Raw genomic sequence first — 186,544 nt, forward strand, 5'->3', positions numbered from 1 at the left:
GGCATCGGCGCCGGTGACCTGGTCGCCACGATGGTCGCGGGCAGCAACTACGGCTACGCGCTGCTGTGGGCGGTGATCCTCGGCGTCGTCGTGAAGATCGCGCTGGTCGAGGGCGCCGGCCGCTGGACGCTCGCGACCGGCCGCACCATCTTCGACGGCTGGAAGTCGCTCGGCCTGTGGGCCGTCGTCTACTTCGGCATCTATGTGGTCGTCTGGGGCTTCAGCTACGGCGCGGCGGCGATGTCCGGCGTCGGCCTCGCGCTGAACGGGCTGTTCCCCGGGGTCGAGGTGCGGTACTGGGCGATGCTCGCGGGCGTCGCCGGCCTGCTGCTGGTCTGGTTCGGCAAGTACAAGCCGTTCGAGAACGTCATGGCCGTGCTCATCGGTGTCATGTTCGTGACCGTGGTGGGGTCGGCGGCGCTGACGACGCCCAACCTCGGCGAGATCGTGGCCGGACTGGTGCCGATCATCCCCGAGGGTGCGGTGCTCAACACGCTCGGCCTGGCGGGTGGTGTGGGCGGCACCATCACCCTGGCGGCCTACGGGTACTGGCTCACCGAGAAGGGCTGGGACACGCCCCGCTGGATGCGCGTCATGCGGCTCGACAACGCGTGGGCGTACCTCATGTCCGGCGTCTTCGTGATCGCCATGCTGATCGTGGGCTCCGAGCTCCTGTACTCGGCGGGCCTGGCCGTGGCGGACGGCGAGCAGGGGCTGGTCGACGTCGCCGACGTGCTCGCCCAGCGGTACGGGGCGTTCATGGCGCCGCTGTTCCTGGTCGGCTTCTTCGCCGCGACGTTCTCGTCGGTGATCGGCGTCTGGCACGGCGTGTCGCTCATGTTCGCCGACTTCGTGGCCACGATGCGCAACCTGCCCGCCGACGACCGCCGTCGCGGCGCCGGCGGCACCTACTATCGGTGGTACATCCTCTGGCTGACGTTCCCGCCGATGGCGCTGCTGTTCCTCGACAAGCCGATCCTGCTCGTCGTGGTCTACGGCGCGCTGGGCTCGCTGTTCATGCCGTTCCTCGCGCTGACGCTGCTGTTCCTGATGAACTCGAGGGCGGTGCCGCAGCGGTGGCGCAACCGCTGGTGGGTCAACGTGATCCTGGTGCTGGTGGCCGCGATGTTCCTCGTGCTCGGCGGCAACGAGCTGGTCAAGGCGGTGGCGCCGGTCTTCGGCGGCTAGCCCCGCACTCGTACGTGTCAGACCCTCAGGTCCCCCGGGGGGCCTGAGGGTCTGACACGCGCGGGGAGCTGGCGGGTCAGGCCGCCGCCGTGGCCCCGTGCATGGCGTGGACCTTCTCGTAGATCTCCGCGAACGCGTCGAGGGTGCCGTCCACGGCGTGCGCCGCGACGAGCTCGCGGCTCGCGGCGCCCATCCGGTGCCGCAGGCCGGCGTCCGCCAGGAGGTCGCCCAGCCGGTTGGCCAGCTCGCGCACGTCGCCCGGCGTGTAGAGCCAGCCGTTGACGCCGGGGCGCACCAGGTGGGGCAGCGCCATCGCGTCGGCGGCGACCACCGGCAGGCCCGAGGCCATCGCCTCCAGCGTGACCAGGCTCTGCAGCTCGGCCACCCCGGGCATGCAGAACAGGTCGGCCTCGGAGTAGGCGGTGAGCAGCTCGTCGTCGGGCACGTACCCGCGGAACCGGACGCGCCCCGCGACGCCGGACTCGGCGGCGAGCGCGGCCCAGTCGTCGGCCTTCGCGCCGGTGCCGACGATCTCCAGGCGGCCCGGGAGACCCTCGGGGAGCAGGGCGAAGGCGCGGATGATCTCGTCGACGCGCTTCTCCTGGTCCAGGCGGCCCACGAACAGGACCGTCGGCTCGGTGCGGCCGTCGCGGACCGTGGTGGTGTACCGGTCGGTGTCGATGCCGTTGGAGACGGGGATCGCGTGGCTGAGCCCGGCGTGCTGCGCGAGCAGGTCCACGGCGCGCGGCGTGGGGGCGGTGACCACGTCGGCCTTCGCGTAGACGCGGCCGATGTCCTGCCACAGCCAGCGCCCGACCCTGCGGTGCATCGAGCCGGGCACCAGCAGGTAGCCGACGAGGTTCTCCGGCATCAGGTGGTTGGTCGCCACGATGGGCAGGTCCCGCCGGTCCGCGGCGTCGACCAGGGCGCGGCCGACGATGAAGCTGCCGTTGGTGTGCACGACGTCGGGCCGGACCTCGTCCAGGATGTCCGCGACCGCCCGGCGGGTCTCCCAGGGCAGGGAGATCTGCAGGTTGTGGTGCGTGGGGTACCGGCTGGAACGCAGCCCGTGCAGGACGACGCCGTCGCGCACCTCGCGCACGGGGCGGCCCGTCGGCGACGGGGCGACGACGTGCACCTCGTACCCGCGGCCGGCCAGGCCGGTGGCCAGGCTGCCGGCGAACCGGGCGGCGCCGTTCACGGCGGGCGGGTAGGTATCGGCGCCGATCAAGATCGTGCGGGGAGTACCAGGCAGGTTCACTGTGCTGTACCTCTCGATGGTCCGGGAAGTCTCGAAGGGGCGGTACGCGCCGCGCGGGCCGCGACGGCGTCGGGGTGGAGCCGGGCAAGGACGAGGACCCCGGCGGACGCGGCGAGCGCCGCGCCACCGAGGAGGAACCAGGTGGCGACGGGCGTGTCGGCGCCCTCGCCGAGGAGCACCGCGCCCAGCAGCACGGCCACGATCGGGTCCACGACCGTGAGGCACGCGACCACGACCTCGGGCGGGCCGGACGGGTAGGCCTGCTGCACGAGCCAGCCGCCCAGCACCAGCGCGGCGATCGCGGCCGTGCCGGTGCCGAGCACCTGCGGCTCGTGCCAGGGGGTGCCGACGGCGAGCTCCTGGAAGATCACGCGCATGAGCGCGGAGAGCAGGCCGAACGCGGTGGCGCCGGCCGTGGCGCAGGCGACGCAGCGCAGCCAGCCGCCGGCCGCCAGGCCGGCGACGCCCAGGCCCACCACGACACCCCCGACGATCAGGATGGTCGGCAGCGTGGACCCGGGCGGCGGCGGGTTGCCCGAGGTGGCGCTCACGGACGCGGCGACGAAGACCGCCACCCCGGCCATGGTCAGGCCGACGCCGAGCAGCACGTTCCGGCCCGGCGCCCGCCGCAGCAGCAGCGAGGAGAGCAGCACCGCCACGGGCACGGCGAGCACGCCGATCGGCTGGACCAGGCGGAGCGGCGCGAGCGCCAGCGCTACCGCGTGCACGATCGTGCCGCCCGCCGCGAGCCCGAACCCGGCCAGCCAGCCGGGCCGTCGGACGATCCGGCCGAGGCGGCGCAGGGACAGGACACGTTCGCGGGGGAAGGGCTGCCCGTAGAGGTCGGCCACCTCGCGGTGCTGCAGGACCGCGGCGCCGGCGAACAGGGCGGCGCCGAGGACGGCGAGGGCGACCGCTATGGCTTGCATGGGACAACGGTGACGTAAGGACGCCCTTCTCCGCCACCAGGTTTCCCCCCGTAATGAGATGGGGGTTTTCCCCCATCTTTCTCCGACCACTCCCGTGACCGTCCCTCGAGTGCTTAGGGTCAGCGCGATGAACACCGACACGCGCTCGCGCGATCTCCAGGCACCGTACGCGGGACTCGTCGCGGCCACACCCGCGCGTGACGAGGACCTTCGCCTCCGCGGCGTCCGCGCGCACGTCCGGGTGTACGGGGACGCCGCGGCGCCGCACCGGATCGTGTTCCTGCACGGGCTGCGCGGCGACCACCACGGGCTGGAGCCGATCGTGGCCAGCCTCGTCACGCAACGCCCTGACCTGCAGGTATGGGTTCCTGACCTGCCCGGTTTCGGCGCGTCGGAACCGCTGACGGACGGGGTGCACGACGTCGCCGGCTACGCCGGGTGGACCGCCGAGCTGCTGGCCGCCGTCGCCCCCGGAGGTGACGCGGTGCTGGCCGGGCACTCCTTCGGCTCGATCGTCGCGGCCGCGACGGTGGCCGGGCCGGCCGGCAGACCGGTGTCGGACGCGGCGCCCGTGCGCGCCCTGGTGCTGGTCAACCCGATCGCGACGGCGGCGCTGGACGGCCCGCGCCGGGCGATGAGCGCCGTCACCGTGGGGGTGCACCGGCTGGCCGCGGCGCTGCCGGAGCGGGCCGGGACCGGCCTGCTGCGTCACCCGCTGTTCACCCGCGTCGCGAGCCTCGCGATGGTCACCTCCGACGACCCTGACCTGCGGCGCTGGATCCACGCGGAGCACGACCGGTACTTCTCCGGCTTCGCCGACCGGCGCACCCTGCTGGAGGCCTTCCATGCGTCGGTCGGCACCGACGTCTCCGCCTACGCGGGGCGCATCACCGTGCCGACGCTGCTGGTTGCGTCCGAGAACGACGACGTCGCCCCGCTGCCGTCCCAGCGGGTCCTCGCGGCGGCGCTCGCCGACGCCCGGCTGGCCGTGGTCCCGCGGATCGGCCACCTGGCCCACTACGAGGCGCCGGACGTCGTGGCCCGGGAGACGGCCGGATTCCTGGCCGGTCTCCAGGCCACCGGCGACCGGGATGAACAGTGAGGGAAGATCCGATGAAGATCGTCGTCGACTGCCGCTACCTGCGGGTCGGCCGGCACGACGGGATCAGCCGGTACACGGCGGGCATCGTCACGGCGCTGGCCCGGCTGCACCCCGTCGAGGTGCTGGTGGACGACGAGCGCCAGCTCGCCCACCTGCCGCCGGGGCTGCCGTGGCACCGGGTGAGCGCCCCGACGAGCTGGCGCGAGCCCTTCGTGGCGCGGCAGGTGCGCCGCACGGGCGCCGACGTCGTGTTCAGCCCGATGCAGACCATGGGTACCTGGGGGCGGGACTACCGGGTGGTCCTGACCCTGCACGACCTCATCTACTACCGGCACCCCACGCCCCCGCGGAACCTGCCCGCCCCCGTGCGGCTGCTGTGGCGGGCGTTCCACCTGGCGTGGTGGCCGCAGCGGCTGCTGCTGAACCGGGCCGACGCCGTCGTCACGGTCTCGGAGACCACGCGCGACCTGATCGCCCGGCACCGGCTGACCCGGCGTCCGGTCACCGTGGTGCCGAACGCGCCCGACCCCGTGCCGGACCTGCCCCGCGCGCCCCGCACCCGGTCGCTCGTCTACATGGGCTCCTTCATGCCGTACAAGAACGTGGAGCTGCCGGCCCGCGCCATGACCCGCCTGCCGGGGTGGGAGCTGCACCTCATGAGCCCGGTCACGGCCGAGCAGCGCTCGCGGCTGACCGAGCTGGCCGGCGAGGGCACGCTCGTGTTCCACGACGGCGCGTCCGACGAGGCCTACCGCGACGTGCTGCGCGGCGCGACGGCGCTCGTCTCCGGCTCGCGCGACGAGGGCTTCGGGCTCCCGCTGGTGGAGGCCATGACGCTCGGCACGCCCCTGGTGGTCAGCGACATCCCCGTGTTCCGGGAGGTCGGCGGGCCGGCGGGGGCGTACGTCGACCCGGACGACGTGGACGGGTTCGTCGCCGCCGTCCGCGAGCTCGACGACCCGCGGACCTGGGCCGAGCGGTCGGCCGCCGCGCGGCTCCGCGCCGCCGGGTACGACTGGGACACTTCGGCTAAAACGCTCCTGGCGCTTCTGGTAGGGTGATTTTTGACCGTTATCGTTCCGTGATCTAAGGTCGGCGGCGATGACCCGTCCTGAGGAGAACCTGACCGCGTCCGTTCCCGAGGCGAGCCCCGCGACCACGGGCAGTGAGCGCCGGAAGACCACCGGCCGGCTCGTGGCCATGGACGGCCTGCGCTTCGGCGCCGCGGCCGCCGTGCTGCTCTACCACTTCACGGCGACCTCGACGGTGACCAGCTACTGGGGTGCCGACCCCGACCGGGCGTTCCCGCTGCTCAACGAGGTCACCCGGTACGGCTGGCTGGGCGTCGAGCTGTTCTTCATGATCTCCGGGTTCGTGATCCTGCTCAGCGCCGACGGCCGCGGGATCGCCGGCTTCGTCGCCTCCCGGGTGGGCCGCCTCTTCCCGGCGTACTGGGCGTGCATCGTGCTGACGGTCGGCCTGCAGCAGTTCTGGTCGGGCGGCCGGCAGACCAGCCTCACCGAGACCCTGGTCAACCTCACGATGGTGCAGGACCTCTTCGACGTGACGGGCGTCCAGGTCGTGTTCTGGACCCTGCTCGTGGAGCTCAAGTTCTACCTGCTGGTGCTCGTGGTGCTGGCGTTCGGCCCGCTCACCCGCAACCGCGTGCTGACCTTCGCCACCCTCTGGCCGCTCGCCGGCTGGGCGGCGCAGGAGCTCGGCGCCCACTGGCTCGCCGACTGGCTCGTGCCGGTCTACGCCCCGTACTTCGCCGTCGGAATGCTGCTGTTCCTCGCCTACCGCGACGGGTTCGACCTGGTCACCAGCACGCTGCTCGCGGGCGGCCTGGTCCTGTGCGTCCTGCGGGTGCAGGAGGCCGCCGCCCGCGCGTCCGACATGCAGGGCGTCACCGTGGACCCGGTCATCGCCGTGATGATCATGCTGGCCAGCGTCGTGGCGGTCTGGGCGACGACGCTGCGCGGCAGGACGGCGCCACCGCGCAGGGTCGCGACCGTGCTCGGCACGGTCGGCGCCCTGACCTATCCCGTGTACCTGGTGCACACCCAGTTCGGGTACGCCGTCATCGACATCCTGGCCCACGAGACCACGCGCACGGTCGCCCTCTTCGCGGCGGGCGCAATGAGCCTCGGCCTGGCGGTCGCGATCCACTACGGCGTCGAGCGGCCGACGTCGGCCCGGCTGCGCCGGGCGGTGCACGCCGGTCTGCTGCGCTGCTCGGCGGCGCTGCGCTCGCGCGGACTGATGCGCGCCTGGGACGACGTCCGCACCTGACAGTGCGGGCTCAGCGCGGCGGGTCGGCCACCGCGAACGGGAGGCGGTGCAGCAGCTCCGCCTGCTCCTGCGCCCGCCGGCGCTCCCGCTGACCCGCGGCGAGCTCGCGCTCCCGGCGCTCGGCGAGCACGGCGTGCAGGAACGCCTCGGGGTGGGTGCCCGTCGGCGGGCCCGGGGCGACGTACGGCTCGATGCGGCCGGCGAGGTCGTCGGCCAGCCGTGCACGGGACTCGGGCGCGAGGCGGGCGGCGCGGCCCAGCATCTGCCGGGCGGCCAGCGCCAGGCCGTCGGGCAGGCGGCGCATGTCCGCGGTGTGCGCCCACGCGGCCAGGGACTGCGGCATCACGACCGGGGCCGACGGCGGCTTGCCGCCCCGCACCCGCACCGCGTACGTGCCGGCAGCGAGGTCGCCGAGGCGCTTGCCCTTCGCGTTGGACAGCGACGCGATCGCCGCGATGCCGCCGAACGTCAGCCACAGCTCGATCACGCCGATGAGCGCCCGCACCAGCGCGTGCCGGAACCGGACCGGGCCGCCGTCGTCGCGCACCACGCGGATGCCGCAGGCGAGCTTGCCGACCGACCGGCCGCGCGACAGCGTCTCGACCGTGACCGGGATGCCCACCATGACCACGACGTTCGCCAGCACGTAGACGATCGCCGCGATGTCCTCGCCCAGCACGGCGTTCTCCACGAACCAGACCGCGCCGACGATCAGGACGGCCGCGACGACCGCGCCGATCACGAGGAAGTCGAGCATCGCGCCCATGGCGCGTGTGATGAACGACGCCGGGCGTGCGTCCAGCACCACGCCCTCGCCGATGACGATGCCGTCCTGCACGTTTCCTCCGGTCGGGGTGCTGTCGGATGGTGCGGGCCCTCGGGACGTGCCGCGGTCCCTGTGCGGCAGACTACCGTCGTGGACATCGACGCCTTCACCGCCGTGCACGCCGCAGAGTGGGACCGCCTCAAGGAGCTCGCCTCCCGGCGCCGGCTGGACGGCGCCGAGTCGGACGAGCTGGTGCGCCTGTACCAGTCGGTGGCCACGCACCTGTCGACGGTCCGGTCCGCCGCGCCCGACCCCGCGCTGGTGACCCGCCTGTCCGACGTGCTGAACCGGGCGCGCACCCGCATCGCCGGGTCGCACGAGCCGGCGTGGCGCGAGGTGGTGCGGTTCGCCGTGGTGTCGCTGCCCGCGGCGTTCTACCGGATCCGGTGGTGGTCGCACGGGGTGACGGCGGCCTGCGTGCTCGTCGCGGTGGTCGCGGGCGTCTACATCGCGTCCGACGCCGACGCCATGAACTCCCTGATGTCGCCGGCCGCCCAGGACGACTACGTCAACAACGCCTTCGCCTCCTACTACGACCCGGGCATCGGGTTCGCCGGCGTCGTCTTCACCAACAACGCCTGGATCGCGGCGCAGGCCGTCGCCGGCGGCATCACCGGCTTCTTCACCCTGAACGTGCTGTGGCAGAACGCGGTCCAGATCGGCGCCACCGGCGGCATGATGGCCGCGCACGACGAGCTCGACCTGTTCCTCACGCTCATCGCGCCCCACGGCCTGCTGGAGCTGACGTGCATCTTCGTCGCGGGCGCGGCGGGCCTGCGGCTGTTCTGGACGCTCGTCGACCCGGGGCACCGCAAGCGGTCGGTCGCCATGGCCGCCGAGGGGCGCGCCCTGATCACCACGGTCATCGGGCTCGCGGCGGCCCTGGCGGTCTCGGGCCTCGTGGAGGGCTTCGTGACCGGCTCCGAGCTCTTCTGGTGGCTCAAGATCGTCATCGGCGCGATCGTGCTCGCCGCCTTCTGGACCTACGTCTACGTGCTGGGCGGACGCGCCGTCCGGGCCGGCGCGACCGGCGACCTCGCGGAGCACGAGGCCGGCGCTACGGTGGTCACAGCGGGATGACGGTCGCGAGGCGACCCGCCCGCACGCTCGAATTACGCCGCCCCCTGTCAGTACCCCGTACTAGGGTTGCGGCGCACAGGCATCACCGCAGACGACACCCGGAGCACGCCCCATGACGACGCCCGAGAGCGCACCCGACCAGCCGGCGCAGCCGACGCCCCCGCAGTCCGGAGGCTCCCAGCCCGCCGGCTGGGGCGAGCCGCCGCGGTACGGGCAGTACGCGCCCGGGTACGACCCGTCCGCCCCGCAGGCGCCGGAGCAGCCGCAGTACGGGACGCCGCCCTCCGGCCCGGCCGGTCAGTACGGCCAGAACCAGTACGGGCAGACCCAGTACGGCCAGCACGCGCCCGGCGGCGCCGTCCCGGGCTACCGGCCCGCGGCCGACAAGCCCGGCATCGTCCCGCTGCGCCCGCTCACCCTGGGCGAGCTGTACGACGGCGCGTTCGGCGCCGTGCGGCACAACCCGGCCGTCACGCTCGGGCTCACCGCGATCATCGTGGTCGTCGCCGTCGCGATCGGCACCCTGGTCAGCATCCCGCTGACCACCTGGTTCACCGACCTGTTCGGCAGCTTCTTCGCCGAGCTCGAGAACGATCCCGCGGCCCAGGACCTGGGGCTCACCCAGGACCTGCTCGGCGTGACCTACGGGTCGCTGCTCGGCACGAGCCTGCTGCTCATGCTCGCCTCGCCCCTCGCCATGGGCGTCATGGCCGTCTCCGTCAGCGACTCGGTCATCGGCCGCAAGATCTCGGTGTCCGACGCGTGGCGGCGCGTCGCCAAGCGGGCCTGGTTCCTGATCGGCTTCTCGCTGCTGAGCACCCTCGTCGTGCTCGTGGCCTACGTGCTCGCCGTCGGCATCGTCGTCGGGCTGTTCTCCGTGGACCCGACGCTCGGCGTGGTCGGTCTGCTCGTCGTGCTCGCCGGGCTCGTGGTCGCCGGCGTCTGGGCGTTCACCCGCGTGATCCTCGTCCCGCCCGCGCTCGCGGTCGAGGGCGGCGGCTTCTGGGCGACGTTCGTCCGTGCCTGGAAGCTCTCGCGCGGCTCGTTCTGGCGGGTGCTCGGCATCTACCTGCTGACCTCGATCATCCTGAGCGTGATCGGCCAGATCGTCTCCCTCCCGATCGGTGCGGTCCTGGGCCTGGCGCTGATGTCGGCCAGCGACGTGGCCGTGGCCGTCAGCTACGGGGTCACCTACGTCATCACGGGCGGCATGAGCGTCCTGTTCCTCGGGGGCGTCACCGCCCTGCTCTACATCGACACCCGGATGCGTCGCGAGGGACTGGACGTGCAGCTGCAGGCCGCGGCCGCAGCCGCGGCGGACAAGTGACATGAGGGCCGATCTGCCCGTCGTCCCGGACCGGGACACCGCACGCGAGTGGCTCACGAGCGAGCTGCAGCGCCCCGAGTACGCGGAGCGCGAGTCGCTGCTGTCGCGCGTGATCCGCTGGGTCATGGACTGGCTGAACGGCATCGACTGGCCCGACACCGCGATGTCGGGGCCCCAGCTCGGGGTCGTCCTCGCGATCGTCGCCGTGGTCGTCGTGCTGATCGCGTGGCTGATCGCCGGACCGGTGCGGCTCGGCCGCGACCGGGCGGGAAAGGCAGAGGTGCTCGACGCCGACGACGCGCGGACGGCCGCGCAGATGCGCGCCGCTGCCGACGCCGCCGCGGCGTCGGGCGACTGGCGGACGGCGGCCGTGGAGCGCTTCCGCGCCGTCGTCCGGTCCCTGGAGGAGCGGGTGGTCATCGAGCCGCGACCCGGCCGCACGGCGCAGGAGGCCGCGGGTGACGCGGGCGAGCGCCTGCCCGGGCAGGCCGCGGGCCTGCGTTCCGGCGCCGACCTGTTCGACGGGGTCGAGTACGGCGACCGGGTCGCCACGGCGGCCGACGACGCGGCGCTGCGTGAGCTCGACGCCCAGGTCACCGCGGCGCGGCCCGCCGCCGTCCCCGCGACCGGGCCCGGCACGGGCTCCGGCCGTGACACGCACGACGACGCGACCGAGAGCGCGGACGAGAAGCCGGGGGTGTCCGCATGACCACGCAGGTGCCCTCCCCGTATGCCCCCGCGGCGCCGCCCGCCCCGACGCCGCCCTCGGCGGTGCCGGTCGCGACCACAGGCCCCGTCGACGAGCCGCCGGTGGTCATCGGCGACGAAACCACGGGCCGGTCGCGGGCCGCGAGCCGGTGGCGGCGGATGCGCTGGCCGCTGACCGTGCTCGCCGCGGTCGCCCTGTTCGTCCTGTTCCTCGCGGTGGTCCGCACGCCCACGTCCGCCGAGTCCTACGCCCCGGACAACCCGGAGGCGGACGGGGCCATGGCCGTGGCCGAGGTGCTGAAGGACCAGGGCGTGCGCATCACGCACGTCACCTCCGTGGCCGACGCCGTCGCCGCGGCCGGGCCCGACAGCACGCTCCTGGTCACGCCCAACCCGTCGTTCTTCGCGGACGACCAGATCTCCGCGCTCAACCGCACGGGCGCCGACCTCGTCGTCCTCGCCCCGGACTACAGCATGGTCGCGGGCGTGAGCCGCGACAAGCTCGACATCACCTACGGCGAGCGGCCCGACCCGGTCGAGCCGCAGTGCGACGACCCGGCGGCGCAGGCCGCCGGCGCGGTCACGCTGGCGCCCGGCCTGTACGACGCGTCCGGCGCGGGCGACAAGGTGCGGCCGGTCCTGTGCTGGCCGGACGGCGCCGGCGCGTTCGCGTACGCCCGCCTCGACTTCCCGGACCGCTCGGTGACCGTGGTCAGCGACCCCGCGGTGCTCCGCAACGGCACTGTCCTGACGGAGGGCAACTCGGCGCTCGCGCTGTGGATGCTCGGCCAGAACGAGGACCTCGTCTGGCTGGTCCCCGACCCGATGGACGTCAGCACCGGCGACGACGAGCCCACCCCCGCCGAGCGCGGCCAGGTGAACGCGGTCATGCCGCCCGGCTCCGCGCCGGTCGCCCTGGTGGCGCTGCTCGCCGTCGTGCTGCTCGCGCTCTGGCGCGTGCGCCGCATGGGGCCGCTGGTCGTCGAGGACCTGCCGGTGCTCGTCCGCTCGGCCGAGGCCACGCGGGGTCGCGCCCGCCTGTACCGGGCCGCCCGCGCCCGCGGGCACGCCGCCGCCGGCCTCCGGGCGGCGTCCGCCGACCGGATCGCCTCGCGCCTCGGCCTGGCCCGCTCGTCCGACGCCAACACCGTGGTCGACGCCGTCGTGGCCGCCACGAACCGCCCGTCGCAGCAGGTGGCAGACCTGCTCTACGGCCCACCGCCCGCTGACGACGCCGCGCTCGCCGAGCTCGCGCGCCGACTCGACACCCTGGAGAGCGAGGTCCACCGACCGTGACCGAACCAGCCTTCCCCCCGCAGAGCGCGGCCCGTCCCGCGGAGCCGACGTCCGACCCGCAGGCCGCCCGGACCGTGCAGACGGTGCCGGTGAACGGCCAGGCCGCGCCCGCGGCCGGCCCGGCCGACGCCGCGCCCGCCCCGGCCCAGCCGCCCGCCCCGTCGCAGGAGCTCCGCTCCGCCCTGGCGGCGGTCCGTACGGAGGTGGGCAAGGCCGTCGTCGGGCAGGACGCGGCCGTGACCAGCCTGCTCATCGCCCTGCTGTGCCAGGGGCACGTGCTCCTGGAGGGTGTGCCGGGTGTCGCCAAGACGCTGCTGGTCCGCACCCTCGCGGCGGCGCTGAAGCTGGACACCAAGCGCATCCAGTTCACGCCCGACCTGATGCCGGGTGACGTGACGGGCTCGCTCGTCTACGACGCGCGCACGGCCGAGTTCTCGTTCCGCGAGGGCCCCGTGTTCACCAACCTGGTGCTGGCGGACGAGATCAACCGCACGCCCCCCAAGACCCAGGCGTCCCTGCTGGAGGCGATGGAGGAGCGTCAGGTGTCGGTGGACGGCACGCCGCGTCCGCTGCCGGACCCGTTCCTGGTCATCGCCACCCAGAACCCCGTCGAGTACGAGGGCACCTACTCGCTGCCCGAGGCCCAGCTCGACCGGTTCCTGCTCAAGCTGGTGCTGCCGCTGCCCGAGCGGGACCAGGAGGTGGAGGTCCTGGCCCGGCACGCCGCCGGGTTCGACCCCCGCAACCTGGCCGCCGCCGGCGTGACGCCCGTGGCCGACGCCGGGGTGCTGGAGCGCGCCCGCGCCGAGGTCGCCCGTGTCCAGGTGTCCCGCGAGGTGCTGGGCTACGCCGTCGACGTCTGCCGCGCCACGCGGTTCTCGCCGTCGCTCTCGCTCGGTGTCTCGCCGCGTGGCGCCACCGCGCTGCTGCGCACGGCGCGGGCCTGGGCGTGGCTGTCGGGCCGCTCGTTCGTCACGCCGGACGACATCAAGGCGCTGGCCCACCCGACGCTCCGGCACCGCGTGCAGCTGCGCGCCGAGGCCGAGCTCGAGGGCGTCACCGCCGAGGGCGTGCTGGACACGGTGCTGGCCTCCGTGCCCGTGCCGCGCTGAGGCCCGCATGGTCGTGACGTGGCGGGCCGCCGCCCTGATGGGCCTCGGCGTGGTGCCCGTGCTGCTCCTGCCGGCCGACGGGACGGTGCTGGTCTGGGCCACGTTCGTGGTCCTGGTGTGCGTGGCCGACGTCGTCCTGGCCGCGTCGCCGCGCCGGGTGGCGGTGCAGCGGCGCGTGCCGGCGTCGGTCCGGCTGCGCTCCGAGGCGACGAGCGAGCTCGTGGTCCGCAACGCCTCCGGCCGGCGCCTGCGGGCGGTGGTCCGGGACGCGTGGGGCCCGTCGGCCGGTGCGGGTCCGGGGCGGGGCAGGTCCGAGCGCGTGCGCCCGGCGTCCGGCGGGCCGGGGCGCCACCACGTGGACCTGCCCGACGGCGAGGCAGCGCGCCTGCCGACCGTCCTCGTGCCGACGCGCCGCGGCGACCGGGCGGCGGGCGGCGTGACCGTCCGCAGCCTCGGCCCGCTGGGCCTGGCCGGCCGCCAGGTGACGCTGCCCGTCCCGGGCCGGCTGCGCGTGCTGCCGGAGTTCGCCAGCCGCAAGCACCTGCCGTCGCGCCTGGCGCGGCTGCGGGAGATGGACGGCCGCGCCGCCGTGCAGATCCGCGGCGAGGGCACGGAGTTCGACTCGCTGCGGGAGTACGTGGTGGGCGACGACGTCCGCTCGATCGACTGGCGGGCCACCGCCCGCCGGCGCGAGGTGGTGGTGCGCACCTGGCGCCCCGAGCGCGACCGGCGCGTGCTGATCGTCCTGGACACCGGCCGCACGGCCGCGGCCCGCGTGGGCGCGGCCGACTCGACGGGTGCGCCGCGCCTGGACGCGAGCATCGAGGCGGCGCTGCTGCTCTCGGCGCTGGCCGGGCACGCGGGCGACCGCGTGGAGCTCGTGGCGTTCGACCGCACCGTGCGGGCGCGGGTGGCGGGCGCGGCCGGGCCGCGGCTCATGCCGGCCCTGGCCGAGTCGCTGGCCACCGTGGACCCGGTGCTGCTGGAGACGGACTGGCCGGGCGTGGTGGCGCAGGTGCGCAGCCGGATGACGCAGCGCGCGCTCGTGGTGCTGCTCACCACCCTGGACCCGGCGGCAGTGGAGAACGGCCTGCTGCCCGTGGTGGACCAGCTCGCCCGCGACCACACCGTGGTCGTCGCCTCCGTCGCGGACGAGGAGGTGGCGGCGCTGCGCGCCGGCCGCGAGACGGTGGCCGACGTGTACGACGCCGCGGCCGCCGCCCGCGGCGACCTGGAGCGCACCGCGGTCACCACGATGCTGCGCCGCTACGGGGCCGACGTCGTCGAGGCGCTGCCGGACGACCTCGCGCCGCGGCTCGCCGACGAGTACCTGGCCCTCAAGGCCGCCGGCCGGCTCTGAGCCGGTGACAGCAGCGCCCGGCCGCACGAGGCGGCCGGGCGCTGCTGCTCACCGCTGCTCCGGTCCCGGACCGGAGCGTCGTCTCAGACCGGCACGTTGGTCTGGACGGCGAGCTGGTGCACCGCGCTGTCGAAGTGCGGCGCTCCGATGGAGCGGTTCTGCGGGGTCCCGTACGAGGTGACCCCGCGGACGTACCCCAGGCGCGTGCGGTCGCTGTAGTGCCACACCCACGGGCCGCCGGAGGACCCGGTGCCGAAGTTGCACCCGCTGATCAGCGAGGTGCGGGCCGCGACGCTGCTCTTGCGGGTCATGCCCTGGCAGCCCCACATCACCTCGCCGTAGTCACGGTTGGACGGGTACCCGAAGACCTTCACCGGCCAGCGGTAATACTGGTCGATCTTCAGCCCGTTGCCGCCGACGGCCGGGACCACGCGCTGCCCCGCCTCGTTCGCGAACGTCGTGATCATCCCGACGTCGCGGTACCAGCCCTGCGCGGTGCCGCCCTTCTGGATCCAGGTCTTGAAGGTGTGCAGGGTGCGCGCCTGGAACGTCCCGTAGGGCGTCGGGTCGGCCGCGTTGCCGTCGTACCTCGGCACGAAGACCAGGTTGCTGTGCCAGGTACCGCCCCGGCCCTCGTGCACGCAGTGCCCCGCGGTGATCACCACCCGCTTCGACTTGGTGTTGATCGTCGCCGCCGAGCAGTAGCTCCCGCTCCCGTAGCCGCCGATGAAGAGCTTGCCGGTGCTGATCGGGAACGTGTTGATCGACTGGGTCTGCGCCCCGCCCGGCGAAGCCTTCTCGGGTGCCACCGGGCGGGTCACCGTCGTACCTTCCGAGGTGTCGTCGCCCAGCCGGGTGGCCGGGAGGTCGCCCGCGCGGCCCACCGTGGTGCCGGCCATGAGCTCCGTCGCGACGCCCTTGGCCATCTTCTCGACGAGCGCAGGGTCGCCGGGGGCGTCCAGCGGCTTCGCCGCCGCCATCCGCTCCTCGGTCCAGTACTCCAGCACGGCGGGGTCCCCGCCCTCGGCGTCGACCCGCTGCATCTCCTGGGGGGAGTAGGAGCGCCGGGAGGCGCCGTCCGCCTTCAGGACCGGCGCGACGGTCGACACGATCCCGGTGTCGGCGGTCTTGGCCGCCCGGGCCACCGACGCGCCGGTGGCGGTCACGCCCCAGGCCGTCGGGACGACGGCCACCGTCGCCGTGACGGTCACGGCGGCCGCCACGGCCGCGAGGCGCAACCTCTGCGTTCTGCCCATAGATCTCCCCTGTCCACTTGTCCGGTTCATCCGGTCCATGCCGAATCGGACACATCGTAGACAAGGACCGTTAGGGGGTCTATCGCTTTCGGCGGCCGGCTCCGCCCGCGGTCACACGCCGAGGTGCCGGAGCACGGCCAGGACCCGCCGGTGGTCGGCGGCGTCCTGCGGCAGGTCCAGCTTGGTGAAGATGGCCGCGACGTTCTTCTCGACCGCGCCGGCCGACAGGTGCAGCAGGTCGGCGACGGCCTTGTTGGACCGGCCCTGCGCCATGAGGCCCAGCACCTCGCGCTCCCGGGCCGACAGGCGCTCCAGGGCGGTGTCCTGGCGGGCGGAGCCCATGAGCTGCGTGACCACCTCGGGGTCCAGCACGGTGGCTCCCCGCGCAACGCGGCCGAGCGCGTCGACGAAGTCGCGCACGTCGGCCACCCGGTCCTTGAGCAGGTAGCCCACGCCGCGCGCGTCGCCGGCCAGGAGCCGGCTCGCGTACCGGGTCTCCACGTACTGCGAGAACAACAGCACGGGCAGGCGTGGGTGCCGGGCGCGCAGGCTCAGCACGGCCCGCAGGCCCTCGTCGGTGAAGGTGGGCGGCATGCGGATGTCCGCCACCACGACGTCGGGCAGCGAGTCCTCGCGGGCGGCGCGGGCGACCTCGCGCTCCAGCGCAATCCCGTCCTCGACGCCGGTCACGGTGTGGCCCCGCCGCGTCAGGAGCGCGGCGAGGCCGTCGCGCAGGATCGCCGAGTCCTCCGCGACGATCACGCGCAGGCCGGTGCCGATGTCGGCGCCGACGCCGGACGCCGGGTGGGCCGGGCCGGTCACGCGCGGCCGGACGGGCCGGGGGTGGGCAGGGTCACGGTGACCACCGTAGGCCCGCCGACCGGGCTGGACAGGTCGAACGCGCCGTCGACGGACCGTACCCGGTCGGCCAGTCCGGCCAGGCCGGACCGCAGCCCCGAGCCGTCGGGCGCGACGACCACGGCACCGCCGCGGCCGTCGTCGCGCACCCGGATCCGGAGCGCCGCCCCGGCGCCGGCGGCCCCGCCCACGGGCTCGACCAGCACGTACACGCCGGAGGCGCGGGCGTGCTTCGCCGCGTTCGTGACGAGCTCGGCCACGCTGAAGTACGCGATCGACTCCAGTGCCGGGGCAAGGCGGCCGTCCGCCTCCACGCTCGGGTCCACGTCGACGGTGACGGGCAGGGCCGACCGCGCCGCGAGGGTCTCCAGGGCCACGCCGAGGCCGCTGTCGAGCGCCGGCGGGTGGATGCCCCGGGCCAGCTCGCGCAGCTCGGTGAGCGCCTCCTTGGTCGACGCGTGCGCGGTGTCGACCAGCTCGGTGGCCTGGGTGACGTCGCCGCCGTCGGCGAGCTGCTCGCGCGCCTCGCCGAGCTGCATGGCCACGGCGACGAGGCGGGCCTGCGTGCCGTCGTGCAGGTCGCGCTCGATGCGGCGCAGGCGGGCGTCGGCGTCGTCCACGGTGCCGGTGCGGGACCGCTCCAGCTCGGCGACCCGCAGGCTGGCCCGGGTGGGGCTCAGCAGGCCGGTGGTGAGCACCCGGAAGAGCAGCGCGAACATCCGCGTGATCCACGGCCAGCAGAAGAGCAGGAGCAGCCCGGCGAGCGCGGCGAGGGCCAGGCGCGGGGGCGTGTCCAGGAAGTACGCGTCGCCGAACTGCGCCCCGCGGTGCAACGCGCCGTCGCTGCCGGTCTGCTCCGGCAGGTACCGGTACCAGAACCAGCAGGTGAGGCCGCCCAGGCCGGTGGCCAGGAACGTGATGCTCGTGACGAAGGACAGGATGGCGAGGGGGAACGTGACGAACATGAACAGCAGGGCGCGCCAGCCGGTGGCGTCGCCGATCAGGGAGCCGATCGTGCGCCAGAACCCGCGCGGCCGCACGTACGGCGCGGGCACGGCGACGTCGAGGTCGAGCAGGTCGCGGGCGAGGCCGCGGTACATCGCGCCCCAGCCGCGGCCGCCGGTCACGACGGCCCCGGCCACGAACAGCCCGACCACCGTGACGGCGACGCCGGCGGTGAAGCTGACGGCGAAGAGCGTGTAGGCCAGGGCGAACGGGGCCAGCAGGAGCACCAGCGTCAGGTAGCCCTGCTCGCGCCAGGTGCGGGCAGCGAACGGTGCGGTCAGGAAGCCGGGGCCGGGTCGCGCGGCGCCGTCCGGGACGACGGCGGGTGCGAGCCGGTCGGCGGTCAAGGTTGTCATGGTGCCAGGTTGGCCCCTCGCGGGGTGGCGGCGACATGGGGTCGACCGCCGGGTTCTCCGGGGGTTTTCCCCCGTACCGGGGTGCGGTCCACCCGCGGCGTCCGGCATACCCCCACCGGGTGAACCTGGGCCGAACACGCCAGGTCGGGGCGCGCAAGGCCGGGTTTGCTGGACCAGGCTGGCACACTGGAGGGCATGAAGGTACGAGTTCTTGTCGTCGACGACGACACAGCACTGGCGGAGATGATCGGCATCGTCCTCAAGGGTGAGGGCATCGAGGCGATCTTCTGCGCCGACGGGGACTCCGCGCTGGGCATGTTCCGGACCCATCAGCCCGACCTCGTGCTGCTCGATCTCATGCTGCCCGGCAAGGACGGCGTCCAGGTCTGCCGCGAGATCCGCGCCGAGTCGGGCGTGCCGATCATCATGCTGACGGCCAAGTCGGACACGCTCGACGTGGTGGTGGGCCTCGAGTCCGGTGCGGACGACTACGTGTCCAAGCCGTTCAAGCCCAAGGAGCTCGTCGCCCGGATCAAGGCGCGCCTGCGCCGCAGCGAGGACCCGGGCCCGGAGCGGCTGGTCGTGGGCGACGTCGAGATCGACGTCACGGGCCACACCGTCATGCGCGACGGCGAGCGCATCGCGCTCACCCCGCTCGAGTTCGACCTGCTCGTGGCGCTGGCCCGCAAGCCGTGGCAGGTCTTCACGCGCGAGGTCCTGCTGGAGCGCGTGTGGGGCTACCGGCACAGCGCCGACACGCGCCTGGTCAACGTGCACGTGCAGCGCCTGCGCTCCAAGATCGAGCGCGACCCGGAGAACCCGGAGATCGTGCTGACGGTGCGCGGTGTCGGCTACAAGGCGGGCGCGACACGCTGATGCCGTCCGGCCTGGCCGCGCGGCTTCGCCGAGTGGTCTCACGGGCCCGGGTGGTCACGGTCCGGGCCACCCGCCGCGGGGTCGCGCAGTGGCGCTCCTCGCTGCAGCTGCGCGTCGTCACCACCGCCCTCGCGATCGGCCTGGCGGCGATCGCCGTGCTCGGGCTGTACCTGTCGACGTCGGTGCGGGACGGGATCTACGAGCAGCGGCTCGCGGCGATCGACCGGGAGGCCGCCGCGCTGACGACGCAGGTCTCGGAGAACTTCTCGAACTCCGCGACGACGTCGAACGGCGACCTGCAGAGCCTGCTGAACGACACGATCTCGACGCTCACCGCCACCAGCGGCTCCACCGCGCAGGACTACTTCCTGCTGCAGGAGCCCGGCGGCACCGCACAGGTGTCCGACGTCGTCTCCCGGGGTGACCTGACGGACGTGGTCATCACCGACGAGCTGCGCCAGGCGAACATCGCCTCCGAGGACGACCAGGTGCTGCAGGCGGTGGGCATCCCGGCGGCCGACGACCCGGGCGTGGTCCGGCCGGGCGTCATCGTGGGCTCCACGGTCCAGGCCGCGCCCGACGCCCGCTACGAGATCTACTACCTCTACTCCCTGGAGCCCGAGCAGGAGACGCTGTCATTCGTGCACCGCGTGCTGCTCGCGGGCGGGTTCGGGATGCTGGCCCTGCTCGGCGTCGTCACGTGGACGATGGCCCGGCAGACGGTGACGCCGGTGACGCGGGCCGCGACCGTGGCCGAGCGACTCGCCGAGGGGCACCTCTCGGAGCGCATGCCCGGCGCGCGCGGCGCCGACGAGATGGCGAGCCTGGCGCGGTCGTTCAACGAGATGGCCGAGAGCCTGCAGGACCAGATCCGGCGCATGGAGGAGCTCTCCGCGATGCAGCGGCGGTTCGTCTCCGACGTGTCGCACGAGCTGCGCACGCCGCTGACGACCATCCGGATGGCGAGCGAGATCATCCACGAGTCGCGTGACCAGATGGACGCGGACGCCAGCCGCTCCGCCGAGCTGCTGCTGGGCCAGATCGACCGGTTCGAGTCGCTGCTGGCCGACCTGCTGGAGATCAGCCGGTTCGACGCCGGCGCCGCCGTGCTCGACGCCGAGCGCCGCGACCTGGGCGACCTGGTCATGTCCGTGGTGGAGCAGGCCGCCCCGCTGGCGGAGACCAAGGACGTCCGGGTCTCGGTGCGCCTGCCCGACGGCGACGCCGCGGCCGACTTCGACCCGCGCCGGATCGAGCGCATCCTGCGCAACCTCGTGGTCAACGCGATCGAGCACGCGGAGGAGCGCCCCGTCGAGGTGACGGTCGCGGAGAACGACCGCGCGGTGGCGGTCGTGGTGCGCGACTACGGCGTCGGCATGACCAAGCAGGAGGTCGAGCACGTGTTCGACCGGTTCTGGCGGGCCGACCCGGCACGCGCCCGCACCACGGGCGGCTCCGGCCTGGGCCTCGCGATCGCCCTGGAGGACGCCCACCTGCACGCGGGCCGCCTCGACGCCTGGGGTCGCCCGGGGCAGGGAGCGAGCTTCCGCCTCACGCTGCCGCGCAGCGCCGGCATCCAGGTGGAGGAGCCGCCGGTGACCATGGCGCCGGCGTCGCACGATCCCGGTGTCCGCACGGGGCAGATCCCCGTGGTGCACCCGTCCGCCGGGCCGACACCGACGCAGATCCCGGACCTGTCCGACCACGGTCTGGACGAGCGCGGCGAGCGCGCCGGATCGAGACCCGCGACGACCGACCTGGAGGTGCACTGATGCGCAGGGCAGCGAACACCGCGGTCGCCGTCACCGTCGCCCTGCTCGCCGCCGTCGGGCTCGGGGCCTGCGCCCAGATCCCCACCTCCGGCCCCGTCCGGGTGGGCACCGCGCCCGTCGAGCCCCAGGCCAACATCGCGATGCTGCCGCGCGGACCCATGCCCGGCACAGAGCCGCAGGCGATCGTGTCGGGTTTCCTCGGCGCGGCTGCGGCTGCGGCGACGTCGCCCAAGGAGTTCCAGACCGCCCGGGAGTTCCTGACCGCCGAGGTCGCGGACGCCTGGGACCCGGACGAGGCGGTGCGCGTCGTCCGCGAGGCGCCGCTGCCGGAGCCGCTGGAGGAGGAGGTCGACCTCGGGACCACCGAGACGGTGGAGCTCGTCGTCCGGGCGACGACCATCGCGACCCTGGACAGCACCGGCGCCTACACCGAGGTGGGCAGCCCGCGGGAGGTCGGCTACCGGTTCACGCTCGTCATGGTGGGCGGTGAGTGGCGCATCTCGGCGCTCGACAACGGCGTGCTCGTGCCCGCCAACCTCTTCGCCAACCAGTACCGGGCCACGCGGCTGTACTTCCCGAGCGCGAACGAGATCACGACCCTCGTGCCCGACCTGCGCTGGTTCCCGCGCCGGTTGTGGCAGAAGGTGGCCGTGGAGCAGATCCTCGCCGGGCCTCCCGAGTGGCTCCAGGGTGCCACGCAGTCCCTGGTGCCGGACGGGACCGCGCTCGTCTCGCCGTCCGTCCAGGGCAGGGACGACGCCGAGGTCGTGCCGATCCGGCTCACCGAGCAGATCAGCGAGGTGCCGGCGACGCAGCGTGCGGTGATCGCGGCGCAGCTCTCCGCGACCCTCTCCGAGGGCGCCGGCCGGGTGGTTCCCGTGGAGCTGTTCAGCAACCAGAACCGGCTGTCGGTCGACGCGGCCGACGTGGACCTGCCGGCGACGATCGCCCAGGCGATCGTGCTCAAGGACGACAAGCTGTACCGGGTGGACGACGGTCGGCTCGTCGAGCACGACGTGTCCATCGACCTGTCGGGCATCGACCCGACCGCGCTCGCCGTCAGCCCCGGGACCACGCCCATCGTGGTGCGCGACGGCACGGACCGGATCGTCAACCTCTCCCTCGACGAGGGCGAGGGCCCGGTGCCGGTGCTGGAGGGGTCCGACCTGGCGGCGCCGTCGGTGGACAAGTTCGGCAGCACGTGGACCAGCGGCGACGCGGGCGAGCTGCGGGTGGCGACGGACGCGCTCGACGTGGTCGAGCTGAAGCCCGAGTGGCTCAAGGGCCGCCGGGTGATCAGCGTGTCGGTGTCACCGGAGGGCTCGCGCATCGCGGTCGTCAGCGAGACGCCGTCCGGCCGGCAGGTGCAGGTCGCGGGCATCGTGCGCGACGCCGAGCACGCCCCGGTCAGCCTGGCGGCGGCGCTCTCGGTCGCCGCGCCGGTGGCCGACGTCGTCGAGGCCCGCTGGGCGGGGCTCACCACGCTCGCCCTCCTGTCCCGGAACGGTCAGGGCGCGTCCTCCGTCTGGAACGCGGGCGTCGGCGGCCTGGCCGGCACCGCCGGGCAGTCGCGCCAGCTCCCGGGGCTCACCGACGTCGTGCAGATCGCGGCGGGCGTGACCGACCAGGGGATCCTCGTGCTCACCGAGGACGGCGACCTGGAGCACGAGGAGACCGGCGTCTGGCAGCCGATCGCCGAGGACGTGGACCTCGTCGCCTACCCGGGCTGACCCGCCTCGCGCGGTCCACGCGCGGGAACAGGACGGCGGCGAGGCGGAACCGCATCCGCCTCGCCGCCGTCCTGTTCTCGGCTGTGCCTTCTCGGCTGTGCCTTCTCGGCTGTGCCTTCTCGGCTACGCCTGCTCGCTACGTCAGGTCGGTGACCGGGGCGCCGCCGCACGGGTTGTCGAGCTGGATCACACCGAACGACCAGCCCTTGCGCTTGTAGAGCACCGACGGACGCGACGTCTCCTTGTCGATGAAGAGGTAGAAGTCGTGGCCCACCATCTCCATCTCGTAGACCGCGTCGTCGAGGGTCATCGGGTCGGCGTGGTGCAGCTTCTGGCGGATCACCACGGGCGAGTCGCCGATGGTGGTCTCCACGGAGTCACCCGGCGCGGCCAGCGCTGCCGGGGTAGAGATCTGGGGCTCGGGTTCGCCGGAGCCGCCGTCGGTCAGGATCTCGTCGAGCGGGCGCACGTCCACGGGGGCGAGCACCTTGTTGTTCCGGTGGTCCTTGCGACGGTCCCGGGCTCGGCGGAGGCGTTCGTTCAGCTTGTCGATCGCGAGGTCCAGGGCGCCGAAGCGGTCGTCTGCCGCAGCTTCGGCGCGGATCACCGGGCCCTTGGCGCGCAGCGTGAGCTCGACGCGCTCGCGGTTCTCGGACAGCCGCGGGTTGTTCTCGTGCGTGACTTCCACATCCACCCGGCGTACGTAGGGGGACAGCAGCTCCACCTTGGCGAGCTTGTCCTCCACGTGCTGGCGAAAACGGTCTGCCACGTCCGTGTGCCTGCCGACAACGACAATTTCCATGTGCGTATCTCCGCTCCGGGAACACTGGGCGACGCCGTCCCTTGCCGGCGGCGCGCGCCCGTCTCTACTGGGTCTGGCACCACGTGCTGGTGCCGGGCACGAACCACCTCCCGTCGCGTCACCCGACAACTTCGTCGGGCCTCGGATCTTGCGTGGGACGTTCAGGCTAACGCTGTCGCCTGGGTAACGACAGCCCCAACCAACGGTGAACAAGACGACACAGATCTGTCACACTTTCAGGTTCGGATCGGAACGTCGCTTTCACCCGATCGTCACCCTTCCGGGACCCGCGGCCCGCGTCCCGGGGGTCGGCGTCGCTGCCAGCACGGTTGCTCCCAGGACGTCGTGCCCGCACCCCTCGAGGGTTCGTTCGACGGCGGCGAGCGTCGCGCCGGTCGTGAGGACGTCGTCCACAAGAATGCACATGGATCTTTGTCCGAGCATCAGCGTCCCCCGTCTCGTCATGCGGACGGAGCCGCTCACGTTGCGCCCGCGGGCCCGCGCGCCGAGGCCCACCTGGTCCCGCCCGCGACCGGTCCGGGCGAGCGCCGGCACCACGCGCGCGGGCACACCGCCGTCGTGCAGCCCCATGGCCACTGCCCGGGCCAGGACGGCCACGGGCGCGCGGCCGCGCGCCCGGCGCGCGGCCACCGTGGACGGCACGGGCACGACCGCGAGCCAGGCGCCGCAGGCGGGGGAGAGCACCGGCCCGAGGCGGGCGACGGCCCGGCGCAGCGCGGGCGCGAGGAGGAGGTCGAGGTCGGCCCGTCCGCGGTCCTTCCAGTGCACGACGACGTCGCGCACCGGGCCGGCGTACGGCGTCAGCGCCCACACGGGCACCGGCGGTACGCCGTCGAGCCGGTCCAGGCGGGGCGCACCGGACTCGACCCGCGCGAACGGAGCGGCCAGGAGGGCCGCGCACCCGGCGCACCAGGGCACGTCGGGCTCGCCGCACGGGCAGGCGACGGGCAGCAGGAGGCGAGCGAGCTCACGGACGGGACGCACCCGCCCACCCTGCCCGCCGCCGCGCCCCGCCGCCGGTTGTCCACAGCCCTGTGTGCGTGTCAGACGTACAGGTCCTCGGGTGACCTGTACGTCCGACTCGTCGGGGGAGCGTCGGCGTGAGTGTCAGTGGTGCGCGGCAGGATGGGGCCGTGCAACCGATCCAGATGTCCCTCGACCAGGCACGCCGGGCCGCCGTGGCGGCCCAGGGCCTGCATCGCCCACGCACCGACGGGCCGCGCACCATGCGGCACGTCCAGGGCGTGATCGACCGGCTCGGCCTGTTCCAGATCGACTCGGTGAACGTGCTGGCCCGCGCGCACCTGCTGCCGCTGTTCTCCCGGCTGGGCCCGTACGACACCGACCTGCTGGACCGGGCCACGGTGTCGGGCGGGCACGCCCGGCGCTCGACGCGGGGCGCGGCGGCGGACCGCCGGCTCGTCGAGAGCTGGGCGCACGTCGCGGCCTACGTGCCCCCGCACGTCTGGCCGCTGCTGGCGTTCCGCCGGCGGTGGTTCGCCGAGGAGTACGACTGGCGCGAGCTGGACGGCGTGCGCCTGCCGGACGCGCCGCAGGTCCGCGAGGTGCACGACCTGGTGGCGTCCGAGGGTCCGCTGTCGGCCTCCCAGATCCACGACCGGTTCGTCTCCGAGGGGCGCTCGGTGCGCCGCAAGCGCGGCACCTGGTGGGACTGGAGCACGGAGAAGCGCGTGGTCGAGCACCTGTTCTTCACCGGTGAGGTGGTCTCGGCGGGGCGCAACGCGCAGTTCGAGCGGCTCTACGACCTGCCGGAACGCGTGCTGCCGCCGTCGGCCCTGGTCGAGGTGCCCGAGCTCGAGGCCAAGAAGACCCTGCTGGAGCTCGGCGCGCGGGCGCAGGGGATCGGCGACGCGCGCAGCATCAAGGACTACTACCGGCTCAAGGGGCCGGTCGCGGACCGGGCCCTGGCCGAGCTCGCCGAGGACGGCGTGCTGCTGCCCGCGCGCGTGGCCGGCGGGTCGGAGAAGTGGTTCCTGCACCGCGACGCCGCCCGTCCGCGGCGCGCGGCGGGGCAGGCCCTGCTCGCCCCTTTCGACCCGCTGGTCTGGGAGCGCACCCGCCTGGAGCGCCTGTTCGGCATGCGCTACCGGATCGGCATCTACACCCCGGCCGCCCAGCGCACCGACGGGTACTACGTGCTCCCGTTCCTCGAGGACTCGCAGCTCACGGCTCGCGTGGACCTCAAGGCCGACCGCGCCGCGGGCGTGCTGCGGGTCCAGTCGGCGCACGCCGAACCGACGCTGACGGACCACACGCCGGCCCGGCTGGCGCACGAGCTGCACGCCATGGCCAGGTGGCTGGGCCTGGAGGGCGTGACCGTCGAGGACAAGGGCACCCTTTCACCCGCACTGCGTGCCGCGGCGGCGGTTTCCTGAAACACGCGACAACTAAACTCGGGGCATGGCCACCGCTGCGATCTTTCTGGTAGCCACGGTCGCGGCCGGGCTCGGCGCGGTGCTGCTCCGGCTGCCGCCGCTGGTCGGGTTCCTGGTGGCCGGGTTCGCGCTCCACGCGGCGGGGGTCCAGGAGCCGCCCTACCTCGAGACCATCGCCGACCTCGGTGTGACCCTCCTGCTCTTCGGCATCGGCCTCAAGCTCGACGTCAAGACGCTGCTGCGCAAGGACGTCTGGTTCACCACCGTCGCGCACCTGCTGGTCAGCGTCGCGATCGCGGTCGGTTTCCTCGGCCTGCTCGGCGTCGTCGGCTTCTCGATGCTCGCGGGCGAGGGCCTGGGCGTCCTCGCGCTCCTCGGGCTCGCCCTGTCGTTCTCCTCCACGGTGTTCGTGGTCAAGGTGCTCGACGGCCGCTCGGACCAGTCCGCCCTCTACGGCCGGATCGCCATCGGCGTGCTCGTCATGCAGGACCTGATCGCCGTCGTCTTCCTGTCCGTGTCCTCCGACCACCCGCCGAGCCCGTGGGCGTTCGCCCTCGTGCTCCTGATCCCGGGCGCCTGGCTGCTGCGCAAGGTGTGGTCGCGGGTGGGCCACGGCGAGCTGCAGGCGCTGTTCGGCGTGGCGGTCGCGCTCGGCCCGGGTTACGCGCTGTTCGACGCCGTCGGGCTCAAGGGTGATCTCGGCGCGCTCGTCATGGGCATGCTGCTGGCCGGCCACCCCGCGGCCACCGAGCTGTCCCGCAACCTGTTCACCGTCAAGGAGCTGCTGCTCGTCGGCTTCTTCGTGTCGATCGGTTTCGCCGGCGAGCTCAGCTGGCAGGCCGCGGTGATCGGGCTGCTCCTGCTGCTCATGCTGCCGCTGCAGGCCATCGTGACGGCCGTGCTGCTGCGCCTGATGCGGCTGCGCAAACGCACGGCGATCCTGTCCGGGCTGGTGCTGGCCAACTACTCCGAGTTCGGCCTGATCGTGGTCGCCGTCGGCTCCCAGACCGGCCTGCTGCACGACGACTGGCTGGTGGTGCTCGCCGTCGCCGTCGCGGCCAGCTTCGTGCTGTCCTCGGCCGTCAACACGCGCGGCAACGAGTTCGCGATGTCGCTCGCCAGACGCTTCCCGTCCAAGCCCAACGAGTGGCTGCACCGGGAGGAGCGGCTCATCGACGTGTCCGGGGCGGAGGCGCTCGTGCTCGGCATGGGCCGCGTGGGCCGTGGCGCCGTCCGGCAGCTGCGTGAGGACTACGGCATGGACGTCGTGGGCGTCGAGCACGACCCGACCCGCGTCACCGCCCTGCGCGGCGAGGGCTTCACGGTGGTGCAGGCCGACGCGACGGACATCGAGTTCTGGGGCCGGGTGCGCAGCGCCGGCGCCGTCCGCCTCGCGATCCTCGCCATGCCGTTCCACGCCGCCAACCTCATCGCGCTGTCCCAGCTGCGCGCGAGCGGGTTCGAGGGCACGGTCGCCGCCGTCGCCCGGTACGACGACGACGTGGCCGAGCTCGAGCGGCACGGCGCCGACGCGGTGTTCCACCTGTACGGCACGGCCGGCCTGGCCCTCGCCGACGAGGCGGCCGAGGCGGCGCTCGGGTACGACGCCGCCGAGCGGATGCGCGACGCCCAGGCGGAGCGCCGGTCCGCCGCGGAAACCGGGGACGAGCCCTCCGACGAAGCGGCGGACGAGCCCTCCGACGAGCCGGCCGACGAGCCCGCCACCAGCGGCGGCGCGACCTAGCCGGGCATCACACCTGGTCCCGCTGCGTCGAGGAGCGCGCCGGGAAGGCGTCGTCCTCGGTGTCCAGGAGCGTCGCGTCGACGCAGCGCGTGCGCAGCCCGGCCCGGCCCACCATGTAGGTGGCCACCGGGGACGTCATGAGCTGGAAGATCGCCACGAGCAGGAGCATCGTCGCCGAGCCCTTGTCCTGCAGCCGGAGCGCGACGCCCGCCAGGAGCAGCAGCAGGCCCAGGACCTGCGGCTTGGCTACGACGTGCATCCGCGAGAGCAGGTTGTCGAACCGCATCACGCCGACCCCGGCGGAGAACGAGAAGAAGGCGCCGAGCAGCAGGCAGACGGCGGTTGCGACGTCGGTCACGACGGTCATGACTCCTCCCGCCCGCCGACGGCGCCCGAGGGCGACCCCGGGCCGGCCTTGCCGGCCGAACCCGAACCGGCCGAACCCGAACCGTCCGGCCCCGACCCACCCGGCCCCGGGCCGACCGAGCCCGGCCGCGGCCCGGACCGCTGAGCGGCGGTGCCGTCCTTGGGGGGCTCGACGGCGGCGAAGCGTGCGATCGTCACCGACCCGATGAACCCGACCAGCGAGAGCACCACGAGGATGGGCACGGACTCGGTGCGGCGGGAGATCGCGGCCTCGACCGCGATGGCGCCCACGAGGGCGGTGGTGAGCACGTCGAACGCCACGGTCCGGTCCAGCATGGTCGGCCCGCGCTCGATCCGGACCACCGCGAGCAGCGCGCCCACGGCGAGCAGGGCGGTCGCTACCACCCCGACGGCCAGCATCATCGGCGTTCCTCCTTGTCCAGGGTGTACGGAGCGAGCCCGACCCGGGCCAGCTCGGTGCTCGGTGCGAAGGCACGCAGCAGCCGGGCCTCCAGGTCGAGGGTGGCCTTCCGGACGCCCTCGGGCCCGCCCGACGCCGCGATGTCCAGCACATGCAGCCGCAGGGTCCGGCTGGGCCGGTCGAGGTCGATCACGAGCGTGCCCGGGACCAGGGACGACAGGCCCGCGGTCGTCGCGATGAACAGGTCCGAGTCGGCGCGCAGGGGCACCGAGACCAGGGCGCCGTGCGGCGTCGGGCCGCCGCGCGAGGTCCGGCGCGGGACCACGGCGGTCCACGCCACCTGGAACGACGCCAGCACGAGGTCACCGACGAACCGGCCGAGCAGGTGGAGCAGCGGGCCGACCCGCAGGGTCGTGGCCGTGCCGATGGGCGGCAGCGGGAAGGCCAGCGCCACGAGCGCGCCGAGCAGCACGCCGGACAGCACGTTCGCCCAGGACAGGTCGCCCCACAGGAGCACCCAGAGCACGGCGCCCACGACCATGGTCGGCCAGAGCGTCACGACCCGGCGCGCCCGGCGGCGCCATGGGCTCTGCGTGGTGTCGGTGTGGTTCACGGCTCCACCTCCACGGTGTCGTCGGTGACCTTGTTCGACTCGCCGGTGCCCCGCGGCGCGCCGTCGGGGAACACGGCCTCGATGTACGTGTGCCCGTCCATGACGGACTCGGCCGCCCGGTCGGCGTAGTCGTAGAGCGGGCCGGCCACCACGGTGAGCCCGACGCTGACGGCGACCAGGGCTGCCGTCGGGCCGACCATGCCCCAGGGCAGGGGCGTCGGCTCGGGCAGCTTCTCGGGGCAGGGCTGCCAGAACGCCTTGTTCCACGCCCGGACCACCGCGTAGAGCGTCAGCAGCGAGGTGACCACCGAGCCGACGACCAGTACCCAGGCCAGCCCGGAGCCGTCCACGACACCGGCCTCCAGCAGGCCCACCTTGCCCAGGAACCCGGACAGCGGCGGGATGCCCGCCAGGTTCATCGCCGGGACGAAGAAGAGGACCGCCAGCCCGGGTGCCAGGGTGGCGAGGCCGCCCAGCCGGTCCAGCGACGTGGTCCCGGTGCGGCGCTCGATGAGCCCCACCACCAGGAACAGCGCGGTCTGCACGGTGATGTGGTGCACCACGTAGAAGATGGCCGCCGCGGTGCTCGCCTGGGTGGCGAGCGCTACGCCGAAGATCATGTAGCCGATGTGGCTCACCAGGGTGAACGACAGCAGACGTTTCACGTCGTCCTGCGCGACCGCGCCGAGGATGCCGACGATCATCGTGGCGAGCGCCAGCACGAGCAGCACGGCCTCCAGTGCCTCGTTCCGCGGGAAGAGCAGCGTCTGGGTGCGCAGGATCGCGTACACGCCGACCTTGGTGAGCAGGCCCGCGAACACGGCGGTGACCGGCGCGGGGGCCGTCGGGTAGGAGTCGGGGAGCCACGCGGACAGGGGGAAGATGGCGGCCTTGATGCCGAACGCGAGCAGCAGCAGCGCCTGGATGCCGAGCCGCACGCCGGGGTCGATGTCGGGCAGGCGCTCGGCGAGCTGGGCCATGTTCACCGTGCCGGTGGCGGCGTAGACCAGGCCGACGGCGACGAGGAACACGATCGAGCTGAGCAGCGCGACCACCACGTAGACGCTGCCCGCCCGGATGCGCTCGACGGTCCCGCCCAGCGTGAGCAGCACGTACGAGGCGGCGAGCAGGATCTCGAAGCCGACGTACAGGTTGAACAGGTCGCCGGCGAGGAAGGCGTCCGCCACGCCCGCGGCGAGGATGAGGAACGTCGGGTGGAAGATCGCCACCGGCAGCACGTCGCGGCGCACGTCCTCGTCGGCGTCGGGGTCCTGGGCCTCCAGGGCGTCGCGCAGGATCTTCGTGTCCTTGGTGGCGGGGGCCGTCCGGTCGTCGCCGTCGGCGATGCCCTGCGCCATCGAGTAGAGCAGCACGCAGAGCAGCACCACGCCGCTGACCAGCAGCATGAGCGCCGAGAGCGGGTCGGCCACGAGGTTGACCCCCACCGGAGCGGCCCACCCGCCGACGTCGATGACGACCGGTCCGTCCTGGGCGGCGACCACGAGGCCCGCGGCGGCGGCCACCACCACCGAGAGGGCGACCACGGAGATGATCCGCTGCGCCCGTTCGTACCGGTGCAGCGCCAGGGCGAGACCCGCGGCGAACAGCGGCACCAGCACGGGCAGGGGGACGAGCGTCCCGATGCTCCACAGGTTCACGCGCCGTCACCCCCGCGGGCGCCGGCGCCGGGCCGGGCGGCGTCGTCCGACCCGGAGGCGGGGTCGGGGAGCGCGACCTCGTCCCGCACGGCCACCGCCTCCTCGTCCAGCGTGGACCCCGACTCCTCGGCGTCGCTGTCGGCGTAGGACGGCGCGTCGGCGACGGCGAGCCGCGCGATGCGGGTGTCCTCCACGTCGTCCTGCACCTCGTCGTGCCCGTGCAGCTGCCAGGAGCGGTAGGCCATGGCCAGCACGAACGCGACCAGGGCGAGCGTGATGACGATGGACGTCAGCACCATGGCCTGGGCCAGCGGGTCGCTCATCGGCTCGGAGGTGGCGCCGGTGATGGGCGGCGCCCCCGCGCGGCCGCCGGCCACGAGGATCGCGAGGTTGGCCCCGTTGCCCATCAGCACGAAGCCGAGCAGGACCCGGGTCAGCGACCGTTCCAGCAGCAGGTACACGCCCGAGGCGAACAGCACGCCGACGGTCAGCAGAAGGGCTCCCGAGGGCACGGTGTCGAGCACGATCATGCGCGGTCACCTCCGGTGCGGACCTCGACGCGCCGGCGTTGGCCGATCGACCAGGCGAAGGGTTCGGCCTGCCGGTCCAGCTCGGCGCCGAAGGTGCGCAGGATGTCGATGACCAGGCCGATGACCACGAGGAACACTCCGACGTCGAAGAACAGGCTGGTGACCAGGTGCACGTCGCCGAGCACGGGCAGGTGCAGGTCGAGGATCGTGCTCTCGAGCGCCTCCTGCCCGGCGAGCAGCGCCACGAGGCCCACGCCCGCCGAGAGGAACAGGCCGGTGCCGAGCACGAGGCCCGGGTGCACCGGGGCGGCCTCGCCCAGCTCGAACCGGCCGCCCGCCAGGTAGCGGACGGTCAGGGCCAGGCCGGCCACGAGGCCCGCCGCGAACCCGCCGCCCGGCGCGTTGTGCCCGCTGAACAGCAGGAACAGGGCGAACAGCATCATGGGGTGGAAGATCACGCGGGTGAGCACCTCGAACAGCATCGACCGCTGCACGGGGTCGAGCGTGGGCCCGGCGAGCAGCCACCGGCCCCGGCGCGCCGGCTGGGCACCGGCGCTGTCGCCGGGCTGGACCGGCTGCGGGTTCGCGGCCCGGTCGAGGCGCAGCACGTCGCCGCTGCGCTGCCGCAGGAACACGAGCGACGCGACGCCGGTGGCGGCCACCAGGAGCACCGAGATCTCGCCCACGGTGTCCCAGGCGCGGATGTCGACGAGCGTGACGTTGACGATGTTGTGCCCACCGCCGAAGGTCTCGGCCTCCACGGGGAAGTCGACGGAGACCGGCGTGTGCACCCGCACCAGCGGCGCGGCGGCCACGAACGCCATGACGACCAGGCCCGTGACCACGCCGATCGCGAGCCGCACCCAGCGGCTGGCCGCCAGCGGACGGTCCGAGAAGTACGGCGGCAGGCGGCGGAGCACCAGCACCATGACCACCAGGGTCAGGGTCTCGCACAGCACCTGGGTCAGGGCCAGGTCGGGCGCGCCGTGCAGCAGGAACAGGGCCGCGTTGCCGTAGCCGGCCACGCCCGCCAGGATCACGGCCTTGAGCCGGCGGCGGGCGCGCGCCGTCAGCACGGCGGCCAGCACGACGACGAGCACGACGACGAGCTGCGCCGGGCGGTCCCACGGCACCAGGGCGAACGGGCCGAGGTGGAGCACGCCGTCGCGCCCGGCGGCGTCCTGCGCGACCGGGAGGCCGTTCGGCTCGCCCACCAGGCCGAAGGCGAGCGCGAGCCCGGGCCCCACGGCGAGCGTCACGAGGATGACGCCCAGGTAGAAGGGCAAGGACCCGCGCTGCGTGCCCGCCGTGACGTCGCTGGCCAGGCGGTCGAGCTTGCGCATGAAGCGGCGGTAGAGGACGTCGGCGCCGTCGGGGGACCACAGCGAGTCCTGCAGCCGCTCGACGCGGGCGCGCTGCCAGAACGCGAGGCCACCGGCCAGGAACACGGCGCAGGTGATCGCGAGGGCGGGCGTGAACCCCTCCCAGAGGGTGAGGTGCCCGGGCTCGCCGACGGGGTAGGTGTTCGCGTACGGGGCGAGCAGCTCCTGGCCCACCTGGGGCACGAGGGCCACGACCAGACCGAGGACGGCGAGGACCAGCGGCGGCGCGACCATCCAGAACGGCTGCGGGTGGATCGTGCCGGGTGCGGCCTCGGGCAGGGCGGCGGGAGTCGTCGTCGGCGTCGTGCCGGGCGCCGCGCCGTGCGCCGTCGCGACCTCTCGCTCCGTGGGCCCGGCCGTGGCCGGCAGGCGCGGCTTGAACGCGCCCCAGAGGAACCGCAGCCCGTACGCGACGGTGAGGGCCGAGCCCACGGCGACCACGACGGTCATGACCCGGCCGAGCGGGTCGCCGTCGTGCTCCCAGGCCGCCAGCGCGGCCTCCTTGGCGACGTAGCCGGCGAACGGGGGCAGGCCGATCATCGAGGCGGTCGCGAGCGTGGCGGCCAGGGCGGTGACCGGCAGCCGCCGTCCGACGCCGGCGAGCTTGCGGAGGTCACGGGTGCCCGTCGCCGCGTCCACCACGCCGACCACGAGGAACAGCGACGCCTTGAACATGGCGTGCGCGCCGAGCAGCGCGAGGCCCGCCAGCGCGGTGGCGCGTGTGCCGTAGCCGAGCAGCAGAGTGAGCAGGCCGAGCTGGGAGACCGTGCCGAAGGCGAGGACCAGCTTGAGGTCGTGCTGGCGCAGCGCACGGTACCCGCCGAGCAGCAGCGTGGTGCCGCCGAGCACGAGCACGACCGTGCGCCAGGCCGTGAGGTCCGAGAACGCGGGCGCGAACCGGGCCACCAGGTAGATGCCCGCCTTCACCATGGCGGCCGCGTGCAGGTAGGCGGACACGGGCGTGGGCGCCGCCATCGCGGCGGGCAGCCAGAAGTGCGTGGGCACCAGCGCGGACTTGGTGGCCGCCCCGGCCAGCAGGCAGACGACGGCGACGGTCACCGCGGGCCCGGCCGGCGGGTCGGCGATGACGGCCGACACGCTCCAGGTGCCGGCGGCGACCCCCAGGACGACGACGCCGACCAGCATGGCGAGGCCGCCCGCGGTGGTCACGACCAGCGCCTGCATCGCGGCGCGCCGTGACGAGGTGCGGTCGGCGTAGTGGCCGATCAGGAGGTAGGAGAACACCGTGGTGAGCTCCCAGAACACGAACAGCAGGAGCATGTCGTCGGCGGTGACCAGGCCGGCCATCGAGCCCGCGAACGCCACGAGGAACCCGCCGAACCGGCCCAGGCCGTGCGCGTCCTTGGCGAAGTAGGCGCTGCAGTACAGGAGCACGAGGGTGCCGACCGCGCCCACGATCAGCAGCATGAACCAGGACAGCGAGTCGAGCCGCAGGTCGACGGCGAGGCCCAGCGCCGGGATCCACTCCACGCGCTCCGTGGGCGTGCGGCCGGCGTACACGGCGGACGTCTGGGACAGGGCATACGCGGCGGCCCCGGCGGGACCGAGGGCGAGCACCCAGAAGGCGCGGCGACCGAGGCGGTTGACGAGGGCTGGCGCGGCGAGCGCGAGGACGCCGTGAGCGAGGAGTACCGGAAGCACGTCCGTTCCGTCCTGTCAGGGCTCGGGGACAGGACGTCGTGCCAGGGGTACCAGGAGCGAACCCGGGGTCGAGCACTGGACGGCTTGCCGCGCGAGCGCGGGCGGGTGGGCGATGTGACCACTCTATCCGGTGTCGGTCTCCGGTTCGTCACGAGGAACCCATGGCTGGCTCAGGAACCGCATGCTTCCCGTGATCGTTACCCCGAGAGCGAACCCCGTCGGTCCGCCGTCGGCTCTGGGCCACCCGCTCAGGTTTACGGCCTACGATGGGCGACGGCGAAACTCGACGACGACCTGGGAGAACCCGCGTGTCCATCCTCGACAAGGTCCTTCGCATCGGCGAAGGACGTGTCCTGAAGAAGCTGCACAATGTGGCTGAGCAGGTCAATCGCTTGGAGCCCAGCTTCGTCGAGCTCAGCGACACCGAGCTCCGGGAGGAGACGGCCCGGTTCCGGGAGCGTCTCGAGCACGGTGCCGACCTGGACGAGCTCATGCCGGAGGCGTTCGCGGCGATCCGCGAGGCGGCCCGGCGTACGCTCGGCCAGCGGCACTTCGACGTGCAGATCATGGGTGGCGCGGCGCTGCACCTCGGCAACATCGCCGAGATGCGCACCGGTGAGGGCAAGACGCTGGTGGCGACCACCGCGGCATACCTCAACGCGCTGTCCGGCGACGGCGTGCACGTCATCACGACGAACGACTACCTGGCCAAGTACCAGGGTGACCTGATGGGCCGCGTCTTCCGGTTCATGGGGATGACCACCGGCGTCATCCTGTCGGGGCAGACGCCGGCGCAGCGCCGCGAGATGTACGCCGCGGACATCACCTACGGCACGAACAACGAGTTCGGCTTCGACTACCTGCGCGACAACATGGCGTGGTCGACGGACGACCTGGTGCAGCGCGGGCACAACTTCGCGATCGTCGACGAGGTGGACTCGATCCTCATCGACGAGGCGCGCACCCCGCTGATCATCTCGGGCCCCGCGGCCGGCGACGTCAACCGCTGGTACACCGAGTTCGCCAAGGTCGTGCTGCGGCTGGTGCCGACCGTGGACTACGAGGTCGACGAGAAGAAGCGCACCGTCGGCGTGCTCGAGCCGGGCATCGCGAAGATCGAGGACTACCTCGGCATCGACAACCTGTACGAGTCGCTGAACACGCCGCTGATCGGCTTCCTGAACAACGCCATCAAGGCCAAGGAGCTGTTCAAGCGCGACAAGGACTACGTCGTGCTGAACGGCGAGGTCATGATCGTCGACGAGCACACGGGCCGTATCCTCGCGGGCCGGCGCTACAACGAGGGCATGCACCAGGCCATCGAGGCCAAGGAGGGGGTGGAGATCAAGGCGGAGAACCAGACGCTCGCCACGATCACCCTCCAGAACTACTTCCGCCTGTACGGCAAGCTCTCGGGCATGACCGGTACGGCCGAGACCGAGGCCGCCGAGTTCCAGGGCACCTACAAGCTCGGCGTCGTCCCGATCCCGACGAACAACCCGCCGCAGCGACTCGACCAGCCCGACCTCGTCTACAAGAACGAGGACGGCAAGTTCAACGCGGTGGTCTCGGACATCGTGGAGCGGCACGCCTACGGGCAGCCGGTCCTGGTGGGTACCACCAGCGTCGAGAAGTCGGAGCTGCTGAGCGCCAAGCTGAAGAAGGCCGGCGTGCCGCACAACGTGCTCAACGCGAAGGAGCACGAGCGCGAGGCCGCGGTCGTCGCGATGGCAGGCCGCAAGGGCGCCGTCACGGTCGCCACGAACATGGCCGGCCGCGGTACCGACATCATGCTCGGCGGCAACGCCGAGTACCTCGCGGTGGCCGAGCTCTCGGAGCGGGGCCTCGACCCGGTCGAGACGCCGGAGGAGTACGAGGCCGCCTGGCCGGAGTCGCTGGAGAAGGCGAAGGCGCGCGTCGCCGCCGAGCACGACGAGGTCAAGACCGCCGGCGGCCTGTACGTGCTGGGCACGGAGCGGCACGAGTCCCGCCGCATCGACAACCAGCTGCGCGGTCGTTCCGGCCGGCAGGGCGACCCGGGGGAGTCCCGGTTCTACCTGTCGATGCAGGACGACCTGATGCGGCTGTTCAACTCCGGCCTCGCCGAGTCGATGATGAACCGCGCCGGGTTCCCCGACGACATGCCGCTGGAGTCCAAGATGGTCACGCGCGGCATCATGTCCGCGCAGGGCCAGGTGGAGTCCCGCAACTTCGAGATCCGCAAGAACGTCCTCAAGTACGACGACGTCCTGTCCCGCCAGCGCACGGTCATCTACGCCGAGCGCCTGCGGGTGCTGGAGGGCGAGGACCTGCGCGAGCAGGTGCAGCACTTCCTCACGGACACCATCACGGAGTACGTGACCAACGCGACCGCGGAGGGCACGCCCGAGCAGTGGGACCTGGACGCGCTCTGGACGGCGCTGAAGGCCGTCTACCCGGTGTCCCTGACGCCGGAGGAGGTCGCCGAGGAGGCCGGCGGGATCGACCGGCTCGACGGCGACATGCTGCTGGAGGAGATCCTGTCCGACGCGCGGGTGGCCTACCAGGCGCGCGAGGACGAGCTCTCGGCCCCGGCCATGCGCCAGCTCGAGCGCCGCGTGGTGCTCTCGGTGCTGGACCGCAAGTGGCGCGAGCACCTCTACGAGATGGACTACCTCAAGGAGGGCATCGGGCTGCGCGCCATGGCGCAGCGCGACCCGCTGGTCGAGTACCAGCGCGAGGGCTTCCAGCTCTTCCAGGCGATGACCGACGCCATCAAGGAGGAGTCGGTCGGGTTCCTGTTCAACCTCGAGGTCACGGTGCAGCAGCCGGGCGCCGAGCAGGTGGAGGACGGCGGCTCCGAGCTGCCCGCCGCCGGGCCGGTCCCGCCGCGCGGCCGCCTGGGCACGGGCCAGCCGGACGCCCCGCCCACCACGCAGATCCCGGTGGTCCAGCCCGCCTCCGCCCCGCAGCCGGCCCAGCCGCCCGCACCGCGGCAGCGCCGGGCGGCGGGCGCGGCGACCGAGCCGATCCTGCTCGCGAAGGGTCTGGACACCCCGAGACAGCAGCAGCCGCTGACGTACTCGGCACCGAACGAGGACGGCTCGGGCTCGGCGTTCGTGCAGTCGTCGGACGGCGCGCGCCGCCGGGCGTCCCTGCACGGCGAGGCGACGGCCGCCACGAGCGACGGCCGTACCTTCCCGGGCACGCCGCGCAACGCGCAGTGCCCGTGCGGCTCGGGCAAGAAGTACAAGGTCTGCCACGGGATCAACGAGGCCTGACCGGCCCCGCCCCGCGCCGAGGTAGAACCGCAGCGAAGTAGAACCGCAGCGAGACAGAACGCCCGCCGGCGTCCTGTCTCGCTGCGGTTCTACTTCGCTGCCCTTCTACTTCGCCAGGGTTCTGTCCCGGCGGGACGGGTGCCGGCGTGAGACAGGGCGCCCGTATGTCGGACGCTCCGGTTACCCTGGTCGCAACGTCCCGACCCGTGCGGAACCGCACCGGGAGCGGACCGTCCCCCGAACACGAAAGCAGGATCGCTGTGCCTGTCCCCGAGCCCGCCCGCGGGCTGCGTGTCGCACTGCTGGGCTGTGGCGTCGTGGGCACCGAGGTGGCCCGGATGCTGCTGGAGCAGGGCACTGATCTCGCCGCCCGCGCGGGCGCCCCGCTGGAGCTCGCCGGCATCGCGGTCCGCGACACGAGCCGCCCCCGCGACGCGGCCATCCCGCCCGAGCTCCTCACGGAGGACGCCGGGTCGCTGGTGGACGGCGCGGACATCGTCGTCGAGGTGATGGGCGGCACCGAGCCCGCGCGGGCCCTGCTGCTGCGCGCGATCGAGGGCGGTGCCGCCGTCGTCACCGCCAACAAGGCGCTCCTGGCGGCGGACGGCCCCACGCTCTACAAGGCGGCCGACTCCGCGGGCGTCGACATCTACTACGAGGCCGCCGTGGCGGGCGCCATCCCGATCGTGCGGCCCGTGCGCGAGTCGCTCGCGGGCGACCACGTGCGCCGGGTCCTGGGCATCGTCAACGGCACCACCAACTACGTGCTGGACCAGATGGCCACCAGCGGGCTCGACCTCGACCAGGCGGTCAAGCAGGCGCAGGAGCTCGGCTACGCCGAGGCGGACCCCACGGCCGACGTCGAGGGGTACGACGCCGCGGCCAAGGCCGCCATCCTGGCCAGCCTCGCCTTCCACACCCGCGTCTCCGCGGACGACGTCGCCCGCGAGGGCATCACGGGCGTCACGTCCGACGACGTCGCGTGGGCCGCCCGCACCGGGCACACCGTGAAGCTGCTGGCCATCGCCGAGCAGACCGGCGAGGGCGTCTCCGTGCGCGTGCACCCGGCGCTCGTGCCGCTGGAGCACCCGCTGGCGGGCGTGAAGGGCGCGTTCAACGCGGTCTTCGTCGAGGCCGACGCCGCCGGGCCGCTCATGTTCTACGGCCAGGGCGCCGGCGGCCGGCCGACGGCGTCCGCGGTGCTGGGCGACGTCGTCTCGGCGGCGCGCCACCGCGTGCTCGGCGGCAAGGGCCCGCAGGAGTCCACGTACGCGGCCCGCCCGCTGCTCCCGGCGGACGCCGCCGTGACGCGCTACCAGGTCCGCCTGCTCGTCGCCGACCTCCCGGGCGTCCTCGCCCAGGTCGCGGGGGTCGTGGGCGACCACGGCGTCTCCATCGACACCGTGCGCCAGACCGGGCCCTCCGAGGGCACCGCCGAGCTGCTGCTGACCACCCACGCGGCCCGTGAGGCGTCGCTGGCCGCCACCATCGCGGCCGTGCGCACGCTCGAACCGGTCCGTGAGATCACGTCCGTCCTGAGAGTCGAAGGCTGAACCGTGCCCGTACTGCCCGCAGAACCGAACGTCCCGTCCGCCGGCCCGGACCGCGCGCCCACCTCGCGCCTCTGGCGCGGCGTGATCGCCGAGTACGCGGACCGGCTGCCCGCCCACCTCCAGCAGAAGATCGTGACGCTGGGCGAGGGCGGCACGCCGCTGGTGCCCGCCCCGGCGCTGTCCGAGCGCACGGGCGCCGAGGTCTACGTCAAGGTCGAGGGCATGAACCCGACCGGCTCGTTCAAGGACCGTGGCATGACCGCCGCGATCTCCGCGGCGGCCGGGCGCGGCGCCCGGGTCGTGGTGTGCGCGTCGACCGGCAACACGTCGGCGTCGGCCGCGGCGTATGCGACGCGGGCCGGCATGGTCTGCGCGGTGCTCGTGCCGGACGGCAAGATCGCCATGGGCAAGCTGAGCCAGGCCGTCGCGCACGGCGCCCGCCTGCTGCAGGTGGACGGCAACTTCGACGACTGCCTCGTGGCGGCCCGCAAGCTCGCCGACACCCACCCCGTCGAGCTCGTGAACTCGGTGAACCCGGACCGGATCGAGGGCCAGAAGACCGCCGCCTTCGAGATCGTGGACGCCCTGGGCGACGCCCCGGACATCCACCTGCTGCCGGTCGGCAACGCCGGGAACATCACGGCCTACTGGAAGGGCTTCACCGAGTACGCCGAGGCAGGCGTCGCGAGCCGGACCCCGGCCATGTGGGGCTTCCAGGCCGCGGGCGCGGCCCCGATCGTCAAGGGCCACCCGATCGACGACCCGGACACGATCGCCACCGCCATCCGCATCGGCAACCCCGCCTCGTGGGAGCTGGCGGAGCAGGCCAGGGACACCTCGGGCGGCGTCATCGAGGCCGTCACGGACGAGCAGATCCTCGCGGCGCACCGGATCCTGTCGGCCGAGGTCGGCGTGTTCGTCGAGCCGGCGTCCGCCGCCGGTGTCGCGGGCCTGCTGGCCCGGCACGAGCGCGGCCTCGTTCCCGCGGGGGCGCGCATCACCATCACGGTGACCGGCCACGGGCTCAAGGACCCGAGCTGGGCGCTGCGCACGCCCGACGGCGGCGAGGTCGAGCCCGTACGGGTCTCCGCCGACGTCGTCTCGATCGCCGACGCGCTGTCACTCTGATGCAGCTCGGCGCCGACCACGTGCGGGTCCGGGTGCCCGCGACGAGCGCGAACCTCGGGCCCGGCTTCGACTCCCTGGGCCTCGCGCTCGCCCTGTACGACGAGGTCGAGGTGCGCCTGGTGGCGAGCTCCGACGTGGTCGTGGAGATCGAGGGCGAGGGCGCCGGGGAGGTCCCCCTGGGGGAGGACCACCTGGTGGTGCGTGCGCTGCGGCGCACGCTGGACCTCGCAGGTGCCGTGCCCACCGGCATCCACATGACGTGCCACAACGTGATCCCGCACGGCCGGGGCCTCGGCTCGTCGTCGGCCGCCGTCGTGGCCGGGATCGTCGCCGCGCGCGCCCTGCTGGCCGATCCACGGGCCATCGACGCCGCCACCGTGCTGGGTCTCGCCACCGAGTTCGAGGGGCACCCCGACAACGCCGCGCCCGCGATCCAGGGCGGCGCCACCGTCGCGTGGACCACCGCCGACGGCCCGCGCGCGGTCGGGCTCGACATCGACCCGGCGATCGAGGCCACCGTGCTGGTGCCCGACGTGCGGCTCGCGACGGCGCGCGCCCGGGCGGCCCTGCCCGCGCGGGTCTCGCACGGCGACGCCGCCTTCACGGCGGGCCGCGCGGCGCTCCTCGTGGAGGCCCTGGCCCGGCGTCCGGAGCTCCTGTTCGACGCCACGGAGGACCGGCTGCACCAGTCGTACCGGGCGGGCGTCCTGGGCGCCTCCGCCGAGTTGCTGCGCGCGCTGCGCGAGCAGGGCGTCCCGGCCACCGTCTCGGGCGCCGGGCCCACCGTCCTGGTGCTCGCCGGACCCGGGCACCGGGCCGCGCGCGACGCCGTCCTGCGGGACCTCGTGGACGAGACCGCGGGCTGGAGCCGGCTGAGCCCCGGGATCGATCTGACGGGTGCACGTGCCCGAAGGATTACCGGTAACACAGGTGCGCTATCGTCCGGCTCGTCGGGGGCAAAGAGAAGTCATGTCGGACCAGGATCACCAGCAGTACGGGGTGGTAGTATGCAGTGAACCTTCGGGATAGCACTCCTGAGCCATGGTGGCGGGAACACGGATACAACATCGGTTCCCCACCGCCTACCCAGCGACACTCTCAGCCGCTCAGCCGTGCCCGTAGCAGGCCGTGATCTACGGCCACCGCATCTCGCGAGAAGGCAGACAACGCCCCCGTCAGCCGTCTTCGTCGTACCACTGATGCGAGGTTTTCCGCGTTCCGGCCGTTCGGCGCCGGGCGCCCACTATCCCGCGGCCCGCGATCAGGCGACCAGCCGCAGTTCGAGGGGGAAGGGTCCTTCGTGACAGACACCACCGATAACGCTCAGTCAGCCACCGGCCGTGCGGCCGGCACCGGAGCGCTGAGCAGCATGCGCCTCGCCGAGCTCCAGGCACTCGCCGGAGACCTGGGCGTGAAGGGCACCTCCAGGATGCGCAAGAGCGACCTCGTGGACTCGATCCGCGAGAAGACGGGTGGCGCGACGAAGCGCCCGGCCCGTGCCGCTTCGACCTCGGAGCAGCCCACCATCGACAAGCCTGCCCGTAGCGAGGCGCCGGTCGCCGCCGCCGAGGTCACCACCTCGGGTGTGCGCGCCGCCGCGAGCACGGAAGCCGACAAGGCCGCCCGTCTCGCCCAGCTGGCCGACGCCGTCGCGGCGCCGCGGGAGCAGAACGGACGCCGTCGCGGCGCCGGACAGGGTGCCGCGGACGGCACCGCCGACAAGACGGGCGAGGACAAGGCCCGCAACGGCCAGTCCGGCAACGGCCGCACCGCGCGCGCCGGCACCGACCGCGGCGCCGAGCGCGCCGGCGACCGCACCGCCGACCGGTCCGAGCGGGGCACCACCCGGACCGCGGAGCGCACCACCACCGCCGACCGCGGCGCGGACCGTACCGCCGACCGGAGCACCGCCGGCGACCTCGACGACGACCGCAACTCGCGCCGTCGCCGGGGCCGTGACCGGGGTCGGGACCGCAAGCGCGGCCGCGGCCGTCAGGGTCCGGACGTCGCGGGTCTCGAGAACGTCGAGGTGCGCGAGGACGACGTGCTGCTGCCCGTCGCCGGCATCCTCGACATCCTCGACAACTACGCGTTCGTGCGGACCTCGGGCTACCTGCCCGGCAACAACGACGTCTACGTGTCGCTGAACCAGGTCAAGAAGGCCGGTCTGCGCCGCGGCGACGCCGTCGTGGGCGCCGTGCGCCAGCCGCGCGAGGGCGAGGAGCCGCCGCAGCAGCCGGCCGGCCGCAACGCCAAGGTCAACAAGTTCAACGCCCTGGTGCGCCTGGACACGGTGAACGGCATGACGCCGGAGGAGGCGCGGGAGCGCCCCGAGTTCACCAAGCTGACGCCGCTGTACCCGCAGGAGCGCCTGCGCCTGGAGAACCCCGAGGCGACCAAGCTGACGCCGCGCGTCATCGACATCGTCGCGCCGATCGGCAAGGGCCAGCGCGGCCTCATCGTCGCGCCGCCCAAGGCCGGCAAGACGCTGATGATGCAGCAGATCGCCAACGCGATCACCGCCAACAACCCTGAGGTCCACCTCATGGTCGTGCTGGTGGACGAGCGTCCCGAGGAGGTCACCGACTTCGAGCGCTCGGTCAAGGGCGAGGTCATCTCCTCGACCTTCGACCGCCACGCCTCGGACCACACGCTGGTCGCCGAGCTCGCCATCGAGCGCGCCAAGCGCCTCGTGGAGCTGGGCCAGGACGTCGTGGTGCTGCTCGACGGCATCACCCGCCTGTCGCGCGCCTACAACCTGGCCGCCCCGGCGTCGGGCCGCATCCTGTCCGGTGGTGTGGACGCCGCCGCGCTCTACCCGCCCAAGAAGTTCTTCGGCGCCGCCCGCAACATCGAGGACGGCGGCTCGCTGACCATCCTCGCGACGGCTCTCGTCGAGACCGGCTCGAAGATGGACGAGGTGATCTTCGAGGAGTTCAAGGGCACCGGCAACATGGAGCTGCGCCTGTCGCGGTCCCTGGCCGAGAAGCGCATCTTCCCGGCGATCGACGTCAACGGCTCGAGCACCCGGCGCGAGGAGATCCTCATGTCGAAGGACGAGCTCGCGATCGTCTACAAGCTGCGCCGCGTCATGGGCGCGCTCGACCAGACGCAGGCCGCCGAGCTGCTGCTCGGTCAGCTCAAGAAGACCAAGACGAACGTCGAGTTCCTCCTGCACGTGCAGAAGACGACGCCGGGCGGTCTCACGGAGGACGACAACGTCGGCGAGACCGTCTGACGGTGGTCTGACGGCGTCCGACCCACGTCACACCCCACTGCCTCGCCGATCCGGGCGAGGTAGTGGCACAATTACTGGCTGGCTCGCTGGTTCACGTCCTCGCGGTTCTGCAGGGCGACCCAGTGGCATCTCACCAAGGAGCAACATGAGGGCTGGAATCCACCCCGAGTACGTCGTCACCCAGGTCACCTGCACCTGCGGCAACACCTTCACGACGCGTAGCACCGAGACGTCCGGCAAGATCAGCGCCGACGTCTGCAGCGCCTGCCACCCGTTCTACACGGGCAAGCAGAAGATCATGGACACCGGTGGCCGCGTGGCCCGGTTCCAGGCGCGCTACGGCAAGAAGGCCGCCGACAAGTAGCGACTCCGCAGCGCCGGTGGTCCGGTCCGACAACCTCTCCAGGGGCAGTCGGGCGCCGGACCGCCGGCGCTGTTGCTTTGCCCAGACCCGCCCGCCTTCGTACCAAGGAGAGATCGTGACCGAAGCGTTCGCCGCCGTCGGGCCGCTGCTCAGCGAGCACGCCGAGATCGAGACGGCGCTGGCGGACCCCGCCGTGCACGCCGACCCGGGTCGCGCCCGCACGCTGGGCCGCCGGTACGCGGAGCTCAACCAGGTGGTGGGTGCCTACAAGGCGTGGGAGCAGGCGCACGACGACGCCGAGGCCGCCGCCGAGCTCGCGGCGGAGGACGCCTCGTTCGCCGAGGAGCTGCCCGCGCTCCGGGAGGCCGAGTCGACCGCGGAGGAGAAGCTGCGCCGGGTCCTGGTGCCGCGCGACCCCGACGACGGCCGCGACGTGATCCTCGAGATCAAGGCCGGCGAGGGCGGGGAGGAGTCCGCGCTGTTCGCGGGCGACCTGCTGCGCATGTACCTGCGGTACGCGGAGCAGCGCGGCTGGTCCACGCAGCTCCTGGAGGCCACGGCGTCCGACCTGGGCGGCTACAAGGACGTGCAGGTGGCGATCAAGGCCAAGAGCGTGCAGGGCCCCGAGGACGGTGTCTGGCACAGCCTCAAGTACGAGGGCGGCGTGCACCGCGTGCAGCGCGTGCCGGTCACCGAGTCGCAGGGCCGCATCCACACGTCGGCGGCGGGCGTGCTCGTGTTCCCCGAGGTCGACGACCCGGGCGAGCTCGAGATCGACCAGAACGACCTGCGCATCGACGTCTACCGGTCCTCCGGCCCGGGCGGGCAGTCCGTGAACACCACCGACTCCGCGGTGCGCATCACGCACGTGCCCACGGGCATCGTCGTCTCGATGCAGAACGAGAAGTCGCAGCTGCAGAACCGCGAGCAGGCCATGCGCGTGCTGCGGGCCCGGCTGCTCGCCGCGCAGCAGGAGGCCGCGGCCGCCGAGTCCGCCGAGCTGCGCCGCTCGCAGGTGCGCACCGTGGACCGGTCCGAGCGCATCCGCACGTACAACTTCCCGGAGAACCGGATCGCCGACCACCGCACGGGCTACAAGGCGTACAACCTCGACCAGGTGCTGGACGGCGACCTGGGTCCCGTGGTCCGCTCCGCGATCGACGCCGACGAGGCGGCCCGGCTCGCCGAGGCCTCCGGTGTCTGACGCGGCGTCGGTGGCGGGTCTGGCGGCTTCCGCCGCCGTCGGGCAGGCTTTTGCCGTGGTCGGAGGAGCGCGGTGAGCGCGCAGCTGTTGAAGTGGGCCCATGAGGAGCTGGCCGACGCCGGGGTCGGGTCCCCCCAGGCCGACGCCGAGGCGCTGCTGGCGTACGCCCTCGGGGTGGACCGCGGGGAGCTGCTGCGGCTGACCGTGCTCGGCCGCGAGGTGCCCGACGACGTGGCCGCCACGTTCGCCCGCCTGGTCGCCCGGCGAGCCGCCCGCGAGCCCCTGCAGCACCTGACCGGCGTCGCGCCGTTCCGGCACCTGGAGCTGGCCGTGGGGCCGGGGGTGTTCGTGCCGCGGCCCGAGACGGAGGAGGTCGCCCAGGTGGCGATCGACGAGGCCGCCAAGGTCGTGGGCGAGCGGGGCGGCGCCGTCGTCGTCGACCTGTGCACCGGGTCCGGGGCCATCGCGCTGGCGGTGGCCACCGAGGTGCCCGGCGCGCGGGTGCACGCCGTCGAGCTGGACAAGGACGCCCACGCGTGGGCGGCACGCAACGTCGACACCCTGAGCGCCGTCGCCGCGGGCCTGGACCCCGCCACGGCGGCGGACCCGCAGGCGGACCCCGAGTCGGCCCCCGAGCGGATCGTCCGGCTCGTCAAGGGCGACGCCCGCACGGCCCTTTACGGGGTCGACGGGACGGCCGACGTCGTCGTCTCGAACCCGCCGTACGTGCCGTCGGACGCCGTGCCCGTGGACCCGGAGGTCGCCGAGCACGACCCGGCCGTCGCGCTGTACGGCCTGGGGCCCGACGGGCTGGAGGTGCCGCGCGGCATCACGGACGCCGCCGCGCGCCTGCTGCGGGCCGGTGGGCTGTACGTCATGGAGCACGCGGAGGTCCAGGCGGAGGCGGCGCGGGCGATGGTCGCGGCCGCGCGTGACACCGAGGGCAGGCCCGTGTTCGGGGAGCCGGAGACGCGCAAGGACCTCACCGGCCGGCCCCGCATGGTGGTCGCGCGCCGCCTGGATCGTCCCGGGCCTGGATCGTGAAAGACTGGTCCGCGTGAGTGTGCCTGTGCAGCCCGTGCTCGACGCCACCGACCCGCAGTCCTGGGGCCCCGCGATCGACGAGGCAGTGAATGCGATCTCCCGTGGCGGCCTCGTGGTCCTGCCCACCGACACCGTGTACGGCATCGCGGCCGACGCGTTCGACGAGGTCGCGGTGGCGGCCCTGCTCGCGGCCAAGGGCCGCGGCCGGCAGATGCCGCCGCCGGTCCTCGTGGGTGAGGTCGCGACGCTCGACGGCCTCGCCACCGACGTGCCCGACGAGGCCCGCAAGCTGGTCGAGGCCTTCTGGCCCGGCGGGTTCACCGTCATCCTGCACGCGCAGCCGTCGCTGCAGTGGGACCTCGGCGACACGGGCGGCACCGTCGCCCTGCGCATGCCGGACCACCCCGCGGCGCTCGCCCTCCTGAAGCGCACCGGCCCGCTGGCCGTCTCCAGCGCCAACAAGTCCGGCAGCCCCGCCGCGCAGGACGTGGCGGACGCCGTGTCCCAGCTCGGGGCGTCGGTCGCCGTCTACCTCGACGGGGGAGAGGCGCCCGGCGGCGTCGCCTCGACGATCGTGGACGCGACCGGACCGGTGCTGCGGGTCGTCCGCGAGGGCGCAGTGTCGCTGGCCGAGCTGCGCAAGATCGCGGATGTCGAAGGCCCTGCGGCGTCGCCCGAGGACGACCCGATCGCGCCCCCGGCCCCCGCCGCGGAGGACGACGAGTGAGGGTGTACCTGCTCCTGATGCTCGTGGCCGCGGCGGTCACGTTCCTGACCACGCCCTTCGCGCGCTGGGTCGCGCTCAAGACCTCGGCCATCTCCGCCGTGCGGGCCCGCGACGTGCACTCCGTGCCCACGCCCCGGCTCGGCGGGCTCGCCATGCTGATCGGCATCGTCGTCTCGGTCATGCTGGCCTCCCAGATGCCGTTCCTGTCCGGGGTCTTCGAGGACCGCCAGGCGTGGGGCATCGTGGGCGGCGCCGCGATCGTGTGCGCGCTCGGCTGGGCGGACGACAAGTGGGACCTCGACTGGGTCACCAAGCTCGCGGGCCAGGTCCTGGCCGCGGGTTTCATGGCGCTGCAGGGCGTCCAGCTCATCACGCTGCCGATCGCCGGGACGACCATCCCGTCGTCGCGCATGTCGCTGGTGGTGACGGTCCTGGCCGTCGTGGTCGCGATGAACGCCGTGAACTTCGTGGACGGCCTCGACGGCCTGGCCGCCGGCATCGTCGCGATCGGCGGCGCCGCCTTCTTCCTGTACACCTACGGGCTCACCCAGCAGGTCTCGGCGGAGGACTACTCCTCCCTGGCGTCGCTGATGATGGCGGTGCTCGTGGGCGTCTGCGTGGGCTTCCTGCCCTACAACTTCCACCCGGCGAGCATCTTCATGGGTGACGCCGGGTCCATGCTGATCGGCCTCGTGATGGCCGGCGCGGCGATCACCGTGACCGGCAACGTCACGCCCGACGTCATGACCGGCTCTCGGGCCCTGCCCGCGTTCATCCCGCTGCTGCTCCCGGTGGCGGTGCTCATGCTGCCGCTGCTGGACATGGGGCTCGCGGTGATCCGGCGGTTGGCCGCCGGCAAGTCGCCCATGGCGCCCGACCGCATGCACCTGCACCACCGCATGCTGGCCCTCGGCCACTCGCACCGCCGCGCCGTCGTGATCCTGTACGTGTGGACCGCCGTGTTCGCCTTCAGCGCCGCGGCCCTCGTCCAGTGGGACTGGGAGATCGTGCTGATCTGGACCACCGTGTTCGTGGTGCTCGCGCTGCTGGCCACCCTCGGCCCGCTGCGCAACCGCGGCCGGTTCCTGGACGACGACGTCGCGCTGTCGGGGCAGACCCCCAAGGTGCCCGCCGCCGTCAGTGCCGGGACGGCAGCGGCCGCCGTCGTACCGCAGAGCGCCACCGAGAGTGTCGCCGCGAAGACCACCGTCAAGACCAAGGAGACCGTCGAATGACCGAGCAGGCACCCGATGCCCCCGACGCGCCCCGGGGCGCTGCCGAGCAGGCGGTGCTGCGTGCGGCCCTGCGCGACTGCCTGATCCTCGTGGGCGGCCTCGCCGTCCTGGGGTCGCTGGTCGGGCTGCTGGTCGCAGGCCTGCCCGGGCTGTGGGGCGCCCTGATCGGCGCCGCGCTCGCCGCGTTCTTCTGCGCCACGACGGTGTGGTCCATGCTCTACACCGTCGGCAAGGGTCCGGCCGCCATGGGCGCCGTGGTGATGGGCAGCTGGCTCGCCAAGATGGTGGTGCTGATCGTCGTGCTGGTGATCATCACGCAGTTCGACTTCTACGACCGGGTCGTCCTGTTCGTCGTGCTGCTGCTCGGCGCCGTCGGCTCCGCGCTGCTCGACTACCGCGCGGTCCGGAACGGCCGCCTTCCCTACGTCGAGCCCGAGGCTCAGCCCGACACCAAGCCCTGACCGGACCCCATGAGCGGCCCACGACCTGACGCGGGGTTGCGCAATAAGTCACAAGGGGCCGTGTCATGCGGTTCTACGGCCAGAACCGCATGGGACATAGGTTAGGCTTACGACGAATCCATGACGGCCAGGCCCGACGGCGCGCCCGTTCCGCCACACAGCGGGAAACGCGCGCGGGGCCGAATGACCACCTGGGAGTCCTCCTGTCCACGTATGCGACGTCCGTAATCCTCGCCGCCACTGAAGGCCACGAGGGTGAGGGCGGCTTCCACACGCCGTCGATCGCCGACTTCTTCCCGTCGGCCATCCTGTTCGAGGGCACAATCTTCCAGATCGACCGCATCTGGATCATCCGCATCATCGCCATGCTGGTGCTGCTGTCGGTCTTCGTGATCGCCGCGCGCCGCGCCAAGGTGGTGCCGGGCCGTTTCCAGGCCGGTGTCGAGTACCTGCTGGACTTCGTCCGGGTGCAGATCGGCGAGGAGATCCTGGGCAAGGACAACGCCAAGCGTTTCGTGCCCATGCTCACCACCATCTTCCTGTCGGTCCTGGCGTTCAACGTCACGAGTGTGATCCCGGGTCTGAACCTGGCCGGTACCTCGCGGATCGGCATCCCGCTGCTCCTCGCCCTGTGGGTGTTCGTCACCTACTGGGCGGTCGGCATCCGCAAGCACGGCCTGGGCGGCTACCTCAAGGCGAACCTGTTCCCGCCGGGCGTGCCGTGGCCGATCTACTTCATCCTGACGCCGATCGAGCTGCTGCAGCTCCTGGTCATCCGGCCGGGCTCGCTCGCGGTCCGACTCGTGGCCAACATGGTCGCCGGCCACATCATGCTGGTGCTCTGCTTCGCAGCTACCCAGTTCTTCGTCGTGGACTCGGCGGGCACCGGGCTGATGGCCTTCGGCATCCTGACCCTGCCCGCCGGCCTGTTCGTGACGCTCTTCGAGCTCCTGGTCGCGTTCCTGCAGGCGTACATCTTCGCGCTGCTGGCCGCGGTCTACATCAACATGTCGCTGGAGGAGGAGCACTGACGGTGCTCCCCTCCGGGCGGCGCTGCACAGCTTCACCTGGATAACCCGCGACGGGCGCACCAGCGCCTTCGCACACCACGCGACGCCGCACCACCCGGTGCGGCGCCCAACGGAAGGAAGACGCAAGTGGACGTCACCACTCTCGCCGAGGTCACCGGTAACCTGAACGCTGTCGGCTACGGCCTCGCCGCGACCGGCCCGGGTATCGGCCTCGGCATCCTCATCGGCAAGACGATCGAGGGCATGGCCCGCCAGCCCGAGGTCGCCGGCCAGCTCCGCGCCACCATGTTCCTGGGTGTCGCGTTCGTCGAGGTGCTCGCGCTTCTCGGCCTGGTCGCCGGCTTCCTCTTCCCCGCCGCGTGATGGCTGCGCTCACGGGCGCTGCCGACGTCGTGGCAGCGCAGACAGAGGAAGCGCCCGCGGGCATCGACCTGTTCCTGCCCGCCGGATACGACCTGCTCTGGTCGGCGGTGATCCTCGTGGTCATCGCCGTGGCGTTCTACAAGTTCATCCTGCCGCCCATGAACAAGGTGCTGGACGAGCGTGCCTCCCTCATCGAGGGTGGCATCGAGAAGGCCGAGGCCGCGCAGAAGGCGGCCGACGAGGCGCTGGCCCAGCAGCAGGCGCTGCTGGCCGAGGCCCGTGCCGATGCGGCGCAGGTCCGCGAGGAGGCGCGTGCCGAGGGCACCGCGATCATCAAGGACCTCAAGGCCAAGGCGAGCGAGGAGGCGGAGCGCGTCACCGAGACGGCGCACCGTCAGATCGAGGCCGAGCGGCAGGCCGCGTCGGTGTCGCTGCGCACCGAGGTCGGCGCGCTCGCGACCGAGCTCGCGTCGAAGATCGTCGGCGAGTCCCTCGAGGACTCGGCCCGGCAGTCGCGCGTGGTCGACCGGTTCCTCGACGAGCTCGAGGCGAGCCAGACCGTGGCAAGCAACAAGGAGGCGTGATGCGGGGATCGAGCGGGGCATCGCTGACGGCGGCGCAGGAGCGCTTCGAGCCGGTGCTGCGTGCCGCGGGTGCGGACGCGCTGACGCTGGGTGAGCAGCTGCTCACCGTGGTGTCGGCGCTCGACGACTCCGCCGCGCTGCGCCGCTCGCTCGCCGACCCGTCCCGCGAGGGCGAGGCCAAGGCCGGCCTGGTGGCCGGCCTGCTGGGCGGCTTCGACGAGCGCGTGGTCGACCTCGTGTCCGGGCTCGCCCGGTCGCGGTGGGCGAGCGACGCGGACCTGGCCGACGCCGTCGAGCTCCTCGGGGTGGACGCCGTGCTGGCTTCCGCCGAGGCGCGCGGCGTGCTGGAGACGGTCGAGGACGAGCTGTTCCGGATCAGCCGGTCGCTCGTCGGCCAGCGGGAGGCCAAGCAGGCCCTCTCGGACGCCTCGACCGCTCCGGAGCGCCGGGTGGCGCTCGTGGACGCACTGGTCGGTGGCAAGGTCGACACCGTGACCCAGCGCCTGGCGCAGCGCGCGACGTCGTCGCTGCGTGGCCGTCGCTTCGTGCAGACGATCGGCTGGTTCGGCGAGGTCGCGGCGGAACGCCGCCAGCGCCTCGTCGCCGCCGTGACGAGCGCGACGGTGCTCACCCGCGAGCAGGAGGAGCGCCTCGGCGCCGTCCTCGAGCGCTCGTACGGCAAGCCCGTCCAGCTGAACGTCACCGTGGACCCCACCGTCGTCGGGGGGATGCGCATCCAGGTCGGCGCGGACGTCGTCGACTCCACCGTCCTGTCGCGCCTTGCTGACGCTCAGCGTCGTCTGGCCGGCTGAAAACGTGAACAAGTACCTTCCGCCGCGGCTCTCGCGGCCACGACAGGAGAAGATCAATGGCTGAGCTGACGATCCGGCCGGACGAGGTCCGCGCCGCACTGGACAGCTTCGTGAAGGCCTACGAGCCCCAGGAAGCGGTCACCGAGGAGGTGGGCCGCGTCTCGTACGCCGCAGACGGTATCGCCCGCGTCGAGGGACTTCCGGGTGCGATGGCCAACGAGCTGCTGCGCTTCGAGGACGGCACGCTCGGCCTCGCGCAGAACCTGGACGTCCGCGAGATCGGTGTGGTCGTCCTGGGCGAGTTCACCGGCATCGAGGAGGGCCAGGAGGTCCGCCGCACCGGCGAGGTGCTCTCGGTCCCCGTGGGCGAGGGTTACCTCGGCCGCGTGGTCGACCCGCTGGGTGCCCCCATCGACGGCCTGGGCGAGATCGCCACCGAGGGCAACCGTGCCCTGGAGCTGCAGGCGCCCGGCGTCATGCAGCGCAAGTCGGTGCACGAGCCGCTGCAGACCGGCATCAAGGCGATCGACTCGATGATCCCGATCGGCCGTGGTCAGCGTCAGCTGATCATCGGCGACCGCCAGACCGGCAAGACGGCGATCGCGGTCGACACGATCATCAACCAGAAGGCGAACTGGGAGACCGGCGACCCGAACCAGCAGGTGCGCTGCATCTACGTCGCCATCGGCCAGAAGGGCTCGACCATCGCCTCCGTGCGTGGCGCCCTGGAGGAGGCCGGCGCGCTCGAGTACACGACCATCGTCGCGGCTCCGGCGTCCGACCCGGCAGGCTTCAAGTACCTCGCGCCGTACACCGGCTCGGCCATCGGCCAGCACTGGATGTACTCGGGCAAGCACGTCCTGATCATCTTCGACGACCTGTCGAAGCAGGCCGAGGCCTACCGTGCCGTGTCGCTGCTGCTCCGCCGTCCGCCGGGCCGCGAGGCCTACCCGGGTGACGTGTTCTACCTGCACTCCCGCCTGCTCGAGCGCTGTGCCAAGCTCTCGGACGAGCTGGGGGCGGGCTCGATGACCGGTCTGCCGATCATCGAGACCAAGGCGAACGACGTCTCGGCGTACATCCCGACCAACGTCATCTCCATCACGGACGGGCAGATCTTCCTGCAGTCCGACCTGTTCAACGCCGACCAGCGTCCCGCCGTGGACGTCGGTATCTCGGTCTCCCGAGTCGGTGGCGACGCGCAGATCAAGGCGATGAAGAAGGTCTCCGGCACGCTGAAGCTGGAGCTGGCGCAGTTCCGCTCGCTCGAGGCCTTCGCGATGTTCGCGTCCGACCTCGACGCGGCGTCCCGTGCGCAGCTGCAGCGCGGCGCCGTCCTGACGGAGCTGCTCAAGCAGCCCCAGTACTCGCCGTACGCGGTCGAGGACCAGGTCGCGTCGGTGTGGGCCGGTACCAAGGGCAAGCTCGACGACGTCGCGGTCGAGGACGTCAAGCGGTTCGAGTCCGAGCTGCTGGACCACCTGCGCCGCAAGACGGACGTGCTCTCCACGATCCGCGAGACCGGCAAGCTGGAGTCCGACACGGAGGCCGCGCTCAGCGCCGCCGTCGACGACTTCCGCGCCGGCTTCCAGCGGGCCGACGGCACCGCGCTCGTCGGTGGTGACGTCGACGGGGACGTGGACGTCGAGCAGGAGCAGATCGTCATCAAGAAGAAGGCCTGACCGTGGCCGGTGGAGCTCAGCGCATCTACAAGGCGCGGATCAAGTCGACGCAGTCGCTGAAGAAGATCTTCCGTGCGCGTGAGCTGATCGCCGCTTCCCGCATCGGCAAGGCTCGCGCGGCGGCAGCGGCGGCGGCGCCGTACGCACAGGCGATCACCCGCGCGGTGTCGGCTGTCGCGTCGCACACGGACGTGGACCACCCGCTCACGCGGGAGGAGGGCGGCAACCGCGCAGCGGTGCTCGTCGTCTCGTCCGACGCGGGCATGGCCGGTTCCTACCCGATGGCGATCGTCCGCGAGGCCGAGAGGCTCATCGGGCAGCTGACGGCCGAGGGCAAGGAGGTCGTGCTCTACGTGGCCGGCCGCCGCGCGATCGCGTACTACACGTTCCGCGGGCGGGAGATCGCCAAGAGCTGGTCGTACGGTTCGGAGAAGCCGACGCGCGAGGCGGTCGAGGACATCGCCGACACACTGCTCGAGGTGTTCCTCGCGGAGGAGCCCGACGGCGGTGTCAGCGAGATGCACGTGGTCTCCACGCTGTTCGTCAACATGGTGACGCAGCGCGCCCGCGTGGTGCGCATGCTGCCGCTCGAGGTGGTCGAGGGCGTGTCCGAGGCCGAGGAGCACGAGGCCCTGCCGCTCTACGACTTCGAGCCGTCGCCCGAGGCCGTGCTGGACGAGCTGCTCCCGCGGTACGTGCAGCAGCGCATCTACGCGATGCTGCTCGACGCCGCCGCGTCCGAGCTCGCCGCGCGTCAGCGGGCCATGCACACGGCGACCGACAACGCCGAGGACCTGATCCGCACGTACACCCGACTGGCCAACCAGGCCCGCCAGGCAGACATCACCCAGGAGATCAGCGAGATCGTCTCCGGTGCTGACGCCCTGGCGTCCTGAACAGAACCGAAAAGACTCCCCGCCGGAGGACCCTCCGGCCCACCGAAGCGAGGCAACCATGACCGCCACCACCGTGGAATCCACGGTCGAGCACACGAGCGGCCCCGGCACCGGCCGGGTCGCTCGGGTGATCGGCCCCGTCGTGGACATCGAGTTCCCCGAGGACGCGATCCCCGACATCTACAACGCGCTGACCGTCGAGATCGACCTGTCCGGCCAGGGCGAGGACGAGAACACGTTCACCCTGACCCTCGAGGTCGAGCAGCACCTGGGCGACTCCCTGGTGCGCGCCATCGCGCTCAAGCCGACCGACGGCCTGGTCCGCGGCGCCGTGGTGACCGACACGGGCGAGCCCATCAGCGTGCCCGTCGGCGACATCACCAAGGGCAGGGTCTTCAACGTGACCGGCGAGGTCCTGAACCTCGCCGAGGGCGAGAAGTTCGAGGTCACCGAGCGCTGGCCGATCCACCGCAAGGCGCCGGCCTTCGACCAGCTCGAGTCGAAGACCACGATGTTCGAGACGGGCATCAAGTCCATCGACCTGCTGACCCCGTACGTGCAGGGTGGCAAGATCGGCCTCTTCGGTGGTGCGGGCGTCGGCAAGACGGTCCTCATCCAGGAGATGATCCAGCGTGTGGCCCAGGACCACGGTGGTGTGTCGGTGTTCGCCGGTGTCGGCGAGCGCACCCGTGAGGGCAACGACCTGATCGCCGAGATGGACGAGGCGGGTGTCTTCGACAAGACCGCCCTCGTCTTCGGCCAGATGGACGAGCCGCCGGGCACGCGTCTGCGCGTGGCCCTGTCGGCGCTGACGATGGCGGAGTACTTCCGTGACGTGCAGCAGCAGGACGTGCTGCTCTTCATCGACAACATCTTCCGCTTCACGCAGGCCGGTTCCGAGGTCTCCACGCTGCTCGGCCGTATGCCGTCCGCCGTGGGCTACCAGCCGAACCTGGCCGACGAGATGGGCCTCCTCCAGGAGCGCATCACCTCGACGCGTGGTCACTCCATCACGTCGCTGCAGGCCATCTACGTGCCGGCTGACGACTACACCGACCCGGCCCCGGCCACGACGTTCGCCCACCTGGACGCGACGACCGAGCTCTCCCGTGAGATCGCGTCGAAGGGTCTGTACCCGGCGATCGACCCGCTGGCCTCCACCTCGCGCATCCTCGACCCGCGGTACGTGGGCCAGGAGCACTACGATGTGGCCACCGAGGTCAAGTCGATCCTGCAGCGCAACAAGGAGCTGCAGGACATCATCGCCATCCTCGGCGTGGACGAGCTCTCGGAGGAGGACAAGACGGTCGTCGCGCGTGCGCGTCGCATCCAGCAGTTCCTCTCCCAGAACACCTACATGGCCGAGAAGTTCACGGGCGTGGTGGGCTCGACGGTGCCGCTGTCCGAGACCATCGAGGCGTTCAAGAAGATCTGCGCCGGTGAGTTCGACCACATCGCCGAGCAGGCCTTCTACAACATCGGCGGGCTTGAGATGCTCGAGGAGAACTGGGCACGGATCCAGAAGGAGTACGGGGCCTGAGGTCTCGTCCGTCCCCCCGTGCGTGATGCCGCCCCGCCGGACCCCTTAGAATCGGGCAACCCGGCAGGGGCGGCAGCACGCCCGCTACATCGGAAGGAGCTCTCGTGGCAGAGCTGAGCGTGGACCTCGTGTCCCTGGACCGCAAGGTCTGGAGCGGTGCGGCGACCCAGGTGAGTGCGCCGTCTGCGGACGGCCAGATCGGCATCCTGGCGAACCACACGCCGCTGCTGGCGGTGCTTCGCCCCGGCACCATCAAGGTGCAGACGGCGTCGGGCCCGGCCGTGGAGGCCACGGTCACCGGCGGCTTCATGTCCGTGGACAACAACCTCGTCACCCTCGTGGTCGACGAGATCTCCCTGGTCTGAGGGAGAGCGCGCGTGCCGGGCGTCGTATGGATCGCGATTGCGGTACTCGGGGCGCTCGCGCTCGTGATCGCGGCCGGGATCTCCCGGCTGCGGACCCTCTCCCGCAGGGTCGGATCGTTCGACTGCAGTGCCCGGGCGACCGGTAACCCCGAGGGTTCCTGGACGCCGGGCATCGCGCAGTACGCGGTGGGCCGGATCGAGTGGTGGCGGTGCTGGTCGCTGTCACCCCGTCCGGCCCGCACGTGGTACCGGGAGCGGCTCACCGTGACGAGCCGCACCCCGCTGGACCCGGACGAGCGTGGTCAGGGCGACCACTACCTCGTCCAGTGCCGGTACGACGGGCTCGACTTCGAGCTCGACCTCGCTGCCGGCGACTACTTCGGCCTCGCCTCCTGGCTTGAGGCCGCCCCTCCCGGACGACAGGATCTGGTTCTCTGATGCGGCTGGTCGTGGCAGACTGCTCCGCCCTCTACACGGGCCGCCTGACCGCGATGCTCCCGCCGGCGACGCGGCTGCTCGTGGTCAAGGCCGACGGCAGCGTGCTGATCCACTCGGACGGCGGCTCGTACAAGCCGCTGAACTGGATGAGCCCGCCGTGCACCCTGACGGTGCGCGAGCCCTCCGCGGAGGCTGCCGAGCGCGGCGTCACCGAGGTGTGGACCGTCCAGCACGCCAAGTCGGACGACCGGCTCGAGGTCGAGCTGTTCACCGTGCACCACGACTCCGCCCACGACCTGGGCATCGACCCGGGCCTCGTGAAGGACGGCGTGGAGGCGCACCTGCAGGAGCTGCTCGCCGAGCAGATCGCGCTGCTGGGTGCCGGGCACACCCTGGTCCGGCGCGAGTACCCCACGGCCATCGGCCCGGTGGACATCCTCGCGCGGGACGGCTCCGGCTCCACCGTCGCGGTGGAGATCAAGCGTCGCGGCGACATCGACGGCGTCGAGCAGCTCACGCGGTACCTGGAGCTGCTCAACCGCGACCCGCTGCTGGCCCCGGTCCAGGGCGTCTACGCGGCACAGGAGATCAAGCCGCAGGCGCGCGTCCTGGCGAAGGACCGCGGCATCAAGACCCTCCTGCTGGACTACGACGCCATGCGCGGCGTCGACGACCCGACGTCCCGCCTCTTCTAGCCCGTCAGGACTCCTCCAGCCCGTCAGGACGGGCCTGCGCGGGTGGCAGGATGTCCGCATGACTGAAGTGGTTGTCGTGCGCGGGCGTCTTGTCCAGGCATCCTCGGTGGTGGACGACGGCGTCGTCGTCGCCTCGGGTGGGCGCGTCACGTTCGCCGGCTCCGTGGTCGACGCCCTGGAGGCCGGTCATGGCCCCGCCCTCGAGGACGTGCCGCCCGCGCCCGGGACCTTCGTGCTGCCGGGGCTCGTGGACCTGCACAACCATGGCGGGGGCGGCGCCTCGTTCCCGGACGTCACGTCGGCAGACGAGGCGATGGCGGGCGTCCTGGAGCACCGCGCCCACGGCACCACCACCCTGCTCGCGTCGCTCGTGACGGCCCAGCCCGAGGTGCTGCTGCGGCGTGCCGCGGTGCTGGCCGAGCTCGCCGAGGCCGGGGAGATCGAGGGCCTGCACGCGGAGGGGCCGTTCCTCTCGCACCGGCGCCGGGGCGCCCACAACCCGGCTGACCTGCAAGAAGGCAGTGTCGAGCTGGTGCGGGACCTGGCCGCGGCCGCCCGCGGGTACCTGCGCACCATGACCATCGCCCCGGAGGTGGCCGGCGTGACGGGACCCGGCGGCGTCGCCGAGGCGCTGGTCGAGGCGGGCGTGCTGCCCTCGCTGGGCCACACCGACGGCAGCACCGAGCAGGCCGAGGCGCTGATCGAGCAGGTCACGGCGGCGCTGCGGGCCACCGGCCGGACGGCGCGCCGGGTACCAGGTCCGATGACCGCCACGCACCTCTTCAACGGCATGCGCCCCCTGCACCACCGCCAGCCGGGCCCCGTCGCGGCCTGCCTGGCGGCGGCGTCCCGGGGTGACATGGTCGTCGAGCTCGTCGGCGACGGGGTGCACCTCGACCCGGCGACCGTGCGCTCGGTGTTCGACATGGTGGGTCCGGACCAGGTGGTGCTGGTGACCGACGCGATGGCCGCGGCCGGTGTGGCCGACGGCCGCTACGAGCTGGGCCCGATGTCGGTGGTGGTGCACGACGGCGTCGCCCGGATCGCCACTCCCCAGGCCGCGCCCGGCGCTCCGGAGGAGGAGGGGCCGATCGCCGGCGGCACGGCGCACCTGGTCGACGTGGTGCGCCACGCCGTGCGCGGCGGCGTCCCCCTGGTCGACGCCGTGCGGTCCGCGACGGCGGTGCCCGCCCGGGTGCTGGGGCTGGCCGGCGAGGTCGGCACACTGGAGCCTGGAGCCCGCGCCGACCTCCTGGTCACGGACGCCGACCTGCGGCCCGTCCGGGTGCTGCGACACGGTGTCAACGTCGATGTCGTCGGCGCGTAACTCGTCGCTGTTAGCGTTCCCGCCATGACGTCTCCCGTTTTCCAGCCCGGCCAGACGGTGGTGCGCCGCGAGATCATGCGCGGCGAGCCGTGGATCGCGATCCCGCAGATCTGCGTGCAGGACGACGGCGACCTGCTCGTCACCTACACGCCCGGCGGCACCCCGCTGGAGTACCCGGGCTCGGGCACGTTCCCGGTGGGGGAGCACCCCTGGAAGCTCGCCGGCAGCACGCGCTGGCGCGGCCACGGCCGCCTGGAGCTGCACTGGGCCGGGGTGGAGCACTCCCTCTTCCTGTTCTGGGACGGCCCCGAGCGCGCGTTCCAGGGCTGGTACTTCAACCTGGAGGACGCGCCGCGCCGCACCCCGATGGGGTTCGACACGCTCGACCACGAGCTGGACGTCTGGTGGGCGGCCGACGCCGAGACCTACGAGTTCAAGGACGTCGTCGAGTTCGAGGAGACCGGCCCCGACCGGTACCCCGGCCGGATGGAACAGATCCGCGCCGAGGGCGCCCGGATCGCCGGGCTGCTCGACGCGGGCGAGCTCTGGTGGGACAAGGCCTGGGCCGACTGGACGCCGGACACATCGTGGGAGCCCCGCGCCGTGCCGGCCGGCTGGGAGAGCGTGGCGTTCGACGCGCGCTGAGCGAGGTCGTACCGGCACGACGGACTCGCCCGGAGACACCACCTCAATTCCGGTGGCAACCCGGGTCGCGGGCGCTACGGTCTGAGCGTGCCCTCTTCCGTGCCGCCCGCTTACCGCGCCGACCCCCGCTGGCCGGTGGTCACCCCGCGCCTCGCGCTCCGCCCGGTCGCCCCGGACGACGCGGAGGCGTTCTTCGCCTGGCGCTCCCGCCCCGACGTGGTGCGGTTCATGTACCAGCCGCCCTGGGACCGCCAGACGGCGGACCTGAAGCTTCGCACCTGGTCGAGCGCTCCGTTCGAGGAGCCGGGCGACGTGCTGGTGCTCGCGGTCGAGTCGGACGGCGACGTCGTCGGCGAGACCATGCTCAAGTGGGCGGTCGGTCCCCGGCAGGCGGAGGTGGGCTACGCCCTCCATCCCGACGTCGGCGGCCACGGGCTGGCCACCGAGGCCGTGCGGGCCACCCTGCGGCTGGCCTTCGAGTCCTACGGCTTCCACCGCGTGTTCGCGCGCATCGACGAGGAGAACCTCCCGTCCGTCCGCGTGGTCCAGCGGCTGGGCCTGCGGCAGGAGGCCCGCCTCGTGGAGAGCGACGAGCGCGACGGCGGGTGGTCCACCGAGCTGGTCTTCGCCATCCTCGACCGGGAGCACGCCGAGCGCGAGCTCAGCTGAGGGCCAGCTCGGCCCGCACCCGCAGGTCCCCGGCGGACGGCCCGGACGCCACCGTGTACGTGCCCGGCTGCAGCACCATGGCGCCGCCCTGCCGGACGGCCAGGGCGCCCAGGTCCAGCGACACGGGCACCTCGGCCGCCGCGCCCGGGGCGAGCCGCACGCGCGCGTAGCCCAGGAGCTGGCGCCGGGCGGCGGGCACCGGCAGGTCGGGCGACAGACCCTGCACGGCGACGAGCTCGTCCACGGGGCGCTCGCCGGTGTTGCGCACCGCGACGACGGCGGTGGTCCCCCCGGCCTGTTCCGGCTCGGTCCCGACGGCCCCGCGTTCCAGCCGCAGGCCCTCGTAGGCGACGGTCGTGTAGCTCAGCCCGTGCCCGAACCAGTACGCGGGCTCGGTGGCCAGGTGCCGGTAGGTGACGCCCTGGCGGGCCACGTCGTAGTCGAACAGGTCGCCCGCCTGGGCCTCGGTGGCCGGCCAGGTCTGCGCGAGCCGCCCGTACGGCTCCGTGTCGCCGGACAGCACGTCCACCAGGCCGTTCCCGGCCTCCTGCCCGCCGTGCGCGGCCCAGACGAGCGCCCCGGCGCCCGGGCCGTCGTCCCCGGCAGGCTCGTCGAGCACCCCCGGCCCCAGCACGTACGGGTACGACGACGTGATGACCAGCACCGCCGCCGGGCACGCCTCGCGCGCGACCCGCCACGTCTCGGCCATCTGCTCCGGCAGCGCGAGCGATGTCCGGTCCTCGGTCTCGCGCCCGCCGAGGTGCGGGTCGTTGCCCACGGCGACGAGCACCACGTCCGCGGCCGCCGCCGCGCGCGCCACCTCGGCATGCCCCGAGACGACGGTGCGCCAGGCGAACCGCTCGGCGTCCGCGAGCCGCGTGGCCTCGGCGACGAGCAGCCCCGACCCGAGCTGCACCCGGACCCACCGGCCGCTCGCGACGTGCAGCAGCGACCACGTGCCGTCGGCGTGGTGGTGCCGCCGGAACGACTCCTGCACCACCCAGCCGCCGACCCGCTCGGCGTCGGCCGCCAGGATCCATCCTGCGCCGGTCAGGAGCCGGCCCGAGGCGACCGACCGGAGCGTCAGCAGGCCGTCGCCCCAGTCGGTCACGTCCAGGTGGGTCCCCGGCCCGGCGTCCGGCGCGGACACGCTCACCTCGCCGTCGGTGGTGACGGTCACGTACCGGCCGGACGACGTGGCGCGCAGCGCCACCCGGTCCGCGCCGTCGACGACGTCCACGACGGCGTCGGGGTAGCGGTCCGCGACCGCGCGGGCGAGCGGGACGGCGTACGGCGGGGTGCCGGAGTACCAGTCGGTGAGCACCCGGTCGGCCAGGGGGCCGACGACGGCGATGCGGCCCGGCGCGCCCAGCGGCAGCGTCCCGTCGTTGCGCAGCAGCACCACGGACCTCGCCGCCGCCTCGCGCGCCAGGACCCGGTGCTCCGGCAGGTCGATCGCGTCGGGGCCGATGCCCGCGTACGGGTCCGCGTCCCCGTCGAGCTCGCCCGTGCGCAGCCGCAGCTCCAGCAGGCGCAGGGCGGCGGTGTCGACGTCGTCCTGCGTCAGCAGCCCGGCCGCCAGCGCCTCGCGCAGCCGGTCCAGCGTGAGCGACGGGTCGGTGTCGTTGTCCGTGAACGAGTCGAGGCCCGCGCGCACGGCTGCGGCGTGCGCCTGCGCGTGGGTGGCGAACGCCCGCTGGACGGTGACCAGGAAGGTGGGCGCGCCGGCGTCGGACACCACGGCCACCGACCCGGGCGCCCACGAGCGCAGCTCGGCCAGCAGGTCGCCCGACGTGTGCGCCGGAACTCCGTTGACCAGGTTGTACGACGGCATCACCGCGCCGGCGACCCCCGCCTCGACGGGCCCGCGGTAGGCGGGCAGCTCGAACTCGTACAGGGTGCGCTCGGACAGGTTCGACGACGTCGCCGAGCGGTCGGTCTCGTTGCCGTACCCGAGGAAGTGCTTGAGCGCCGGGACCGTCTTCCACACCGTCGGGTGGTCCCCGCGCAGCCCGGTGCAGTACGCGGTCGCGAGCTGGGAGACGAGCCGCGGCTCCTCGCTGTACCCCTCCTCGCCGCGGCCCCACGCGGGGTGCCGCAGCGGGTTCACCACGGGCGCCCAGACGTTCAGGGAGACCGCCGGGTCCGCGGCGTGCTTGGCCCGCAGCTCGGTGGCGACCAGGTCACCGAGGCGGCGCAGCAGGTCGGTGTCCCACGTGGCGCCCAGCCCGACGGGCTGGGGCAGCACGGTGGCGCGGCCGAGCCACGCGACGCCGTGCAGTGCCTCGGCGCCCGTGTGGAAGGCGGCGAGGCCGAGCCGCTCGATCGCGGGCTGGTGCTGGTGCAGCAGGCTCAGCCGCTCGTCGGGCGTGAGGCGGTCCAGCAGGTCGCGGGCGCGGTCGGTGAGCTGCGCGGCAGGGTCGCGGAACAGGGGCTGCGTCTGGTTCGGCACGTCGTCGTGCTCCTTGGCGTCGGGTCGGGCTTGCGGCGTCCGGTCGAAGAGTAGGCCCAGTTCTCGAAACGGTTCAATGATCAATTGCCCAATTGGGGCGAATCATTGCCTCAACTTCGGGGTGTGCCCTACTGTTCTGCCAACGATGTAGATCGAAGCGCTTCGACGTCGAAGCGTCCCCATCTCTGTCGTGTCCGGGCACACAGACGTGCCGCGCTGTCCACAAAGGAGTGAAGAGCCATGACAGCACCTCACCTGACCGGCGGGCTCAGCCGCCGGTCGTTCCTCGGCTTCCTCGCGGTCGGCGCCGGCGTCGTCGGCGTCCCGTCCCTGCTCACCGCCTGCACCAGCGGTGCGGCGGGTCCCGCGCAGGGTGGCGCCACCGTGAGCTCGGGCGTGCTGCCCACCTACGTGCCGGTCGAGTACGTCAAGCCCGACTTTCCGTCGGTCAACGGCTCCACCGCCGGCTACGCCTCGATCCCCGACGAGCTGGTCACGGCCTTCGGGACGCCGCCCGGGTCGGGTGGCGCCTACACCGCGATGACACCCCTGTGGAGCGCCATCCCGAAGACGTCCGGCAACCCCTACTTCGACGCGGTGAGCGAGGCGATGGGCACCACCGTCGAGTTCCAGATCTCCGACGGCAACACGTACGGCGACAAGCTCGCGGCCGTGCTCGCCTCGGCGAAGGACGTGCCGGACTGGGTCTGCGTGCCCACCTGGAACTTCCCGCCGCGGTTCGCCCAGGCAGTCGACGCCCTCTTCGAGGACCTCACGCCGTACCTGTCCGGCGACAACGTCAAGAAGTACAAGAACCTCGCCAACATCCCGACGGACGCCTGGCGCTACGGCGTCTTCAACGACAAGCTCTACGGCCTGCCGTTCCCGGGGGAGCTGGTCCACCTGGCGACGTTCTACCGGGCCGACCTCTTCGCCGAGCTCGGCATCACCGAGCAGCCCCGGGACGCCGACGAGTTCATCGAGCTCGCCAAGGAGCTGACCGACCCGGGCAAGAAGCGCTGGGGCTCGGCCGACCAGTGGATCACGGCCAACATGATGTTCGCGGTGCCCCCGGAGAAGGGCTGGAAGCTGGCCGACGACGGCTCGCTGGTCAGCCGCGTCGAGTCCGAGGAGTACCGGGCCGCGCTGGACTGGCAGGCCCGGCTGTACAAGTCGGGCGCCGTGCACCCCACGGCCGTGGCCGACAAGCCCGAGGAGATGAAGCCCCTGTTCGAGGCGGGCGAGATCCTCGTCGTCAACGACGGCGTGGGCGGCTGGCACGAGTCCCTGGGCCGGGTGCTGCCGAGCAACCCGGACTTCGACCCGCGCCCGTTCGACCCGATCGCCCATGACGGCGGCACTCCCCGGATCTGGAAGGGCGCCCCGGCGGACATGTTCTCGTTCCTCAAGAAGCGGGACGACAAGGCGCAGATCGAGGAGCTCCTCGCCGCCGCCGACTTCCTCGCGTCCCCGTTCGGCACCACGGAGTTCCAGCTCGTCAACTTCGGCGTCGAGGGTGAGCACTACGAGATCGACGGCGACGGCCTGCCCCGGGCGACGGACGCCGCGGCCGACGACGTGGCGCCGTCGTACATCTTCCTCGTGGACCCGCCGAAGGTGAACGCGCAGGTGCAGTACGAGGGCTACGTCGAGGCCTACTGCACGTGGATGGCCGCCGCCTCCGAGTACGTCGAGGAGCCCGTCTTCTACGGCAAGCAGATCACGGAGCCGTCGCAGTTCGCGTCGCTCGGCACGCCGTTCGTGGACCTGGAGAAGGACATCGCGCGCGGGCGCAAGACCCTCGCGGACCTGGACGACGCCGTGGAGACGTGGCGCAGCACCGGCGGTGAGGAGCTGCGGGCGTTCTACCAGGGCATCCTGGACGAGCAGTGAGCACCGGACGAGCAGTGAGCGCCCCGAGCCCACTGGCGGACAGCCCGCCGGCGGACGTGCCGCCCCGGCGCAGGATCCCCTGGACCGTCCGGGCGCGGCGTGACCGCTCGCTGCTGATCATGGTGGCCCCGGCCGTGCTGCTGCTGGCGGTGTTCGCCTACGTGCCGATGCTCGGCAACGTGGTGGCCTGGCAGGACTACTCGCCGTACGTCGGCATCCGGGAGAGCCCGTTCCTCGGGTGGGCCAACTTCGCGCGCGTCCTGACCAACCCGCTCTTCCTCGACGCCGTGGCGAACACGCTGGTCATCACCGCGGTCCAGCTCGTGTTCTTCTTCCCGGTACCGATCGTGCTCGCGCTGCTCCTGAACAGCGTGCTGTCACCGGGGCTGCGCACGACCATCCAGTCGATCGTGTACCTGCCGCACTTCTTCTCCTGGGTGATCGTCGTGACGATCTTCCAGCAGATCTTCGGCGGGGCCGGGATGGTGGCGAGCCGGCTGCGGGAGGCGGGGTACACGGGCTTCGACCTGATGACCAACCCCGACACGTTCCTGCTGCTGCTGACCGCGCAGTCCGTCTGGAAGGACGCGGGCTGGGGCATCATCATCTTCCTCGCGGCGCTCGCCACCGTGGACCCCCAGCTCTACGAGGCGTCGGTGGTCGACGGCGCGGGCCGGTGGCGGCGGATGTGGCACGTGACCCTCCCCGCGCTGCGGCCGGTGATCATCCTGCTGCTGATCCTGCGGCTGGGCGACGCGCTCACCGTCGGGTTCGAGCAGCTCATCCTCCAGCGCGGTGCCGTCGGCACCGACGTCGCGGAGGTGCTCGACACGTTCGTGTACTACCAGGGCGTCGTGAACGGCGACTGGGCCTTCGCGGCGGCCGCGGGGCTCGTCAAGGGCCTGGTGTCGCTCGCCCTGGTGCTCGGGGCCAACAAGCTCGCCCACCTGGTGGGCGAGGCGGGGGTGTATCAGCGCGCATGAGTGCCGACATCGAGAACGAGACCGGGACGGCGACGCAGCCTGCGCCGTCGTCCACGACACCGGCGGCGGACCGGCAGCGGCAGCCGGCGCGCGGTCCGAGCCGGTACCGCGCCCTGCTGCGCGGCCGGAACCGTCCGGTCTGGGAGGAGGACCCCAACCCGCTGGGGCTCCTGGTCAAGGGGGTGGCGCTGCTGCTCATCGTGGCCACGGTCGTCTACCCCCTGTACACGGTGGTGCTCACCAGCGTGTCGACCCAGGCGGACATCACCCGGTCCGGCGGCCTGGTCACGGTGCCGGGCGGCCTGACGTTCGCGGCCTACGAGCAGATCCTGTCCGGCGGGATCGTCACCCGGGCCACGGTCGTGAGCATCGGCATCACCGTGGTCGGCACCGTGCTCTCGACCACGGTGTCCGTGCTGGCGGCGTACGGCCTGAGCCGGCCGGGCTCCTTCGCCCACCGGCCCATCCTGTTCGTCTTCCTGATCACCATGTTCTTCGGTGCGGGGATGATCCCGACGTACCTGCTGGTGAGCAACCTGGGCCTGATCGACAGCTACTGGTCGCTCATCCTCCCGGGGGCCGTGAGCGCGTTCAACGTGCTCATCCTGCGGGCGTTCTTCATGGGCATCGACCGGTCCATCACGGACGCGGCCAAGATCGACGGCGCGGGGGACTGGCGCATCCTCGGGCAGATCGTGCTGCCCATGTCCAAGGCCGTGGTGGCGGTGGTCGCGCTCTTCTACGGCGTCGGCTACTGGAACGCGTTCTTCAACGCGATGCTCTACATCAACGACAACGCGAAGTGGCCGCTGCAGCTCGTGCTGCGGTCCTACGTGCTGCAGGGCGTGACGCTGCCGGGCAGCGGCGTGGGCCAGGTCGACGTGGCCGACGGCGCCGTGACCGGCCTGCCGGTCAAGATGGCCGTGATGGTGCTGGCGATCGTGCCGATCCTGGTCGTGTACCCGCTGGTGCAGCGGCACTTCACGAAGGGCGTGATCTTCGGGGCCATCAAGGGATGAGCGGCGGCCCGCTCCCGCCGTCAGCCGTCCTCGGCGGCGGGACCGGGCGCCGAGCTCTCGCGTTCGGTCAGCACGGGGGCGAGCAGCCGGGTCTCGGACGGCTGCTCGCCCTCGAGGCGCGCCATCACCATGTCCACGGCCACCTTGCCGATGCCCTCGGCGGGCAGGTCGATGCTGGTCATCGGGATGCGCTGGGACAGCGCCACGTCGGTGGGGCAGACCGCGACCACCGACATGTCCCGGCCGACCACCAGGCCGCGCTCGGTCAGCCGGGACAGCACGTGGGGGAGGGCGCCCTCGTTGTGCACCACGATGCCCGTGGTGTCCGGGGCGGTGGCCAGCAGGGTGTCCACGGCGGTCGAGGCACCCGACGGCGACGAGTCGCATGCCTCCACCCTGACCGTCACGCCGGAGCTGCGGGCCTGTTCGCGCAGGCCCCGCATCATCCGCTCGGCGTAGGAGGTGTGCCGCCGCAGCACCTCGGGCGGCGAGCCGATGAGCGCCACGTCGGTGTGGCCCGTCTGCGCGAGGTGCCGCACGGCGAGCCGGCCCGCGGCCTCGAAGTCGAGGTCCACGCAGCTCAGCCCCTCCGGGTCCTGCGGCAGGCCGATGAGCACCGTGGGCTGCTTGGCGGCGGCCACCAGGGGCACGCGCGGGTCGTCGGCCTCGATGTCCATCATGACCAGCGCGTCCACCATCGAGCCGCCGGTCACGCGGTCCAGGCCGCTCACGTCGTCCTGGGTCAGCAGCAGCACGTCGTGGTCGAAGTCGCGCGCCCGCGTGACCACGCCCGCCACGAACTGCATGATGACCGGCACGTTCACGCCCACCCGGAGCGGCGCCATCAGCGCGATGACGTTGGTGCGCGCGGACGCCAGCGCCCGGGCACCGGCGTGGGGGCGGTAGCCGAGCTTCTCGATCGCGCGCTCGACCCGTGCCCGGGTGGGTGCGGAGATGGGGCGCTTGCCGGACAGCACGTAGGACACGGTCGAGGTCGACACTCCCGCCGTCCTCGCGACGTCGTCGATCGTAGCCACGGTGCTCCCTTCGGATCGGTGCCGGTGCAGGTAGCGCGCGGTGCCGGCACACCAGTGTGCCGCATGGTGGGGAAGCGCTTCGACAGAAGACTAGCGTTTCGTGCCGAAAGTGCCACTGGACATCTGTGAGAGGCTGGGTTTAGCGTGTTGAAACGCTTCGACGATCCGGACGCGGCAGTCCGGACGTGGACCAAGGAGATGCAATGAGGCACAAGCGGACGATGACGGTCGTGGCGGCGGCGATGGCCGGCGCCATGGCACTGGCCGGATGCACCGGCCAGGGCGGCGGCGGTGGCGACACCGACGACAGCACGCTCACCATCTGGCACTACGAGAACGAGGACTCGGCGATGGGCAAGGCCTGGGCCAAGGCCATCGAGATCTTCGAGGAGGAGAACCCGGACGTCACGGTCGACGTCGAGAAGCAGACGTTCGAGCAGATCCAGAAGAACGCCAAGATCGTGCTCACGGGCGACGACGTGCCCGACGTCATGGAGTTCAACAAGGGCAACGCGACCGCGGGCCAGCTCGCGGCCCAGGGCCTGCTGACCCCGCTGACCGACGCCGCCACCGAGCGCGGCTGGGACGAGAAGCTGTCCGGCTCGCTCGCGACCACGGCCACCTACGACGAGCAGGGCCTGATGGGCTCCGGCGAGTGGTACGGCGTGCCCAACTACGGCGAGTTCGTGGGCGTCTACTACAACAAGGAGATGCTGGCCGACCTCGGGCTGGAGGTGCCGACCACCCTCGACGAGTTCGAGGACGTGCTGGCCGCCTTCAAGAAGGAGGGCATCACGCCGCTGGCCGAGGCCGGCGCCGAGTACCCGCTGGGTCAGCTCTGGTACGAGCTCGTGCTCGCCTACGGCGACCGCCAGCTCGTGGACGACTACCAGCTCTTCGCGAACGACGTCGACTTCCACAACGACGCGATGACCCAGGCCACCGAGAAGCTCGACGAGTGGATCGACAAGGGCTACATCGCCTCCGACTCCGCGGCCCTGACCGCCGAGGACATGGGCGTCTCGTTCATCGACGGCACCTACCCGCTCATGGTCAGCGGCTCCTGGTGGTTCGGCCGCCTCGTGGCCGAGACCGAGGCCGACTGGGGCCAGTTCAACTTCCCGGGCAACACGCTGCACACCGGCTCGTCGGGCAACCTGTGGGTGGTCCCCGCGAACGCCGACTCCCCGAGCCTGGCCGAGGAGTTCATCGACATCACGCTGCGCCCCGAGGTGCAGAACGTGCTGGCCACCGAGGGCGGCCTGCCCGTGGCCGGCGACCCGTCCGTGATCGAGGACGAGCGCACACGCGAGCTCACCGAGAACTTCCAGGCGATCCTGGACGAGGACGGCCTGGCGTACTACCCGGACTGGCCCGTGGCCGGCTACTACGACGTGATCGTCAGCGAGCTGCAGTCCCTGGTCAACCGGTCCAAGACGCCGGCCGAGGTGCTGGACGGGCTCCAGAGCTCGTACGACGAGGGCAAGGCCGACCTGCTCGATGGCTGACACCGCCGTGACCGACCGGCGCGCACGGGCGGACCAGCGCCCGAGCGCGCCGCGCGGAACGCGCCGTCGTCGGGCGCAGTGGGTGGCGTACCTGCCCTACCTGCTGCCCGGCGCGGTCGCGTTCGTCGTGGTCATCGGCTACCCGCTGGTGACCAACGTGTACTTCAGCCTGTTCAAGTGGCGCGGCGGCATGGCGCCGCTGCGCTGGAACGGGCTGGGCAACTACGTGGACCTGCTGGGCGACGACAAGTTCTGGACGTCGTTCGGCAACTCGCTGGCGATGATCGTCGCGATGGTGCTGGTGCCCACGCTGCTGGGCCTGGTGCTGGCGGCGGTGCTGTTCGACTACCTCGGACGGCGGTTCGGCGAGCGCGTCTCGTCGGTGCTGCGGGCCACGTACTACCTGCCCCAGATCCTGCCCGTCGCCGTGGCGGGCGTGCTGTGGAACTGGATCCTGAACTCCCAGACGGGCGCGCTCAACGTGATCCTGCGGGGCATCGGCATCGAGTCCCCGCCCAACTGGCTGGGCGACCCCACGACGGCCCTGCCGTCGGTGATGCTCGTGCTCATCTGGGTCCAGATGGGCTACCCCGTGGTCATCTTCATGGCGGCGCTCCAGCGTGTGGACCCGGAGCTGTACGAGGCGGCCGAGCTCGACGGCGCCGGCTGGTGGGACCGGTTCCGGGCCATCACCGTGCCCCAGATCCGCCCCGAGACCTTCGTGGTGACGCTGACCTGCACCGTGGCGGCCCTGAAGGTGTTCGGGCCCATCTACGTGCTCACGCGTGGTGGGCCCGAGAGCTCGACGCTGGTGCCCAGCTACTACTCGTACCTGAACTTCTTCGACAAGTCCCAGGTCGGCTACGGGTCCGCGATCGCCACGGTGCTCACACTCGTGATCGTCGCCGTGGCCCTGATCATCCTCGGCCTGCAGAACCGGGCCGAACGACGTGAGAGGGAGGGGGTCTGACATGGCCGTCGCCACAGACCTGCGACCCAGCCAGGTGCGGGCCACCGCGATCGACTCCCGGTACCGGCGCGGCGCGGGCCGCTGGCTCGTGCTGGCCGCCGCGGTCCTGGTGGGCCTCGCGGTGCTCGCGCCGTTCGGGATCATGCTGCTCAACGCGTTCAAGTCGCCGCAGGACTACGCGGCCAACGGCCCGCTGTCCCTGCCGTCGGGACTGTACCTCGACGGCGTGGTGGCCTTCTGGGAGCGCACCGACTTCCCGGTCAAGCTCTGGAACTCGGTGTTCATCTCGGCCGTCGTGGCCGTGCTGGGCGCGCTGCTGTCGCTGCTGAACGCGTACGCGATCGGCATCGGCCGGGTGAAGGGGCGGCTGTGGATCGTCGCTCTGTTCCTGCTGGCGAACATGCTGCCGCAGGAGGCGCTGATCTACCCGCTGTTCACCATGGCGCAGTCGGTGGGCCTGTCGAACTCGCAGTGGTCGGTGATCATCATCTTCACCGTCATCCAGTCGGCGTTCGGCACGTACCTGCTGTCGTCCGTGCTCGGCACGTTCCCGCCCGCGCTGCTGGAGGCGGCCGCCCTGGACGGCGCGAGCCGCTGGCGCATCCTCTGGCAGGTCGTGTTCCCGATCGTGCGGCCCACGCTCTCGGTGCTGATGATCTTCTTCTTCATCTGGACCTGGAACGAGTTCTTCATCCCGCTGGTCATGCTGACCAGCAACGACACCCAGACCATCCCCATCGCCCTGGCCTCCCTGCAGGGCGACCGGATGATGGACGCGCCCACGATCAACGCGGGCTCGCTCGTGTCGCTGGTGCCGGCCGTCATCTTCTTCCTGATCTTCCAGCGCACCCTGACCCGGGGCGTGACCGCCGGGGCGGTCAAGTGAACCCGTCCCACAACGCCGAACAGAAAACAGTGAGGCTTCAGCCATGAGATTCACCGACGGCTACTGGCAGCTGCGTCCCGGCGTCGACGTGCTCCGTCCGCGCGACGTCGACTCGGTCGAGGCCGGCGACGAGACCCTGACCGTGTACGCGCCCACCGCGCCGATCACCAAGCGCGGCGACACCCTGAACCGCCCGGTCGTGACCGTCACGTTCGACGCCCCGGCGGACGACGTCATCGGCGTGCGCATCGAGCACCACCAGGGCCGCCGCGACCCCGGCCCGCACTTCGCGGTCAACCGGGAGCCGGGCGTGGTCAAGGTCGTGACCCCCGCCGCTCCGGGCGAGGGCCCTGCCGAGCTGACGTCGGGCGGCCTCACGGCCCGCGTCTCGACCGACGGCGAGTGGCAGGTCGACTTCGTGGCCGGCGGCAAGGTGCTCACCACCTCGTCGGCGCGGAGCGTCGGGCTGGCGAGCACGCCCGAGGGCGACTTCGTGCACGAGCAGCTCGGACTCTCCGTGGGCGAGCACGTCTACGGGCTGGGCGAGCGGTTCGGCGCGTTCGTGAAGAACGGTCAGAGCGTCGACGTCTGGAACGAGGACGGCGGCACCGCGAGCGAGCAGGCCTACAAGAACGTGCCGTTCTACCTGACCGACCGCGGCTACGGCGTGTTCGTGGCCCACCCCGAGAAGGTCTCGTTCGAGGTCGGCTCCGAGGTGGTCAGCCGCACCCAGTTCTCGGTGCCGGGGCAGTCGTTGCAGTACTACGTGATCCACGGGCCCACCCCGGCCGAGATCCTGCGCCGGTACACGGCCCTGACGGGGCGGCCCGCCGTCGTCCCCGCCTGGTCCTACGGCCTGTGGCTCTCCACGTCGTTCACCACCGACTACTCCGAGTCCACGGTCATGAGCTTCGTCGACGGCATGGCCGAGCGGGACATCCCGCTGTCGGTGTTCCACTTCGACTGCTTCTGGATGCGCCAGTTCCACTGGTGCGACTTCGTGTGGGACCCGGCCACGTTCCCCGACCCCGAGGGCATGCTGGCCCGGCTGCACGAGCGCGGCCTGAAGGTCTGCGTCTGGATCAACCCGTACATCGCCCAGCGCTCGCACCTGTTCCGCGAGGGGGCCGAGAAGGGCTACCTGGTGACCACGGCCGACGGCGACGTCTGGCAGTGGGACAAGTGGCAGGCCGGCATGGCGCTGGTCGACTTCACCAACCCCGAGGCAGCCGCCTGGTACCAGGACAAGCTGCGCGTGCTGCTGGACCAGGGCGTGGACGCCTTCAAGACGGACTTCGGGGAGCGCATCCCCACCGACGTCGTCTGGCACGACGGGTCCGACCCGCAGCGCATGCACAACTTCTACGCCTCGCTCTACAACAAGACGGTGTTCGACCTGCTGGAGCAGGAGCGGGGCACGGGCGAGGCCGTGCTGTTCGCGCGGTCGGCCACGGCGGGCACCCAGGCGTTCCCGGTGCACTGGGGCGGTGACTGCGAGTCCACGTTCGTGTCCATGGCGGAGTCCCTGCGTGGCGGCCTGTCGCTGTCGCTGTCCGGGTTCGGCTACTGGAGCCACGACATCGGCGGCTTCGAGGGCACGCCCGACCCGGCGGTGTTCAAGCGGTGGACGGCGTTCGGGCTGCTGTCCTCGCACTCCCGCCTGCACGGGTCGAGCTCGTACCGTGTCCCGTGGGCGTTCGACGACGAGGCCGTCGACGTGACCCGCAAGTTCACCCGGCTGAAGATGCGGCTCATGCCGTACCTCGGGCGGGCCGGCCACGTGGCGGCCGAGGAGGGCCTGCCCGTCATGCGGCCGATGGTGCTCCAGTTCCCCTCCGACCGGACCGCGGCGTCCGTCGACACCCAGTACATGCTGGGGTCGTCGCTGCTGGTCGCGCCCGTGTTCGGCGAGTCCCGCGCGGAGTACTACCTGCCCGAGGGGGAGTGGACGCGCCTGCCGGAGGTGGCGGCGGACGGTCTCGCGGACACGGTCGGCGGCTCCCGCTGGATCACGGAGGAGCACGGGTTCGACACCCTGCCCGTGCTGGTGCGGCCCGGCACCGTGCTGCCCGTCGGCGCGCGCGACGACCGGCCCGACTACGCGTGGGCCGAGGGCGTGACGTTACGCTGCACCCGTCTGCCCGAAGGGTTCGACGAAGAGATCCTGGTCCCCGGTGGCACCGGCGCCCCGGCGACGTTCCGTGTGCGGTACGAGTCCGGCGTCGTGCACGTGACCAGTGCTGACGCTCCGGGCGAATGGAGCGTCGAGAACGAAGGCAAGACCGTTCGGGCCACCGGCCCGGGAGAGGTGGCACTGTGAGTGCACGCAAGTTCCCCACTGATTTCCTCTGGGGATCGGCGACCGCGTCGTACCAGATCGAGGGCGGTGCGACCGAGGGCGGGCGCGGCCCGTCCATCTGGGACACGTTCTCGCACACGCCGGGCCGGACGCTGAACGGCGACACGGGTGACGTCGCCGACGACCACTTCCACCGGTGGCAGGAGGACGTCGAGCACATCAAGAACCTGGGCCTGGGCGCCTACCGGTTCTCGATCGCGTGGCCGCGGGTGCAGCCGGGCGGCTCCGGCGAGTTCAACGCCGAGGGCATCCGGTTCTACTCGGACCTCGTGGACGGGCTCATCGCCGCGGGCGTCAAGCCCGTCGTCACGCTCTACCACTGGGATCTCCCGCAGGAGCTGGAGGACGCCGGCGGCTGGACCAACCGCGAGACCGCCTACGCGTTCGCGCGGTACGCCCGCAAGATGGCCGAGGAGCTGGGCGACCGCATCGACGTCTGGACCACGCTCAACGAGCCGTGGTGCACGGCGTACCTGGGCTACGGCTCGGGCGTGCACGCGCCGGGCCGCACGGAGTTCCTGGCCGCGCTCCAGGCGGTGCACCACCTCAACCTGGCGCACGGCCTCGCCGTCCAGCAGATCCGTGAGGTGCTCGGCGACGCCGCCAAGACGTCGATCACGCTGAACCTGCACGTGTTCCGGCCGGACGACCCGTCGTCCGAGGTGGACCAGGGCGCCGTCCGCAAGGTGGACGCGCTGGCCAACCGGGCGTTCCTCGGGCCGGTCCTGGAGGGCGCCTACCCCGCGGACCTGCTGGAGAACACCGCCTCGGTGACCGACTGGTCGTTCGTGCAGGACGGCGACCTGGAGGCTATCGCGCAGCCGCTCGACGTGCTGGGCGTCAACTACTACTCGACGGCGCGGGTGCGGCACTTCTCCGGCGAGGGGGAGCGGCAGCAGGCCGACGGGCACAAGGACTCCGCGGGCACGCCGTGGATCGCGGCCGACGACGTCGAGTTCCTGCCGCAGCCCGGCCCGTACACCGCCATGGGCTGGAACATCGAGCCGGCCGGTCTCACGGACCTGCTGGTCTCGCTGCGCGACAGCTACCCCGACCAGCCGCTCATGGTCACCGAGAACGGCGCCGCGTTCGCGGACACCGTCGTGGTCGAGGACGGTGTGGCGCGCGTGCACGACGTCGAGCGCGTCTCGTACCTGCACGACCACGTCGAGGCCCTCGGCCTCGCCCGGGACCAGGGCGTGGACGTGCGCGGGTACTTCGCGTGGTCCCTGCTCGACAACTTCGAGTGGGCCTACGGGTACGACCGCCGGTTCGGCATCATCCGCGTCGACTACGAGACGCTGGAGCGCACCTGGAAGGACTCGGCGCACTGGTACCGCCGTCTGGCGACGACGAACACGCTGCCGACGGTGGACGAGGTGTCCCCGGCCTGACCACTCCCGGCCTGACTGCCCCTGGCCGGGTCGGCTGAACGTAGGGATCGTCGTTGCATGCGCTCGTGTGCGACGACGATCCCTACGTTCGTTCCCGACGCGTGCGGGCGCCGGTGATGACGGCGCCGGCAGCGGGATACCGTCTGCGCATGAACGAGCTCGGTGACGTGCTGGACGACCTCCTCGACCGGACCCGCGCGACGCGTCGCGTGCCGGCGCTGTCCGCGGCCGTCGGCCGTGGGGGAGAGGTGGTCTGGACCGGGGTGGCCGCGGCCCCCTGGGCGGGTGGCCCGACGGCGGGCGGCCCGACGGCGGGCGGCCCGACGGCCGAGCATGCCTTCCGCATCGGGTCCGTCACCAAGCCGATGGTCGCGGTGGCCGTGCTACGCCTGGTGTCCGAGGGCGCCGTGGCGCTCGCGGACCCGATCGGGCGGCACCTGCCGGACGCCCCGGCCCCGGACGCCACGATCCGGCACCTGCTCACGCACACCAGCGGCCTGCAGGCCGAGTTCCCGGGCCCGTGGTGGGAGCGGCACGGCGGGCCGACGTGGGACGAGCTGACCGCCTCCGGCGTCGAGCAGCTCTGGGACCCGGGCGAGCGCTACCACTACAGCAACCCCGGGTTCGCCGTGCTGGGCCGCCTGATCGAGGTGGTCCGCGGCGGCGCGTGGGACAAGGTGCTCCGCGACGAGCTGTGGGAGCCGCTGGGCATGACCGCCACCGGCCGGGTCCCCGTCGGCCCGTCCGTGCGCGGGTACGCCGTGCACCCGGAGGCCGACCTCGTGCACGACGAGCCGGTCGCCGACTACCGCGCGGCGGGTCCCGCGGGCGAGGTGTGGTCCACGCCGTCGGACCTGGTGCGGTTCGGCATGTGGCTCGTCGGTGGCGAGGCCGACCGCGACGCCGGTGAGGCCGTGCTCCCGCTCGAGCTGCGCCGGCACCTGGCGGTCCCGCGCGCGGTGGTCGACGACGCCGGACCCGCCGGCGGCCCGTGGGCCACCGCCCACGGCCTCGGGGTGCGCGTGCGGCAGGACGGCGCCGTCCGGACGGTCGGGCACGGCGGTTCGGTCCCGGGGTTCACCGCCGACCTCCGCGCCGACGCCGGGACCGGGGACGTGGTCGCGGTGTGCGGATCGTCCACCGGAGGTTTCGGCGACGGTACGGCCCTGCTGGCGGCGTTCCAGGGCGACGGGACGCCGCTGGTACGGCCGGTGCCCGAGGAGCGGCCCGCGGCGCGTCCGCAGGGCTCGGAGGGGCTCACCGGCACCTGGTACTGGGGGCCGGTCCCGTTCGTCGTCCGCGTCGACGCGGCGGGGCGTGTCGACCTGCGGTCGGAGAACAGCGGGGGCCGGGGCACGGTCTTCGACGTCGTCGGCGGCGAGCTCCGCGGCGTCGACGGCGGCTACTGGCTGGGCGAGCGGCTCCGGGTGGTCCGGGCGGACGGCGCGCCCGTCGCGCTGGACATCGGCACCTTCCACTTCACGCGGTCCCCGTACGACCCGGGCACCGCCGTGCCGGGCGGCGTCGACGGGGCCGGCTGGCACCGACCCGGACCGACCGGGTAGCCGGTCCGCGGCGAGGTATTCCCACGGGCGGATGTCCGTCGTGTGGCGAGCCCGACAAACTCCGTCCCGGTGACACGCCGAAGGGGCGCGACACGCCGTTGGCTCAGATTTTTTTCGGGCCCTGAGAGGCCGTCGAGGTGCCCGTTCGGGCGGTCCCGGCGACCCCTCCGACGGTGCCCCGCGAACCGGTGTGCGCGGCCTACCGGGCGGTGTCAGAGGCTCGTGGCAGCATGGTCCCTGAGCGTCACGAGCGTTCCCGGCGTAGTGCCTACCACGTCCCGAACCACTACATGTCGTGACCGAGCGAGTGTCAGACCCTAGGTGTAGTGTTTGGTGCAGCGGGAGACGCAGACCCGCGAACAAAGCACACCGACGTAAGTTCACGGGTGTTCTTCGAGGTCAGAGGAGGCGGACATGAGCGTCACGGTCTACAGCAAGCCGGCATGCGTCCAGTGCGACGCGACGTACCGGGCACTGGATCGCAAGGGTGTCGAGTACACGGTCGTCGACATCACGCAGGACGCTGAGGCGCTGGAGATGGTCCGCGGCCTCGGTTACCTCCAGGCACCGGTCGTGGTGGCCGGTGACACCCACTGGTCGGGCTTTCGCCCCGACCAGATCAGCGCGGTCGCCGCGCTCCAGGCCGCTTCGGCCTGACAAGCACCACCGCTACGTCGGCAAGGAGGCGTGACGTGGGCTCTCTCGTCTACTTCTCCAGCGTGTCCGAGAACACGCACAGGTTCGTCGAGAAGCTCGCTCTCGAAGAGCTGGGGATGTCCGTGCACCGGATCCCGCTCCGCCCGGCCGACGGGTTCCTGCGCGTGGACGAGCCCTACGTCCTCATGGCCCCCACCTACGGTGGCGGCAACGAGGGCGGGGCCGTCCCGCGGCAGGTGAGGAAGTTCCTCAACGACGAACACAACCGGTCGCTCATCCGCGGCGTCATCGCCGCGGGGAACACCAACTTCGGGGCTGCGTACTGCATCACCGGCGACATCATCTCGGCGAAGTGTGATGTCCCGTACCTGTACGCCTTCGAGCTTCTGGGAACGGCGCAGGACGTCACGCGCGTCCGCAACGGATTGGGACGATTTTGGCAGCAACAACCACTGAGCCTCTCAGCCTGACTGAGATTCCCCTGGAGTCACTCCAGCTGGACTATCACGCGCTCAACGCCATGCTGAACCTGTACGGGCCGGACGGGAAGATCCAGTTCGAGAAGGACCGCGAGGCGGCCCGCCAGTACTTCCTGCAGCACGTGAACCCGAACACCGTCGACTTCGACACCCTTGAGGCGAAGCTCGAGCACCTGGTCGAGGCCAAGTACTACGACCCGACCGTGCTGGCCAAGTACTCGGGCTCGTTCGTCAAGGAGCTGTTCCAGCTCGCGTACTCCAAGAAGTTCCGCTTCGAGACGTTCCTCGGCGCCTTCAAGTACTACACGTCGTACACGCTCAAGACGTTCGACGGCAAGAAGTACCTGGAGCGCTTCGAGGACCGCGTCGCCATGGTCGCCCTCGGTCTGGCCGACGGCGACGAGCAGACGGCGCGCGACATCGTCGAGGAGGTCATCTCCGGGCGGTTCCAGCCCGCGACGCCGACCTTCCTCAACGTCGGCAAGGCGCAGCGCGGCGAGCCCGTGTCCTGCTTCCTGCTGCGCATCGAGGACAACATGGAGTCGATCGCGCGCGGCATCAACTCCGCGCTGCAGCTCTCCAAGCGTGGTGGCGGCGTTGCCCTGCTCCTGAGCAACATCCGTGAGCACGGTGCGCCGATCAAGCACATCGAGAACCAGTCCTCGGGCGTCATCCCCGTGATGAAGCTCCTGGAGGACTCCTTCTCCTACGCGAACCAGCTCGGCGCACGTCAGGGTGCCGGCGCGGTGTACCTGCACGCGCACCACCCGGACATCATGCGGTTCCTCGACACCAAGCGGGAGAACGCGGACGAGAAGATCCGCATCAAGACCCTCTCGCTCGGTGTCGTCATCCCGGACATCACGTTCGAGCTGGCCAAGAAGAACGCGGACATGCACCTGTTCAGCCCGTACGACGTCGAGCGGGTCTACGGCAAGCCGTTCGCCGACATCTCCATCTCGGAGAAGTACGACGAGCTCGTGGCCGACGACCGCATCCGCAAGACCACGATCAGCGCGCGCGACTTCTTCCAGACGCTCGCGGAGCTGCAGTTCGAGTCCGGGTACCCGTACATCATGTTCGAGGACACGGTGAACAAGGCGAACCCGATCAAGGGCCGCATCACCCACTCGAACCTGTGCTCCGAGATCCTGCAGGTCTCCACGCCGTCGACGTTCAACGAGGACCTCTCGTACGACGAGGTCGGCCGCGACATCTCCTGCAACCTGGGTTCGCTGAACATCGCCAAGGCGATGGACTCGCCGGACTTCGGCCGCACGATCGACACCGCGATCCGCGCGCTGACCGCGGTCAGCGACCAGACGTCGATCGAGTCCGTCCCGTCGATCAAGCTGGCCAACGAGCGGGGCCACGCGATCGGCCTGGGCCAGATGAACCTGCACGGCTACCTCGCCCGTGAGCGCATCTACTACGGCTCCGACGAGGGCATCGACTTCACGAACATCTACTTCTACACCGTGGCCTACCACGCGATCGCGGCGTCCAACCGCCTGTCGATCGAGCGGAAGCAGAAGTTCGGCGGGTTCGAGGACTCCAAGTACGCCACGGGCGAGTACTTCGACAAGTACGTCGAGCAGGAGTGGAAGCCGGCCACGGAGCGGGTCACCCGCCTGTTCGCCGACGCCGGCGTGTCGATCCCGACGCAGGACGACTGGCGCGCGCTCAAGGCTTCGGTCATGGAGCACGGCCTGTACAACCAGAACCTGCAGGCCGTGCCGCCCACGGGTTCGATCAGCTACATCAACAACTCGACGTCGTCGATCCACCCGGTCCCGGCCAAGATCGAGATCCGCAAGGAAGGCAAGCTCGGCCGCGTCTACTACCCGGCGCCGTACATGACGAACGACAACCTGGACTACTACCAGGACGCGTACGAGATCGGGTACGAGAAGATCATCGACACGTACGCCGCGGCGACGCAGCACGTGGACCAGGGCCTCTCGCTGACCCTGTTCTTCCCGGACACGGTGACCACGCGCGACGTCAACAAGGCGCAGATCTACGCGTGGCGCAAGGGCATCAAGACCCTCTACTACATCCGCCTGCGCCAGATGGCACTGGAGGGTACGGAGGTCGAGAACTGCGTCAGCTGCATGCTGTGACAGCAGCCCGCTGACCGGTCCGCACCGCCAGGCTCATCCGTACCACCGCCGCCCCTGAAGGAACTCCCATGTCGCCAACTGGCAAGCTCAAGCTCATCGATCGCGTGACGGCGATCAACTGGAACCGCCTCGAGGACGAGAAGGACCTCGAGGTCTGGGACCGCCTGGTCGGTAACTTCTGGCTGCCCGAGAAGGTGCCGGTGTCCAACGACATCCAGTCGTGGAACACGCTCTCGGAGCACGAGAAGACCATGACGTCGCGGGTGTTCACCGGCCTGACCCTCCTGGACACCATCCAGGGCACGGTTGGCGCGGTGTCGCTCATCCCGGACGCGCTCACCCCGCACGAGGAGGCCGTGTACACCAACATCGCCTTCATGGAGAGCGTGCACGCGAAGAGCTACTCCTCGATCTTCTCCACGCTGCTGTCGACGCCGGAGATCGACGACGCGTTCGCGTGGTCCGAGAGCAACGAGCACCTGCAGAAGAAGGCGGAGATCGTCCTCGACTACTACCGGGGCGACGACCCGCTGAAGCGCAAGGTCGCCTCGACGATGCTCGAGTCGTTCCTGTTCTACTCCGGCTTCTACGCGCCGATGTACTGGTCCTCGCGGGCGAAGCTCACGAACACGGCCGACCTGATCCGCCTCATCATCCGCGACGAGGCAGTGCACGGGTACTACATCGGCTACAAGTACCAGAAGGGCCTCGCCAAGCTGACGCAGCCCGAGCAGGACGACCTCAAGGCGTACACGTTCGACCTGCTCTTCGAGCTGTACGAGAACGAGGTCGAGTACACCGACTCGCTCTACGGCGAGCTGGGGCTGACCGAGGACGTCAAGAAGTTCCTGCGGTACAACGGCAACAAGGCCCTGATGAACCTGGGCTATGAGGCGCTGTTCCCCAAGGAGGACACCGACGTCAACCCCGCGATCCTCGCAGCGCTGTCGCCGAACGCGGACGAGAACCACGACTTCTTCTCGGGGTCGGGCTCGTCGTACGTGATCGGCAAGGCCGTGGAGACCGAGGACGACGACTGGGACTTCTGACCTCGTGTCGGGAGCCCGTCGCCCGTAGCGACTGACCACGGCCCGGGACCGCAGCATGCTGCGGTCCCGGGCCTTTGGCGTGCGTGCTGGCTGTGCGGGCGCTGTCGGTGAGCGCGGCTACTGTCGCGGGCGTGACTGACATGGATGTGGCGCCGTTGGCTGACGGCGACGAGCTGAGGTACGTGCGAGAACAGGTCCGGGCGATGGTGCGAGCGGGGTTTACCCCGTTCGGTCAGGTGCTCCAAGCCGCAGACGAGATGCTCGAGCCGGACGCCGCCGCGAACTTGCGGACGGCAGCAGCCGGCGCGGCTCGTCAGGAGTGGCAGGCGCGCGTCGTCGAGCAGGCGAGCTGGGCGGACGAAGGTAGCTACTCGGCTCTGGCCACGGCGTTCGCCGAACTGGAGACCCTCGGTGTGGTGGCAAGGATGTGCTTCGCCTGCTGCAACACCTGCGGTGCCGCCGAGATCCACGACGAGGTCGACCCGAACGGCGCGGAACCGCTCGGGTACGTCTTCTTCCATGGCCAGGAGGCTGAGCGGCTCGCCGACACGCCCGGCGACCTCTACCTGTCGTTCGGCGGATTCGCTGGGTCCACAGCCTCGGAGGTGGGGGAGATCGTCGCCACGACGATCGCTCGACATGGCTTCGAGGTCGCCTGGGACGGGAGTGCCGATGCGAAGGTACGGGTGCGGGTGACCGACTGGCGCAAGCGACTGCCCGCCGACGTGCCGATAGCCGCGCCCGGACGCTTTCGAGTGCTGACCGGACGGACGGCACCGACCCTTGACCCGACGCCGTACGAGCTGCTGATGCTCTTCCACCAGGTCCGCCGTGGCCGGGAGCAGTTCTTGGTCATCGAGGACCTGACGAAGCCCGACAGGTTTGTCCAGACCACCCTCGACGGTGACGGGCCGGCGTTCGCCGTGGAGTACCGTGAGAGCCCCGACACCCCGATCTACCAGGCGATCTGTCCTGGCCTCACGGTCGCGCACCAGATCGTGGTCGGCTGGAGCGCCGATGTCGCCGGTTGGCGGGACCTGGCCGGCTGGATCCAGGTCGAGCTGTAGCGGCCGGGCCGTTCGGGGTCGGCGAGGCATCGCTGTACCTCGCGAATCGGGTGCCGCCTGGCGTGTGTAGGTGAAGGTCGACCGGCTACGCCTGCCTGGTGTCCGCGTTGGCCGCGATGAGCGCAGCCTCGACCCGGTTGCGGGCACCGGTGGTGCGCAGGATCGAGGTGACGTGCACCTTGACCGTGCCCTCGGCGAGGTGGAGTCGCGCCGCGATCTCCGGGTTCGGCAGTCCCTCGCCCAGCAGGGCCAGCACCTCCTGTTCTCGCTGGGTGAGCCGTTCGAATCGCCTTCTTGCCTCCTGCTGAGCGATGAAGCGCGTGCCCAGTCCCGTCTGCAGCAGCCGCCGCGACACGGCGGGCGAGAAGAACGCGCCGCCCGACGCCGCGGCCCGCACCGCGAGCAGCAGCTCGCGGGGGTCACCCGACTTCAGCACGAACCCGTCGGCACCCAGGCGGACGGCCTCCGCGATGTACTCGTCCTCGCCGAACGTCGTGACCATGAGGCACGGCAGGGACCCGGCGGTACGCCGGATCTCCGCCAAGGTCTCCAGGCCGCTCATCGTGCCCATGCGCACGTCGAGGAGCACGACGTCGGGCCGGTGCGCACGCACCGCGGCCAGCGCCTCCTTACCCGAGCAGCCTTGTGCGACGACCCGGATCCCGTCGTCAGTCTCGAGGATCCCGGCCAGCCCGGCGCGCACGAGCGGTTCGTCGTCCGCGAGCACGACACGCAGCGGGGCGGGAACGCCCGGGCCGCTCACGACGCACCCCCGCTCATGATCTCTGGCCCGCTCGGGATGCCCGGGCCGCTCGCGGTCTCCGCCGCGTTCATGACGCACCGCCGACCACGAGGTCCGTCGAGGTCACGCGATCGCCCGACCAGCAGATCCGGTAGGCGTCCCCGGACGCGTCCGCGAGCGGGTCCGCCGTGACGGCGTAGTCGTCGCACGCCGGGTCGGACCCACGGGGTGGTTCGAGCGTGGCCCCGGGCAGCAGGGGGTCGACGTCGGACCGGGGGTCGCCCACCGCGATGCGGACGAAGTCGGTCGGATCGAGCAGCGCGCGCCTGGCCGCGAGATGGTCCGCGAGCTGGATCGCGCCCGCGACAACGACCAGGGCGGCGGTCGGCACGAGCACCGCGGCCAGCAGCAACGCCCCGCCCCGGCGCCGGGCACGAGTCAGCCCGTCGGTGACGGCGTTCGCGCTCTGCGGCACCAGCGTCACACCGGCGGGTCGAGCAGGTGGTGCACCCGGGTCCTCGTGCCGGCCGGCGGGGATGTGCACCGGCGAGGGACCCACCGTCGGGACCAGCTCCGCGCGCAGCACGTAGCCGGAACCGGCCGGGCCGGCCTCGATCGATCCGCCCGCAGCACGGACCTGCCGCCCGAGTGACCGCACCCCGGTGCCCCCACCGGTGGTCGCCAGACCGCCGCGCGCCAGCTCGTCGCGTACCGGTCCGACGCCTGTCGGCCCGATGTGCGACTGCCCGGCGTCCGAGGCGGGCAGCGGGTTGCGCACGACCACCACGAGGCGCTCGCCGTCCTCCTGCAGCACGACACGGACCGGCTGACCCGGCGCGTGCTTGAGCGCGTTCGTCAGCCCCTCCTGGACCACCCGGAAGACAGCAGGCCCGAACCGGGCGAGGTGCTCGGGGCCGGGAGACCCGCTGAGCTCCACGTCCGCCCCGGCGCGGCGAGCCTCCTCGACAAGTTCATCGAGGCCGGCCTCGTCGAGGAGGTCTGTCGTGGCCCCCGTGGCAGGCGGGCCGTCGGGCAGGCCGGTGCGCAGCGTCTGGACGGACGCGCCGAGGCGGGCCACCGCGTCCGAGACCTGCCGCCGTGCCAGCGCGACGGACTCCCGTGCCGACACGTCCGCCGCCCGGCGACGCTCGGACTCCAAGCTGACGTCGGCGTCGGTGTCGGTGTCGGCCGCGACGTCCCGACCGCGCTCCAGCTCGAGCTCCAGCCGGCCCAGGTTGAGAGCGACGAGGCTGAGGGCGTGCCCCAGGTCGTCGTGGAGGCCCTCGGCGAGATGCAGTCGCTGCCGTGCCAGATCGGTCTCGGCGCGCAGCCGCCGCGCGTCCTGCTCCCGGACGAGCGCCGTCGCGGCGTCGGCCTCGGCAGCGCGCCGGGCACGCCAGGCCATCGCCACCGACCAGGGCAGCACACCGGAGACGACACCGCGGGCCGCGGTGACGAGCGCATCACGCAGGTCGGCCCAGCCCGCCAGGACGGCGACGGTTCCGGCCGCCGCGGCCAGGGCCATGGCCAGCTCACCCCGGCGTGCCCCGTGGTCGGCCAGGCCAAGGGGTGCGGCGACGGCCGCGACCGGGATCATCCACCAGGGATCGAGGCCGGCGAGGACCAGGAGCACCACGAACGCGACCGCGAGGAGCAGCCCGACGGTCGGGCGCGCGGCGTAGATGTCGGTGTACGTGGACGGCTGGGTCACCGGACCATCGTCGTCGACGTGCCGAGGGCGCGCTTCCCGCCTGGGTCTGATCTTCGGACACGCGAAGTACGACCAGGGTCATAGACGACTCCTGACCCACGCCAGATCCGTGCCGCCCTGGCGATTCCTAGCGTTCTCGCCATGACCACCACACGTCACGCACCGGCAGCGACTCATCCCGTCGGACGGGTCGCCGGCCCTGTACCTCGCGCCGCCCTACCCGCAGCCCTCAGCGTCGTCCTCGGCCTGTCCGTCGTCGCGCTCCTGGCCTGGCCCGGGCGCGGCCCCCTCTTCGAGGGCATCGCCGGCGGAACTGCAGCGTCGCCCCTGGCGGGCCTCGCGGGTCTGGTTGCGGACAAGGGACTGCTGGCGCTCGTCGCGATCACGGCCGGCCTCGTGCTGCTCACCTGGTTCCGCGACCGCCCCCGGTTCTGGCTGCTCGCCGCGGCCGGGGTGGGCGCCGTCGCGGCGTACGGCACGAGCGAGGTGGTGAAGCTGCTGGTCACCGAGGAACGACCGTGCCGGGCGGTCGACGTCGCCACCGTGCTCGCGTGCCCAGCGCCAGGGGACTGGTCCTGGCCGAGCAACCACTCGACCATCGCGGGCGCGCTTGCCGTGGCCTGCCTCCTGGCCGCGCCCCGGCTCTCGCCGCTCGTGGTGCCGCTGGCCGTGGCCGTGGCGGGTGCTCGCGTCGCCGCCGGTGTCCACTACGTGCACGACGTCGCCTGCGGGCTGGCCCTCGGCGTGCTGGTCACGTGCCTCGTCGGCCTGACCGTGCACGCCGGGGCGCAGCGACTCCGCGGAACTCAGGGGCGCACCGGGGCTGAACGCCTCACGCGTCGATCGACCTCGCACCCGTCACCGGCGGCTCGGCCGACCAGGGGAAGGTGATCCACAGGTCGGTGTCCTTCCACGAGTAGTCCGGCTGGATGATCGTGCGCGGCTTCGTGAAGAGAACGGCGGAGCGGGCCTCCGCGCCCTTCTTCTCCAGCAGATCCATGACGAGTGCAAGGGTGCGGCCGGAGTCCGCGACGTCGTCGACCACGAGGACCTTGGCGCCCGGGAGCTCGGACGTGTCCATGAGGGGCGGCAGCACCCGCGGGTCGTCGAGCGTCTTGCCGATGTCCGTGTAGAACTCGACGTTCAGGGTGCCGACGCCCTTGGTGCCGAGCGCGTAGGCCATGGCGCCGCCGGGCACCAGACCGCCCCGGGCGACGGCGATCACGACCTCGGGCACGAACCCGCTGTCCACCACCTTGTGGGCCAGGTCGCGCACCGCGACGGGAAAGGTCTCCCACGTGAGAACTTCGCGTTCCACGGGTGCGGGCTCAGTGGCCGGCAGGTCGGTCGAGGTCATGGGAAGACCCTACGAGACGTGGCGGGCACCCGGTTCGGGTACCCGCCACGTCTGTGCCGTGATCAGCGGCGATGCGCACCGTGCGTGCGCGAGATCTCATACCGGCCCGCGAGCGGGCCGACGGGGTCAGGCCGCCTTGGCCTCAAGGATGTCGACCACGAACACGAGCGTCGAGTTCGCCGGGATCGCGCCGTTCTCCTGCTCGCCGTAGCCCTGGTCCGCCGGGACGACGAGCAGCACCTGGCTGCCGACCTTCTGGCCGGCGATGCCGTTGGTCCAGCCGGGGATCACACCGCTCAGCGGGAACGACGTCGGCGTGCCACGGCTCCACGAGGAGTCGAAGGACGTGCCGTCGAGCAGGCAGCCCGCGTACTGCACGGTGACCGTCTGGTCCTTGGTGACCTCGGCGCCGTCACCCTCGACGAGAGGCTGGACCACCAGCTCGGTGGGCGCCTCGTAGTCGGCGGGGATCGTCACGGTCGGCTGGCCGTCCTCGGCGAGCTCGACGGTGGGCAGGCCCTCCTTGGGGGCCACCTCGGTGCCCTCGGCACGCGTCGGGATCTCCTTGGACTCGGTCACCTCGACCATCGTCACCTGGATGGTCTGGTCCATCGCAGTGCTCGCCATGAGGAGGCGCGTGCCGACCTTCTGGCCGATCAGGCGGTCGTTCAGCAGGTCGTACTGCGGGTCGCCCAGCGTGAACGACTCCGGCTTCTTGGTCTCCCAGGTCGAGCCGCTGGTGGAACCGTCCTTGCCCGCGATGACCACGTAGTTGATGGTCACCTGGGCGCCCTCGACGAGCTCCGCGCCGGTGCCCTCGTCCACGACGCGGGACGTCGGGGACGTGACCTTGAGCGGCGCCTTGAACGTCACCTTCGGTTCCTTGCCGACCGGGCCCGAGACCTCGATCGCGTCGACCGCCTTGACGTCCTCCTCGGCCGGGCTGGGCATGGGCGACGGCTCCGCGGCGGCCGTCACCTCGCAGACGTTTCCGTCGGAGGCGGCGGCATTGTCGCTCCCGGAGTCGTCGGCGCTCGCGCAGCCGGTGAGCGCGATGGATGCCAGCGCGACGGCTGCCAGGGCGGCAGTGGTGCGGTGCTTCACGAGTAGTCCTTCGGTAGGTGTGCGCCTTGCTGGGGACCGCCACACTCTAGCGGGCGGAGATGAGTGCGGCTCCCAGGCATTGTGGTGCGCGATGCGGGCTGTTCTCGAACAGCCTTGAGCCATCCGCTCCGCCCTGCGGAAGAATAGATGGCATGCCGTCGAACCGCCGCTCCAGCAAGCGTCCGTATGCCGCTGGTCATGTCCCCCTCGACGTGGACCGGGCCACGGGCGGGCGTCGCAGCGAGTCGGCGGCGGACGGCGAGTGGGTGGTGCAGCGGATCCGGTCGTCCGACAAGACCTATGTCTGCCCCGCCTGCCGCCAGGAGGTCACGCCGGGCACCGCGCACGTCGTCGCATGGAGGACGGACGGTTTCGGCGGGCCCGAGGCCGGTGTCGACGCCCGGCGGCACTGGCACACCAGCTGCTGGCAGCGCCGGGCCAACCTGCGCTGAGGCAACGGGTCCGGTGAACCGGGGCCCGTCCCCGCCGCACACGTGGTCCAGGGTGCTGCGACACACACTCCCGCGCCGACGCGTCCTGCCGCGGGCGGGAGGACAATGGACCCGATGACCACTGAAGCGACGCCGGACGCGGCCTCCGGCCAGACGACCCACCAGATCCGCTCGCTCACCGTCCTGCCCGCCCAGCGGGAGGACGTCGAGCTGCACACCGCCGACGGCCTCACGCTCGTGGGCGAGCTCGCCCTGCCGGCGGACACCGAGCCGGCGGCCAGCCTGCTGACGCTCCACCCGCTGCCCACGCACGGCGGCTTCATGGACTCCCACGTGTACCGCAAGGCCGCGTGGCGTCTGCCCGCGCTGGCCGACCTGGCGGTGCTGCGGTTCAACACGCGGGGCACCTCCTCCCCGCGGGGCACGAGCGAGGGCACGTTCGACGGGGGCGAGGCCGAGAAGTACGACGTCGCGGCCGCGATCGAGTTCGCCGAGTTCCGTGGGCTGCCCCGGCCGTGGCTGGTCGGCTGGTCGTTCGGCACCGAGCTGGTCCTCAAGCACGGCGCCGACCCGAGCGTCGAGGGCGCGATCCTGCTCTCGCCGCCGCTGCACCGCGCGACGGACGAGGACCTGGACCGCTGGGCGGCGTCTGACAAGCCCCTCGTGGTGCTCGTGCCCGAGCTCGACGACTACCTCCGGCCCGACGAGGCCCGCCGGCGCTTCGCGCGGGTGCCGCAGGCCGAGGTGATCGGCGTCGACGGCGCGAAGCACCTCTGGGTCGGCGAGCCCGCCGTCGCCCGTGCGCTGAACGAGATCGTCGCCCACGTCCTGCCCGACCACCCGCTCCCGCTGCCGACCCACTGGGACGGTCCGCTGGGCGTCTCCTGAGCGACACCGCCAGGCACCAGCACCACCACCGCACCCACCAGAGGAGGACGACGATGACCTCTCGAGCCACCAGGAACCTGGCTACCTTCACGCTGCACGACGGCGGGGGTGTGCCGCTCGTGCTGCTGCACGGTTTTCCGCTCGACCACCGGATGTGGGCGGTGTGCGCGGAGTACCTCCCGCCGGGCGTCCGGGCCATCGCGGTGGACCTGCCCGGTGCCGGGCACAGCGACCTGGACGGGTTCCCGCCGAGCATCGAGCACATCGCCGACGCGGTGTACCTGACGATGACCGACGCGGGGGAGGGCAACGCCGTCGTCGTCGGGCACTCGATGGGCGGGTACGTCGCGCTCGCCCTGGCCGAGCGGCACCCGGGCTTCGTCGCGGGACTCGGCCTGGTGAACACGAAGTCGACGGCGGACACCGAGGAGGCGCGCGCCAAGCGGCTGCGGATCGCCGCCGCGGTCGACGCCAGCCAGACCGTGGACGCGGTGCTCGGCATGCCCGCCAACCTGGTCGGCGCCACCAGCACGGAGCACCGCCGGAACCTGTTCCCCGTCCTGGACTCGTGGATCCGAGCCCAGTCGCCGGCGGGCGTCGCCTGGTCGCAGCGTGCGATGGCGTCCCGGCCCGACCGGACCTACGTGCTCGATCGGCTGGACGCGCCGGTCGCCGTCGTGGTGGGGGCAGAGGACTCGATCACGCCGCTGGCCGAGGCCGAGCACATGGTCCGGGCGGCGGGCTCGCCCCTGGGCTCCTCGATGGGTGACGCCGCGCTCACGCTGGTGCCCGGCGCCGGGCACCTGAGCGTCGTCGAGGAGCCCCAGGCGGTCGCCGCGGCCCTCGGCCTGCTGCACACCCACGTCGTGGCCCACCACTGACCGAGCATGCCGAGACAGAACCAGGGCGAGATAGAACCAGGGCGAGATAGAACTGGGGCGCTACCAACCACGTGGTTGGTAGCGCCCCAGTTCTATCTCGCCCTGGTTCTCGGCACAACGGTCAGCTCGACGCGCCGGCCTTCTCGGAGACGGGGGCCTCGGCGTCGTCGCTCTCCGAGGGGGAGGAGGCCGAGTCGGAGGCGGCCTGGCCGGCCTTCGTGCTGGCCTTGGTGCCCTTGACCGAAGGGATCACGACGGTCGCGGTGCCGACGGGCACGGGCGTCGGGTTGCTCGGCGGGATCGAGGCCGGCATCGAACCGTCCGCGTCGGAGGAGTCCGGAACCTCGGGCTCGGCCTCGGTGCCGTCGCCGACGACCGCGAAGCGTGCCTGCTGCGCCGGGGTGGCCCCCGCCATGCTCGCGGCCTTGGCCGCGGGGGCGGGCGTCGCGGCGGGAGCGCTCGGGGCCGCCGGGGTCCCGAGCATGCCGCGCAGCTCCTCCAGGTAGGAGTTGATGGAGTCGTGCTGACGCGTGAGGTCCTCGAGCTGGTGCTGTGCGGCGGACCGGCTCGACTCGGCCTCGGCGCGGGCGTCGTCGATGGTCTGCTCCGCGAACTCGCGGGCGTCGGCCACGATCCGGTCGGCGGACTTGCGGGCGTCGGCCACGAGGTCCTTGACGTAGACGTCCGACTCGGAGCGGATCTTCTCGGACTGCTCCAGCGCGACGGCGACGCGCTTCTCGGCCTCGGCCGCGTGCTCCTCGGCCGTGCTGACGAGCTTGGCGGTCTCGGTCTTGGCCGTCTCGTGGCGCTCGGCGAGCTCCTTCTCCACGGCCTCCTTGCGGGTGGCGATGTCGAGCTCGGCCTGGGCGAGCGCCGCGCGGGCCTGCTCGCGCAGGTCCTCCATCTCGGTGGTGACGGCGTTGGACGCCTCGGCTGCCTGGCGGCGGGCCTCGGAGAGGATCTGCTCGGACTCGGCGCGCGCGCTGGCGAGCATCGCGGACGAGTCGCGCTCGGCGGTCTCGCGCTGCTCCGTGGTCTCGGCGTTCACCTGGGCGCGGAGCTTGGCGGTCTCACGCTCGGTGTTGACGCGCAGCTCCGTCGTCTCCCGCTCGACCGTCGAGCGCAGGGTGCCGAGCTCGCGCTCCAGGCTGGCCCGGCGCTCGCTCTCCTCGGCGTTGATGGCGCTGGCGATCTGCGCGGACTCGCGCTCCGCCGAGCCGACGAGCTCCTCGGCGCGGCGCTGCGCGGCGAGCAGGTGGCCCTCGGCCTCGGCGGCCATCGTCGTGCGGATCTCCTCGGCCTCGCGACGAGCGCTGGCGAGCATCTCCGCCACCTCGGACTCGGCGCGGGAGCGCACCTGCCCGCCCGACAGCTTGGCGCGTGCCATGATGTCCGCAGCCTGCTGGTTGGCCTGGTTGATGATGTCCGTCGACTGGTCCTCGGCGGAACGCAGGAGGAGCTCGATGCGGGAACCGAGGCCGGCGTACGACGGCTTCTCGGTCTCGCGCAGGTTGCGCTTGGCATCGTTGAGGTCCTGCGTGAGCTGCATGGCACGACCGTCGGAGGCCTCGACCTGTCGGCGTGCTTCTTCGAGCGCGTGGTTCAGGCGGTCCAGGTGTGCGTGCACCTGGTCGCGGTCGTACCCACGCATGGCAGTCGGGAAGAGCGAGCGCTCGTCGGACACGGTGCAGACCTCCAGTGTCGGAACTTGGTGAGGCGCGGGTCAGGCTCCCCCCTGGGACGCCGTTTATCGGCTCGTCCGGCGCCCAGGATACGTGCCTTGTGCGGATGTGGATACTCCGCAGTGGGATGCAATCTACGCAATGCGTGGAATACTGCCCGCTGGCCCGGGACCCCTCTCCCACCGTGGCGGTTCAGGCACACCTCGGTGAAGGAAGAGTGAGAGTCCCGGCCGAACCTCACAAGCACACCCGTCATTGGACAGTGCTCTGTGTTCGGTCCCTATGCTGGAACATCCACCTGATCGACGGGCTCGCGCCCTCACTTCGAAGGGAATCGGTGGTGCAACGCTTTTTGGCGATCCTCCTGATCCTGGCCGGCCTTGGCGGGATCGGTTTCGGGATCGCGACGGCAACCGTCCTGCGCGATTCCGACACCGTCGTCGCGACCGCGACCCCCAGCGGTGACGGAACCATGGTCGTGACGGAGCCCGGAGTTCTCGGCCTCGTCGACGACCAGGTGACCGTGCGGGCCACTGTCCCCGAGGGGCAGAAGGTCACGCTCGCGCTCGGGTCCGACGTCGACGTGCTCGGCTGGGTCGGCAGCGACCCCTACGACTCGGTGACCGGCCTGTCCTCGTGGGAGACGCTCAGCGTCGCGCCCGGCGCTCCCGCCACCACGGACGACGAGGAGGCGGAGGAGGCCCCGGCTGAGAAGCCGACCACCGGTCCGGACCCCGCCGGGTCCGACATGTGGATCTCCGAGGTCAGCGGCGAGACCACCGTCCAGATGCGCTGGACCGAGCAGCCCGGCCGCGTCGTGCTGCTGGCCGCGGGTGTCGGCAAGGGCGCCGAGGCGCCCACGCTCGAGCTCACCTGGCCGCGCCCCGTCAACACGCCGTACCTGTGGCCCGGCGTGCTGGGCGGTGGTTTCGTCCTGATCCTCGGCGTCTTCATGCTCCTCGGCTCCCGTCGCAAGAAGCGCAACGGCAAGGGCGGGTCGACGTCCGCGGTCCGCACGCGCCAGTCGTCCTCGGAGCTGCCGCGTCGTGACGCGGTCTTCGGGGTGGACGGTGCCGAGCCGGACCAGCACCCGGAGGAGACCCGCGGCGGATTCCCGCCCGCACCGGGCGGAGCGCCCGGCGACGCGCCCGACGGCGGCACGGCGGTCTTCCCGCCGGCGGCCCCGGAGCGTCCGGGCCGTGAGCGCCCCGAGCAGGGCCCGCCGCGCCCGGGCACGCCGCGACCGGGTGGACCCCGGCCGGGCCGGCCCGAGCCGGGCACGCCCGAGCCCCACGAGGACCGCACCCAGGCCTGGGGGGCGCCCGCCCCCTTCGGCGGCGCGGCCCCGATCGTCCCGGCACCCGAGCCCGAACCGGCTCCCGCGCCGGTCGCCGCCCCCGCGGGCTCCATCCGCGGCATGCGGCGCAGCCGGCGCAGCCAGGGTCCTGGCGCACCTGCCGCGGCACCCGCACCGGCCGCCCCCGCGCAGTCCGCGCAGTCCGCGCCCGCGCAGTTCGGCGGCGCCGTCCCCGAGCACACGCAGCCCGCTCCCGCGCGGCCCGAGGCACCGGCTCCGGCCGAGGCCGGTCCCGCGGCGTCGGGCAGGCCGCTGACGCGGCGCGAGATGCGCATGCGTGAGCAGGCCCAGCGCCGGGCGGCGACCGGCGCCATGCCGGCCGTCCCGGCCGCCGAGCCGCAGCCCGAGCCCGAACCCGAGCAGGAGAACCCGAGCAGCCGTGCCGCTGCGTGGCGCCAGACCTGGGGCGTCACGGGGAACGACGACGGAGGTAATCGATGAGACGCACCACGACCCGCTCCATGGCCGTGGTGGCGACCTTGCTCGCCACGGGTCTGCTGGCCGGCTGTGCCGAGGAGCTCCCCGTCCCCAAGCCGGAGGCGCCCGTCGCGGCTGCCGTGGTCTCGCAGTCGCAGGAGCGCAAGATCCTGGACAAGGTCTCCGGCGTGGTCGAGGGCGTGACCAAGTCCAGCGACGCCGACTCGCTCGCCGCGCGCCTGTCCGGGCCGGCCCTTGCGATCCGCGAGACCCAGCTCAAGGTCGCCGCCGCCCGCAAAGACAAGGAACCGCTGACGGACCTGGCGATGGAGATGCAGCAGGTGATCCTGCCCTCCGACCAGGCGTGGCCGCGCACCAGCTTTGCCATCACGGTCCAGCCCAAGGACCTCACCACCCCTGTGCTCATGGCCTTCAACCAGTCCAGCGCGCGGGAGCAGTACAAGATGTGGGGCTGGGTCCGCCTGCTGCCCGGCGTCACGATGCCGCAGTTCGCGGAGGCCGACCTCGGCAGCGCCGCGGTCCCGGCGAACGACGAGAGCCTGAAGATGACGCCCCAGTCCGCCGTGGAGCAGTACGCGTCCGTGCTCACGGTGGACAAGGACTCGAAGTACGCCGGCAACTTCGCCGACGACGACCTGCGCCAGTTCTTCCGGGACTACGGCAAGCTGCAGGTCGACGCGATCAACAAGGAGGACTGCAAGGGAGCCTTCGAGGTCGCGTACGAGCCCACCAAGGACCCGGTCAAGTCGGTCCGGACGGCGGACGGCGGCGCCCTCGTGATGGCGGCGATGATCAGCAAGGAGACCATCACCGCCAAGGAGGAGGGCTGCGAGATCGGCCCGCCGACCAAGACGACCCAGGCCCTGTGGGGCGATGCCGACGTGACCAACGTGGTCGAGGTCAACTACAAGGACATGGTGGCGATGTACGTGCCGCCCAAGGACTCCGAGGACCAGGTCAGCCTGGTCGGGTACGAGCACGTGCCGTGGTCGGTCTCGAACGGCTGATCTTTCGCTGACCTGCGCGTCAGCCGTGGCTAGGGTGGCTTCCGTGAATTCACGGAGGCCACCCTTTCCACGTCCCGGGCTCGTGCCGCCCGCGGCGCTCGCGATCACGTCGCTCCTGCTCGCGGGGTGCACCGCCGAGCTTCCCGTCCCGGTCGCCGACGCCCCGGTCGTCGCCGCGGTGGTCACCGAGACCCAGGAGCGCAGGATCCTGGACCAGGTGACGGGGGTCGTGGACGGCGCGAAGGGGGCCGACGGCGCGGAGGCGCTGGCGGAGCGGCTGACCGGTCCCGCGCTCGAGCTGCGGCGGGCCGAGCTGCGGATCGCCGCGGCCCGGGACGGCGAGGGCCTGAGCGGCATGTCGATGGAGATGAGGCAGCTCATCCTGCCGTCCGAGCAGGGCTGGCCGCGCAACAGCTTCGTCATCACGGAACAGCCCGCCGAGGGCACGCCGATGCTCGGGGCGTTCGAGCAGCCCGCGCCCCGCGACCAGTACAAGATGTGGGGCTTCGTCTACCTGGTACCCGGCGTGACGATGCCGCAGTTCGCGGACGCCGAGCTGGGCAGCCCGGCCGTACCGGCCGACGACACGAGCCTCAAGGTCACGCCGCAGGAGGCCGTCACGCAGTACGTGTCGGTGCTGAACGTCGACGAGGAGTCGAAGTACGCCGGGAACTTCGGCGACGACAGGCTGCGGCAGACCCTGCGCGATGCCGGCGAGAGCCAGCTCGCGGCGATCAAGAAGGAGGGCAAGGACGCCAAGGGCACCTTCGAGGTCGCGTACGAGCCGACGAAGGACGCGGTCAAGGCGGTCCGGACGGCCGACGGCGGCGCGGTGGTGCTGGCGGCACTGCTCAGCCAGGAGACCCTGAAGGCGGACAAGGGGTGGCAGCTCTGGCCGGTCACGCCGTCGGTCAAGGCGCTGTGGGGTGGCGCCGCGGGCACCGAGGTGATGAAGGTCCACTACCGTGACATGGTCGCGCTGTACGTACCGCCCGCCGAATCGGCGGAGCAGATGAGTCTGCTGGGCTTCCACCGGGTGCCCTACGCGGTGTCGAACAAGTGAGCCGGTGATCGCCGAGAGCGGAGTCGACGGGTATCGATCGCGTGGTTCATTAGGATTGCCCCCATGAGCAGTACCACCCCTCAGCCCGGCCCCGCCCGGAGCGCGCAGCCCGAGTTCGCGGTGCGCGGCGCCGTCGACCTGTCCGCCCTCAACCGTCCCCAGGCACCGCCGCCCGGAGAACCCGGTGGCGCACCCGAAGCCGGCGGTTTCGTCGTGGACGTCAGCGAGGCGAACTTCGAGCAGCTGGTCCGCGACTCTGCCACGTACCCGGTGGTGATCCTGCTGTGGATCCCGACGGACCAGGCGAACGCCGAGCTCGGTGCCACGATGGGCCGCCTCGCCCAGGAGTACGGCGGCCGGTTCCTGCTGGGCCGCGTCGACGCGCAGGCCTCGCCGCAGGTCGCCGCCGCGTTCCAGGTGCAGGGCGTGCCGACCGTCGTCGCGGTGCTGCAGGGTCAGCCGCTTCCCCTGTTCCAGGGCGCGGCCGACGAGCAGCAGATCCGCGGCGTGCTCGACCAGGTGCTGGCCGCCGCCGAGCAGAACGGCGTCACGGGCCGGGCCCCGGGCGGCGCCCCCGCGACCGACGAGCCGGCGCCCGAGGAGGTGGAGCCGCCGCTGCCGCCGCTGCACCAGGAGGCGTACGACGCGATCGAGCGCGACGACCTGGAGGGTGCCGCCGCCGCCTACGCGAAGGCGCTGCGCCAGGACCCGAAGGACTCGGACGCCACGGCCGGCCTCGCGCAGGTGCACCTCATGCAGCGCACCCACGACTCCGACCTCGCGGCCGTACGACAGGCCGCCGCGGCCGCACCGTCCGACGTCGACGCCGCGCTCGCCGTCGCGGACATGGACATGCTGGGCGGCAAGGTGGACGACGCGTTCGCGCGCCTGCTCGACCTGCTGCCCGAGGCGGACGCCGACGGCAAGGAGAAGATCCGGGTGCGGCTGCTGGAGCTCTTCGAGGTGGCCGGCACCGCGGACCCGCGGGTGAGCAAGGCCCGCAAGCGCCTGGCGATCAGCCTGTACTGACCGGACGCACCGCCCGGCGAGCCCGTTCCGAGCCGGAGCTCGCCCCGCTGATTGTTTTCGAGGCCCGCCTTTCTTCGCTTTGAGTCCCCTCAAAGCGAAGAAAGCCGGGCCTCGAAGGCGATGGGGCTACTCGGGGATCAGGATCAGGGCGCCCAGCGGGGGGATCCGCATCGGCGCCGACCAGGCGCGGCCGTGGTGGGGGACCGGCTCGGCCTGGACGCTGCCCATGTTGCCCACGCCGGAGCCGCCGTAGACCGTGGCGTCCGTGTTGAGCACCTCGCGCCACACCGGCCCGGCCGCAGGCACCGGTTCGGCCAGCGTCGCGGCGTCGGCCGGCGCGACGCGCATCGACGTCTCCGCCGGCTCGGCAGGCGGCAGGGTCTCGACGGCGTCGGCGGCCGAGGCTTCGGGAGCACCCCCGCCCGCCCACGGCACCTCCGGCAGCGGCAGGCGGTACCCCTCGTGCGGTACTCCCGCGAAGTTCACGACCACGACCACCGGGTCCCCGGAGCGCGACCGGCGCACGTAGGCGAGCACGTTGTGGTCGGCGTCGTCGGACTCGAGCCACTCGAAGCCCGCCGGGTCGAAGTCGAGCTCCCACAGCGCGGGCGTCGCGCGGTAGAGGGCGTTCAGGTCCCGGACGAGGTGCTGCACGCCGGAGTGCCCGGAGTCGCCGAGCAGGTCCCAGCGCAGGCCCTCGGACTCGGCCCACTCCGTGTCCTGCGCGAACTCGCACCCCATGAACAGCAGCTGCTTGCCGGGATGGGTCCACTGGTAGGCCAGGAACGAGCGGACGCCGGCGAGCTGCTGCCACCGGTCGCCAGGCATCTTGCGCAGCAGCGACCCCTTGCCGTGCACCACCTCGTCGTGGCTGATCGGCAGCACGAACTGCTCCGTGAACGCGTACACCAGCGAGAACGTCAGCTCGCCGTGGTGGTAGCGCCGGTTGTACGGGTCCTCCGCGAGGTAGCGCAGGGTGTCGTTCATCCAGCCCATGTTCCACTTCAGGCCGAAGCCCAGCCCGCCGCTCGACGTCGGGCCCGTGACCTGGGGGAACGCCGTGGACTCCTCGGCGATCATCATCACGCCGGGCGTACGCCGGTACGCGGTCGCGTTCGCCTCCTGGAGGAACGCGATGGCCTCCAGGTTCTCCCGCCCGCCGTGCACGTTGGGCGTCCACTCGCCCTCCTTGCGCGAGTAGTCGAGGTAGAGCATCGAGGCGACGGCGTCCACCCGCAGCGCGTCGACGTGGAACTCCTCGAACCAGTACGTGGCGTTGGCGACCAGGAAGTTGCGCACCTCGCGGCGGCCGAAGTCGAAGATCAGGGTGCCCCAGTCCTGCTGCTCGCCGCGTCGTGGGTCGGGGTGCTCGTACAGGGGCGTCCCGTCGAACCGGGCCAGGGCGAACTCGTCGCGCGGGAAGTGCGCGGGCACCCAGTCCAGGACGATGCCGACGCCGGCCTGGTGCAGCCGGTCCACCAGGTACCGGAAGTCGTCGGGCGAGCCGAACCGCGACGTGGGCGCGTAGTAGCTGGTGACCTGGTAGCCCCACGAACCGCCGTACGGGTGCTCCGCGACGGGCAGGAGCTCCACGTGCGTGAAGCCCTGCTCCACGACGTAGTCGGTGAGCTGCTCCGCGAGCTCGCGGTAGCCGAGGCCGGGCCGCCACGAGCCCAGGTGCACCTCGTACACGCTCAGCGGCGCGGAGTGCGGGTCGGCCGACGACCGGGCGGCGAGCCACGCGTCGTCGTGCCACTCGTGCACCGAGGTGGTGACCACGCTGGCGGTGGCGGGCGGCTGCTCCGTCGCCTTGGCGAGGGGGTCGGCCTTGGCGCGCCAGACGCCGTCGGCCCCCAGGATCTCGAACTTGTACCGCAGGCCCGGGCCGACGTCCGGGACGAACAGCTCCCAGACGCCCGTGGCGCCGAGCGACCGCATGGGGTGCGTGCCGCCCCAGCCGTTGTGGTCGCCCACGAGCCGCACGCCGCGCGCGTTCGGCGCCCACACCGCGAAGGCGACGCCGGCGATGTCGCCGGCCGCGCTCGGGTACCGGTGGACGTTTGCGCCGAGCACCTGCCAGAGCTGCTCGTGCCGGCCCTCGCCGATCAGGTGCAGGTCCACCTCGCCGAGGGTGGGCAGGAACCGGTACGGGTCGTCGGAGGCCCAGGTGTCCGTGCCGGACCGGGTGCGGATCCGGTAGTCGGGGGCGTGCCGGGAGCCGTCCTCCTCCTCGGCGGCCGGGACGACGGCGGCCCACACGCCCGCACCCTGGTGCGTGGCGGACACCTCGGCGCTCGCCGTGACGACGACCACCTCGTCGGCGAGCGGGCGCAGGGCGCGCACCACGGTCCAGGGCCCGTCCAGCAGGTGCGGGCCGAGCACGGTGTGCGGGTCGTGGTGGGTTCCGGACGCGACGGCGGTCAGGGCCTCGAGGTCGACGTCGGGCAGGTCAGCCATGGGTTCACCTTTCCACGTCGGGCGCGTGACGTGCGACACGTACCCGGCGCGTACCGATCCCCAGGTCACGAGCCGAGCACGCGGTCCACGGCGGCGAGCGGGATGTGGGTCCACGCGGGGCGGTGCCGGAACTCGTAGACCACCTCGTACAGGGCCTTGTCCACGGTCAGGGAACGCAGCAGGAGCTCGGCGGTGCCGACGTCGAGCGGGCTGCCCGTCGACGTCGCGCCCGCCGTCGCGGGCACGGTGCCCTGGTGCGCCTCGCCGCTGGCCTGCCGGTACCCCTCGAGGAAGCTCACCTGCGCGTGCGACACCCAGTGCGGGTCCGTGGCCTGCCCGACGGCGGCGGCGTAGTCCAGCGACCGGAGCAGCCCGGCGACGTCGCGCAGCGGCAGGTCGGGCGCCGTGCGCTCGGACACGGGACGCTGTGGCTCGCCCTCGAAGTCGAGGACCTTCCAGCCGTCCGGCGACCAGAGCGCCTGCCCGAGGTGGAGGTCGCCGTGGATCGGCTGCAGCGGCACGACGTCGCCGCGCTCGACGACCGCCGACAGCCGCGCGCTCAGCGTGTCGTACAGGGCGGTGACGCCCGCGCGGTGCGGGGCCAGGACGGGGACGTCGGCGAAGGCCTCGGCGGCCCGGCGGCGCAGCACGCCCATGAACCCGGCCGGTTCGAGCGCCGGCCCGGGGCCCAGGGCCTCACGCAGGGCGGCGTGCAGGCGCGCGACGACGGCGCCCAGCTCGGCAGCCTGCTCCCCGAAGTCCTCGTCCCGGGCCGCGTACGCGCAGGCCAGCTCGAACCCGTCGGTCGCCTCGTGCACGAGCTCGGACAGCACCGCGAGGTGCGCCACGGGTCCGGCGGCGCCGCTGTACGCGCCGCCGTGCACGCCGCCGTCCGAGCCGGCGGAACCGGAGCCGGCGCCGGGGGCGGGCAGCTCCACCGCACCAAGGAACCGGGGCACGCCGTCCCAGCCGGCCCGCGTCAGGGCCTCCGGGATCACGACGTCGGGGTGCGGTCCCAGGGCGACCGTCCGCAGGATCTTGAGCATCCCGCCGCGCCCGGTCGCGTGCGGCAGGGCGGGGAGCACCACCGACGTGTTCGACTGCTCCCCGGAGATGCGCCGTGCGTCGCGGAGCTCGGCGCAGTCCTCCGGCTCGCACGCGGCGGGCAGGGCGGCGGTGAAGTAGGCGTGCCAGGCCGCGGGGTGGACCCCGCCGTCGTGCACGGTCGCGGTGCCCGACGCCGTGGTGACGGTGCCGATGAGGCCGGCCGCCTCGGTGTCGGCGGTGTCGGCTTCCGGCTCCGCCGTGGGGGTCAGGACCAGCGGGACCTGGATCACCAGCGACTCGTCGCCCGCCGCCAGGCCCGGGCCGACCAGTCGCAGGAGCGCGACCACGACGTCGGCCACGCCGCCGAACGTGATCGTGAGCCACGGCTCGTGGGTCACGCCCTCGGCGGGCACCGGGTACCAGCGCTGCGCGGGCAGCCACGTGTCCAGGAGCCGCAGCACCTCGGGCGGGAGGTGCGCGGCTCCGGGGGAGACGTGGACGGGGCGCGCCGGGCTCACCCCTCTCGCGCCTGCCCGACGGGTTCGCTCGTTCCCGTGGAGTCGTTCGGCCCGGCCGGCGCGGGCGGGGCCAGCACCAGCCAGTAGAAGTCGCGTGCGCCCCACGTCATCGTCAGGATGCCGTCGTCGCCGACGCCCGGGAACGCGGCGCCGCCGAACACGTCGGTCAACGTCCAGCCGGCGTACCCCGGCAGCTTGATCGTGGACGAGCGCGCCGTGGCCGAGAGGTTCGCGGCGATCAGCAGTGTCTCCTCGGCCGATGACCGGGTGAACGCGATGACCGACTCGTCGTTGCAGTCGAGCGCCGTGAAGTCGCCGGTCCCGAACGTCGGGTGCAGGCGCCGGAACGCCAGCATGTTGTGCATCCAGTGCAGCAGCGACGTCGGCTGCGCGAGCTGCGCCTCCACGTTGGTGTGCTGGTAGTGGTGCACCAGCGACTGCACGAGCGGCAGGTACAGCTTGCCCGGGTCGGCCGTGGAGAAGCCCGCGTTGCGGTCCGGCGTCCACTGCATCGGGGTGCGCACCGCGTCGCGGTCGGGCAGCCAGATGTTGTCGCCCATGCCGATCTCGTCGCCGTAGTAGAGGCACGGCGTGCCGGGCATCGACAGCAGCAGCGCGTTGGCCAGCTCGATCTCCTTGCGGGCGTTGTCCAGCAGCGGCGCGAGCCGCCGCCGGATGCCCACGTTCGCGCGCATCCGTGGGTCGGGGGCGTACCAGCCGTACATGCTGGCGCGCTCCTCGGTGGACACCATCTCCAGGGTGAGCTCGTCGTGGTTGCGCAGGAACGTGCTCCACTGGCCGCGCGCCGGGATGGCAGGCGTGTCCGCGAGGATCTCCAGGAGCTGGCGGGCCCGCTGGTCGCGGATCGCGTAGAAGATGCGCGGCATCACCGGGAAGTGGAAGCACATGTGGCACTCGGGGTCGTCGTCCGTGCCGAAGTACTCGACGACGTCCGCCGGCCACTGGTTCGCCTCGGCCAGCATGATGCGGCCCGGGAACTCGGTGTCGAGCATGCGGCGCACCTTGCGCAGGAAGCCGTGCGTCTCGGGCAGGTTCTCGCAGTTGGTGCCCTCGGCCTCGAACAGGTACGGCACGGCGTCGAGCCGGAACCCGTCCACGCCGAGCTGGAGCCAGAACCGGGCGACGTCGAGCATGGCCTCCACGACGCGCGGGTTCTCGAAGTTGAGGTCGGGCTGGTGGCTGAAGAACCGGTGCCAGAAGTACTGCCGCCGCACCGGGTCGAAGGTCCAGTTCGACGTCTCGGTGTCCACGAAGATGATGCGCGCGTCCTGGTACTGCGTGGCGTCGTCGCTCCACACGTAGAAGTCGCCGTACGGGCCGTTCGGGTCGGCGCGCGAGGCCTGGAACCACGGGTGGGCGTCGCTGGTGTGGTTCATGACCAGGTCGATCACCACGCGGATGCCGCGCTCGTGCGCGGCGGCGACCAGGTCGCTGAAGTCCGAGATCGTGCCGAACTGCGGCGAGACGGCGGTGAAGTCGGCCACGTCGTACCCGCCGTCGCGCAGCGGGGACGGGAAGAACGGCGGCAGCCACAAGCAGTCGACGCCGAGCCACTCCAGGTAGTCGAGCCGCTCCACGAGGCCGCGCAGGTCGCCCGACCCGCCGTCGCCCGAGTCGGAGAACGACCGGATCATGACCTCGTAGAAGACGGCCTTCTTGTACCACTCGGGATCGTCGACGAGGCCCTTGCGGCGGGCGTCCAAGCGCGGCTGCCGCCGTGGCGGCAGGGCCTGGACGGGCACCGGGACCGACGGCGGGTTGGGCACGGACACGGACGGGCGGGCCGAGGCCGGCTGCGCCGGCGGCGTCGGCTGTGCGGGGTATCCCTCCGGCGGCCCGACGGCGGGGCCACCCGGCCCGAAAGTCGTCATGCCGGCCCCACCTGGAGGACGTGGGCCACCCGGACCTGCGGGTCGAGCCGCACCCAGGGATGAGCTCCCCAGCCGTAGGTCTCGTCGGCCAGCAGGTCGTGTGCCACGTAGAACGGGGCGTTGTCGTCGCCGTCGGGGGCGGTGAGGCCGAGGGCGGAGAGATCCAGGTGCACTACAGACTCCTGCACGTTCCGGGGGTCCAGGTTCAGCACGACCACGATCACGTCGTCGTGCCGTGGGGCACGCCGATCGTTACCCCCTGCTCTCATGGTGCGGCCCGGTGGCGTCGCTGTCGCGCGCGACGCGTGATCGGCGCCGATCCGGCGCGAGTACGCGACCACCTGGTCGTTCGTCGTGGGGTGCACGGTCAGGTTGCGCAGCTGCTGCAGGGCCGGGTGCGCGCGGCGGATCGCGTTCAGCTCGCCCAGCAGCAGGGCGATCCCGTAGTCGTCCGCCCGCGCCCAGTCGCGCGGCCGGTACTCGTACTTCTCGTTGTCGATCTGCTCCTCGACGCCGGGGCGGGGCACGTTCTCCACCAGCTCGTAGCCGGAGTAGATGCCCCACGTGGGCGAGCCCGTGGCGGCCAGCACCGCGCGCACCGCGAACGCCGAGACGCCGCCCTCGATGAGGTAGGGCGGGAGGATGTCGTGCGTGGTGGGCCAGAACGACGGGCGCAGCACCGAGCCCTGCGGCCCGCTCACCTCCGCGAGGTACTCCTCGACCTCCTCCTTGGTGTTGCGCCAGGTGAAGTAGGTGTACGACTGGTGGAAGCCGATCCGGGCCAGCGTCTGCATCATCGCGGGCTTGGTGAACGCCTCGGACAGGAAGATGACCTCGGGGTTGCTCGCGTGGACCTCCGCCAGCAGCCACTCCCAGAAGTCGAGCGGCTTGGTGTGCGGGTTGTCCACGCGGAACAGGGTGACGCCCCGGTCGATCCACGTGCGGATCACGCCGAGCACCGCCGCGTACAGGCCGTCGGGGTCGGTGTCGAAGCTGAGCGGGTAGATGTCCTGGTACTTCTTGGGCGGGTTCTCCGCGTAGGCGATCGAACCGTCCGCGCGCACCACGAACCACTCGGGGTGCTCCGTGACCCAGGGGTGGTCCGGCGAGCACTGCAGTGCGATGTCGAGCGCGACCTCCAGGCCCTCCGCCCGCGCGGCGGCGACGAAGTCCCGGAAGTCCGCCTCCGTGCCCAGGTCCGGATGGATCGCGTCGTGCCCGCCGTCCGCCGACCCGATGGCGTACGGGCTGCCCGGGTCGCCGGGCGCGGCCTCCAGGGTGTTGTTGCGGCCCTTGCGGAACGTGGTGCCGATGGGGGAGACCGGCGTCAGGTAGACCACGTCGAAGCCCATCGCCGCGATACCCGGCAGGCGCTTCGCCGCCGTCGCGAACGTGCCCGAGACCCACGTGCCGTCCTTCTTCCGGTACGCGCCCTCGGACCGCGGGAACATCTCGTACCAGGACCCCGCCAGCGCGAGCTTCCGCGAGACCCAGAGCGGGTACGTGTCCGACGCCGAGACCAGCTCGCGCAGCGGCGCGCGGCGCAGGGCCTCGACCACCTCGGGCGACGTCGCCGCCGCGAACCGCGCCGGGGCCGGCCGGCGGGCGTCGGCCAGCGCCCTGGCAGCCGCCGTCAGCACCCGCGCGTCGCGTGCCGTCCGCCCGGCCGCGACCAGCGGGTCGCCCGGCACCCGGCGGCAGATCTTCTCGAAGAGGAGCACCCCCTCGGCGAGCATGAGCTCCGTGTCGATGTCCGCGGCGATCTTGATCCCGGCGTCGTGCGTCCACGTGGCGTACGGGTCCGACCACGCCTCGACGCGGAAGGACCAGTCGCCCTCGGCGTCGGGCTGCAGCTCGCCGCGGAAGCGGTCCAGCCCGGGCGCGACGTCGGTCATGGGCGCCCACGAGTGGTCCGTCCCGTCCGGGGCGACGAGCACGGCCGTCGCGGCCACGGCGTCGTGCCCCTCGCGGAAGACCGTGGCCTCGACGGGGACGACCTCCCCGACCACCGCCTTCGCAGGCCAGCGGCCGCCCTCGACGACGGGAGCGACCTCGAGGACGGGGATGCGGCCGATCCGGCCGGGACTCGTGTGCGGGCTCACCGGACCACGCTATCGACCCTCGTGGGGGACTCGCCTGTGGGGCGCGCCGAGGTCTCGTGAACGTCGTCGGACGGGCCGGTGAAGCCCCGGGCAACAGGTGTGCTCGCCTCCACATGTGCGTAGTGTTCTGCCGGTGAGAGCGATCCGCAGATTCACCGTCCGCACGGTCCTCCCCGAGCAGCTCGCGGCGCTCGACGAGCTGGCCCAGAACCTTCGCTGGTCCTGGCACGCGCCGACGCGCGAGCTGTTCGCGAGCATCGACCCCGACCTCTGGTCCGACGTCAGAGGCGACCCCGTCGCCCTGCTCGCGGCGCTCGGCTCCGACCGCCTCGCGGCGCTCGCGGCCGACGAGGGGTTCACGGGCCGGGTGCGGGCGGCGTCCGACGACCTGCACCGCTACCTGCGGGACCCGCAGTGGTACCAGGGCCAGACCACGACGTCGGGCGGCGAGCTGCCGCAGGCGATCGCCTACTTCTCGCCGGAGTTCGGCATCACCTCGGTGCTGCCGCAGTACTCGGGCGGCCTCGGCATCCTGGCGGGAGACCACCTCAAGAGCGCGTCCGACATGGGTGTGCCCATCGTGGGCGTGGGCCTGCTGTACGGCGCCGGCTACTTCCGGCAGTCCCTGACGCGGGACGCCTGGCAGGTGGAGACCTACCCACTGCTCGACCCGGACGGCCTGCCGCTGGCGGTCCTGCGCGAGGAGGACGGCACGCCCGCCGTCATCTCGCTCGCCCTGCCCGGCGGGCGCTCCCTGCACGCGCACGTGTGGGTCGCCGCCGTCGGCCGCGTCCCGCTGCTGCTGCTCGACTCGAACGTGCCGGAGAACGACGACGCGGCCCGCAAGGTGACCGACCGCCTGTACGGCGGCGGGGGAGAGCACCGCCTGCAGCAGGAGCTGCTGCTCGGCGTGGGCGGCGTGCGCGCGCTGCGCGCCTGGTCGCGCCTCACCGGCGCGCCGGAGCCCGAGGTCTACCACACCAACGAGGGCCACGCGGGCTTCCTCGGCGTGGAGCGGATCCGCGAGCTCGTCGGGTCCGGCCTCAGCGTCGGCGAGGCCCACGAGGCAGTCCGCGCGGCCACGGTCTTCACCACGCACACGCCGGTCCCGGCGGGGATCGACCGGTTCCCCAAGGAGCTGGTCAGCGCCTACTTCGGCGGCGACAACACGATGGCCGGAGTGCCGGTCGAGACCGTGCTCGCGCTCGGCGCCGAGGACTACGACGGCGGCGACCCCACCGTGTTCAACATGGCGGTGATGGGCCTGCGGCTCGGCGGCCGGGCGAACGGCGTCTCGCTGCTGCACGGTCAGGTCTCCCGCGAGATGTTCGAGGGCCTGTGGCCCGGGTTCGACTCGCGCGAGGTGCCGATCACGTCGGTCACCAACGGCGTGCACTCGCCCACCTGGGTGGCGCCGCGGCTGGCCGCCGTGGAGGCGGAGCGCATGGGCCTGGACGAGATCACGGCGCCCGAGGCGTCGGCCGGCTGGCTGGACCCGAGCAAGGTGTCGGACGCCGAGCTGTGGGCCCTGCGCGGCGAGATGCGCGGCGAGCTGGTGGCCGAGGCCCAGCGCCGGGTACGCAAGTCCTGGCGCGAGCGCGGGGCGTCCCCGGCGGAGCTCGGCTGGGTGGACGACGTGCTGTCGCCCGACGTGCTCACCATCGGCTTCGCACGGCGCGTGCCCACCTACAAGCGGCTCACCCTCATGCTGCGCGACCAGGAGCGGCTCAAGGCGCTCCTGCTGCACCCCGAGCGGCCCGTGCAGCTCATCGTGGCCGGCAAGTCGCACCCCGCGGACGACTCCGGAAAGCGGCTCATCCAGCAGCTCGTCCGGTTCGCCGACGACCCCGAGGTGCGGCACCGCATCGTGTTCCTGCCGAACTACGACATCGGCATGGCGCAGTCGCTGTACCCGGGCTGCGACGTCTGGCTGAACAACCCGCTGCGGCCCCTGGAGGCGTCCGGCACCTCCGGGATGAAGAGCGCGCTCAACGGCGGCCTGAACCTGTCCATCGAGGACGGCTGGTGGGCCGAGTGGTACGACGGCGAGAACGGATGGGGCATCCCCACGGCCGACGGCGTCGAGGATGCCGACCGCCGCGACGACCTGGAGGCCGCCGCGCTCTACGACCTGGTGGAGTCCCAGGTGGCGCCCGCCTTCTACGGCCGGTCCGCCGACGGCGTGCCGAGCCGCTGGCTGGAGCTGGTGCGGCACACGCTGGCCACGCTCGGCCCCAAGGTGCAGGCCACGCGGATGGTCTCCGAGTACGTGCACGGGCTGTACGCGCCCGCGGCGCAGGCCGGGCGGGTGCTCGCCGCCGACGGGTTCGCCGCGGCGAAGGACCTCGCGGGCTGGAAGGCCCACGTGCGCGGCTCGTGGCCGCAGGTGCGGGTGGACCACGTCGAGTCGGCGGGCATCGGCGAGGCGGTGCAGGTCGGGGACCGGCTGACGGTGCGCGCCTACGTCTCGCTCGGGCCGCTGTCGCCGGACGACGTGGACGTGCAGGTGGTGCACGGTCGGGTCACCGAGGCCGACGTCATCGACGAGTTCACCGCCGAGTCGCTCGCGCTGGTGGAGTCCTACGAGACAGGGCGGCACGCGTTCGGCGGCGAGGTGGGCCTGGACACCTCCGGGCCGTTCGGCTACACCGTCCGGATCGTGCCGCGCCACCAGCACCTGGCGAGCGTGGCGGAGCTGGGCCTGGTCGCCAACGCCTGAGAACCGGACACCCTTGTCCGAATCACCCGGACCGGTATTGGATGGGGAGGACGAAACCCCCTCAGCCAACCGGAGGACAAGATGTCTGACCTGCTCGATTACCCCATCCCGTCGGATCGTGCGATCGAGCCGCCACCGGAGTGGGCCGAGCTGCGCCAGCAGTGCCCCGTGGCCAGGGTGCGCCTCGCCAGCGGCGGCGAGGCCACCCTGCTGACCCGGTACGACGACGTCCGCGCCATGCTCACCGACGGCCGGTTCGGACGCGTCATCCCGGCGAGCGGCGCGGGCGTGGGCTCCCAGGACGACGGCGGCACGTTCAGCAACGACCCGACCGGCGTCATGGCGAACGAGGAGCAGCACCAGGCCTGGCGCCGGCTCGTCAACGCGACGTTCACCGCCAAGCGGGTGCAGGCGATGGCTCCTGGCATCGAGGCGAAGGCCGAGCAGCTCATCGACGACATGCTGGCCGCCGGCACGAGCGCGGACCTGGTACCGGCCGTCGCGTTCCCGCTGCCGGTCTGGGCGATCTGCGAGCTGCTGGGCGTGCCGGAGGACGAGCGGGAGCGGTTCCCGTACTGGTCGGACACGGCGCTGAGCACCACGCGGTACACGCAGGAGGAGATCTCGGCGGCGCGCCAGGAGTTCGGCGCGTACATGGCCGCCCTGGTCGAGGCCAAGCGGGCCGAACCGGGCCAGGACCTGATCTCCGAGCTCATCGCGCTCGTGGACCGGAACGACCCGCGGCTCACGGCGCAGACCGTGATCGGCACCAGCATGGCGCTGCTCGTGGCCGGCCACGAGACCACCGCCAGCCACATCGCCAAGATGATGGCGCTGTTCCTGGGCGACCGGTCCCGGTGGGAGCAGCTCGTCGCCGACCCGTCGCTGGTGCGCAGCGCGGTCGAGGAGTCGCTGCGGTTCGACCCGAACGCGGGCTTCGGCATGGTGCGCTGGGTGGACGAGGAGATCGAGATCGCGGGCGAGACCGTCCCTGCGGGCACGACAGTGGTGTGCAGCCTCGCGGCGGCGAACCGGGACGAGGGCACGTTCGAGGGCGCGGCCGAGATGGACCTGGGGCGCCGTCCGAACCCCCACCTCTCGTTCGGCGCGGGCTCCTACTCGTGCCTCGGCCAGTCGCTGGCGCGCACCGAGCTGCAGATCGTGCTCGCCGCGCTGGTGCGCAAGGTGCCGAGCCTTCGGCTGGCGGTACCCGTCGACACGGTGCCGCGCAAGGAGGGCCTGCTCGTGGCCGGATTCGACGAACTGCCCGTCGAGTGGGGAGAGTGACCCCCATGAAGATCAACGTGGACCGCGACGCCTGCTGCGGCGCCGGCCAGTGCGTCCTGCTCGCACCCGACGTGTTCGACCAGGACGAGGAGGGCATCGTCGTGCTGCTCGACGAACGGCCGTCGGCCGAGCACGACTTTGCGGTGCAGGAGGCCGTGAGCATGTGCCCGACCGGCGTCATCTGGGTGGACCGGAACGCCTGACGGGTCGCGGGGGGATCGGCTTGGCGGCCTCGATGTCGGCGGCCGCCACGTCGACCTCCTGCGGCTCGCCGCGGCCCGGGACCGGGTCGGTGCGCAGCCGCAGGCCGGCGTCGGACACCTCGACGACGAACCCGATCAGGTCCGTCCAGCGGTGCTCCGTGCCGCCGTCCGACACGACGGGGCCGCCGGGCGCCAGGCGGCGCCGGACCACCACCCGGGTGCCGGGGCGCAGGCCCCGCCACCCTCCTGGCGCGGCCGGTGTAGCGAATGTCACGTCGGTTCTCCTTCCGCTGCGTGAGACCGGTGGGGATCAGGGGGCGTCCCGAGAGATACTAGGATCGCCCCGCCGGGTCGTACCGCGGTCGGCATCGTGCATGATCCTCAGTCCGGAAGTGGAAGGACACCCTCCAAGTGACCTACGTGATCGCTCAGCCGTGCGTCGACGTCAAGGACCGGGCGTGCATCGAGGAGTGTCCCGTGGACTGCATCTACGAGGGCAGCCGCTCCCTCTACATCCACCCGGACGAGTGCGTCGACTGCGGCGCCTGCGAGCCGGTGTGCCCGGTCGAGGCCATCTACTACGAGGACGACGTCCCCGACGAGTGGAAGGACTACTACCGCGCGAACGTCGAGTTCTTCGACGACCTGGGCTCGCCCGGTGGCGCCGCGAAGATGGGCGTCATCGAGAAGGACGACCCGATGATCGCGGCCCTTCCGCCCCAGGCCTGACGTGGGTCTGCACGACCTCTCGGACCTCCCCTTCGCCTGGGACTCGATCGACGGGATCACGGCGACGGCGAAGGCCCACCCGGCCGGTCTGATCGATCTGTCCATGGGCACGCCCGTGGACCCGACGCCGGAGGTCGTGCGGCGGGCGCTCGAGGCCGCGTCGAACGCGCCGGGCTACCCGATGACCGCGGGCACGCCCGCGCTGCGCCAGGCCGTCGCCGACTGGTTCGCGCGGCGCCGCGGGGTGCCGGGCCTCGACCCGGCGGCGGTGGTGCCGACCGTCGGTTCCAAGGAGCTCGTGGGCCTGCTGCCCTCCCTGCTGCACCTGGGCCCCGGCGACGTGGTGGTACACCCCGCCGTGGCCTACCCCACCTACCTCGCGGGCATCCGCGCGGCCGGTGCCACGCCGCTCGCGACGGACGACGTCGCCGACTGGGCCGGCCGCGACGACGTGAAGATGGTCTGGGTCAACAGCCCCGGCAACCCGACGGGACGGGTGCTGGGCGTCGAGGCGCTGCGCGCCGTGGTCGAGGCCGCGCGCGCCATCGGTGCCGTCGTCGTCTCCGACGAGTGCTACGCCGAGCTGGTGTGGGATTCCCCCTACGACGCCGCGACGGGCACGGGCGGCGTCCCCTCGATCCTCGACCCGCGCGTGTGCGGCGGGTCGCACGAGGGCCTGCTCGCCGCGTACTCCCTCTCCAAGCAGTCCAGCATCGCGGGCTACCGCGCCGCCTTCCTCGCGGGCGACGGCGCCCTGGTCGCCGACCTCACGCAGACCCGCAAGCACCTGGGCCTCATCGTGCCCGCGCCGGTGCAGGCCGCCATGACGGCGGCCCTGGCGGACGACGCGCACGTCGTCGCCCAGCGCGAGGCCTACGGCGCGCGGCGCCGGGCGCTGGCCGCCGCGGTCGTCGACGCCGGGTTCGTCATCGACGGGTCGGAGGCCGGGCTGTACCTCTGGGTGGCGGCGCCGGACGGCCGACCCGGCCTGGCGGTCGCCGAGTGGTTCGCGGCCCGGGGCATCCTGACCGCGCCGGGGCACCTGTACGGCGACGGTACGCACACGCGGGTGGCGCTGACCTCGACTGACGCGCAGATTGCCGATGCTGTGACACGCATCACGCAGCCTTGACCGATGGATTGGAAAAACTAAAGCAGGGCGCGATACTGTCGTGCCCCAGGTCGACGCTGTCCCGACACCTTTCTTTCACAGCAGCGTCCCTCGTGCGCCACTCAGGAAGGAAGACATGACCTCCACACCGCTGGACGGCTCGAGCCGCGTCGAGCTCGCCGTCGACGGAACCACTCACACCCTGCCTGTCGTCGCCGCCAGCGAGGGCAACGACGGCATCGTCGTGTCGTCGCTGCTCAAGGACACGGGTCTGGTCACGGTCGACCCCGGTTTCATGAACACGGCGTCGTGCGAGTCCGCGATCACCTACATCGACGGCGACGCCGGCATCCTGCGCTACCGCGGCTACCCCATCGACCAGCTCGCCGAGGCCTCCGGCTTCCTCGAGGTGGCCTACCTGCTCATCTACGGCGAGCTGCCGAGCCCCGCGGAGCTGGACGCGTTCACCGAGCGCGTCAACCGGCACACCCTGGTGCACGAGGACTTCCGCACGTTCATGGGAACGTTCCCGCGCAACGCGCACCCGATGGCGGTGCTCGCCTCCGCGGTGAACGCGCTGTCCACGTTCTACCCGGAGTCGCTCGACCCGGCGGACGACGAGCAGGTCGACCTGGCCACCGTGCTGCTGCTCGCCAAGACGCGCACCATCACGTCCTACCTGCACCGGCGCCGGGTGGGCGAGCCCCTGCTGTACCCGGACTACTCGCGCGGCTACGTCGAGGACTTCCTGCGCATGACGTTCGCGACGCCGTACGAGGCCTACGAGGCCGACCCGGTGATCGTGGACGCGCTGGAGAAGCTGCTCGTGCTGCACGCGGACCACGAGCAGAACTGCTCCACGTCCACGGTGCGCGTGGTCGGCTCGTCCAACGCGACGCTGTACGCCTCGGTGGCCGCGGGCGTGAACGCGCTCTCGGGCCCGGCGCACGGCGGGGCCAACGAGGCCGTGCTGACCATGCTCGAGAAGATCCGCTCGGGCGGCGAGACCGTCGAGACCTTCATGGAGAAGGTCAAGAACAAGCAGGACGGCGTGCGCCTGATGGGCTTCGGCCACCGCGTGTACAAGTCCTACGACCCGCGCGCCGCGATCGTGAAGAAGTCCGCGGACGAGGTGCTCGACAAGCTCGGCGCCAAGGACGAGCTGCTCGACATCGCGCGCGGCCTGGAGGAGATCGCACTCTCGGACGACTACTTCGTGGAGCGCAAGCTCTACCCGAACGTCGACTTCTACACCGGCCTCATCTACAAGGCCATGGGCTTCGAGCCGGCCATGTTCACGCCGCTGTTCGCGCTGGGCCGCATGCCCGGCTGGATCGCCCAGTGGCGCGAGATGATCAAGGACCCGCAGACCAAGATCGGGCGGCCGCGCCAGGTCTACACCGGCGCCACCGAGCGCCCGTACGTCCCCGCGAACCAGCGCTAGCACGTACGACGGCGGCCCGGCCGCCGTCCGATGTCACGAGGCCCCCTGGCCTGGTGGAGCCGTCCGGCCCACCACGGCGAGGGGGCCTGCGTCATGCCCGGCGGGCGTGCCGGGGCGCGCGGGCCCGGGCTGCCGGACGCCGTGGGCGGCTGCCCCGGATAGCCTGCTGCCATGCCCGAGAAACCGCCGTTCAGCCCGACGGTCGCCCTCCTGACGATCGGCCGGGTCTGGGACGCCGCGTTCGCGGACGCGCTCAAGCCGCTCGGCCTGACGACCCGCAAGTACGGCCTGCTGGGCCACATCCGTGCCACGCCGGGGGTCTCGTTCAGCGAGCTGGCCCGCCGCTCGCGCATCACCGTGCAGAGCGCCCACTCCGCCGTGGCCGCGTTCGCGGCGGACGGCCTGGTCGAGGACACCACGGCGCGCGCGGGCGCCGCGTCGCGGCTCCGGGTCACCGCGGCCGGAGAGCGGCTGCTCGGCCAGGCGGCGGAGCGGGTCGCCGTGCTCGACGCCCGGTTCGCCGAGGAGCACCCCGTGCTCACCGAGGCGCTGCGGCGGCAGATCGAGGAGCACATGGCACGGAGCCGGTGACGCGGGTCGAACCAACCTTCAGGTGGTCTGAAGCATCGCCATCCTTCAGTTAGGCTGAAGGTATGGAAAACCTGCTGCTGTCCGCGCACGTGCTCGCGGGCATCCTGTTCGTCGGCCCGGTGGCGGTGACCACCAGCCTGTTCCCGCGTTTCGTGCCGGTCTCGGCCCCTGCTGCGGACCCGTCCGCCCGGTCCGGGCGCAGCGCCTCCGTGGCCCGGATGCTGCACGGCGTGACCCGGGTCTACGGCCTGCTGGCCCTCGTCGTGCCCGTGTTCGGCCTCGTGCTCGCGGCCGTCCAGGGGCGCCTGGGCGAGATCTGGGTGGTCGTGGCGATGGTGCTCACCGCCGTCGCGGGCGGTCTGCTCGCGCTGCGGATCGCGCCGGGCCAGCGCGCGGCGCTCGACGCGCCGGGCGACGCCGGCCGGCTGCGCGCCCTCACCCTGCTGACCGGCGTCTTCAACCTGCTGTGGGCCGCGGTCGTCGTGCTCATGGTCGTGCGGCCGGGGTCGGTATGAGGCCGCTGCTGCGCGCGCTCGAGGTGCTCTCGGTCCTGGAGCTCGTCAGCGTGGCGCTCCTGCTCGGCAACCTCGCCACGGTGCACGTCGAGGGCGTCGCGTCGGCGCTCGGCCCCGCGCACGGCGCGCTCTACCTCGCGGTGGCGGTCACGGCGCTGCTCGGCCAGGGCCTCCTGCCGCGCACCCGGCTGCTGGCGCTCGTCCCGGTGCTCGGCGGCGTCTTCACCCTGGTCAACGTGCGGCGGGAGGCCCGGCGATGAGCGTCCGCCACTACCTCCGGCGGCCGCCGGAGGTGAGCGCCACCGAGGCGATGCGGCTCGTCGGCGAGGGTGCCCTCGTGGTCGACGTGCGCCGGGAGCGCGAGTGGCGCGACCACCACGTCCCGGGGTCGGTCCACCTGCCGCTGACCGACCTGGCGGCGCGGGCCGAGGAGCTGCCCGACGACCGGGTGCTGATCGCCTTCTGCACGGGTGGCCTGCTCTCCCGGGGCGCGGCCAACCTGCTGGCCGAGCTGGGGTTCGAGGCGGTGAGCCTGGCGCGCGGCCTCGTGGGCTGGCGCGCCGCGGGCGGGGAGCTCGAGGGCGAGCGCGCGAGCTGAGCGGCGTGACCGGATCGTTGCCCGGGGCGTCCCTCGTTTGGTCGTGCGTGTCACAGGGCCGGGCTACCTTGGCCCCGTGAGTCGAGCCACCCTCCTTGCCCGCCGGTCCACGGCGCACCGTGGGCTGCTCGCGCTCGTCTGGCTGCTGGTGGCCGTGCTGACCGGCGCCCTGGGCGTGACGATCGGCTGGACGCAGGCCGCGGCGACGGCGGGAGCGCGCGACGGGCTGGCCGCGGCCGAGCCCTCGGGGCGGGCGGTGCAGCTCGCCACCCGGCTCGCGGACGGCGCCGCGGCCGACGCCCAGGACGCGCGCGTGCAGGAGGTGCTCGCGGACCTGCTCGACGGCGTGCCGCACCGGGTCACCTACGACGTGCGGACCGAGGCGCAGTACACGACGGACGCCGACGGGCAGGACCTCGGCCGCTGGTCGGTCGCGCTGCTGCCCGCGCCCTCGCGGCAGGAGGCCCTGTCGGGCGCGGGCGCGAGCGGCGTCACCCTGGTCGACGGCGCCTGGCCGGCCGCCACGGACGAGGCGGCGGTCCAGGCCGACGCCGCCGAGGCCGCCGGGCTGGCGGTCGGCGACCGGGTCCGGCTCGGCGTCGACCCCGAGGACCGCGCCGACACCGGTACGGCGGTCACGATCGCCGCGACCTGGCGGGTCACCGACCCCGACGACGCGGGCTGGCTCGGCGACCCGAGCGTGCTCACCGGGTCGGACGGCGCGTACCCCGGTCCCGTCGTGGTGAGCGAACAGGTCGTCGCCGGGCTAGACACCGACCCGTTCGCACGCTGGACCGTGGTGCCCGACGGCGCGGCGCTCACCCCCGAGGACCTGCCCGCCCTGGCGGCGCTGACGCCCGAGGTCGACCGCATCCTCGGCGAGGACACCGACGTCGCGCCCCGCGGGCTGACCGTCACCGGGACGCTCGACGTGATCGCGGCCGACCTGGGGGCCGCGCTGCGCGCCGCGGACGCCGTCGCGCTCGTCCCGCTGTGCCTGCTGGCGCTCGTCGGCCTCGTGGCGCTGGTCCAGGTGGCCCGGCTGCTGGCGGCCACCCGGGAGGGCGAGGTCGCCCTCCTGGTCTCCCGCGGTGCCGCGCCCGGCACCGTGACGGCCGCGGCCGCCGTGGAGGGCGCGCTGCTCGCGCTGACCGCGGCCGCGGCGGGCGGTGCCGCCGCGTGGGGCGCCCTGCGCGCGGTCGTGGGTTCCGAGGCCGGCGCGGCAGTCTCCGTCGGGACGCCGCTGGCCGTGGCCCTCGCGGTCGCGGTGGCCGCGACCGCGACGCTCGTGCTGGTGGCGACGCTGCAGGTGCAGGCAGCGGTGCGGCGCCAGGTGACCGACCGCTCGGGGCGCGTGCGGCAGGTCGCGGCGCTCGGCACCGTGGTGCTGACGGTGGCCGCCGCCGCGGTCAGCGTGACCCAGCTGCTGCGTTACGGGTCGCCGCTCGTGTCCACACCAGGAGGCCTGCGCACGGACCCGGCCGCGGCCGCCGCACCCGCGCTGGCGCTGGCGGCGCTCGCCGTGGCGGCGATGGCGGTGCTCGGCCCGGCCACGCGGCTGTGGGCGGGACTGGCCGGGCGGTCGCGCGGCGTCGTCGGGCCGCTGGCCGCGCGGCAGGTCGCCCGCCGGATCGTCGTCTACGTGGTGCCCGTGGTCCTGCTCGTGCTCGCGGGCGGGGCCGCGACCCTCGCCGGCGGCTACACGGGCACCGCGGAGCGCCTGCGCGCCGACGTCGACGTGCTCGCCAACGGCGCCGACGTGCGCGTCCAGGCACCCGAGAGCGGGCGCCTGGACCCGGCACCGTTCCTGCCGGGCGCGACGGGTCCGGGCAGCACCGCCCGCGCCGCGGCGCCCGTGCTGTCCGGGACGGCCTACTCCGACGGCCTGCCGGTCGCGATGCTGGCGCTGCCGGCCGCCGCCGTGCCGAAGGTGGTGCGCGCGCCGGAGGAGGTGCTCGACACCTCGGCGCTGGCCGACGACCTCGCGAACGACGCCTTCGCAGACGCCCCCACCCTGGCCGGCGACGCCCGCGACATCGGCGTCACCGTGCGCGGCCGGATCCACGAGACGGTCGAGACGGACCTGGCGGACTGGGCGCCGCGGCACCAGCTCGATCTGTCGATCGTGCTCGCCGCCCCCGACGGGACCCTGGCCACCGTCGACCTCGGGCAGCTCACGGAGGGCGACGGCGGCGAGGGCACTCTCGGCGAGCACGAGGTCGCGCAGGAGCTGTGGGGCGAGGTCCCCGCGCCGCCGTCGGGCCAGACGTGGCGGATCGCGGCACTCGACGTGGACACCCGGCCGGGGTGGTCGATCGCCGAGGTGACGCTGGCCGTCGACGGCATCACGGCGGGCGGGCTGCGCGTCGACCAGCCGGTGTGGACGCCGTCCGAGACCTTCGACGGCCCGACGGGCCTGGAGCTGACCGAGGGGGAGGCCGCGTTCAGCATGCCCCTCGGCGACGGCGTCTCGGGCGCGAACCGGCTGCGTCTCCTGACCACCCCGGCCGCCGGCCCCGTCCCGCTGCTGGCCTCGTCCTCGCTGGTCGACGCGCTCGGCGTCACCACCGGAGACACCTTCGAGCTCACCCTCGGCGCGACGCGTCTGCCCGTCGAGGTCGTGGCGTCGTCCGGCACCGTGCCCGGGGCGCTCGAACCGTACGCCGTCCTCGTGGACCGCACGGCGCTCGCCGCCGTGCTCGTGCGCGACGTGAACGATCCCGCGCTCACGAACGAGGTCTGGCTCGCGGCCGGGCCGCGTGGCGCGGCCGCGCCGGCGGGTGCCGTGGCAGGTCTCGCCCAGCAGGCGACGGACGCCGCGGAGGCCGCCGGCCGCAGCAGCCGGGAACGGCCCACCGTGACGACGCCGGGCTACGGCTCCACCGACACGGCCGTGCCGGTGCGGGTCTCGTTCTGGCTCGCCGCGGCCGGGGCGACCGTGCTCGCGCTGGCGGGCGTGCTCGCCGTCGCCGTGGCCACCCTCCGGGGGCGGCGCGGCGAGGTCATCGTCCTGCGCGCCGTGGGGCTCGGCCCGGCGGCACAGGGCCGGGCGCGGGCCGCGGAGCTCGTCACCGTCGGGATCGTGGCGCTCGCCGTCGGCGCGGTCGCCGGGTGGGCCGTGGCCCGGCTCGCCGTGGGCGGCCTCGCCGCCGCGACCCTGACCGGGATCGACGCGGCACCGCCCGCGCAGTTCCTCCTGGCGACCGGGGGCACCGGCCTGGTGCTCGCCGCCGCCGTGGCGGGGCTCGTCCTGGTCGCGATCGGGGTGGGCGGGCGCGTCACCGCGCAGGCCCGCGACACCACCTACCGCGAGGAGGTCCGCTGATGGGGGCGCTGTCCGGACTGGGCCTGCTCGCGCGGCGACAGCTGCGCACCTCGTGGGGTGCGACGGCCGCGCTGGGCGTGGTCGCGTTCCTCGCCGCCGGGGTGCTGTCGACCGCGCCGCGCGCCGTCGCGACCATGCACGCCGACCAGGTGGTCTACGAGACCGCGACGGCCTCGGGCCCGGCCCGGGACGTGATCTCGGTGGCGGGCTCGATCCCCGGCCAGGCACCGAGCGGGGGCTTCTACGACCCGGGCAGCGTCGGGAGCGGCGTGCCGGACGAGCCGGACTGGACGCCGTTCGCCGAGAACCTGGACGCCGTGCGCGCCGAGAGCCCCGAGCCGCTGCGCTCGGTGATGGGCGCGCCGCTCTTCCACGTGACCTCGACCGACCCCGCGTACACCGATCCGGAACGCAGCTCCGAGCTGGCCGAGGCCAAGGTCTTCCTCCGCTCGGCCCCGGACCTGGCCGAGCACGCCGAGCTGGTCGAGGGCCGCTGGCCCACCGCGACCGCGGGGCCCGTGTTCCTGGGGGACGAGCAGTCCATCAGCCAGCCCAAGGAGCAGGCCCCCGCGTTCGAGGTCGCCGTGTCGCGCGCCGTCGCCGAGACGTACGGGTGGGAGCTCGGCGGCCGGTACGACAACCTTTCCGGCTCGGGCGTGATCGCCCTGGCCGGCCGGTACCCGTCCCTCGTGGTGACCGGGATCTTCGAGACCGGCGACCCCGACGCCGACTACTGGCTGCACCACGCCCTGGGGGCCAGGGCCTCCGTGATCGCCGACCCGAACCGCGGTCTGCTCGGCACCGCGACCGCCTACGTGGACCCGGCCATGATCACGCCGCTGACCCTCGGCGTGGCGGAGACCCGTGTCTGGTACCCGGTGAGCACCGGCGGCCTGACCGCCGCCGACGTGCCCGTGCTCCTGGCCCAGATGAACGGTCAGTCGGCGAAGACTTTCCTCGTCGCGGCCGGCCCCGACGACCCCGCGCCGCTCCAGCTCCGGCCCACCAGCCGGCTCACCGAGATCCTGGAGAGCCTGCTCGCGCAGCGCACCGGGGTCGACGCGATCGTCGCCGTCCTCGCCGTCGGGCCGCTCGGCGCCACCGTCGCCGTGCTGGCCCTGGGCGCGCGGCTCGTCGTCGACCGGCGGCGGTCCGCGCTCGCGCTGCTGCGCGCCCGTGGCGCGTCCGGCACCCAGGTGCGCCTGCTCATGGGCGGCGAGGGACTCGTCGTCGGACTCGGCTCGGCGGCCGCCGGGTTCGTGGCGGGCCTCGTGCTCTCGGCCGCCGTCGGCGTCGATGCCCCCGTCACCGTCGCCCAGGTCCTGCTCGCGGTGGCCGCGGGCCTCGCGCCGGCGGTCGCCCTCGCGCTCGCCACGTCGCCCGCCGGCCTGCGGACCACACGCTCGGACCTCGCGCCCCGCTCACGGAGCCGGGTGCGCTGGGTGCTGGAGGTGCTCGTCGTCGCGGGCGCCGCGCTCGCGACCTGGCTGCTGCTCTCCCGCGGGGTCGTGGCCGGTGCGGGTTCCGGCTCCGGCGCCGGCGTCGACCCGCTCGTCGCCGCGGCGCCCCTGCTGGTCTCCCTGGCGCTCACGCTGCTGGCCGTCCGTGCCTACCCCTGGCTCGCCCTCGCGGCCGAGCGGGCGCTCGCACCACGGCGCGACCTGGTCCCGTTCCTCGGGGCCGCCCGCGCCACGCGCGACCCGGCCGGTGGCCCCGTCCCGGCGGTCGCGCTCGTCCTCGCGGTGGCGGTCGCGGCGACCTCGGCGGTGCTGTACTCCACGGTCTCCGGGGGCGTGGTCCGCGAGGCCTGGCGCGCGACCGGTGCGGACCTGCGTGTCTCCGGCCCGGTCGTCGACGAGCCGGTCGCGGAGCAGATCGCCGCGTTCGACGGCGTCGCCGCCGTGTCGCCGGTGGGTGACGTCGGCGACGGCCTGCTGCAGGGTGCGGGTTCCTCGCCCCGGGTCGAGGTGTGGACGGTGGACGCGGCAGAGCTGGCCGTGGCGCAGCAGGACGTCGACGGGGCCCCCGAGACGCTGGACGGCCTGGCCGGGTCGGGCGGCGCGGACGGCGACGAGGCGCTGCCCGTGATCCTCACCCCCGGCGCGGCGGGCCCGGGCGTCGGACCGGGCACCACCGGGATCACGCTCACGACGCAGGAGGGCGACGTGCCCGTCCGGGTCGTCGACGTGGTCGACGAGCTCCCGGGCCTGCCGGCGGGCCGCGCGCTCGTGGTGGCCGACGCCGGCCGCCTCGCCGAGGCCACGGGCGACGTCAGCTACCCGCGCCTCGCGCTCGTGGGCCTGACCGACGACGCAGACCGCGCCGCCGTGACGGCGGAGATCTCGCGGCTGCTGCCGTCGTCCGTCGTGGAGGACCCGGACCAGGAGGCCGACGCCGTGCTGGCGGCGCCCGTCTCCGGCGGGCTGGCCATCGCGTTCGTGCTGGCCGTGCTCCTCGCGGGGCTGCTGTGCGCGGGGGCCGTGGTGATGACGCTGATGCTCGCCGCCCCCGCGCGGGCCCGGCTGCTCGCCGTGCTGCAGACGCTCGGCCTCTCGCCCCGGCTCGGTCGCGGGCTGGTCGGCTGGGAGATCGGACCCTGGGCGGTGGTGGCGCTCGTGGTGGGCGCCGTCCTCGGCGTGGTGGTGCCGGAGCTGGTGCTGGCCGCCGTGGACGTCACCGCCCTGACCGGCGGTCCCACCCAGCCCGACGCGAGGTACGACCCGCTGCTGCTGGGCGCGGCCGCCGCCGGGTTCGTGGTGGTGGTGCTGGCCGCGGTCGGCGTGGCGGCGGCGCTGAGCCGCCGCGGCAAGGTGGCGGCCCAGCTCCGGATGGGGAGCAACGACTGACATGAGGGAGACCCGATGAGCACGACCATCGAGCTGACGGACGGCGGCGCGCCGGCCTCGGCGGGGCCGGCGGGCGGCGGCGAGATCCGCTGCGCCGACCTGGTGCGGATCTTCGCCACCGACGGCGTCGAGGTGCAGGCGCTGCAGGGCCTCACGCTGACGGTCGAACCGGGGGAGATCGTCGCCGTCGTGGGCGCGTCCGGGTCGGGCAAGTCCACCCTGCTGACCATCCTCTCCGGCCTGGACACGCCGACCGGCGGGTCCGCCGTGGTGGCGGGCACCGACCTGCTGACGATGGGCCACGCCGAGCGGGTGCGGTACCAGCGCTCCACGGTCGGCTTCGTGTGGCAGCAGACGTCGCGCAACCTGCTGCCGTACCTGACGGCAGCTGAGAACGTGCGGCTCCCGCTGGAGCTGGCCGGCGCGCTCCCGCGGCGAGAGCGCGCGCGTCGGGTGTCGGACCTGCTCGACCTGCTGGAGGTCGGCCACGTGGCCGGGCGGCGGCCCGGCGAGATGTCCGGCGGCGAGCAGCAGCGCACCGCCATCGCGGTGGCCGTGGCGAACAACCCGCGCGTGCTGCTGGCCGACGAGCCCACCGGCGAGCTCGACGAGACCACCTCGGTCGAGGTGCTGGAGGCCCTGCGGGGCGTGAACCGGGAGACCGGCGTGACCACGCTGATCGTGACGCACGACCCGACGGTTTCCGAGCACGTCGCGCGCACCGTCCAGATCCGTGACGGCCGCACGTCGACGGAGACGCTGCGGCGCACGGAGGTCGACGAGCACGGCGCCGAGCGGCACGTCGCCGAGGACTTCGCGGTGGTCGACCGGGTCGGCCGGCTGCAGCTTCCGCAGGACTTCGTGCACGCGCTCGACCTGCGCGACCGCGTGCGGCTCGCGCTGGAGCCGGACCACGTGGGCGTGTGGCCGGCGGCGCCCGGCCAGGCCGCGGAGCCTGCCGAGCCCGCCGCGCCGTCCGAACCCGAGGCGCCCACCGAGGAGGACCGATGACCACCACGACCCCGGCCCGCACCGTGCTGCGCGCCCAGGGCCTCACCCGGGTGTTCGGCACCGGCGCCGGCGAGGTGCACGCCCTGTCGGACGCGACCCTGGAGGTCGCGGCGGGCGAGCTGCTCGTGGTGCGTGGCCCGTCGGGCTCGGGCAAGACGACGCTGCTGAACCTGCTCGGCGGGCTGGACCGGCCGACGTCGGGCAGCGTGTGGCTCGGCGACGCCGAGCTGACCGCGCTGGGGGAGAAAGCCGTGCTCGCGGCCCGGCGCGACCGGATCGGCTACGTGTTCCAGTCGTTCGGGCTGGTGCCCGTGCTGTCCGCGGCCGAGAACGTCGAGGTCCCGCTGCGCCTGCGGCGTACCCCGCAGGCCGAGCGGTCGCGGCGGGTGGCGGAGGCGCTGGACGCGGTCGGCCTGAGCGGGCACGCGAAGCAGCGGCCCTACGAGCTCTCGGGCGGGCAGCAGCAGCGGGTGGGCATCGCCCGTGCGCTCGTGGCCGACCCGGAGGTGCTGCTCGCGGACGAGCCCACCGGGCAGCTCGACTCGGGCACGGCGGCCGTGGTGATGGACCTGCTGGCCAGGGTGGTGCACGAGCGTGGCGTGGCCGCCGTCGTCTCCACCCACGACCCGGAGCTCATGGCCCGCGCGGACCGCGTGGTGGAGCTGCGCGACGGACAGGTCGTCCCGGAGCTGTCCTAGCTCGCCACGCTCCGCCGAATGGCGGAAAGATTTCACCCGCTGAGACTGTCCTTGCGTCGCTGGATCTCTCTACCTACGCAAGGAGAAACGCCATGGCAAGCACCCTGACCGCCCGGCCGAGCACGCGACGACACCTGCGAGTGCTCCTCGCTGCAGCCCTCGCCGTGCTGGCGTTCCTGGGAGCGGCGCAGCCCGCGTCGGCGGCCCCTGTCGTCGTCAAGAAGGTGGGCAGTCACACGTCCATCTGGACCACCACGAGCTACGTCACCGCTACCGACTACAAGGTGACCGTCTCGGTCATCCCTACCTTTACCCACCACACGAGGCGGTCGGTGAAGCTGACCACCTTCAAGATCTGCTTCTCGACGACCTATGACCCCGGGCACGCCGGGGCGGCGATCTCGCCGATGATCACGGACAACGGCACGGGGTGGGCCAAGGACTGGCGCTTCCGCTCGTTCCGTAGCGGCGACTGCAGCACCTACACCGTGAACCGCACGTTCAGCAAGAACAGCTTCGGCCACATGTTCCGGATCGAACCGAGGATCAGCCACCCGATCGTGGGCGGCAGCACCACGGCGGCCTACGAGCGCTGACGACGTGACGCGGTGCTCGGTCCCTCGGACGGCCGAGCACCGCTTCGTCCCGCCTCCGGCCGGTTCGTCCCGCGACCGCGGGGCGCGGCTCCTCGGACGGATGGCCTGGTCGGGCGGGTCATCGCCCCGGGAAACGGGTGAATTTCCTGCTCGGGGCCCTCGCGGCGGTCGTGTTACGGGTGTGAGAACCACCTGGTCAGAACTGTTACCCGGTGTTACTCCCGCATACCGAGATGGTCACAACTCGGTGGCGTTTCCCTGGTAGTGGTCATCGGTGGGTGCGGGGAGCGGTTACGTTATTCCGTGATACCACGGGGCGCAACGAAGCGTCCGCATCGCTCCGGACGGCACCCGCCGTGCCGGGGTGTACTGCTACCCAGGAGGACACGTGACACCTCGAAAGCGACTTGTGGGGCTGGGCGCGTTCGCGCTCGCCTCGTCGCTCGTGCTGACCGCTTGTGGCGGTGGCAACAGCGGCGACGACGCGACCGGCGATGGCGCCAGCACCGGGATCGTGACGATCAGCAACGGTGAGCCCCAGAACCCGCTCGTCGGGTCGATGACCAACGAGACCGAGGGTGGACTCGTCGTCCAGCAGCTCTACTCGGGCCTCGTCTACTACGACGCCGAGGGCGTCGTGCACAACGAGATCGCCGAGTCGATCGAGTCGGACGACAACCAGACCTGGAACATCACCATCCAGGACGGCTGGGAGTGGTCCGACGGCACGCCGGTCACCGCGGCCAACTTCGTGGACGCGTGGAACTGGGCGGGCTACGGCCCCAACGGTGCCAAGGGCGCCGGCTTCTTCGAGCCCATCGAGGGCTTCGCCGAGGCGCAGGGTGTCCCCGAGTTCGACGAGGAGGGCAATGTCTCCGGCATGGCCGAGGAGCCGACCGCGGAGACGCTGTCCGGCCTCGAGGTCGTCAGCGACACCGAGTTCACGGTCAAGCTGACCCAGCCGGAGTCCGACTTCCCGATCCGCCTGGGCTACTCGGCGTACTTCCCGCTGCCCGACGCGTACTACGACGACACCGCGGCGTTCGGCGAGAAGCCGGTCACCAACGGTCCGTACGTGCTGGAGAGCTGGGAGCACGAGTCCGAGATCAAGCTGGTCCCGAACGAGGCCTACAACGGCCCGCGCAAGGCCCAGAACGGTGGCCTCGACTTCATCGTCTACACCGACGAGAACACCTCGTACGCCGACCTGCAGGGCGGGAACCTCGACATCCTCGAGAACGTCCCGACCTCGGCGATGAGCACCTTCGAGGAGGACCTGGGTGACGGCGCCATCAGCGAGCCGTCCGCCAGCTTCGCGGCCATGACCGTGCCCGAGTGGCTCCCCGAGTTCCAGGGCGAGGCCGGCCTCAAGCGCCGTCAGGCCCTCTCCATGGCGATCAACCGTGAGCAGATCACGGAGACGATCTTCGCCGGCACCCGTATCCCGGCCACCGACTTCACGTCGCCGGTCATCAACGGCTGGACCGGTGAGATCCCGGGCAACGAGGTCACCACGTACAACGCCGAGGAGGCCAAGGCCCTCTGGGACGAGGCCAACGAGGAGGACCCGCTGCCGGACGACTACGTCCTGACGATCCACACCAACACCGACTCGGACCACCAGGCGTGGGTCGAGGCCGTGTGCAACGGGTACATCAACGACCTCGACATCAAGTGCGAGATGACCGGTTACCCGACCTTCGACGAGGTCCTCAACGAGCGTGACAAGGGCCCGGACGGCAAGGTTGACGGCCTGTTCCGTGCCGGCTGGTCGGCTGACTACCCGTCGCTGCAGAACTACCTCGGCCCGCTCTACAGCAAGGCCGCGCTGGCTGGCTCGAACGACGGCCGGTACGAGAGCGACGAGTTCGACGCCGCGCTGAAGGAGGCCGCGGCCGCGCCCTCGCTGGACGAGGCCAACGTGCTCTACAACAAGGCGCAGGAGATCCTGTTCAAGGACCTCCCGGGTATCCCGCTGTGGTACTACTCCACGACCGCTGGGCACTCCGAGTACGTGGACAACGTGGAGTTCGGCTGGGACAGCATGCCGCTCCTGTACGAGGTCACCAAGTCGGAGTGACTGTGATCACGTCCGGTCTTCCGGCGTGACTCATCACCCCAGGTGACGGGCGGGGCGCGTGAACTGCGCGCCCCGCCCTCCACTGTGCGGAGCCAGAACACCGGGTGACGTCCTGGAGAATGTTCCGCAGCCATCAACCAAGGAGACCCACGAATGCTCTGGTACATCGGACGCCGGCTGCTGCAGGTGATCCCCGTGTTCCTCGGCGCCACGCTGTTGCTGTACGGGCTGGTGTTCCTGCGCCCCGGCGATCCCGTGGCTGCACTGGGCGGCGAACGCGGCCTGTCACCAGCGGCCGAGCTCGCCATCCGCGAGGCGTACCACCTGGATCAGCCGTTCTTCATGCAGTACCTCTACTTCCTCAAGGGTGTCTTCACCTTCGACATGGGCGTCACCTTCACCGGCCGCCCCGTCGTCGACGTGATCGCCCAGGCCTTCCCCGTGACGTTCCAGCTCGCCCTCATGGCGATCGTCATCGAGACCGTCTTCGGCATCGGCTTCGGCCTGTACGCGGGTATCCGCAAGGGCAAGCTCTTCGACTCGACGGTGCTGCTCTGGAGCCTGCTGCTCATCTCGCTGCCGACCTTCGTGATCGGCTTCGTGATGCAGGCCGTCGTCGGCGTACAGCTCGGCTGGCTGCCCATCACCGCCGGCCGTGACCCTGATTTCATCAGTCTTCTGATGCCCGCGATCGTGCTTGCCACGACCTCGTTCGCCTACATCTTGCGCCTGACACGGACGTCAGTCGTCGAGAACGCCACGGCGGACTTCGTGCGGACCGCCCGGGCCAAGGGCCTGCCGCGGGAGAAGGTCATGACGCGCCACGTGCTGCGCAACTCGCTGATCCCGGTGGTCACCTTCATCGGCATCGACCTGGGCAACCTCATGGCCGGCTCGATCGTGACCGAGGGAATCTTCAACATCAACGGCGTCGGCGGAACCCTCTACCAGGCGATCATCCGCGGCGAGAACGTGACGGTGGTGTCGTTGGCCACCGTGCTCGTCATCGTCTACATCTTCGCCAACCTGCTCGTGGACGTCTTCTACGCCGTCCTGGACCCGAGGATCCGTTATGCCTGACAACCGCTACGAGAAGACTCCCCGTCCGGGGCAGGAGCGCTTCGTCGCGCCTCCGGAAGTAGTCAAGGTCGGCGTGATCGACGCCGTCGACACGTCTGAGGCGCCGAGCAGCCTCTGGGCCGACGCCTGGCGCGACATGCGCCACCGGGCGCTGTTCTGGGTGTCCGCGGCGCTGATGGTGTTCGTCATCCTCATGGCGGTGTTCCCGGGGCTGTTCACCTCGGTCAGCCCCACGGAGTGCCACCTGGAGGACTCGCTGGGCGCGCCCACCGCGGGCCACATCTTCGGGTTCGACAAGCAGGGCTGCGACATCTACGCCCGCGCCGTCTACGGGGCGCGCGCGTCGGTCACGGTGGGCATCCTGTCCACGCTGTTCGTCGTGGTGATCGGCACCCTCATCGGTGCGATCGCCGGCTACTTCGGCGGCATGCTCGACACCCTGCTGTCCCGGTTCACCGACATCTTCTTCGCCGTGCCGTTCGTGCTCGCCGCGATCGTCATCATGAGCCTGCTCGACGACCGGAACGCAGTGGTCGTCGCCACGGTCCTGGCGGTGTTCGGCTGGACGTCGATCGCCCGGATCACGCGTGGTGCGGTGCTCGGTGTGAAGAACAGCGAGTTCGTCACCGCCGCCAAGGCGCTCGGCATGGGCCGGGGCGCGATCCTCGGCAAGCACGTGCTGCCCAACTCGGCCGCGCCGATCATCGTCTACGCGACGGTCGCGCTCGGTACGTTCATCGTCGCGGAGGCCACGCTGAGCTTCCTCGGCATCGGTCTGCCGACGTCGACCGTCTCGTGGGGCGGCGACCTCGCCAAGGCGCAGACGTCGATCCGGGTCGCGCCGGAGATCATGATCTACCCGGCGACCGCGCTCGCGCTGACCGTGCTGAGCTTCATCATGATGGGCGACGTCGTGCGCGACGCCCTCGACCCGAAGGCGAGGAAGCGATGACCACCACGATCACCCTCACCGACGGGACCACCGAGGACGCCCCGGTGCCCGTCGAGAAGCGCGACGACACCACGCCGCTGCTCGAGATCAAGGACCTGCAGATCTCGTTCACCACGGCGACCGGCACCGTGGAGGCCGTCCGCGGCGTGGACCTCACGGTCTACCCCGGGCAGTCCGTGGCGATCGTGGGCGAGTCGGGTTCCGGCAAGTCGACGACGGCGCACGCGATCATCGACCTGCTGCCGGGCACCGGCAAGGTGACCGCCGGGTCCATCTCGTTCGGCGGGCGCGAGCTCGTCGGACTGGGGCGCAAGCAGTTCGAGGACCTGCGCGGCCGGGAGATCGGCCTGGTGCCCCAGGACCCGATGTCCAACCTGAACCCGGTGTGGCGCATCGGCGCGCAGATCGACGAGGCGCTCGTCGCCAACGGCTTCCAGGGCAGCAAGGCGGAGCGCACCGCGCGTGTCGCCGAGCTGCTCAGCGAGGCCGGCCTGCCCGACGCGGACCAGCGTGCCCGCCAGTTCCCGCACGAGTTCTCGGGCGGCATGCGCCAGCGTGCGCTCATCGCGATCGGCCTGGCCTCGCGGCCCAAGCTGCTCATCGCGGACGAGCCGACGTCGGCCCTCGACGTGACGGTCCAGAAGAAGATCCTGGACCACCTGGAGGGGCTGACGGCGGAGCTCGGCACGGCCGTCCTGTTCATCACGCACGACCTGGGCCTGGCCGCGGAGCGCGCCGAGCACCTTGTCGTGATGTACAAGGGCAGGGTCGTGGAGTCCGGCCCGGCGGCGCAGATCCTCAAGGACCCGCAGCACGAGTACACCAAGCGGCTCGTGTCCTCGGCCCCGTCGCTGGCCTCCCGGCGCATCCAGTCCGCGCACGAGCGCGGGCAGGAGTCGGATGACCTGCTCGCCGAGCACGCCGACGAGGCCGAGACGACGGCGCCCGACGTCGTCGTGGCGAAGGACCTGACCAAGGTGTTCCACATCCGTGGTTCCCGGCCGGGTTCGCACACCGACTTCACCGCGGTGGACGGCATCAACTTCACGCTGCCCAAGGGGCACACCCTGGCGCTGGTGGGGGAGTCGGGCTCCGGCAAGTCGACGGCGGCCAACATGGTGCTGGGACTGCTCGACCCGACGTCGGGCACCGTCATGTACGACGGCAAGGACGTCTCGAAGATGTCCGCGAAGGAGCAGTTCTCGCTGCGCCGTCGCGTGCAGCCGGTGTTCCAGAACCCGTACGGGTCGCTGGACCCGACGTACTCGATCTTCCGGTCGATCGAGGAGCCGCTCGTCCTGCACAAGGTGGGCGACCGCAAGTCCCGCGAGGCGCGGGTGCGCGAGCTGCTCGACATGGTGTCGCTGCCGCAGGCGACGATGCGGCGGTTCCCGAACGAGCTGTCGGGCGGGCAGCGGCAGCGCATCGCGATCGCGCGTGCGCTGGCGCTCAAGCCCGAGGTGCTCGTGCTCGACGAGGCCGTCTCGGCGCTCGACGTGCTGGTCCAGGCGCAGATCCTGACGCTGCTCAACGACCTGCAGGCCGAGCTCGGGCTTTCCTTCCTGTTCATCACGCACGACCTGGCCGTGGTCCGGCAGATCGCCGACCTGGTGGCCGTGATGAAGGACGGCAGCATCGTGGAGCACGCGACCACCGACGAGGTGTTCGACAACCCGCAGCAGGAGTACACGCGAGACCTCCTGGCGGCGATCCCGGGCGCGAGCCTGGAGATCGGCGGCTGATCCTCCGGCGGTCCCGCAGACGTGTCAGACGCCCAGGTCACTCCGGTGACCTGGGCGTCTGACACGTCCGGGGGTGTTCACCGCACAGTGACACGGTCGACACCTGGGGATTTCGATTCGCGGGTAAGATGGGTGGTGCTGCGAGACCGGTCCCCTTCGGGCCAGAGTCCGCGCCCCTGACCTCCCTTCTGGAAATGAGTGCTTCGTGACCGTGCCTGCAACCGCGCCGACCTCGGCCCGTGCGACCCGTTCCGACCTGCGTAACGTCGCGATCGTGGCGCACGTCGACCACGGCAAGACCACGCTCGTGGACGCCATGCTCAGGCAGGCCGGGGCGTTCGAAGCCCGTCAGCACCTCGAGGACCGGGTGATGGACTCCGGCGACCTCGAGCGCGAGAAGGGCATCACGATCCTCGCCAAGAACACCGCGATCCGGTACTCCGGTCCCGCGGCGGCGGCGAACGGTGAGTCCGACGGCATCACCATCAACGTCATCGACACCCCGGGCCACGCCGACTTCGGCGGCGAGGTCGAGCGCGGCCTGTCGATGGTCGACGGCGTCGTGCTGCTCGTCGACGCGTCCGAGGGCCCGCTGCCCCAGACGCGCTTCGTGCTGCGCAAGGCCCTGGCGGCCAAGCTGCCCGTCATCGTCGTCGTGAACAAGGTGGACCGCCCGGACGCCCGCATCAGCGAGGTCGTCGCGGAGACGACCGACCTGCTGCTCGGTCTCGCCGGCGACCTGTCGGACGAGGTCGAGGACCTCGACCTGGACGCGATCCTCGACGTGCCCGTCGTCTACGCGTCGGCCAAGGCCGGCCGTGCCTCCACCGACCAGCCCGCCGACGGCGGCCTGCCGGGCAACGAGGACCTCGAGCCGCTGTTCGCGACCATCCTCGAGAAGATCCCGGCCCCGACCTACGAGGAGGGCGTGCCGCTGCAGGCGCACGTCACCAACCTCGACGCGTCGCCGTTCCTCGGCCGCCTCGCGCTGCTCCGGATCCACAACGGCACCCTGTCCAAGGGCCAGAGCGTCGCGTGGGCCCGCCACGACGGCACCCTGCAGAGCGTGAAGATCACCGAGCTGCTGGAGACCAAGGCGCTCGACCGCGTGCCGACCGACAAGGCCGGCCCCGGCGAGATCGTCGCCGTCGCGGGCATCGCCGACATCATGATCGGCGAGACGCTGACGGACATCGACGACCCGCGCCCGCTGCCGCTCATCACGGTGGACGACCCCGCGATCTCGATGACCATCGGTATCAACACCTCTCCGCTCGCGGGCAAGGGCGGCAAGGGCCACAAGGTCACCGCCCGCCAGGTCAAGGACCGCCTCGACTCCGAGCTCATCGGTAACGTCTCGCTGAAGGTGCTGCCGACCGAGCGTCCCGACGCCTGGGAGGTGCAGGGCCGCGGTGAGCTGGCGCTGGCCATCCTGGTGGAGCAGATGCGCCGTGAGGGCTTCGAGCTCACGGTCGGCAAGCCGCAGGTCGTCACCAAGACGATCGACGGCAAGGTCAACGAGCCGATGGAGCGCATGACCATCGACGTGCCCGAGGAGTACCTCGGCTCGGTCACGCAGCTCCTCGCGCAGCGCAAGGGCCGCATGGAGACCATGACGAACCACGGCACCGGCTGGGTCCGCATGGAGTTCATGGTCCCGGCGCGCGGCCTCATCGGCTTCCGCACGCAGTTCCTCACGGACACCCGCGGCACCGGCATCGCGGCCTCGATCTCCGAGGGCTACGAGCCGTGGCACGGCCCGATCGAGTCGCGCAACACCGGCTCGCTCGTCGCGGACCGCTCCGGCAAGGTGACGCCGTTCGCCATGATCAACCTCCAGGAGCGCGGCTCCTTCTTCGTGGACCCCACGCAGGAGGTGTACGAGGGCATGATCGTCGGCGAGAACTCGCGCAACGAGGACATGGACGTCAACATCACCAAGGAGAAGAAGCTGACGAACATGCGGTCCTCGACCGCCGACAACTTCGAGAACCTGATCCCGCCGCGCAAGCTCACGCTCGAGGAGTCGCTGGAGTTCGCGCAGGAGGACGAGTGCGTCGAGGTGACCCCCGAGGTCGTGCGCATCCGCAAGGTGCTCCTGAACGCCACGGACCGCGCCCGCGCCACGGCTCGCGCCAAGCGCGGCTGACGCTCACGCGTCGCTGAGTGCTGGATCTTCGCCCATGAACACGCGTTCCGAGGGCGAGGATCCAGCACTCAGTGCTTTCCGGGGGTTCTCCGGGGGTGTGCTGGCGGTGCACGCGCATCCCGACGACGAGACCTTGTCGACCGGGGGACTGCTGGCGGCCTTCGCCGCCGCCGGGCTGCCGGTCCGCGTGGTGACCTGCACGCGCGGGGAGCGCGGCGAGGTCATCGCCCTGGCCGGTACGACGTCGGAGGGCCGGGCCGGTCTCGAGGGCGACGGTCCCGCGCTGGGCGCCTACCGGGAGACCGAGCTGGCGCGCGCGCTCGTGGCGCTGGGCGGCGGGGTGGACGGCGCGGTCGAGCAGGTCTTCCTCGACATGCTGCCGCGGACATATGCGCAGGTAAACGGGGTTGCGGGCGCCGATTCCGGGCCCGTGGCCGGGCCGGTCTCCGAGCTGGCGGCCAGGGTGGTCCCGGGCCCGACGGCGGGTTCGGCGGTCCCGGTGCGGTACGAGGACTCCGGGATGGAGTGGGTGGCGCCCGGTGTCGCCGGACCGGCACCCGATTCCCCGCCGACGGCGTTCGCGCGGGTGCCGCTCGACGAGCCCGCCGGGCGGCTCGCGACGCTGATCCGCGAGCGGCGCCCCGCCGTCGTCGCGACGTACGAGCCCGGTGGGGGATATGGGCATCCCGACCACGTCCGGGCCCACGAGGTGACGGTCCGTGCACTGCGGCTCGCGGCGGACCCGGCGTGGCGGCCGGGCGGCGGTGAGCCGGTGCGCGGGGGCGAGCCCGGGGGCGGCGTCGGACGGCCGGACGAGCCCTGGGCCGGTGCCGCGCTGTGGCAGGCGGTCGCCCCGGCGACCGAGGTGCGCGTGGCGCGGGCGACGCTCGCCGACCTGCCGGAGGCGACGGCGCTCGCCGCGGCCGAGGGCCTCACGCCGGCGGACCCGCACGAGGATCTCCCGCCGTTCGCGAGGAACGACCTGCCCGGGTGGTCGGCCGGACCTCAGGTGATCGGCACCTCGGACCACCGATCACCTGACGAGCTACCGATCATGTCGGTGGGCCGCGGAGTGGGCCGAGTCGGCGGGGAGCGGATCGTGCGGCTGGACGTCGGCGGCGTGCTCGGGCGGGTCGTCGCGGCCATGCGCGCCCACGCCACCCAGGTGCAGCATGCGACGGCGTTGCCGCAGGCCGTCGGGCCGGTCGCCGGCTGGTACGCCCTGTCCAACGGGGTGCTGGCACCGATCCTCACGACCGAGACCTACGTCGTCGTCGATCCCCTCACATGACGAGCCACGCTGTCCGCGCACATCACCTTTGAGGCCCGGGTTTCTTCGCTTTGAGAGTGCTCAAAGCGAAGAAACCCGGGCCTCAAAGGTGATGACGGTGACGGCGCGCCCAGGGCGCGTCCCGGCTCAGCGCTCCTGGAGGGCGTCCAGGCCGATCGCCATGGCGGTCACGAGCCGACGGTCGAGCCGCGGGTCCTGGATGGTCACGACGTACCGGTCGCGCAGGCCCCACTTCTTCTCCACGGTGAACGCGGGCCGCCCGTCGATCGTGAAGTCGAAGTGGTACGGCAGCCAGGCGATCTCGACGAGCCGCCGGATCACGGCGACGCCGAGGTTCCGCTCGGTCCCCGTGGCCACACCGAGTCCGGGCTGCTCGACGTGCCAGGTGCTGCGCAGCAGCGACTTGGCGAAGTCCTTGCGGAACGTGCCGATCGGGGTGTCGCCCGCGTCGACGACGTCGTAGGTGGCGCCGAGGTCGACCACCTGGCGAGCCTTGAAGCCGAGCACCGACTCCTGCTTGGTGTCGTCGGTGTAGAGCGTGACCTGCTCGCGGAAGGCCAGGCGCTTCTGCTGGGCGAACGCGTAGAGGTCACCCTCGGAGCCGTCCGGCAGGGCGCCACGTACCTCGTACTGGTTGACCAGCATGCGGATCCGCTGTCGAACGATGAGCTGCGTCTGATCCTGGAGCGTATTCACCCGCGGAGTGTTCCACACATGCAGAGTCCTCCCAGGTGGATGCTGGAGAATGCTCGGGTGAACTCCTCCCGACGCCCGCTCGGACGAACGATCGTGCGCACTCTTCTGGCCGTCGCGCTCGGCGTCGTGATGGGCGCTCTCGGGACGGTGGTGCACCGGTACGGGGCCGATCCCCTGTACCTCGGACTGATCCTCGCGTTCGCGCTGACGGCAGCGGCCGGCGTGCTCGCGCGCGCCTGGGCCGGTTACGGCACGCTGCTCGGGTTCGGCGTGGGCTGGGTCGGCATCGTGCAGGCCCTGTCTCTGCCGGGCTCCGGGGGCGACGTCGTCGTCCCCGCCGGCGTGCTCGGCATGGTCTGGTCGTACGCGGGGGTGGCGATCCTCGCCGTCGTCGCGTTCCTGCCGTCCTCGTGGTTCGCCGAGGTCCCGGCCCGCCGGGATCGGCCCGCTGCCTGACCTCTGCCCATCTTCGCAGGGTGGTTCAGGATGGTGGGCAGGATTGATACGAAACCTCCACCTCGGGGCGTCCAGTACGCGGCCTTGGGCAGGATTCTCGCTGGATAGGATGCCCGGCAGGGCGACTCCGTCCAGCGGATTCGCCGCGGGTCCGGTGCGCCCTTGGGGACGCGGAGAGCCCGCGTCTCGGGTAGTTGCACGGAGCGTGCCGATGGGTCAGCCGACCGAGCGTGACGAACCGCTCGAGCCGACATCAGACGAGAACACCGGGGCTCAACCTGCCCCGGCCGTACCGCCTCGCTTGTACCAGAAACGCCCTGGCAGCGTGCCGCGACAGACGTCGCAACCCCCGGCACGTCCGTCGGCCGCCCAGGCCGCGCAGCCCGCAGTACCGGCCGGTCGACCGACCGCTCAGCCGGTTCCCCGATCCGCAGACAAGGTCGAACCTGTGACCGCTCCGGAACATTCCGAGCCCACCAAGGCCCCGTCCGTCCCTGCCGCACCGCCGGCAGGGGTTCCCTCCGCGCCCGGCGACGCCGCGCCCGACAACACTCCGAGCGACGCCTCGGACGTCGAGGCGCCCGCCGTCGGCGCTGCCGAGCCCTCCGTCGGTGCCTCCGAGCCCGCTGGTGCGCCGGTCGCTCCGGCTGAGCCCGCGCCGGCCGCGCCTGCGCCGGCCGCGCCTGCGCCGGCCGCGCCTGCTCCGGCCGCGCCTGCTCCGGCCGCGCCCGCTGCGGCGAGCGTGCCCCGCGCCGGGACCGCGCAGGACTGGGCGAGCACGCCGAGCCCTGAGGCATCCGCGGCCGGTCGCCCGGGAGACGCCGCGGGTGAGCCCGCGTCGCCGGCGCCCGCTCCGAGCGTGCCCGACGTCGAGAAGCCCGCCGCGGCCCCGCCTGTCGTGCCGCCGGCGGTTCCGGCCGGTGGAGCACCTGCCGATGGTGCTCCGGCCGGTGCGGTTCCGGCTGCTGCCGCCGTCCCGCCGGTCGAGCCGGTCCCGTCCGCGAGCACGCCGGAAGCCGATCGCCTGGCCGGCACCTCGACCGCCTCCGCGGCGAGCCGGCCTGTCGCCGCGCGCCAGTCCGCCGCTGAGGGGGAGCCCGCCACGCCGGGTGCCTCTGCCGCCGCGGCCAAGCCCGCCGCGTCGACCCAGGCTGCTGCTGCGAACCCGCCTGCTGCTGCGAACCCGTCTGCTGCGCCGGCCAAGCCTGCCGTGCAGGCCGCAGCGGACGCCGCGGCCAGGCCCGCGGCTCCGAGCAACGCCGCCCCGGCGGCCGACGCCGCGACCAACGCCGCCGTGACCAAGTCCGCCGCCGCGACCAAGCCAGCCGCCGCGACCACGCCCGACGCGCAGGCCGAGCCCGCCACGCCGGCGGTCGACGACGCCGACCAGGTCGCCGTGCTGCAGACCGTCGTCGCGGAGCTCGCGACGCCGCCGACCAAGGTCGCCAAGCCACGGAACGGGTACACCCCGCGCGTCTTCGCGTTCGACCGCCCGCCCAAGACCGGCGCCGCAGCGGCAGGTACCGCCGCAGCGGCAGGTACCGCCGCAGCCGCGGGCACCGCCGCCACGGCAGGCACAGCAGCCGCAGGCACCCTGCCCACCGCACCCGACGCCAAGGCGGACACCACGACCAGCACCGAGTCGGCCGCCAGGACCGGCGCCCCGACGGACCCGGCCGCCGCCACCCCCGTCCCGCCGGCCCCCGCGCCGCCGTCGGTCCCGCCGTTCGCACCGCGCCCCGGCGCGGCGCCGTCGGACCCGGCCGCCGCGCCCACGGCCGAGGCCGGCCAGATCCCGTTCCTCAAGCCGCTGACCGGCGCGATCCAGCGCGTCGCGCGCCCCTGGGCGCCGGTGCGCCCCGAGGCGACGCCGCTCGCGACGTCGGCCCCTCAGGGGCCTGGCGGTCCGGGCGGACCCGGCGGTCCCAACGGACCCTCGGGTCCGAACGGTCCGGGCGCAGCGGGCCAGGACGGCTTCTTCGGCCTCGCCGGTGACGGCGCGCCGAGCCGTGGCCCCAAGATCGCCCTGCTCTCGGTGCTCGGCGCCGTCGTGCTGTTCGCGATCTACGCCTTCGCGGCGTGGGGCGTGAGCGACACGGTGCCCAAGGAGACCACCGTGGCCGGCGTGAACGTCGGCGGCATGACGCAGGCGGAGGCGGCGTCGGCGCTGACGGAGCAGCTCGGCCCGCGGCTCAAGGAGCCGATCGACCTCACGGCGGGCGAGGGCAAGGCTCAGCTCTCCCCGGAGCCCAGCGGCCTGGCGATCGACGCCGAGGCGACGACGGCGGAGCTCACGGGCTTCTCGCTGAGCCCGGCGCGCATGTGGGCGCACATGTTCGGCGGTGCCGAGCAGGAGCTGGTTCTCGCCATCGACTCGGAGAAGTTCGACGCCGCGGTCGCGGGCCTGGAGGAGTCGCTCGCGGTGGAGCCCGTGGACGGCACCGTCGGGTTCGTCGACGGGCAGGCGGTCAAGACGGACGCGAAGGACGGCTCGCGCATCGTCGCGAGCGAGACCTCGCGCATCATCCAGGAGCGCTGGCTGCACCAGGACGGGCCGTTCGACCTGCCCGTCGAGCCCGTCGACCCGGTGATCACCCAGGCGCAGACCGACAAGCAGTTCGCGGTGGCGCAGAAGATCGTCTCGGCGCCGGTCACGGTCTCGGTGGGCGGCCAGCAGCCGCAGCTCTCGCCGCAGGTGCTCTCCGGACTGATCCGGTTCGAGCAGAAGGATGACCAGCTCGTCACCATCGTGGACCGGGAGGCGACCGTCGCGGCGATCGTCGACGCCACCACGAACCTGCTCGAGGTCCCGTCCGACGCCCACTTCGAGTTCGCGGGCGGCAAGCCGACCGTCGTCGCGGGCAAGACCGGCACCACGCTCGACCCCGCCGAGGCGGGCAAGGCGGTGCGGATCGCCGCGACGGGCGACGACCGTGAGACGTCGGTCGAGCTCGTCGAGCAGGACCCCAAGGACACCGTCGAGTCGCTGGAGGCCCTGGGCGTCAAGGAGGTCGTCTCCGAGTTCAGCACGCCGCTCACGAACGAGGCCGTGCGCACCCAGAACCTGGTGCGCGGGGCGCAGATGGTCACGGGCAACCTCATCAAGCCGGGCGAGACGTTCTCCCTGCTGGAGGCGCTGGCCCCGATCACGCTGGAGAACGGGTACTTCGACGCGGGCGTCGTCGAGAACGGCGAGCACGTCGAGGCGGTGGGCGGTGGCCTCTCGCAGATGGCCACGACGTCGTTCAACGCGGGCTTCTTCGCCGGGTTCGAGGACGTGGAGCACCACGCGCACTCGTACTGGTTCCCGCGCTACCCCGCGGGTCGCGAGGCCACGATCTACGTGGGCGCCAAGGACATGAAGTTCACGAACGACACCCCGTACGGCGCGGTCATGCAGGCCTACGTGTCGGGCAACCAGCTCACGGTCCGGATCTGGAGCACCAAGTACTACACGGTGCAGGAGAACACGAGCGCGAAGCGGAACATCGTGCCCAAGACGACGATCCACGACTCGTCGTCCGACTGCCAGGCCTACCCGGGCGGCGAGGACGGCTTCTCCGTGACCATCTCCCGCAAGGTGCTCCACGACGGCAAGGTCGTCAAGGAGAACTCGTTCAACCACTCCTACAACCCCGACAACCCGGTCGTGTGCGACTGACCCGTGCGGCTCTGAGGCCCCCGCGGCGGTAGGTTCGGCACATGCTTGGACGTAGCGAGCGGGAGTCTCCCGCGCACGCGGTGCTGGCCGCGCGGATGGCGGGATGGAACGACCCGGTCGAGCTGCTCGACCTCGGGACCACGGCGGACACCCTCGCCACGGTCGCGAGCATCGAGGCCCTGGCGGCCGTGGTGCACCTGGGACACCCGGAGCACCCGGCGCCGGGCCTCGAGCGCGCCCTCCTGGAGGGCGCGCCGTCGCTCATCGTGACGTCGGCCGTGGCCGTGCCCGGCCAGTGGGTCTGGGTCGGGGCGAACGCCACGGTGGGTCAGGTCGTCATCGACGAGGCGGGCATGCGGGACTGCGCGGGCGTGCTCCGCGGCCTCGGGGTGAGCCCGCGCCTGGTGCCGACCCGCACCAGCGTCGAGGAGCGCATCGCGCTCGCCGGCGAGGGCGGGTCGCTGGTGATCGAGCGCTCCCGGGTGCCCGCGGGCTTCGCGGAGCTTCCGGACAGCGCGGCCCTCGCCGAGGGCGGCCCGGTCTGGTACGGCCTGCTGGAGTCCCGCGACGACTGGCCCCCGTTCACCCAGCCGGCCCAGGTGTGGCTCGCGTTCGGCCCGGCCGACGACCACCTCGGCTCGCTGCAGCCCACGCTCGCGGTCATCGCGGACGCCGGGCTCGACCTGGACCACCTGCGCAGCCAGCCGTCGTCGGGCGGGCCGCACGTGTTCTTCGCGTCGTTCTCGTGCCCCACCTCGCAGACGCTGAGCGTGCTGGTCGGGGCGCTGACCGAGCGCGGCGTCGCGCACCGCACGCTGGCCGTGCTGCCGGGCGAGGCGTTCGTGCCCGGGCCGGACGCCCTGACCCCTCGATGGGCATGACGGCGCCGGGCGGCCGCCCGGCGGGCGGCACCCGGGTGGCGTACCTGGGCCCGGAGGGCACGTTCACCCACCAGGCGGCGTTGGAGTGGGCGCGCCGGCACGGCGGGCCCGACGACGACGTGGCCGCCGAGCCGCTGGACACCGTCAAGGACGTGCACGACGTCGTGGCGGCCGGCGGCGCGGACGTGGGCGTGGTGGCGATCGAGTCCTCCGTGGAGGGCTACGTGGTGCCGTCCCTGGACGCGCTGCTGTCCAGCGCGGACGTCGTCGCCGTCGACGAGGTGGCCCTCGACGTCTCGTTCGATGCCTTCGTGCGGCCCGGCCACGGCGACCTGACGGAGGTGTCGGCGCACCCGCACGGCCTGGCGCAGTGCTCCGGCTTCGTGACCGGCACGGGGCTGGCGACCGCCCCGGCGTCGTCCAACGCGGCGGCCTGCCGCGACGCCGGACCGGGGACGATCGCCCTGGGGCCCACGATCTGCGGCGAGCTGTACGGGCTCCAGACGTACGCGAAGGCGGTGGAGGACTTCAAGGGCGGCCGGACCCGGTTCCTCGTGCTGACCCGGCGCAGCGCGGCCGCGGCGCACCTGGCGCGGTCCCGCGCCGCGGGCGCCACGGACTGGAAGACGATGCTGGCGATCACCCCCTCGGTGACCGGTCCGGGCGTGCTGGCGCGGATCACCGCGGCGTTCGGCGACCGGGGCGTGAACATGTCGAGCCTGATCACCCGGCCGGTCAAGGCCCAGGAGAGCAAGTACGCGTTCGTGGTGACCTTCGACGAGGCGCCGTGGGACCGGGGCGCGCGGGAGATGCTGAGCGACCTGCTCGCCGCCGGTGACTCCCTCAAGACGCTCGGCCTGTTCCCGGCCGGGGCGGGCTTCCGGGCGCTCGAGGGCGTGCTCGACCCGGACCACGTGCCGGTCGGCTCCGTGTCGGCGAAGGACTCCGCGGAGGACCGCGAGCGGGGCCTGCTGTGGTGAGCGTCGGCGTCGTCGGGCTGGGGCTGGTCGGGGGCTCGCTCGCCCGCGCCCTGCAGGCAGCGGGCGTGCCCGTGGTCGCGACGGATCCCGTCTCGGGCGGCGAGGCGCGCGCGGCGGGCCTCACGGTGGCCGACGACGTCGCGCGGCTGGCCGCGAACCGGCCGGATCTCGTGGTGCTCGCCGCGCCGCTGCGCGCCATGCGGTCGGTGGCCGCGGAGCTGGCCGAGGCGCTGGCGGACGAGCCGGGCTGGGACCCGACGGTGACCGACGTGGGGTCGGTCAAGGGCCCGGTCCGGGAGGCGGTCGCCGAGGCGGGGCTGGGGGAGCGGTACGTCGGGGCGCACCCGATGTCGGGGACCGAGCACAGCGGGTTCGCGGCGTCGTCGGCGGAGCTGATGCAGGGCGTCCCGTGGGCGGTGACGGTGACGGCCGGGACCGATCCGGAGCGCCTGCTGCAGGTGCTGGGCCTGGTCACGGGCCCGCTGGGCGGCACGGCGGCGGTGCTGACCGACGAGCTGCACGACGAGGCCGTCGCGCTCGTGTCCCACGTGCCGCACGTGCTGGCCAACCAGCTCCTCGGCGCCGTGGCCGGCGCGCCCGTGCGGGACGTGGCGCTGCGGCTGGCCGCGGGCTCGTTCCGCGACGGGACCCGGGTCGGGTTCACCGACCCGCGGCGCACCGAGGCGATGGTGACCGAGAACGCCGCCTGGGTGGCCCCCGTGCTGCGGCTCGCGGCCCGGGACCTGGAGCGGCTCGCGGACGCGCTGGACTCCAACGCGCCGACGCACTGGTTCTTCGACCGCCCCGAACCGGTCCGGGAGCGGCTGGGCCGGGGCGGGACGTCGCGGGTGACGGGCTTGCGCCCGGGCGACGGCGCCGACGGGGCCGGCGGCGAGGCCGGCCGGGACGTCGAGGCGGTGCCGCTCACGGGCGACTGGCCCGCGGAGCTCCTGTCGCGCTGCACGCAGGGCGCCGTGGTGATCACCCTGGAGAGCGGCAAGGCCCTCCTGCGCTAGCGGCGTGTGACCAACCCGCTGACTCGGCGGCTCATGCTCGGCGAGTCAGCCGGCGGGTTACAGCGCCGCCGCCAGGGCGCGGCCCGTCGTCCGGCCCGTGAAGAGGCAGCCGCCCAGGAACGTGCCCTCCAGCGCGCGGTGCCCGTGGGCTCCGCCGCCGCCGAAGCCCGCGGCCTCGCCCACGGCCCACAGACCCTCCAGCACCTCGCCGTCCGGGGTCAGCGCCCGGCCGGTCTCGTCGCACCACAGGCCGCCGAGCGTCTTGCGGGTCAGCACCGACAGCCGCACGGCGAGCAGCGGCCCGTCCTGCGGGTCGGTGAGCGCGCGCGGCGGCGACACCCGGATGGCCTTGTCCACGATGAAGTGCCGCGCGGCCGACGTCGCCACGACCTGCGGGTCCTTGCCGAGCCCGGTGGCGACCTGGGCGTCGCGGGCCGCGATCAGCGCGGCCAGCGCGTCCCCGTCGATGTGCCCGTGCGACCCGTCGGTGGCCGACGTCAGCGCGTTCATCCTCGCGGCGAGCTCGGCCGGGGTGTCCGCCCAGAGGAACTCCTCCGACTGCTCCGCGAAGGTACGCACCGGCACCGACCGGCCGCGCACCCGCTCCAGGAGCAACGGCACGGACTTGCCGGTCAGGTCAGGGTTCTGCTCGGAGCCCGACAGCGCGAACTCCTTCTCCATGATCGTCTTGTTCAGCACGAACCAGGAGTGGTCGTCGCCGCGGGTGGTCACGTGCTGCAGGGCCCCGAGCGCGTCGAAGCCGGGGAACAGCGGTCCGGGCAGCCGGTTGCCGTCGGCGTCGAGCCACAGCGACGACGGGCCGGGCAGGATCCGGATGCCGTGCCGGGTCCAGACCGGCGAGTGGTTCGCGATGCCCTCCGGGTAGTGCCACATGCGGTCCTCGTGCACCAGCGCCGCGCCGGAGTCGGCGGCGACCCCGAGCATGAGGCCGTCGGTGGAGTCCGGCACGCCCGAGAGCATCCGCTCCGGCAGGCGGCCGGCGCCCGCGGACCAGCGGGCGCGCGCCAGGTCGTGGTTCGCGCCGATGCCGCCGCTCGCGATCACGACGGCCTGGGCGGACAGCTCCACCTCACCGGTCACCGTGCGGCTGGACGGCTCGCCACGGCCGGCGGCGTCGTCGGCCAGGATCTCCGCGCGGACGCCGGTGACGCGGCCGTCGGTGACGACCAGGGAGGTGACCCGGTGCCGGAAGCGCAGGTCGAGCAGCCCGGCCCGGTTGGCCTCGTGCGCCGCGGCGACGAACGGCTCGACGACGGCGGGGCCGGTGCCCCACGTGACGTGGAACCGCGGCACCGAGTTCCCGTGCCCGCCGGCCGGGTAGCCGCCCCGCTCCGCCCACTGCACCAGCGGGAACCAGCGGACCCCCTTGGCGTGCAGCCAGGGTCGCAGGTCGCCCGCGGCGAACTCGACGAACCCCTGGGCCCACCGGTACCCGAACCGGTCCGGTCCCTCGCCGTGCTCGGCGCCGGGATCGAACTGGGCGGAGCCCAGCCAGTCGGAGAACGCCAGCTCGGCGGAGTCGCGCACCTTGAGCCGGCGCTGCTCGGGGGAGTCGACCAGGAACAGCCCGCCGAACGACCACCAGGCCTGCCCGCCCAGCGACGCGGCCGGCTCCTGGTCGAGCAGGACGACGCGCTTGCCCGCGGCGGTCAGCTCGGTCGCGGTGACGAGCCCGGACAGGCCCGCACCGATGACGATGACGTCGGTGGTCCCCGCGGTGGCAACGTCGTTGTTGTGGACGGAGTCAGTCATGTGCGCACCTTAGCCAGGACCGTCCCCCCGCGGTGCCGCAGACCCCGCATCACTCGGGTGAAACGACCGGTCGGTCAGGTGCCCCGCGACAGCAGCACGTTGATGTTCAGCGCCTCCAGGGTCACCGACGTCCGGGGCCCGGTCTCATCGTCCGGCACCACGGGCGCGTCCCACGCGGAGTCCCAGACCAGCTCCCACGGCGCGGCGCCGTCGCGCGGCGGGAGCGTCACCTCGACGTCGTCCAGGCCGCCGTTGATCACCAGCAGCACGTCCGCGTCGCCCGCGGCCGGGCCGGGACGCAGCATCTGCAGCACGCGCCGGCCGGGCTGGTTCCACGTGTCGACCTCCATGGCCGCGCCCGTCTCGGAGAACCACAGCAGGTCGGTGTCGGTCTCGTGCGGCCGGGGTGAGCCCAGGAAGAACGAGTCGGCCCGCAGCGCCGGGTGCTCGCGCCGCAGCCTGAGCAGGTACCGGGTGGTCTCCAGCAGGTCGGTCGCGGCGTCGTCCAGGGCCCAGCGCAGCCAGGACGTCTCGTTGTCCTGGACGTAGGCGTTGTTGTTGCCGCCCTGGGTGCGGCCCAGCTCGTCGCCCGCGGTGAGCATGGGCGTGCCGGCGGCCAGGAGCAGGGTGCCCAGCAGGTTGCGCTGGGACTTGCGGCGCGGCGGCACGATCGCCTGCCACGGCTCCGTCGTGGCGTCGTCGCCCGAGGTGGTGTGGCCCTCCAGCCCGTGGTTCCACGACAGGTTGTTGTCCGACCCGTCGCGGTTGTCCTCGCCGTTGGCCTCGTTGTGCTTGTGGTCGTAGGCGACCAGGTCGGCGAGCGTGAAGCCGTCGTGCGCCGTCACGTAGTTGACCGACGCCACGGGCCCGCGCACCAGCGGCGGGTCGCCCGGCCCGAACAGGTCGGCGCTCCCGGCCAGCCGCGTGGCCAGGTCCCGCAGGCCGCGCATCTCCTGTCCGCGCACGCCCTGCTTGGGCGCGTCCAGCCAGAACCCGCGCGCGGCGTCGCGGAACCGGTCGTTCCACTCCGCCATGGGCGGCGGGAACGAGCCCGTCTGCCAGCCGCCCGGGCCCACGTCCCAGGGCTCCGCCACGAGCTTGAGCCCCGACAGAACCGGGTCCGTCTGCAGCGCCACCAGGAACGGGTGGTCAGGGTCGAACCCCACGTTGCCGCGGCCCAGCGTCACCGCGAGGTCGAACCGGTACCCGTCCACGCCCACGGTCTCGGCCCAGAAGCGCAGCGAGTCCAGGGCGAGCTGGATCACGCGCGGCCGCCGGAAGTCCAGCGAGTTGCCCGTGCCCGTGACGTCCGCGAGCGCGGCCGGCGAGGCGCCGTCGTGCAGGTAGTAGACCGGGTTGTCGAGGCCGCGCCAGGCCAGGTGCAGGCTGTCGTCGCCGCCCTCGCAGGTGTGGTTGTAGACCACGTCGAGCAGCACCTCGATGCCCGCCTCGTGCAGCAGGTGGACCATGCCGCGCACCTCGTCGAGCACGGCCTCCGCGCCCTGCTCCTGCGCCGCCCGGGTCGCGTACGCGGCGTTGGGCGCGAAGAAGCCGAGCGTGTTGTAGCCCCAGTAGTTCGACAGCCCGTGCGCGGCGAGCCGCGACTCGGCCACGCTCTTGTGGATGGGCAGCAGCTCCAGCGTCGTGACGCCGAGGCTCTTCAGGTGCTCGACGACGGCCGGGTGCGCCGCACCCGCGTACGTGCCCCGCAGCTCCTCGGGGATGTCCTCGCGCAGCATCGTCAGCCCGCGCACGTGCGCCTCGTAGACCACGGTGTCGGCCCACGGCACGCGCGGCCGGGTGAGCGGCGGGGGCGGCGGCAGCGGCCCGACGACGACGGAGTGCGGCACGTACGCCAGGGAGTCGGCCGCGTCCGGCGGGCCGTACGGGTCGCCGAGCCACCAGCCGTCCTCGCGTTCCGTGCTCACCGACCCGACCACCTCGGGCCCGTAGCGCAGCCGGCCCGCGAACCCGCGGGCGTACGGGTCGGCCAGCAGCTTGGCCGGGTTGTGCCGCAGCCCCGCGCGCGGGTCCCACGGCCCGTACACGCGGAACCCGTAGCGCTGACCGGGCGCGACGTCCGGCACGTGCGTGTGCCACACGCCGTACACCGGCCCCACCATCTCGAACCGGCGCTCGGTGTACCGGGCCGGGTCGTGCTCGTCCAGGGCCGGGTCCGTGACGTCGATGAGGCACAGGTCCACCGCGGTCGCGTGGGACGCCAGCACGGCCGCGTCGATCCCGCCGTCCGGCGTCACGTACACGCCCAGCGGCGGCACGTGGCTGCGGCGGGCCGACGGCCGGATGAGCGGCCGGACGACCGGGCGGGGCACCGGGTCGCCCGGCGCTCGTTGCGGTTCTGCTCGTCGTGACTGCGCCATATGCCCCATCGTCTCAGGCCCGCTGGTGGACCCGATCCGTCCCACGCCGCCGGACGTCGTACGGTTACCCCATGCGCATCGTGGTCACCGCCAAGTACGTCCCGGACATCAACACGGAGCGTGGCTTCTCCGACGGTCGGGTCGTGCGCACGGCCGGGGAGGGCACCCTCAACGAGCTGGACGAGAACGCGATCGAGGCGGCCCTGCGGATCGTCGAGGCGGAGCGCGCCTCCGGCCGGATCGGGGCGGACGAGGGCGAGGTGGTCGTGGTCACCATGGCCGGGCCCGACGGCGACGTCGCGCTGCGCAAGGCGTTCCAGCTCGGCGTGGACCGGGGCATCCGCGTGTCCGACGACGCCCTGGCCGGCTCCGACTACTTCGGCACCGCCGCGGTGCTCGCCGCCGCCGTCCGCACGCTGGGCGACGAGGCGCCGGTGGACCTCGTGGTGACCGGCATGGCCGCCCTGGACGGCCTGGGCTCCGTGGTCCCGACGCTGCTCGGCGCCGAGCTCGGCCTGCCCACGCTGAACCTCGCCAAGAAGGTCGAGCTGGCCGAGCCGACGGACGCGGGGCAGCGGGCGCTGACGATCACCCGCGAGATCGACGACGTCACCGAGTCCCTGACCGCGCCGCTGCCCGCCGTCCTGTCCGTGACGGACGGCGCCAACCAGCCGCGGTTCCCGGGCTTCAAGCTGATCATGGCGGCCCGCAGCAAGGAGATCGAGGTCTGGTCCCCGGCCGACCTCGGGCTCGACCCGGCCGTGGCGGGCAGCGCGGGCGCCCGCACCGAGACGCTGTCGGCGGCCCCGCGCCCCGCGCGCCCGGAGGTGGAGCTCGTCACCGACAAGGGCGAGGGCGGCGTGGCGCTGGCCGACTTCCTGATCCGCAACGACCTGGTTTGAGAGACACGATGACCAACCGCACCGTCCTGGTCCTGCTCGACCCCGCGACCGAGGTCCGCACCAGCACGCTGGAGCTGCTCACCATCGCCCGCGGTCTCGGCCGGGTCGAGGCAGTCGCCCTGGAGGCGCCCACCGTGGAGGTGCTGGCGCAGCTCGGCGCGTACGGCGTCGAGACCGTGCACCAGGCGGAGCCCGCCCGGGACGGCGCCTGTGTGAGCGGCGACGAGCGGCACCTGCCCGCCGTCGTCGCGGCCGCCCTGGCCGCTGCCGTGCGCCTCGTCGACGCCGACGCGGTGCTGCTGCCCACGTCCTTCGCCGCCAAGGAGGCCGCCGCCCTGGCCGCCCACGACCTGGGTGCGGGCCTGGTCATCGACGCCTCCTCGCTGCGCGACGTGCACGGCCGCGTCGTGGCCGGCAAGCGCGTCTTCGCGGGCTCGTGGGACACCGAGTGCGCGGTGACCGCCGACGTCGCCGTGGTGACCGTCCGGGCCAACTCCGCCGTCGCGCAGCCCGTCGAGGCCGCCGTCGAACCGGTGACGGAGGGCTACGCCGTCGAGGTGCCGGCGTCGCCCGTGGCGCTGCTGTCCCGCGAGGTCAAGGCCGACACCAGCGGCCGGCCGCCGCTGGACCAGGCGGCCGTGGTGGTCGCCGGGGGACGCGGCACCGACGGCGACTTCGGTCCGGTGGAGGACCTCGCGGACGCGCTCGGCGCGGCGGTGGGCGCGTCCCGCGACGCCGCGTTCGAGGGCTGGTGGGACTCCTACGTCGGGCAGACCGGCGTGACGATCGCCCCGCGCGTCTACATCGGCGCAGGCATCTCGGGCGCGCCGCACCACCGCGGTGGCATGCAGGCGTCCCAGGTGATCGTCGCCGTGAACAGCGACCCGGAGGCGCCGATCTTCGAGATCTGCGACTTCGCCGTCGTGGGGCAGCTCGCCGACGTGCTCCCGCAGGCCGCGGCGGAGATCCGCAAGCGCAAGGGCTGAGGCGGGCGCTGCTCGTGCCGCTGACCCGACGGTTCGGGGAGGCCCAGCCGTCAGGTTCTCTTCGAGGCCCGGGGTTTCTTCGCTCTGGAGCGCCGCAAAGCGAAGAAACCCGGGTCTCGAAGGGGAGGGTGCGCCGGCCCCGTCCGAGGTGGTGGAATGACGTGATGGAGCCGTTCGTGAACCCCGTAGGCGGGCTCGGGCCCGCCGAGCGCCGCCGGGCCGCGCGGCACCTCCTGCTCGACGGCTTCGGCCTGGCCGCGCAGGAGCGCCTCGCCGCGTCGCGGGTCGTCGTGGTCGGCGCGGGCGGCCTCGGGTCGCCCGCGCTCCAGTACCTCGCGGCGGCGGGCGTGGGCACGCTCGGCATCATCGACGACGACGTCGTGGAGGCCTCCAACCTGCAGCGCCAGGTGCTGCACTCGGCGGCCGACGTCGGACGCGCCAAGCCGGACTCGGCGGCCGACACGCTGCGCGGGCTGGCCCCCGAGGTCGAGGTGATCGCGCACCGCGAGCGGCTCACGAGGGACAACGCCGCCGCGATCCTCGCCGGATACCACCTCGTGGTCGACGGCTCGGACACGTTCGAGACGCGCTACGCCGTGTCCGACGCCGCGGCGGGGCTGGGGCTGCCGGTCGTCTGGGGCACGGTGCTGGGCTGGGACGGGCAGGTGAGCGTCTTCTGGTCGGCGGCGCCGGACGGGCGCGCCATCACCTACCCCGACGTGTTCGGACCGCAGCCGCCCGAGGGGGAGTCGTGCGCGACCGTGGGCGTGCTCAGCCCGGCCTGCGGCGTGGTGGGCTCGACCATGGCGGTCGAGGCGGTCAAGATCCTGACCGGTACGGGCGACCCGGCGCTGGGTCGCCTGCTCGCCTACGACGCGCGCACCTCCGGGTGGGACACGATCGAGCTGGCCGCGCCGCCGTCGGGCGAGGTCGACGGGGCGGGGGCGACCGGCAGCGCCGAGGCGGCCGACGGCGAGGAGGCGTCCCGCAGCGCCGAGGCGTCGGGCGGCCCGCGCGCGGTGGAGGTGCCGCCGTCGTCCGACCCGGCGACGTCCGGCGAGCCTGGTGTGCTGGTGCTCGACGTCGGGCTGCGGCCCGGCGTACCCGGCGCCGTGTTCGCGCGGCTGGAGGACCTGGCCGCCGGGGCCTTCCCGGCCGAGCTGCTGGACCACCCGGTCGACCGGCCGGTGGTCGTGGTGTGCGAGCGCGGGCTGCGGTCGCGGGGTGCGGAGCAGCTGCTGCGCGCGGAGGGCTGGCGGGACGTCACGAGCCGCGCGCTCGTCGGCTAGAGGCGGGACCCCGGGGGAGGACCCACCTGCTGGACACGTCCCGTTCACCTGGACGTACCGGACCTTTGGTGGCGCAGACATCGCCTGCTCCTAGGTTGACGACGTCCCACCCCCCTTTTCGGACCGGAGAGCCTCCGATGACGATCGCCCCTGAGAACCGCCCGCTGCTGACGGTGCACACGCATGCCCGTGGCAAGCGCAGCCCCGTCACCTGTCGCCTCAAGTGCAATGACGCGTGCCTTCACCCCGCGCCGAACGAGAGCGCCAACGAGTACTTCAAGGACGTCGTGAGCTCGGTGCTGTCGCGCCGCGCGATGCTCGGCACGCTGGCCGTCGCGGCCGGCGCCGTGGTGATCGGCGCGCAGGGCGCGACCGCGCCGTCGGCCGCCGCCGCCACGCTGCCCGAGGGCCGGTTCCCCGGGACCGGCCACGGCCAGGGCCTCGCCTTCGGCGCCATCGACCCGCAGCCCGTCGACGTGGACGCGCTGGTGGTCCCCGAGGGCTACACCTGGGACCCGATCATCCGCTGGGGCGACCCGATCCTGCCGGGCGGCCGCACCTTCGACCCGAACAACCAGTCGCCGGAGCAGCAGGCCAAGCAGTTCGGCTACAACTGCGACTACCTCGACATCCTGCCGATCCGTCCCGGTGAGAAGCACCGCGGGACGCGCGGCATCCTGGTCTCGAACCTCGAGTACACCAACCCCGAGATCATGTTCCCGCCCACGGAGCGGTACTGGGACATCGCAGCCGACGGCAGCCGCACCAAGAACGCGTACTCGCGCGCGATCGAGCGGGCCGCGCACGGCATGGCCGTCGTCGAGGTGCGCCGCCGCGACACCGGCAAGCCGTGGGACTACCAGCGCATCAGCGTGCTGAACCGCCGCATCCACCTGGACACCGAGTTCGTGCTCGACGGCCCGGCCGCCGGCTCGGACCTGCTCAGGACCGTCGCCGACCCGACGGGCAAGCGCGTGTTCGGCACCATGAACAACTGCGCCGGCGGCACCACGCCGTGGGGCACCGTCCTGTCGGGCGAGGAGAACTTCAACGGCTACTTCGTGGCCGCGGGGGTCAACCCGACCGCCGACGCCCGCTACGGCATCGGCGCCTCCACCAGCTACGGCTGGGAGGCCGACGAGCCGCGCTTCGCGCAGTCCGCGGGCTATGAGAACGAGTCCAACCGCTTCGGCTGGATCGTCGAGCTCGACCCGTACGACCCGACCGCCAAGCCCGTCAAGCACACCGCGATGGGCCGGTTCAAGCACGAGGGCGCCAACGTCACGCTGTCCCGCACGGGCCACGCCGTCGCGTACATGGGCGACGACCAGGCGTTCGACTACGTCTACAAGTTCGTCTCGAAGGACCGCGTGGCCAAGGGCGACTCCCGCTGGGCGCGTACCCACAACAAGACGCTCCTGTCCGAGGGCGACCTGTTCGTGGCCAAGTTCACCGGCGACTCGCCGGCCGCCCAGATCGACGGCTCGGGCGCGGTCCCGGCCGACGGCGCGTTCGACGGCACCGGCGAGTGGCTCCCGCTGGTCCAGGACGGCCGCAGCAAGGTTCCGGGCATGTCGGTCGAGGAGGTGCTCGTCTACACGCGCCTGGCCGCCGACAAGGTGGGCGCCACCAAGATGGACCGCCCCGAGGACGTCGAGATCAGCCCCGTCACGGGCCGGATCTACGTGGCCTGCACCAACAACTCGGGCCGCACCCCGGGCAACGCGACCGAGGGTGCCACCGAGGCCAACCCGCGCACCCACAAGGTCGTCGGCGGCGTGACCACCAACGGCAACCGGGACGGCCACGTGGTCGAGATCATCCCGTCCGGCGACCAGACCGCCACGCGGTTCACGTGGAACCTGCTGCTCGTGGCCGGCGACCCCGCCGTCGAGGGCACGTACTTCTCGGGCTACCCGAAGGACCAGGTCTCGCCCATCTCCTGCCCCGACAACCTCGCGTTCGACGCCGAGGGCAACCTCTGGATCTCGACGGACGGCCAGCCCAGCTCGTCGGCGATCGCCCGGTGCGACGGCCTGTTCAAGGTGCCGGTCGCGGGCCGCGAGCGGGGCCACGTCCAGCAGTTCCTCTCGGTCCCCGCGGGCGCCGAGACCTGCGGGCCGCTGGTCGACTCCCGTGACGGCATGGTCTACGTGAACGTGCAGCACCCGGGCGAGAACGGCTCCTTCGAGGCACCGGACTCGTACTTCCCGGACTACGTCGCCGCGGGCGCCACCGTCGAGGCCGGCGACTTCCGCGGCCCGCGCCCCACGGTGGTCCAGGTCTACCGCGACCGCGACTGACCTGACCGACCCGACCCGCTGAGTGCGGGGTAATCGTGCTTCCGGCCGGTCCGGGAGCACCAATACCCCGCACTCGAGCCTTGTGGGCGGATAACGGTTCGACATCTTGCCGGTCGGTATGTCCCCTGGTCGCGCTAGGTTGCGGTCGTGTCGCACACCGAGCCATGGCTGAGCATCGTCGAGGACGCCCGCCACTACCCGTCCCCCCACAACTCGCAGCCCATCAAGCTGCGGCCCGTGGACGAGGCCACCGCCGAGATCTACTACGACCTCGACCTCGGGCTGCCCGCCGAGTCGTTCGGCATCCCGTTCGGGCACGTCTGTGCCGGCGTCTTCCTGGAGTCGCTCCGCACGGTCGCCGAGGGGCTCGGGTACGGGGTCGAGGAGAGCCTCGACCGGAGCGACATGGACTTCGGCGGCAGCGACCGCCTGCACCACCTGGGCACGCTACGGCTGGTCCCGCGCCCCGTGTCCGACGACGCCCGCGCGCGGCTCGCGCTCTTCCGGTCCCGCCAGACGTCGCGCCGTCCGTACGACGCCCGGCTCGTGCCCGACGACGTCGTCGCCGCCGCGACCGGGGTGGCGACCGCCGCCGGCCACACGTTCCGCACGACCGCCGACCGCGCCGTCGTGCGCCGGCTGGTGCACATCAACCAGGCCACGCTGTTCTCCGACCTGCGCAACGACGCCGTCTACGGGGAGATCATGACCTGGCTGCGGTTCAGCAAGGACGACGCCCGCACCCGGGCCGACGGCCTGAGCGCCGAGGCCATGCTCATGCCCGGCGGCCTGCTCCGGTTCGCCATGGGTCACCGCGGCCTGTGGGACGCGCCGGTCATCGGCGGGGCGATCCGCGCGATGTACCTGAACACCATGCGCGGGGTGCGGCAGCTCGGCTGGCTGGAGGGCCCGTTCGCGCGGCCGGCCGACCACGTCGAGGCAGGCCGCACCTTCATGCGCCTCTGGCTGGAGCTCACCGCCCACGGCGTGCGGCTCCACCCGTTCGGAACGGTGATCACCAACCCCGGTTCGCACGAGGCCTTCGCGCGGGAGGTCGCCGCCGACGAGAGCGGCGACCGGATGGCCTGGATGCTGTTCCGGTTCGGGTACAGCAAGACCCCGCCGGTGGCGCACCGCCGTCCGGCCACCTCGATGCTGATCGGAGCCACCGCATGAGGCGCCTGCTCGCCTTCTCGCTCGTCGGCCTGGTGGACGCCGTCGTGCGCCCGCTCACCTACAGCGTGCACACGCACAAGCTGCTGCTCGGACCGGGCATCGAGCCGCTGCGCTGGTGGCTCGGCCGGCTGCGCGCCTGGCGCACCTTCGACCTCGCCGCGCGCGAGGTGCCCGCCTACCGCGCGTTCCTCGCCGAGCACGGCCGCGACAGCCGGCTGCGCCACACGGGCTCGCTGGCCGAGACGTTCCGGGGCATCCCGGAGATGGACAAGGAGTCCTACGTCAAGCGGTGGAGCATCCCCGAGCGCTGCATCGGCGGAGCGCTGCCGCGGCGCGGCGTCGTCGTCGACGAGTCGTCCGGCAGCTCCGGGACGCCCACGAGCTGGGTGCGCGGCAGCGAGGAGCGCGCGGCCACCCGCCAGCTCCTCCAGGTCGGCTTCGCGCGGACGGCGTCGACCCTGCGCAAGAAGCCGTTCGTGCTCAACGCGTTCTCGCTCGGGGCGTGGGCCACCGGCATGAACGTCACGGCCTCGCTCACCGAGGTCACGATGATCAAGTCCTGCGGGCCCGACAAGGACAAGATCATCGCCACGATGCAGGAGTTCGGGACCGACTACACCTACATCATCACCAGCTACCCGCCGTTCCTGAAGTCCCTGTTCGAGGACGACCGGCTGGACTGGGCCGCGTACGACATCGTGGCCGCGTTCGGCGGCGAGGGCATCAGCGAGAACATGCGCTCGCACATCCTCAGGTACGCCCACAGCGTCTTCGGCTCCTACGGGGCGAGCGACCTGGAGATCAACCTCAGCATCGAGACCGACTTCACCGTCGCCCTGCGCCGCGCCATCAGCGCGGACCCGCGCCTGTCCGAGCGGCTGACGCGGACCGGCGAGTACGGCGTGCTCCCGATGATCTTCCAGTTCAACCCCTTCGACTACCTGCTCGAGACCAACGACGACGGCGAGCTGGTCGTGACGATCGCCCGCGACCGCAACATCAACCCCCGCGTGCGCTACAACATCCACGACCGCGGCCACGTCATGCGCGTGCGCGACGTCCTGCCGGTGCTCAAGGAGCTCGGCCACCACGAGGTCGTGGCCGAGAAGTTCCTCGACCTGCCGCTGCTGTTCCACTACGGGCGCTCCGACCTGTCCGTCGACTACAACGGCGCCGTCATCGGGCCGGACGCGCTGCGCGACGTGGTGCACAGCGACCCCGAGCTCCTGGAGGCGGTCGAGAACCACCGCCTGATCAGCTACGAGGACGCCCGCGGCGACCGGCAGCTGCACATCGCGCTCCAGCTCGGCGCGAGCGCGACCGAGGCAGCCACCCTGGACCAGGACCGGCTGCGCGTCTTCGTCGTCGACGAGCTGAGGCGCCGCAACGGGGACTTCCACAACGGTGTCCGCACCGCGCCGGACGGCACGCTGCCCACCATCGCGTTCTACGCCCACCGCACCGGACCGTTCGCCACCGACAGCGGCAAGCTCAAGAACGAGTACGTCTGGCAGCTCCCCGCGGGCGCCCTGGACCAGTGGGAGACGGACCTCTCGCACGTGTTCCCCCGGGAGTGAGCCCGCCGTGAGCCCGGTCTTCCGGGAGCGGGCCGGGCCCGAGCATCGCGCGGCTCACACCCCGGGAAGCGTTCCCGGCCCGGATGCGTTCGTAGACTTGATGATCGTGACCACTCCGCCCCCTGGCCCGGCGCGCACGCCCCTGACGGCGAGCGGCGCCCACGGTGAGCCCACCCGCGAGCCCGACGGGGCGTACCTCGACCACGCCGCGACCACGCCCATGTCGGCCGCGGCGCTCGCGGCGTACGTCGCCGAGGCTCAGCGCACGGGCAACGCGTCGTCCCTGCACTCGGCGGGCCGCACGTCGCGGCGCGCCGTCGAGGAGGCGCGGGAGACGCTGGCCAAGGCCCTGGGCGCGCGGCCCAGCGAGGTCATCTTTACCTCGGGCGGTACCGAGTCGGACAACCTGGCGATCAAGGGCATCTTCTGGGGACGCCGGGCGCAGGACACGCGCCGCACCCGCGTGCTCGTCTCCGCCGTCGAGCACCACGCCGTGCTCGACCCGGCGTTCTGGCTGGCGGGCCACGCGGGCGCGGAGATCGTGCTCCTGCCCGTCGACGCCGAGGGCCGGCTCGACCTGGACGCCCTGCGCGCCGAGCTCGCCGCCCACGCCGCCGAGACGGCGCTGATCAGCGTCATGTGGGCCAACAACGAGGTGGGCACGCTCCAGCCGGTCCGCGACGTGGTGCGCGCCGCGCGCCCCTACGGCATCCCCGTGCACACCGACGCCGTGCAGGCGGTCGGCCAGTCCGCGGTGGACTTCGCGGAGTCCGGCGTCGACGCCATGACCGTCTCCGCCCACAAGCTGGGCGGCCCCGTCGGCGTGGGCGCCCTGCTCGCCCGCCGCGACCTCGCGCTCGACGCCGTGCTGCACGGCGGCGGGCAGGAGCGCGGCGTGCGCTCGGGCACGCTCGACGCCGCCTCGATCGCGGCCTTCGGCGTCGCCGCGCGCCACGCCGTCGAGTGCCTGCCCCAGCGTGCCGCGCGCCTGCGCGCGCTGCGCGACGCGCTCGTCGCCCGGGTGGGCGTCGCCGCGCCGTCCGCGGTGCTGCGCGGCCCCGACCCCGCGTCGGGCGACCGGCTGCCCGGGAACGCCCACTTCACGTTCCCCGGCGCCGAGGGCGACTCGCTGCTGTACCTGCTGGACTCCGCGGGCGTGCAGGCGTCCACCGGCTCGGCGTGCCAGGCGGGCGTGCCGCAGCCGTCGCACGTGCTGCTCGCCATGGGCGTCCCCGAGACGGAGGCGCGGGGCGCCCTGCGCTTCACGCTCGGGGCGACGTCCACCGAGTCCGACGTCGACCGCCTCGTGGCCGCGCTGCCGCAGGTCGTCGCCCGGGCGCAGGCCGCGGGCCTGGTGTCGGGCCGCGCGCTGGGCGGCGCGTCGTGAGGGTGCTCGCCGCCATGTCGGGCGGCGTGGACTCCGCGGTCGCGGCGGCGCTCGCCGTCGAGGCGGGGCACGACGTGGTGGGCGTGCACATGGCGCTGTCCCGCGACCGCGACCAGTTCCGCACGGGCTCGCGCGGCTGCTGCTCCATCGAGGACGCCGGCGACGCCCGCCGGGCCGCTGATGTGCTCGGCATCCCGTACTACGTGTGGGACCTGTCCGAGCGGTTCGAGGACACCGTCGTGGCCGACTTCCTCTCGGAGTACGAGGCCGGCCGCACCCCCAACCCGTGCGTGCGCTGCAACGAGCACATCAAGTTCGAGGCCCTGCTGGACAAGGCGACGGCCCTCGGGTTCGACGCCGTCGCCACGGGCCACTACGCGCAGATCGTCACCCGGGAGGTCCCGGGGGCGGACGGCGGCCCGCGCACCGTGCGCGAGCTGCACCGCTCGCCGAACGACGCCAAGGACCAGTCGTACGTGCTGGCCGTCGCCGGCCCGGAGCGGCTCGCCCGCGCGATGTTCCCGCTGGGCGGGTTCGCGTCCAAGGACGAGGTGCGGGCCGAGGCCGCGCGCCGCGGCCTGTCGGTCTCCGCGAAGCCCGACTCCTACGACATCTGCTTCGTCGCCGACGGTGACACCCGCGGGTTCCTCCAGTCCCGCCTGGGGTCGCGCCCGGGCGAGGTGGTGGACGTCGACGGCGCCGTGGTGGGCGAGCACGACGGCGCCTACGCGTTCACGGTGGGTCAGCGCAAGGGCCTCGGGCTGGGCCGCCCCGCCGCCGACGGCCGGGCGCGGTACGTCGTGGACGTGCAGCCCGCGACCAACACCGTGGTCGTGGGGCCGGCGGAGCTGCTGAGCGTGGACCGGATCGCGGGGGAGAAGGCGCTGTGGTTCGACGGCGTGCTGGAGCACGAGCCGGACGGGTGGTTCGAGGCCGAGGTGCAGGTGCGCGCCCACGGTGCTCCCGTCCCGGCGCGGGTGCGCGCGGCCGAGGGCGGGCCCGGCACGTCCGGCCCGGACGCCTCCGGTGCGGATGTGACCGGCCCGGCGCTGGAGATCGAGCTGACCGGCGCACCCCTGCGCGGGGTCGCGGCGGGCCAGTCGGTCGTGGTGTACCGCGGCACGCGGGTGCTGGGTCAGGCGACCGTCTCGCGCGCCTGGCGCGCGGCCGCGGCGAGGTAGCAGCCGGGCGGCCGGCCGGGCGTGTACCGCGCACGACCCCTCGTCCTGGACAATCGGCAGCACGGCGGACGGTGGCGCGGCGACGCGCCCCGGCCGCGGCCCGGCGTCGGACGACGCGGGGACCACCCCTGAACGAGGAGAGCCGATGACTGCGGTGACCGGGCACGGGCCCTGGCCAGGCGGCGAGCGCGACGTGCTGGAGGCGCAGCAGACGGCGCTGGGCGAGCTCGCGGAGCTCCCGACCGGCGTCGACGCGGTGCCGTTCCTCACGCAGCTCACGCAGCGCGGCCCGGGCGCGGACCCCCTGGGGCGCACGGCGGCGCTCCTGACCGAGATGCCCGTCGAGCTCGGCCCGCACGGCTGGAAGCTCACGGAGCGGCCCGGCGCGGACGCCCGCCGGTCGGAGGCGTTCTGGCGCGAGGACCTTGGCGCGCTCGCCGTCGCGGCGCACGGCCACACCGGCGCGCTCACGGTCGAGGTGCTGGGGCCGTGGACCCTGGCGGCCCAGCTCTGGTCGGCCCGCGGGGACCGCGTCCTGGCCGACGCCGGGGCCCGCGCCGACCTGGCGCTCGCCCTCGCGGACGGCGTGCGCACGCTGGTGTCCGACGTCGTGGCCCAGGTGCCCGGCGCGGAGGTGACCGTGCAGGTCGCGGAGCCGCTGCTCGGCCAGGTGCACGCGGGCGTGCTGCCCACGTTCTCCGGGTTCTCCCGCCTGCGGGCCGTGGCGGGGCCCGAGATCGTGGGCGGGCTGGAGCCGGTGCTCGCGGCGGTGCGCGACGCCGGCGCGCGCTCGGTGGTGCACCTCGGCAGCACCTGGGTGGGCGTGCCGCCCGTGGTGCTCGCCGGGGCGGACGCGCTGGGGCTCGACCTGGCCGACGTCGGCCCCGGCGGCTGGAACGAGAAGGCCTGGGAGCTGATCGCGCGCGCCGTCGAGCGGGGCACCGGGCTGTGGGCGGGGCTGCCGCCGGCACAGGTCTCGCAGTGCGCCGGACCGGCGCTCGGCGAGCTGGCCCAGCTGGTCGCGGAGCCCTGGCGGCGGATCGGCCTGCCAGCCGCGGACCTCGCGGGCGTCACGCTCCTGGCCGCACCTCGCCGGGCCCTGGGCCCGGTGGACGCGCACCGCGCGGAGCTGGCCAACCTGGGCCGCGTGGCCGAGACCCTGGCAGAGAAGGCCGAGGCCTGACTCCACTTCGAGACCCGACTTTTCTCCGCTTTGAGCTGAGTCAAAGCGGAGAAAGTCGGGCCTCAAAGGTGAGGCGTCACGCCGCCGGGCCGGTTCCGGCCAGGCGGTTCCAGAGGAACGTCCAGTGCGTCGCCGCCATGTACGCCGCCTGCGCGTTGTTGGCCGCGCCGCCGTGGCCGCCCTCGATGTTCTCGTAGTACGTCACGTCCTTGCCCGCGGCCAGCATGAGCGCCGCCATCTTGCGGGCATGGCCCGGGTGCACCCGGTCGTCCTTGGTCGACGTCGTGAACAGCACCGGCGGGTACTCCCGCACGGCGTCGAACAGGTGGTACGGCGAGAACGTGCGCACGAACTCCCAGTCGGCGGTGTCCGGGTCGCCGTACTCGGCCATCCACGACGCGCCCGCCAGCAGGTGCGAGTACCGCTTCATGTCGAGCAGCGGCACGCCCACGATGATCGCGCCGAACAGCTCCGGGTACTGCGTGAGCATGTTGCCCGCCAGCAGCCCGCCGTTGGACCGGCCCTCCATGCCGAGGCGCTCCGGCACCGTGACGCCCCGTGCGACCAGGTCGCGCGCCACGGCCGCGAAGTCCTCGTAGGCCCGGTGCCGGTCGGCCTTCAGCGCGGCCTGGTGCCAGGCCGGGCCGTACTCGCCGCCGCCCCGGATGTTCGCCACGGCGTACACTCCGCCGCGGTCCAGCCACGCCCGCCCGATCGTGCCCGAGTACCCGGGCAGGATCGCGTGCTCGAACCCGCCGTAGCCCCACAGCAGCGTGGGCGCGGGACCGGCCTGCCCGGACACGAGGTCCGCCCGGCCGACGACGAAGTACGGGACGCGCGTGCCGTCGTCCGACACCGTGAACTCCTGGCGCACCTCCAGGCCCGCCGCCTCGAAGTACGACGGCGCGGACTTGAGCACCTCGGGCGCGTCCTGCGCCGCGCCCACGGTGGCCAGGCCCAGCGTCGACGGCGTGAGGTACCCCGTGGTGACCACCCAGACGTCGTCGGAGTCGACGACGTCCACCGCGCCGACGCCCACCGTGAGCAGCTCGCCGCCCACGGGCAGGTCGGAGCGCACCCACTGCCCGCCGGCCGACCCGGCCGAGCCCCCGCCGACCAGGTCGGGCGGCGTCAGCACGTGCAGCAGGTTCTTCACGTCGTCGAGCACGTTGACCACGAGGTGGTGCCGCGTCCAGGTGGTCCCGGCGAGCGACGTCGTCGGCGTCGGCTCGAAGAGGACCGTCAGGTCGCGGGACCCGGCCATGAAGTCGTCGAACGGGGCGGCGAGCAGGGACCCGGCGTGGTACGTCGTGCCGGACGGCGTCCAGTCGTCGCGCAGCCGCACCAGCATCCACTCCCGGTGCAGGCCGACGTTCGCCGAGTCCGGGACGTCGATCTTCGTGAGGGTCTGCTCGTCCGTGCCGACGCCGGTGGCCAGGTACGTCTCGTTGGCGTAGAAGCGCAGCGCGCGGTGCACCAGGTCGCGCTCGAAGCCCGGGGTGTGCGAGCGGGACGCGCTGATGTACATGTCCTGCTCGGTGCCCTCGTACACGAGGGCCGCCTCGGCCAGCGGCGTGCCGCGCGTCCACCGCTTCACCTGCCGCGGGTAGCCCGACGGCGTCATGGTGCCGGCGCCGAAGTCGGTGAACACGTAGACCGTGTCCGCGTCGACCCAGGACAGCCCGCCCTTGGCCTCGGCCCGCACGAACCCGCCCTCGTCCTGCGGCACGAACCGCTTGTCGACCAGGTCGAACTCGCGCGTGACGTCCGAGTCGGAGCCGCCGGGCGACAGGTCGACGAGCGCGTGCCGGCGGGGCTCGCCCGCGGCGAGCTGCTCCGCCGTCGGGCGCAGGACGCTCGCGCCGTGCCAGACCCAGCTCTGGCCCTCCTGCTCGGCGAGCGCGTCGAGGTCCAGCACGACCTCCCACTCCGGGTCGTCGGTGCGGTAGGAGTCGAGCGTGGTGCGGCGCCACAGGCCGCGCTGGTGCTCGGCGTCCTGCCAGAAGTTGTAGTAGTGCTCGCCCACCTTCGAGACGTGCGGGATCTTGTCGTCCGAGTCGAGGACCTCGCGGACCTGGCCCTCGATCGTCGTGAAGAGGTCGCCGCCGAGCACGGCGGCGCTGTGCGCGTTGCGCTCGCGGACCCAGTCCAGGGCGGTGTCGCCCTCGACGTCCTCGAGCCAGGCGAACGGGTCGGTCGCGGGGTCGAGGGGAGTCGTCGGGAGAGCGGTTCGGGGGGCGGTCTGGGTGGGCTCGGCGCTCATGGTGAGCACCCTACGCGGCCGGTCGCGGCCGCCGCCGACGTCGGGACCGCTTGCCGTCCGCCAGAACCCTCTGCGCCCGTTTTTTGCTGATTTGGGGGGTTACCCGGCCAAGGGCTCTCCCCATTCCTCACTGGCACATATTTTCGCAGTTCGCACCACGGCCCTGCCCTTCCACGTGTGGGACGCCCTGTGGTAGAAACTGCACTCCAGGGGGTTGTTCGCCCCCTTCAGCCGAGTTCGAGGTCCAGGTCGCGGTATCCGCCCTGTCCGGACCACCCGAACTCTGACGACACAACTACTAGGGGGATCGGCTCGGTGAGCTCGATGTCTTCTTCTCCTCCGCCCAGCAGGCTGCGCCAGGTCGCGCCCTGGGTGTGCGTCGCCGGTGTGCTCGCCTACGTCCTCGTGGCACCCGTCCTGTTCACCGCCACCGGGGCCAGCTCCACGTGGCCCGCCTGGCTCGTCGGCGTCGCTGCCGTCGGGCTCGCGGTGGCGGCCGCGCTGATCGCCGCGCGGTCCTCCCGTGACGACCTCGCCTCCCACGAGGACCTGCTCCTCGCCTACCGTCGGGCCGAGGAGCGCGCCGACGCCGCCTCCGCGGCCCTCGACGCCCTGGCGAAGGAGCAGCTGCCCGCGTTCCTCGACAGCGAGCCCGCCCCGCCCCTGCCGCACCTGCCCGGCGACGCCCGGGCCCAGGCGCGCCTGGACGAGGCGGCCGGCATGCTGGCCCGCGTCCAGGAGGAGCGGGTCGCCCGCCGTGACGCGGTCCAGGTCGCCGTCGTGGCCCTGAGCCGCAAGGTCCAGGCCGCCGCGCACCGCATCCAGGAGGAGGCGGCGCGCATGGTGCAGCGCCACCCCACCGACGCGGACATCCTGCAGACCTCCATGCGCGTCGACCACGCGGCTGCCCAGCAGGCCCGCCAGGCCCAGAGCCTCGCGGCCCTGTGCGGCGAGTGGCCGGGCCAGCAGTGGAGCGAGCCGCTCCCGCTGCCCGACGTCGTCAAGGGCGCCGCCAGCCGCATCACCGCGTTCCACCGGGTCGAGGTGTCGGGCGACCCCGGTGTCGCCGTCTCGGCGCGCATCGTGGAGCCGCTCATCCACCTCGTGGCCGAGCTGCTGTCCAACGCCACGCAGTCCTCGCCGCCCACCACGCAGGTCCTCGTGGCCCTGCGCCAGGTGCAGCGCGGCGCGGTCGTCGAGATCGACGACTGCGGTGTGGGCCTCGACCTCAAGCAGCTCGAGCAGGCGCGCGACATCGCCTCCGGCAAGCGCGAGATCAGCATCACCGAGCTGGGCGAGATCCCGCAGACGGGCCTCGCGGTGGTCGGCACCTACGCCCGCCGCCACGGCTTCCGCGTGGACGTCACCGAGTCCGTCTACGGCGGCCTCCGCGCGATCGTGATGATCCCGGCCGAGCTCACCGAGGCCGTGGTGCCGTCGGGCATGCTGACGCCCGCCGCCACGCTGCCGAGCGCCAACGTCCCGTCCACCGGCGTCGCGGCGCTCGCGTCGAGCCGAGCCGCCACCGCCGTCGTGGAGGCACCGCTCCCGCGCGAGCTGCCCACGGCGAAGCCCGCCGAGGACGACGAGTGGCCAGCCCCTGCGGCGCCCGACGCCGCGACCGTGCTACCCGTCGAGCCGCTGAGCGTGCCCGGCGACGTGGTCGAGGACGAGGAGGAGACGCCCGTGGCCGGTGCTCACGTGAAGGCCCCCGGTGAGCTTCCCCTACGCCCTGGGCGAGCCCGCCCTGAGGATGACGAGTTCCCTGAGCCGCACGCGCTCCCGCAGCGGCGGTCCCGCCGTGGAGAGGCGGGGACGCCGGGTGACCGGGCAGAGCCCAGCCCGGAGCCCCGCACCGAGGACACCGGTCCCGCTCAGACGGCCGAGGAGGCCGGCGAGTGGATGGGCGCCTTCTTCAGCTCGAGCGAGGCGCGGTTCGGGGACTCACCTGACAGCAGCGAACCGTCGGCTGGCGCCGGCGGAACTTCGGAGGACCGATGACTACGCAGGCCGACGGCATGACGAGCACCGACGGCAACAGCTGGATGCTCGAGCTCATCAGTGGTGTACGGGGGGTCAAGCATGTAGTGGTGCTCACCTCGGACGGGCTGATGAAGGTTCGGACCGACCAGACCCCGCTCGACGTGGCCGACAAGGTCTCGGCGGCATGCGCCGGACTGGCGGCGCTGGGGATCGGAATGAGCCGGGAGTTCGGGAACAGCGACACGATCCGCCAGGTGATGGTGGAGTTCGACGGCGGCTTCCTGTTCGTCCGGGGGGCCGGCGACGGCTCCCGCCTGGCGGTCATCACGGACACGGTGATCGACCCGGCGCTGATTGCCCAGCAGATGCAGGCCCAGGTGCTCATGATCGGGGAGCGCACGCTGGGCACGGAGCGGATCAACAGCTGATCCCGTCTCCGGCGTCGTCACGGAAAGCAGTACCCAGGCCTACCGCGGCCCGGCCGTTTCAAGCACCACCAGCTCGACCGATACCTGATCGACCAACAGGGGGCGAGGGGATGGACTCCGAGGAGTACCGCGATCACCCGGTGCGCTCGTACGTGCTCACCTCGGGACGTGCACACCCGTCGCGCAACACGCTGCGACCGGAGACGCTCGTGCGCGCCGTCGAGAGCCGGCCTGTGCTCTCGACGGCGGGCCGGCTGGAGCGTGAGCTGGTGCAGCTGTGCCACGGCACGCTCGCGCTGGCCGAGGTGGCGGCGTACCTGCAGCTACCGGTAAGTCTCGTGGCGGTCATGGTCTCGGACCTGGTCGACGCGGGGAACCTGACGATTCGTTCCAACCATCAAGCGCACGTCCTGCCCGGCAAGGACATCCTGGAGAAGATTCTCGATGGACTCCGCAAGCTCTGACCGCACCGTGCCCGGACAGCACCTTGCGCCGACCGTGGCACGGTCGGTCAAGATCCTTGTCGTGGGTGCCTTCGGGGTGGGCAAGACGACGCTGATCGGTGCGGTCAGCGAGATCGAACCGCTGCGTACCGAGGAACGCATCACGACGGCGAGCGTGGGCATCGACCCGGGGCAGCCGAACAAGGAGACGACGACGGTCGCGATGGACTTCGGTCGCATCACCGTGACCGAGGACATCGCGCTCTACCTGTTCGGCACCCCGGGCCAGCGCCGCTTCTGGGACCTGTGGTCGGGCCTGGCGGACGGCGCCGTGGGCGCGCTCGTCATGATCGACACCCGGCACCTCGAGGACAGCTTCGAGGTGCTGGACCAGCTCGAGCTGCGCACCAAGATCCCGTTCGCCGTGGTCGTCAACCAGTTCCCGGACTCGCCGGACTATCCCCTGGAGCGGGTCCGCGCGGCCCTGGACCTGCTGCCGGAGACGCCCATCGTCGAGTGCGACGCGCGGGACCGGCAGTCGGCCGTGCTGACCCTCATCACCCTGGTCGAGCACGCGATGACCTTCCCGGTCTTCCAGAAGGTCAACGCGTGACGTTGGCCAACAGACTGCATCGGCGGTTGGAAGACATTCCGGACCGGATGCAGCTGTCGGACATCACGACCGCGCGCGACCCGCACAAGCTCTACGAGCGGCTGCGGGACGAATGGGGCCCCGTGGCCCCCATGGACCTCGAACCGGGTGTGCCCGCCTGGCTCGTCCTCGGGTACGACGAGGCGAGCAGCGTGATGCGCAACGAGCTGCTGTTCTCGCGCAACTCGCGCAACTGGCGGTACGTCCAGGAGCGCTCCCTGCCCGCGGACTCGGGCGTGTTCGCGGCGCTGGCGCCCCGCGAGAACGCGTACTTCCTGGACGGGATGCAGCAGCGCCGGCTGCGCGCCCCGCTCGACGACGCGCTCGGCGGCGTCGACGAGAAGCGCCTGGCCCGTACGGTCGCGGTGACGTGCGAGGCGATCATCGACCGCCTCATGCCGCGCGGCGAGGCGGACCTGGTGAAGGACTACGCGGTGGCGGTCCCCGTCATGGTCATGACCGAGATGTTCGGCATGAGCCTGTCCGACGGGAACAAGATGCACGAGCTCACCGAGGCCCTGTATGCGGGCAAGGAGAAGGCTCGTGCCGCGGCGATGGAGCAGGAGTCGCTGCTCGCGGTGCTCGTGGCCACGCACCGGGCCGAGCCCGGCGAGGACCTGACCACGGCCCTGGTGAACCACCCGAACCACGCGAACGACGTCGAGGTCATGGCCTCGATCGGCGTGATGTTCAGCCTGGGCCACGACGCCGAGATCGCCTGGATCGCGAGCACCCTGCACATGATCCTGACCGACCCGGCGTTCGCGGCCCGCGTGCGCCGTGGCCGGCTCGACCTGGACGACGCGTTGGACGAGGTCTCCCGTCGGCATCCGCCGGCGCCGCACGTGCTGCCGCGGTTCGCCCGGCAGGACTGCGAGCTGGGCGGACGCCGGATCGCGCTCGGCGACGCCCTCGTCCCCGCGGTGGCGGCGGCGAACGCCGACCGGGCCATCCGCACGGACGACCCGTGGGAGGAGCTGGGCAGCCGGTTCCACCTCACGTGGGGCGCGGGCGCGCACTCGTGCCCCGCGCACCGCATCGGCCCGCTCATCGGCCGCATCGCCGTGGACACCCTGCTGCGCCGCATCCTCGACATGGAGCTGACGGTGGCGTACGACTCGATCAAGATGTCGGTCTCGCCGTGGTCGCGCTACCCCCGCAGCCTGCCGGTGCGCTTCACGACCCCGATGACCGTCTGACGACGCCGTGCGCGGCGCCCGACGCCGCCCGACAGACCGCGGGCCCGGCCGGATCTCCCGGCCGGGCCCGCGGTGCGTCCTGACTGTGTCGCAGAAGGACGGCCCGGAGGTGGTGGTGGTCGTCAGCCCACGGACGAGTCCGAGCCGACGCGGTCCTTGGGCGCCTGGGCGCGGATCTTCTCCCTCAGACGCGGCACCACGTTCTTGTAGACGGACGGGTCGATCGGCAGGAGCCACTGGACCGCCTGGGCACGCTGGCTGATGTTCACGCCGGCCTCGTCCAGGGTCTCGTCGATCTGGTGCATCGAGAACGGGATGACGTTGGTGCCGCGGGCGTGCTTGCCGCCCGTGCGCTGCTCCATCCACGCCACGCGCTCGGCGACGTGCTTGCGCCGCTCCTCGATCGGAGGCAGGTTCACCACGCCGCCCAGGTACGCGGCGATCCAGACCGCGCCAGCCTCGGCGGACAGCGGCGAGAACAGCGACGAGTTGTAGCCCGCGAAGGTCAGGTTCGGCACGCCGTCGGGCAGGATCTGGCGGTAGAGCTTGTAGTTGCCGTCCTCGTCCAGCAGGCGGGCGGACACGGCGTCGTCCAGGAACGGCACGCGCTGGTGGAAGCCGGTGCCGCAGACCACGAGGTCGGCGGGGATGCGGGTGCCGTCGCTGAGGACCGCGACCGGCCGGTCGCCGTCGGCCTCGAACCGCTGGATCTCGGTGTCGCGGTGCACCCTGATGGCGCCGCTCGCGACCTGCTCGTAGAACCCGTCCGTGGACAGCGACACGGTGCTGTTGGCGATGTCGGCGAACTCGCCCCGGGGCACGAGCCCGAGCTTCTTGAGCTTGAACTGCCAGGTCGCGACCGACCCGATGCTCGAGAGCATGCTCGCGCGCACCTTGTCGCCGGGGCCGTGCAGGAACCGCTCCATGCCGTTGTCCAGCTCCTGGTACTTGAACAGGGCCTCGCCGAGGCGGGACAGCAGCAGGTACTTCATATTCAGGGAGTTGGCGATGCGCTTGGGCATCTTCCACAGCAGGCGCCGGGCGACGACGGTGGTGGACTCGGCGACCACGCCGATCTCGGCGGCGACGTCGCACGCCGACTTGCCGTAGCCGACCACCACGACGTTCTTGCCGCGGGCGTCCTCGAGGTTGTTGAGCTGGCTGGAGGCGACGAGCTTGCCGCCGGCGCGGACCAGGTCCGCGTAGCCCTCGTACTGCGGGAAGACCGGGTCGGAGAAGATCCCGTTGGCGACCACGAGGTGGTCGAACCGCTCGGGCGCCGAGACGGGGGCGCCGATGCGGCGCGCCGTCACCATCCAGCCGTCCTCCGCGTCGGTGAGCTCGGCGCGCACGACCTCGGTGGCGAGGCGGAGGTAGGGGCGCAGCTCGAACTTCGCGACGTACCGCTCCAGGTAGGCCTGGACCTGCTCGCCCGTGGGCCACTCCGGGTAGTCGCGCGGCATCGGCAGGTCCGAGAACGCGTACGAATCCTTGTTGTTCTGCGTCCGGAGACCGGTGTACCTGCGGGTCGCGCTCCACACCCCGCCGACATCCGGCGCCTTTTCGAAGACGGTGACCTCGTGGTCGAACTCGCGGAGGGTTTTCGCGGTGGCGAGACCTGCGAACCCGGCACCGACGACGGCGATCTTCAAGGGACCCCTGCTCTCAGTAGATTTGCGGCATTTTGCTCGAATGGTAGCGGGACCCGCTCGTGCGCGGTAGGGGCCGGATCTTGGCGAATGGCCAGGTCGGCAGCCTCTTCGGCGCAGGCGTCCACAGGTCACCGCTCGGATGTCAGTGGTTCACGCCATGATTGTGTCCGTGAGCGAGACGACAGGCATCCCGGGACCGGCCGACGCAGGCGACGAGGCGGCGGCGCAGCGCCGATGGGCGGAGCTGGTCGCCCAGATCGAGGAGGACCGGAGGGCCTACTTCGAGGACGACGCGCCCCTCTCGTCCGACGCCGAGTACGACGTGCGCATGCGGGAGCTGCAGGCCCTCGAGGCCGCGCACCCCGCGCTGGTGACACCGGAGTCACCCACGCAGAGCGTCGGCGGCGCGGCGACGGCGGGGTTCGCGACCGTGGAGCACATCGAGCGCATGCTGTCGCTCGACAACGCGTTCAGCACCGAGGAGCTCGCCGTCTGGGCCGACAAGGTGCACCGCGACCTCGGCACGGACACCCCCGGTCTGCTGTGCGAGGTCAAGATCGACGGTCTGGCCATCTCCCTGGTGTACGAGAAGGGGCGGCTGGTCCGCGGCGTGACCCGCGGCGACGGCCGCGCGGGCGAGGACGTCACGGCGAACGTGCGCACCATCGCGTCGATCCCGCAGCAGCTCGCGGGCGACCCCGCCGACCACCCGGACCTCATCGAGGTGCGCGGCGAGGTCTTCATGGCCACGGCCGACTTCGCGGTGCTCAACGAGAAGCTGGTCGCGGCGGGCCTCGACCCGTATGCCAACCCGCGCAACACCGCCGCCGGCTCGCTGCGCCAGAAGGACCCGTCGGTCACCGCGAGCCGCAACCTGCGCATGTACGCGCACGGCGTGGGCGCCCTCCAGTGGCAGGCCGGCGAGCACACGGAGCTGGAGCGGCAGTCCGACGCCTACACGCTGTTCGACCGGTGGGGCATCGCCGTGTCCCCGCACAACCGGGTCATCCCCGGCCTGGACGGCGCGCTCGAGATGATCGAGTACTTCCGCGAGCACCGGCACGACATCGAGCACGAGCTCGACGGCATCGTCCTCAAGGTCGACGCCCTGGAGCAGCAGCGCAAGCTGGGCTCGACCAGCCGCGCGCCCCGCTGGGCGATCGCCTTCAAGTACCCGCCGGAGGAGGTCAACACCCGGCTGCTCGCCATCCAGATCGGCGTGGGCCGCACCGGCCGGGCCACCCCGTACGCCGTGATGGAGCCGGTCAAGGTCGCCGGTTCCACGGTGCGCCAGGCCACGCTGCACAACCAGGACGTGGTGCGGGCCAAGGGTGTGCGCATCGGCGACGTCGTGGTGCTGCGCAAGGCCGGCGACGTCATCCCCGAGATCCTGGGGCCGGTGACGGCGCTGGCGGGCGACGGCTACCCGCGCGAGGACTTCGTCATGCCGGCGAACTGCCCCGAGTGCGGCACGCCCCTGCGCCCCATGAAGGAGGCCGACGTCGACCTGCGCTGCCCCAATGCGGAGTCCTGCCCCGCACAGGTGCGCGGGCGGGTCGAGCACATCGGGTCGCGCGGCGGCCTCGACATCGAGGCGCTCGGCGAGGTCACCGCCGCGGCGCTCACCCACCCCGAGGTGCCCGAGACGCCGCCGCTGGTCACCGAGGCCGGGCTGTTCTCGCTCACGCTCGACCAGCTCCTGCCCATCGAGGCGGTGGTGCGGGACGCCGATACGGGCCTGCCCAAGATGGACGACGACGGCGTGGTGCGCCGCCGCGCCCCGTTCCGCCGCAAGCTGTCCTACGGCAAGGCGCAGCGCGCCGCCGCCGAGGAAGCGGGGGAGACCCTGCCCGAGTGGGCGCCGTCGGCGAACGCGACCAAGCTCCTGGAAGAGCTCGAGCGCGCCAAGACCAAGGACCTGTGGCGCATGCTCGTCTCGCTGAACATCCGGCACGTCGGGCCGGTCGCGGCGCGGGCGCTCGCGGGCTGGTTCGGCTCGGTGGACGCGATCGAGGCGGCGTCGGAGGAGGAGCTCGCGGCCGTCGAGGGCGTAGGCCCCGTGATCGCCGCCGAGATCAAGGCCTGGCTCGCGGTGGACTGGCACCAGGGGATCCTCGCGGCCTGGCGCGCGGCCGGCGTTCGGCTCGAGACGCCGGGGCACCCGGGCCCGGCGGCGATGGCCGAGGCCGACACCGAGCCCACCGGCCCGCTGGCGGGCCTCACGGTCGTGGTGACCGGCTCGCTCGTGGACTTCACGCGCGACGGGGCCAAGGAGGCCATCCTCGCCGCGGGCGGCAAGGCGTCCGGGTCGGTCTCGAAGAAGACCGACTACGTGGTGCTGGGGGAGAACGCCGGCACCAAGGCGGCCAAGGCTGAGGCCCTGGAGATCCCGACCCTGGACGAGGACGGGTTCAAGGCGCTGCTGGAGGGCGGCCCGACGGCGCTGTAGGGCGAAGAGCCCCTGACCTCCGTACCGGCCGGGTCGACTGCGCCCCGGCCGGCGCGGAGGTCAGCAGCCATGTCCCGCGCCCGCCCAGGTCCATGCACCTGCCCATGCCCGCCTGCCCATGCCCGCGCCCATACCCGGGAGAAGGCGACATCCCGGTAACGCTGAGCATCTGACAACTTTTGCTTGACGCCCGACAGAAGTCCTCGTAGGTTCTAGCCGCAAGGTCAACGCCGACCGAGGAGAGCTCATGCGTCAACGTGGAACCAGAACCCGCACGAGACAGGCCGCCGCAGCCGCGGCTGCCGTGGCACTGACAGCGGTAACGCTCGCGGGGACGGTCCCCGCCGCGGCGGCGGCGGTCGACGACCTCCCGCCCCAGGAGCCGGGCGTCACCCTGAGGACCTACGACCTGGCCCGCGACCTCAGCGAGCTGTGCACGCTCCGCTCGGGCCAGACGCCGAACGTCGACCAGCTCAAGCCCACCATCGACTACTCGACCGAGGCCGACTTCGGGATGGGCGAGCGCTTCATCGCGCACGCCCTGGCGAACCTGAACGTGCCGGTGGAGGGCAACTACGAGTTCCGCCTCACGAGCGACGACGGCTCGCGCCTGGTGATCGACGACGCCGTCGTCGTCGACCACGACGGCCTGCACGGGGAGTCCTCGAAGGAAGGCACCGTCGCGCTCGGCGCGGGGTACCACGACCTGCGCGTGGAGTACTTCGACAACACGAACGACAACATCCTGAGGCTCGAGTGGCGGACGCCGGGCACCAGCGACTTCGTCGTCGTGCCGTCCAGCGTGCTGAGCACCGAGGCCGGCGTCGTGCGCGTGACGGCCCCCGGCACCAAGTACTGCGAGGGCCAGGACGACTCGGCGGGCGACGGCATGCGCCTCGACTCCGTGTACCCGGGCTACACGCTCACGGACCTGCGTCCCGAGGGCTTCGAGCCCATGGTCTCCGGGCTCGACTGGACCGACGACGACCGCCTCGCCGTGGTCACGTCCGGCTCGGTGAGCCCCGGCGGCTGGGTCCCGGACCCCGAGCCGGGCGAGGTCTTCCTGCTGGACAACGTCACCGGCGCGACCTCCAAGGACCAGGTCACCTACGAGAAGGTCGCCACCGACCTGCTCAACCCCATGGGCATCGCCGTGATCGGCGAGTCGATCTACGTCTCGGAGCGGGACAGGCTCACCGAGCTCACCGACCCGGACGGCGACGGTTTCTACGACGACCACCGCACCGTGGCCGAGTGGCCGTTCGGCGGCAACTTCCACGAGTTCGCCTTCGGCCTGCTGTACGACGACGACAGCTTCTACGTGAACCTTTCCGTGGCCATCAACAACGGCGGTGCCACCACGGACCCGCAGCCCGCCGAGAACCGCGGCACCGCGATCAAGGTGGACCGTGAGACCGGCGAGGTCGAGTTCGTGGCGGGCGGCCTGCGCACGCCGAACGGCATGGTCAAGGGCCCGGACGGCGAGCTGTTCGTCATGGACAACCAGGGTGCGTGGCTGCCCAGCTCCAAGCTGGTGCACATCGAGCAGGGCAAGTTCTTCAACCACTTCACCAACCCGTCCGGCCCGTACGACGCCCAGCCTGTCTCCGCCCCGGCGCTGTGGGTGCCGCAGAACGAGATCGGCAACTCGCCGAGCGCCCCGGTGCAGCTCACCGAGGGCCCGTACGCGGGTCAGCTCGTGTTCGGCGACGTCACCTACGGCGGGCTGCAGCGCGGCTTCCTGGAGAAGGTCGACGGCGAGTACCAGGGCGCGGTCTTCCGGCACTCGGCGGGTCTGGAGGCGGGCGTCAACCGCACCGTCGTCGGGCCCGACGGCGCCCTGTACGTGGGCGGCATCGGCGAGGGCGGCAACTGGAGCGAGCCGGGCAAGCTGCGCTACGGCCTGCAGAAGCTCACGGCGAACGGCGAGGACGCCTTCGACATGACCGAGATGCGGGTCACGAAGAAGGGCTTCGAGATCGAGTACACGCAGCCGCTGTCGCAGGAGACGGTGGACAAGATCGCCGAGAACCCGAACGCGGCGTTCCGCATGGACCACTGGCGCTACGTGCCCACCCGCGCCTACGGCGGCCCGAAGGTCGACGAGCAGCAGCTGTTCGTCTCAGGTGCCACGGTGTCCCGGGACCGTACGAAGGTCACGCTGACCGTGGACGGGCGCCAGCCCGGTTACGTGGTGCACCTGCGCAGCCCGCGCCCGTTCGCGGACGCGGAAGGCCGGGAGCTGTGGAACACGGAGGCCTGGTACACGCTCAACGCGATCCCGGGCTACCGGGCGCCGGCGGGGTTCCAGGAGGCCGAGGAGGCGACGCTCCGCGGCAGCGCGAACGTGGCCAACGAGCACAACGGCTACTCCGGCTCCGGGTTCGCGGCGGGCTTCACCGACGTGGGTGCGTCCGCGACCTTCACCACCACCGTCAAGCGCGCGGGCACCCAGCCCGTGAGCCTGCGCTACTCGAACGGCCCCAACCCGTTCCAGGGCACCAAGGAGGTGTCGGTGCTGGTCAACGGTGAGGAGATCGAGCCGTGGGCGCTGGAGTCCACGGGTGACTGGAAGACGTGGGCCACGGCGACCCGGTCGCTCGACCTGCGCAAGGGGGTCAACACCATCACCCTGCGGTACGACGACGACGATGACGGCAACGTCAACCTCGACCTCCTCAAGGTCGGTGGCGGGGCCGACATCTGCGAGCCGAAGCGGTACGAGCGTGGCTACACCGCGCTGTTCGACGGCACGCTGGCCTCGCTGGACGGCTGGAACATGGCCGGCCCGGGCTCGTTCGGCCGCCAGGCCGACTGCACGATCCGCGGGGCCGGTGGCATGGGTCTGCTCTGGCACTCCACGGAGCTGAACGAGTACAGCCTGAAGCTCGACTGGAAGCTCAAGAAGGACGACAACGGCGGTGTCTTCGTCGGCTTCCCGGACCCGGGCAACGACCCGTGGATCGCCGTCAACCAGGGGTACGAGATCCAGATCGACGCCACCGACGAGCCGGACCGCACCACGGGCGCGATCTACACCTTCCAGGGCGCGGACCCGGAGGTCGTGGAGCGGGCGCTGAAGCCGGTCGGGTCCTGGAACTCCTACGAGATCCGGGTGGAGGGGCAGACGATCAAGGTCATCCTCAACGGTGAGCTGGTGAACGACTTCGTCAGCACCGACCCCGCACGCGACCTCGCCCAGGGGTTCATCGGGCTCCAGAACCACGGTCAGGGCGAGGCGGTGAGCTACCGCGACGTCCGGGTCAAGGACCTGAGCTAGCCCCACAGACGTCAGACGCTCAGGTCACTCGCGTGACCTGAGCGTCTGACGTGTGCGCGGGGCGGCTCACGCCACCAGGCGGTCCACGGCCTCCGAGGAGAGCACCAGGTCCACCGCCATGGCGCTCGCGCCGAGCACGCCCGCCTGCGTACCGGTGCGGGCCGTGACGATCCGCAGGTGCTGCGTCGCGAGGGGCAGGGACCGCTGGTAGACCACCTCGCGGATGCCGGCCACGATGTGCTCGCCGGCGTCGGCCAGGATGCCGCCGATCACGATCATCGACGGGTTGAGCAGGCTGACGCTGGTGGCGAGCACCGCGCCGATGTCCCGGCCGGCCTGGCGCACGGCCTGGCTCGCGGCCACGTCGCCCGCCCGGACCAGGGCGACGACGTCGGCGGGCGTGATCGCGCCCTCCAGGCGGCTCGCCACGGCCTGCCCGCTGGCTATGGCCTCCAGGCAGCCGATGTTGCCGCAGCGGCACGCGATGTCGGTGACGCCCGGCACGGCGACGTGCCCGATGTCGCCGGCGGAGCCCTGCGCGCCGCGCCGCAGCGCGCCGTCGGCGATGATGCCGGCGCCGATGCCGGTGGCGACCTTGACGAACAGCAGGTCGGCCACGTCGGGCCAGGCCGCGCGGTGCTCGCCCAGCGCCATGATGTTCACGTCGTTGTCCACGAGCACGGGCGCGTGGAACCGGGCGCCGAGGATTGCCGGCACGTCGGCGTTGTCCCAGCCCGGCATGATCGGCGGGTTGTTCGGCTTGCCGGTCGCGTGCTCCACGGGGCCGGGCAGGCCCACGCCGACGCCGGCGAGCTCGCCGGTGGTCCGGCCCGCCTCGTGCAGCAGCTCGGCTCCGGTCTCGGCCACGCGGTCGAGCACGAGGTCCGGCCCGTCCGTGATGAGCAGGGGCAGGTCGCGCTGCGCCAGGATCGTCGAGGCGAGGTCGGTCAGGGCGAGCCGCGCGTGCGTCGCGCCGAGGTCCACCCCCAGCACCACCCGGGCGGACGGGGCGAACGCGAAGGTCGCGGGCGGGCGTCCGCCGGTCGACGTCGCCTCGCCCGCGGGCGCGATGAGACCCGCCGTCATCAGCAGGTCGATGCGCGCCGCGACGGTCGACCGCGCCTGCCCTGTGACGGCCGCCAGATCCGCCCGTGTGCGGGGTCGCCCGTCGCGCAAGAGCTGGAACATGTCGCCCGCTCCGGACACTTTGGGTACCTGCTGGAATACTTCCCGTGCCACTTCCACCATGCCCCTAGTCAATCATGGTGGGCGAAGTCTCGACTTTTGCTTGACCGTCGCCAAAAGTCCAACTACGTTCGATACATGGTCGACGCGGACCCCCAACCGACAGAGCAGCCGGCGCAGCAGCCCCTGCTGCGGATGCGCGGCATCGTGAAGGAATTCCCTGGCGCGCGTGCGCTCGACGGCGTGGACCTCGAGGTCCGTCCTGGCGAGGTGCACTGCCTGCTGGGCCAGAACGGGGCGGGCAAGTCCACCCTGATCAAGACGCTGGCCGGTGCCCACCAGCCCACAGCGGGCGAGATCCTGATCGACGAGGAGCCGGTCGTCATCGCGGACCCGGTCGCGGCCCTGCGGCTCGGCATCGCGACGATCTACCAGGAGCTCGACGTCGTGGACGGCCTGACCGTCGCCGAGAACATCTACCTGGGGCACGAGCTGGCAACGGGCGGCGTCACGCGCCGGTCCGAGGTGGCCGGCAACACCCGGAAGATCCTCGACCGGCTCGGCCACAAGGAGATCTCCCCGCACCGTGAGGTGGGCTCGCTGCCCGCCGCGGGCAAGCAGATCGTGCAGCTCGCCCGGGCGCTGTCGCGCGACGCGCGCGTCGTCATCATGGACGAGCCGTCGGCGGTGCTGGACTCCGAGGAGGTCGGCAACCTCCACCGCATCGTGCGCGAGCTCACCGCGGACGGCGTCGCCGTCGTCTACATCTCGCACCGCCTGGAGGAGATCCGGCAGCTCGGCGACCGGATCACCGTGCTGAAGGACGGCCGTACGGTCGCGGAGAGCCTCGCCGTGGCGGACACCCCGACCAAGGAGCTGATCCGGCTCATGACCGGCCGGTCGGTCGAGTACGCGTTCCCCGACCGCCCCGGTGTCCCGGAGGACGCGGAACCGGTGCTGGAGGTCGAGGGCCTCGGGCTCGGCGACGTCTTCGCCGACGTCTCCCTCACGGTGCGCGCCGGCGAGATCGTCGGCCTGGCGGGCCTGGTGGGCTCGGGCCGCTCCGAGATCCTGGAGACCATCTACGGCGCCCGGCGGGCGACATCGGGCACCGTGCGTGTTGGCGGCAAGCGCGTGCGCTCCGGGGTGAGCGCCGCCGTCAACGCGGGCATCGGCCTGGCTCCCGAGGAGCGCAAGAGCCAGGGCCTGCTCCTGGACGAGCCTGTGTACCGCAACATCACCCTGTCCACCTTCGCGCGCATGGCGCGCGCAGGGCTGCTCGACGAGCGTGCCGAGCGCACCGCGGCGCGCGAGCAGGCCGAGGCCCTCGACCTGCGCCCGGCCGGCGTGGAGCGGAGCGCCCGCACGCTGTCCGGCGGCAACCAGCAGAAGGCGCTGCTGGCGCGCTGGCTCGTGCACGGCTGCCGCGTCCTGCTGCTCGACGAGCCCACCCGGGGCGTCGACGTCGGCGCCCGCTCCGAGATCTACAACCTGATCCGCCGCCTGGCCGACGACGGCGCCGCCGTGATCGTCGTGTCCAGTGAGATCCCGGAGGTGCTCGGCCTCGCGGACCGCGTCCTGGTCATCTCCGACGGCAAGGCGGTCCACGAGGGTCCCGCCCGCGAAATCGACGAGCACGCCGTGCTCGACCTGGTCATGGAAGGAAGTGTGGCGTGAGCCAACGATCGGCCCTCATGGGTCCGGCCCTGCGTATGGGTGGCCTCGTGCTCGCCCTTGTCCTGCTGATCGTCGTGGGTGTGGCGACCGGCGGTGAGCGGTTCTGGAGCTTCGGCAACTTCACCACCATCCTCAGCCTCGCGGCCGTGATCGGCGTCGTGAGCATCGGCATGACGTTCGTCATCACGTCCGGCGGCATCGACCTCTCGGTCGGCTCCGTGCTCGGCCTGGCGTCGATCTGGGCGTCGACCCTGGCGACCCAGTACGCGGCCGAGGACTACGGCTGGTGGGTCATCGTGGTCACCGCCATGGCCGTCGGCCTGGCCGCGGGCCTCATCAACGGCGCGCTCATCGCGTACGGCAAGGTACCGGCGTTCATCGCGACGCTGGCCATGCTGGCCGCGGCCCGTGGCCTCGCCGAGATCATCGCGGGACGGCGCACGCAGATCGTCGACGTCGACGCGTTCTTCGACGTCTTCCAGGCCAAGCCGCTGGGCCTGCCGGTGATCGTGTGGATCTTCGTCGTGGTCGCCGCCGCCGGCTGGTTCCTGCTGAACCGCACCACGTTCGGCCGCCGCACCGTCGCGGTGGGCGGCAACCCTGAGGCGTCGCGCCTGGCCGGCATCAAGATCAAGCGCCACACCCTGTACCTGTATGGCCTCTCCGGCCTGGCGGCTGGCATCGGCGGCGTGATGATCCTCGCCCGCACCACCGCAGGGTCGTCCACGAACGGATCGCTCTACGAGCTGGACGCCATTGCGGCGGTCGTCGTCGGTGGCACGCTGCTGGTCGGCGGTCGCGGCACCATCACTGGCACCGTGCTGGGCGTGCTGATCTTCGCGACGCTCACCAACGTCTTCGTCATCAACAACATCGACAGCTCGGTCCAGGCGATCGCCAAGGGCGCGATCATCGTGGGCGCCGTACTGCTCCAGCAGTGGTTCGCCTCGCGCGAGCGGGTCTCGACCACCTAGCACCTCCACAACCCAACCCAGAACCTCACCCCGGATCAAGGGAGATCACGATGACCTCATCCACAGCGGTACGCACGCGCCGGGCCTCCGGCGCGCTGGTCGCCGCGGCCTGCGCGGCGCTAGTCGTCGCCGGCTGCACCAGCAACGAGCCCCGCGAGAGCGAGGAGACCGCAACCGGTCCCGTCACGGTGACCGAGAACGACGAGCCCGGCGACGAGGTCGTCATCGGGTTCTCCGCCCCCGCTGCCGACCACGGCTGGATGGGCGCCATCACGAGCGCCGCCCGGGCCGAGGCGGACAAGTACGAGGACGTCGACCTCCAGGTCGCCGAGGGTACGAACGACGTCAACGTGCAGATCAGCCAGATCGAGGGCTTCATCGACCAGGGCGTCGACGCGATCGTGCTCCTGCCGTTCGACGGCGCGGCCCTGACCGACGTGGCCCTGGAGGCCATGGAGGCCGGCATCCCGGTCATCAACGTGGACCGCGAGTTCAGCAGCCCGTTCGCCGCCCGCGCCACGGTGCTCGGCGACAACTACGGCATGGGCGTCAGCGCCGGCACCTACATCTGCGAGCAGCTCGGGGACAACCCGGACGCCGTGGTCGCCGAGATCGCCGGCATCGACTCGCTGCCGCTGACGCAGGACCGCAGCAAGGGCTTCAAGGACGCCCTCGACGACTGCGGGCTCGACGTCGACGCGCGCGTCGCGGCCGAGTTCACCGTCGAGTCCGGCGAGGAGCAGACGGCGAACCTGCTGTCGGCCGAGCCGCAGATCGACGCGATCTGGAACCACGACGACGACCAGGGCATCGGCGTCCTGGCCGCCATCGAGAACGCGGGCCGTGACGAGTTCTTCCTGGTCGGCGGTGCGGGCTCCAGCAACATGATGGAGGAGATCCAGGACCCGGAGAGCGTCGTCAAGGCGACCGTCATCTACCCGTCCACCCAGGCCGCCGACGGCGTCAAGTTCGCTCGCCTGATCGCCCAGAACAAGACGGTCAGCGACCTCGCCTCGATCGGCGTCCCGCGCACCGTGCAGCTCTACGCGCCCGTCGTCACGGCGGACAACGTCGAGGAGTACCTGCCCATCGGCTTCGACTCCTGACGCTGTGACGCATCGGGACGACGCCCGCTCGGGCGTGCCACAAGGCGGGGAGACCACAGTGGGGGGAGGCGCGGTATGAGTACGGGAACGAGCGAGCTCGGCGTCGGCATGGTCGGCTACGCGTTCATGGGTGCGGCGCACTCGCAGGCCTGGCGCACGGCGCCGCGGTTCTTCGACCTGCCCCTCGTGCCGCGCATGCGCGCGGTCGCGGGGCGGGACGAGGCCGCGGTCCGGGCGGCGGCGGACCGGCTGGGCTGGGACGACGCCGTCACGGGGTGGCAGGACCTGCTGACCCGGGACGACGTCGGGCTGGTCGACGTCTGCACGCCCGGCGACACGCACGCGGAGATCGCGGTCGCCGCCCTGGAGGCGGGCAAGCACGTCCTGTGCGAGAAGCCGCTGGCGAACAGCGTGGCCGAGGCGGAGGCGATGACCGCCGCCGCCGAGGCCGCGGCGGAGCGCGGCGTGCGCGCGATGGTGGGGTTCACCTACCGTCGTGTGCCCGCCGTGGCGCTGGCCCGGCAGCTCGTCCAGGAGGGCCGGATCGGCCAGGTGCGGCACGTGCGCGCGCAGTACCTCCAGGACTGGCTGGCCGACCCGCAGGCGCCGATGTCCTGGCGCCTGGACAAGCAGAAGGCGGGCTCGGGCGCCCTGGGCGACATCGGCGCCCACGTGGTGGACCTGGCGCAGCACGTCACGGGCGAGTCGCTCACCGGGGTGAGCGGCCTGCTCGAGACGTTCGTCCACGAGCGTCCGGAGGCGGTGTCGTCGTCCGGCCTGTCCGGGGTGGCTGACGCCGGCCGCACCGGGCAGGTCACGGTGGACGACGCCGCGGTGTTCCTCGGGCGGCTGTCGGGCGGCGGTCTGGCGACCTTCGAGGCGACGCGCTTCGCCTGGGGCCGCAAGAACGCGATCCGGCTGGAGGTCAACGGGTCGAAGGGCTCCCTGGCCTTCGACTTCGAGGACATGAACCTGCTGCACTACTACGACGCGACGGACGAGTCGGCGATCGCGGGCTTCCGCCGCATCGTCGTCACGGAGCCGGAGCACCCGTATGTCGCGGCCTGGTGGCCGCCGGGGCACGGGCTGGGCTACGAGCACGCGTTCACGCACCAGGTGGTGGACCTGATGGGTGACCTGGCCGCCGAGCGCCAGCCGACGCCGTCGTTCGCCGACGGACTGCGCGTCCAGCGGGTGCTGGACGCCGTCGAGCGCAGCGCCGCCGGCGGAGGGGGGTGGGTCCCGCTGGTCTGACCGGTGGGATCGGACGGGCGCCGCGGACCGGCTCGAGCGGGGGGCTCGGGCCGGTCCCTCGCCAGGCCCGTGCACGAGCAGTACCGCAACGCACTAGTACTGACCCGACTCAATGAGGAGCTCCAGGTGAGAAACGTGCTAAGAACCCGCCGCGTACTGCGGTCGGTGGTCGCGGCGGCAGCCGTGACCGCGCTCGGCGTCCCCGCCATGGTGGCCGCCGCCGCGCCCTCGGTCGCGTCCCCGGGCGTGCCGGCCGAGGCCGCCGCCGGGACGTCGGCCGCCGTGACGGCGGCCGACGAGGCCGCGGCAGAACCCTTCGACGCCCTGGTGTTCTCCAGGACGGCCGGCTTCCGGCACGGCTCCATCCCCGCGGGGATCGAGGCGATCACCCAGCTCGGTGCGGCGAACGACTTCACGGTCACCGCCACCGAGGACGCGAGCGTCTTCTCCGATGAAGGGCTGGCCGACTACGAGGTGGTCGTCTTCCTGTCCACCACCGGCGACGTCCTGGACGAGCAGCAGCAGGCCGCCTTCGAGCGCTACATCCAGGGCGGTGGCGGCTACGCCGGCATCCACGCGGCGTCCGACACGGAGTACGACTGGCCGTGGTACGGCGAGCTGGTGGGGGCCTATTTCAACTCCCACCCGGCCAACCAGGACGCCACCGTCAAGGTCGAGGACCACGCCCACGCCTCGACGGCCCACCTGCCGCAGCGCTGGGAGCGCCACGACGAGTGGTACAACTACCGCACGAACCCGCGCGACGAGGTGCACGTCCTCGCCTCCCTCGACGAGACCACGTACGACGCCGGGACGGGTGCGATGGGGGCCGAGCACCCGATCGCCTGGTGCCAGGCCTACGACGGGGGCCGGTCCTGGTACACCGGCGGCGGGCACACCGACGCCTCGTACACCGAGCCGGAGTTCGTCGAGCACCTGCTGGGCGGGTTGCAGACCGCGGCCGGGGTCGTCGACTCCGACTGCGCCGCGACCCAGAGCGGCAGCTACGAGATGGTGCCCCTCGACGAGGACACCGCCAACCCGATGATGCTGGACGTGGCCCCTGACGGCACCGTCTTCTACGTCGAGCGCGACGGCCGCGTCCGGGTGATCGACCCCGAGTCGAACACGACGAGCACCGCGGTGACGCTGGACGTCACCCAGTCCAACGAGGACGGGCTGACCGGTGTCGTGCTCGACCCCGACTTCGCGGCCAACGGGTGGGTCTACCTGTTCTGGTCCCCGGAGGACGTCGGCGATGACGGACCGCACAACCGGGTCTCGCGCTTCGACTACGACGCGGCCTCCGGCACGATCGACGTGGCCACCGAGGAGACCGTGCTGATCATCCCGACGCAGCGCCAGACGTGCTGCCACGCGGGCGGTGACATGGTCTTCGACGGTGCCGGCAACCTGTACGTGGCCACCGGCGACAACACGAACCCGTTCGAGTCACAGGGGTACGCACCGCTCGACGAGCGGGCGGGGCGGGCGAACTACGACTCGCAGCGTACGTCGGCCAACAGCAACGACCTGCGCGGCAAGGTCCTGCGGATCACCCCGCAGGACGACGGTTCGTACACGATCCCCGACGGCAACATGTTCGCGCCGGGCACGGCGGACACGCTGCCCGAGATCTACGCGATGGGCTTCCGCAACCCGTTCCGGATCGGCGTCGACCCGGCGACCGACAACGTGCTCGTGGCCGACTACGGCCCCGACGCCGGAGCGGCGAGCCCGGACCGCGGCCCGGCCGGAACCGTCGAGTGGAATGTCGTGAGCGAGCCGGGGTTCTACGGCTGGCCGTACTGCACGGGCGCCAACAACGCCTACCGCGCCTACGACTTCGCCACGGGCCAGTCGGGCGCGGCGTACGACTGCGCCGGCGGCGCCGTGAACGACTCGCCGAACAACACCGGCATCACCCAGCTGCCGCCCGCCGTGGAGGCCGAGGTCTGGTACGGCTACGGGACCAACCCGCTCTTCCCGGAGATCGGGGGCGGTGGTGCGCCGATGGGCGGCCCGGTCTACACCTACGACCCGGAGCTGGACTCCGACACCAAGTGGCCGGCCTACTGGGACGGCAAGGCGCTGTTCGGCGAGTGGAACCAGGGCCGGATGTACTCCTTCCAGCTCGCGGGGGAACAGCGGGACGACCTCGTGGACATCAACCGGGCCCTGCCGGGGATCTTCGACCCGAGCGCAGGGTTCGACCGGCCGATGGACTTCGACTTCGGCCCCGACGGTGCGCTGTACGTCGTGGACTGGGGTTCCGGTTTCGGCGGCAACAACGACACCTCGGGTGTGTACCGGGTCGACTACGTGGAGGGCGATCCGGCACCCATAGCCCGGGCGACCGCCGACGTGACAGACGGCCTGGCACCGCTGACCGTGCAGTTCTCCTCGGAGGGCACCCGGCACCCCGCCGGGGAGCCGCTCACCCTGCAGTGGACCTTCGGCGACGGCTCGGCGCCGAGCACCGAGGCCAACCCGACCCACACCTACACCGAGAACGGCCGCTACACCGCCCAGCTGGTCGCCACCGACCCGGCCGGGCAGACCGGCGTGGCGAACGTGACGATCGTGGTGGGCAACATCGCTCCCGAGGTGTCGATCACGTTCCCGGAGAACGGCGGGTTCTTCGAGTGGGGCGACCAGGTGCGCTACGAGATCGAGGTCGACGATCCCGACGGCGAGGTGAGCTGTGACGACGTCACGCTGTTCACCTCGCTCGGCCACGACTCCCACGCGCACCCGTTCGAGGAGCTGACCGGCTGCTCGGGTGTCATCCAGACCGCCCGGGACGAGGGGCATGGCATCGAGTCGAACATCTTCTGGGTGATCGAGGGCTTCTACACGGACGACGGAGGCGCCGCCGGCGCACCCCTGACGGCGACAGACCTGCAGGTGCTGCAGCCCAAGCTGGTCCAGTCGGAGTTCTTCACCGGCACGGGCCGCGTGGACGGTATCGGCGACGGCGCGGGCGACCCCGGTGTCCAGATCGAGCAGACGGGCGACTCCGCCGGTGGCGGCCAGAACATCGGCTTCATCGAGCCCGGTGACTACTGGGCGCACGAGCCGGTGAGCCTGGCCCAGGTCGACTCGATCTCGCTGCGCGCCGCCTCGGCGGGTGGCGGTGGCGAGGTGTCGCTGCGCTGGAACGCCCCGGACGGTCCGGAGATCGGCCGGATCACGGTGCCCGGCACCGGCGACTGGCAGCAGTACGTCGACGTCGGGACCGAGCTGCACGACGTGCCCTCGGGCTCGGGCTCGCTGCACTTCGTCCTGCTGTCGGGAGGCATCAACGCCAACTGGATGGAGATCGACGGCCGCGGTGTCACCGACAACCAGCGGCCGGAGGTCGAGCTGACGGTGGACCCGGTCGCGGGCGACGCACCGCTCACCGTGACCGCGTCCGCGACGGCCACGGACCCCGACGGGACCGGAGACCTGACCTACGCCTGGGACGCCGGTCTCGGCGACGGGTTCGTCGACGGGACGTCGTCGTTCGAGCACACCTACGAGGAGCCGGGGACCTACCGGCTCCAGGTGCGCGTCACCGACGAGGGTGGCGCCTACGCCGTCGAGTACGTCATGGTGGAGGTCACCGGGATCGTCCCGGAGCCCGAGCTGTGCCTCTCGGGGCGGTCGGACGACTTCCTCGGTGACGAGCTCGACCCGGGCCGCTGGACCGTGCTGGACCGCAACCAGGACCTGCGGGTCGCCGACGGGACGCTCACCGTCCCGGCGACCGTCACGGACTTCTACGGGACGGGCAACACCACCGTGCCGAACCTCGTGCTGCAGGACCTGCCGGACGGCCCCTTCACCGCCACGGCCAAGGTCACGATCCCTGCCTACGCGCAGTACCAGCAGGCCGGACTGCTGATCTACGGCGACGCGGACAACTACGCCAAGATGGTGATCGAGGGGCGTTCGGCGCCTGCCGACCCGGCCACGCGCATCTTCCAGTACATCCGTGAGGAGGCCGGCGTGCCGAACGAGGTCGGGGACTCCAACACCGCCGCCCTCGGGCAGGCGTACCCGGACACGGTGTACGTGCGCCTGTCCAGCAGCGACGGCGAGGACCTGACGGCGGCGTACTCGGACGACGGGGTGGACTACACGGCCATGCCGCAGACCAAGTCGCTGTCGGGCATCGAGGACCCGCAGATCGGGCTCTTCGCGCTCGCCGGCAGCGGTTCGGCGGCCGCGGTCGTGGACGCGCGGTTCGACTGGTTCCACATCACCCCGGACGACACGGCCGAGGCCCCCGGCCCGGGGGACGAGTTCGACGGGGACGCGCTCGACGCCTGCCGCTGGGACGTCGTCCGCGACGACCCGACGGGATACCGGGTGAGCGGTGGCGCGCTCGAGATCGACACGACCGCCACGGACATCTACACCGGCTCCAACACCGGCACGCCGAACATCGTCGTGCAGGACCTGCCGGAGGATGACTGGACGGTCGAGACGCTGGTGGACGGTTCGGACTTCGACCAGCAGTACCAGCAGGGCGGGCTCATCGTCTACGGCGACGACGACAACTACGTCAAGCTCGACCTCGTGACCGACAACGCGGTGGGCAGCCCCGTCGCGCAGCGCCTCGAGCTGCGCAGCGAGGTCGACGCGGTGGTGCAGGAACCGCAGCCGAACGTGAACGGCCTCACCTCGGGCACGTGGCACCTGCGGCTCTCGAAGGAAGGTTCGACCTTCACCGGCGCCTACAGCGCCGACGGTGAGGACTGGACCGCGTTCGACGCGTCCGTGACCCACGACGGGCTGCAGGACGCCCGGGTGGGCCTGTACGCGCTCGGTGCCGCCCAGCAGTCGGTCGCCACGGCGTCGTTCGACCACTTCCGGGTGGTCGGCGCCGCCGAGCCGCTCGCGGTGAGCGGCACGGTGTCGCCGGCTGAGCCGGACGGCCCGGACGGGCAGTGGCTCGGGCCGGTCACGGTCACCGTGGAGGCCACGGGCGGTCCGGCCGGCGCCACGGTGTACCGGGAGGTCAACGTCGACGACGGCGGCTGGACCGAGTACACGGCACCGGTGGAGATCTCGGCGTCCGGCGCCCATACCGTCCAGGTGCGGGCGTCGGCGGACGGCGAGACGGTCGTCGGCGAGACCCTCGAGTTCACGATCGCGCAGCCCGCGGTCAGCGAGGCGACGCCGGCGGTCGAGATCGTCCAGCCGACCTGCCACTACGACCGCTCGGGAGCCGAGGTCGTCACCGGCGGCGCAGTGGTCACCGCCGAGGTGGAGGGCGTGCGGTCCTACGTCGTGCGGGAGTGGGTCGACGGCGCGGCCGGTGACGTCGTGACCGACCTGGACGACCTGGCTCCCGGGAGGTACCGGGTCGCGGCCCGGCCTGCCGACGGGTACGTCCTCGTCGCCGACGGAGACTGGCAGGTCCGCGACAACGGGCTCGCCGTGCTCTTCGTGACGCTCGAGGAGCCCGAGTGCCCGGACCCGAACACGCCGGACGTCGTGGTGAAGGCTGCGACGTGCGACACCGGCGGGTCGATCGATCCGGTCGTCCTCCCCGGGGTGCGCAGCTACGTCGTGCACAACTGGGTCGACGGCGCGGCCGACGGCAAGCCACGTGACCTGGGGAACCTCGCCCCGGGTGACTACCGCGTGATCGCCACGCCGGAACCTCGCACGAAGCTGACGGTGGCGGGGGACTGGCAGCTCAGCCCCTCCGGCAAGGCGTTCGTCATCGTGACCGTCGCGGACGGGTGCGCGACGGACCAGGGGGCCGTGTGAGGCCTCGACGGCACGGCCGGTGACCACCGGCCAACACCCTCGGCACGGGAGGGAGTCGCTCCTGTCCCGTGCCGGGGGTCCTCCCGGGCCGGCGGCCCCTGAATCGAGAGGGACGGACATGCAGAGGTTCACGCGCCTCGGTGCGGCGCTGGCGCTGGGGCTCGGGCTCGCCGTCGGGCCTCTCGCCGCGGCGCCGGCGTCGGCGCACGGCGGGAAGATCGACATCGAGCTCGGCACGGACGGCGCCGGCGGTATCTCCGCCGCGCTGGTCTGGGCCGGCGACCAGCACCCCGTCGAGGAATCGGCCGTGGTGGAGGTCCGGGCGGTCTCCGACGCCGGCGACGAGGTGGGCCCGATCACCCTGGTCTCGGCGTCCGAGGGCGTCGGCTGGTACCGCTCGGAACCCGCGGTGCTCGACGAGGGGCACTGGACGGTGACCGCGCGGGTCAAGGAACCGGCCAAGGCGAAGGTCGAGACCGAGATCGACGTCGCGCCGCCAGCCGCGCCGCCGTCCGCACCCGCGCCGTCCGAGTCGTCCGGCCCCGTGGCGGCGGAGATCACCGCCGAGGCCGCCGGCGAAGGCGCTGCGTCGGCCGGCGACGGGTCACCGTCGTCGGGTGGCCTGCCGGGCTGGTCCGGCTGGGTGCTGGGGGCGCTGGTCGCCGCCGCAGGGGTGGCGGTCGTCGTCGTGCTGCGCAGGCGGGCGACGTGACCGAGGACCGAGGGTACGACCGGCGATGCCGGATCGTCACGCACAGGAGGAAAGAAAGATGACACGACCGATCACCCTGTTCACCGGCCAGTGGGCCGATCTGCCGCTCGAGGAGGTGGCCCGCCTCGCCTCCGAGTGGGGCTACGACGGACTGGAGCTCGCCTGCTGGGGCGACCACCTGGACCCGTGGCGCTGGGACGACGACGAGTACGTCGCCGGACGCCTTGAACTGCTGGAGCGGCACGGCCTCAAGGTGTGGGCGATCTCCAACCACCTCAAGGGCCAGGCCGTCTGCGACGACCCGATCGACCAGCGCCACCGCGACATCGTCTCCGACCGCGTCTGGGGTGACGGCGACCCCGAGGGCGTGCGGCAGCGCGCCGCCGAGGAGATGAAGAACACCGCGCGGCTGGCCGCGAAGCTCGGCGTCAAGACCGTGATCGGGTTCACCGGCTCCGCGATCTGGAAGTACGTGGCGATGTTCCCGCCGGTCTCCGACGCCGCGATCGAGGCCGGCTACCAGGACTTCGCCGACCGCTGGAACCCCATCCTCGACGTGTTCGACGAGGTGGGGGTCAAGTTCGCCCACGAGGTGCACCCCAGCGAGATCGCATACGACTACTGGACCACCGTCCGCACGCTCGAGGCGATCGGCCACCGCGAGGCGTTCGGCCTCAACTGGGACCCCAGCCACATGGTGTGGCAGGACCTGGACCCGGTCAGCTTCCTCTGGGACTTCAAGGACCGGATCTACCACGTGGACTGCAAGGACACGAAGAAGCGCATGACGAACGGCCGCAACGGCCGCCTGTCGTCGCACCTCCCGTGGGCCGACCCGCGCCGCGGCTGGGACTTCGTCTCCACCGGGCACGGTGACGTCCCCTGGGAGGACGCGTTCCGGATGCTCAACACCATCGGCTACGACGGCCCGATCTCCGTGGAGTGGGAGGACGCCGGCATGGACCGCCTCGTCGGCGCCCCCGAGGCGCTCCAGTTCGTGCGCTCGCGCGCTTACGACGCGCCCGACGCGGCGTTCGACGCCGCGTTCTCGACGCGTTGACGTCTCTCGACCCGCTGACAGGGAGGTAGGACCAGGAACGACAGGCACCACCCGGCGTCGCCGTACGGCGTCGGACGAGGAAAGACGAAGAGGACCGGGCCCCGGACGAATGGGATGCGCACGAGGCCCGGCCGGCGTGACCAACTCGACGAGGAGCTGCATCACGAGATGAAGACTATCGAGACGCGCGATCACGCGCGCCAGCAGAGAACGCTCGCGGCGCTCGCGGCGGCGGCACTGGTCGGGACGGCGCTCGTGGCCATGCCGACGGCGTCCGCCCACCCCGGGCACGACGGGCATGACGGCGCGGCCGCCGCGGCGGCCGACACCGACTGGGGCAACTACGAGAAGATCCTGCTCACCAAGGACGTCGGCGAGCCCATCGACATGGCGGTCCTGCCCGACCAGCGGGTGCTCCACACGGCCCGCAACGGCGACGTCCGGCTGACCGACCCGGCCACGGGCGTCACGCGCGTCGTCAACACCCTGGACGTGTACGCCAACTCGGAGGACGGCCTGCAGGGCATCGCCCTGGCGCCCGACTTCGAGGAGAGCAACCAGGTCTACCTCGTGTACGCGCCGCGGGACGCGGACGGCGACGGCGCGGCGGACACGCCCGCGGGCAACGCGCCCAACACGCTGCCGGCGGGCGAGGACGAGAGCTACTGGGACCAGTGGCTGGGTGTGAACCGCCTGGCCAGGTACACGTGGACGGGCGACGCGCTCGATCTCGGCTCGGAGCAGGCGATCCTCGACATCGAGGTGCAGCGCGGCCAGTGCTGCCACGTCGGCGCCGACATCGACTTCGACGGCGAGGGCAACCTCTACCTGTCGACCGGCGACAACACCCCAGCCGGCACGCCGGGCGCCAACGGCTACGCCCCGAACAACGACGCCCCGAACATGAACCCGGGCTTCGACTCGCGGCGCGGGGCGGGCAACACGAACGACCTGCGGGGCAAGATCCTGCGGATCGACGTGAAGGACGAGATCCCGGCCGGCGCGCCGCCGGGCGAGGGCAGCACCTACGACGTCCCCGCGGGCAACCTGTTCGCCCCCGGCACGGAGAACACCCGTCCGGAGATCTTCGTGATGGGCGTGCGCAACCCGTTCCGCATCGAGGTGGACCCGGAGACCAACTCCCTGACCTGGGGTGACTACGGGCCCGACGCCGCTGCGGCGAACGCGGACCGCGGCCCGATGGGCTACGTGGAGTGGAACGCCGTGGGGCTCGACGACCCGCACAACGCCGGCTGGCCGTACTGCCACGGTCCGAACGCGGCCTACAACGAGTGGAACTTCGAGACCGCCACACCCCGCGAGTTCTTCGACTGCGCGGCGCTGCAGAACAACTCCCGCTGGAACACGGGCCTGACCGACCTGCCTCCGGCACGGGCGGCGACCCTCTACTACGGGGACCAGCCGGGGCAGCAGCCGCGCGACGAGCTCGTGAGCTTCGGCTCGGGCAGCGGCCAGGCGCCGATGGGCGGCCCGGTCTACCACTACGACCCTGACAGCACGGCTCCGGGGAAGTTCCCCGAGGTCTGGGACGGCAAGGCGTTCTTCGGCGAGTTCTCGCAGGACTACTACGCGGCGCTGACCGTCGACTGGTCCACGTTCGAGGTGGGCGAGATCGAGGACTTCTTCCCCAACTCGGCGCTGACGGCCGCGGGCATGCCGATCAACGACAACCCGATCGACCTCGAGTTCGGCCCGGACGGCTCCCTGTACGTCCTGGAGTACGGCGACGGGTTCTTCCGGCAGAACCCGGACTCCGGGCTCTACCGCATCGATCACGCCGAGGGGAACAAGGCACCGCAGGCGCAGTTCACGGCCACGCCGGAGTCGTCCCCGTCCGCCCCGGTGGAGGTCGCGTTCGACGCGTCGGGCTCCAGCGACCCGGACGGCGACGCGCTCACCTACGAGTGGGACGTCGACGGTGACGGCACCTTCGACCTGACCGGCCCCGAGGTCACGCACACCTACACGGAGCTCGGCGTCTACACCGCGCGCCTGCGGGTCACCGACGGGAGCGGCAAGCGCACGCTCACCTCGACGTCGATCAGCGTCGGCAACGAGGCGCCCGAGATCACCGTCGACTTCCCGGCCGACGGCGGTTTCTTCGACTGGGGCGACGAGGTCGCCTTCCAGGTGACCACGAACGATGCCGAGGACGGCACCGAGACCGTCTGCGAGCGGGTCGCCTGGTCGTACGGCCTCGGCCACGACGAGCACGCGCACCCCGAGGTGTCGGGCACCGGTTGTACCGGCGTCTTCCCGACCGACCCCAACTCCCCGGAGCACGGCGCCGGCGCGCACCTGTACGGCGCCGTCGTCATCAAGTACACCGACAATGGGGCCAACGGCCTGCCGCCCGCCGCCGGCGAGGCGACGCTGCGCCTGAACCCCAAGCTGCAGCAGGCGGAGCACGCGACGCTCACGGGCGTCGAGGTCGTCCAGGACGAGGCGGCCTCGGCCGGCGCGTACGTGGCCGGCCTGGGCAAGAAGGACTCGCTCGCCCTGGAACGGGTGAGCCTGTCCGGGATCGACAGCGCGACCGCGACGGTGCGCGGGAAGGGGCAGCTCCAGCTCCGCTGGGGCTCGCCCACGGCCAAGCCGTTCGCGACCGCGAAGGTGAACGCGCGCACGTGGACGGACGTCGACCTGTCGTTCCGCTACCGCGACCAGACAGGGACGCTCTACGTCACGGCGACGGGCACCCTCGACGTGGACGCACTGACGATGGTCGGCGAGGGCGTCGGGACGCCCCCGGCGGCCGCACAGAACTCGACCGGCCCGTCCGGGGCCGCTCGGACCGAAGGAGAGCAGTGATGGAATCACGCACTGACGTCAACCGCAGGAACTTTCTGAGGCTGGCCGGCGGCACCGTGGCCGTGGGTGCGGCGACGCTGGCCGGTGCCGGTCTCGCGGGCAGCGCCGCCGCGGCGACGCTCGCCCCGGCGACGGCGGCGACCGGGGCAGCGGCCGCCGGCCGGGGCGGGGGCCGCGTGCTCGTGCCCGCCGGCCACATCGGCATCCAGCTGTACTCGATCAGGGACAAGGTCTCCTCGCTCGGCTTCCGCACCGTGTTCGAGCGGCTCGCCGACATGGGCTACGCCGAGGTCGAGTTCGCCGGCTACACGCAGGGCCAGGTCGGGGCGATCACGCCCCAGGAGATCCGGGAGCTGCTCGACGACAACGGTCTGAAGGCCGTGGGCTCCCACCGCGGGATCTCGGACTTCGCCAACAACATGGAGCTGGAGCTCGACATCGCCGAGACCCTCGGCATGGAGCACGTCGGCACCGCGCAGGCGCCCACCAGCAACCGCACGGTCGCCGGCTACCTCGCCGCCGCCGAGCAGTTCAACGGCTTCGGCGCGGCGGCGTCCGCCCGCGGCCTGAAGTTCTACCAGCACAACCACGACGGGGAGTTCGGCTTCGCCACCGACAACCCCGACGTGCGGCTCTACGACGTCTTCTACGACAACACCGACCCGAGGAAGGTCTTCCTCGAGATGGACGTCTACTGGGCGTTCGTGGGGCAGCACCGCTACCCGGGCTTCGAGCCGGTGGACTACGTCAAGCGCAACCCGCACCGCTACCCGCTCCTGCACCTGAAGGACGGCGACGCGAACCCGGCCAACACCGGTGGCTACGACATCGTGGAGTTCGGGGCCGGCGACCTGCCGTACACCGAGTTCCTGTCGGCGCTCGCGGGCTCGGGCCGGCGGCACGGCATCTGGGAGCAGGACAACGCCGCCACGGTGGCCGCACCCGGCTTCCCGGTCGACTCGTTCGGCAACGCCGAGCGGTCGTACGTCGAGATCCGCTCGCTGCGCGCCGAGCGCTGCTGATCCGGCGCTCGCAGCAGGGTGAGTGAGGTGTGGCCGACGCCGGAGGGCGCCGGCCACACCTTTCTGCTGCCGGGTTACGCGTGGGTGCGCAGCAGCACGAGGTCGTCGTGGTCCAGGTCGCCCACCCGTTTGGTGCGCCGTCCGACCACCTCGAAGCCGCTCTTGCGGTAGAAGGCCTGGGCACGCTCGTTGCGCGCATTGGTGCCGAGCCAGAACGGCAGGCCCGGGCCGAGCTCGGCCGCGGCCTCGACGGCGCCTCGCATCAGCGCGCCGGCCACCCCGCCGCCCAGCACGTCGGGGTGCACGTAGATCTTGGACAGCTCGACGTACGGCGCCTCGCGCCCGGTCGCGGTGCGGACGGCGTCGGCCTCTGCCGTGCCGTCGGGGGTGCCGAGCACGAGGAGCGCGTAGCCGAGGAGGCGCGTGCCGTCGTCGTGGACGAGCAGCGCGTGCCGGTCGCTGTCGGCCCAACCGCGGAAGTGCCCGGGGGTCAGCTTGTGCGCGATGTGGGTGGCCATGTCGGACGGCGGTGTGCCCGGCGGGCAGGCCAGCGGAAAGGTGAGGGCGGCGAGCCACGCGGTCTCGGCCGCGTCGTCGACGCCCGCCCGGCGGACGGCGCCGGGGAGCGCGTCCGGTGCGGTGCGGCGTGCGGTCTGGTGCCCGGCGGACGACGCCGGTGAGTGCTCAGGTGTCACGACCCGAACGTAGTACGCGGCTTCGCGTGGGGGCTCGACCTGCGGTCGCGGGCCGGACGTGCGCCTCGACGTGCGGACACGGCACGGCGAGCGGAAAATGATCGTGCGGGACCGGGCAACGGATTGCCGTCGAGGTGCGCGTGCCGGGGGCGTCGGCCTCAGTTACGTGGCCCCGGTCACAAGCGTTGTCCGTTGTTGGCTCATGGGCTGTTCAAATGCATGCTGACCTGCGGAAACATGGTGTGCCGCAGGCCACTGCGGCCGAGTTGGCGTGTACGCGGGATCGTGTGTAATGTTCTCCAGGTCAGCCCGACGGGCAGACGGACACCGGGTAGGAAACGAACCGAGTGGCCGCGCCGGGGCTGAAACCCACATCGCAGGATCGAGGAACTTTGTGTTCCCCGGAATCGATGGGGTCGCCATATTCGGCAGGCAGGTTGCAATTCCTTCCGGTTTTCAGAAACTGAAGCGAATTTGATCGGCCGAAAGAATCTGGTAAGGTTAAGGAACTGCCCCGGACAGGGAAGCGAACGAAAAGATCGCAACTCTGACGGTGTGCGTCGGTTGTTTGAGAACTCAACAGTGTGCTTGATAGTCAATGCCAATTATTTGACTCTCACGCTTCAGGTCGCATCGCCAGCATGGTGGTGTGGACGGGATCGATGGGGTCTTTTTTGGATCGGATCAATTAACCAGTTTGGTTTTGGTCTGGCCAGTATCATTGTTCGCACCTGCTTCTGGTGGGTGTGGATGTTTCTC

145 protein-coding genes (1 of these 145 running past the window's edge) are annotated in these 186,544 nt (G+C 72.4%); 112 read left to right on the forward strand and 33 right to left on the reverse strand.

The annotated features are described in order from the left end of the window. On the forward strand, positions 1–1,188 hold the 3' portion of the coding sequence (locus tag ACIPN7_RS24895) for an Nramp family divalent metal transporter (protein WP_400548884.1). 174 nt of this gene lie to the left of the window's left edge; the window shows 1,188 of its 1,362 coding nt (coding positions 175–1,362); its start codon lies beyond the left edge, outside the window; the stop codon is at positions 1,186–1,188. A 76-nt stretch (positions 1,189–1,264) separates the two neighbouring features. Here the strand turns inward: ACIPN7_RS24895 and ACIPN7_RS24900 are convergent, their stop codons facing one another. Continuing rightward, the gene (locus tag ACIPN7_RS24900; protein WP_400548887.1) at positions 1,265–2,449 is read right to left on the reverse strand and encodes a glycosyltransferase; all 1,185 of its coding nucleotides are present in this window, start codon (positions 2,447–2,449) and stop codon (positions 1,265–1,267) included. Next, positions 2,446–3,378 carry a DMT family transporter gene (locus ACIPN7_RS24905; RefSeq protein WP_400548890.1) on the reverse strand — a complete coding sequence of 311 codons (933 nt, stop codon included), beginning with the start codon at positions 3,376–3,378 and terminating at the stop codon, positions 2,446–2,448. The genes ACIPN7_RS24900 and ACIPN7_RS24905 overlap by 4 nt, the downstream gene beginning before the upstream one ends. A gap of 127 nt (positions 3,379–3,505) precedes the next feature. Here ACIPN7_RS24905 and ACIPN7_RS24910 point away from each other — a divergent pair, with 127 nt between their 5' ends. Genes ACIPN7_RS24910 through ACIPN7_RS24920 form a run of 3 tightly spaced genes read left to right on the forward strand, consistent with a single transcriptional unit; the run spans position 3,506 to position 6,772 of the window. Continuing rightward, positions 3,506–4,480 carry an alpha/beta fold hydrolase gene (locus ACIPN7_RS24910; RefSeq protein ID WP_400548893.1) on the forward strand — a complete coding sequence of 325 codons (975 nt, stop codon included), beginning with the start codon at positions 3,506–3,508 and terminating at the stop codon, positions 4,478–4,480. An 11-nt stretch (positions 4,481–4,491) separates the two neighbouring features. Next, the gene (locus tag ACIPN7_RS24915) at positions 4,492–5,541 is read left to right on the forward strand and encodes a glycosyltransferase family 4 protein (protein WP_400548896.1); all 1,050 of its coding nucleotides are present in this window, start codon (positions 4,492–4,494) and stop codon (positions 5,539–5,541) included. 40 nt (positions 5,542–5,581) lie between these two features. After that, positions 5,582–6,772: an acyltransferase family protein gene (locus tag ACIPN7_RS24920; RefSeq protein WP_400548899.1), complete on the forward strand. Its 1,191-nt coding sequence runs from the start codon at positions 5,582–5,584 to the stop codon at positions 6,770–6,772. Between the two features lie 10 nt (positions 6,773–6,782). Here the strand turns inward: ACIPN7_RS24920 and ACIPN7_RS24925 are convergent, their stop codons facing one another. After that, positions 6,783–7,610, reverse strand: a complete 828-nt coding sequence (locus tag ACIPN7_RS24925; protein WP_400548902.1) for an RDD family protein — start codon at positions 7,608–7,610, stop codon at positions 6,783–6,785. A 78-nt stretch (positions 7,611–7,688) separates the two neighbouring features. On the opposite strand from ACIPN7_RS24925, the gene ACIPN7_RS24930 reads away from it, so the two are divergent. The 6 genes from ACIPN7_RS24930 to ACIPN7_RS24955 all read left to right on the forward strand — a co-directional run bounded on the left by ACIPN7_RS24930 (position 7,689) and on the right by ACIPN7_RS24955 (position 14,481). Beyond that, entirely contained in the window at positions 7,689–8,678 is a 990-nt protein-coding gene (locus ACIPN7_RS24930; protein ID WP_400548905.1) for a stage II sporulation protein M, read from the forward strand. A 112-nt stretch (positions 8,679–8,790) separates the two neighbouring features. Continuing rightward, a complete protein-coding gene (locus tag ACIPN7_RS24935; RefSeq protein ID WP_400548908.1) occupies positions 8,791–10,005 on the forward strand; it encodes a hypothetical protein in 1,215 nt (404 codons plus the stop codon). A gap of 1 nt (position 10,006) precedes the next feature. Next, positions 10,007–10,714 (forward strand): DUF4129 domain-containing protein, encoded by a 708-nt coding sequence (locus tag ACIPN7_RS24940; RefSeq protein ID WP_400548911.1) that lies wholly within the window; start codon positions 10,007–10,009, stop codon positions 10,712–10,714. Next, the gene (locus ACIPN7_RS24945; protein ID WP_400548914.1) at positions 10,711–12,009 is read left to right on the forward strand and encodes a DUF4350 domain-containing protein; all 1,299 of its coding nucleotides are present in this window, start codon (positions 10,711–10,713) and stop codon (positions 12,007–12,009) included. The genes ACIPN7_RS24940 and ACIPN7_RS24945 overlap by 4 nt, the downstream gene beginning before the upstream one ends. Before the next feature lie 182 nt (positions 12,010–12,191). Next, positions 12,192–13,121, forward strand: coding sequence for an AAA family ATPase (locus ACIPN7_RS24950; protein WP_377230498.1), 930 nt, complete (start codon positions 12,192–12,194; stop codon positions 13,119–13,121). A gap of 7 nt (positions 13,122–13,128) precedes the next feature. Beyond that, positions 13,129–14,481, forward strand: a complete 1,353-nt coding sequence (locus tag ACIPN7_RS24955; RefSeq protein WP_400548917.1) for a DUF58 domain-containing protein — start codon at positions 13,129–13,131, stop codon at positions 14,479–14,481. An 83-nt stretch (positions 14,482–14,564) separates the two neighbouring features. Here the strand turns inward: ACIPN7_RS24955 and ACIPN7_RS24960 are convergent, their stop codons facing one another. From ACIPN7_RS24960 to ACIPN7_RS24970, 3 genes are all read right to left on the reverse strand, one after another. Beyond that, the gene (locus ACIPN7_RS24960; RefSeq protein ID WP_400548918.1) at positions 14,565–15,737 is read right to left on the reverse strand and encodes a trypsin-like serine peptidase; all 1,173 of its coding nucleotides are present in this window, start codon (positions 15,735–15,737) and stop codon (positions 14,565–14,567) included. A 111-nt stretch (positions 15,738–15,848) separates the two neighbouring features. Next, a complete protein-coding gene (locus tag ACIPN7_RS24965; protein ID WP_400549242.1) occupies positions 15,849–16,505 on the reverse strand; it encodes a response regulator in 657 nt (218 codons plus the stop codon). 50 nt (positions 16,506–16,555) lie between these two features. Then, positions 16,556–17,956: a sensor histidine kinase gene (locus ACIPN7_RS24970; RefSeq protein WP_400548921.1), complete on the reverse strand. Its 1,401-nt coding sequence runs from the start codon at positions 17,954–17,956 to the stop codon at positions 16,556–16,558. A 195-nt stretch (positions 17,957–18,151) separates the two neighbouring features. Here ACIPN7_RS24970 and mtrA point away from each other — a divergent pair, with 195 nt between their 5' ends. The 3 genes from mtrA to ACIPN7_RS24985 are packed head-to-tail and all read left to right on the forward strand — an operon-like array spanning position 18,152 to position 22,334. After that, the gene (gene mtrA, locus ACIPN7_RS24975) at positions 18,152–18,832 is read left to right on the forward strand and encodes an MtrAB system response regulator MtrA (RefSeq protein ID WP_026366090.1); all 681 of its coding nucleotides are present in this window, start codon (positions 18,152–18,154) and stop codon (positions 18,830–18,832) included. A gap of 32 nt (positions 18,833–18,864) precedes the next feature. Continuing rightward, on the forward strand, positions 18,865–20,604 hold the full coding sequence (gene mtrB / locus ACIPN7_RS24980) for an MtrAB system histidine kinase MtrB (RefSeq protein ID WP_400548925.1): 1,740 nt from the start codon (positions 18,865–18,867) through the stop codon (positions 20,602–20,604). Continuing rightward, positions 20,604–22,334, forward strand: coding sequence for a GerMN domain-containing protein (locus ACIPN7_RS24985; protein ID WP_400548928.1), 1,731 nt, complete (start codon positions 20,604–20,606; stop codon positions 22,332–22,334). The genes mtrB and ACIPN7_RS24985 overlap by 1 nt, the downstream gene beginning before the upstream one ends. A gap of 136 nt (positions 22,335–22,470) precedes the next feature. Here ACIPN7_RS24985 and hpf read toward each other — a convergent pair whose 3' ends face one another. Both hpf and ACIPN7_RS24995 read right to left on the reverse strand, forming a co-directional pair. After that, positions 22,471–23,136 carry a ribosome hibernation-promoting factor, HPF/YfiA family gene (gene hpf, locus ACIPN7_RS24990; RefSeq protein WP_400548931.1) on the reverse strand — a complete coding sequence of 222 codons (666 nt, stop codon included), beginning with the start codon at positions 23,134–23,136 and terminating at the stop codon, positions 22,471–22,473. Positions 23,137–23,397: 261 nt separating this feature from the next. Further along, entirely contained in the window at positions 23,398–24,141 is a 744-nt protein-coding gene (locus ACIPN7_RS24995; RefSeq protein WP_400548934.1) for a ComF family protein, read from the reverse strand. A gap of 149 nt (positions 24,142–24,290) precedes the next feature. On the opposite strand from ACIPN7_RS24995, the gene ACIPN7_RS25000 reads away from it, so the two are divergent. Next, complete coding sequence (locus ACIPN7_RS25000) at positions 24,291–25,553, forward strand: winged helix-turn-helix domain-containing protein (RefSeq protein ID WP_400548937.1); 1,263 nt, start codon at positions 24,291–24,293, stop codon at positions 25,551–25,553. A 25-nt stretch (positions 25,554–25,578) separates the two neighbouring features. Then, positions 25,579–27,297 (forward strand): cation:proton antiporter, encoded by a 1,719-nt coding sequence (locus tag ACIPN7_RS25005; RefSeq protein ID WP_400548940.1) that lies wholly within the window; start codon positions 25,579–25,581, stop codon positions 27,295–27,297. 7 nt (positions 27,298–27,304) lie between these two features. On the opposite strand, the gene mnhG is transcribed toward ACIPN7_RS25005, so the two are convergent. The 6 genes from mnhG to ACIPN7_RS25035 are packed head-to-tail and all read right to left on the reverse strand — an operon-like array spanning position 27,305 to position 33,929. Then, complete coding sequence (gene mnhG, locus ACIPN7_RS25010) at positions 27,305–27,664, reverse strand: monovalent cation/H(+) antiporter subunit G (protein WP_400548943.1); 360 nt, start codon at positions 27,662–27,664, stop codon at positions 27,305–27,307. After that, positions 27,661–28,086: a monovalent cation/H+ antiporter complex subunit F gene (locus ACIPN7_RS25015; RefSeq protein ID WP_400548945.1), complete on the reverse strand. Its 426-nt coding sequence runs from the start codon at positions 28,084–28,086 to the stop codon at positions 27,661–27,663. Before ACIPN7_RS25015 ends, mnhG begins: the two co-directional genes overlap by 4 nt. After that, positions 28,083–28,697 (reverse strand): Na+/H+ antiporter subunit E, encoded by a 615-nt coding sequence (locus ACIPN7_RS25020; RefSeq protein ID WP_400548947.1) that lies wholly within the window; start codon positions 28,695–28,697, stop codon positions 28,083–28,085. The genes ACIPN7_RS25015 and ACIPN7_RS25020 overlap by 4 nt, the downstream gene beginning before the upstream one ends. After that, positions 28,694–30,349: a Na+/H+ antiporter subunit D gene (locus tag ACIPN7_RS25025; protein ID WP_400549245.1), complete on the reverse strand. Its 1,656-nt coding sequence runs from the start codon at positions 30,347–30,349 to the stop codon at positions 28,694–28,696. The genes ACIPN7_RS25020 and ACIPN7_RS25025 overlap by 4 nt, the downstream gene beginning before the upstream one ends. A gap of 2 nt (positions 30,350–30,351) precedes the next feature. Beyond that, positions 30,352–30,885, reverse strand: a complete 534-nt coding sequence (locus ACIPN7_RS25030) for a Na(+)/H(+) antiporter subunit C (RefSeq protein WP_400548949.1) — start codon at positions 30,883–30,885, stop codon at positions 30,352–30,354. Beyond that, positions 30,882–33,929: a Na+/H+ antiporter subunit A gene (locus ACIPN7_RS25035; protein WP_400548951.1), complete on the reverse strand. Its 3,048-nt coding sequence runs from the start codon at positions 33,927–33,929 to the stop codon at positions 30,882–30,884. Before ACIPN7_RS25035 ends, ACIPN7_RS25030 begins: the two co-directional genes overlap by 4 nt. A 266-nt stretch (positions 33,930–34,195) precedes the next feature. Between ACIPN7_RS25035 and secA the strand changes: the two genes are divergently transcribed. The 24 genes from secA to ACIPN7_RS25155 all read left to right on the forward strand — a co-directional run bounded on the left by secA (position 34,196) and on the right by ACIPN7_RS25155 (position 59,190). Continuing rightward, positions 34,196–37,189, forward strand: coding sequence for a preprotein translocase subunit SecA (secA, locus tag ACIPN7_RS25040; RefSeq protein WP_400548954.1), 2,994 nt, complete (start codon positions 34,196–34,198; stop codon positions 37,187–37,189). 260 nt (positions 37,190–37,449) lie between these two features. After that, positions 37,450–38,742, forward strand: a complete 1,293-nt coding sequence (locus ACIPN7_RS25045; protein WP_400548956.1) for a homoserine dehydrogenase — start codon at positions 37,450–37,452, stop codon at positions 38,740–38,742. Between the two features lie 12 nt (positions 38,743–38,754). Continuing rightward, positions 38,755–39,870, forward strand: coding sequence for a threonine synthase (gene thrC / locus ACIPN7_RS25050; RefSeq protein WP_400549248.1), 1,116 nt, complete (start codon positions 38,755–38,757; stop codon positions 39,868–39,870). After that, positions 39,870–40,886: a homoserine kinase gene (gene thrB / locus ACIPN7_RS25055; RefSeq protein ID WP_400548959.1), complete on the forward strand. Its 1,017-nt coding sequence runs from the start codon at positions 39,870–39,872 to the stop codon at positions 40,884–40,886. The genes thrC and thrB overlap by 1 nt, the downstream gene beginning before the upstream one ends. 284 nt (positions 40,887–41,170) lie before the next feature. Further along, positions 41,171–43,108 (forward strand): transcription termination factor Rho, encoded by a 1,938-nt coding sequence (gene rho / locus ACIPN7_RS25060; RefSeq protein ID WP_400548962.1) that lies wholly within the window; start codon positions 41,171–41,173, stop codon positions 43,106–43,108. Between the two features lie 145 nt (positions 43,109–43,253). Then, on the forward strand, positions 43,254–43,472 hold the full coding sequence (gene rpmE, locus ACIPN7_RS25065; protein ID WP_119142620.1) for a 50S ribosomal protein L31: 219 nt from the start codon (positions 43,254–43,256) through the stop codon (positions 43,470–43,472). A gap of 115 nt (positions 43,473–43,587) precedes the next feature. Further along, positions 43,588–44,676 (forward strand): peptide chain release factor 1, encoded by a 1,089-nt coding sequence (prfA, locus tag ACIPN7_RS25070; protein ID WP_397398516.1) that lies wholly within the window; start codon positions 43,588–43,590, stop codon positions 44,674–44,676. Between the two features lie 72 nt (positions 44,677–44,748). After that, positions 44,749–45,720, forward strand: coding sequence for a peptide chain release factor N(5)-glutamine methyltransferase (gene prmC / locus ACIPN7_RS25075; RefSeq protein WP_400548966.1), 972 nt, complete (start codon positions 44,749–44,751; stop codon positions 45,718–45,720). A 19-nt stretch (positions 45,721–45,739) separates the two neighbouring features. Continuing rightward, positions 45,740–46,447: an L-threonylcarbamoyladenylate synthase gene (locus tag ACIPN7_RS25080; protein WP_400549251.1), complete on the forward strand. Its 708-nt coding sequence runs from the start codon at positions 45,740–45,742 to the stop codon at positions 46,445–46,447. Next, positions 46,444–47,682, forward strand: coding sequence for an MraY family glycosyltransferase (locus tag ACIPN7_RS25085; RefSeq protein ID WP_400548969.1), 1,239 nt, complete (start codon positions 46,444–46,446; stop codon positions 47,680–47,682). The genes ACIPN7_RS25080 and ACIPN7_RS25085 overlap by 4 nt, the downstream gene beginning before the upstream one ends. Next, entirely contained in the window at positions 47,679–48,143 is a 465-nt protein-coding gene (locus ACIPN7_RS25090) for a hypothetical protein (protein WP_397398519.1), read from the forward strand. Before ACIPN7_RS25085 ends, ACIPN7_RS25090 begins: the two co-directional genes overlap by 4 nt. Before the next feature lie 65 nt (positions 48,144–48,208). Further along, positions 48,209–49,174 carry a F0F1 ATP synthase subunit A gene (atpB, locus tag ACIPN7_RS25095; protein WP_400548972.1) on the forward strand — a complete coding sequence of 322 codons (966 nt, stop codon included), beginning with the start codon at positions 48,209–48,211 and terminating at the stop codon, positions 49,172–49,174. 126 nt (positions 49,175–49,300) lie between these two features. Continuing rightward, positions 49,301–49,537, forward strand: a complete 237-nt coding sequence (locus ACIPN7_RS25100) for an ATP synthase F0 subunit C (protein ID WP_119142629.1) — start codon at positions 49,301–49,303, stop codon at positions 49,535–49,537. Then, positions 49,537–50,121: a F0F1 ATP synthase subunit B gene (locus ACIPN7_RS25105; RefSeq protein ID WP_400548975.1), complete on the forward strand. Its 585-nt coding sequence runs from the start codon at positions 49,537–49,539 to the stop codon at positions 50,119–50,121. Before ACIPN7_RS25100 ends, ACIPN7_RS25105 begins: the two co-directional genes overlap by 1 nt. Further along, positions 50,121–50,933, forward strand: a complete 813-nt coding sequence (locus tag ACIPN7_RS25110; RefSeq protein WP_400548978.1) for a F0F1 ATP synthase subunit delta — start codon at positions 50,121–50,123, stop codon at positions 50,931–50,933. The genes ACIPN7_RS25105 and ACIPN7_RS25110 overlap by 1 nt, the downstream gene beginning before the upstream one ends. A 56-nt stretch (positions 50,934–50,989) precedes the next feature. Further along, a complete protein-coding gene (gene atpA, locus ACIPN7_RS25115) occupies positions 50,990–52,615 on the forward strand; it encodes a F0F1 ATP synthase subunit alpha (protein WP_400548981.1) in 1,626 nt (541 codons plus the stop codon). A 2-nt stretch (positions 52,616–52,617) separates the two neighbouring features. Next, positions 52,618–53,511: a F0F1 ATP synthase subunit gamma gene (locus ACIPN7_RS25120; protein ID WP_400548984.1), complete on the forward strand. Its 894-nt coding sequence runs from the start codon at positions 52,618–52,620 to the stop codon at positions 53,509–53,511. A 58-nt stretch (positions 53,512–53,569) separates the two neighbouring features. Beyond that, the gene (gene atpD / locus ACIPN7_RS25125) at positions 53,570–55,051 is read left to right on the forward strand and encodes a F0F1 ATP synthase subunit beta (protein WP_400548987.1); all 1,482 of its coding nucleotides are present in this window, start codon (positions 53,570–53,572) and stop codon (positions 55,049–55,051) included. A gap of 104 nt (positions 55,052–55,155) precedes the next feature. Beyond that, the gene (locus ACIPN7_RS25130; RefSeq protein WP_400548990.1) at positions 55,156–55,416 is read left to right on the forward strand and encodes a F0F1 ATP synthase subunit epsilon; all 261 of its coding nucleotides are present in this window, start codon (positions 55,156–55,158) and stop codon (positions 55,414–55,416) included. 12 nt (positions 55,417–55,428) lie between these two features. Next, entirely contained in the window at positions 55,429–55,854 is a 426-nt protein-coding gene (locus ACIPN7_RS25135) for a DUF2550 domain-containing protein (RefSeq protein ID WP_020017630.1), read from the forward strand. Beyond that, positions 55,854–56,549, forward strand: a complete 696-nt coding sequence (gene nucS, locus ACIPN7_RS25140) for an endonuclease NucS (RefSeq protein ID WP_400548993.1) — start codon at positions 55,854–55,856, stop codon at positions 56,547–56,549. Before ACIPN7_RS25135 ends, nucS begins: the two co-directional genes overlap by 1 nt. 58 nt (positions 56,550–56,607) lie before the next feature. Then, complete coding sequence (locus ACIPN7_RS25145; protein ID WP_400548996.1) at positions 56,608–57,876, forward strand: N-acetylglucosamine-6-phosphate deacetylase; 1,269 nt, start codon at positions 56,608–56,610, stop codon at positions 57,874–57,876. Between the two features lie 24 nt (positions 57,877–57,900). After that, positions 57,901–58,521, forward strand: a complete 621-nt coding sequence (locus ACIPN7_RS25150) for a DUF402 domain-containing protein (RefSeq protein ID WP_400548998.1) — start codon at positions 57,901–57,903, stop codon at positions 58,519–58,521. 87 nt (positions 58,522–58,608) lie between these two features. Then, positions 58,609–59,190, forward strand: a complete 582-nt coding sequence (locus tag ACIPN7_RS25155; protein WP_400549001.1) for a GNAT family N-acetyltransferase — start codon at positions 58,609–58,611, stop codon at positions 59,188–59,190. Here the strand turns inward: ACIPN7_RS25155 and ACIPN7_RS25160 are convergent. Next, positions 59,183–61,642, reverse strand: a complete 2,460-nt coding sequence (locus tag ACIPN7_RS25160) for a glycoside hydrolase family 3 C-terminal domain-containing protein (RefSeq protein ID WP_400549004.1) — start codon at positions 61,640–61,642, stop codon at positions 59,183–59,185. The genes ACIPN7_RS25155 and ACIPN7_RS25160 overlap by 8 nt on opposite strands. 240 nt (positions 61,643–61,882) lie before the next feature. On the opposite strand from ACIPN7_RS25160, the gene ACIPN7_RS25165 reads away from it, so the two are divergent. From ACIPN7_RS25165 to ACIPN7_RS25175, 3 genes are read left to right on the forward strand one after another with little or no spacing between them, the layout of a single operon-like run. Continuing rightward, the gene (locus ACIPN7_RS25165) at positions 61,883–63,535 is read left to right on the forward strand and encodes an extracellular solute-binding protein (protein ID WP_400549007.1); all 1,653 of its coding nucleotides are present in this window, start codon (positions 61,883–61,885) and stop codon (positions 63,533–63,535) included. 14 nt (positions 63,536–63,549) lie between these two features. After that, a complete protein-coding gene (locus ACIPN7_RS25170; protein ID WP_400549010.1) occupies positions 63,550–64,518 on the forward strand; it encodes an ABC transporter permease in 969 nt (322 codons plus the stop codon). Then, positions 64,515–65,537 carry a carbohydrate ABC transporter permease gene (locus ACIPN7_RS25175; protein ID WP_400549012.1) on the forward strand — a complete coding sequence of 341 codons (1,023 nt, stop codon included), beginning with the start codon at positions 64,515–64,517 and terminating at the stop codon, positions 65,535–65,537. Before ACIPN7_RS25170 ends, ACIPN7_RS25175 begins: the two co-directional genes overlap by 4 nt. 20 nt (positions 65,538–65,557) lie before the next feature. Here the strand turns inward: ACIPN7_RS25175 and ACIPN7_RS25180 are convergent, their stop codons facing one another. Next, positions 65,558–66,574 (reverse strand): LacI family DNA-binding transcriptional regulator, encoded by a 1,017-nt coding sequence (locus ACIPN7_RS25180; protein ID WP_400549014.1) that lies wholly within the window; start codon positions 66,572–66,574, stop codon positions 65,558–65,560. Between the two features lie 203 nt (positions 66,575–66,777). Here ACIPN7_RS25180 and ACIPN7_RS25185 point away from each other — a divergent pair, with 203 nt between their 5' ends. The 11 genes from ACIPN7_RS25185 to ACIPN7_RS25235 all read left to right on the forward strand — a co-directional run bounded on the left by ACIPN7_RS25185 (position 66,778) and on the right by ACIPN7_RS25235 (position 80,631). Then, positions 66,778–68,082: an ABC transporter substrate-binding protein gene (locus ACIPN7_RS25185; protein ID WP_400549017.1), complete on the forward strand. Its 1,305-nt coding sequence runs from the start codon at positions 66,778–66,780 to the stop codon at positions 68,080–68,082. Further along, a complete protein-coding gene (locus ACIPN7_RS25190) occupies positions 68,075–69,052 on the forward strand; it encodes a carbohydrate ABC transporter permease (RefSeq protein WP_400549020.1) in 978 nt (325 codons plus the stop codon). The genes ACIPN7_RS25185 and ACIPN7_RS25190 overlap by 8 nt, the downstream gene beginning before the upstream one ends. A gap of 1 nt (position 69,053) precedes the next feature. Then, positions 69,054–69,938 carry a carbohydrate ABC transporter permease gene (locus ACIPN7_RS25195; RefSeq protein ID WP_400549023.1) on the forward strand — a complete coding sequence of 295 codons (885 nt, stop codon included), beginning with the start codon at positions 69,054–69,056 and terminating at the stop codon, positions 69,936–69,938. A gap of 43 nt (positions 69,939–69,981) precedes the next feature. After that, positions 69,982–72,258 carry an alpha-xylosidase gene (yicI, locus tag ACIPN7_RS25200; RefSeq protein WP_400549026.1) on the forward strand — a complete coding sequence of 759 codons (2,277 nt, stop codon included), beginning with the start codon at positions 69,982–69,984 and terminating at the stop codon, positions 72,256–72,258. Beyond that, entirely contained in the window at positions 72,255–73,691 is a 1,437-nt protein-coding gene (locus ACIPN7_RS25205) for a GH1 family beta-glucosidase (protein ID WP_400549029.1), read from the forward strand. Before yicI ends, ACIPN7_RS25205 begins: the two co-directional genes overlap by 4 nt. Before the next feature lie 149 nt (positions 73,692–73,840). Further along, positions 73,841–75,256, forward strand: coding sequence for a serine hydrolase domain-containing protein (locus tag ACIPN7_RS25210; protein ID WP_400549032.1), 1,416 nt, complete (start codon positions 73,841–73,843; stop codon positions 75,254–75,256). A gap of 414 nt (positions 75,257–75,670) precedes the next feature. Continuing rightward, positions 75,671–75,913, forward strand: coding sequence for a glutaredoxin-like protein NrdH (gene nrdH, locus ACIPN7_RS25215; protein ID WP_020017613.1), 243 nt, complete (start codon positions 75,671–75,673; stop codon positions 75,911–75,913). Positions 75,914–75,948: 35 nt separating this feature from the next. Then, positions 75,949–76,383 (forward strand): class Ib ribonucleoside-diphosphate reductase assembly flavoprotein NrdI, encoded by a 435-nt coding sequence (gene nrdI, locus ACIPN7_RS25220; protein ID WP_400549035.1) that lies wholly within the window; start codon positions 75,949–75,951, stop codon positions 76,381–76,383. Continuing rightward, on the forward strand, positions 76,380–78,515 hold the full coding sequence (gene nrdE / locus ACIPN7_RS25225; protein ID WP_400549254.1) for a class 1b ribonucleoside-diphosphate reductase subunit alpha: 2,136 nt from the start codon (positions 76,380–76,382) through the stop codon (positions 78,513–78,515). The genes nrdI and nrdE overlap by 4 nt, the downstream gene beginning before the upstream one ends. A 68-nt stretch (positions 78,516–78,583) precedes the next feature. Beyond that, positions 78,584–79,564 carry a class 1b ribonucleoside-diphosphate reductase subunit beta gene (nrdF, locus tag ACIPN7_RS25230; RefSeq protein WP_400549038.1) on the forward strand — a complete coding sequence of 327 codons (981 nt, stop codon included), beginning with the start codon at positions 78,584–78,586 and terminating at the stop codon, positions 79,562–79,564. Positions 79,565–79,704: 140 nt separating this feature from the next. Next, positions 79,705–80,631, forward strand: coding sequence for a DUF6891 domain-containing protein (locus ACIPN7_RS25235; RefSeq protein WP_400549257.1), 927 nt, complete (start codon positions 79,705–79,707; stop codon positions 80,629–80,631). A gap of 85 nt (positions 80,632–80,716) precedes the next feature. On the opposite strand, the gene ACIPN7_RS25240 is transcribed toward ACIPN7_RS25235, so the two are convergent. Both ACIPN7_RS25240 and ACIPN7_RS25245 read right to left on the reverse strand, forming a co-directional pair. Further along, positions 80,717–81,394 (reverse strand): response regulator, encoded by a 678-nt coding sequence (locus tag ACIPN7_RS25240; protein WP_400549041.1) that lies wholly within the window; start codon positions 81,392–81,394, stop codon positions 80,717–80,719. A 67-nt stretch (positions 81,395–81,461) separates the two neighbouring features. Then, the gene (locus tag ACIPN7_RS25245; protein ID WP_400549044.1) at positions 81,462–83,084 is read right to left on the reverse strand and encodes a sensor histidine kinase; all 1,623 of its coding nucleotides are present in this window, start codon (positions 83,082–83,084) and stop codon (positions 81,462–81,464) included. Positions 83,085–83,225: 141 nt separating this feature from the next. On the opposite strand from ACIPN7_RS25245, the gene ACIPN7_RS25250 reads away from it, so the two are divergent. After that, entirely contained in the window at positions 83,226–83,975 is a 750-nt protein-coding gene (locus tag ACIPN7_RS25250; RefSeq protein ID WP_400549047.1) for a phosphatase PAP2 family protein, read from the forward strand. On the opposite strand, the gene ACIPN7_RS25255 is transcribed toward ACIPN7_RS25250, so the two are convergent. Both ACIPN7_RS25255 and ACIPN7_RS25260 read right to left on the reverse strand, forming a co-directional pair. Beyond that, on the reverse strand, positions 83,917–84,441 hold the full coding sequence (locus tag ACIPN7_RS25255) for a phosphoribosyltransferase (protein WP_377234573.1): 525 nt from the start codon (positions 84,439–84,441) through the stop codon (positions 83,917–83,919). The two genes, ACIPN7_RS25250 and ACIPN7_RS25255, sit on opposite strands and share 59 nt — an antisense overlap. A gap of 126 nt (positions 84,442–84,567) precedes the next feature. Then, a complete protein-coding gene (locus ACIPN7_RS25260) occupies positions 84,568–85,545 on the reverse strand; it encodes an FKBP-type peptidyl-prolyl cis-trans isomerase (protein ID WP_400549050.1) in 978 nt (325 codons plus the stop codon). Positions 85,546–85,697: 152 nt separating this feature from the next. On the opposite strand from ACIPN7_RS25260, the gene ACIPN7_RS25265 reads away from it, so the two are divergent. The 3 genes from ACIPN7_RS25265 (at position 85,698) to ACIPN7_RS25275 (ending at position 87,766) form a co-directional block, all read left to right on the forward strand. Beyond that, positions 85,698–85,997, forward strand: a complete 300-nt coding sequence (locus tag ACIPN7_RS25265) for a hypothetical protein (RefSeq protein WP_400549053.1) — start codon at positions 85,698–85,700, stop codon at positions 85,995–85,997. A gap of 114 nt (positions 85,998–86,111) precedes the next feature. Further along, positions 86,112–86,885 carry an alpha/beta hydrolase gene (locus ACIPN7_RS25270; protein WP_400549056.1) on the forward strand — a complete coding sequence of 258 codons (774 nt, stop codon included), beginning with the start codon at positions 86,112–86,114 and terminating at the stop codon, positions 86,883–86,885. 53 nt (positions 86,886–86,938) lie between these two features. After that, positions 86,939–87,766 carry an alpha/beta fold hydrolase gene (locus ACIPN7_RS25275; RefSeq protein ID WP_400549059.1) on the forward strand — a complete coding sequence of 276 codons (828 nt, stop codon included), beginning with the start codon at positions 86,939–86,941 and terminating at the stop codon, positions 87,764–87,766. A gap of 121 nt (positions 87,767–87,887) precedes the next feature. Here ACIPN7_RS25275 and ACIPN7_RS25280 read toward each other — a convergent pair whose 3' ends face one another. Beyond that, positions 87,888–89,450 carry a DivIVA domain-containing protein gene (locus tag ACIPN7_RS25280; RefSeq protein ID WP_400549062.1) on the reverse strand — a complete coding sequence of 521 codons (1,563 nt, stop codon included), beginning with the start codon at positions 89,448–89,450 and terminating at the stop codon, positions 87,888–87,890. Between the two features lie 338 nt (positions 89,451–89,788). On the opposite strand from ACIPN7_RS25280, the gene ACIPN7_RS25285 reads away from it, so the two are divergent. From ACIPN7_RS25285 to ACIPN7_RS25300, 4 genes are all read left to right on the forward strand, one after another. Continuing rightward, positions 89,789–91,246, forward strand: a complete 1,458-nt coding sequence (locus ACIPN7_RS25285; protein WP_400549065.1) for a hypothetical protein — start codon at positions 89,789–89,791, stop codon at positions 91,244–91,246. Next, positions 91,243–92,250, forward strand: coding sequence for a hypothetical protein (locus ACIPN7_RS25290; RefSeq protein WP_400549068.1), 1,008 nt, complete (start codon positions 91,243–91,245; stop codon positions 92,248–92,250). Before ACIPN7_RS25285 ends, ACIPN7_RS25290 begins: the two co-directional genes overlap by 4 nt. A 43-nt stretch (positions 92,251–92,293) precedes the next feature. Then, positions 92,294–93,313 carry a hypothetical protein gene (locus tag ACIPN7_RS25295; RefSeq protein WP_400549071.1) on the forward strand — a complete coding sequence of 340 codons (1,020 nt, stop codon included), beginning with the start codon at positions 92,294–92,296 and terminating at the stop codon, positions 93,311–93,313. A gap of 63 nt (positions 93,314–93,376) precedes the next feature. Beyond that, positions 93,377–94,342: a co-chaperone YbbN gene (locus tag ACIPN7_RS25300; RefSeq protein WP_400549074.1), complete on the forward strand. Its 966-nt coding sequence runs from the start codon at positions 93,377–93,379 to the stop codon at positions 94,340–94,342. A 126-nt stretch (positions 94,343–94,468) separates the two neighbouring features. Here the strand turns inward: ACIPN7_RS25300 and glgB are convergent, their stop codons facing one another. From glgB to ACIPN7_RS25320, 4 genes are all read right to left on the reverse strand, one after another. Next, positions 94,469–96,799 carry a 1,4-alpha-glucan branching protein GlgB gene (gene glgB / locus ACIPN7_RS25305; protein WP_400549077.1) on the reverse strand — a complete coding sequence of 777 codons (2,331 nt, stop codon included), beginning with the start codon at positions 96,797–96,799 and terminating at the stop codon, positions 94,469–94,471. Positions 96,800–96,864: 65 nt separating this feature from the next. Further along, complete coding sequence (locus ACIPN7_RS25310; protein ID WP_400549079.1) at positions 96,865–98,364, reverse strand: aminoglycoside phosphotransferase; 1,500 nt, start codon at positions 98,362–98,364, stop codon at positions 96,865–96,867. Continuing rightward, entirely contained in the window at positions 98,361–100,256 is a 1,896-nt protein-coding gene (gene treS / locus ACIPN7_RS25315; protein ID WP_400549082.1) for a maltose alpha-D-glucosyltransferase, read from the reverse strand. Before treS ends, ACIPN7_RS25310 begins: the two co-directional genes overlap by 4 nt. Continuing rightward, a complete protein-coding gene (locus ACIPN7_RS25320; protein WP_400549084.1) occupies positions 100,253–102,358 on the reverse strand; it encodes an alpha-1,4-glucan--maltose-1-phosphate maltosyltransferase in 2,106 nt (701 codons plus the stop codon). The genes treS and ACIPN7_RS25320 overlap by 4 nt, the downstream gene beginning before the upstream one ends. Before the next feature lie 133 nt (positions 102,359–102,491). Here ACIPN7_RS25320 and glgP point away from each other — a divergent pair, with 133 nt between their 5' ends. The 3 genes from glgP to ACIPN7_RS25335 all read left to right on the forward strand — a co-directional run bounded on the left by glgP (position 102,492) and on the right by ACIPN7_RS25335 (position 106,567). After that, entirely contained in the window at positions 102,492–105,077 is a 2,586-nt protein-coding gene (glgP, locus tag ACIPN7_RS25325; protein WP_400549087.1) for an alpha-glucan family phosphorylase, read from the forward strand. Positions 105,078–105,158: 81 nt separating this feature from the next. Further along, on the forward strand, positions 105,159–106,364 hold the full coding sequence (locus ACIPN7_RS25330; protein WP_400549090.1) for a cytochrome P450: 1,206 nt from the start codon (positions 105,159–105,161) through the stop codon (positions 106,362–106,364). 5 nt (positions 106,365–106,369) lie between these two features. Beyond that, the gene (locus ACIPN7_RS25335; protein ID WP_285108398.1) at positions 106,370–106,567 is read left to right on the forward strand and encodes a ferredoxin; all 198 of its coding nucleotides are present in this window, start codon (positions 106,370–106,372) and stop codon (positions 106,565–106,567) included. Here ACIPN7_RS25335 and ACIPN7_RS25340 read toward each other — a convergent pair. Then, positions 106,542–106,841 (reverse strand): DUF6725 family protein, encoded by a 300-nt coding sequence (locus ACIPN7_RS25340; RefSeq protein WP_400549094.1) that lies wholly within the window; start codon positions 106,839–106,841, stop codon positions 106,542–106,544. The two genes, ACIPN7_RS25335 and ACIPN7_RS25340, sit on opposite strands and share 26 nt — an antisense overlap. Positions 106,842–106,978: 137 nt before the next feature. Here ACIPN7_RS25340 and fdxA point away from each other — a divergent pair, with 137 nt between their 5' ends. The 18 genes from fdxA (at position 106,979) to ACIPN7_RS25430 (ending at position 129,325) form a co-directional block, all read left to right on the forward strand. Beyond that, positions 106,979–107,296: a ferredoxin gene (gene fdxA, locus ACIPN7_RS25345; protein WP_020017584.1), complete on the forward strand. Its 318-nt coding sequence runs from the start codon at positions 106,979–106,981 to the stop codon at positions 107,294–107,296. Position 107,297: 1 nt separating this feature from the next. Then, on the forward strand, positions 107,298–108,428 hold the full coding sequence (dapC, locus tag ACIPN7_RS25350) for a succinyldiaminopimelate transaminase (RefSeq protein ID WP_400549098.1): 1,131 nt from the start codon (positions 107,298–107,300) through the stop codon (positions 108,426–108,428). Positions 108,429–108,543: 115 nt separating this feature from the next. Continuing rightward, complete coding sequence (locus tag ACIPN7_RS25355; protein ID WP_400549100.1) at positions 108,544–109,851, forward strand: citrate synthase; 1,308 nt, start codon at positions 108,544–108,546, stop codon at positions 109,849–109,851. Positions 109,852–110,022: 171 nt separating this feature from the next. Further along, positions 110,023–110,442 (forward strand): MarR family winged helix-turn-helix transcriptional regulator, encoded by a 420-nt coding sequence (locus tag ACIPN7_RS25360; RefSeq protein ID WP_400549103.1) that lies wholly within the window; start codon positions 110,023–110,025, stop codon positions 110,440–110,442. Between the two features lie 62 nt (positions 110,443–110,504). Continuing rightward, on the forward strand, positions 110,505–110,957 hold the full coding sequence (locus tag ACIPN7_RS25365) for a hypothetical protein (RefSeq protein ID WP_400549106.1): 453 nt from the start codon (positions 110,505–110,507) through the stop codon (positions 110,955–110,957). Then, on the forward strand, positions 110,954–111,217 hold the full coding sequence (locus tag ACIPN7_RS25370) for a hypothetical protein (RefSeq protein ID WP_400549109.1): 264 nt from the start codon (positions 110,954–110,956) through the stop codon (positions 111,215–111,217). The genes ACIPN7_RS25365 and ACIPN7_RS25370 overlap by 4 nt, the downstream gene beginning before the upstream one ends. Beyond that, the gene (locus ACIPN7_RS25375) at positions 111,214–111,555 is read left to right on the forward strand and encodes a rhodanese-like domain-containing protein (RefSeq protein WP_400549111.1); all 342 of its coding nucleotides are present in this window, start codon (positions 111,214–111,216) and stop codon (positions 111,553–111,555) included. Before ACIPN7_RS25370 ends, ACIPN7_RS25375 begins: the two co-directional genes overlap by 4 nt. 76 nt (positions 111,556–111,631) lie before the next feature. Next, on the forward strand, positions 111,632–114,880 hold the full coding sequence (locus ACIPN7_RS25380) for a hypothetical protein (RefSeq protein ID WP_400549114.1): 3,249 nt from the start codon (positions 111,632–111,634) through the stop codon (positions 114,878–114,880). Next, positions 114,880–117,726, forward strand: coding sequence for an FtsX-like permease family protein (locus ACIPN7_RS25385; RefSeq protein WP_400549116.1), 2,847 nt, complete (start codon positions 114,880–114,882; stop codon positions 117,724–117,726). Before ACIPN7_RS25380 ends, ACIPN7_RS25385 begins: the two co-directional genes overlap by 1 nt. 15 nt (positions 117,727–117,741) lie before the next feature. Then, complete coding sequence (locus tag ACIPN7_RS25390; RefSeq protein WP_400549118.1) at positions 117,742–118,737, forward strand: ABC transporter ATP-binding protein; 996 nt, start codon at positions 117,742–117,744, stop codon at positions 118,735–118,737. Beyond that, positions 118,734–119,435, forward strand: a complete 702-nt coding sequence (locus tag ACIPN7_RS25395) for an ABC transporter ATP-binding protein (RefSeq protein WP_400549121.1) — start codon at positions 118,734–118,736, stop codon at positions 119,433–119,435. Before ACIPN7_RS25390 ends, ACIPN7_RS25395 begins: the two co-directional genes overlap by 4 nt. A gap of 92 nt (positions 119,436–119,527) precedes the next feature. Further along, the gene (locus ACIPN7_RS25400) at positions 119,528–120,031 is read left to right on the forward strand and encodes a hypothetical protein (RefSeq protein WP_400549123.1); all 504 of its coding nucleotides are present in this window, start codon (positions 119,528–119,530) and stop codon (positions 120,029–120,031) included. A 388-nt stretch (positions 120,032–120,419) separates the two neighbouring features. Beyond that, positions 120,420–122,111, forward strand: coding sequence for an ABC transporter substrate-binding protein (locus ACIPN7_RS25405; RefSeq protein WP_400549126.1), 1,692 nt, complete (start codon positions 120,420–120,422; stop codon positions 122,109–122,111). A gap of 153 nt (positions 122,112–122,264) precedes the next feature. After that, a complete protein-coding gene (locus ACIPN7_RS25410; protein WP_400549129.1) occupies positions 122,265–123,191 on the forward strand; it encodes an ABC transporter permease in 927 nt (308 codons plus the stop codon). Then, on the forward strand, positions 123,184–124,143 hold the full coding sequence (locus tag ACIPN7_RS25415; protein WP_400549132.1) for an ABC transporter permease: 960 nt from the start codon (positions 123,184–123,186) through the stop codon (positions 124,141–124,143). Before ACIPN7_RS25410 ends, ACIPN7_RS25415 begins: the two co-directional genes overlap by 8 nt. Then, on the forward strand, positions 124,140–125,885 hold the full coding sequence (locus ACIPN7_RS25420) for a dipeptide ABC transporter ATP-binding protein (protein WP_400549135.1): 1,746 nt from the start codon (positions 124,140–124,142) through the stop codon (positions 125,883–125,885). The genes ACIPN7_RS25415 and ACIPN7_RS25420 overlap by 4 nt, the downstream gene beginning before the upstream one ends. A 205-nt stretch (positions 125,886–126,090) precedes the next feature. Further along, positions 126,091–128,034 carry a translational GTPase TypA gene (typA, locus tag ACIPN7_RS25425; protein ID WP_400549138.1) on the forward strand — a complete coding sequence of 648 codons (1,944 nt, stop codon included), beginning with the start codon at positions 126,091–126,093 and terminating at the stop codon, positions 128,032–128,034. A 34-nt stretch (positions 128,035–128,068) separates the two neighbouring features. Further along, positions 128,069–129,325 (forward strand): PIG-L family deacetylase, encoded by a 1,257-nt coding sequence (locus ACIPN7_RS25430; protein WP_400549141.1) that lies wholly within the window; start codon positions 128,069–128,071, stop codon positions 129,323–129,325. Positions 129,326–129,451: 126 nt separating this feature from the next. On the opposite strand, the gene ACIPN7_RS25435 is transcribed toward ACIPN7_RS25430, so the two are convergent. Beyond that, positions 129,452–130,021, reverse strand: coding sequence for a hypothetical protein (locus ACIPN7_RS25435; RefSeq protein ID WP_400549144.1), 570 nt, complete (start codon positions 130,019–130,021; stop codon positions 129,452–129,454). A gap of 93 nt (positions 130,022–130,114) precedes the next feature. Here ACIPN7_RS25435 and ACIPN7_RS25440 point away from each other — a divergent pair, with 93 nt between their 5' ends. The 5 genes from ACIPN7_RS25440 (at position 130,115) to ACIPN7_RS25460 (ending at position 137,015) form a co-directional block, all read left to right on the forward strand. After that, positions 130,115–130,477 (forward strand): hypothetical protein, encoded by a 363-nt coding sequence (locus ACIPN7_RS25440; protein WP_400549147.1) that lies wholly within the window; start codon positions 130,115–130,117, stop codon positions 130,475–130,477. Between the two features lie 448 nt (positions 130,478–130,925). Then, complete coding sequence (locus tag ACIPN7_RS25445) at positions 130,926–134,138, forward strand: VanW family protein (RefSeq protein WP_400549150.1); 3,213 nt, start codon at positions 130,926–130,928, stop codon at positions 134,136–134,138. A 41-nt stretch (positions 134,139–134,179) separates the two neighbouring features. Next, on the forward strand, positions 134,180–135,019 hold the full coding sequence (locus tag ACIPN7_RS25450; protein WP_400549153.1) for a hypothetical protein: 840 nt from the start codon (positions 134,180–134,182) through the stop codon (positions 135,017–135,019). After that, entirely contained in the window at positions 135,016–135,999 is a 984-nt protein-coding gene (locus ACIPN7_RS25455; RefSeq protein WP_400549155.1) for a prephenate dehydratase, read from the forward strand. Before ACIPN7_RS25450 ends, ACIPN7_RS25455 begins: the two co-directional genes overlap by 4 nt. Next, positions 135,996–137,015 carry a prephenate dehydrogenase gene (locus tag ACIPN7_RS25460; protein ID WP_400549158.1) on the forward strand — a complete coding sequence of 340 codons (1,020 nt, stop codon included), beginning with the start codon at positions 135,996–135,998 and terminating at the stop codon, positions 137,013–137,015. Before ACIPN7_RS25455 ends, ACIPN7_RS25460 begins: the two co-directional genes overlap by 4 nt. 57 nt (positions 137,016–137,072) lie before the next feature. Here ACIPN7_RS25460 and ACIPN7_RS25465 read toward each other — a convergent pair whose 3' ends face one another. Both ACIPN7_RS25465 and glgX read right to left on the reverse strand, forming a co-directional pair. Beyond that, positions 137,073–138,788, reverse strand: coding sequence for an FAD-binding dehydrogenase (locus tag ACIPN7_RS25465; protein WP_400549161.1), 1,716 nt, complete (start codon positions 138,786–138,788; stop codon positions 137,073–137,075). A 74-nt stretch (positions 138,789–138,862) separates the two neighbouring features. Then, a complete protein-coding gene (gene glgX, locus ACIPN7_RS25470) occupies positions 138,863–141,169 on the reverse strand; it encodes a glycogen debranching protein GlgX (protein ID WP_400549164.1) in 2,307 nt (768 codons plus the stop codon). A 71-nt stretch (positions 141,170–141,240) separates the two neighbouring features. Between glgX and ACIPN7_RS25475 the strand changes: the two genes are divergently transcribed. From ACIPN7_RS25475 to ACIPN7_RS25515, 9 genes are all read left to right on the forward strand, one after another. Further along, on the forward strand, positions 141,241–142,071 hold the full coding sequence (locus tag ACIPN7_RS25475; RefSeq protein ID WP_400549167.1) for an electron transfer flavoprotein subunit beta/FixA family protein: 831 nt from the start codon (positions 141,241–141,243) through the stop codon (positions 142,069–142,071). An 8-nt stretch (positions 142,072–142,079) separates the two neighbouring features. Further along, a complete protein-coding gene (locus ACIPN7_RS25480) occupies positions 142,080–143,057 on the forward strand; it encodes an electron transfer flavoprotein subunit alpha/FixB family protein (protein WP_400549170.1) in 978 nt (325 codons plus the stop codon). A gap of 176 nt (positions 143,058–143,233) precedes the next feature. Next, the gene (locus ACIPN7_RS25485) at positions 143,234–144,346 is read left to right on the forward strand and encodes a ThiF family adenylyltransferase (protein WP_400549173.1); all 1,113 of its coding nucleotides are present in this window, start codon (positions 143,234–143,236) and stop codon (positions 144,344–144,346) included. Between the two features lie 137 nt (positions 144,347–144,483). Next, positions 144,484–146,649 (forward strand): PhoX family protein, encoded by a 2,166-nt coding sequence (locus ACIPN7_RS25490; RefSeq protein ID WP_400549176.1) that lies wholly within the window; start codon positions 144,484–144,486, stop codon positions 146,647–146,649. A gap of 147 nt (positions 146,650–146,796) precedes the next feature. Continuing rightward, positions 146,797–147,825 carry a hypothetical protein gene (locus ACIPN7_RS25495; protein ID WP_400549179.1) on the forward strand — a complete coding sequence of 343 codons (1,029 nt, stop codon included), beginning with the start codon at positions 146,797–146,799 and terminating at the stop codon, positions 147,823–147,825. Next, the gene (locus tag ACIPN7_RS25500; protein ID WP_400549182.1) at positions 147,822–149,402 is read left to right on the forward strand and encodes a CoF synthetase; all 1,581 of its coding nucleotides are present in this window, start codon (positions 147,822–147,824) and stop codon (positions 149,400–149,402) included. Before ACIPN7_RS25495 ends, ACIPN7_RS25500 begins: the two co-directional genes overlap by 4 nt. A gap of 100 nt (positions 149,403–149,502) precedes the next feature. Then, positions 149,503–150,789: a cysteine desulfurase family protein gene (locus ACIPN7_RS25505; protein WP_400549184.1), complete on the forward strand. Its 1,287-nt coding sequence runs from the start codon at positions 149,503–149,505 to the stop codon at positions 150,787–150,789. Continuing rightward, positions 150,786–151,970: a tRNA 2-thiouridine(34) synthase MnmA gene (gene mnmA, locus ACIPN7_RS25510; protein WP_400549186.1), complete on the forward strand. Its 1,185-nt coding sequence runs from the start codon at positions 150,786–150,788 to the stop codon at positions 151,968–151,970. Before ACIPN7_RS25505 ends, mnmA begins: the two co-directional genes overlap by 4 nt. A gap of 145 nt (positions 151,971–152,115) precedes the next feature. Next, entirely contained in the window at positions 152,116–153,153 is a 1,038-nt protein-coding gene (locus ACIPN7_RS25515; RefSeq protein WP_400549189.1) for a hypothetical protein, read from the forward strand. A gap of 76 nt (positions 153,154–153,229) precedes the next feature. Here ACIPN7_RS25515 and ACIPN7_RS25520 read toward each other — a convergent pair whose 3' ends face one another. Further along, positions 153,230–155,416: a prolyl oligopeptidase family protein gene (locus ACIPN7_RS25520; protein WP_400549192.1), complete on the reverse strand. Its 2,187-nt coding sequence runs from the start codon at positions 155,414–155,416 to the stop codon at positions 153,230–153,232. A gap of 324 nt (positions 155,417–155,740) precedes the next feature. Here ACIPN7_RS25520 and ACIPN7_RS25525 point away from each other — a divergent pair, with 324 nt between their 5' ends. The 5 genes from ACIPN7_RS25525 (at position 155,741) to ACIPN7_RS25545 (ending at position 160,121) form a co-directional block, all read left to right on the forward strand. Further along, entirely contained in the window at positions 155,741–157,417 is a 1,677-nt protein-coding gene (locus ACIPN7_RS25525; protein ID WP_400549195.1) for an ATP-binding protein, read from the forward strand. Then, positions 157,414–157,827: a roadblock/LC7 domain-containing protein gene (locus tag ACIPN7_RS25530; RefSeq protein ID WP_377234533.1), complete on the forward strand. Its 414-nt coding sequence runs from the start codon at positions 157,414–157,416 to the stop codon at positions 157,825–157,827. Before ACIPN7_RS25525 ends, ACIPN7_RS25530 begins: the two co-directional genes overlap by 4 nt. 110 nt (positions 157,828–157,937) lie before the next feature. Further along, entirely contained in the window at positions 157,938–158,291 is a 354-nt protein-coding gene (locus tag ACIPN7_RS25535; protein WP_285107739.1) for a DUF742 domain-containing protein, read from the forward strand. Continuing rightward, positions 158,272–158,883, forward strand: a complete 612-nt coding sequence (locus ACIPN7_RS25540) for an ATP/GTP-binding protein (protein ID WP_350224608.1) — start codon at positions 158,272–158,274, stop codon at positions 158,881–158,883. The genes ACIPN7_RS25535 and ACIPN7_RS25540 overlap by 20 nt, the downstream gene beginning before the upstream one ends. Positions 158,884–158,930: 47 nt before the next feature. Continuing rightward, entirely contained in the window at positions 158,931–160,121 is a 1,191-nt protein-coding gene (locus ACIPN7_RS25545) for a cytochrome P450 (protein WP_400549200.1), read from the forward strand. 122 nt (positions 160,122–160,243) lie between these two features. Here the strand turns inward: ACIPN7_RS25545 and ACIPN7_RS25550 are convergent, their stop codons facing one another. Then, entirely contained in the window at positions 160,244–161,773 is a 1,530-nt protein-coding gene (locus ACIPN7_RS25550) for a flavin-containing monooxygenase (RefSeq protein ID WP_400549203.1), read from the reverse strand. A 157-nt stretch (positions 161,774–161,930) separates the two neighbouring features. Between ACIPN7_RS25550 and ligA the strand changes: the two genes are divergently transcribed. Both ligA and ACIPN7_RS25560 read left to right on the forward strand, forming a co-directional pair. Continuing rightward, positions 161,931–164,222, forward strand: a complete 2,292-nt coding sequence (gene ligA / locus ACIPN7_RS25555; RefSeq protein ID WP_400549206.1) for an NAD-dependent DNA ligase LigA — start codon at positions 161,931–161,933, stop codon at positions 164,220–164,222. 304 nt (positions 164,223–164,526) lie between these two features. After that, positions 164,527–167,502: a family 16 glycoside hydrolase gene (locus tag ACIPN7_RS25560; RefSeq protein WP_400549209.1), complete on the forward strand. Its 2,976-nt coding sequence runs from the start codon at positions 164,527–164,529 to the stop codon at positions 167,500–167,502. A gap of 66 nt (positions 167,503–167,568) precedes the next feature. Here the strand turns inward: ACIPN7_RS25560 and ACIPN7_RS25565 are convergent, their stop codons facing one another. Next, positions 167,569–168,690, reverse strand: coding sequence for an ROK family protein (locus tag ACIPN7_RS25565; RefSeq protein ID WP_400549212.1), 1,122 nt, complete (start codon positions 168,688–168,690; stop codon positions 167,569–167,571). A gap of 135 nt (positions 168,691–168,825) precedes the next feature. Between ACIPN7_RS25565 and ACIPN7_RS25570 the strand changes: the two genes are divergently transcribed. From ACIPN7_RS25570 to ACIPN7_RS25610, 9 genes are all read left to right on the forward strand, one after another. Beyond that, positions 168,826–170,364, forward strand: a complete 1,539-nt coding sequence (locus ACIPN7_RS25570) for a sugar ABC transporter ATP-binding protein (RefSeq protein ID WP_400549215.1) — start codon at positions 168,826–168,828, stop codon at positions 170,362–170,364. Between the two features lie 17 nt (positions 170,365–170,381). Continuing rightward, complete coding sequence (locus ACIPN7_RS25575; RefSeq protein WP_400549260.1) at positions 170,382–171,338, forward strand: ABC transporter permease; 957 nt, start codon at positions 170,382–170,384, stop codon at positions 171,336–171,338. A 50-nt stretch (positions 171,339–171,388) separates the two neighbouring features. After that, positions 171,389–172,444, forward strand: coding sequence for a substrate-binding domain-containing protein (locus ACIPN7_RS25580; RefSeq protein ID WP_400549218.1), 1,056 nt, complete (start codon positions 171,389–171,391; stop codon positions 172,442–172,444). Positions 172,445–172,519: 75 nt separating this feature from the next. Continuing rightward, positions 172,520–173,698, forward strand: a complete 1,179-nt coding sequence (locus ACIPN7_RS25585; protein ID WP_400549221.1) for a Gfo/Idh/MocA family protein — start codon at positions 172,520–172,522, stop codon at positions 173,696–173,698. A gap of 126 nt (positions 173,699–173,824) precedes the next feature. Further along, positions 173,825–179,464, forward strand: coding sequence for a ThuA domain-containing protein (locus ACIPN7_RS25590; protein WP_400549224.1), 5,640 nt, complete (start codon positions 173,825–173,827; stop codon positions 179,462–179,464). A gap of 118 nt (positions 179,465–179,582) precedes the next feature. Further along, positions 179,583–180,176 carry a hypothetical protein gene (locus tag ACIPN7_RS25595; RefSeq protein ID WP_400549227.1) on the forward strand — a complete coding sequence of 198 codons (594 nt, stop codon included), beginning with the start codon at positions 179,583–179,585 and terminating at the stop codon, positions 180,174–180,176. Positions 180,177–180,234: 58 nt separating this feature from the next. After that, on the forward strand, positions 180,235–181,236 hold the full coding sequence (locus tag ACIPN7_RS25600; protein WP_400549230.1) for a sugar phosphate isomerase/epimerase family protein: 1,002 nt from the start codon (positions 180,235–180,237) through the stop codon (positions 181,234–181,236). A 168-nt stretch (positions 181,237–181,404) separates the two neighbouring features. Further along, on the forward strand, positions 181,405–184,068 hold the full coding sequence (locus ACIPN7_RS25605) for a PQQ-dependent sugar dehydrogenase (protein WP_400549233.1): 2,664 nt from the start codon (positions 181,405–181,407) through the stop codon (positions 184,066–184,068). After that, positions 184,068–185,090 (forward strand): sugar phosphate isomerase/epimerase family protein, encoded by a 1,023-nt coding sequence (locus ACIPN7_RS25610; RefSeq protein WP_400549236.1) that lies wholly within the window; start codon positions 184,068–184,070, stop codon positions 185,088–185,090. Before ACIPN7_RS25605 ends, ACIPN7_RS25610 begins: the two co-directional genes overlap by 1 nt. 74 nt (positions 185,091–185,164) lie before the next feature. Here the strand turns inward: ACIPN7_RS25610 and ACIPN7_RS25615 are convergent, their stop codons facing one another. Next, entirely contained in the window at positions 185,165–185,785 is a 621-nt protein-coding gene (locus ACIPN7_RS25615; protein ID WP_400549238.1) for a GNAT family N-acetyltransferase, read from the reverse strand. Positions 185,786–186,544 lie beyond the last annotated feature (759 nt).

Source organism: Promicromonospora sp. NPDC090134 (assembly GCF_044746965.1).
Classification (GTDB): domain Bacteria; phylum Actinomycetota; class Actinomycetes; order Actinomycetales; family Cellulomonadaceae; genus Promicromonospora.

Coding starts and splice junctions, on each gene's coding strand:
- ACIPN7_RS24905 (WP_400548890.1), bottom strand. CDS start 3,378: ATGCAAGCCATAGCGGTCGCCCTCGCCGTCCTCGGCGCCGCCCTGTTC.
- ACIPN7_RS24910 (WP_400548893.1), top strand. CDS start 3,506: ATGAACACCGACACGCGCTCGCGCGATCTCCAGGCACCGTACGCGGGA.
- ACIPN7_RS24915 (WP_400548896.1), top strand. CDS start 4,492: ATGAAGATCGTCGTCGACTGCCGCTACCTGCGGGTCGGCCGGCACGAC.
- ACIPN7_RS24920 (WP_400548899.1), top strand. CDS start 5,582: ATGACCCGTCCTGAGGAGAACCTGACCGCGTCCGTTCCCGAGGCGAGC.
- ACIPN7_RS24935 (WP_400548908.1), top strand. CDS start 8,791: ATGACGACGCCCGAGAGCGCACCCGACCAGCCGGCGCAGCCGACGCCC.
- ACIPN7_RS24940 (WP_400548911.1), top strand. CDS start 10,007: ATGAGGGCCGATCTGCCCGTCGTCCCGGACCGGGACACCGCACGCGAG.
- ACIPN7_RS24945 (WP_400548914.1), top strand. CDS start 10,711: ATGACCACGCAGGTGCCCTCCCCGTATGCCCCCGCGGCGCCGCCCGCC.
- ACIPN7_RS24955 (WP_400548917.1), top strand. CDS start 13,129: ATGGTCGTGACGTGGCGGGCCGCCGCCCTGATGGGCCTCGGCGTGGTG.
- ACIPN7_RS24960 (WP_400548918.1), bottom strand. CDS start 15,737: ATGGGCAGAACGCAGAGGTTGCGCCTCGCGGCCGTGGCGGCCGCCGTG.
- ACIPN7_RS24970 (WP_400548921.1), bottom strand. CDS start 17,956: ATGACAACCTTGACCGCCGACCGGCTCGCACCCGCCGTCGTCCCGGAC.
- mtrA (WP_026366090.1), top strand. CDS start 18,152: ATGAAGGTACGAGTTCTTGTCGTCGACGACGACACAGCACTGGCGGAG.
- ACIPN7_RS24985 (WP_400548928.1), top strand. CDS start 20,604: ATGCGCAGGGCAGCGAACACCGCGGTCGCCGTCACCGTCGCCCTGCTC.
- hpf (WP_400548931.1), bottom strand. CDS start 23,136: ATGGAAATTGTCGTTGTCGGCAGGCACACGGACGTGGCAGACCGTTTT.
- ACIPN7_RS25005 (WP_400548940.1), top strand. CDS start 25,579: ATGGCCACCGCTGCGATCTTTCTGGTAGCCACGGTCGCGGCCGGGCTC.
- mnhG (WP_400548943.1), bottom strand. CDS start 27,664: ATGACCGTCGTGACCGACGTCGCAACCGCCGTCTGCCTGCTGCTCGGC.
- ACIPN7_RS25015 (WP_400548945.1), bottom strand. CDS start 28,086: ATGATGCTGGCCGTCGGGGTGGTAGCGACCGCCCTGCTCGCCGTGGGC.
- ACIPN7_RS25030 (WP_400548949.1), bottom strand. CDS start 30,885: ATGATCGTGCTCGACACCGTGCCCTCGGGAGCCCTTCTGCTGACCGTC.
- secA (WP_400548954.1), top strand. CDS start 34,196: ATGGGCGACGGCGAAACTCGACGACGACCTGGGAGAACCCGCGTGTCC.
- thrB (WP_400548959.1), top strand. CDS start 39,870: ATGCAGCTCGGCGCCGACCACGTGCGGGTCCGGGTGCCCGCGACGAGC.
- rpmE (WP_119142620.1), top strand. CDS start 43,254: ATGAGGGCTGGAATCCACCCCGAGTACGTCGTCACCCAGGTCACCTGC.
- ACIPN7_RS25090 (WP_397398519.1), top strand. CDS start 47,679: ATGACCGAGCAGGCACCCGATGCCCCCGACGCGCCCCGGGGCGCTGCC.
- atpB (WP_400548972.1), top strand. CDS start 48,209: ATGCGGTTCTACGGCCAGAACCGCATGGGACATAGGTTAGGCTTACGA.
- ACIPN7_RS25105 (WP_400548975.1), top strand. CDS start 49,537: ATGGCTGCGCTCACGGGCGCTGCCGACGTCGTGGCAGCGCAGACAGAG.
- ACIPN7_RS25110 (WP_400548978.1), top strand. CDS start 50,121: ATGCGGGGATCGAGCGGGGCATCGCTGACGGCGGCGCAGGAGCGCTTC.
- atpA (WP_400548981.1), top strand. CDS start 50,990: ATGGCTGAGCTGACGATCCGGCCGGACGAGGTCCGCGCCGCACTGGAC.
- atpD (WP_400548987.1), top strand. CDS start 53,570: ATGACCGCCACCACCGTGGAATCCACGGTCGAGCACACGAGCGGCCCC.
- nucS (WP_400548993.1), top strand. CDS start 55,854: ATGCGGCTGGTCGTGGCAGACTGCTCCGCCCTCTACACGGGCCGCCTG.
- ACIPN7_RS25145 (WP_400548996.1), top strand. CDS start 56,608: ATGACTGAAGTGGTTGTCGTGCGCGGGCGTCTTGTCCAGGCATCCTCG.
- ACIPN7_RS25150 (WP_400548998.1), top strand. CDS start 57,901: ATGACGTCTCCCGTTTTCCAGCCCGGCCAGACGGTGGTGCGCCGCGAG.
- ACIPN7_RS25165 (WP_400549007.1), top strand. CDS start 61,883: ATGACAGCACCTCACCTGACCGGCGGGCTCAGCCGCCGGTCGTTCCTC.
- ACIPN7_RS25175 (WP_400549012.1), top strand. CDS start 64,515: ATGAGTGCCGACATCGAGAACGAGACCGGGACGGCGACGCAGCCTGCG.
- ACIPN7_RS25185 (WP_400549017.1), top strand. CDS start 66,778: ATGAGGCACAAGCGGACGATGACGGTCGTGGCGGCGGCGATGGCCGGC.
- ACIPN7_RS25190 (WP_400549020.1), top strand. CDS start 68,075: ATGGCTGACACCGCCGTGACCGACCGGCGCGCACGGGCGGACCAGCGC.
- ACIPN7_RS25195 (WP_400549023.1), top strand. CDS start 69,054: ATGGCCGTCGCCACAGACCTGCGACCCAGCCAGGTGCGGGCCACCGCG.
- yicI (WP_400549026.1), top strand. CDS start 69,982: ATGAGATTCACCGACGGCTACTGGCAGCTGCGTCCCGGCGTCGACGTG.
- ACIPN7_RS25210 (WP_400549032.1), top strand. CDS start 73,841: ATGAACGAGCTCGGTGACGTGCTGGACGACCTCCTCGACCGGACCCGC.
- nrdH (WP_020017613.1), top strand. CDS start 75,671: ATGAGCGTCACGGTCTACAGCAAGCCGGCATGCGTCCAGTGCGACGCG.
- nrdF (WP_400549038.1), top strand. CDS start 78,584: ATGTCGCCAACTGGCAAGCTCAAGCTCATCGATCGCGTGACGGCGATC.
- ACIPN7_RS25235 (WP_400549257.1), top strand. CDS start 79,705: ATGGATGTGGCGCCGTTGGCTGACGGCGACGAGCTGAGGTACGTGCGA.
- ACIPN7_RS25250 (WP_400549047.1), top strand. CDS start 83,226: ATGACCACCACACGTCACGCACCGGCAGCGACTCATCCCGTCGGACGG.
- ACIPN7_RS25255 (WP_377234573.1), bottom strand. CDS start 84,441: ATGACCTCGACCGACCTGCCGGCCACTGAGCCCGCACCCGTGGAACGC.
- ACIPN7_RS25265 (WP_400549053.1), top strand. CDS start 85,698: ATGCCGTCGAACCGCCGCTCCAGCAAGCGTCCGTATGCCGCTGGTCAT.
- ACIPN7_RS25270 (WP_400549056.1), top strand. CDS start 86,112: ATGACCACTGAAGCGACGCCGGACGCGGCCTCCGGCCAGACGACCCAC.
- ACIPN7_RS25275 (WP_400549059.1), top strand. CDS start 86,939: ATGACCTCTCGAGCCACCAGGAACCTGGCTACCTTCACGCTGCACGAC.
- ACIPN7_RS25290 (WP_400549068.1), top strand. CDS start 91,243: ATGAGACGCACCACGACCCGCTCCATGGCCGTGGTGGCGACCTTGCTC.
- ACIPN7_RS25300 (WP_400549074.1), top strand. CDS start 93,377: ATGAGCAGTACCACCCCTCAGCCCGGCCCCGCCCGGAGCGCGCAGCCC.
- glgB (WP_400549077.1), bottom strand. CDS start 96,799: ATGGCTGACCTGCCCGACGTCGACCTCGAGGCCCTGACCGCCGTCGCG.
- treS (WP_400549082.1), bottom strand. CDS start 100,256: ATGACGACTTTCGGGCCGGGTGGCCCCGCCGTCGGGCCGCCGGAGGGA.
- ACIPN7_RS25330 (WP_400549090.1), top strand. CDS start 105,159: ATGTCTGACCTGCTCGATTACCCCATCCCGTCGGATCGTGCGATCGAG.
- ACIPN7_RS25335 (WP_285108398.1), top strand. CDS start 106,370: ATGAAGATCAACGTGGACCGCGACGCCTGCTGCGGCGCCGGCCAGTGC.
- ACIPN7_RS25355 (WP_400549100.1), top strand. CDS start 108,544: ATGACCTCCACACCGCTGGACGGCTCGAGCCGCGTCGAGCTCGCCGTC.
- ACIPN7_RS25360 (WP_400549103.1), top strand. CDS start 110,023: ATGCCCGAGAAACCGCCGTTCAGCCCGACGGTCGCCCTCCTGACGATC.
- ACIPN7_RS25365 (WP_400549106.1), top strand. CDS start 110,505: ATGGAAAACCTGCTGCTGTCCGCGCACGTGCTCGCGGGCATCCTGTTC.
- ACIPN7_RS25370 (WP_400549109.1), top strand. CDS start 110,954: ATGAGGCCGCTGCTGCGCGCGCTCGAGGTGCTCTCGGTCCTGGAGCTC.
- ACIPN7_RS25375 (WP_400549111.1), top strand. CDS start 111,214: ATGAGCGTCCGCCACTACCTCCGGCGGCCGCCGGAGGTGAGCGCCACC.
- ACIPN7_RS25385 (WP_400549116.1), top strand. CDS start 114,880: ATGGGGGCGCTGTCCGGACTGGGCCTGCTCGCGCGGCGACAGCTGCGC.
- ACIPN7_RS25390 (WP_400549118.1), top strand. CDS start 117,742: ATGAGCACGACCATCGAGCTGACGGACGGCGGCGCGCCGGCCTCGGCG.
- ACIPN7_RS25395 (WP_400549121.1), top strand. CDS start 118,734: ATGACCACCACGACCCCGGCCCGCACCGTGCTGCGCGCCCAGGGCCTC.
- ACIPN7_RS25400 (WP_400549123.1), top strand. CDS start 119,528: ATGGCAAGCACCCTGACCGCCCGGCCGAGCACGCGACGACACCTGCGA.
- ACIPN7_RS25410 (WP_400549129.1), top strand. CDS start 122,265: ATGCTCTGGTACATCGGACGCCGGCTGCTGCAGGTGATCCCCGTGTTC.
- ACIPN7_RS25415 (WP_400549132.1), top strand. CDS start 123,184: ATGCCTGACAACCGCTACGAGAAGACTCCCCGTCCGGGGCAGGAGCGC.
- ACIPN7_RS25420 (WP_400549135.1), top strand. CDS start 124,140: ATGACCACCACGATCACCCTCACCGACGGGACCACCGAGGACGCCCCG.
- ACIPN7_RS25430 (WP_400549141.1), top strand. CDS start 128,069: ATGAACACGCGTTCCGAGGGCGAGGATCCAGCACTCAGTGCTTTCCGG.
- ACIPN7_RS25450 (WP_400549153.1), top strand. CDS start 134,180: ATGCTTGGACGTAGCGAGCGGGAGTCTCCCGCGCACGCGGTGCTGGCC.
- ACIPN7_RS25455 (WP_400549155.1), top strand. CDS start 135,016: ATGACGGCGCCGGGCGGCCGCCCGGCGGGCGGCACCCGGGTGGCGTAC.
- ACIPN7_RS25465 (WP_400549161.1), bottom strand. CDS start 138,788: ATGACTGACTCCGTCCACAACAACGACGTTGCCACCGCGGGGACCACC.
- glgX (WP_400549164.1), bottom strand. CDS start 141,169: ATGGCGCAGTCACGACGAGCAGAACCGCAACGAGCGCCGGGCGACCCG.
- ACIPN7_RS25475 (WP_400549167.1), top strand. CDS start 141,241: ATGCGCATCGTGGTCACCGCCAAGTACGTCCCGGACATCAACACGGAG.
- ACIPN7_RS25480 (WP_400549170.1), top strand. CDS start 142,080: ATGACCAACCGCACCGTCCTGGTCCTGCTCGACCCCGCGACCGAGGTC.
- ACIPN7_RS25490 (WP_400549176.1), top strand. CDS start 144,484: ATGACGATCGCCCCTGAGAACCGCCCGCTGCTGACGGTGCACACGCAT.
- ACIPN7_RS25500 (WP_400549182.1), top strand. CDS start 147,822: ATGAGGCGCCTGCTCGCCTTCTCGCTCGTCGGCCTGGTGGACGCCGTC.
- ACIPN7_RS25505 (WP_400549184.1), top strand. CDS start 149,503: ATGATCGTGACCACTCCGCCCCCTGGCCCGGCGCGCACGCCCCTGACG.
- ACIPN7_RS25515 (WP_400549189.1), top strand. CDS start 152,116: ATGACTGCGGTGACCGGGCACGGGCCCTGGCCAGGCGGCGAGCGCGAC.
- ACIPN7_RS25520 (WP_400549192.1), bottom strand. CDS start 155,416: ATGAGCGCCGAGCCCACCCAGACCGCCCCCCGAACCGCTCTCCCGACG.
- ACIPN7_RS25525 (WP_400549195.1), top strand. CDS start 155,741: ATGTCTTCTTCTCCTCCGCCCAGCAGGCTGCGCCAGGTCGCGCCCTGG.
- ACIPN7_RS25530 (WP_377234533.1), top strand. CDS start 157,414: ATGACTACGCAGGCCGACGGCATGACGAGCACCGACGGCAACAGCTGG.
- ACIPN7_RS25535 (WP_285107739.1), top strand. CDS start 157,938: ATGGACTCCGAGGAGTACCGCGATCACCCGGTGCGCTCGTACGTGCTC.
- ACIPN7_RS25540 (WP_350224608.1), top strand. CDS start 158,272: ATGGACTCCGCAAGCTCTGACCGCACCGTGCCCGGACAGCACCTTGCG.
- ACIPN7_RS25545 (WP_400549200.1), top strand. CDS start 158,931: ATGCAGCTGTCGGACATCACGACCGCGCGCGACCCGCACAAGCTCTAC.
- ligA (WP_400549206.1), top strand. CDS start 161,931: ATGATTGTGTCCGTGAGCGAGACGACAGGCATCCCGGGACCGGCCGAC.
- ACIPN7_RS25565 (WP_400549212.1), bottom strand. CDS start 168,690: ATGTTCCAGCTCTTGCGCGACGGGCGACCCCGCACACGGGCGGATCTG.
- ACIPN7_RS25570 (WP_400549215.1), top strand. CDS start 168,826: ATGGTCGACGCGGACCCCCAACCGACAGAGCAGCCGGCGCAGCAGCCC.
- ACIPN7_RS25575 (WP_400549260.1), top strand. CDS start 170,382: ATGGGTCCGGCCCTGCGTATGGGTGGCCTCGTGCTCGCCCTTGTCCTG.
- ACIPN7_RS25580 (WP_400549218.1), top strand. CDS start 171,389: ATGACCTCATCCACAGCGGTACGCACGCGCCGGGCCTCCGGCGCGCTG.
- ACIPN7_RS25585 (WP_400549221.1), top strand. CDS start 172,520: ATGAGTACGGGAACGAGCGAGCTCGGCGTCGGCATGGTCGGCTACGCG.
- ACIPN7_RS25595 (WP_400549227.1), top strand. CDS start 179,583: ATGCAGAGGTTCACGCGCCTCGGTGCGGCGCTGGCGCTGGGGCTCGGG.
- ACIPN7_RS25600 (WP_400549230.1), top strand. CDS start 180,235: ATGACACGACCGATCACCCTGTTCACCGGCCAGTGGGCCGATCTGCCG.
- ACIPN7_RS25605 (WP_400549233.1), top strand. CDS start 181,405: ATGAAGACTATCGAGACGCGCGATCACGCGCGCCAGCAGAGAACGCTC.
- ACIPN7_RS25610 (WP_400549236.1), top strand. CDS start 184,068: ATGGAATCACGCACTGACGTCAACCGCAGGAACTTTCTGAGGCTGGCC.